Below are 230,686 nucleotides of genomic sequence, written 5' to 3'. Positions count from 1 at the left end.
GTCAGAGGCCCTGGCGAGGAAATTGATTTGCATGAGCGTTGCCATCATTATCTAACGTTAAATTTGGCCCGTTACAAGGCTCAAGATGCCGCCAACGGCGTACATGAGCTCAGTCAAGGTTGGGTCGAAACTGAAGTAATAGCCCGCGATTTGGGTATCGATTCTCGCTATCTAAATATTCAAATTCACCGCGCCCGTAAGCAGTTTAGTGATGCCCTTGCGCATATAGAGGATGCCGATAGTATCATCGAGCGTAAACTACGTAAGGTGCGTTTTAGCGCCAGTAATTTCGAAATCTATAAAGGCCACCAACTCGAAGAGTCGGTTAAACGCGCATCCTCCAACTAGGTAAACTCTATGCGCACGCTTGCTCATTATGAATTGAATAAAGTGGTGTACCAGGGCGGCATGGGCACCATCTACGAAGCTTTTGATACTAAACTAGAACGTACAGTGGCACTTAAGGTGCTTAATACTAGCGGTGATAGTGAATTAGACGAAGATGCCCTTAGTGAAGCGCGCTTTCTGGCACGCTTAAATCACCCCAATATTATTCAAGTATTTGACTGTGGCCAAAGCGATGGCCAGCAGTACTTAGTGATGGAGTTTTGTCGCGGTAAAAACCTGCTGCAATACCAGAAGCAGCATGTGTTAACGCTTGAACAAAAGCTGGCTATGCTGGTGGATATTGCCAAGGGTTTAGAGCATGCGCATCGCAACAGCATTATTCACCGTGACTTGAAACCGAGCAATATCTTGATCAGTGAAGCTGGGCAAGTCAAAGTGGCTGACTTTGGTATCGCTGGCTTCGTGGGCGGTAACAGCCATGTTAGTCAAAGCGCAGGCACTAAGGGCTATATGTCGCCTGAGCAGTTGCAAGGGCAAGCACTCAGCCACCACAGCGATTGGTTCTCGTTTGCCGTTGTTGCAATTGAATTACTAACAGGCGAGCACCCCTTTGCTGGACAAGGTGGCCAAGATATCAGCGCGGCAATATTGCAAGGACAACACTTAGATCTCAGCACCACGCAATTACCGCAGCAGTTGCAAGCACTATTAGGGCAAGCGCTTAGCGTACAACCTGCGGCGCGCTTAAATCTGCGCCGAGGCCCTTTTAGCAAACAGCTTGAGCAGTTACTGCAACAACGAGTTCAAGCCGCTATTCTAGAGCAGCAAACAGAACCGGTTACACCATCAAATACCACGCAGAAAAGCGCACCATTACGAGCAAAAAAGTTGCGCTGGCGTTACCTTGTGATGGCCTTTGTCTGTGCGGCAGTGTTGGTGGGAGGCTACTTGCTACGCCCTTATCTGTTACACCAGCCTGTGGTCGCGATCCTACCCACTCAGATCTATAACCTACCTGATGAATTTAAGCATTATGAAAGCGCTTTGAAAGGCTCGGTACAAAGTGCTATGTGGCAGCAGTTGCTCCAGCAAGACCAGCAATTAGTTAGCCGTGCAGAAATGAATATGTTGGCGCAAGGCCAAGACAGTGATCAATTTAGAGACCCTAAAAGCTACTTTCAGATGCTGGCCGACTACACCGGCGCCGATACCCTGATTAGCAGCTCGTTGGATTGTCAGCAACGCCACTGTAGCGTTGAAATAAGTACGCTACGTGCTCCCAACTGGCAAGTGCAGGAGAGTATGCAGTGGCAGACAGATATTGCAGGCACAACTAATTTACATGACGTGGCGAAATACAATACTGCACGCCTTATTCCCCCGGGCATTGATAGTGAAGAGTATCGCTCGCTATCAACAATGAAAAGTAATAGCCCATTATTTGAGATGTATACGTTGTTTTATGTCGACAACGTAGCAACGCCGGAGATGTTTGAGAAAAGCCTGGCGACGGTCAAAGAGAGTGCAACCAGTGTCGAGGGTTATAACCTTCTACGTGAAATTGCGCTGCAGCTGTATCACTCAACCCATGAAAAAACTTATCTTAAGCAGGCAATTTCAGCAATCCATAATGCCCCAGGTGAATTTAAAAAGTTGTCCAGCTACTACAAAAGCCTAGTGCTGCTCAATATAGAGCTGGGGCAAACAGAAGAGGCCAAGCATGCTTTGGATATGTTAACCAAAGTGAGTCATGACCAAGCTGCTATTTTGAATTTGGAGGCTTCAATTCTGCTTGCTGAGGGTGAAGATAAACAGGCCAGAGATAAGTTAGAAGTAGCGTTGAGCTTGAGACCCAATTTGCGGTTACAAAGAAAGCTCGCGCTCGTTTTGTATTGGCTGGGTGATTTTCAGTCAGCGAAAAACCTGCTCGCTGATTTAGTTGAAAAAGTCCCTAGTGATAGAAGAACTCACCAGTACCTAGCTGATATTGCTTTAATTGAAGGTGACTTCACCTCTGCGATAGAAAGCTACAGCAAAACACTCAATGAGAATAGTGACAGCATTGATTTATCTAACCTCTCTATCGCCTACATGATGGTGCAGAACTACCCTATGGCAGAGAAGTTTGCCAAGCAAGCGCTGTTGAGCTCCCCAAAAAACACCGGGATGATGCTCAATATGGCAGACATAAATATGCTCAACGGTAAGCTTGTGGAATCAAAAGAGCTGTATGAGCGCTTATTACAGCTAAATAACGGGCGTGAATCAGCCTTGGCGTGGTCTGAAAATGCGCAGGCCTATGCTCAATTGGGTGATAATGAGCAAGCTATTAAGTCACTGAAGCATAGTTTCAAATTGGCAGAGGATAAATCAGAGTTAAGTTATACAGCGGCATTAGTGCATGCACTGGGCGGAGACTTTAACTCCAGTCTTTACTATGTGGAAGAGGCTTTAAAAAGTGGTTACCACCAAAACTGGTTTTTACAGCCTTGGTTTAAACCACTTTGCGATTTTGAAAAGTTTAGAGCGATGGTCAGCTCCCACTCTCAGCTCTGTGTGAACTGAGTTAATTAATCTTCATCTGGACGGCGAACTATCACGCGAGGGTCTTGCGACATATAGTATTTACCGTTCGCGGTGTTCTTCGCAGTAAAGCGGAAACCGATACTCAATGGCTCAGCAGTACTCGAAGGGGCAACCTCAATAACTTGATCAAGAGGACTGTCGTCTGCTTTACCGTAACAAAACGTGGTATCTACTTGATGAACCTTGAGAGTCAGCTGCTTCTTATCGGCACTGATAGACGAGTCGACATTGTAGTTACAGTTGCTGTAGTTTTTTATGTATTCCACACCGTTGCCAAAAAACTCCCAATCATTATCACTGATGGTGACAACTAATTCAGCATGTTGAGTCGGTTGTAAATCTGCATGAGCTGGGTTGTTAGTGAATAGAATAGGGTAGTCTTGGCCGTTGATATTTTGCTTACTGCCATTAACCACAACATATGTTTGCCAAGGCTCGTTAACGCTTGGGATCAGTTCTAGCTGCTCTTGGACCGAAACATTACCAGGCTCACATGGGACTTGGATTTCAGGGGCTTGTTCAGACATGATCATTTCCTTATTAAGATAATGGACCGTTTTTGATTACTTTATCTGGGAATGGCTATAACTATAGCGCGTAAGTGAGGAAAGTATAGTTTTTGTAATCGCTTGTAAGGCAACAACTTATTGGGGCAATGAAAGCCGCATGCTGCATAGGGTTCAAGGCGTTATCGTTCTTAAGTACTGAGTGATTGTTACTTTCGAGCGCTGTTTCAGCGACGCAGACACCTAGTTGCAATTAAGGGCTCAGGACGAAGAGCTATTACTGGGGAAGCCTTGGCGTTTTTCTTCGCCGCACAGTGACAGGTCCACACCGCTTTATGTCATGCCAACCTTGGCTAAAGTCTGTGCACAGCGCATATCAGTGTAGATAGCGTGAAAAATAAGCTATCCAGAGGTTATTAGCTGTCCCTGCAAGGTGGCAACAATACGACGAGAACCACCTTGGTCGCGGTGCTCACCCAGGTAAATACCTTGCCATGTGCCGAGCTGCAGCTGGCCATGACTGATTGGCAAGGTGAGTTCACACCCTAAAGTACTGGCTTTAATGTGCGCGGGCATATCGTCATCACCTTCGTAGGTATGGCGATAAAAAGGTTGGCGCTCGGGAGCGGCCCAGTTAAAGTGAGCTTCCATATCTTGGCGCACAGTGGGATCGGCGTTTTCGTTAATGCTCAAACTTGCAGAGGTGTGTTGCAGCATTAAATGCAGCAGGCCGACCTGATAATCTTGAATTTGCGGCAGCGCGCGCAGAATTTCCTCATCAATTAGATGAAAGCCTCGGCGCTTTGCGCTTAAAGTAATGCTGTGTTGTTGCCAACTCATAAGGTGTCGAAGCTGATCTCGATGTGGGCATTGCCATCACCTGAGGTGAAAGGCATGATAATTGTGGTTCCTTCGCATTTGTGGGTAATGGTGTGGCCAGTGCCTGAAACCACTGCTGGAGTCGCCATATCAAAGTCATAACCTTTTTCACCCAGTAAGTTTTTGGCGCCACCGGTGACCATGTTGGTGATTTCGCCAACCATGTCGGTCACTTCTTCATTAATGGCACTGGGGCGCTCGCCTAGCATACGTTCCATGATGGTAAGCGCTAGGCTTTCATCGAAAGTGATAGAGAGTGAACCCTTTGTTTGAGGGCCGACCATACCGATTAACCCTGACACATCGCCTGCCGCGACCTCGTCCTTTTTAACGCGAGGTTTACCCGGTTTTAGTTCAGTTTGTGCCATCGTGGCCAACACATTGACCAAAGAAGAAAGAAAAGGGTTAATAAACTCGACGTTCATTGTCCATACCTTTGTTCGCAGAAGGTGAATTTTGCTGTTCTTGCAGCACGTGTTTTACCCTAGCAAGTTGTTACTAAGATTGACAGCGTTTACAAATGCCATGCGCTTCAATAGTTTGCGAGCTTACACTAAAGCCGCTTTGTGAGGCGAGCTCACTTAACTCATGCGACAGCACGCTCGAGTGCAGCTCGTCTACATGACCGCATTGATCGCATATAAGCAACTGCACCGGATGAATTGAATCAAAATGGTGGCACAACATAAACGCGTTGGTGCTTTCTATTTTATGAATAAAGCCTTGTTCAGCTAAAAAGTCCAGTGCGCGATAAACCGTCGCAGGTTTTGCGCTGGTTTCTGTCACTTTTAATTGCTCTAATAAGTCATACGCACCAACACCGCTTTTAGTGCTGGCAAGTAAACGGAATACTTTTTCACGGATGGGAGTAAAGCGGGCGCCTTTGCTGTCGCACATTCTTTTAGCTTTACTGACAAGCGCATCTACATTCATAGCTAACCTTCGTTCATCTTAACGCCACCTATACTAGCATACTATGACGCATAAAAATTACTATCTCTGTCTGCATGAGAGCGGTATCGTTTTGTTTTAATTTTCAGGAGCAAGTGTGCACGAATTACTGGCCACCTTTATTTTCTTTTTTGCGGTAATTGACCCCATAGGCACAGTGCCGGTATTTATTGCCGTGACGCGCGGCGAAGATGCCGCATTTAAGCGCAAAGTGGCTTACAAAGCGGTGCTGGTATCGGCGCTAGTGCTGCTGCTGTTTGTCGTTGTCGGTGAGTTGCTACTCAACGCTATTAGTATTCCGCTTGCGGCGTTTCAGATTGCCGGTGGCATTGTACTGCTGCTGTTTGCGCTGACCATGATTTTTGGTGAAGGCAAACCCGAGTCGGAAATTAAAAGTGTGCGCGACTCCACAGAAACCGCCATATTTCCTTTAGCCATCCCATCAATAGCCAGCCCAGGGGCTATGCTAGGTGCGGTGCTGATGACTCGTAATAATGAATATACTTGGGTCGAGCAGGCCATTACCTCATCAATGATGCTTAGCGTCTTAGGCGTGGTGTTATTGTTACTTTTGCTGGCGCGCTACGTACATAACCTCATTGGTGATGGCGGTGCAAGCATTATCTCCCGAGTCATGGGGCTGATCCTGAGCTCCGTGGCGGTGACAAATATTCTCGGTGGCATTAAAGACTACTTCGCGCTGTAACTCGCGGCCGCTGCCAAAACTAAGCTACTTATTGGCTAAGTGTGGCAATGCGAACGCCTAAGCCCATTAATATGACACCTAAGGTTTTTTCGATAAGCCGTTGATAACGTTGTAGGGCGTGTACAAATGCAAAGTGGCTAAAAAACATGGCTACCAACACAAACCACAGCAAGTGTGCCAAAGAAATAATAAGCCCATACACAAGCTGGATGGCAACGGGCGTATCGGCGCTCACCAGCTGAGTAAATATACTTAAAAAGAACAACGTGGTTTTGGGGTTTAGGGCATTAGTTATAAAACCTTGACGCAGAGCCGAGCATGCGGATAACGCTTTGCTGGGCGCTGCCTTGTGCGCTAGCTCCAAGGCGATATGGTGCTTTGCTCGCAGGCTTTGATAGCCAAGGTAAATTAAGTACGCTGCGCCGATGTATTTTATCACCGTGAATAGCACCACCGATTGGGCAATGAGCAGCGCCACGCCGGCTATGGAATAAGCAACGTGAATCCAAATCGCTAACCCCACGCCCAGCGCCGAATAAACACCGGCACGACGTCCATATACTAGGCTATTGCGGGTGATCATGACAAAGTCGGCGCCGGGGCTAATGGCCATGATCGTTGCTAGCGTAGCGATGGACAATAACTGGGGTAAATAGGCTGACAGTTCCATAGATTATTCCGTTTACCGGGTTAGACCTGACACTGTATCTCGAATTACGCCTGTTTGCATGGCTAACATCGCTCATGCTGGATACTGAGTTGCACTTGCTTGAGGGAGCGCGCATAATTCGCGCTTTCAGGGGCAAGCATATCGGTGACAGCACGATTAGAGCCGGATGCATACACAGTTATGACGTTGTTATGAGTATTTTCGCGTTAATGCTATTGGCTTTAGCTATGTCGACCGATGCGTTTGCAGCATCGATCAGTAAGGGCGCTTACCTACGCCATCCACGCCTGCTCAGTGCCATAAAAATGGGGCTGATATTTGGTATTATCGAGGGCACCACACCACTTATCGGTTGGCTGATTGGCAATGCTGGAGCCCACTACATCGAAGAATTTGATCACTGGGTGGCGTTTATCTTGTTATTGCTACTTGGTACGCACATGATTGTGGAAAGTGTGAAAGAGGATGACGACACTCAAAGCGAAGCAGCACAAAAGTCTTCTATTGCCAAAGTGATACTGACTGCTATAGGCACCAGCTTGGACGCACTGACTGTAGGGGTGAGCCTAGCTTTTGTTGCGGTCAATATTTACCTTGCAGCGCTGATGATAGGCTTAGCCACAGCACTGATGGTAACTATGGGCAGTTTACTTGGGCATCGTTTAGCAACGGTTATCGGCAAACGAGCAGAAACCCTAGGCGGTGTTGTGCTGGTCGTGATTGGCTCGTGGATTCTATATTCACATTTGAGTACAGTGGCTTAAATAATCAGCAGTTGTTTTTGTTTTGTGAACTAAATGTTGCCTTTAATGCCGGATGAGCTACTCTAAACCAAAGTTTCTTGGGTAGTTGTACTGGGAATTATTTTGCACTGCTTTAATCTTCGCTCATCAGCATTAGTGCTTATTTCGGCGCTCTGCGCGATGTTGTCTTTTGTTGCTTATGGCCAGTACACCTTTGCCGTCGTAGGCAAAACCAAGAACGACAGCTTTTATGAACAATCCTTCAAAGGTTGCCAAGACTTTGCCCAGCGCCAAGCCGATTTGCGCTGTATTTATGATGGCGCTTATGACTACCAAGACGCTCGTACCCAAGCACTGGTAGTGCAAGATTTAGTTGCTCAAGGTGTGGACGGTATATTGGTGTCTACCACCGACTCGCAGCACTTGGTCAATAGAGCGCTAAAAAAGGCTCAGGAGCAAGGGATTGCGGTGATCACTTTTGACTCAGACTTGGCACCACAACATCAAACTTACCGTTTAGCCTATGTGGGCACTAACAACTTTGATTTTGGCGTGGCACTTGGTGAGGCGGCAAAGCAGTTTAAACGAGAGCACCCACAAACCTTGTGTATTCAATCGGGACATCACACTACGCCGAACTTAAACAAGCGCATCGACGGCGTGCGTTATGCCTTGTCAGGGAGTACCAAGCGTTTGAACGGTGAGAGTGGTTGGCTGGAGCATCCCCGTTGTCCGCTTTTCACTGCTGGGCGTCGCGATGATGCCCTCAAGCAATTACGCACCATTATCAGTTACCCGCAGCCGACAATCTTTGTTGCCGTCGCTGGCTTTGCACAGTTTAATCCTGATTATCAACAGGTGATGACAGAGTTTAAACAGCAGCTAGCTAAGAAGCAGCGAGTGATTATCTCTGCCGATACAGAAACACTGCAATTGCAAGCGTTAGCGAGCGGCCTTGGCACCATGAATATAGGTCAAAATCCTTATGAAATGGGCCGTAAGGGCGCACAGCTACTTTATGATGCAGTAAAGCACCAACACCTTCCTGAACAAGAGCAATATTACTTACCTTTTCATTACTGCACCCCTGATAACGCGCAGAGCTGCGCGAAAAACCATTAATACTCAAAGGTAAAATCAGTGAACCTCTTTAGGTGCGGGTTGCTGTGAAAGCCGGTATTGGCCTAGATAATACCAATCAGGGTGTGATTGACGTATAATTGCGCGCCCACAACTCGGCGCAAAGAGCCCGTTGGTTTTCTTGGTAATGCAGGCACAGGTTTATGAACGAAGCGACAACACAGACTCAACTCACCCCTTCTTGGCAACAATCGACTTTTCGTCGCTTCAGTGTCGCGCCAATGCTCGATTGGACTGATCGCCACTGCCGTACTTTTCATCGTATTATGAGTAAAGAGGCGGTGCTATATACCGAGATGATCACCACCGGCGCTATTATCCATAGCAAGGGAGACTATTTGCACTTTAACCAGCATGAGCAGCCAGTGGCGCTGCAATTGGGTGGCTCAAACCCTGACGAGTTGGCTCATTGCGCGAAGTTAGCGGCACAACGAGGCTATGCGGAAATCAACTTAAATGTAGGCTGTCCATCGGACCGCGTGCAAAATGGTCGCTTTGGCGCCTGCTTAATGGCTGAGCCTGAGCTAGTCGCACAGGGGGTGGATGCAATGAAGGCGGTCACTGACGTCCCCGTGACGGTAAAAACCCGTATTGGCATTGATGAGCAAGACAGTTACGAGTTCTTGCTGGCGTTGATAGAGGCGAGTCACAAGGTCGGCTGCGATGATTTTATTATTCATGCCCGCAAGGCGTGGCTGCAAGGTTTGAGCCCGAAGCAAAACCGTGAGGTTCCCCCCCTTGACTACCCGCGTGTGTATCAGCTTAAAAAAGATTTCCCCCACCTTCATATCGGCATCAATGGGGGGATTAAAACCATCGCTGAATGTGAACATCACTTGGCGCATGTTGACGGTGTAATGATTGGCCGAGAAGCATACAGTAACCCTTACTTACTGGCCGAAGTAGATGCCGCATTATATGGCTTAGAGGGTTGCACACTGAGCCGCCACCAAGTGGCAGAAAAAATGCTTAGCTATATTGATGACGAGATGCGCCAAGGCGCGCGCTTTTGGCATATCGCTCGGCATATGTTGGGGTTATTTCAGGGCATGCCAGGTGCCCGTGGTTATCGTCGTCATTTATCTGAAAATGGCCACAAGCAAGATGCCACGGCCGATACTTTAGTCACAGCACTGAGCTTTGTCCGCTAACTTTATTGCTAAATTCACTAAAAAATAGCTATTTTGCTAATTGCATAAAGATGATTTAAATCAAAACCCTTTATTTTTCAATGTGATGAGTTTTGGCATGTAACTTGATGCTCACTTAGTGAATTAAACTAATAGGAGTATTCCCATGCGAGACTCTAGCTATCAACGCTTTTATCGCGATGCCTTGGATAAGAAGTTGTCGGGTGTGTGTGCCGGGTTTGCGAAACGTCATAACCTACCTGTTTGGCTAACCCGCGTAGCGATGGTGATCTTGTTCTTAAATGCCCCAGTGCTGGTGGCAGCTATCTACCTTATTTGTCATTTCGTGTTTGACGAGCATATCGTGGTTTAGCCATATAAACACGTACAACCATGGCTGCAAATAACGCTCTATTTGCGGCTAGTACACTGATTTTATTACAGACACTCAGGCGTCATTAAGCTATATTAGGGTACAGTTAAAGTAACATAACAAGGAAGCGCTATGCTGCGTACAACCCTAGGTACCCTCATCTGTGCAGTGTCGTTACTGCTCAGTTTTCACAGTGCTGCTCATGGCGAACTTATGGTGAGTGAAGCCAAGGTGCGGACCTTCTTACCTGCTAGCGAGAGCTCGGTGGGATACCTTACGTTAATGAACCACAGCGATCATGACCGCGTACTGAAAAAGGTCGAGATCGAGACCCTCGGGCGTGTGGAGATTCATACTCATGAACATAAAAATGGCATGATGCAAATGCGTAAGCTTGAAGAGTTACAGGTTCCTGCGCACCAAACACAGGTATTTCAACCCGGTGGACTACACTTAATGCTATTTGCGCCAAGTCAGAAACTGGTAGCCGGTGAGCAACTGAAAATGACCCTGTATTTTGCCGATGGCGACCGTGTGTTCACACAGGCACGCATCTATAACTTGCTTGAACAGTCGCAAGACAATAACAGCGATGAACATCAGCACCATCATCACTAGGAGTTATTATGTCTCAGCATAAAGGAAAGATTGCCGCAGCCATTGCTGCATTGTTTTTATTATTTTATCTCATTGCCGTTTATTGGAGCATTGAGCCCGATCGCTTCGATGTCGTAGAAAAGGCAAAACAGCAAGCTAGCGAACGAAATGAGCGCTTAGTAACAGGTTATGTGACCACGTCGACGTTGATTAATGTCGCGCAAACATTACTCGACAAACCGGGCGGCTACCTTAGTAACGATATGGCTCCACCCAGCGTGTTGATGGACAACATGCCGGCCTGGGAATACGGAGCGCTGGAGATGACCCGTGATTTAGCGTTGTCGATGCGTAAAGACTTTAGCCGTTCACAGTCGCAATCCACGGAGCACCCGTCACTGAAAAAAGCGCAGCCGCAGTTTAATATCAGTAGCACTGCTTGGATGTGGCCCAGTGCCGAAGGTGAGTATCAAAAAGGCATTGATTACCTGATTGCCTACCGCAGTCAAATCGCGGACAGTAATGACAGACAAAGTCAGTTTTATGCCCGTGCAGATAATTTACGTACTTGGGTAAAAGAGGCTGAAAAGCGTTTGGGTAGCCTCAGCCAACGTCTCAGCGCCAGCGTAGGACAAGAGCGTGTTAATACCGATTTGGCTGGCGATCGCGAAGCACATCAAGCGACATATGCACCTATGCAGCAAGAGGTGCGCACCTCTTGGTGGGAAATTGACGATGTGTTTTATGAATCTCGGGGAGCTACCTGGGCGTTGCTGCATTTCCTGCACGCTATTGAGCACGATTTTGCCGATGTTTTGGAAAAGAAAAATGCTAAGGTAAGCGTCCAGCAAATTATTCGCGAACTGGAAGCAACACAAGAGCCTGTGTGGAGCCCTATGGTGCTTAACGGCAGTGGCTTTGGCCTTGTAGCTAACCATTCGTTAGTGATGGCAAATTATATTTCTCGTGCTAATGCGGCACTAATTGAGTTAAGCGAGTTACTCGCACAAGGATAAAAAGGGTAGATGATGAAACAATACTTTGTGGCTGCAGGTTTATCGCTTGCAGCGATGGCGCCAATGGCCCATGCCGATACCGTGTTAGGCCTTTATGTGGGGGCCGAAGGTTGGCAGGCTGAGCCAGAAGGTAGCTTTGGCAGCAAAGGCTATGCGCAGCAAGATTTCAACTTCGATGATGAAACCTTCACCAGCTACTACGCAGCATTGGAGCATCCAGTTCCTTTGGTTCCTAACGTCAAGCTACGTTACACGGAGATGGACATCAGCGGCGGAGCACTGCTTAACCAAACCTTTGAATTTGAGGGAGTCGATTTTGCTGTAGGCAGCAACATCATGACCAATGCAGAGCTTAGTCACACCGATTATGTGCTTTACTATGAGATTTTTGATAACGATGCGGTGTCGATTGATTTAGGTTTGAGCGCGAAACAGTTTGACGGCGATATTTATGTTGCCCAGACCGACAACAGTTCGTCTGTGCGCGTTGATTACTCAGGGTTTGTGCCACTAGTGTATGGTCGCGGTGAAGTGGGCTTACCTTTTACTGGCTTGAGCGCATTTGCTGAGGGCAGCTTTTTCGCATTAGATGACAGTACCGTGCATGACTACCAAGTCGGCGTGCAGTGGGAATTTATTGATAATCTAGCGGTGGATGTGGCTGTACGTGCAGGCTACCGAGCGATGTTGATTGAACTTGATGATGTTGATGATATCAATACTGATATTGATGTTTCAGGCCCCTTTGCAGGACTACAAGTTCACTTTTAAATAGTAAACTTTGAAAAAGCGGCGCAGGCCGCTTTTTTTGTATTTATGACCACTCTAAATCGAAGTCACGCTGCAGTGCTTGCTCTATTGCTTGCTTAAACGTAGGGCTCAATGTAGCACGCAGCAGCCGTCTTAATTCATCACCCGTTTGGGTGAATTTGTAGTAGCTCAGAACTAAGTCACTGTTTTTGGCTGTGAGCGTTAATGAGGTATCGTAAAAGCGCAGTTTTAGCTGCTGTTTGGCGCGAAAGTTCGCTGACTCAATTTCTTTGCGATACAGCACAGCGCAATCCATCAAGGTTAATATTTGAGGGTAACTGAGTCCCGCCTTGGCCAAGTTGAGTTGCTCCTTATTGCCTTTGCGCAGTAAGTCGAATAACGACGGGCGTTTGTAATAACCCAATAAAATAATATGAGAATGATCAAAGTCGAGCTGAGCACACAGTGCAGCGGCTTTTTGTATAGCCAGTGCCTCGCGCTGGGTCATTTGCTTTAGCGTTTGCAAGCTCTTGATACTAAAGGTCCCCGGAGCCAGCGTTTCTCCAGCAAGAATTTTTGCCCATAACTGCTGCATGGACGCTGTTGCGGAGTCTTCGGCAAGCGACATAAAGCGCTCAAACCAATCAGGGTCAACATAGCCATCGGTTTTAGTGTCTGGGCAGTATTGCATGGCCTGGGCGAGTATTGACTCTATATTGTGTTGCTGTCTTAGGCGCTTGAGTTCCTCACGTTTGAGGGCTCGCTCTGCAAGAGGCACTCGTTGATCGAATACAAACCCACTGGGGCGAGCTCCTTGGCGGGAATAGCCTCCTTCTTGGGCCGGTACAGGTAAAGAGTTGCGTTGTTTTTTTATTTTAAAACCAACTCGTTGGGCAATAAGTTGCGCCAGTTTGGTTTGCGCAGTGAAGGTTTTACTGCTCATCCTTGTGCTCCAATTCCACCACTGTTTTTAAATTATTTAGGCTATGAGTCATGGTATTAGCGAGGGTATGTTCGGTAAACCAGACCAAATAGGGGCCAATGACGGGTAGAGTGATTTCACCTTGTTGCTGCCATAAGATACGGGTCTGCTCCCCTGAACTGACTAATTGGAACTGGCCATGCGAGAGGTATTCGTTATTGACCAGTAATTGATAGTTGAGAGTAGATGCACTGTCACTGACAATACTTAGCTCCCCTTGGGAGCGTTGCCCTTGCCAGCCTAAATGAGCGCCAACTCCTTGGGCTTGCGCACGAACTTCTAAACGAGCTTGTTGGTCGAATTGGCGTAGCGCTAGCCATTGTTGCCACTGAGTTAAATCCCATAGCCAAGGCTTTATCGCTGCGCTCGGCACATCCAGAGTAATACTGCGCTCAACGCGATAATGTTGTTTGGCGACAAGGCCAATCAGCACCAGTATGAGCGCGAGTAAAACTAGAGTTTTTATTACATTGCGTGCTAGGGTTATCACAGTACCTCTGCGCAGAAACACAAAAAGCATAGTCAAAAGATTAGACTATACTGTTAGAACTTAATTTTCTATCTCCGTAGTTGTGAATATTGCTCATCTAAGTAAGTGAATATTCGATTGTTTACGGTTTCGAAGGAAGGCTATGTCTTCGCCAAGTAGTGATTTTATTTTTCTTAATGAAGAATTTGACGAGGAGCCGGCTAAACCCCAAGAGTTTTGGGATGTGCTCATTGTTGATGACGACTCTGAAATACACTCAGTGACGGAGTTAGCCTTGTCTAACTTTGAGCTCAACGGTAAGGGGTTGCGCTTTCATCACGCTTTTAATGGTACGCAAGCGGTTGATATTTTGCGTGACAATCCGCTTATTTCGGTGGTGTTACTTGATGTTGTTATGGAAAGCGACGATGCCGGGTTAATTGTTGCCAAACGGGTGCGTGAAGAGTTAAAAAATCACGTGGTACGCATTGTGTTGCGTACAGGGCAGCCAGGTTATGCCCCTGAAGAGCAGATCATCCGCCAATACGATATTAATGACTACCGCACTAAAACTGAACTGACCCGCTCGAAGCTTGCCACCACCATGGTAACGGCCTTACGCTCGCACCAGCAGGTAACGCAATTATCTATGCAAAGTCATGCCCTTTCCCAAGTGCTGCTGGCAAGTGAGCAAATACTGAATTTCAGCCAGTTACTGCCTTTGAGTCGCGCAGCGATTAAACACCTTGCTCATTTTACAGCGGGTCCGCAACAAGGGGTGGTATGTGGCTTAGATGATGACGGTGTGGAGATTGTCTATGGGGGCACCGGTGAGTATCAAAATGTGCATCACCAACATATCGAAGAAAGCGCTTTAACGGCCTCTGTAAAAGAGCAGATCAAAGCCAGTTTTAAATTAGCTCAGCACCAGCATAACGAACACTCGGTGAGCTTTTTCTTTCGTGCCAAACAACAGCAGTATGTCATTTGCCTTGAGGGTGAACACATTATTGAGCATGCGCTGATGCAATACATTGACCTACTTTTAACCAATGTGGGCGTAGGCCTCGACAACGTACTGTTGGTGGATAGGTTACGCAATGTTGCGTTTAAAGACTCACTTACCGGGTTATGTTCACGTAACGGCTTTATCGCCGCTTTGGAGCGCTTACAAAAAAACACCAACGCCCACGATTATTTAGTACTGATTGATATTGCCCGGTTTGCCGACATCAATGAAGGGCTCAGCCACGATATTGGTAATTTACTGTTAGTTGCTGTGGCGCAGCGTTTGCAAGCGCAGCATCAAAAGACGCAAGTCGTAGCGCGGCTTGGCGCAGATCTCTTCGCTGTAGTAAGTAATGAGGAGCAACTCCCCTTTGCGCAATTACAACAGTTGTTGCGTGCGCCCTTTATCGCGGCTGAGCATCAGCTGCATTTAAATTTTACCTTCGGATTGTGCACTCAGCCTCATTTTGACAGCAGCGCGCTGGGCACCTTAAAGCGAGCGTCGATCGCGTTAAGCCATGCTAAAGCCGATATTAGCCATAGTTACTGCTACTTTGATAAACAAATGGAAGAGCAGGTGAGCCATCGCTTGGCGATGATAAGACGCCTACGGGAAGACTTTGCAGATGGCAAACTAGAGGTGTGGTACCAACCGCAAGTAGATTTGGCAACGGCGCAGCCTTATGGTTGTGAGGCACTATTGCGTTGGCCGATAGGACAAGGTCAGTTTATTTCTCCGGCCGTATTTGTGCCTTTGGCTGAAGACGCGGGGATGATTATAGAGATTGGCCAGTGGGTGCTTGAACAGGCCTGTGCCAAACAGCGAGAGCTAGCCCAGCATGGCGTTGATATGCAAATATCGGTGAATGTCTCGGTGCCACAGTTTAAAGCGTCTGATTATGCTCAGAGCGTTGCGCAAACCTTGGTACGCTTTGCCGTACCCAGTGATAAAATAGAGTTGGAAATCACCGAAAGCGTTGTTATGGACGAGGTTGAGCAGGTTACGCGCACGCTTAATGAGCTCAAAAGTTACGGTATTGACGTGGCGATTGATGATTTTGGCACTGGATTTTGCTCGTTAAGTTACTTACACAAGTTACCCTTTGATCGGCTCAAGATAGACCGAGCTTTTGTTAAAGGGATCCCCGATCAGGACAACGGTGAAATCGCCGAGCTAGTGGTCTCGTTAGCTAACAGAATGAATTTACGGGTTATTGCAGAGGGCATTGAGACCGAACAACAGCTGCAATTTTTAAAATCCATTGGTTGTCACGAAGGGCAGGGTTATTACTATGCGCAGCCCTTAGATGGCAAAAAACTTGATACTTACTTAAAGTTGAGCAACTAACCTTCACTAGGCTGGCCGCGATTTAGGGCTAACGCTGTGCTAAAACATAAGCGTTAACCCAGTAGCTTCTTTAGTTGAAATAGACAGCTTGAAAGGTGGCTAAGTTGCTCCCTTGCTCGTCACGAAAAACGAGTTTTTCACCCATGATGTCGTAGCTGAACGTGTTCATTAACGCTTCACTCATTGCACTTTCTTGCGCCATCGAGTCCATACACATTTTCTTGGTGCTAGCGACTGCTTTAAAACGCAAGCCGAAATGTTGTCCCTTAACATATTGGCCAGTAAAGTTGTTGCAGCCTAAGTAACCACTTACTTTACCATCATCGTGAAACTGCATATGCGGCTCACGTTCAGTTACTTGTACCTTGTTACCTTTCAAGGTGATGGCCTTCCAATAGGTATTCGTCAGAGACACATCGGGCTTCGCAACTTTTTCCATCATGACTTTGATTGGGCTTTGTGACTGCACGGTGCCAAAGGGATCGTTGTGCTCAGTGGTAATGTAGAGTAGCTCGCCATTACGAGTGACTTTGGCACTCACACTGTAACGCATATTGGCGATTACTTCAGACGAGTCAAAGGTGAGCTCAACGTTATACGGAGGCGCTCCCTCCAAGGGCAGGGTTTTACTTGCCAGTTCTTTTGCGGGTGCGTCCATCAAGGAAACATCGGCTAAGGTAACCTTTAGCTCAGCCCCAGGCGGAAGCAAACTGCGGTCGCGGTACATAACCTGAACCTGCATGGTTTTGCTCTGCACCGCAGGAGCTATATTTTGCTGTTGCGGCTCAACTGAGCTGCTACAAGCGCCAAGTAGAAGTGTGGTCAGAGCCACGGCGGGTAAAGTGACATTCATACTCATTACAAAAACTCCTTAAATGCTAACGAAAGTGTAAGAAAATATGCATTAATAGGTACTTAATGTAGTACATCGCCATGACACTGAGGGGTTTTTATTTTTTTACATATTGCGTGACAATGACTATGCGCTGTCCGTCTACACGTCCTTCGATGTGTTCAGGGTTAGAGGTCAAGCTGATATTGCGCACGGCGGTGCCACGTTTCGCCACCAAGCTTGAGCCTTTTACATCTAGATCTTTAATAAGTGTCACGGTATCACCTGCATTTAAGCGCACGCCATTGGCGTCGAGATGAATAACATCTTCCTCTTCAGCAATGGCAGCCTGAGCCCATTGCTGCGTAGGTTCATCCAAATACAGCATATCAAGCATGTCCATGGCCCAGCCGTGCTCGGTACTTAATTGATTCAACAACCGCCAAGCTACAACTTGTACTGCTGGGATTGGGCTCCACATACTGTCATTTAAACAATGCCAGTGGGTTGCGCTGAGTTGCTCATCACCATTGAGCTGCGCTGCACAGGTGGCACAGACTAAAATAGCTTTATCTGAATGGGCTTCGCCTTCAGGTGGTACCGCATAGACGCTGAGGTTATCTTGACTGGCGCATAGTTCGCAGGTGTTATTACTACGCTGTTTGAGGGTCTGTTCAATACTCATAGTTAACTTTTGGTAGGGAGAAATGGCAATTATAACCAAAATAACCTTACAAAAGGTAATGTTTTACAGGTAAAGCGCGATATATCGCTGCTTCAGCTTCTCATACAAACCTTGGCTTTTTAGCTCCTCAATTGCTTGATTCACTCGAGGCAATAGCGGCTGATGTTCGCGCAGCAAGCGGATATGCATCCGTCCGCTTGAGTGGCGAGCCCCTAAAACGATATCAACACCCAAACGATGAGCCCAATATTTAGCCGGTAAATCGCCGATGATCGCCACATCAATGCGACCTCGATGTAGAGCTAGGATCAACTCTCGTTCGCTATTAAAATCCATACGTTCGAACCTATTATCATCATGATAATAATACCCTCTTACCGTGCCCACTGTTTGGCGAAAAATGCTGTCGCGTGTTTGGTATTGATGTACTTTAGATGTTAGTGCCACTAGATACTCATCGACAGGAAACAGCGGTGCAGAGAATACAAACTTTTCGTCGTGGCGCTGCGCTTGGGAAAGCCAACTGGGGCTGATGACTTCAAAATCCAGCTGCTTTGCTTGAATGGACTGAACGGTGCGTTTAGGAGGCAAGTTCACATGCTGGCTAGCAATCTCTGCTTCGCTCATCACTGCCGCGATGTATTCGCGAACAATGCCTGGGTGCTTTGCGCTTTGCGTAGCATAGGGGTACCAACTTCCACTGGCGTTGACATTATATTTTAACGGCTGGGCACTGACCGATGAAGAAATCAGCAAGGCCATGACACATAAGCAAACTACGTAGAACCGCATTCGTTTTAAGAAATTAAGCTATTTACTAACTAGCATAGTGGTAATTCAACTATTGCGCAGGTGTGAAAAGAAGAAAGTGAAACTTTACAGTGACAACTCACCGATTAAGCGTTATATCAGTAGTAGAGCGAAGAGTTTAGCGACAGGTGGTAAATGCAACAATCAGACTCCCAGACCCCTTCACAGCTGGAGGCGCAATATGTCGCCCGGCAAGCGCTTTTCTCAAGCTCCGGCGAATTAGTTGCTTATGAACTTCTCTATCGGGATTCGCCACAAAATTGCTTTCCTCAAGGAATGGGAGACTCAAAAGCCACGGGTCGCATGTTTTTCGACCTTATTTTGTTGCAAGGGCTTGAAAAAGTCAGTGCCGGCTTACCTGCTTTTTTAAACTTGGCCACAGACGCATTACTTGAGCAAATCCCCCAGCTACTTCCTAAAGATAACACGGTAATTGAGATTGTTGAGCGCAGCCGAGGTGTCTCTGAACTTGTTCATGTCGTCAGTGCCTTAAAGAAAAAAGGATACCGATTTGCATTGGATGATTATGATCAAGATCCCAAGTGGCAGCCACTGTTAGAGCTGGTGGATTACATTAAAATTGAAATGGAGCCAAAACTTATCAGTACAGTGATGCTGATAAAAAAATTGCGCATGGTGTATCCACAAGCACAAATTATTGTTGAGCGCATTGAGACCCCTGAGCAGGCAAAAGCTGTGGTGGGGGCCGGAGTCGATCTGTTACAGGGGTATTTTTTTGCCAAACCCGCGATGCTGGAATTTAAAAATATTAGCCCTGCCAAGCGTGTGATTATTGAATTACTGCAGTTAACCATGAGTGCTGAAATTGATTTCAAAGAAATCGCCAAACGCATTAGTGTCGATGTTTCGTTGACCGCGCGGATATTAAGAATGGCTAATGGCCTCAGTGGTACGCGCGCCAATATCAGCTCCCTACAACAGGCAGTGACTTACCTTGGTGAGCAAAGTATTCGTCGCTTTATTCGTGTTCTCGCACTGGGAGAACTAGGCGCCCAAAAACCTGCAGAGCTGACTAAGCTCGGGTTAATGCGTGCCCAGCTTATTGCCGAATTAGTGTCGCCAGCAGGCAAGGCGATGGTAGAGCAGGGTTATCTTCTTGGGCTGTTATCTGTACTTGATGCCGTGTTGGATGTGTCGCTGGAAAACTTGGCTAAGGAATTCTCCCTTGATGGGGCGCTCAGCGGTGCCTTGCTTAATGCCAAAGGAATGCTGGGCCAAGCTCTTAACTTGGCGTACGCATGCGAACAATGCCAGTGGCCACTCGCCGAGGAAATTTTGCAAACCATTCGCCCAGCCAGTGAACCGCAGGTATTGTATGCAGCGCTGTCACAATCGCGAATTTACTGCGATAAAACCATGGAATTGCTTAGCGACTAGCGACACAGTATGCTGACCTTGAGTTATAAATTTGGAGCGCGTTTGTGGGTCGCATTGTTATCGTATTGTTTTTGCTTGGGTCCTTGGCGCTTCTTGCTGTGGCGGTTACTCAGCCGGCGTTGACTATCGAGGCAAAAATTGAAAAGTCACAACTAGCCAACACCGCAGTGGATGCCTTGGTAGCTGAATCCGACTCGCAGAGTCGGCGTATGCCCAGTATGCTGTCACAAATGCTGGGACTAGATAAGCTCGAGGGGCAAATAGACGCTTACGGCAAAACGCGCAGTATTTGGGGGACGGTGAGTGAACTCTATCACCATGACAACGTGCTGGTCGCAGTATTAGTGGGAGCATTTTCACTGCTTATACCGCTGTTTAAAACCTGCTTACAATTATTAGCAATGCTGATAAACACATGGCAATGGCGTTTAAAGCTACATTGGCTAAGTGCTCTGCTAAGTAAGTGGAGTATGGCCGATGTTTTTGTTTTAGCGCTAATTATTACCTATCTGGGAGGTAATGCCGATGACCACTTTGGGCAACTTGTGGATATGAACGCGCAACTGCACATTGGTTTTTGGTTGTTTTTCGCGTATTGCCTGATGTCGATTATATCAAGTATACTGATTAACCAAGAGATGCGGCGCGAGCTGCAAACACATAGCAAATAACCTAACCAAGGCTTTCATTCACTATGGCGAAAGTGACGCATTACATCATCACCTTATTGCTGCTAGTTTTAGCTAGTACGCCGGTGAGTGCGTCGGTGCAAGGCCAGTGTACTCACATGAAACAGCAAAATGATGCTATGAGTTCGATGATGGCACATCACGCGGTTATGGCCGATAGCCAGCCCAGTCAACATGACTGTTGCGAGCAGGATATGCAGTGCACCTGCCCAGATAGTTTGTGTCATGCCCAAGCTTTCATAGCCAACAGCATGGTTGTTGCAAGTACCGTTGTTGCGACGAAGTCACATCTACAACCGAGTCGTGCCCCCACGCGACTCGCCACTAGCCTATTTAGACCCCCTATTATCGCTTGACCTAGCACCAGTGCGTCCGGCGCACAGCAACATACTGTTGATATCTCTATTTCTAGGTAAGCAAAATGAAACAATTAGTGAAGTATGCACTCGCGATGGGTATTGCGGCTGCAGTTACTTGGGGTGTGACCCAAGTAAGTCACGATGGTGCACCCGCATCATCAACCGAAGAACAACAAAGCGCTGAGAAACAGCCGCTTTACTGGGTCGCGCCAATGGACTCCAGCTATCGCCGCGATGGTCCGGGAAAATCTCCTATGGGGATGGATTTGGTGCCGGTCTATGACGAGCCTGAAGATGAGCCGGGCGTCATTGCCATTAGCGCCAGTGTTGAGAACAACCTCGGTGTTCGCAGTGCGCAAGTGTCCAAGCGGCAACTGGTTAACTCGATTACATCGTTTGGCAATATTCGCTACGATGAAGAAGCCATGGTTCATGTGCACCCGCGAGTGGCGGGTTGGGTTGAACAGCTTTATGTCAAATCTGCAGGCGCGAAAGTCAGTCAGGGCCAGCCTTTATATACTTTGTATAGCCCTGATTTAGTCAACGCTCAAAAGGAATTTATTCTTGCCCTTAATAGCCAAGACGAGGTGCTGCGCAGCGCCGCAGTCGCTCGCCTGAAAGCGTTTAAAATTGCCCCCAGCTTTATCGAGGAGCTCACCGAAACACGCAAGGTGCAGCAGAATATCACCTATTATGCGCGACAAGATGGTGTGATTGAGCAGCTTAATGTGCGCGAAGGCTTTTACGTTAAGCCCGAAAATTCATTAATGGATATCGCTGCAACCGACCAAGTATGGGTGATTGTCGATGTCCATGAGCGTCAATTGCCGTATTTAAACGAAGGCGCAGACGCGGTTATGACGCTGGATTACTTACCACAAATGCGCTGGCGTGGCAGCGTTGAATACGTCTACCCCAGCCTTGATACGACGACGCGCACAGCCCAAGTGAGATTGCGCTTTGCCAATCCAAATGGTGCGCTCAAGGCGAATATGTTTGCCAAAGTTGTCATTGATGCCAGCAATAACGCCCCGACCTTGAGTGTGCCCCAGCAAGCGGTAATTAATACCGCGCAAGGACAGCGTGTGGTGCTGGCTCTCGGCGATGGACGCTTTAAATCGGTAGCGGTGCACACCGGTCGCGTGGCCGATTCATGGGTTGAGATTCTCGCCGGCTTAGAGCCAGGCCAAGAAATAGTGACCTCGGGTCAGTTCTTACTGGATTCCGAGTCGAATAAACAAGCTGAGCTGGCCCGCTTAGATAAACGCGATTATGCCCATGCTAGGGTGAACGGTGAAGTAAAAGCCATTAATCACGCTGAGCGTACCGTGCGTATCGCGCGAGGTCCGATTGCAAAATGGAATCGCGAAGCGACGACTATGGATTTCAAATTAGATGCTGGATTGGCCACTGATTTTCTCAGTGAAGGTATGCAAATCCGCTTTCGTTTTGAGATACGCGCAGGGCAATTTGTGATCACCGATATTGAGATTCTAAGTGAGCAGGAAGGTGCATCATGATCGCGGCTATTATTCATTGGTCGATAAAAAACCGAGCCTTAGTGGTTTTAATGACCTTGATGCTCACTGGGGCCGGTTTATATACCTTAAAGAACACCCCGGTTGATGCCATTCCAGATCTGTCCGATGTGCAGGTGATTGTCAAAACCAGCTACCCTGGTCAAGCCCCTCAGGTGGTACAAGATCAGGTCACCTTTCCACTCACCAGCGCCATGATGTCAGTGCCGGGGGCAAAAACCGTGCGCGGTTTTTCGTTCTTTGGCGATTCTTACGTCTACATCATTTTTGATGATGACACCGATATGTACTGGGCCCGCTCACGCGTACAAGAGTATTTGTCACAAGTAGAGGGAGACTTACCGAGCAGCGCTCAGCCGCGTCTGGGTCCCGATGCCACCGGGGTCGGGTGGGTGTACATTTATGCCCTCACTGACACCACAGGCAGCCATGATTTAAGTGAACTGCGCAGTATTCAGGACTGGTTGCTAAAGTACGAACTGCAAGCGGTGCACGGGGTGTCCGAAGTGGCCACGGTCGGTGGCATGGTAAAGCAGTATCAAATTGAGCTCGACCCGCAAAAATTACGCGCCTACGACATTCCTGTGGCGATGGTGGCACGGGCGGTAAAAGATAACAACCAGGCGATTGGCGCCTCTGTGATAGAACAAGCCGAAGCCGAGTATATGGTCACTGCCACCGGTTATATTCAATCTACTGACGCACTAGCGCAAACGCCGTTGGGGATTCAAAACAATGGTGTGCCGCTGCTGCTGCGCGATGTAGCGCGAGTGACGCTGGGGCCGCAAATGCGCCGGGGTATAGCTGAACTTAACGGTCAAGGTGAGGTTGTTGGCGGTATTGTGGTGATGCGCTTTGGTGAGAATGCTCAGCGTACGATTGATGGTGTTAAGGCGCGCCTAGATGAACTGCGTGGCAGCCTCCCTGAAGGCGTGGAAATTGTCCCGGTGTACGACCGCTCAAATCTCATCGGCAACGCCATTGATAACTTAGCTGATAAGTTGCTTGAAGAGCTCATCATTGTGGCATTGGTGTGCGCGGCCTTCCTTTTTCACCTGCGCTCTTCGCTGGTGGCGGTGATCACCTTACCGCTGGGTATCTTAGTGGCATTCATCGTCATGTATATGCAGGGAATTAACGCCAATATCATGTCGTTGGGCGGGATTGCTATCGCCATTGGGGCAATGACCGATGGCGCCATTGTGATGATAGAAAACATGCACAAACACATGGAGCGAGAGCCGCTGAACAACGATAACCGCTGGCGTATTGTTGCGCAGTCGGCGGCCGAAGTGGGCCCGGCGCTATTTTTTAGCTTGCTTATTATCACAGTGAGCTTTTTGCCGGTGTTTATTCTTGAAGCCCAAGAGGGGCGCTTGTTTGCGCCGTTGGCGTTCACCAAAACCTATGCAATGGCGGCCGCTGCCGGCCTTGCTATTACCGTGGTCCCTGTGCTTATGGGCTACTTTATTCGTGGCAAGGTAGTCAGTGAGAATAAAAACCCATTAAACCGGCTATTGGTTGCGCTTTATCGGCCGCTGCTCGGTGGCGTATTGCGTTTCCCTAAGATTGCTTTGTTATTAGTGCTGGCAGTGGGTGGGGCGACCTACTACCCACTGAGTAAGCTGGGGAGCGAATTTATGCCGCCTTTGGATGAAGGTGACTTAATGTACATGCCCACCACTTATCCAGGGTTATCAATCGGTAAAGCGCGAGAACTACTGCAACAAACCGATAAATTGATCAGCACCGTGCCAGAGGTGGCATCGGTATTCGGTAAAATAGGCCGCGCTGATACCGCCACAGATCCTGCTCCATTGACCATGATTGAAACCTTTATTCAGTTTAAGCCAAAGAGCCAGTGGCGTGAGGGAATGACCATCGATAAGCTTAAGGACGAGTTAGACGCCCTCGTTAAATTTCCTGGGTTAACCAATGCTTGGGTGATGCCGATAAAAACCCGGATCGATATGCTCGCCACCGGTATTAAAACCCCGGTGGGGATCAAAGTGGCGGGGCCAGATTTAAATAAAATTCAAGAAATAGGTCAGGATATTGAGCGTTTATTGAAAGACTTTCCCGGCACTGCCTCGGTATACTCTGAGCGGGTGGCAGGAGGACGCTATTTAGATATTCGTTTTGACCGCGCGCTGCTTGGCCGCTATGGGCTGTCTATGGCGCAAGTGCAAAGCATGATTGCCACTGCGGTAGGGGGGCAAACCCTAACGCAAACTATCGAAGGGCAACAGCGTTACCCCATTAACCTGCGCTTTCCGCAAAGCTACCGTGATTCGCCACAAAGTTTAGGGAGGTTGCCCATTATTACCCCTACTGGCGTGCAATTACAGCTCGATGATGTTGCCGACATTCGCGTCACTTCGGGGCCTGCGGGGATCAAGAGCGAAAACTCGCGCATTAACGGCTGGACGTTTGTCGATATCAATAATGTCGATATGGGCAGCTATGTTAGTGAAGCTAAAGCCTATCTGCAGCAGTCTTTGGAGTTACCTCCTGGCTACTCACTGCGTTTTGCGGGTCAGTATGAATATATGGAGCGGGCGAAAGCCAAGCTCAGTTATGTGGTGCCCTTGACCCTCGCTATTATCGCTATTTTGTTGTTTTTAAACTTTCGCCGTTTTGCTGAGGTCGCCATTATCATGGGCACGGTGCCATTGGCGCTTATCGGTGGGGTGTGGTTGCTTTACCTGATGCAATTCAACCTGTCGGTGGCTGTGGGTGTGGGCTTTATCGCTCTTGCCGGTGTCGCCGTAGAAATTGGCGTGATTATGCTGGTGTATTTAAATCAAGCTTATGATGAGGCCAAGCTCCGGCATGGGCCATTAACACCGGCTCAGTTACGCCAAGCGATTAAAACCGGTGCTGGATTGCGAGTGCGCCCTGTAATGATGACGGTTGCGACCATTATTATTGGGCTGTTACCCGTACTCTATGGCAGCGGTACCGGCAGTGAGGTTATGAGCCGCATTGCCGCGCCTATGGTCGGTGGCATGGCAAGTGCATTATTGCTGACACTGATCGTTATCCCGGCTGTGTATTTCTTATGGCGGGTAAAACACACAAACAAGGAGTCGAGATGAGTAATAATCATATTTATCGCAAACCGAGTTGTCCATTTGGTGAAAAGGCCATTGCGCTCCTTGATAGCCAGAATGTTGACTATGAAGATCATGTTTTTGCCGATAAGGAAGAGGAGCAAGCACTTAAATCTCGCTTCGATGTTGGCACTACACCGCAAATCATCTTGGATGGTGAGCGTATTGGCGGCTTCGATGATTTACAGCAGCACTTTGGTGTACAGAGCGATGAACAAGACGATGAGCAAAGCTATACGCCCGTTATAGCAGTATTTAGCACCGCTTTTGCTATCGCTCTTGCGCTCAGCGCCGGGCATATGGGATGGCAATTATCGACCTTAGTGATGAGTTTTATGGGCGCATCACTGTGTTTATTGGCGCTGTTAAAATTGATGGATATAGGCAGTTTTGTTAATGGCTTTAAACAGTATGACCTACTGACCATGAAGCTCCCTGCTTATGGGTACATTTATCCGTTTTTAGAGCTTGCCGCCGGACTGGGGATGCTCAGTGGCTTATGGCCATGGGCGACGGCTGTGATTGCGACTTTTGCTGGTCTCATTGGCGGGATATCGGTATTTAAAGCCGTATATATCGATAAGCGTGACCTCAACTGTGCGTGTGTTGGTGGTAATCAATCAGTCCCTCTAGGGGCCGTCAGCTTTTCTGAAAACGCCATCATGTTGGTAATGGGTCTTTGGATCTTTTACACCCTAGGGTGAAATAATTACCTAACAGTGGATGCCCAATGTATTAAGAAGCCCGTGTGACAGCGGGCTTTTTTTGTGCATGAAATTTGCTGTGTATAAAACACTATTTAAAGGAGGCTATATGCAAGTTAAAAAGATTAATCATGTACTGGATTGGACAGTGGAATTTCACAACCGACTTGCTGCCAATTTTGAACAGCTCGGCTTAAGCAGCGATAAGCGCTGTGCCATGCTGTTAGATTATCTAAGTGGGTATGAGGGGAAGCTTGCTGCTGACGTTGCCAGTTTTAAAATATTAACCAGCTCTAATGCGTTAAATACTTGGTGCTATGAGTATTTTGCCGAAAATCCAGAGCTGATTGACTTCGAATCATTAAGTGCCGATATGGCCCATGATGAGCAGCAAGTACAAAACTACCTAGCCAAAAAACATCAACAGGTTATCGATCTATATCAGTACCTTACCGAGCGTGCAGAGATTGAAGATTGTAAAGACGTGCTTTCGCAAATACTGCTCACTGAACAAAATGCGCTACAACAAATGATGCAAAGCGCTAATCGCCTAAAAGACGTGTAAATCTAGCCCTAGCTTTTTCCATTGTTGCTGCTCGGCCTCAAGGTCGGCAGCGAGCAAGGTGTTATCAGACAGCCACTGCTTGCCAAGTTGCAACGTGAGCTCATGACTCGCTGCGCTGATTTTATAGTCAGGCTTTTGCTTGGCTTGGCGCTTTTGATTCATTAATACAGCAAGGCGAAATAGGGCAATCATGCGCTTCAACGTTAGTGAAGGAAGCGCAATAAACTCAGGCAACGCTTTGAGCTTAATTTTTTTTCTGTAAAAGCGAATTAGACATGCAAGTAACTGCTGTTGCTCTTGGGTAAACCCCGGAAGTTGGCTATTAGCAATAATGTAGGCACTGTGTTTATGTAATCCAGATGAGTTTATGCTTAAGCCGACTTCATGCAGCTGAGCTGCCCATAAAAGCACGGGGAGATCATCCTCATGGGTTAACTGCCAAGGCTGCTCAATATGAGGAAAGAGCCATTGCAAGGTGGCACTGACATTGGCCGCATGTTCACTGTCAACCACATATCGAGTGGAGATATTGGCTATCGTGGCAACACGTATATCTTTTTGCGCGTGCAGCTCTGTGAGCTCGTAAAGAATGCCCTCGCGCAGTGAAAAGTCACAGTAGGTGAGTGCATCAATATCAAAAAACGTCATCACGGCGTAAAGAATCGCTAGGCCACCACAAAAAGTGGGTCGGCGCTCTTCGCTGAGCTCGGCAAATTCCAATCGCTCTATATGGCCTGAGTCGCAGCTCGCTTCAATCAAGGTTGCCAGTGCTGATTGGGTGAGTGGCTGGGTTAAGTCACCTTGATGGCACAGGGCGCTGAGCATTTTGGCTGTGCCTGAGGTGGCCAGTACATGTTGCCAACCTAATTGGGTGAAGCTATTCGCGATAGACTCTAACTCTTGCTCGGCTTTAACAATAGCGCGTTTAAAGCGCTTTTTTGAGATAAGCCCGTCAGCAAAAAACTGTTGCGAATAGCTCACGCAGCCCATGTTTCTGCTGCTCAAACGCAGGTGTTGGTGATGCTCTCCGATGGCCAGCTCGGTACTACCACCACCGATATCAATCACCAAACGCAGCCCCTCGTGGTGTATATGTTGGGCAACGCCTTGATAAATGAGGCGCGCTTCTTCTTGACCAGAAATAACATCGATATGAAATGGAAACACCGAACGAGCACGGCGCATGAAGCTTTTGATATTGCGCGCCCGGCGTAAGGTATAGGTCGCAACCACCTTAACGTTGGCGGCAGGAAAATCGATGAGAGTGCGAGCAAATTGCCGTAAAACGCTGACCGCTCTTTCTATGGCCTCATCACTCAGGCAGTCGTTGTTATCAAGGCCAGCGGCAAGATATACGCGCTGCTTTTCTTTGTGTAACACCTCTAAACGACCATCAACCTCTCTTGCTAGCAACAAGTGAAAGCTGTTGGAGCCTAAATCGACAGCAGCGAAAGTAGTGACATCATTGGTGTGCACGATTGCTTTCCCATTTCTTTAAGTAATCATGAATGGCAATTTGCGAGCGGATTTTTTTCTTGTTCCCTCGACGAACGTAATGATTTCTTTGCTCGGCGTCAATCACACGGGCTTTACTGCGATCGCGCCACTGTAACTCGAGTATATCGATGATTACCTGCTGTAAGCTGCGATTATAAACAGGGACGCCTACTTCTACCCGGTGATCAAGGTTACGTGTCATCAAGTCAGCGGATGAAATAAATACCTGGGTATGCTCAGCACTGCCAAAGACCATCACCCGAGGATGCTCTAGGAAACGATCTACGATACTAATGACTTTAATATTGTCACTGAACCCCTTGATGCCGGGTACCAAAGAGCACATGCCACGAATGATCAGCCTTATTTTAACCCCTGCCTGGGCCGCGATATACAGCTTATCAATTAACTCTTTATCAACTAAGTTATTGACCTTGATAAAAATGTGACCTTTCTTTCCTAGCGTTACTTGCTCATCAATCAACTCATCGATACGTTCACGCGCATTCACAGGTGAGACCATCAGATGCTTAAACTTAAAGTGTTTGTAGCTGTGCTCGATAAACTTAAACACGTTATCGCACTCTTCACATATCTCGGGATCGCGAGTGAATAAGCTAAAGTCAGTGTATATTTTTGCTGTTTTTTCATGGAAGTTGCCGGTGCCAATATGTGCATATTGCACAATCTGCCCGTGTTCTTTGCGATGAATCACGCACAGTTTGGAGTGCACTTTGAGAGAAGGGATGCCAAAGATCACCTTGATCCCAGCTTCGTCCAAGTTCTTTGCCCATTGGATATTATTTTGTTCATCGAAGCGCGCTTTTAACTCCACCATAACGGTGACTTTCTTACCATTCTTTGCCGCATTCACCAGCGCACCAATTAACCGCGACTGACTGGCAACGCGATAAATATTGACCTTTATATGTAATACGTCGGGGTCGAAAGATGCTTGGCGCACATAGTTCAAAAAGTGATTGAAGGTATGGTAGGGGTAATACAGCAGAATGTCTTGATGGCTAATGGCATCAAATACGCTTGTGAAATGATCAAAAGTGTGTGAGCGAATGGTTGCCAGTGGGCGGTTCTCAAGGTAGCGCCGGCCGACATTGGGAAAGGCTAAAAAGTCGCGAAAGTTGCGATAGCGGCCGCCAGGGATCAGGGCATCATAGCGAGTGATCCCCAAGCGTCGTCTTAGTGCTTTGAGCATCTCTCCGGGCAAGGCACTGTCGTACACTAAACGCACAGGCTCTGAGCGCAACCGCTGTTTTAGACCTTTTGACATTTTATCCAACAGGCCTTCTTCGATTTCATCGTCGAGGTTATATTCAGCATCACGAGTGAGCTTAATGGCGAAACCACGAATGGCGTCAAAGCTAAAAAAGCTGGCAAATACCTGTTCAAGATAATAGAGAATGATGTCATCAAGCAGGACGATAGTTTTGTGGCGGCGGGTCTTTTCCGCAGGTAATTGCACAAAACGTGGTAGTCGGTTGGTCGGCACTTCCAACAATGCATAATGGCTTTTCTCATGACGCATTTCGACAAATAAATAGGTCATGGTGTCGTTGATATGCTCGGAATAGTTTTTGTTTTGATCAAGCAGAATGGGCGACAGGTGCTCTAATACCTCAGATTTAAAATATGCTAACAGCCATTGCTGGTGAAACTCACTGAGCTGCTCGGGTCGGTCAACATGAATATTGTGCTCGTTGAGGGCCACTAAGATATCATCATAGATAACGTTAAAGTCTTGCCCTAGCTTAAGTACTTTGTCCTGAATTTGCTGCATCAGGGCTTCATCTTCATCGAAGTTTGCATCAGGAAGTTTGTTCAGCAGGATGCGGCGTTTTACGTCAGCAACGCGCACTTGAAAAAATTCATCAAGATTGTTGGAAAATATGCCCAGAAAGCGAATGCGTTCAATGATAGGGTTGTTTTTATCTTTTGCCTCTTGCAGTACGCGCTCGTTAAAAGAAAGCCAACTGAGCTCTTTGGGGTAGTAGCTCGCCTGCATAACAATATGTTCCGGTTTCATAATACACTCAGTGTAGAAGAGAGTCTGCGTGAGTGTATTAATTTATTACCGCAGTATGACCAGAAGATGACATAACAGCGCTGTCATCTTCTTAGTAGATACAAGTTGTTTTTAGCTTTCTATATCAACGATAACATCTGGGGTGATTGATTCCAGAGCGTCGATCACGACATCGCGCTGCATTCCCGCTGGCAAGGTAACCGTAGCAACCGCACTGAATAAGGGCGAACCCCAGTTGGGAGCACTTTGTTGCTTCGACGTCAGGTGCGTGATGTTGGCGCCTTTGTGACGGATCACTGCGGCTAATTCTTGCACTATACCAGGTCTATCATTTCCTGTGATCGCAAGGTTTAAGCATTCAGGCGTGTCATTGGCGAGTTTATCTCCTGATTCAATACGGATCTCTAAGTGAGGGGATTGTTGTAGTGCGTCTTGAAGCTCTTTCAGGTGCTCTTCAGCGACCTCGACCTGAACAATACCAGCAAACTTACCAGCGAGATGTGAGAGGTTGCTGGCTAGCCAATTGCCGTGATGATCTAAGATGACGGAGGAAAGTTCTTCAACGAGGCCGGGACGATCTTGGCCTAATACGGTCAGTACTAACTGCTGCATAAATAACGGTCTCTTTATTATTGTGGAAATTTAGTCAGCTCATGCGGCTGCCTTTTTCGAGCACAGCCTTAAAATAAGATAGATAAACGTATAATTATTAAAAAGTTAAGGTGGTCTTCACGTGCTCGCTATGAGCAAGTATTGACCCCTTTTCGGGGTTTGTCCAATTCTTCGCAATGGCAATTTGCTATAGGTCATAACCAGATGTAAAAACAGTCTTGGTAGTATTGGTTGTTTTTTACTCATTTCGTACTAGTTTTTCCGTTATGTAACAAAACTGTCATTTTGATGAAATATAATCCGCGCATCGTAAAGATATAAGGGTGTATTGATGACTTCCAATCCGCAAAACTTAACATTTAGCACGGATAGAAGCCGTCTATTTAAAGACAAAATAGCCCAGTTTGGCATTACCTCTGGCGGGGTAATGGTGCTCGTGGCGCTGTTGCTGATATTTTTCTATCTCCTCTATGTGGTGCAACCTATTTTTGAGTCTGCGCACATCGAAGAGCGTGCAAGCTTTGATGTTGCACAACAGGATGTTGTCGGCTTAGGGCTTGAAGAACAAACCGAAATTGCCTATCTGCTTAAGCGTGATGGGGCGGTGGACTTTTACAACATTCAAGAGCAAGGCTTTGGTCAACAAATGACCGAGCTGAAAACGGTTCTTCCTGCAGACGTGACCAGCTTTGCGTCTAGCGCACCGCACCAAGGTTTATATGCCTATGGGTTAAGCAATGGTGAGGCGGTTATCGTCAAGCCAAGCTTTATGGTGAGCTTCCCTAATAATCAGCGCAAGTTGACTCCACGTTTGACTTACCCCTTAGGCGAAAAGCCGCTAGAGGTTGACCCACAAGGTCAGGCCATTAAACGTTTTGCGTTCTCGCAAAGTGAAGAAAAAGTGGTGATGGTGGCCCTAACCGCAGACAAGCGAGTGGTATTTAGCGCCTATGTCGGTGAAGAAAACTTCATGACCGGCGAGGTTGAGTGGGTGGCTGAACAAACCGAGCTTAACATCGATGGCCGCATTGATGAGCTGTTGATCTCGCCCGACGGCAGTCGCGTTTTCGTGCGTTCAGCCAACCAAATCTATATCTATAACAGCCGTTATGCCAGCGACGTAGAGCTGACTCAAGTACTTGCTGCTAACGAAGAAAATGCCAACATTATTTCCGCGCAGCTGCTTGCTGGCGCCAATTCACTGATGCTGGCAAACGACAATGGCGAAGTATCGCAGTGGTTTGAGGTGAATACCGATGACGGCAAAGCCTTTAAGAAAATCCGCGCCTTTGAAACCTCAAAGCAAAAAGCCATAGATATTTACACCGAATTTTATCGCCGCACTTTCTTTACTGCCGGTGACAATGGTGAGCTAGGGGTGTATTACACCACCAGTGAAGCGAAACTATGGCAGGGCAAAGTGGCCGATGGCATGATCAAAAACTTTGCCATTGCTCCGCGTTCAAATGCGGCGCTGATCTTGGCTGATAACCAAGTGAAGGTGATAGAAATTGAGAATGAGCATCCGGAGGTAACTTGGTCTGGGTTGTGGCAGGAAGTCTGGTATGAAGGCTACCCTGAGCCTGATTATATTTGGCAATCAACGTCGGCCAGTGATGACTTTGAATCTAAGTTTTCACTGATCCCAATTTCTTTCGGTACTCTTAAAGCAGCGATGTACGCCATGCTATTTGCTGTGCCCATTGCACTTTCTGCTGCTGTGTATACCGCTTACTTTATGTCTAGCGAACTACGCAAAGTGGTGAAGCCCACCGTTGAAATTATGGAAGCCTTACCAACCGTTATTCTCGGTTTCCTTGCTGGTCTTTGGTTAGCGCCTTTGATTGAGGAAAACTTGCCCGCCATAGTCGCGTTGTTGATATTGCTGCCCGTTGCCATTATCAGCACCGCCTTTGCTTGGACAAAACTGCCTGAGCAGATCCGTCATCGTATTCCTGATGGAGCACACTCAATTATTTTGGTGCCGGTTGTGCTACTGGTTGGCTGGGTTTCCTTTGCCATGAGTGGCAGCGTCGAGAACTGGTTATTTGATGGTAATGCACGTCAGTTTATTACCAATGAATTGGGTATGACTTTCGATCAGCGCAACTCGTTGGTGGTGGGTATTGCTATGGGCTTTGCCGTTATTCCGACCATATTTTCGATTGCCGAAGACGCAGTATTCAGTGTTCCTCGCCACCTTACGCAAGGCTCTCTAGCTCTAGGTGCCACCCAGTGGCAAACCTTAGTACGGGTGGTCTTGCTGACAGCGAGTCCGGGTATTTTCTCGGCGGTTATGATGGGCTTAGGCCGCGCCGTGGGTGAAACCATGATCGTACTCATGGCCACCGGTAATACCCCGATTATGGATTGGAGTATCTTCCAAGGTATGCGTACGTTAGCAGCAAATATTGCCGTAGAGATGCCGGAATCTGAAGTGGGTAGTTCACACTATCGCATTCTATTCTTGGCAGCCTTTGTGCTCTTTATTTTCACCTTCGTGTTTAACACGCTTGCTGAGTTTGTTCGTCAGCGTCTGCGTGAAAAATACAGCTCACTGTAATTAGAGGAGACACGACATGGTAAGACAGTGGTTTAAGTCTGGTTCTCCTTGGATTTGGATGACCGGTGGTGCTGTAAGCATCAGTTTGATTTCTGTAATTGGCTTGTTAGCGCTAATTGCATGGCGTGGCCTGAGCTTTTTCTGGCCATCAGAAGTACACCAGTTTGAAGTGCAAGGCTCTGTACCTCAGCAAATGGTCATTGGTGAAATCTATGATCGCGAGGCGGTGCCTGCGAGTCGAGTAAGAGCTTCCGGGGTTGAGTTAAAAAACTATGGCGCCGAAGAGATTACCCGTTACCTAATTAAAACCGGTAACCGTGAGTATGTTGATTTGGATTTCCGTTGGTTATTAGAAACCGACATCCAAAAACAGTCGACGCCGAAAGAGCTCGCAGTGTTTGAACGCTCTAAAAATGGTAACTTCTATGGTTATATTGAGCAGGTCTATGAGCAAGGTGAGCTGGTTCAAGCCGACAAGGTCGCCAAATTAGAAGAGCTGGTCGAGCGCGCGGTTGAGCTTAATGAGCAGGCGCTTGATTTACAAAACGGTGAAATCGGTCACATTAACTATGAACTTGAGCAATTACGTCTACAAGAGCGCGCGTATGAGCTTGATAATGACCTAACACCCGAGCACATGGCTGAGCTTGAAGCCGAGCGTAAACGTTTGCGTGAAGCTTATAAAGGCTATGAGAAAGAGCTCTTTGCGTTGCGTGACGCCGCCAAGCGAGACAAAGTGATCGTGCGAGACATGCGCGGTGAAATGGTGACCTTACCGCTTTATCAAGTGCTTGATTTTTGGCAGCCAAATAACATGGGCTTCTTTGCCAAGCTTGGTCATTACTTTGGTCAGTTGGGCAAGTTCATCGCCGATGACCCGCGTGAAGCGAACACCGAAGGTGGCGTTTTCCCAGCAATATTCGGTACCGTGTTTATGGTGATGCTAATGGCCGTGATCGTGACACCGTTTGGGGTGGTGGCCGCTATCTACTTACACGAATACGCAGCGAAAAATGCGGTGACGAAGATGATCCGTATCGCGGTGATTAACCTCGCAGGTGTACCGTCGATTGTGTACGGGGTATTCGGTCTTGGTTTCTTTGTCTATATGTTAGGTGGCAGTTTAGATCAGCTATTTTACCCTGAAGCGGCGCCTAGCCCCGTTTTTGGTACGCCTGGGGTAATGTGGTCGGCCTTGACCCTGGCGATTTTGACCTTGCCGGTAGTGATTGTGTCCACCGAAGAAGGACTTTCTCGAATCCCGGGTTCAGTGCGTCAAGGCTCACTCGCCCTAGGTGCGACTAAAGCGGAAACATTGTGGCGCATCGTGGTGCCAATGGCGAGCCCAGCGATTATGACCGGCCTTATTCTGGCGGTAGCGCGCGCGGCGGGCGAAGTGGCGCCGTTGATGCTAGTTGGGGTGGTAAAAATGGCTCCGACCTTACCGTTAGATGGTAACTTCCCTTATGTGCACTTAGACCGTAAATTTATGCACTTAGGCTTCCATATTTATGACGTCGGCTTCCAAAGCCCGAACGTAGAGGCTGCGCGACCCTTGGTTTATGCAACCGCGTTTTTACTGGTGACAGTGATCATCACCTTGAACATCACCGCAATTGGTATTCGTAACCACTTGCGTGAAAAGTTCCGCGCCCTAGATAAGTAATGTAAAGAATTGAGATAGGTAACAAAGTTATGATTACAGTTGCACCCCAGGTAAATGCATCAAGCAGCGATAAGCTAGATTTGAATAACCTAACGCCAGAGCAAACAGCATTGCAGATTAAAAATCTCGACCTTTACTATGGCGAGAAGCAAGCGCTGAGTGATGTCAGTATGGATATTCCTAAAGGTCAGGTAACTGCGTTTATCGGCCCATCGGGTTGTGGTAAATCAACATTACTACGTTGTATCAATCGTATGAACGACCTGGTAGATAGCTGCCGTATCGACGGTGAAATTCTGCTTCACGGCGAGAATATCTACAACAAGCGTGTGGATGTGGCAGCGTTGCGCCGTAATGTTGGCATGGTGTTTCAAAGCCCGAATCCATTCCCTAAGTCTATTTATGAGAATGTGGTTTATGGCTTGCGCCTACAAGGCATTAAAGACAAGCGTAAACTCGATGAAGTGGTGGAAAAGTCATTACGTGGCGCGGCATTGTGGGACGAAGTCAAAGATCGTCTGCACGACAGTGCATTTGGTCTCTCTGGAGGTCAGCAGCAGCGTTTAGTGATTGCTCGCTCTATCGCCATCGAACCCGAAGTGTTATTGCTGGATGAACCAACTTCGGCGCTGGATCCCATTTCAACGCTGGTTATTGAAGAGTTGATCAGTGAGCTCAAAAACAAGTTCACCGTGGTAATTGTAACGCACAACATGCAACAGGCGGCGCGGGTATCTGATCAAACGGCATTTATGTATATGGGTGAGCTTATTGAGTATGCCGATACTAATACTCTGTTCACCACCCCTAGTAAGAAGAAAACCGAAGACTACATTACCGGTCGTTACGGTTAATCTCGCGGCATGTTGCAACGCTTGTTGCTATGATTACTAGAGTAGAATTTTGAGAAGGCGATTATGGAACACAATATAAACAAACACATTTCCGGCAAGTTTAATGAAGAGCTAGAGAGTGTACGTAACCATGTTCTGAGCATGGGTGGGTTAGTTGAGCAGCAACTAAACAGTGCCCTTGATGCAGTCAGTAAAAACGATGCTGAGTTGGCAAAAAAGGTCAAAGCTAATGACTACCGCGTGAATGCCATGGAAGTGAACATTGACGAGGAGTGCACGCGCATCATCGCTAAACGCCAACCAGCGGCCAGTGATTTACGTTTGGTTGTTGCCATTGCCAAAACTATTGCTGATTTAGAGCGTATTGGTGATGAGGCTGAGCGCATTGCCAAAGTTGCATTAGACTCTTTCACTAAAGATCAGCAAGGGTTGCTCAATAACATTGAAAATATGGGTCGCTTAGTGTCAATCATGTTACATGACGTATTGGATGCGTTTGCCCGAATGGACGCGCAGAAGGCCTTTGAAGTGCACAAAGCGGATGAAAAAGTGGATCGTGAGTATGAAGCTCTCACCCGCCAAATCATGACTTATATGATGGAGGATCCGCGTTCAATTCCCAAAGTAATGGACTTAATTTGGTCGGTACGTTCTTTGGAGCGCATTGGCGACCGTTGTCAGAATATTTCCGAATATGTGATTTATTTCGTCAACGGCAAGGATATTCGCCATATCTCCCAAGAAGATATCGCTAAGACACTGTAATTATTTTAGAAAATAAAGATGGGCAAATACGGACATTTGCCCTTTTTTTATGATGTTAAATAATCATTGCCAGTTGAGTGTAAAAGCTTACTGAATAAGGCATGAAATTCGATGCGTTTGAGCTGCACATAGGGTAAAATTGCGCTCGAAAGCATAGTTAAACTAAGTCGTGGAAAATAGCAAAGAAACGAGCCTACAAAACCAATGTAGTCTATGTTTATGACCTATTTATGACGGTTTTATTGCAAACTTAGATTCAAAGGGTCAGTTATGCCTAGTAATGCGTTTTTAGGGGTTTTTGCAAAATCACCTATTAAACCAATTGAAGATCATATTAAAAAAGTGCACAAAGCAAGTGCGCTACTCATTCCCTTTTTTGAGCATGTATTTGAGTCTCAATGGCAAGAAGCGGAAGAGTTACGTCTTAAAATACGCTCCATAGAGCGTGAGGCCGATGATCTTAAACGTGAGATTAGACTTAATCTTCCACGTGGACTGTTCCTTCCAGTTGAGCGCACCGATTTGCTCGAACTGATCACCCACCAAGACAAGATAGCCAATAAAGCTAAAGACATAGCTGGACGCGTTATTGGCCGTGAGATGGCAATCCCAAAAACCATCCAAAGCGACTTCTTACAGTATCTATCACGCTGTGTGGACGCCACCAAGCAAGCATCAAAAGCTATTAATGAGCTAGATGAATTACTTGAAACAGGCTTCCGTGGTCGTGAAGTAACCCTGGTTGAGAAAATGCTCGCCGAACTTGATGCGATTGAGCAAGACACAGACGATATGCAAATTAAGCTACGTCAAGAATTGCGTCGCATTGAAGATACACTAAACCCTGTTGATGTCATGTTCTTGTACAAGATCATCGAGTGGGTGGGCGATTTAGCCGATATTGCTGAGCGCGTTGGTTCGCGTTTAGAAGTATTGCTAGCTCGTTAACATTGCCAAGATCCAGCAAAGACAATATGAACACACTGCTGGCTCAAACAAAGTTAAGACAATAAGGTTATTCTGATGGATATTATTTCGTCCTACGGTACCGTGCTGGTGTTGGTTGCCGCTGCGGTAGGTTTCTTCATGGCTTATGGCATCGGTGCCAATGACGTAGCCAATGCAATGGGTACGTCAGTGGGCTCTAAAGCACTGACCATTAAACAAGCGATTATCATTGCGATGATCTTCGAATTCGCTGGCGCATATTTAGCCGGTGGTGAGGTTACATCGACCATACGTAAAGGCATTATTGACGCCGCTCCGTTTGCTGATATCCCCGAACTGATGGTGTTGGGCATGATTTCAGCATTATTCGCGGCCGGTAGCTGGTTATTAATTGCGTCCTTTTTAGGCTGGCCTGTTTCCACAACACACTCTATTATCGGCGCTATTATTGGTTTTGCTCTCGTTGCTGTAGGTAGCGAAGCGATTCAATGGACCAAGGTTGCGGGGATTGTGGGTAGCTGGGTGGTGACGCCTGCGCTATCAGGCTTCATTGCTTACCTTATCTTTATGAGCGCGCAAAAGCTTATTTTCGATACCAATAACCCACTGGATAATGCTAAACGCTACGTACCTATCTATATGGGTTTGGCTGGTTTTGTCATGTCCTTGGTGACTATCAAAAAAGGCTTAAAGCACATTGGTATCAACCTAGGAACGGTTGAAGGTTATGCCTTGTCGGTAGCTATTGCTGTGCTTATCGGCATTATTGGTATGCTTGCCATTAAACGCCTAAAAATGGACCCTAAAGCCGATAAGGCGATGCAGTTTAACAACGTTGAGAAAGTGTTTGCCGTACTGATGGTACTGACCGCTTGTTGTATGGCTTTTGCACACGGTTCGAACGATGTTGCCAACGCCATAGGCCCACTTGCTGCCGTTGTAAATATCGTTGAAAATAACGGTGAGCTTGCGAAAAAAGCAGCACTTGCATGGTGGATTCTTCCTTTAGGTGGCTTAGGTATCGTAATGGGTCTTGCTATCTTAGGTAAGAAAGTGATTAAAACCATTGGTGAAGGAATTACGCACTTAACGCCAAGCCGAGGCTTCGCAGCCGAGCTTGCAGCCGCATCAACTGTAGTTATTGCCTCTGGTACTGGCTTGCCAATTTCGACCACGCAAACACTAGTCGGTGCTGTTTTGGGTGTGGGCATGGCACGCGGCATTGCTGCACTGAATATGAGTGTGATTAGAAACATTGTGGTTTCTTGGGTAATAACATTGCCTGTTGGTGCTGCTCTTGCTATTGTAATCTTCTACATATTAAGAACAGTATTCGGCGTATAACGTCGTTGTGGGAGTTACCTCCCACAACACATGACAGAACCGTCTTTTAGCTTGAAAAGATCTCAGCGCCCTCGGTGTTGGGGTCTTTTTATTTGTGAGCAATAAACATGACCAACCTGCCTAGTATCAAGCAACTACAATATTTAATCGCAGTTCATCAACATCAACATTTTGGTCGCGCAGCTAGCGCCTGTTATATCGGCCAGTCGACTTTGAGTAGCGCGATTCAAAACCTTGAAGAAAATCTCGGCGTGCAACTTATTGAGCGTGAAAATCGCAGTTTAATGTTCACCAGCATTGGCGAAGAGGTGGTAGCGAAGGCCAAGCAAATAATTAACGACACCATGAGTGTGAAAGAGCTGACCCGCAGCCATCTGCACCCGCTTAGCGGTACGCTAACGCTAGGCGTTATTCCGACTATTGCTAGCTTTGTCGCTGCGCCACTTTATTGCTACTGCAAAGAAACGTTTAAAGACTTAGATTTAGTGCTGGTAGAGGACACCAGTGATAACCTACTCGATAAGTTAGAGCATGGCCATATTGATATCGCGCTGCTAGCACTGCCTTATGAAACTGGACGCTTTCACACGCAGATATTGGCAAAAGACAAGTTCTACCTCGTGAAACACAAAGATTATCCCATTAATGAGTCGGTGGATTACAATGCGCTTCCAGAGCACAGCGTATTCCTCCTTGAACGTGAGCACTGTATGACTGGGCATGCGCTCAGTGCGTGTAATTTGGAGCGAGCGAGTTGCATCAACCCATTCGAAGCCGCGAATTTACACACCTTGCTGTCGATGGTGGAATATAAGTTGGGCGTTACATTTTTACCACAAATGGCGATTAACGCGGGCATACTTGATGCCAAGCCGCTGGTGGCTACCAGCTCTGGCGCTGATGCGCATCGCGATGTTGGTTTAATTTGGCGCAAGACCACAGGAAGAATCGGTGACTTCCGGCTATTCAGCGATAAAGTCGGCGAGTTCCTACGTACTTGTAGCACCGTGGGCAGTGAAGAGCCTTAATGAACCTAGCTGTCTAAGGTGTCGATTTTGGTTTAAACAGGGACTTTTCTAGTGCCGGTAAAAACAACAAATAGACCCAGACCACAAGGTTAAAATACGGAATAACACCCAGTACTAAAAACAGCCGTACCGGATACCCTTTGCGCTTGGCGTGAAGGTAGCACTGGCTGGCGATGAGCATGTTTATACTCAGCAGTAATGTTACTAAAGCAGTCATGTTGATTTTCCTTAACGAGCCTTGTTGATGTCATTGATAGACAATGTCTTCTAAGCCGATATAACCTCTCCGGCTATGCCACATTCCATTGTTGGGCTTTATGATTTATTTAGTATTTTCAGCAGGTTAATAATTAACTGTACGTGCTTAACCTGCTTCTTTCACAGCGCACTGAATAATTTGAGTATAGCTAAATGAGCGCTCAGAAAAAGCGCTAAATTGTTAAATTTCGTTCGTTATTACTTAGCTAGATGTTTTTGCAGAGATTATTTTTTGATTGTTTTGCAGTGACGCTATCGGGGCGGGTTTGGCAATAAAGTAGCCTTGAGCGTAATCGACACCAATTTCTTTAAGTAGGTTATAAATTTCTTTGTTTTCAACGTATTCCGCTACTGAATGCTTTTTCAGCGAGCGTGAAATATCGTTGATGGCCTTAACCAACGCATAGTCTATGGGGTCATGTTGCATATCGCGCACGAATGAGCCGTCAATTTTGACATGCTGCGCTGGCAAGCGCTTGAGATAGTCAAAGGTACTAAATCCAGTACCAAAATCATCAATGGAAAAGTCACAGCCAAGCTCGTTAAGCGCGCAGATCATGTCTCGGGTTGCACTCAGGTTATCAATGCTGGCACTTTCCGTAATTTCAAAAATAACGCGCTTGGGATCGACGTGATAGTCATTGAGCATGGCGCGGATATGTGGCAATAAACGCTCATCTAAAAACGATTGCGCCGAGAGGTTGATGGCAACACGCTGTAACTGCGGGTTTTCACTGAGATCGCTAATCGCTCGGCGAACTACACATTGGTCCATCAAGTAGCTGTCATTGAGCATTTCAAGGGCTGGGATAAATTGGTTCGGGTAGATAAGCTCGTCATCAACAACCAGCCTTAATAGGGCCTCATAATAAGCAATACGCGAGCGCTTAATGTCCCACACGGCCTGATAGTGTAACTCAATGTTGTTTTGCTGCAGTGCCGAGCGCACATTGTGACCCCATTCCAAGCCACTTTGCATCGCATTACTTTGCGAGTCACGAGCATCATAGCAATGCACTAAATTACGGCCCTGACTTTTGGCAATATACAGTGCGATATCAGCCTGCTTAAGGCATTCGCTAGCATCGTTGTTCTGTGCCGATATTTGTGTGATGCCGATTGAGCAACTAATAGAGTAGAGCTGCTCTTGGCAATGGAACTGGTAGCTATCAATAGCCATACATACCCCTTCAGCCACCATATGAGCGTCTAAAAATGGGGTGTCTTTAAGTAAAATGGCGAACTCATCGCCGCCGATGCGAAAGACTAAATGGCTATCGCCGATATGCTCTTGGAATAAGTTGGCGACCTCTTTAAGAACAACGTCACCTTCTTGGTGTCCCTTGCTGTCGTTAATAATTTTGAAGTGGTCAAGGTCGATATAAATCAGTGCGTGCTCATCATTAGCACGGGTTTGGCGACACAACTGAGAGAGTTGTTGGTCAAAATAATAGCGGTTGTGAAGCCCTGTAAGGGTATCGTGTAATGCTAAGTGTTGTAACTGTAACTCCGCCTGCTTGCGCTCTTCAATATTGTCGATGGAAGCGGTGATCACCGCGCCAGCATTGGCTTCATTAACATGCTGGAAACGGCATTCAAACCAAGCGCTATTGCCCTGTTGTGTAACCAGTTGCACTTCTATCTTACGCCGTTGTTGCTCACCCTGAGCAACAGCGCTCAATACTTGCTGAAGCCTTGCTTGGTCATGCGCTAACGCGTAGTTGGTAAGCGGCTTGCCAATACTTTGCTTTAAACCATACCCGGTATTTGCTTCCCAGGCTGGGTTAATAAAGCGGATGCAGCCTTGCTCGTCGAGCTCCATAACGATGGTATTAAGATGCATAAGAATGCGTTGGTGTGCTGAATAGAGCTCTTTATAGCGTGATTGACTTTGGCTTAGCTGCGCCACTTTCTTCTCAAACTCGCTGTAGCTGGCTATAAAGTCTTCACGACGCGCGGCGTGGTCACACACTTTCATTAGTAGTGCGTCATTGTAAGGGCGACGAATAAAGTCGGTGACGCCGCTCAACAATAAACGCTCGGCATAGTCAGCGTCGTGGCTATCTATAATAGTGACAATCGCTTGGCTGGCATTATGAGAGAGAATACTTTGAACCAACTCGTTAGCAGTCTCGGCATTGGCAATACTGGCATCTAGCAATACGATGGCGTAACGCCCTTGCAAATACGTGCTTAAGGCTTGGCGCACAGAGCTGCATACTTCAACGGCAAAGTTTAACGCTAAAGCCTCACTCATTGCTTTTGCTTTGGTGCTATCGGCTTCGAGTAACAGCAGACCTAAACGACTGCTTTTATCGAGTTGCGTGGACAGAACATTGGCCAGTGTTTGCGGTAGTAAATCTTGGCGTTCAATGGGCACAACCGCATCAATACCATAGCTGCGAGCTGTGGTTTCGGCGATACGTTCACAATAAAAAGGGGGAGTCAGTACAATCGGGGTGTGTTTAGGGGTTTTCAGCAGTCCGGAGCGAATCATTCGTGAAAAGCGCCAGCCATCGATGGTGCCTACATCCAGTCCGGTAATTACTAAGCTTACCGCGCGTTCTTTCAGCACCTGCAATGCTTCTTGGGAGTCTGCGAACTCAAGCACAGAGAAAATATCGAGACGCCCCAAAGTACGTTTAATGATGCTGCGCTCAACTGCACTGGCATTGACTATCATGAGGCTCAACGGCGTAGCCATGGTATCGCAACCCAACTGTTTAAGACCTAAATTGAATCCGCTAGATTATAGGTAATTGTCACCCGAGACAAGCGCCATGCGCTTGATTTCAGTCAAGGGGGGAACTAGAATTGGCGCGATTTTCAGCACCCCGGAGAAAACCCATGCGCGTGGCCGATTTTAGTTTTGAGCTACCTGAAGAATTGATCGCTCGATTTCCGCAAAAGGAACGTAGCCAAAGTCGCCTGTTAAAAGTAGAGGGTAACAGCGGTAATACCACCCACCATATTTTCAAGGACATCATTGACTTCATCGAGCCTGGTGATCTGTTGGTGTTTAATAACACCAAAGTGATCCCTGCCCGTATGCATGGACAAAAGCGCTCTGGTGGCAAGGTGGAAGTGCTTGTAGAAAGAGTGCTTGATGATAAGCGTGTGCTGGCGCATGTGAGAGCCAATAAGTCACCTAAACCGGGAACGGTGATGGTTCTTGAAGGGCAAGCGCAGATGGAAATGATTGGCCGTCAAGGCGAGCTGTTCGAGCTTGAGCTCAAAGGTGATATGTCAGTGTTAGACACCCTTGAGCAAATTGGCCATATGCCTTTGCCTCCGTATATCGACCGCCCTGATACTGATGAAGATAAGCAGCGTTATCAAACTGTGTATGGTGAAAAACCCGGTGCAGTTGCCGCACCAACAGCCGGATTACATTTTGATGAGCCGTTAATGGCTGCGTTAAAGGACAAAGGCGTGGCTATGGCGTTTGTGACCCTACACGTTGGTGCAGGGACGTTTCAGCCGGTGCGGGTAGACAGCGTGCAAGAGCATCATATGCACTCAGAATACATTGATGTACCACAAGATGTTGTTGATGCCATTGCGAAAACTAAAGCCCAAGGTGGGCGCGTTATTGCTGTGGGCACAACCTCGGTGCGTTCTTTGGAATCGGCAGCGAAAATCGGTGGCGGTGAGCTCATTAGTTATGTTGGCGATACCGATATCTTTATCTACCCTGGGTATCAGTTCAATGTCGTCGATGCCATGATCACAAATTTTCACTTACCGGAGTCCACATTAATTATGCTGGTCAGCGCATTCTCTGGGCAGGAGCATATTATGTCGGCCTATCAAGAGGCTATCAAAGAGCGTTATCGTTTCTTTAGTTATGGCGATGCGATGTTTTTAACCCGCCAAGATAAAGACTAAGAAAAAGCCGCAAGAAGCGGCTTTTTTTACTTGTTGCTTTTATTTCTTCGATTCGCCCCAATTCATAGTATTGCTGCGACAAAACAGGTAAAATCGGGCGGTTAATCTGCGCATTTTGCGCTCGAGTTGGACTGTTTTTCCGACCTATTGAGGACCACATGAAATTTGAACTAGATACAACCGACGGCAAAGCACGCCGTGGGCGCTTAATTTTCGAACGCGGTGTCGTTGAAACCCCCGCATTTATGCCGGTAGGTACCTATGGCACAGTAAAGGGGATGACCCCAGACGAGCTTAAAGATACGGGGGCGCACATTTGCTTGGGAAATACTTTCCACCTCATGCTACGCCCGGGCACCGAGATTATTAAACAACACGGTGACCTCCATGACTTCATGGCATGGGACAAGCCGATTTTGACAGACTCCGGTGGTTTTCAGGTTTTCAGTCTCGGCGCCATGCGTAAAATAACGGAAGAAGGCGTCATGTTCCGCTCTCCCGTTAACGGTGAGAAAATAATGCTGAGCCCTGAAAAAGCGATGCAAGTGCAGTGTGATCTAGGCTCTGACATTGTCATGATTTTTGACGAATGTACGCCTTACCCAGCAACGGAGAAGCAAGCAAAAGACTCTATGGAATTATCACTGCGCTGGGCGAAACGTTCAAAAGAAGCGCACGGTGATAACCCGTCAGCGCTGTTTGGTATTATCCAAGGTGGTATGTACCCAGAGCTGCGAGCACAATCGCAAGCAGGGCTGGAAGAAATTGATTTTGATGGCTATGCCCTCGGTGGACTCTCTGTAGGTGAGCCTAAAGAAGACATGATCAATATTCTCGACCATTGCGCTTACAAAATGCCAGAGCAAAAGCCGCGTTATTTAATGGGCGTCGGCAAGCCTGAAGATATCGTTGAAGCGGTACGTCGTGGTATTGATATGTTTGACTGCGTGATGCCGACACGAAACGCACGTAATGGTCATTTATTTGTTACCGGTGGGGTGGTTAAAATCCGTAACGCCGTGCACAAGACCGACACCGCGCCGCTGGACAGTGAATGTGATTGCCACACCTGTAAGAACTACTCACGCGCTTATTTGCATCACTTGGATAAGTGTAATGAGATTCTCGGTGCGCGTTTGAACACCATTCATAACTTGCGCTACTACCAACGTTTAATGGAAGGATTGCGTGAGGCAATTGCCAGCGGCAAGCTTGACGCTTTTGTAGCAGACTTTTATGCTCGCCGTAATACTGCGGTTCCAGAGCTCGCAGAAACAGAATAATTGCGGCCCGCCTTGTGCGGGCTTGCCTGTAATTTACAACACTAAAATTAATAGTTAAGTACTTAAGGGGATTACCTGATGAGTTTATTTATTGCAAACGCACATGCAAGCACAGCGGGCGCCGCACCAGCTGGTGGTGGCTATGAAATGCTAATTATGCTGGCCATTTTCGGTTTGGTTTTTTACTTTCTTATCTACCGCCCGCAAGCTAAGCGAGTAAAAGAGCACAAAAACCTAATGAGCGCTTTAGCCAAAGGTGATGAAGTGCTTACTCAAGGCGGCATGGTTGGTAAGATCACTAAGGTGTCTGAAGATAAAGACTTTGTGCTTATCTCGCTGAACGACCAAACTGAAGTAACAGTGCAGAAGTCTGCGATTAGCGCAGTACTACCCAAAGGCACAATGAAGTCGCTATAAACCAAAAAGGAAAGATACGTGTTAAATAAGTTTCCCTTATGGAAATATTTACTCGTACTTGTTGTATTGGCAGTCGGGGTGCTTTATGCCACCCCGAACATCTATGGCCGCGATCCGGCCATTCAGGTTACCGGAACAAAGGGAACCGACGCCGATCTCAGTGCGCTAGATACAGTAAATAAAATCCTGACTGATAATAAAATTGAAACCAAGTCGAGCAAACTCGCCGATGGCCAGATCCTGGTCCGCTTCAAAAATGTCGAACAACAACTTAAAGCTCAGGACATTTTGCGCGACAACTTAAGTGAAGATTACATCTCTGCCATCAACATGGCGCCAGCTCAACCACAATGGTTAAAAGCCATTGGTGGTAACCCAATGAAGCTCGGTCTTGACTTAAGTGGTGGTGTGCATTTCACCATGGAAGTTGACATGGTGACGGCGATGGATAACGCCCTGAACCAGATGGAGCAGGATTTCCGCTCAGACTTACGCGAAGAAAAACTGCGTTATCGCACTATCCGCCGCGTAGCGGGGAGCGATGGCGTGCAAGTGGTGATGCGCAGTGAGCAAGACAAAGACGCTGCAGAGCGCTTCTTACAAGACCGCTATCCGGGTTACTTGTTTGTTGATGACAGCAACAACGACAACGGCTTTATTGCCTCTATGAGCGAGCAGCGTATTAAAGAGCTGCGTGATTATGCGATCAAGCAAAACGAAACCATTATTCGTAACCGGATTAACCAAATCGGTGTTGCTGAACCTAATGTTCAACGTCAAGGCGCAGAGCGCATTATCGTGCAATTACCCGGTGTACAAGACACCGCGCGTGCAAAAGAAATCTTAGGTGCTACAGCAACCCTAGAGTTTCGTGAGGTTGACCAAGATGCTGACCCAGGGTTGGCGATGCAAGGGCGGACACCGCCTGGTACTGAAATGATCATGAGCCGCGAAGGCCGTCCTGTGGTACTGAAAAAGCGGGTCATTCTGGAAGGTAGCCATATTACCGGTGCACAATCTGGTATGGATGAATATCAGCGTCCGCAGGTTAATATTAAGCTGGATTCTAAAGGCGGTGCCAAGATGGATGCCTTTACCAAGCGTGCCATAGGTAAACCGATGGCGACCGTGTTTATTGAATACAAGCCTTCCGGCGAAGTAGACGAAAACGGAAAGCCGCTTCCGCCTATCAAAGTGGAAGAAGTAATTAACGTAGCGACGATTCAAGCACGATTAGGACGTAGCTTCCGCATTACCGGTCTAGATAACCCTGCTGAAGCACATAACTTGAGCTTACTGCTACGTGCAGGTGCCCTCGTTGCACCGATTCAAATCGTAGAAGAGCGCACCGTGGGTCCAAGCTTAGGCCAAGAAAATATTGAAGCGGGTATGACCGCCGTGGTGCTTGGTTTCGCGTTTGTTTTAGCCTTTATGCTGCTTTATTACAAAGGTTTCGGCTTGGTTGCTAACCTAGCCTTGGGTGCTAACTTGGTGATGATTGTCGGAGTGATGTCGATGATCCCAGGTGCTGCGCTGACCTTACCTGGTATTGCTGGTATCGTCTTAACGGTTGGTATGGCGGTGGACGCAAACGTACTTATTTTCGAGCGTATCCGTGAAGAATTGGCTGATGGACGCAGTCCACAGCAGGCCATCCATTTCGGTTACGACAGTGCTTTCAGTACGATTTTTGATGCCAATATTACCACCTTAATCGCAGCGATTATTCTGTTTGCAGTGGGAACCGGACCAATCGCTGGCTTCGCGGTAACCTTGGCAATAGGTATCTTAACTTCAATGTTTACTGCCATTGTTGGTACCCGTGCGGTTATCAACTTAGTTGTTGGTGGTAAGCGCATTGAAAAGCTATCGATATAGGAGCGAAGCATGCAATTATTAAAAGTGAAAGGTACTTTACCATTCATGAAAGCTCGCAAAGTAGCGATGGGCTTTTCAATTTTATTGATTATTGCCGCGCTGGCGTCTTTCGTGGTTAAAGGCCTTAATTTTGGGTTAGATTTTACCGGTGGTACAGCTGTAGAAGTGGGCTTTTCACAGCCTGCTGAGCTCTCCCAAGTACGAAAAGTACTCGCAGAGAATGGCTTCGCTGATGCCTCTGTACAACTGTTTGGCTCCAGTAAAGACGTACTTGTGCGTCTTCCTCCACAAGGAGAGGGAGTGAAAGCTGAGGTCATTGGTAACCAGGTTATGGCAGCCTTAAAACAGGCCGATGCACAGGCGCAGATGCGCCGTATCGAGTTTGTTGGTCCCAGCGTAGGTGAAGATTTGAAAGAGCAGGGTGGCTTAGCGATGCTGACTGCTTTGATCTGTATTTTGCTTTATGTTGCCTTACGTTTTGAGTGGCGTTTCGCCCTAGGTGCGGTATTTGCCTTGTTCCACGATGTTATTTTGACTATGGGCCTGTTTTCACTATTGGGCTTGGAGTTTGATTTAACTATCTTGGCGGCGATTCTTGCGGTCATCGGTTATTCACTTAACGATACTATCGTTGTTTCAGACCGTATCCGTGAGAACTTCCGTAAAGTACGTATTGACGACACCTTGGAAATTATCGATCTTTCCCTTACACAGACATTGAATCGAACCTTGGTTACTTCAATTACCACTATTTTGGTATTGATAGCCTTGTTCGTGTGGGGTGGCCAAACTATCCATGGTTTCGCTACGGCATTACTCTTTGGTGTATTCATCGGTACTTACTCGTCGGTCTATGTTGCCAGCTCTGTGGCGGTATTCCTTGGAGTTAGTAAAGAGGACTTGATCCCCGTAGAAGTAGAGAAAGAGGGCGCTGATCTCGATCCTATGCCTTAGAGAATAAAGGTCAAAACGTTGAAAATGCCGCTTTAATGCGGCATTTTTTATATATCCAGTTCCCTGGTTGTGACAATGAATGTAGCTCGCTGTCACAGCTGTTATACAGGCCCAGTCTTATGAAGTTGTTTTTACTGGTCTTAGCTTTGCTAACAATAAGTGCTTGCGGTGATAGCGTCGGCAAGCCACAGCCAACTGCTGATTCGAACTCAGCAGCCCAAGTGTACCTAGGCATGAGTGAGCGACTCCTCAGTGAGTTACGCTTGCAAGGACGAGCACCAAAGCTCGAGCATATAAGTACAGCCCTAGCCGTTGCTATGTATGCGCAAATCCCAGATCTAAGACTGCGCTTTCCCGAGTGTGACGCGTACCTACAAAGCTTATATCAAGGCTTTGATAGCTCCGTGCAATTAACGTATGCAGAGCTGAGTGAGCAATACCGCAATGGCGATGCTTTACCCAACTTTGAGGCACCGATTTGCTATCATATTAAGGAGGCGACAGTTCTTCCGCTGCTAATTAGAGCTATAGTGAGAGAGTCGCAAACTGGCGCAGTTAATACTGTGTCGGCGCGTCGACATGCACTCAAAGCGCAAGCCCATTTCAATATCGTTCAGCAGCAATTGCAGAGAAAGTAGTCAATTCATGACGCTGTCATAATCCCTTGCTAGGCTTTGCCACCATTTTAATATTGGGTGTACAAAGCTGTGAGTGCCGAATTAATAGCAGAATTAGCCGAAATTATTGAAAAGCGTCAAGTTACCTGCGTTTTTCAACCTATTTTTGACTTCTATCAGGAAGCGATAATTGGCTATGAAGCACTCAGTAGGGGGCCTGAAGATAGCTTTTTGCACAGACCCGACGCACTATTTAGCTGTGCTGTAGCCCACCATCGCCTTTCCGAATTAGAGCTACTGTGTCGAGAAACGGCCATAGCTTCATTCGCCGAGCAGCAATTAGCTGGCAAGTTGTTTCTTAATGTCAGCCCCAACACGTTATCGGATCCGGCTCACCCTAAAGGGCAAACCCTGCAGCTACTGCGCGAATACGGCCTCGGTGCGCAGCAAGTAGTCATCGAGCTCACCGAGCAAGATAAAGTGGATAATACCGAGCAGTTACGCAAAGCGGTTGCACATTACCGTCAGCTTGGTTTTCTCATCGCTATTGATGATTTAGGGGCGGGGTATTCAGGGCTTAAACAATGGTCAGAAATACAGCCCGATATTGTCAAAATAGACCGCTACTTTATAGATCATTGCGATCAAAGTCCGGTGAAAAAAGAGTTTTTAAAGTCTATAACGGAGCTAGCAAAAGCCACACATACTCGGGTAGTCGCCGAGGGAATAGAGCGAGAAGAAGAGTTTCAGTTGTTACGAACACTCGAACTACATACTGTACAGGGATATTTATTCGAACGCCCGAGTGCAGAGCCTAGCCAGCAATTTGAGGCGCAACGCTTTCAAAATTTAGGGCACACTCACCATCAGCACTTTGTTGAGCCATCGCTGGCGGTGGGATGGTTAGCGATAGAGCAACAAGCTATCTGCCAATACACTTTGTGTCGAGAGGCGCAGCGTATTTTTGATAACGATAAGGCGCTGTTTTCACTGGTTGTTATTGATCAGTATCACCAGCCCGTTGGCTTGCTATACAAAGAGCAGTTAACAGAAGTGTTTGCTTCACCCTATGGTCATGCTTTATATGACAAAAAGCCGATAGCGTCGTTGATGGACGCCGAGCCACTCGTGGTTGATGAAAATGAACAGCTTGATAGAGTGAGCCGGCAAATTACCGACAATGATTTTGATATCCGTCGCTATATCATCGTTACTCGAGGTAATAAGTATTTAGGTGTTGTGCATCTGCGGCAAATTCTCAAGCACATGACCGAAGAAAAAGTACGTCATGCTCAGCACGCTAACCCACTGACCATGTTACCCGGCAATATCGCCATTAATGATGCGATTGAGCACCGTTTGCGCAGCAACCGTGCCTTTTCCATTGCTTACTTTGATTTGAACCATTTCAAACAATTCAATGATTTATATGGCTATGCCAGCGGCGATAGCGTGATTAAATTATTGGCCGATATTATCCGCAGTCATTGCCAAGCCGTTCCCTGCTTTATTGGCCATATTGGCGGTGATGACTTTATGGTTGTATTTGATGGTGAGGATGCCAGTGCTACCTGCCAGGCTGTGATTGCTGATTTTGATACTCAGGTTCGGCGCTTTTTTAGCCCTGAGCATATCGCAGCGCAAGGTTATTGGAGCTGTAATCGTGAAGGGCAGCGTCAGTTCGTGCCATTATTGGCTTTGGCCGTGGGGTTAGTCACACCAGATACACGTAGCTGCGATAATAGTCACCAAGTTGCGACATTAGCGACCGATGCAAAAAAAGAGGCTAAACGTCACAAGGGGAGCCACCTCTTTTGCTGCCAGCGACGCGGGCCCGCCGCACCGTTGTTTCGTATACACCCTGAGCCACTGGACTCGCTTTCACCGCTGTCATTACATGAATAAAATCACATTAGTTCTGTGTTGCACTGTGTCAATATGGGCGGTAGTTTGAGCGCAGAGCTGAGGAGGTGAATGATGGTTGAGGGATTATTAACAAGGGCACTGTTGTTTTCTCTTATGCTCTGTGTCCCTGTTTACGCTCAGCAAAAAGTTCGTGTTGCCCAAGAGATGCGGCCTCTGTATCCCCGTGATTATTACTTACAAGCGCTATTACAAAGCGCATTAGCAATCAGTGATAAGCCATATACTATCAGTTACGTTGATGTGCATCCGCATCAACAGCGTATTTTGTATATGCTTGATGGTGAGCGCGTCGATGTGCACTGGAGTATGACTAGCCCAGCACGAGAAAAGTTAGCTATTGCGGTTAAGGTACCGCTATTTAAAGGGCGCATTGGTCAGCGAGTACTGCTTGCGCACCCGAAACTGGCAAGGGCACTCAGCGCCGTAGAGTCAGTATCGCAGCTACGCCAGTTCAGCGCTGTGCAAGGTCATGATTGGCCAGATACCAACATACTCGCCGCTAACAATTTACCGGTAAAAGCCGTAGCAAATTATCAAACGATGTTTCGCTTAACAGCGCAGCAGCGGGTCGATTATTTTCCTCGCTCCGTGATTGAAGTGGTTGATGAACTACAAGCCCATCAGCAGATGCAGCTACAAATTGTTGATCACGTTGTGCTTAATTACCCGAGTGCATTTTACTTCTTTGTCTCTAAGAATCGGCCTGAGTTAGCGGCACACCTTCGACAGGGGTTGGATGTGCTTATTCAGCGCGGTGAGTTTGATGCGCTATTTACACGCTACTTCTCAGCCAACCTAGAGACGCTGTCGTTAGCGTCACGCCGACATATTATGTTGGCCAACCCTTTTTACCTTGAGTCACCTTAACATGTTGAACAAGCGGTAGTTCCTCGCTGTTTTACTTATGAAGCGCAGGGCTAACAAAAAATTTGCCTATTTGCTTCATGGTCACTCTTTGATAATCTTAGCGCAGCTTATTTGGGAGTTGCTATGTCACTGCGTTGGTTGGGTCTGTCTGTCATGTTATCCATAGTGGGTGTACACAACGTACATGCCCAGACTCATTGTGACGTGGAGCTAACCCATGGGCTTATTATCACTGACGATATTATTCGCATCGTTGATAACAACCAAACCCGTGTGCAAATAAACCAAGACCAGCAGTTGGTTGTGCGTGGGCAGTGGATTGAACTGGACGAGCAAGAGACAGCGGTGCTGCATCAATATAGCATGATGATCCGCGATACTGTTCCAGAGTTAGTAGACCTCGCCACCGATGGCGTTAATATTGGGCTAAGTGCCATTGAGGATGTGGTCACGGGCCTATCTGACAAAGAGCCGGAAATCCTTAAAACACAGTTACAGTATGTAGAACGAGCGTTACGCGATAAGTTTAAGCGTGGAGACGACTTTTTCTTTATTGCGCCGCAATCGCTATCCAAACTAGATGACTTTTTTGCCCAAGAAGTATCGAAGAAAATTCACACCGCAATCCAAGGCTCTTTAGGAGCTATACTGGTGTCACTGGGCGACGCATTCCAATCTCGAGAGGGAAATATCGAAGAGCGCATTAACGATATGGGTCAGCGCATGGAGATCATCACAGCGGAAATCGATAAGTCGTTACAGAAAAAAGCGCAGCAGCTTGAACAAAAATCTGTTGAATATTGCAGATGTCTGAATGCGCTTGATAAAACAGAATCAAAACTCCAGCAGATTGTACCTGAATTGGCTGATTTTGACTTGGTGAATATTAAAACCTCAAGCTAACCCAGCCGTTAGTCTTTAAAAAACGAATCATCATTTTGCGCTAGCATGGCTTCAATTTCTTCTATGAATTCAGCCTTATCGACGCCTTCGCTGTCACCATTCATTGCAGTAGAGATTTTGTTGTTTTCACTAGACCACTCGCCTAGATCAATCAGCTGACAACGTTTACTACAAAACGGGCGATAGGGGCTTTGTGCGGACCAGGTCACCTGCTTTTCGCAAGTTGGGCATTTTACAATGGTAGGCATAGTATTTTGGGCTGTGAAACTTTCATGGCGGCAGTGTAACTGAGAGCAGGGCGCTTTAAAAGGCCTATAAGTACAACCTACAGTCGCGTAACACGGTTAATCTCAGATAGTGAGGTAATGCCCTCTGCAGCTTTACGTAGCCCCGATTGACGCAATGTCGCACAGCCTGCTTCCTTGGCTGTTTCGGCTATATCTATCGAGCTACCACCAGAAACAATCACTTTGGCAATATCCGCTGAAACTTCTAATACTTCATAAATGCCCACCCGGCCTTTGTACCCGTCAGTACACTGGTCGCAACCTTTTGCTTGATACAATTTTACTTGTGCCACAGAGTTAGCATCAAACCCTTGCTTAATAAGTTCTTCCGTTGGGAGCTGCTCTGGCTCTTTACAGTATTTGCAAAGGCGGCGTGCTAAGCGTTGAGCGATGATCAGCGACACCGAGCTAGCCACGTTGTACGCCGGTACGCCCATGTTTAAAAGTCGTGTGATAGTCTCAGGTGCGGAGTTGGTGTGCAGGGTGGAGAGCACCAAATGTCCGGTCTGTGCGGCTTTGATGGCGACTTCAGCCGTTTCTAAGTCCCTTATTTCGCCCACCATTACTACATCAGGGTCTTGACGTAAGAAGGCGCGAAGAGCGTTAGCGAACGTAAGCTCAGCTTTAGGGTTTATTTGTACTTGATTTATGCCCTTAACGTTAATTTCGACCGGATCTTCGGCTGTAGAGATATTCCGCTCAGGTGTATTTAAAATGCTTAAGCCTGAGTAAAGAGAGACAGTCTTTCCGGAGCCAGTGGGGCCGGTGACAAGAATCATGCCTTGAGGTTGTTGCAGTGCGTGCAGATATAGTTGCTTTTGCTCTTCCTCATAACCGAGCGCGTCAATTCCTAAAGTGGCATTGGAGGAATCAAGCACCCGCATAACAATTTTTTCCCCCCACATAGTTGGCAACGTACTGACCCGAAAATCAATGCTATTACGCGGCGAAATCGTAAGCTTAATGCGGCCATCTTGGGGTTTGCGCTTTTCCGAAATATCTAGTTTAGACATTACTTTGATGCGGGCTGCAAGGCGAGTGGACAGCGCATAAGGTGGATTGGCCATCTCATGTAACACCCCATCAATACGAAAGCGTATGCGGTAGTCGCCATCATAGGGCTCAAAGTGTAAATCAGAAGCACCTCGGCGTATGGCATCACGGAGAATCTTATTGATATAGACAATGATTGGGGCGTCATCATCCTCATTACCCTGTTCCGGATGATGATTATCATAGTCTTGTTTGGCGAGGTGGCTGAGTTCGTCGCTGTCCTCTTGCGATAGCTTCAGTGTGTGGGTGGCATCGAACAGCTGCTCGATGAGGTTATCTATTTGCCGATAATCAGCCAGCACCACTTCACATTGAAGCCCGGTACTAAACTCGTAATTTTCAAAAGCACCGTAGTCAGTAGGATCTGAGGCGGCGAGAAATAGCTTGTTACCCTTGGCAGAAATGGGCAGCATATGATGACGACGAATCAACTGCTCATTCAGCAAGTGCTTATCTATGCTTCTGGGGTCAAAGGAGCTTAAATCAATATACGGAGTGCGAAAGAGTTCAACACACTGTGCCAACAGTTCTTGATTACTCATGTTGCTGCTGCGGATTATGGTCTCTGCTGCGCAGCGGCTTTGCTCTTGGTGCGTCTTTACCGTGTCGCTATCGATACGTCCTAAGGTAATAAATTTACGAATCAAAGGTGAGTTAATATTCATAGGTCCCGCAACCAAGTTAATAACAATAATGTATAGCAAGCTCAATGATTTAAGCCATTACAAGCTGTAACATTAAGTGTTATCGATCTTAGCAGGAATGCAAATTGGCAAGATGCAAATAGTTTTGGTGGTACAGAGACACCTTGGCACTGAGGTCAGCGATTACCCCAGCATTAGAGATAATATCGTTGGCCTTTGCAACTTTATCTTGGCGTGACATTTGTGCCTTTAAGATAGCTTGTGCTTGTTGCTCAGTGATATTGTCTCGAGCGCAAGTGCGACTTATTTGTACAGTTTCAGGCACATCGATCAATAAAGTGCGCTGACAATACTTATCAAGGCTGTTTTCAAAAAGTAGTGGCGCTTCAAGGATTGCATAGGCACTTTGTGCCTGTTCCAGTTGGGTGAACATCTCAGTGCGGATAAGTGGATGCAAAAGCGCATTTAACCACTGCTTTTCGCTTTCGTCTGCAAAAATGATGTCGCGTAGCTTAGCGCGATTAAGGCTACCATCACTCAACAACAGCGAACGGCCATGACGGCTAACGATGGCGGCTAATCCGTTAGTGCCTGGCTGTACGACCTGGCGAGCGACAACATCGGCATCGACAACCGTGATGCCGAGCTGCTGAAACAAGGCGCTAACGGTTGATTTACCAGAGCCTATCCCCCCGGTTAGACCAAGCGTCCACATCGTTGCTTTAACCCAAAATAGCGCCGAAATAAGCGCCTTGGATTTGCTCTCCCCAAAGCATGGCTATCCAGCCAGCAATGGCAATATAAGGGCCAAACGGAATCGGGGTTGCCTTATCTTTGCCTTGAATAGAGAGTAAGGTAATACCAATTACGGCACCCACAATGCTAGACAGTAGTATGATCATCAGTAATGCTTGCCAACCTAATAAGGCACCAAATACCGCCAATAGTTTAAAGTCACCATAGCCCATCCCTTCTTTACCGGTCAGCAATTTGAACAGCCAATAAACGCTCCATAAGCTAAGGTAGCCTGCGGCAGCGCCAATTAGTGCTGCACTCGGTTCTATGGTGATCCCTGCAACACTTGCTAATAAAGCTAGCCATAACAGCGGTAACGTCAGCTGATCTGGCAACAGCATATGGTCTATGTCTATGAATGTCAGTGCCACCAACACCCAGGTGATAATGATGTAAAGCACGGTTAGTTGAGTGGGGCCAAAGGTAAGCGCGACAACTAAACTTAAAACAGCAGTGATGAGCTCTATAGCTGGATAGCGAATAGAGATAGGCGCCTGGCAGTATGCGCATTGGCCTTTTAAAAATAGCCAACTAAGCAAGGGGATATTGTGCCAGGGCTTGATTTTGTTATTGCATTTCGGACAGGTCGAAGCTGGCGTTAGAAGGTTAAAAGGAGCGGATGCTGATTGGTTTTGTTCACCCTTTGATACTAATTCATCGGCAAGTAGTAAGCGACATTCTGACTGCCATTGATTTTGCATCATTTTTGGAATGCGGTAAATAACCACATTGAGGAAGCTACCTACAGCTAAGGATACAAAAAGAACCGTGGTTATAAAAAACCACGGCTCGCTTTTCATTAATTCGAGTACTTCTGAAAACATCTTATAAGACAGACCCTAGTTGGAATATAGGTAAGTACATCGCAACGATTAATCCACCAATAAGTGTCCCTAATACGACCATTATAAGAGGCTCAAGTAGACTGGATAGACCGTCAACAGCATCATCTACCTCTTGTTCGTATATGGTGGCCACTTTAGCGAGCATATCATCAAGAGCACCAGACTCTTCACCGATAGCGACCATTTGAATCACCATGTCAGGGAATATATTAGAGTTTCGCATTGCCCAGTTCATCGGGTTACCAGAGCTGACTTCAGCTTTAATATCTAAAATTGCATCGCGATAAACCGCATTACCTGAGGCGCCCGCTGCAGAATCCAATGCATCTACTAAAGGTACACCTGCGGCAAAAGTAGTCGATAATGTCCGGGCATAACGTGCTACGGCGGCCTTATTCAAAATCATGCCTATAATAGGCAGTTTTAAAATGAGCTTATCAACATTGTCTCGTAGGTTTTTATTCTTTTGATGAGCCTGTTTAAAGGCATAGCCACCGCCGATGATGATAAGCAGCCCGACCCACCAATATTTTTGTAAAAATTCAGAAATATCGATAACAAACTGTGTGAATGCGGGTAACTCAGCTCCAAATCCTGCAAAAATACTTTCGAATTGCGGTACCACAAAAATCAACAATATAGATGTAACTATTACGGCAACGACCATGACGGCTACCGGGTAAAACATCGCTTTTTTTATCTTTGATTTGAGGGCTTCTGCTTTTTCTTTGTATAGAGCGACACGATCAAATATTCTATCTAACGCACCTGACTGCTCACCAGAAGCAACTAAGTCACAATACAAATCATCAAAATACTTTGGATGCTTCTTTAGTGCATCGCTTAGAGGCTGACCGGCCTTTACTTCTTCGCCTATATTGCGCAGGAGGTTTTTAACGCTTTTATTTTCAGACCCCTCGGCAATCATGTCTATGGCTTGAACGAGCGACACACCAGCAAGCAGCATGGTGGCTAATTGCCGAGTAAACATCGCGATATCTTTGGGTGTAATGCGCCTCTCACCTGATAGCCCTAATAAAGGCTTAGGCTTACGTTTGACTTTGGATGGTGTTATCCCTTGCTTGCGCAATTGGGCTTTTACGAGGGCAATGCTGGTGCCGGTTAGTTCGCCTTCAAGCTTTTTACCACGAGTGCTCACACCCACCCACTGGAACGTGTCCAATTGGTTTGCTTGTTGTTGTTTTGCCATTATTTTCTCACAAGCTCTGTTGATTACTTAATTTTAACACAGGGTTTAAGTAAAGGTTACTGCTGATTTATATTACCGTTTTACATGTTGGTTACACGGTTGACTTCGACCAAGCTGGTTACACCTTGAGCAACTTTTTGTAACCCTGACTTTCTAAGATTGTTTACACCCTCTTGAGCCGCGACTTCTGCTATTTCTAATGAGTTACCGCCACGCATAATAATTTCAGCAATTTTAGGGGTGATGGGCATCACCTCATAAATACCAACTCGGCCTTTGTAGCCTTCAGTACATTCATCACAGCCCACAGGTTTGTAGACAGTTAAATCACTTAGCTGTTCTTGCGTAAAGCCCTGCTTTATTAGTTCTTCTTGAGGTAATTGCTCTGGCTCTTTGCAATGCTTGCATAACCGACGTGCTAGACGCTGGGCGATAATCAAGCTCACTGAACTGGCAATATTGTATGACGGTACACCCATATTCATCAAACGAGTCAGGGTTTCTGGTGCTGAGTTGGTGTGTAGTGTCGATAGTACTAAGTGGCCTGTTTGCGCCGCTTTGATAGATATTTCAGCTGTTTCTAAGTCTCGAATCTCACCCACCATAACAATGTCAGGGTCTTGACGCAAAAACGCACGCAAAGCATTGGCAAAGGTCATATCAGATTTAGCGCTGATTTGAACCTGGTTAATCCCCTCAAGGTTTATTTCAACGGGGTCTTCGGCAGTACTAATATTGCGCTCAGTGGTATTAAGAATATTGAGACCGGTATAAAGTGATACGGTTTTACCTGAACCTGTCGGACCGGTAACTAAAATCATTCCCTGAGGCTGTGCAAGTGCATCCAAATAAAGCTGTTTTTGCTCAGGCTCATAGCCAAGCACATCAATGCCAAGCATTGCACTGGAACTATCAAGAATACGCATTACGATTTTCTCACCCCAAAGGGTGGGGAGGGTACTCACTCGGAAATCGATACTTTTTTTGGCGTTTATTTTTAACTTTATACGGCCATCTTGAGGTTTTCGCTTCTCCGCTAAGTCCATATGCGACATAACCTTGATACGTGCTGCAATGCGGCTTTCAAGATTGATAGGGGGGGAAGCTATTTCATGAAGCACGCCATCAACACGAAAACGGATGCGGTAACGTTTTTCATAAGGCTCAAAGTGTAAATCGGAAGCACCGCGCTTAATCGCATCCATTAAAATTTTATTGATATAAACGATAATGGGGGCGTCGTCTTCTTTGGAGTTTACATCAGTAGCTAAATCCTTCTTATTGCCATCACCAGAATCTACCCCCTCAAGCTCTTCCATATCATTGTCAGTGAGGCCGAGCCCTGACGTACTATCGAAAAGACTGTCTATTGCTTTGTCGATATGATCATAGCGTGCGACAACCGCTTCGGTTTGCATTCCCGTATTGAATTCATAGTCTTCAAATGCACTAAAGTCTGTGGGATCTGAGGTTGCTATATAAAGCGTTTTACCTTTCACGCCGATAGGAAACAGCTTGTGCTTACGTATTAGCTTTTCGTTTAAATACTCTTTGTCCGGCAGTAGGCTGTAATCATAGGACGCTAAGTCAAATTGCGAGACATGGAACATTTGGCTGGCTTTTGTCTGCAAGTCGTCAGGTTTAATGCCAGCAGCTTTGCAGATAGTCTCAGCTAAAGAAGACCCTTGCTCAATTGACAGGGATGAAAGCTTCTCAGGTTGAATAACCCCCAGACTTGCTAGGCGCCTTGCTAATGGAGAGTTTATTTTCATGTTGTGAAATATGCACTTATGGCAGGGGTGTTGAAATGTTACAAATGTATCAGTTTCAAAAGAAGTAATGAAGACTGAAAGGTAAAACCTTTCAGTCTCTATATTTAATCAAGCTTTAAGCGTATTTATAAAGCCTTATGGTTGTGGGCAACTCTTTGGTGCAAGATCTTGATCAGATGCACCAGCTGTTGCACAAGTCCACTCTCCGTCAGTAGCTCGGCTAAGTGTTACAGTAGCACCACTTACTTGAGAAGGAGCGTTTTGGATTGTACAAACGATAGTAGCAACACCAGTCGCATCTAGTGATGCAGTGATTGCGCAGTTTTCGGTGGTATCGTTACGGATGCTGTCAAGAGCAGCTACGTCTGCAATGGTTTCACCAGCGTTAGCTTTGATTTCTACTTCAGTTTTTGCACCTGAAATTTCTGATAAACCAGCTGTCAATTTAGAAGAAGCTTGATAATCAGAATAAGCTGGAAGCGCTACTGCTGCCAAAATACCGATGATCGCAACAACGATCATTAATTCAATCAGGGTGAAACCCTGTTGTTTGTTTTGAGTCATTTTTTCCATGTTCCTCTCCTAAAGGATTGTTGGGCAAAGTTAAGGTAACCAGTGTTGCTAAATCGTTGATTCGGCAATTGGTCGACTAGTTGCTTGTACTACGTGGGGCAACAAGCGCCTAGCAATGTCAAAACCTACAGGTTCAGATATCTTAGGAAGTATAGTCCAATTGTTGAATTCAACTAACTGAGACACCGTTCCTTGAGTGTAGATTTCTTTTATTACAGTTTCGTTGATTTATAACAAAGTATTACTACCTAAGTATAAATCTCATTCTTTAAAACTAGATGCTATCACGGCATTTTGGCTTTGTGTAGCACTTTTTTTAACAACTGCTAACATCTATACCGAATTCAGCTATTCTACTTGAATATTTTGCAAAGTCACTATAGTTGTTGAAAACGCATTGATAAATCAACAGCTTCAATGTGTTTAGTCAAGGCGCCACTGGATACGTAGTCTACACCAACGTTAGCGTACTGTTGCAAAGTTGCCAAAGTGATATTGCCCGACACTTCAAGCTTGGCTGATTTGTTAGTTAGTTTAACGGCTGTATTTACATCCGCTAAAGAAAAGTTATCAAGCATGATAATGTCCGCGCCAGCACTGAGCGCTTGTTGCAACTCATCGAGACTCTCAACTTCAACTTCTACAGGCTTATCCGCGTGATTGTGCTTGGCTTGGGAAACCGCCGCAGCAATACTGCCACAGGCCGCGATATGGTTCTCTTTAATTAAGAATGCATCAAATAAACCGATACGGTGGTTCACTCCGCCGCCACATTTGACTGCGTATTTTTGCAGTGCTCGTAAACCTGGAATAGTTTTACGAGTATCTAGTAATTTAGTGTTGGAATTGGCCAAGACTTGGCTATAAGTATAAGCTGCTGTGGCCGTTGCACTTAACGTTTGTACGAAGTTAAGTGCCGTGCGCTCGGCGGTCAAAATAGCCCGGGCGCTGCCTTTGGCGTTAAATAGGCGCTGCTCGGGTAGCACTTTATCCCCATCGGCGACGAAAAAAGTGAGTTCGACACTGGGGTCTACTTGAGCAAAAACTTCTTTTACCAACTCTTGGCCACAAAAAATGGCTTCCTCTCGGGTGATAACATCGGCATTAGCCTGCTGCTGCTCAGGGATCAGCTGTGCGGTAATATCTCCTTCACTTGGGCTGAGACCATTTAAGTCTTCATCAAGGGCTAGTTGAACGAGTTGGCGAATCAGTGCTTGGCTTGGTGTCATAATATCTAGTTCTTATATAGCTGGTTAGAGAATGTAGCATCGGTGCGTTTAGCAGGCGCCCTCAAAGTCGAGTTGGCGCCAGGATTCATAAACAAATACCGCGACTGCATTCGATAGGTTCATACTGCGGCTGTTTGCTTGCATGGGAATACGTACCCGTTGCTCTGCTGGTAAAGAGGCGATAACTTCGCTAGGCAGCCCGCGTGTTTCGGGGCCAAACAACAGCGCGTCACCTGGTTGATAGGCGACTTCATGATGAAAGCGCGTACCTTTGGTGGTACATGCGTAAATACATTTTGGGGCACAGGCGTCGATATAAGCTTCTAAGCTCGGATGGCGCTGAACATTAGAGAACTCGTGATAATCCAAGCCTGCCCGTTTAATGCGTTTGTCATCCCACTCAAACCCCAATGGTTCTATTAAGTGTAAGCGGTAGCCGGTGTTGGCACACAAGCGAATAATATTACCGGTATTAGGGGGAATTTCGGGTTGAAATAAAACAATGTCTAACATAAGTCTTCTGAGCTGAGCGCGATACAGTGGCGTGAGTATACCAAAGATGGTTAAAATGACGCATAGATTCGATAACTCTAGGTGCATTTTATGAACAACCAAGGCGCGTCAACCCCAGCAAGAGGTTACAACTTTTGGGTGCGCTTCGCTAACTTGATTACGTTGGCTATGGTTAGTTTGATGATTGCAACTAAGGCGTGGGCGTGGTTGGCATCAGGCTCTGCCGCTATGCTAGGGTCATTGACCGACTCACTGCTTGATATAAGCGCTACCTTAATGAACTTCTTTGTTCTGAGTTATGCCCTAAAACCGGCTGACGACGACCATCGTTTTGGTCATGGTAAAGCGGAAGCTTTGGCTGGTCTCGGTCAAGCCGCTTTTATCAGTGGCAGTGGCTGTTTATTAGCCTTTCATGCCATCGAGCGCTTTATTAACCCTGTCACTGTCAATCATACATTGTTGGGTGTGTGGGTGAGTATTTTTGCTATTTTTTGCACCTTAATCGTTGTCTATGTGCAATATCAATCTATTAAGCGTACTGAGTCGGTGGCGATAAAAGCCGATTCACTGCACTACAAGGGTGATCTATTACTGAACTTAGCAGTATTGCTTGCTCTGATGTTGGCCTACTACGGTATTGCCGGTGCCGATCCATTTTTTGCCATCTTAGTTGCTGCCTACTTGCTTTACAATGCTTGGCAAATAGGCACCGAGAGTGCGGCGCATTTAATGGACAAAGAACTGCCTGATGAAGAAAAAACGCAGATAGTGGCAGTTGCCAAAAGCCACGAGCAAGTCTTAGGTGTGCACGATTTGCGTACTCGCCAAGGCGGCAAAGTACGCTTTGTGCAACTTCATTTAGAACTTGATGACAACATGCCTTTGATCAGGGCACACCAAGTCGCGGACGAAGTAGCGGTACTTATTCAAGAGGCGTTTAGCGAACAAAAACACCCTGAGTTCGGTGGTGAAGTTGATGTGCTGATTCACCAAGATCCAATTTCAGTGGTCAACAAATCAAGTTGTTAGTGTTGTTTCAGGTTATTCATCAACCAGTTGCTCGCAACGATAAAACCCGTCTTGCTTGCTGAGCACCTTCACTAACTCCGGTAGTACCTGTTGCATCGTTGCTTTTAGCGTGTAAGGCGGGTTGATGGCAATGATCCCTGAGGCGGTCATGCCACGTTCTTCACTATCGCCTTGGGTGGCAAGCTCGAACAATTGAATGTTTCGAATACCAGAGTCAATAAAACGTTGCTCAAGGCGGTCTATGCGGGAACGCTCAACCACGGGGTACCACAACAAATAAGTGCCCGTACTAAAGCGTTGATGTGCTTTTATAAAGGTATCGACTGCTTTGTCGTAGTCACTCTTTACTTCATAAGGCGGGTCCATTAACACACATGCCCGGCGCGAAAGAGGCGGCACCAGTGCCAGCAAGCCTTTAAAGCCGTTTTCATCTTTTACTCGTAACGAGCGCTTACCTGCCATATTTTTTTGCAGTAATTTTAAGTCTTGAGGGTGCAGCTCAAAAAACCAGCCTTTGTCTTGTTTACGTAAGTAGTGTTCAGCCACCTTAGGTGAACCCGGGTAATGACGTAACTGAGCGGACTCGTTCATACCCTTAATCAGGGCTACATAATCGGCAAGCGCATCTACATCACCTTGATACTGCCATAGCTTAGCAATGCCATCATTGAACTCTTGGGTTTTCTGCATATCGGCATTGTCGATGGCGAAAAAACCGGCTCCCGAGTGGGTATCAATATAATCAAAGGGCTTCTCTTTTTTGACCATGTGCTGCAGTGTTTGTGCTAGCACTAGGTGCTTCACCACATCGGCGGGGTTGCCAGCATGAAAAGAATGGCGATAACTGAGCATAACGGCTCCTAAAACTTAACTTATAGCCATTTTACTGTATTTGCACCAGATAAACAGAGCTAGATGGGTACTTTGGGTGATTGATTAATAAGCAGCTACTATAAACCGCTGCTGAATATTGGGTGATTTAAATGAACCCGCTGTTAATACTGGCAAAATTTACAGGAAATACGCTACACCCCCTAGCATCGCTGGGCAGATTGCTTTACATTTGCAGATTCTAATCAACAGTTTAAAGAGCGCCTTTATGAACCAAGAAACCCTTTCCCAACTCGAACAACTGGTCGATAAATTGATTCAGCGTAATAGTGAATTACAGCAAGAAGTGACCACCTTACGTGAAAACAATACTAAGCTAATGGACGAAAACGAAACTTTGCAGCTAGAAGTGCTAGAAAGCGAAGAAAAGCAGAAAGAAACCAGTAGTACATTAACGAGCCTACTGGAAAAACTGCAGTCGGCTAGCGCGGCGGGTTAATGAGTAACGACGGACACAGCGTCAAGGTCAATTTGCTCGGTAGGGAGCATCAGTTTGCTTGTCCCCCTGGGCAAGAGCAGGCGTTACTTGATGCGGCACAGCACCTCAATGAGAGCGTTGAACATATGCGTCAGCGCTCAGCGGTGCGAAATGATGACAAAGCGTTACTTATGGCAGCACTCAACTTGTGCCATGAGTTATTAGAAGCGAAGTCGCAGCTCACTGAGCTGCAACAAATGCAGAGCCAACTGTGCTCCAAACTGACATCAGCCTTAGAAACAACATCATAAGGCGCATAGTCGCGCCCAAGGGAAGCCTATGCGCCAATTTCTGTTTTTATTATTAGCCCTCACCACCACCGTAAGCCATGCCCAGCAATGGCACAGCATCAGTGCTCATGTCGACTTTATCCAACAACATGAAAAGCTAAAGTACTATGATTCAAATCAGGTGCTTATCCAGGGCGATGAATGCGCCTTATTAATCGATGCGCCAGGGGAGTTTTCGCAAACTGAGCGCTTCATTAGCAAGTTAGACAAGCAGCTAAAAGTGCCACTGTGCTATTTGTTAGTTTCTCACCCTCATGATGACCATTTATTGGGGATGGCACTGTTACAAAGCCATTACCCGGACGCTAAACTTATCGTCCACCAACATCTCAATGATCAGTTTCATCTCGCTCATGCCCAGCTCAACGAACGCTTAGATGGTTTTGCCAAGAGTATTGCTCTAAGCGAGCACCGCATGAATAACTTGCCCGAGCAAGAACAGCTTCCTTGGCAGCAAAAAATAGCAGCAGCGAAAGCGCGTTTAGATAAATGGCAGCATTTAGAGCTGCAATCACCCCAGCTGGCAATAAATAAAAAGACCACATTGGACTTAGGTAATTACGAGCTCAACATATTGCCCTACGCGGCGCATACTGATGCCGACCTGATGGTATATATTGAGCAAGAGGCGCTTCTCGCCGGTGCGGATATGGTCGACATACAGCCCTACCCAGGGGACGCAAATTTCTCGCAGTGGTTGCGCGCTTTCGATGATTTGGCGGCTCTGGATATCACTCAAGTTCTGCCAGGACATGGTGATGCACATAGCAAAGCGAGCTTGAATATCCCAAAAGTGTGGTTAATAGCCATTGTTGAGCACGTAAATAAACATCCTGAGCAAAGTGTCGAAGAGCTAGTCGCAAGCTTTCCAACACACTTTTCACCTAGCGAGCCAGGGTTAGAGCAGCGCGCTTACCGCGTCTTTTTAACCGCAGGGTTGCAGCGCGCCAAAGCCACACAAGGGCAATAGCACACATAAAAAAAGCCAACCCGCTTGGGTTGGCTTATAACGCAAATGTATTGCTGTGTTATAGCGTTAATTATTCCTCAATAAAAGGGACACCTTGCGTCATCCACTGTGGCGCTGGTTCACCTTTTAGGTGATGATTAAAGTACTGCATCATGCGAATAGAAAAGTCCACTTGATTGGGGAACTGTTTCAGGTGATGTGGCTCGCCATCATATTCAAGGAAAATCACCTCTTTCCCGGCGCGGCGCAATGCTAAATAGTACTGAATCCCTTCTTGCCAAGGCACGGCGCCATCCTCATTGCCAAACATAATCATAATTGGAGTGTTTATTTTATCGGCAAAAAACACCGGTGAGTTGTCAATGTAGGCATCGACATCTTCATACAGTGCCTTACCAATACGGCTTTGCCCCGTTTCATATTGGAATTGACGCGCTAATCCTGATTTTAGGCGGATACCGCTGTATGCCGAGGTCATATTCGATACCGGCGCCCCCGAGACAACTGCTTTAAACATATCGGTTTGCGTTACCATAAAGGCACTTTGGTAGCCGGCCCATGAGTGTCCTTGCAAGCCTATGGCATCTTTTTTTGCAACGCCCATATCAATCAGCTTTTGTGCGGCATTGATCATGGTTTGAGTGGACGAGGGGCCAGGTTTACCAATCTCAAAGCGAATATCAGGCAAGAACACCGCGTAACCGTTCGATGTAAACATCGGGAAGTTAGGGCGATGGTTAAGCTCCATTTTTGGGAAGTCGTAACGTCGCTGGCTCATATAGCGGTAAAAGTAGATAACCACAGGCACTTGCTCACCTTCTACGTAGTCCGCAGGTTTTATCAGCACGCCTTGTAAGTCCTCGCCATCGTAGCCTTTGTAACTAACTAGTTCTGGCTTGTGCCCCCATTTAAACTGACTGATTTGTGGGTTCAGATTGGTTATCTGGCGGGGATTTGTTAGCTGGGCATCAGCCTGCCAAAAGTCAGGAAACTGGTGATAACTCTGCTTGGTAAAAATGTATTTATCAGCGTGTTTGGCCTTCATTTTTACATCAAAGCGCGCTTCATCAGCCAAAAGTGTACGCACAGTGTTATTTGCTAAATCCAGTGCACCTATGTGGGTCTGCTTACTATTCACATTAAATGCGCGTAGCAGAAGCTGCTCTTGGTCATCAAAACCAAGCTTATCATCGTCTAGGTTAACCACCCGATACTGAACCTGCTTAGCTTGCCCTTGCGTTAAAACTTGGGCTTCGCCACTTTCAACATCAAAGGCCCAAATATCGTATTTAGAATTAATGAGTACCTTCGAGCCGTCTTTATACCAGCCCGCAACACCATAGCCGTCTACCTCGGAGGGGTAATCATGCTTATCATCGGCAAATACTGCATTCACTGCTTTGCTAAGGGGAGTCACTTTATTAGTGGCTAAATCTTTTAGCTGCCACCCTTGGTCACTAAAGTACACCGCATGTTGCCCTGTTGGTGACAAACTCGGGCGATGTGGATGGGCTTTGACGATGACTTGTTTACTGCCGTTGAGAACATCAATAGCATAGTAGTCATTATAAAAGCCTTTGTAGGTCATCTCGTGCAAATAGGGCAGGTTAGAGTAACCAATGAGGTGATCTGCTTTTTTGTTTAACCGCACCTTTGGCACTTGCTCATCGGCCAGTTGCACCACCTTCTTGCCATTAAGGTGATATACCGCTTGGTAATGGCGATACTTGTTTTCTTTCTGCCATTGCTGTTTTTCGCGCGGTTTTATTTCCGGGTCTTGGTGGTGCCATACTTCAATATTCGCCTGAGCCACTATGGTGTCGAAGTCGCGCAACGACTGCGCGTCTTGGTACTTTTTCTTGGTCACTTTGGCGTCAAGCTCTGGTCGTGTTGTAAAGTATAGGCGAGCGCCATCTTCCGACCAACTCAGTGTGCCTTTTTTGCCCGCTTGCCATTGACTTGGCAGCGTTTCTAAGGTGTTTTGCTGGCCATGCCACAACATCGTACGGTAGTCGCGGCGGCGCGTATCATCATTGACATAATTGCCGACGTTAAAGGCCACAAGGTTTTGTACTGGGTGCCATTCAATGGTGCTAACGGTCACCCCTGGCTCATCTATCAGTGAGTCCGTGCGTTGTGAGGCAAAGTCAAAATAGCTGACTTGGTTGTTACTGCCATCACTGCTGTGTTGATTGAAGACGATACCTGCACTGGTATGGCTGATAGCATAAGTGAACACTGAATCAAGGCGTGTCTGCTCGTTGCTAGTTAGATCAACAATGACTAAGTCATAGGTTTTATCTTTTTTATCAGCGCTAATATGCAGGTTATCGCCATCATCGGCTTTTTCTTTTTCGTTATCAGCATCTTGATCGTCGCTGCTGTGGAGGCGATAGGCGAGCCAGCGACCATCATCCGAGAGTTGATAGTCTTTCACCTGCTCAAAACCTTGCTGGGCACCCGTTTGGGTATTGACCAAGACGAGGTTGTTTTTTAATTTCTTGCGCGCTTTTTTGTCAGTGGTTTCTTTATTCAAGAGAGTGGGGACTTGGGTGAATGCCACCCATTGGCTGTTTTTATTAATCTGTGCCGCTGTACCGCGTGCCACCGTGGCAATAAGTTCATTGTTATCTAGGTTATACACCTGACCCTGAGCGTCGCCGCGATAAGGTTCGGCACTAAAGGCTAGGTACTGACCTTGCTCGCCCAAAACGGTGTGTTGCGGATACTTGAAATCGAAGACATCGTTAAATTGCAACGCCTGCTTAGCGGTCACTGGTGTCGCCAGTGCACCTGCCAGCACAGCAGTTAGAAAAGTAAGTTGAGGTTTCATGACCACGTCCTGTTTGCTTTTTTAGCTATTGTAACGGTAACAGGCGAAGATTCGAGCAAACGCGATAAAGTGGATAGTTTTTGAGATAGGCGCTGCACTAAGCAGCGCCATAGTGTTTTATCTTGGGTCGATAGTAAGTGGTTCCAGCGTGACCCTTGCGTTGTTGCTGGCGCCCGCATAGTTACGATATGTTTGCCCTTCACGTAGGGTGTAATACACGTCAACATAGTCGTCATCATTAGTGAACCATGCATCAGGCATTGCTTGTAAAATCTCATTTGTTAGCTGAGGAATAATGGCATAGCCCTGAGCGTCAGGATTCGGAATTGCGCGCAGTACTGCTGTGGCGACTTCTAATAGTTTACTCGCCAGAGTTTTATAATTGGTATTGTCGTCTTGCTCCATCAATAAGATATCCGCAGCTTGCCAACGGTAGCGATTCCAGTGAATTAACACTTGGTTTGGGTAGTAGTTTTCGCCGTCGTGATCTAAGTAGGGCATATCAACAATGTCTAGCACTGGCTCATCGCGAGACGGGCTCACACCCGTGACAATGGCGTATACTTCAGCGGCACCTGAAATCCAAGGCTCTTCATCATCATTAACACGGATTTGTTTAAGCACTGTGGTGGATAACGGTTGTTCGTCTTGGGTGCTGTATTTACTTTGTAGCGTCGGTTGTTGGGTTGATGCCAGCACCGAGCGCATTATCGCAAGTCCCTCAGTAAGGGTCTTTTTGGCGTCAAGCTCGACGATGAAAACCGGTGTATCAGGAAGCGTGTAGGCATCGAGTAAATGCAGCTGTCCTTGTTGGTCATACGCTTCTACCACATCCCAGTGTTTGTCATCGCCCTTGGGAGCAAAGGCGACCAGCGCCGGTTCGCCTTGCTGCCAGTCATTAAGCATGTTGCGATGCGCTAGGCGCAGTTGTAATAGGTTGTCGCCCTGTTCAGGTAGGCCCTTTAGCGAACGAATTTGGGCATTATGCTGTTGCAGATCAAACTCGCTTTGAGCGTCTTTAGGCACTAACTTATCGGCACTCACTGCCAACGAGTACGCACTTAGTTGTTGTTGTAGGGTTGGTTGTAGCTGCTTTAAATTCTTGGCAATGTTTTTGGCAAGGGCTTTTTTGCTTTGGAATACACTGTGGGCCGCCTGTGCCTGTTGGGTGACAGCGGTTGTTTGTGAGGCAACACTTAGATGACTGGTGAGGCTCAGCGTAGAGGCGAGTGCCAAGCTCAGTAGTGATAGTTTTTTCATTTTATGCTCCATGTGTGATCAAGTTTCAAAAAGTACACCTGAGGTAGGGTGTTAACCTTTTTTTAACCTTTTACCTTTTGCAGGGTCAACACATCGGAGCAGTGAAATGCATTCTGCGTGTAAACGGACGTAAATAGTGCGGGGAAAGCGCTTCATTTTTCATCCTTTATACTTATTCTTGCATCACTTCATACCTCCACTGACAAACTTGATATACTGCACACCTATTTAATTAGGAAGAAACGCCATGACTATTTGGGTTGACGCCGATGCGTGTCCCGTCGCTATCCGCGAAATTATCTGCCGCGCTGCGGTACGCACGAAAACCACAGCGGTCTTTGTTGCCAACCAATACCTGCGTTTGCCAGCATCAGATTTCTTGCGTATGCAGCAAGTCATGCCGGGTTTTGATGTGGCGGATAATGAAATCGTACAGCAAGTTCAGGCTGGCGAGTTGGTGATCACCAGCGACATCCCATTAGCGTCGGAAGTAATTGATAAGGGCGCGTTAGCATTGAATACACGGGGTGAGCTGTACACCAAAGAGAATATCAAGTCGCGCCTTAATATGCGTGATTTTATGGATACCTTAAGAAGCAGCGGCATCCAAACCGGTGGCCAAGCCCCTTTGAGTGCCCAAGACAAACAACAATTTGCCAATCATCTTGACCGCTGGCTTGCGCAACAATGAGTTTGTAAGCTAGACTGCTGGCGAATACTTGTCGGAGTGCCCTAACTGAAGGGCTGAGATCGCAAATGCGGGATCCGTTAACCTGATCAGGCTCACACCTGCGTAGGGAACAAGCTTGCCTCGGCACGCTTGTGCCGTAATGGCACAAACCATGCCCAGCCAAAGCAGCGCTTATGCGCGCGGACCACAGGCTCTATCGCCTCCAGACAAGACCAATACTCAGTAAAATAGTGAGGTGCGTCATGTCACAGAAAACCAAACCAAGCCGTCGTCAAAGCCGTGAAGCGGCGTCTGAATACATCCACAACCTTACGGGGCAGCCTTTCCCCAATTCCAAAAAAGTCTATGTTGAGGGCTCGCAGCCCGGAGTGCGAGTGGGTATGCGGGAAATCGCATTAAGCGATACCTTTGTTGGCGGCAGTGAAGAAGATCCCATCTACGAAAAAAACGACCCTATTCGTGTTTATGACACCTCAGGGCCATACACTGATCCAGATTTTGAGCTCAATGTGCGCAAAGGCCTGCCTAAATTCCGCCAGGCTTGGATTGCAGAGCGTGATGACACCGAGCTATTAGATCATAAAAGCTCGCAGTTTGCTCAGCAGCGTATGGCTGACGAAGGGCTTGACCATATTCGCTTTGAGCATCTACCGCAGGTGCGCCGCGCTAAGGCGGGTAAAAATGTCACGCAAATGCATTACGCTCGCCAAGGGATCGTTACCCCAGAAATGGAGTACATTGCCATTCGCGAGAATATGGGCCGTGCAGAGGTGCGCAAGGAGTTATTAGCTCAGCAGCACCCTGGGCAATCTTTTGGTGCCAGTATCCCCGAATTTATTACCCCTGAGTTTGTCCGAGATGAGGTTGCACGAGGGCGAGCAGTGATCCCTAATAATATCAATCATCCCGAGTCCGAGCCGATGATCATCGGGCGTAACTTCTTGGTGAAAGTGAATGCTAACATCGGTAACTCGTCGGTTAGCTCATCCATCGAAGAAGAAGTAGAAAAAACCGTGTGGTCCACCCGCTGGGGGGCCGACACCATTATGGATTTATCAACCGGGCGCTATATTCACGAAACCAGAGAATGGGTGATCCGTAATTCGCCGGTGCCAGTGGGCACAGTGCCGATTTATCAGGCGCTTGAGAAAGTAAATGGCGTGGCCGAAGATCTTACCTGGGAAATCTTCCGTGATACGCTGATTGAACAAGCCGAGCAAGGCATCGATTATTTTACCATCCATGCTGGGGTGCTATTACGTTATGTGCCTATGACCGCAAAGCGGGTCACAGGTATTGTCTCCCGAGGGGGGTCTATTATGGCGAAATGGTGCTTAGCGCATCACCAAGAGAATTTCCTCTACACCCACTTTGAAGACATTTGCGAAATTTTAAAGCAGTACGATATTTGTTTCTCGTTGGGCGATGGGCTGCGTCCAGGGTCGATTGCCGATGCCAATGACGAAGCACAATTCAGTGAACTACGCACCTTAGGCGAGCTTACCAAAATAGCATGGCAGCATGATGTGCAAGTGTTTATCGAAGGGCCGGGTCACGTGCCGATGCATTTAATCAAAGACAATATGGACGAGCAGTTAGCCCATTGCGGCGAGGCGCCGTTTTATACTTTAGGCCCGTTAACCACCGATATTGCCCCAGGCTACGACCACTTCACTTCAGGCATTGGCGCGGCGCAAATCGCTTGGTATGGCTGCGCGATGTTGTGCTATGTCACGCCGAAGGAGCATTTGGGGCTGCCTAACAAAGAAGATGTTAAAGAAGGCTTAATCACCTATAAGATTGCCGCCCACGCAGCCGATTTGGCCAAAGGGCATCCAGGGGCGCAGGAGCGTGACAACGCTTTATCAAAAGCGCGTTTCGAGTTTCGTTGGCTCGATCAATTCAACTTGGGTCTCGACCCGGACCGGGCGCGCGAGTATCACGATGAAACCTTGCCGCAAGAGTCAGGAAAAGTCGCGCATTTTTGCTCGATGTGTGGGCCCAAATTCTGCTCTATGAAAATCACTCAGGAAGTACGTGATTACGCCAAAGATCTGGAGTCTAAAGGCATCGACCCCAATAATCTTGGCGAGGAAATCAGTATTCGCATGGTTGATGTTGAGTCGCAAATGCAGGCGAAATCAGAAGAGTTTAAAGCCTCAGGCAGCGAGCTCTACCATAAGGTATATTAATGGCCCAAAAAATAGCCATTGTTGGCTTTGGTGTGTGCGGCCGGGTGGCCGCACTGCTGCTTGCCCAGCACTATGATATTGAAGTGTTTGAACGCGGTGATGAGCACGGCCACAGTAGTGCTGGGCACGTGGCGGCTGCGATGCTTGCGCCAATGGCCGAATCGGTACTGTGTGAACAAGACCTCGCTGAGGATGGCCTTGCTGCTTTGGCATTATGGCCAAAACTCTTGGCCTTGCTCGATGAACCGGTTCAGTTTCAGCAAGCTGGCAGTATTATTGTTGCCTACCCCCAGGATCACGGCGCTATGGCGCATTTCCGCAAACAGTTAAAGCCATTGGCGGGCTTTGCTGGGCAAGACATTGACGGTGCTCAGTTGCAGACGCTGGAGCCCGAGCTGGCAGGGCGCTTTGGCAAAGGGCTATACCTGCCATGCGAGGGACAGCTCGATAATCAAGGCTTTTATCAGCACAGTTACCTCAGCCTAAAACGTCGTGGCGTGTGCTTTACCTTTAATGCCGATGTGGACGTTGACGCGCTCGCAGCACAAGACTATCAAGCCGTCATCGATTGTCGCGGCATCGGGGCGAAAACTGCGCACACCCCATTGCGGGGTGTGCGTGGCGAGGTCGCTAGAGTGCATGCACCGGAAGTACGCTTGAGCCGGCCGGTGCGGCTCATGCATCCGCGTTATCCGATTTATATCGCTCCTAAGCCAGACCATCGCTATGTCATTGGCGCCACCGAAATTGAATCACAAGATACCCGAGCTATCACGGTGCGCTCTACCTTAGAGCTGTTATCCGCAGCTTACAGTGTCCATAGTGGCTTTGCTGAAGCCACCGTTGAGTCCTTGCGTGCTGGGCTGCGCCCAGCCTATAACGATAACCGACCACATATTGAGCAAAGGGGCAAGGTGATTAGCATTAATGGCTTATATCGCCATGGCTATATGCTCGCGCCCATTGTCGTTAAGCGGGCATTGGCGCAGTTTAATACCGCCGTATAAAACCAAGGTGAAGATATGCAGATTTATATAAACGAAACGCCTGTTACCGTGCCAGAGCAGGCTGCATTGAGTGAGGCAATCACTGCGTTTGCGGCTAAACCGCCGTTCGCCGCCGCTGTTAATGGCCATTTTGTCGCGCAGCAAGACTATGGGCACACCGCCCTGAAAGAAGGCGATAAAGTGGATATCCTTGCACCCATTCAAGGAGGTTAGATGAGCGACGCTTTTACTATCTATGGTCAGTCTTTCAGCAGTCGGCTGCTGATTGGCTCAGCCTTATACCCATCGCCGCAATGCATGCATCAAGCGATTGCCGCCAGTGGCAGTGAAATCGTCACGGTGTCTCTGCGTCGGCAGAACTCTCACGCTGGAGGAGATGACTTTTGGCAGCTGATCAAAGATACCGGGTTAACGGTGCTGCCCAACACCGCAGGTTGCCACAGTGTGCAAGAGGTGATGACCTTGGCGCAAATGTGTCGTGAGGTTTTCGCCACCGACTGGATAAAGCTCGAACTCATTGGTGATGACTACAACTTGCAGCCAGACCCTATCGCCCTAGTTACTGCTGCTGAGCAATTATTGGCACAGGGTTTTAAGGTGCTTCCTTATTGCACCGATGATCTGGTAGTGTGCCAGCGTTTAGTGAGCGCTGGCTGTGAGGTTATTATGCCTTGGGCTGCGCCCATCGGTACTGGCAAAGGCATATTAAACCCCTATGCATTGCATACTATTCGCGAGCGCTTACCCGATGTTACGCTGATTGTCGATGCCGGGTTAGGGTTGCCTTCTCACGCCTGCCAAGCCATGGAAATGGGCGTGGATGCCGTGCTACTAAACTCGGCCATAGCAGGAGCCAACGACCCTGTGTTGATGGCACAAGCCTTTGCCAATGCCACCGTGGCTGGCAGACAAAGTTATTTAGCAGGGCCCATGGTGGAAAAGTCGACTGCCGTGCCGTCAACGCCGACGTTGGGCATGCCTGCATGGCACACAATGAGTGAGGATATATGAGTGAAGTAGTATGGACCATTGCCGGCTCTGATAGCGGCGGTGGCGCAGGCATTCAAGCCGACTTGAAAGCGATGCACAGCTTTTGTGTGCATGGATGTAGCGCCATTACCGCACTGACAGCACAAAATAGCCTGGGCGTGGAAGCACTAAATCCAGTGACACAGGCGGTGCTGGAGTCTCAATTGCAAGCCTTAGCCAATGACCTTCGTCCCCAAGCAATCAAGATAGGGATGCTCGCCAATGTGCAGCAAATCCAACTGGTAGCCGAACATTTACGTTATTATCGCGACAACTGGTCGTACCCTCCTCATGTGGTTTACGACCCGGTGGCCATTGCCACAAGTGGTGATAGTCTGATTGAGGAAGACGCTCAAGACGATATTGCCGATGCCATTAAAACCCATTTATTGCCCTTGGTTGATGTAATCACTCCCAACGTCCATGAAACACAAATGCTCACCGGCATATACCTTATTGGCCCCGATGCGTTGCGTGAAGCGGCGAAACGATTGCAGCAGTGGGGGGCAAAAAGTGTGGTAATTAAAGGCGGACATTGGGACTACCCACAAGGATATTGTGTTGATTACTGCCGCGAAGGTGAACAAGAATATTGGCTTGGCAACGCCACCATCACCACTCCCCATAGCCATGGCACGGGGTGTACGTTGTCATCCGTTATTGCTAGTTGCTTGGCTAAGGGGTATCCGCTTAAAGATGCCTTTATTCTTGGCAAAGCCTATATCAATGCCGGGTTGAAAAGCGCGCAGCGCTACGGCGAAGGCATAGGCCCGGTAGCGCAAACGCGTTGGCCGAGTGAACTTGCTGATTTTCCGCAAGTGATCGAGCCCGGAAGTTGGCTTGGCGATGAGCTTGATTTTCCATGTGCTGCCGATTTTAACTATGCCGCCGGATTCGCGCCTTGCCCACAGCAACTTGGGCTCTACGCCGTGGTCGACAGTGTTGATTGGTTGCAGCTGTGCTTGGAGCACGGTGTCAAAACCGTGCAACTGCGCATGAAAGACTGCCATGGCGAGCAGTTAGAAGAAGCTATCAAGCAGGCCATTGCCTTGGGGCGTGCCCACGATGCTCAGGTGTTTATCAATGATCACTGGCAGTTAGCGTTAAAGCATGGCGCTTACGGTGTGCATCTGGGGCAACAGGATTTACACAATGCCAACCTGCGCGCTATTCAAGACGCTGGCCTGCGCTTAGGGCTCTCTACTCATGGCTTTTATGAAATGCTACTGGCGCACAATTACCGGCCCAGCTATATCGCCTTGGGCGCGATTTACCCAACCACCACCAAGGATATGACCGGGCAAATTCAGGGCCTGCAGAAGCTGCGTCACTTTGTACCATTGATGCAAGCTCATTACCCCACGGTGGCCATTGGTGGCATAGATTTGACGCGTATCGCTGAGGTGGTCAATACCGGTGTCGGCAGTGTCGCCGTGGTTCGGGCGATAACCGAAGCAGCGCATCCTACACAGGCGATTGCGCAGTTACAGCAAGCAATCAAGGACGGGCGCAGTGAACAGTGACGCGCTCAGTAACAAAGAACGTATCCGTTACGCTCGGCAGTTATTGCTTGATGATGTTGGCGAGGCGGGGCAGTTGCGCCTAAAGCAAGCCACCGTGCTGGTGGTCGGTTGCGGCGGCTTAGGCAGCCCCGCGCTGCTTTACCTTGCCGCCAGCGGCGTGGGTAAAGTGCGGTTTATGGACGATGATGAGGTCGAGCTATCTAACCTCCAGCGGCAAATTTTGTTCAAGCTTAATCATCTCGGGCAAGCTAAAACGAAGGCGGCGAATAAAGTGTTAGCCAGCTTAAATAGCGACATAACCCTAGAGCCACTGTGCCAACGGGCGAGCGCACATACTTTAAGCACGGCGTTGTCGGGGTGTGATTTAGTGCTTGATTGCAGTGATAACTTTGCAACCCGTTATCTGCTCAATAAAACCTGCAAAGAGGCGCAGGTGCCGCTAATTAGCGGCGCTGCGGTGGGACACCAAGGGCACCTTGCGTTGTTCGACTTTGGCGATAGCACCTCTCCCTGTTATGCCTGTCTGTTTCCGCCGCACAGCGATAACCCCACCGCTAATTGCGCCACACTCGGGGTGATTTCGCCCTTGCTGGGCATTGTCGGTGCACAACAGGCCATGCTCGCCATTAACTATTTGCTTAAGGGCAATGGAGCGGCCGTGTTGCACTGTGTTGATGGCGAGACTTTGCGCCATAGGGCAATACAATTGCAGAAAGACCCGCAGTGCCCTTGTTGTGGGCAATAAAAAAGCCAGCGAGGTTGCTGGCTTAACATACTAAAAAGCGGGGATTAACCTGCAAATGCGTCTTGCAGCGGTGGCACTACCTGCTTTTTGCGACTAAGTACGCCGTCTAACCATACCTGAGAGTCAGCCACTTGTTCGCCGTAGGCTCTTTCGATGATGCCTTCGTCAGCAGAAGCGATTAGCATTTGCGAGCCTTCGTTCATGATGTCGGTGAGCAACAACAGCACACTGTGGCGGCTGCCCTCTTCTTTAAGCTTAGCAAGATCAGCATGTAATTCGGCTTTTATGTTGTCAAATACCGCCAGGTCGATAACCTCTAACTGACCGATGCCCACTAGGTTGCCATTCATATTGAAGTCTTTAAAGTCACGCATGACCAAATCACGCACTGGCGTGCCTTCAACGGCTGATTTAACTTTGAACATTTCCATGCCGAGCTCTTTGGCATCGTCAACACCAGCGATCTCTGCAAGAGCCTCAACACACTTGATATCGGCGGTGGTGCAAGTCGGCGACTTGAAAATCACCGTGTCACTTAAAATAGCGCACATCATCAAGCCGGCGATATCTTTTGGAATATCGACGCCGTAGAAGTCATACATCATTTTAATGATGGTGTTTGAGCAGCCGACCGGGCGAATCCAACATTCAAGCGGTGTGGATGTGGTTAAATCGCCTAGTTTGTGGTGATCGACCACGCCGACTACAGTCGCCTGGTCAATATCATCAGGGGCTTGAGTTTTCTCGGTGTGGTCAACAATATACACCTCTTCCCCAGCGTAGCTCATTTTCAGTTCTGGCGCTTCGAAGCCAAAACGGTCAAGGATGAACTGGGTTTCCGGTGATACCTCGCCTAAACGCGTAGGGATCGCCTCTTCACCAATTTGATTTTTTAAGTACGCCAGTGCAATTGCACCGCAGATCGAATCAGAATCAGGGATCTTGTGTCCCACTACATACATTGCCATATCGACTCTCCTAAATATTTTGCCGTTATTGTAGCAATAATTTTTAGCTCTGCGGTAGCGGCAAATGGGCTGCTTGGGCACGACTTTTTGGTTACACTGGGAGGATTAATTTCTATAGGGCATAAACCATGGCTGCAATTAAACTTTCGCGCAAAGGGTGGAATAACTTAATTATTTTCGCCATGTTGATTATGATCTTTGTGTTCAATGGGTTACATCATAGGCTTGGTGGCGATGATGAACCTAAAGGGCCGCAACCTTTGTTACCAGCGCAGAGTTATATTCTTACTTTAGAGTATCCCGGCATAAAAATTGAGCGTATTGGCACCAGCTGGCGTATGCAACAGGACAGCGATGCGGCGCAACCAAGCGCTGATATTCAAACGCTAGAAGCCAATGTTCGCGCTTGGCAACAACAAAGAGCGCCGTTAGCTGAGCCGCTTGGCGGAGCGCCTCTTTTAGCCGCAACCTTAACGCTTGCAGGAGAGCCAACCCCCTATGTTTATGTGCTCTATAAAGAGCAGCAGCACTATCGATTATTTAACAAGCAACAGCAGCGCTGGTATAGCTTAACGACACATCAAGCGCAGCAGCTGTTTATACAATTAGCGAGTAACTAACTTATGCCTGAGCTTCCCGAAGTCGAAGTAAGCCGTTTAGGCATTGCCCCCCACATTGAGGGGCAAACCATTACCCAAGTAAATGTTCATCAACCGCAACTACGTTGGCCGGTGAGCGAACAGGTCTATGCCCTAGCAGGTAACGTCATTACTCAGGTAAGTCGTCGTGCAAAGTATTTGCTGTTGCACTGCGATGAGGGAGCGGTGATTTTACACCTGGGTATGTCCGGACATTTGCGGGTTGTTGATAGCAACACGGCGTTAAAAAAGCACGATCATATTGAGTTTCAGTTTGCGAACGGCCTGAGTTTGCGCCTAAATGACTCGCGCCGCTTTGGCGCATGTCTGTGGCAGCCACTGGACAGTGTGCACTCGGTATTCCAAAAATTAGGGCCAGAGCCACTGACCGCTGATTTTGATGCGCAGTGGCTGTTTGCGCGCTCTCGTAATAAAAAGCAACCCATTAAGCAATTTATTATGGATAACCAGGTGGTGGTTGGGGTCGGTAATATCTATGCCAATGAATCTTTGTTCAAAGCCGGGATTCATCCTAAGCGTGAAGCCGGGAAAGTCAGCCTTGCACGCTATCAAAAGCTCACACCGTTAATAAAGGCGACCCTCGCGGCGGCGATTGAGCAGGGGGGCACGACATTAAAAGATTTCTCCCAAAGCGATGGTAAACCCGGTTACTTTGCGCAGCAATTATTGGTCTATGGCCGTAAAGGGGAGCCTTGTACAAGTTGTGCGACTACGCTGACGGAAATACGTTTAGGCGGGCGCTCAACGGTTTACTGTAAAAAGTGTCAGCGCTGAGGTGGGCGGCCAAGGGATGTCCTTGGCCAATTGATTTTGCTATAGCTCGAACGGGGCAACACCGACGCCTGCTATTTTGTAGCCGGTTTTTGCGATTTCACCGCTCCAGCTATCAGCCTGCATGACCCCGGTCACCACTATCGCGTCATAGAGGCTATCGATCGGCACACCATTTTTCATGGTCACATGTACAATTTGATTCGGTGGTGGTGGCGGCACATGGATACACGCGCCGAAATAAGGCACTAAGAGAAACTCAGTTATGGACTCGTTGTCTCCCTCCAAAGGCACCACAAAGCCGGGAAGGCTTACGGTTTTGCCATTGTATTTTTGTACCACTGGGGCATCTAAATTTGGCTGCACCCAGTTTTGCTCACTGCCTTCGTGGCTTGATGAATTATTGCGTGTATCGACCGCAACATGACCTTCTGGCACCAGGTCTTCCCAAAAAATCTCCAGGGGCTCATTGGCCATTGCCGAGCCTGTCAAAGCGGTGCTCAAAAGCACCAAACTTGCGTAAATAAACTTCATAAATATCCTAGGTTTTAATGCTCATACCATCGTTTAGCGAGTAGAAATAAGCGCGTGCTGCCGGCAGTATACCGACAATCCAGCCAGCGATAATGATACCTGCGACTAAGCTCAGTTCATAGCCTGACAAAGGAGTGATACTCAAGCTAATGCCCCCATGAGCTTGCAGTAAAGACTGACTGGCCAACATGGCCGCGTAAAATAAGCCACACCCCAAGGCGGTACCAATAACGCTGATCAGCACGGCTTCTATACTCATTAAGGAAAAAATATGCCACGGCTTGGCGCCCACAGAACGTAAAATAGCGAGCTCCCGGCGCCGTTGCGACAGGTTTGCCAGCAAGGTGGTAAGCATTCCTAGCAGACTGACACTGACCACCACCAAGGAAAACAACAGCAAGATTTTTTCCACTATGGCAAGCATTTCCCAGAGTTGACTCAGGGTTACGGTGGGCATAATCGCCATTAATGGCTCAGCCTGATATTGGTTGATATTGTGACGTACTTGTAAGCTGTATAGTGGGCTGTCGAAGCCAAGTAAAAAGGTACTAATCTGTTTTGGTGTACCGACTAAATCTTGGTGCGGTGTGTGTTTTTGCTCATGGTGCTGGCCATGTTCGTGGTGTTCGCTTGGGTGAGTTGTATGCTCATCGTGCTCGTGCTCGTGCTCGTGCTCGTGCGAGTTGGCTTGAGCGCTGCCATGCATCAGCTCAATTGCTTTTAACGGCACATGCACCGATTTATCGACCGGGGTGCCGGTCGGCGCCAATATACCAACGATGGTCAGGGGGTTATCATCATGTTGTTGGAAGCTGGTGTTGCCCATGCCATGGGCAACAACAATGTTATCGCCAAGTTGATAGCCCAATGAGCGAGCAACGTCAGCGCCAAGTACCACATCGTTTACGCCGGCAAAAGCGTGGCCTTGGGCAAAGCGCAAGGGCTGCTTCTTAGCATAGCGAAAGTGCTCAAAATAACTTAAGTCGGTGCCGATTACCGCAAAGCCTTTGTGGGCATCACCGAGCGACAGTGGAATACTCCAAGCAACGCCGCGCTTACTACTAATGGCTTGATAGCTTTGCCAGCTAACGCCATTGTTCATATGGCCAATGCGAAACACTGAAGCTAGCAATAGTTGAATATCGCCGGTACGCGCGCCAACAATCAAGTCGGTGCCCGAGATGGTATTGGAGAAGCTTGATTTGGCATCCACGCGCACTCGTTCAATACTCAACAGCATCATAACGCTAATGGCGATGGTTAAGACACTGAGTAACACGCTGGCCTTACGGTTAAATAAGCTTTTGCTGGCGAGTTTTAGCAAAATCATGACGCCACTCCTGCAAGCTGATTAACTTCACTTAGGCTCACCACCTTGGAGAACAGCGGCGCGAGGGACTTTTCATGGCTCACAAACACCACCGTGGCGCCAGTCTTGTCGGTTTGCTCGAACAGCAACTCGATAAACGCCTTGCGGTTGTCCTCATCAAGGGCGGAGGTGGGTTCATCGGCGATGATCACTTCGGGCTCACCAATGACCGCTCGCGCTGCGCCTACGCGTTGCTGCTGACCGATACTCAAGGTATTAACCGCTTGATGATGGTGGCTCGCATCTAAACCGAGCTGAGTGAGCAAGGTGGCTGCCAGTTCGTTCATTGCCATACCGGCGCGTTGCGCTCGTTGGCGGCGAACAGCGGAAAAAGCCAAGGCTAAGGTGACATTGTCGATAGGGCTAAGGTAGGGCAGTAAATTAAAGTTTTGAAAAATATAGCCGAGGTGATCGGCACGAAACTGATCGCGTTTGGCGCTGCTCAGGGCACTGAGATTGGTATCGGCAATGCGAATGTGCCCGCGTTGCGGGGTTTGGATCCCCGCCAGTAACGACAGTAGCGTTGATTTACCGGTGCCGCTGGGGCCGTGTAAAAAAACATGCTCACCTTTTTTTATGTGCAACGAGTCTATTGCTAGAGTGGGTGTGTGCTTTTCACCATGCCAAGAAAACCATAGCTTTTCTATTTCAATCATCACGTTCAATACCGCTGACTTGCAATTGTTGTTACTGTATCACAGTCATGTTTTAGGGCCAGCGCAATGCGATCAATGGCCCGTTACCAACGCCAATATGCCAATTTTTTACGCATCTTAAACTGGCGTAGCAAATTAAGGGGCTTGGCCTTTAGCTCAGCGCCGTCACTGATAATTAAATCATTGGTTGCCGCCAATACGCGCTCACTTGAGCGACCATCTTGATAGGGATGCAGTTGCTGGCAGAAAGACTCGATATTAGCCATTAACTCGGGCGGTCGGGTCAGCGCTTGGTCTATTGCCGCTTCAACCTGAGTCGCATCGGTTACATTGAGAAGGTGCGCTGCAGGGGCTTGATTATTAAAAGTAACCACTGGGCGACGCAGCAATAAAAACATTAGCAAAATCGAAGAGGTATCACAGAGCATTACGTCCGCTGCTTGCAACAGGGGAATGACATTGTCGGTTTCAACAAAGCTGAGAGTGTCATTTTGCATGGCTTTATATCGCGTCACGATATCTGCACTCATCTTCGGGTGGAACTGCACTAAAATACGGTATTTACCGCTATCGCGGAGCTCTTTAATGTGCTCAACCAACACCGGAGCCAGTGACAAGCGCTTGGAAAAAGTTGAACAAATCAATAAAGTCGGGCGCGAGTCAGCACTGCTATAGAGGTTATTTGGTGTGGGGCTAAACAGTGGGTCGAGCATTGACCAACCCGTTTCACGCACACGAAAAAAACCATGTTGCTGGGCTAACTGGGTAAAGGGCTCAGTGGTATTTGGGCCTTGAGTACAATACAAATCAAAGCAACCACGAATGGTGAAATGGTCGTTCTTGCCGCGACTATTTAACTTGCCCGCGTCAAAGCCATGAAACACAGCGACCTTCTTACCAGGAAAAAAGGTGGGCATGATATTCGCTGGTGCAAACGCTGCGTGAGGCCGCCACTGACGAATTGCATCAACGGTTAATAACTGAGATTCGTCTGCAGCTAGGAAATCAGGGTTAACTTCATCGCCTTGTAAAAACCACTTTACTTCGCCGCCGTGAGCGCGAATAACTTGTTGTAAAGGGCGTAAAATCGCATAGGAGTAATTTTGCGAAATATACATAAGGTATCGCTTGCCCTGAGTGCTGCTCGCTAAGTCCACCGCCGTGCCCCTATAGCAAAAAGATGTTGTTTAGTTTACCGCAATATTAACTTTAAATGACAGGTACAAGGGCTATCCAGTGTCGAGAATAAAAAAGATAGGACAAAAGTCCGCTTTGTTGCGGCGATTATCTTTATCTTCGCTGCCAGCTGAACTATCATAGCGCGCTCACAGCCTCGGTCGGTGTATCGAAATTAGCCCTTGTTTGGAGTAACCATGAGCAACTACAAAGTCTTAGATGTAAACGATGATCTACCTATTCGCACTCAAGGTCCGGTGCACAGCGGCAAAGTGCGTTCCGTTTACTGGTTAACCGAGCAAGACAGTGCTCGCTTAATTGCAGAAAAAGGGTATGCGGTGCCACAGGGGACCGAGTTGGCAATTATGGTTATCTCCGATCGGATCTCGGCGTTTGATTGTATTTGGCAAGGTGAGCAGGGCTTAAACGGCATTCCAGGCAAGGGCATTGCGCTGAATGCAGTGGCTGCGCACTGGTTTAAACAATTTGATGCCGCCGGACTTGCTGGCAACCATATTGTGGATATTCCACACCCATACGTATGGATTGTGCGTAAAGCCAAAACAGTAAAAGTGGAAGCCATTGCTCGTCAATATATCACTGGTAGCATGTGGCGTGATTACGCTAAAGGTATCCGCTCTTTCTGCGGCATCGACCTACCTGAGGGGCTAACCGCGAACCAAAAGTTAGATGAAGTGCTGATCACACCATCGACCAAGGGGATTATTGAAGGGCTAGATGACGTGCCAGCCGTGGATGATGTAAACATCACGCGCAAAAACATCACCGATAACCTAGATGCATTCAACTTTAGCTCAGCAGCTGATGTGGCAAAGTATGAGCACTTATTGGTGCAAGGATTTAATGTGATCAGCGCTGAGCTGGCGAAGTTAGATCAAATCTTTGTCGATACTAAGTTCGAATTCGGTTATGTCGAAGACATGCAGGGCAATGAGCAGTTAATCTATATTGATGAGGTAGGTACGCCAGACTCTTCACGTATTTGGGATGGTCCCGCATACCGCGATGGTAAAATCATTGAAAATTCCAAAGAGGGGTTTCGCCAGCTGCTTATCAATAATGTACCCGACAGCGATGTGTTGCTAAATAAAGAGCGCATGGCTGAGCGTGAGCAACTCGCCCAAGACTATAAGTTGCCGGTTGAAGTAATGATGCAGGTGTCTGACACTTACGTTGGCATTGCTAGTAAAATCATTGGCGAGCCACTGCAAATTCCTACCGACCCGCGCAGTGAAATTATAGCGGTGCTCAAGGAGCAATATCAGCTTATTGATTAGTCCTATTCGGGTCACAAAGTATGCCGCCACAACGATATCGGCGGCATTTTTATAGGTAGTCAGGGTACAATTAGGCAAACAATTCGGTTTTTTAGTATGATGGGCGAATGTTTTTTCCGCTTTGCACCGTTGTATGAAGGTTTTTTTCGACGTTTTACACTTGTACTACTTGCCTCAATACTTATCTGTTATCGATGAGCTTAATCAACGTGGTGCACAGACCGTGGTGGTGCTTTATAAGCAAGAAGATGCGGTGCTCAATGCGGCTGCAGAATATGCAATAAAGGCTCATAACTTAAATGCGCATTGGCTGCAAAGTGAATCACAAGCGGTCGCGTTCTATCGTCAATGCGGCGCTGATTGGGTTATATTCGGTAAGGCTTTCGCGGCTATTGCAGAGTTAAATAGCATAGTAAAAACGGCGTTGATGCAGCACGGTATTGGCCCCAAGACGTGTTACTATGATGCCTCGAATAATGCAACTTCAGTGCGATTTGTTGAAGGTCAACACCGTTTGACCCGCTTACACACACTCTATCCAGACTCGACGTTTATTGATACTGGATACGCCAAGTTAGACCCATTATTGAGTCAACCACAGTATCCGTTACCAAGCCATGAAGATTTCGGCCTTGATGCCAGCAAGCCGACGGTGCTTTACGCTCCTACTTTTTATCCAAGCTCGCTGGAGCGGCTGCCTAAAAACTGGCTGGCAAACCTGACACACTGCAATGTAATTATTAAGCCGCATTACTTTTCGCAAACAAAAGACAAATATCAAAAGCATCAACGCTTATTGCAGCGATGGCAGCAGTATGAGCATGTGTATGTGAGTCAACTTGAAGAGTTTAATTTAGTCCCTTTTATGGCACTCGCTGATGTCTTGGTGTCGGATGCGTCGTCGGCTATTTTTGAGTTCTTTGCGTTGGGTAAGCCGGTAGTGTGGTGCAACTTCTACAAGCTCAGATGGTCTTACCGAGGGCCTTTTGCGTACCGCTTTAAAGCGCGTTTAGACGATGATATCTCCTACTTTGAGCCGCTATGCTTTAAAGCAGATAAAGCTTCTGATGTGATTAGTGCCATTGAAGAGGCATTACATCAGCCACAAAAATTTCATAACCAACAAAACCAAACCACGATAGAACGCCTAGCAGGGAGGCTTGACGGCAACAGTGCGAAGAGAATAGTAAGCTACCTATATGACAACTAAAATAATAACGTTCGGTACTTTTGATGTATTCCATGTCGGCCATGTCAATATCCTAGAACGTGCCGCAGCGCTTGGCGATGAACTGATAGTGGGGGTATCTTCCGATGCCCTGAATGTACGGAAAAAAGGCCGCGCTCCGGTCTATGCGCAAGCAGACCGTATGAATATCATTGCCGCGTTAAAGTGTGTATCCGATGTATTCTTAGAGCAGTCTTTAGAACTCAAGCGCCATTACATTGAAACCTACAATGCGGACATGCTTGTGATGGGCGATGATTGGCAAGGTAAGTTCGATGACCTCAAAGAGGTATGTGAGGTCGTCTACTTACCCCGTACTCCCTCTATCTCTACCACAGAGATAATTGAGGTGGTGCGCCAGCCAGAGTTCTGCTAACGTCAAAGTCCACTTGCAAGCGCAAAAGGTGCTATCGACATGGAACAACAGATATCAGTGGCTGAATTGGCATCAAAGCTAGATGAGCCCAAGTTGATAATTTTCGATGCCGGCATGGTGTTACCGGGTAAGTCGGGTGGTTACTCGCCAGCGGCGGTGATCCGAGGTGCTCGACGATTTGATATAAAATCGGCGTTGGCGGATCACAACAGCCCTTGGCCAAATATGCTATGCAGCGCCGAGCAATTCGAGCATGAAATGCGCATTGCTGGCGTCAATATCGACTCCGAAGTTGTTGTTTATGACGATCAAGGATTGTTTAGCGCCGCACGCGCGTGGTGGATGTTCAAAGCCTTTGGCTTTGATAATGTTAAAGTATTACGCGCAGGCCTACCTGCTTGGCGCAGTGCTGAGTTACCGGTGCAACAAGGTTGGAGTGAGCCGCCAGCCCAAGGTAACTTTGTGGCGCAGCCACGAGCAGGCTACTTTATTGATGCTGAGCAAGTGCTCACGAGTATAGACCAGCGCTACACTTTATTATTGGATGCACGCCCGGCGCCACGCTTTGATGGCACTGCAGAAGAGCCCCGTGAAGGCATGCGCAGCGGACACATTCCGCACTCCGCTAATTTGCCGTATGCGCGGTTAATTGAAGACGGCGCCTTATTAGACGTTGCGGCATTGCAGCAGTGCTTTAATGACTTGGTTGCCCCAGATATGCAGCAGTTACAATTTAGCTGTGGTTCCGGGATCACGGCTTGCATCTTGGCGCTAGCTGCTTATGAATGTGGTTATCGGAATCTACAAGTGTATGACGGCTCCTGGAGTGAATGGGGCGCCCGCCATGATTTACCAATAGAAAAGTAAAAAAGGCACCCAAGGGTGCCTTTATGTTATTGGTGATAGCTTAAACAGGTTTCTACTTCCTCTTTCGAGCCGAGAATCACCGCGACACGCTGGTGAATTTGCTGCGGCTCTACTTCCATAATCCGCTGCTCGCCCGTACTTGCCAAACCTCCTGCTTGTTCAATCAGCATAGCCATCGGGTTGGCTTCATAAAGGAGGCGCAGTTTATAAGGCTTGTCGGGGTTTTTTGTATCGGCCGGGTAGGTAAACAGGCCGCCACGACAGAGCACGCGATGGACATCGCCGACCATGGCGGCTATCCAGCGCATATTAAAGTTTTTGCCACGAGGCCCGCTCTTACCGGCAAGTAAATCGGCAATGTATTGCTGCATCGGCGCTTGCCAATGCCGTTGGTTAGAGGCATTAATTGCGAATTCTTGGGTCTGTGCTGGCACCGAAGCAAAATCTTGCGTTAGCAAGAAGCTACCGTGGGTTCTATCTAAGGTGAAAAGGCGAGTGCCTTTACCTGTGGTGAGCGCCAGCATCGTTGATGGACCATATAAAACATAACCCGCCGCGACCTGTTGCTCACCTTTTTGTAGGAAAATGGCTGGATCGCTGGCATCGGCTTCTTTAGGTACGCGCATCACCGAGAAAATAGTGCCCACTAGGGAATTAATATCGGTATTAGAAGAACCATCAAGCGGGTCAAAGGCAACAATGTAGTCGGCCTCAGGGTTTCCAGCTACGGTTCCTTCTTCCTCTTCAGAGGCGATGGCTTTAACGTAACCTGACTCCAACAAGATATCTTTGAGGAGTTGGTTCGATAACACGTCTAACTTCTTTTGTGTTTCACCTTGAATATTCTCGTCTAAGGTGGAGCCAAGTACGCCAGAAAGAGCACCTTGACTGACTCGGAAAGAGATCTCCTTACACGCGGCCAAAATGGTGCGAATAAGGGAGATAAGATCGCGTGGGCAACCGTCTTCTAGCAATACCGGAGGGAGTCTGCGCATGCTGTTTTGTTCCTTAGTCTGTTGGGCCTAAGCGGCTGAAAATGTGAGAGAGTACCGCTCAGAATACGCTGTTTATTTATCGTGTTGCGGTTGTAGATTGGCGCCGAGTGGATATACTCAATGGCGATAATTTCTACACTCTACAAACGATACCAATAACAAAGTGAGAACCATGGTGAAACCGCAGATACTACGAATCGCACTGTTCCTCTTGTTGCTGCCTATGATAACCCAAGCGCACGCAGCAATTAAGTCTATCAGCCAGTTTACGCAAAATATGAGCAAGTATCCTGGTTATTTCACGTTTTACTATGCCAATGATGAAGGCAAGCTGTACTTGGAAGTAGATAAACTTAAACAACCGTTTTTGCTGCAACAAAGCTTACCTTATGGTGTCGGTTCGAATGATATTGGTTTAGATCGCGGTCAGTTGGGCAATACCTACTTGGCGCAGTTTGAGCGCATGGGCAACAAGGTGATGTTACGAGCCCTGAATAGCTATTACCGAGCTTCTAGCAGTAATCAGGCGGAACAGCAAAGCGTGCGTGAAGCGTTCGCCTCAAGCATTCTCCACGGGTTTGAAATTAAAGCGCTCACCGATACTCGGGTGGTGATTGATTATACTCCCTACCTGCTGAGTGATGTACATGGCGTGAGCCGCACTTTAGCGGCGCGCAAGCAAGGTCACTTTAACTTAGACACCTCACGTAGCGCCGTGCACATGCCGCGCAGTAAGTCTTTTGTGAACAATACCGAGTTGGAAGCGGTGCTAACGTTTAGTGGCACTAAGCCTGGTGAATACGTAAAGCAAGTCAGTGCCGACCCTTATGCGCTGACGGTGCATATGCATCATTCATTGATTGCATTGCCAGACGACAATTATCAACCGCGCGAGTTTCACCCGCAGTCGGGTTATTGGAGTATCGAGCATAAAGACTATTCGGCGCCACTGGGGGAGAGCATGTATGTGCGCTATATCCCGCGCCATCGACTGGAGAAAAAACACCCGAATAAAGCACTGAGTGAAGCTGTTAAGCCGATCGTTTACTACCTTGACCCCGGGGTGCCTGAGCCGGTGCGCACAGCATTACTCGATGGTGCCAAGTGGTGGAACACTGCCTTTGAAAAGGCGGGCTACAAAAATGCCTTCCAAGTGAAAATGCTGCCTGAGCATGCCGACCCCATGGATGTACGCTATAACGTGATTCAGTGGGTCCACCGCGCCACGAGAGGCTGGTCTTATGGTGGCTCAGTGATTGACCCGCGTACCGGAGAGATTATCAAAGGTCATGTAACCTTGGGATCGCTACGTGTACGCCAAGACATTTTAATAGCCGAAGCCTTGGCTGCCCCCTATAAAAAGGGTGATGAGGTGACCGAGAAGCTACAAGCCATGGCGCTCGATCGCATCCGTCAACTCAGTGCGCATGAAATAGGCCACACCCTAGGGATCGCTCATAACTTTGCCGCCTCAAGCCGTGCCCGAGCCTCGGTCATGGATTATCCGCACCCGTTAGTGGCGCTCAATCAGCAAGGTCAGTTAGATACCACCAAGGGCTATGCCAAAGGCATGGGGCTGTGGGATGAACAGGTGATTAAATATGGCTACAGTGATTTTCGTGGCCAGGACGAAGGCGAACAGTTGCATGCTATTTTGGCGCAAAATCGTGAATTGGGATTAGAGTTTATCTCTGATCGCGATGCCCGAGCTCAAGGCGGCGCCCACCCGAGCGGTCACCTTTGGGATAATGGTGAAGACCCGGCCGCTGAGCTACAACGTGTGATGCAAGTGCGCAAACAGGCACTGGCGCGATTTGGTATCGAGAATGTCAAAGCGGGCACCTCCTTATCGCAGCTGGAGGAAGTGCTAGTGCCCTTGTATCTATTTCACCGCTATCAAGTTGAGGCGGCGGTGAAGTTAGTCGGGGGCGTTGATTACAGTTATGAAGTGCGCAGTGCGCAACCGGTGCAAGGAACCCAAGTCGTTGCTCGAGAGCGCCAACAAAGTGCGTTCCAAGCGCTATTGGCAACTCTCGATGCGCAGCAGTTAGTGTTACCCGAGAGTGTGGTGGCGTTGATCCCGCCGAAAGCCTATGGCGAATACCCAACCCGTGAAAGTGTAAAAGGGCGTACCGGGATCACCCTTGATGCCATGGCGCTTCCTGAGGTGGCGGCAAATCATACGTTGGCACTGTTGTTTCACCCTGAACGTCTGAATCGCCTTGCCCAACAAGGGGCCCGTAGCGAGCAATCGTTTGGGCTCGATAACTTACTTGAGCAGTTTGTTGCCCGCATTTTTGATAATGAGCATCCCAGCGCGATGGCGGCGAAAGTGCAACATCGCATTCAGTGGTTGAGTGCTCAGCATTTTGTTAATTTAGTCAGTAGCGACAAAGTGGCGCCTGAAGTACAAGCTCAATTCAAGTACTACTTACGGCAAATTGCCGATGACTATCAACAAGATAAGCTGCTGGGCAGCGTGAGTAGCGGCGAAAGTGCCTTTAAACAACACTTAGCTGATGCCATTAACCAATTCCTAGAGCGCGGTCAGTGGCCGCAAAGCTTTAAACCTTTACCTATGCCGCCGGGTTCACCTATCTAAGTTATTTTGGCATCATATAGAGCCGCTCAGTATGACTAAGGTGCTGAGCGGCTTTCTTTTCGCCAATGGAAAATTCTATGCACATACATATTCTCGGCATTTGCGGCACCTTTATGGGCGGTATCGCCGCTATTGCCAAGGCTTTAGGGCATCAGGTAACCGGTTCTGATGAAAATGTTTACCCGCCCATGAGCACTCAACTGGAGCAGCTGGGGATTGAACTCGTACAGGGCTATGATCCGAGCCAACTTAACCCAGCTCCCGATGTGGTTATCATTGGCAATGCTATGAGTCGCGGCAATCCTTGTGTCGAGTATGTATTAGATAAAGGCTTGCGCTATACCTCCGGCCCTGAGTGGTTAAAGGAGCACCTACTACGCGACAGTTGGGTGCTTGCTGTGGCCGGCACCCATGGTAAAACCACCACGGCGAGTATGTTAGCTTGGATACTGGAGTACGCAGGGCTCAAGCCGGGCTTTCTCATTGGCGGAGTGGTGCAAAACTTTGGCGTGTCGGCACGCCTCGGTGAGACGCCTTTTTTTGTTATTGAGGCGGATGAGTACGATACCGCATTTTTTGATAAGCGCAGCAAGTTTGTCCACTACCTGCCACGGACCTTAGTATTAAATAACTTAGAGTTTGATCACGCCGATATATTTCCAGACTTAGCGGCAATACAAACCCAGTTTCATCACCTGATGCGCACCTTACCAGGCAGCGGCAAGGTGATTTATCCGCAACAGGATCACGCCTTGGCAGAAGTGATCGACCGAGGCTGTTGGAGCGAATATGAAGTACTGGCCCCACAGCAGTGGCATTATCGTCTGCGTAGCGCCGATGGCAGTGCCTTCGACGTACTTTATCAGGGCGAAGTGCAAGGCTGCGTAAATTGGCAGGCAATTGGCGAGCACAACGTGAATAACGCTTTGATGGCGATCGCTGCCGCGCGTCACGCTGGGGTTGCGGTGGCAACCAGTATTGCTGCACTAGAGCAGTTTCAATCGCCAAAACGGCGGATGGAATTAAAGGGCCAAGTAGAGGAGGTCACCGTTTATGACGATTTTGCCCATCACCCTACCGCAATCGCCACTACCCTGGCCGGGCTTCGTGCTAAGGTAGGCGATGAGCGTATTATTGCAGTGCTGGAGCCGCGCTCGAACACCATGAAAATGGGCGTGCATAAAGACACCCTGATGGCGTCATTGCAGGCAGCTGATAGCTGTTTTTTATACCAGCCCCCCGGTCTGGGGTGGTCATTGACAGAGCAAGCTGACAAAGCGGGCGCGCACTGTGAACACGATATTGATGCGCTAGTAGAGAACATCATTGCCGAAGCCGCGCCGAACAGCCATATATTGGTCATGAGTAATGGCGGCTTTGGCGGCATTCACCAACGTCTACTTGATGCCTTAGCGAATAAGGAAAAGGTATGAGCCAATTCAAAGAACCAATCACCTTAGCCTTTAGTGGCGCTTCAGGCGCTCCCTATGGTTTGCGTTTGCTCGAAGTGTTACTTCAGCAAGGGCACCAGGTGTTTGTGTTAATTTCCAGTGCGGCGCGGGTGGTGCTGGACACCGAATCGAACATCAAACTCTCTGCGAATGAGCAAAAAGCCACGGCACAGTTGAGCGAGCGCTTTAGCGCCGAACCCGAACAACTGCAGGTGTTTGGCAAAGACAACTGGTTTAGTCCTGTGGCTTCGGGCTCAGCAGCACCAAAAAAAATGGTGGTGTGCCCATGTAGCGCTGGTGCAGTATCCGCCATTGCCGTTGGTGCCTCGGACAATCTCCTTGAGCGCGCTGCGGATGTGGTCATCAAAGAACGTGGACAGTTAATTTTAGTGCCCCGGGAAACGCCTTTTAATGAAATTCATCTTGAGAATATGCTCAAGCTATCGCGCCTAGGGGTCACTATTATGCCGGCAGCGCCGGGCTTTTATCATCAACCGCAGAGTATTGCTGAGTTGGTGGACTTTATGGTGGCGCGGATCCTCGACCACCTCGGAATCGAACAACAATTGACCTCACGTTGGGGTTATGGAGAGCAAAAGTAAATGACAGTGGCATTGAATATTGAAGGACTCACCAAAACCTATAAAAATGGCGTACAAGCAGTGAAAGGGATCGACCTGCAAGTACAGCAAGGCGACTTTTTTGCTTTGTTAGGCCCCAATGGTGCCGGTAAGTCGACCACCATCGGGGTGATTTCATCGTTAGTGAACAAAACCTCAGGTAAAGTCGAAGTATTTGGCCACAACATTGATACTGACTTAGAGGCGGCGAAGTCAGAGTTGGGCTTGGTACCACAAGAGTTCAACTTCAGTCAGTTTGAAACTCTGCAACAAATCTTGGTGAATCAGGCAGGCTATTATGGTGTGCCGCGCGGCGAAGCCCATAAACGTGCAGATAAGTACCTAAAGCAGTTAGGTTTACTGGATAAAAAAGACAAACAAGCACGTAGCCTCTCCGGCGGGATGAAACGCCGATTAATGATTGCACGGGCGTTAATGCACGAGCCTAAGCTGCTTATCTTGGATGAGCCAACGGCCGGGGTTGATATCGAACTACGACGCTCAATGTGGGATTTTTTGCGTGAAATTAACCGCCAAGGGGTGACTATTATCCTAACTACTCATTACCTTGAAGAGGCGGAATTGCTGTGTAAAAACATCGCTATTATCGACCAAGGTATTATTGTTGAGCACACCACAATTAAAGCGTTGCTAGCTAAGTTGGATAAAGAAACCTTTATTCTCGATTTGCAACAACCGGCTAAGCCGGTGAGCTTGCCTGGCTACGAATTCACCCTGAGCGATGAGCACACCGTAGAGGTGGAAGTGGCAAAATCACAAGGTTTGAATGAGGTCTTTAATGCTTTAACGGCGCAAGGCAACACGGTATTGAGTATGCGCAATAAGGCTAACCGCCTGGAAGAGTTGTTTGTGGGTTTGTTGAATCAAGAGCGAGGACAGTCTTAATGTTGAAGTATGGCGTGGCGCTAAAAAGTATTTGGATTAAAGAGTGTATTCGCTTTTTGCGTATCTGGGTGCAAACCCTTGTGCCTCCGGCGATTACCATGACCTTGTACTTTGTGATCTTTGGCAGTTTAATTGGTTCGCGTATTGGCGAAATGGGCGGCTTTACCTACATGGAGTTTATCGTCCCTGGGCTTATTATGATGTCGGTGATCACCAACTCCTACTCGAATGTGGCCTCTAGTTTTTACTCTACTAAGTTTCAAAAAAGCATTGAAGAACTGCTGGTGGCCCCTGTGCCGAATTACATTATTGTATTGGGGTACATGGGTGGGGGTATGGCTCGTGGCATGCTCGTGGGGTTAATGGTGACCTTAGTGTCGCTATTTTTTGTCGATATCCAAGTTCATAATATATTTGTGATTATCGCCACGGTTATTCTGACCTCAGCAGTATTCGCTCTAGGTGGATTGATCAACGCGGTTTATGCCAATAGTTTCGATGACATCAGTATCATCCCGACCTTTGTGCTCACACCATTGACCTACCTTGGCGGGGTGTTTTATTCCATTACTCTGCTACCTGAGTTTTGGCAGGGAGTGTCGCAAATCAACCCGATCATTTACATGGTTAATGCCTTTAGATTTGGCTTTTTAGGGGTATCGGATGTCAATATTTGGGTATCATTTGCGGTGCTGCTACTGTTTATCACCGCCTTATTTACCTTGGCACTGACTTTAATTCGCAAAGGTGTGGGGTTACGTCACTGATGGTTGATGCAAGTTCTCGTGCGATTATTTCGAACCAACCGAGCCTCCATGACAAGCTCGATGATATCGTCACTAAGCACCTTAATGCTGAGTTTAAAAAGCCGATAGCCGCGCACACTCAGCGCGCTTTTGATGAAGTAAACGATAAAGTACAACAAGCCAACGGACCTATCATTTTGGACTCCTGTTGTGGTGTTGGTGAAAGTACCGCCAATTTAGCTAAAGTGCACCCTGATGCCTTGATTATTGGTGTTGATAAGTCAGCGCATCGTTTGCACAAACACGACGTGCAGTACCGCCAGGATGAGGGAGGAGAGTACCTGCTGGTGCAAGCAGACTTGAATGACTTTTGGCGCTTGGCAAAGCAAGCTCAGTGGCAACCGAGTCATCACTACTTGCTCTATCCGAACCCTTGGCCGAAGGCTAAGCATATCCAACGTCGCTGGCACGGCGCTGCTATTTTTCCGACTATTGTTGCCTTAGGCGGGCGTCTAGAGCTGCGCAGCAATTGGCATATTTATGTTCGTGAGTTTGCCAGAGCATTGCAATTGGCAGGGCACCCAACGGCTGTTGAGCCTTATCATAGCGACACCGCGATCACGCCGTTTGAGCGCAAGTATTGGGCCAGTGGCCAAAGAAGTTATCGCTTGGTTGTCGACTTATAAATACTAGCCGAGTGTTACTCGGCTTTTTTCTTCTCGCCAACCTTTGGCTCTTCACCTTTGAATAAACGCACCATATTTGCACGGTGGCGAAAAATAATGACGACGGTTAAAAACGTGACAGGCAGAGTGTATAAGGGTTTAATCAACCAAGTGTATAGTGGCGCTAATGACACGGTTACCAACGCAGCCAACGACGAATAGCGAGTCAGCGCAACGACACTAGCCCAAGTAAGAATAAGCAATCCCCCGAGCGATAAACCTATCGGCAGTAAGGCCCCAAAGGCGGTGGCCACGGCTTTGCCGCCCTTAAAGCCAAAAAAGAGTGGGTAGATGTGCCCTAAACATGCGGCCACGGCAACCAAGCCTAAATAGATAGGATCTATGCCCATAAAGTAGGCTCCCCATACGGGTATGGTGCCTTTTAAAATATCAAAGCACAGCACCATCACCGCAGGCAGTCTGCCGCCTAAACGATAAACATTCGTGGCACCGGGATTTTTTGAGCCCGCTTTTCTTGGGTCTGGCAACGCAAACAGATGACAAATCAGTACTGCCGATGAGACCGAGCCTAAGAGGTAGGCAAAAATGCACATTAACGCCGCTAACACTGTCATCCTTATTTTTTAATTGTACGTTTTGGGCTATTATCGCCGCTCATTGTTTATTTGAGCAGTTTGTCTGGCTCAGGGTACTGAGTTTAACGCCGCGTAGGTATCCGACCAGCTGGCATTGGAGCCGAAGAGATGGATAAAGTCTATATATCGCAACTAAAGGTCGACACCATAATAGGAGTGTACGACTTTGAGAAAGAATGTAAACAGAGCCTGTATTTTGACATCGAAATGGATTGTGATATTGCTGCTGCGGCAGCTAGCGATGACCTATCTCAGACAATAGATTATGCCGAAGTGAGCCGCCGTGTGACCGAGCACTGTATTGCAAAACCGGTCGAGCTGCTGGAAACACTTTTAGAGCAGTTAGCGGCACTCATCCTAGCAGAGTTTGCCACTAATAAGGTGAGTATCAAAGTCAGCAAGCCTGCAGCCGTACCACAAGCACAAACGGTGGGGGTGATGATCACCCGTAGTAAGCACTAGTTATGGCGCGTATTTACATTAGCTTGGGCTCTAATATCAACAAGCACGAAAACTTAAGCAAAGGTTTATCTGCACTGCGCTATTATTTCGGCGCCTTAGAGCACTCGAGCGTGTTTGAAAGTGAAGCGGTCGGTTTTAATGGCAGTAACTTTTATAACTCGGTTGCCGGCGTCGATACCGATATGACGCTGCATCAAGTATGCGCTTTATTAAAGCAAATTGAACGGGATCATGGCCGTACTCCGGCAGATAAAAAGTTTAGTCCACGTACGTTGGACCTCGACTTACTCTTTTACGACGATGTGATTTGCGATACGCCAGCGCAACTACCGCGAGATGAAATTACTAAAAATGCTTTTGTGCTTTGGCCTTTATTTGAAATAGCCCCGGATTTTTACCACCCCATTGCGCAAGCGACCATCGCTGAGCTTTGGCAGAGTTATGATAAATCTCAACAAAAACTATGGAAGGTAGCTTTCGAATGACCATTCTTGCGATCATCGTTTTAGCCATTATACAGGGCCTCACTGAATTCTTACCTATTTCCAGCTCGGCACACCTTATTTTGCCATCACAGCTTTTAGGCTGGCAGGATCAAGGTTTAGCTTTTGATGTTGCCGTGCATGTCGGCTCGTTGCTGGCGGTGATGATTTATTTTCGTAAAGAGATTGGCGATATTGTTGTTGCTTGGTTTAAATCGTTTGGTTCTCAGGGCGCAAGCGATGACAGTCGTCTTGGCTGGTACATTTTGCTGGCCACCATTCCTGCTGGGTTAGCGGCGCAAGTATTTGAAGACTTGATAGAACAGCACTTACGTGCTGCTATTGTTATTGCCATTACCACCATTTTCTTCGGTCTGGTTTTGTGGTGGGCAGATTTTAAGGCCAAAGAAACTAAAAATATTTATCAGCTGAACTGGAAATCGGCTCTGTTGATTGGTGTGGCGCAAGCTGTTGCGCTGATCCCGGGCACCTCGCGCTCAGGTATTACCATGACCGCCGGCCTGTTTTTGGGCTTAAATAAGCAAAGCGCGGCACGCTTTTCGTTTTTACTCTCAGTGCCGGTTATTGGCGGTATGGGACTGATAAAAACGGTGCAGTTGGCGACAGGCGACACCGCAGTTGATTGGCAGGCACTGACCCTCGGGGCAGGGCTTTCATTTGTCGCCGCCTATGCCTGTATCTTCCTATTTTTAAAATACATTGAGCGCATGGGAATGCTGCCATTTGTTATTTATCGCTTAATACTGGGTATAGGCCTACTTGCTTTCCTACTCTATACCTAAACACAATTGTCATGACACTGCCATGCGTTAGCAATGGCCGTGTCATAATCAAATCGCATGGTAATACCGCTAGGAAAAAAGAGGGCGGTATTATGAAGGTGACTATTTTTGGTTCTGGTTATGTCGGCTTAGTGCAAGCAGCAGTGTTTGCTCAGGCGGGTCATCAAGTGTGCTGTGTCGATGTAAACCAGCAGCGTATCGCTCAGCTGCAGCGCAACCAAATACCTATTTTTGAGCCTGGGCTTACAGAGTTAGTTAGTGTTAACCAAGCGCAACAGCGTTTATCCTTTACCTCTTGTGCTGAGCAAGGGGTCAACTTTGCTGATATTCTTTTTATTGCTGTCGGTACTCCAAGTAAAGAAGATGGCAGTGCAGATTTAAGTGCTGTGTTTGCAGTTGCAGATGCCATAGGCTCGTTAATGCAAAATGACAAGGTCGTAGTTAACAAATCGACTGTGCCCGTTGGCACTGCAGATAAAGTCGCAGCACGTATCTATTCTTGCCTTGAAAGCCGTATGCAAAGTCATTTAACAGCAGATGTAGCCTCCAACCCCGAATTTTTGAAAGAGGGAGCGGCTGTCGCTGATTGTCGTAGTCCAGACCGTATTATTATTGGTGCTCAAAGTGAACAAACATTGGCTTGCTTACGAGAGCTTTATGCGCCTTTTTGTCGTCAACGAGATAAGATTTTAACAATGGATCGGCGCAGCGCGGAACTTACAAAGTATGCAGCAAACTGCATGCTGGCAACTAAAATCTCTTTTATTAATGAAGTCGCTAACATGGCTGAGCACCTAGGAGCTGATATAGAGCGCGTGCGTCAAGGGATCGGCGCTGATCCTCGAATTGGTTACCACTTTATTTACCCTGGTATAGGTTATGGTGGCAGCTGCTTTCCCAAAGATATAGATGCGATGCTGGCGATGGCTGAAGAATATCAGCTCGATAACTGCCTTTTAACTGCTGTTAAGGGCGTGAATACTCGGCAAAAGCACAGCTTGGTCACCAAGGTGATGCATCACTTTGGCGATGATGTGAGCGGTAAAACATTTGCTGTATGGGGGTTAGCGTTTAAACCTAATACCGATGATATTCGAGAAGCCCCCAGCCTAGTGACTATTAACGAGCTACTCGCCAAGGGAGCTTCTGTCCAAGGTTATGACCCTCAAGCAGCGGCTACTATAGCTGAAGTTTATGGGAGCCGGGGTGATGTTCATATATGTTCAACTAAAGAACAGGCTTTAGAGGGAGCCGATGCGCTGATTATTTGTACCGAGTGGGAAGCCTTTAGGGCCCCTGACTTTACCGAATTGCATGCTCGGCTGAAATCTCCCTTAATTTTCGATGGTCGAAACCTTTATGAGCCACAACAAATGCAACGCCATGGCTTTAATTATTACTGTATTGGCCGCGAAGCAATTTAAGTCGTCACAAGCGCTTGAGTGATAGCCGCTAATCGCCCCTGCTGCAAAGCCGTTTTAATTGCAGCGCCACTGATCCCTTGTTGGATATAGGTTTGGGCACTGACTTGTTGCGCATGGTGCGCGGCTTGGCGTATTTGATGCTGAGTATCAAACTGGCCTAAGGTGTAGGCATCGTAACTTATCAGTAATTGATTGAGGTGTTCTGGGCGGCGCCATAAATCAATGGCATTAAATAGCTCTAGCAGTATCTCAGCATCGTAATGAGCCAGTGTCTGATGGTGTCGGGCCAACAATTGAGCGCTGTGAATAAACTGATTAGGGACGCGAAAATGTTGGAAAAAGGCTGCGCGTTCATCGTGACTGAGCTTACACATGAGTAGTGCGAAATGGGTAGTGGCCGCTAAGCTTTGCTGGCGTGCGTAATCAATACGCGGGGTTAGCCAAGCGTGCTGTTCAGGCCAGTGAGTGGCGAGTGCAGGGCATAATTCAGTTAAAGCTTGTGCCTGATACAACGCATCAACGAAGCAGTCGATATAGCCGTCTTCCAGAGCCTTATGCCATTCTAACCAAACGCGCTCTGGTGTTAAGCTTGCAAGTTCGCCACTGGCGGCTATCTGTCGCATTAGTGTTAGTGTTTCATCAGCAATCGTGAAGCCCAATTCATGGTAACGAGCGCGAAAGCGTGCGACTCGAAGCACCCGCAGCGGGTCTTCACTAAAGGCGGGGCTGACATGACGTAATATGCGTTGCTCAAGGTCCTTCTGGCCATGATAAGGGTCAATCAGTTGACCTTGAGCATCTTCAGCAATGGCATTGACCGTTAAATCGCGTCGCGCTAAGTCCTGCTCTAGTGTGATGTCTGGCGTAAAGTCGCAAATAAACCCGGTGTACCCTTGTCCCTGCTTACGCTCTGTGCGTGCCAGAGCATGCTCATCCTTGGTTTTGGGGTGCAAAAAAACGGGAAAGTCCTTACCTACTTGAGTAAAGCCCAGCGTCTTCATTTGCTCTACCGTTGCACCGACCACAACATAATCGTACTCTTTGACTTTGCGGCCTAATAATTTATCTCGTACTGCGCCGCCGACAAGGTAGGTTTGCATGCCCATTCCGTTATTGTGCTGTTATTAATGGTGATGATTGTATCAGAGTTTTCTCGCTGGCGTTTTTTTGTCATTATAGGCGCGATAATAAAAACGACTGTGCGCAGCGATTGCTCGGCGCAGTTAACCTGGGCGACAAACTCAAAGGACCTTGTTTGTGTATCAAGACTATTTTGGCTTAAGCGAAAAGCCGTTCTCTATTGCGCCGAATCCAGAATACTTGTATTTGAGTGAACGTCACAAAGAGGCGCTTGCCCATTTAACGCACGGGCTTGGGGAGTCAGGCGGGTTTGTATTGCTGACTGGTGAAGTGGGCACGGGGAAAACCACCGTCACTCGTTGTATGTTAGAGCAAGTGCCAGACTCTACACAGGTTGCGTTTATTCTTAACCCAACCTTATCTGAGCTGGAGTTACTGGCGAGTATTTGTGATGAGTTGGCTATTTCGTATGACTCAGAAAAAGCCACCCTGAAGGTGCTGACAGACTTAATTAAAGCGCGCTTACTGGATAATCACCAGCAAGGGCGTCATACCATGTTGATCATTGATGAAGCGCAACATCTTGCTCCACAAGTGTTAGAGCAATTGCGATTACTGACTAACCTGGAAACAAACCACAAAAAATTACTGCAAATTATCCTTGTGGGTCAACCCGAGCTGCAAACTCTATTGCGTCGCAATGAATTGCGCCAACTTGCGCAGCGCATTACCGCGCGCTATCACTTATTGCCGTTAGCTTTGACTCAGGTGGATGCATATATAAAACACCGTTTAAAGGTAGCAGGGGGCCGACAAACCTTGTTCGACAAAGGTGCGGTAAAGTACGTGCATCAACTTACAGGGGGGATCCCTAGGCTGATTAACTTGTTGTGTGAACGAGCTTTATTAGGAGCGTATTCGGCGCAGGTGAATCACATTAATAAGCGTATTATTGTGCAAGCTGCGCGTGAAGCCTTGCCTGAAACAGAGCAATCTCTGCCTCGCCAACAAGGTCGGTATTGGCGATTTATTTTCACCCTCGGTGGCATTATGATGCTATTTGCCTTGGGCATTGGCTTATCTTACATCATTTAAGGCAACTATTTATGTCACTGTTATTAGATGCACTCAAACAATCACAAAACCCCGGTGCACAACTTCCCGGCGAAGGCCTTGAGCAGCAACAGGCGCTGCGCTTTTATCGACGTTTAACTTGGTCTTTGTTGTTAGTTGTTATCGTACTGATTACCTTGGCCATCGGGTATTTTGTCGGTAAGCAATGGCAGTTACACACGCAGCCTCAGGAGCACCCAAGCAAGCAAGCGAAAGCGGCGACGGAATCGCCTGCAAAACGCTTAGACGCTACTGAGCAAGCGTCTACTACAGCCTCGGATAGCGAGGCAAATGTGGCAACGTCCCCGGGACAAGTCAATATGCAAGCATTGCAAATGCCAGGGCAAGTGAACCCTTATCAACAAATGGTTCCTGTGTATGTTATGCCGCAAATGGCCCAACCTTATTCAGCACCTGGGGCTTATATGCAATGGGTGCCAACACAGGCTAATACCGCTATGCAAATGCAGCCTCACTATCAGGCTAACATGAATACGCAAGCAGCAAACCAAGGGCAATATAGGGTGGTTGGGCAGCCCATGGCACAGACCCATGCTTATCCACAGTCTAAGCAAATGAATAACGCCTACAACAATGGCTTGAGCAATCAAAATGACAGCGGTGCTGAGCGCACCTATGAGCAACAAAATGATGCTCAATTAGCTGGGGTATCTGATGATTTAAAACGCGCATTTGCCGATGCCGTGGCAGCCACTGAAAATATGGAAACCGATGACTCAGTCACCACCGCAAGTCGCGCCAGCTCAATGGCAGATCCGATAGAGCTATTGCCTGAGACCATACAGAACCGTATTCCTAAACTTGTTTATCAAGCTCATATTTATGCCACAGAGCAAAGCAAACGGTGGATAAAAATCAATGGTTACGAACTGTATGAGGGCGATTCTGTGGGTCGTCTACGGGTCGTAGAAATTACCCCAGAGCAAAGCATTTTGAGCATTGATAACTATGAATTTAGCCTCGAAGCAATGCAAGATTGGCCGTAGCGCTGAGCGATTAAGGGGAAGTGCGTAACACTTCCCCTAGTGGATTTTAGCGCTGCCAAAAACGTAACTGACGTAGCCGCTCGACAAATTGAGTGATATCAGTCGAGCCGAAGTCTATCCAACCCTCGTCTTTGCTTTGTCCAAGGCCAGCAGCAGAGATTAAAGGCGAGATATGCTCGGTGTAACCGATAAACTTCATGTGCGCGTGAGCATCACTAATAAAGTCCTTGGCCTCAGCAATATCAGCTAACTTTTCAGCACCTTCTTCGGTAGTTAACACGGCTATTGCGTCATACAGCACAGAAGGCCCGCCGTTGATAACTTGATCAGCCTGTTGATGATGGCCGCAGCTTGATTTTGCGCCTCCGACCTGCGCCGCTATCACCTCATAGCGTGCGCCCTCGTTGTCTAATGCAGTGGTCAGCGCTTTAAAAAGTGTTAAATCGAAACCATCACTTATTAGAATCCCCAGTTTTCGGCCAGCAAAAGTGTGCGCAGTATTTTTCAAAATACTCAATGCATCTGATGTAGGTAAATCATCTCGAGTGGGCATAGCTGCTTGTGCGGGCTCCGGCATAGTTTGCAGACGTAGACCATCGGCGACCTCATTAGCTAAGGTGGTATCAATATTAAGTAAGTGTGAGACCACGCGTTCACGAATGGCAAGGTGCTCTACTTTAGATAGCTCGAATACCAGAGCATAGTGAATATGAGCTTGCTCTATCGGCGTTTGACTGAGGTAAAACTGCCTTGCTTGACTATAGTGATCGGCAAAGGTCTCTGAACGATAACGAAGTTTATCGCCGTCTGTATGCTCTGAAGCGCTTTTATATCCTGTTGTTGGACACTCTCGAGGATTATGCTCATGCTCTTGCCAAGAGTTCGGCTCATAGTTTATGCGGCCTTTAGGGTTGTGCATGGCCATATGACCATCTTGGTGAAAGTGAGCCATTGGGCATTTTGGGGCGTTCACTGGGATATGAGTAAAATTAGGACCCCCTAAGCGCTTAGTTTGCGTATCTAGATACGAAAAGTTGCGCCCCTGTAACAATGGGTCCGGAGTAAAATCTAATCCCGGGACAATATTTTGTGTACAAAAAGCAACTTGTTCTGTTTCTGCAAAGAAGTTATCAACGGCGCGGTTGAGTACCATGCGGCCAACTATTTGCACCGGCACTTGCTCCTCGGGAATAAGCTTGGTGGCATCGAGCACATCAAACTCGAACTGATCAGCAAACTCTTGGCTGAACACCTGAACCCCTAGCTCCCACTCGGGGTAGTCGCCTTTGGCAATCGATTCCCACATATCACGACGATGATAGTCGGGATCTGCGCCGTTCAGCTTCAGTGCTTCGTTCCAAACCACCGATTGCATCCCCTGTTTTGGTTTCCAATGAAATTTAACGTAGTTTTCCTCTCCCTCGGCATTGATAAACTTAAAGGTATGCACGCCAAAACCTTCCATAAAGCGCAGTGAACGTGGAATAGCGCGGTCCGACATGGCCCACATAACCATGTGCATGGACTCCGGCGTAAGACTGATAAAATCCCAAAAGTTGTCATGAGCCGTTTGTGCCTGCGGAAACCCTCTGTCTGGCTCTGCCTTGGCGCTATGAATGAGGTCTGGGAATTTCATTGCGTCTTGAATGAAAAATACCGGAATGTTATTTCCCACTAAATCCCAATTACCTTCTTGGGTATAGAATTTAACTGCAAAGCCACGAACATCACGCGCTAAATCAGGTGAGCCTTTATTGCCAGCAACAGTTGAAAAGCGAGCAAAAACTGGGGTCTTCTCACCTTTACGTTGAAATAAGTCAGCACAGGTTAATTGCGATAGTGATTCATACGTCTCGAAGTAACCGTGCGCACCGTAACCACGAGCATGCACCACTCGTTCAGGGATACGCTCATGATCAAAATGAAATAGTTTCTCACGTAGCACATGATCTTCTAGCAGTCCTGGGCCACGCTTAGCGGCGGTCAGTGAGTTTTGATTATCACTTACCGGGCAGCCTTGAGCTGTGGTCATCGTTGGATGCTTTTCTGATGCTTTTTGGTGAAGCTCACCACCACTGCCTTTATTGCCTTGGTATTTAAATGATTCAGCCATTTGCCATCCTTATTGCTCATTTCAAAAGTAGAGTGAATAATGAGTTGGTAGCAAAATAGGGACCATCACAAAGTCAGCGGGGATTGCTTGGCTTTCAGCGTTGTTTTCGTTTTTAGAAGGGAAGAAAATGGGAACAAGTTGCACAGGGCGCTGTAACTTTTTCAACAATACCGCTCAGCACCCTGTATAGTTCTTTTTAAGGCATCAGCGAGTGCTTGAAAAAACGCATTAGGTCGATGTTGAAAAGCTCAGGTTTAACAGCTGCTTCGAGCTCTTCGTTGGCCCGAGCTCGGGTCAAATCTATATCCTCAACCTGAGTGTAGTGGGCATGTTTAGCGTTGTAGAAGGTTTTGACCTGAGGTTTGAGAGGGTCATTAGGGTTGCTGCGCGACACCACTCCCACCTTATGATTGGTGAGCTTCACCAAGGTGCCTACGGGGTGCACGCCAATGCATTGGATAAAGCGGTTTAATAACTCACCATCAAAGCTATTGGGGACGCCATCTTTGAGAATTTTAAATGCCTGAATTGGGGTCATGCCTTCTTTATAAACGCGCTCGGCGGTTAGCGCATCGTAAACGTCAACTATCGATGCCATACGCACATACTGGCTGATCTCCTCAGCTTTTTTGCCGAAAGGGTAACCAGTGCCGTCAATGCGTTCATGGTGAAACCCGGCAATATCGACGGCAATACCGGTTAGGCCTGACTGTTCTAAGATTTCTTTACTGAAGCGGGCGTGGTCTTTTATGACCGCGAACTCTTGCTCAGTTAAGCGCCCCGGTTTATGTAAAATCTCATCGGGGATTTTTATTTTGCCAATGTCGTGCAGTAGAGCACCAGTGGCTAATTCATGAATAGTGTCAGTATCGAGGCGCAAATGTTTGGCGAAAATAGTCATCAAGATGGAGACATTAATAGAGTGCTCCATCAAGTAGGCATCTTTTTCCCGTAAACGAGTAAGACAGGCCAGCGCATCTTGATTGCGAAACACCGAATCCATAAAGCCTTTGGCTACGTCTTTAAAGGGTCCCACATCAATCTTGCGGCCCGCTTTAATATCTTTAAAAGCTTTGCTTTGTAACTGTTTAGCTTCGCTGTATAGGCGTTGTGCTTTGTTAAGTTCGCTTTCAACGCTCACACTGCTCGCCCAAGGATCGCTGCTCTGCGGCTTTGCAGACTCCGTTGAAGTGGGTTTGGGTTGTGCTTCTTTGCTTGGTTTCTTGCGCTGTAGCGTCTTGTCAGGATCGATAATGACTTCCTGCACGCCCACTTTTTTTAACTTATCAATCGCGGTTTGCGTCTTTACCCAGCCCTGATTTTTTATTTTCACAGAGCCTGATTGCTTGCTGACCTGAACAACAAACATACCGGGCTTAAGCTGATTGATGGAGATGGTATCGTGCATTGATTTACCGCTTTATGAACTCTTCCTTAAAACATAGCAAAGTTTCCCCTTGCTAGGTAGCAACAATTACTGCTGCAGGCAATAAAAAAGGCGCCGACGGCGCCTTTTTAATCAATAGCTTAGTTATAACTATTCGTCGTCTTCCACGAGCGTCATCAGTGACGTGTTGCCCCCTGATGCGGTGGTATCAATACTGATCGTTTTTTCGGTCAGCAGACGATTAATCAGTGTGTCGTAGTACTCGGCACTGATCACTGGCAGGATAGCGCCTTTACGGCCCGCGAGTTGCTGCGCGAAGTAACCTAAACGCGATGAGCGTGCGGCTACTACGGCACCGGCCAGGTGACGGTGAGCCAAAATTGCCTGTAGCTGGTTGGGTTTTGCTACCTGCAACACGCCTTCGGCAACGCCTGTGGCAACGAACTTATCTCTGAATGCTTGCGCTTCTTCATAGAACAGTTCTGAGGCCACAGTGATCACTGTGTTACCGGCCGCTAATGCGGTGATGATAGAGATAGCCCAGAAATTAAAGGACGTACTCTTATCGGCATAACACACGACACAGCCACGAGGTTCGAGATGCAGGGTGTTTGATTCCCCTGTTGGTCCTGGTAGCTCTTTATGGCGTTTCATCCGCTTTTCGATACGGTTGATTTGTGCTCTAGCATCGCTCAAGGTCATTGCCAAGTCATCGGCTAGCTCATCGAGGATCTCTACCGTCGCCAACTTCGCCAGTAACTGACGCAATGCCGAAACACGATCATTCAACGCGGTAGCGCGCCAAATCTTCTCATCGCGCATTGAATTACTCATCAGCTCTTCAACTTTCTCGCTGGCGCCGGAGTAATGGTGAAGGTCACGCTCATCAGGTGGCAAATCAGTCATTTGCACGTTATCAGGCGAGGCCTTCTCTTTGACCAAGCGCAATAAGTAGTTAGGGCCACCGGCTTTCGGTCCGGTGCCAGACAGGCCTCGGCCACCGAATGGTTGCACACCAACGATAGCGCCAATCATATTGCGGTTAACGTATACGTTACCGGCACGAGATTGACGAGCGACATACTGGCAGCGCTCTTCAATACGAGAGTGCACACCCATGGTCAGGCCATAGCCGGTACCATTGATTTGATCGATCACATCGTCCAACTCACTGGCTTTGTAGCGAACGATATGCACGATAGGGCCAAACACTTCGCGCTTAAGCACCGATAAATCTTTGATTTCATACAGTCGCGGGGCAAAGAAGTACGCGCCGTTCTCGCTGTTATTAGGAATCGCACATTCATAATGCAAGGTCGCATTGCCTTTGAGGTACTCAACATGATCGTTGAGGGTTTTCAGTGCTTTTTCATCAATCACCGGCCCGATATCGGTAGACAGGTAGGCAGGGTCGCCCACATGCAACTCGGCCAATGCGCCTTTGAGCATCTCAATCATGCCATCGGCAACATCTTCTTGAATAAATAACACGCGCAATGCTGAACAGCGTTGACCTGCACTTTGAAAGCCAGACTTGATGACATCATCAACAACCTGTTCCGGCAGCGCCGTCGAATCGACAATCATACAGTTTTGACCGCCCGTTTCGGCAATCAAGGGCACTTGAATGTCGTTACGAGCCGCTAAAGTGCGGGAAATCAGCGTACCTGTTTCTGTGGAACCTGTGAACATCACTGCCTGGATGCGCTCATCAGGAACAATATGTTCACCTACTTCGCTACCGCGAGCAATCACTGGCTGCACCACATGTTGTGGCAAGCCGACGGAATGCATCAGTTCAATGGCGCGCAAAGCGATAAGACTGGTTTGCTCCGCTGGCTTAGCAATCACGGTATTACCAGTAACGATAGCCGCTGCAACTTGGCCAAGGAAAATAGCCAGTGGGAAGTTCCATGGGCTGATACAGAGGATCACGCCACGTGCCTCGAAACGCTCGTCCTCGGCGAGTTCTTCGGCGCGTGCGGCATAGTAGCGGCAGAAGTCTACGGCTTCACGGACTTCATCGATGCCATCTTGGGTCACTTTCCCGGCTTCTTTTATACACAAGGCAACCAGCTCATCATGGTGGCGCTCAAGGATATCGCCGACACGACGCAATAAGTCTGCGCGCTCTTTTACTGGCGTTGCTGACCAAGAGATAAACTCTTTTTCGGCATTTTCCAATAAGGTCTTCATCTCTTCGCCACTTTGCAAATGCAATTGGCCAATGATTTCCTTGTGATTAGCAGGGTTACGCACTGCTAAATTACCCTCAGCAACCTGATCGTCGCTAATACGATGTTCTTCGAACCAGGTATCAAGGTTTTCTTTTAGCGGCGTGATGGCATTGATATCAGTCAGGTCTAAGCCTTTTGAGTTGGCGCGTTCACTACCATAAAGCTCGATAGGTAATTTGATCTGCTTGTTGTATTTATTACGCAGACCCTGCAGGGTTTCTACCGGATCTGGCAGCAGTGCTTCTACCGGTTGCTTAGTATCAACAATGGCATTTACAAATGACGAGTTGGCGCCGTTTTCAAGCAGGCGACGTACCAAGTAAGCAAGCAAATCTTCATGCTGGCCCACTGGCGCATACACACGACATTGAATCTTTTCTTTGAGTACAATTTGGTCGTAAAGAGATTCACCCATACCGTGTAAGCGCTGGAATTCAAAGCCGTGATGGTCACCTTTGGCGACTTCTAAAATGGTCGCTGCAGTGTAGGCATTGTGAGTCGCAAACTGTGGGAATAGCGCATCACGTGCTTCCATTAGTTTGATGGCACAGGCTTTGTACGACACATCGGTGGTAGCTTTACGGGTGAAAACCGGGAAATGGTCCAAACCGTCTTGCTGTGTGGTTTTAATCTCGGTGTCCCAGTAAGCGCCTTTAACCAAACGCACCATCAGTTTACGACCTACGCGACGAGCAAGTTCTGTAAGCCACTCACAAACAAAAATAGCGCGTTTTTGATAGGCTTGTACGGCCAGACCAAAACCTTGCCAGTCACCTAAATCAGGATCGCTGTATACCGCTTCAATCACATCAAGAGAAATATCTAGGCGATCGGCTTCTTCGGCGTCAACGGTGAGGCCGATATCGTATTTTTTCGCCAACAGTGCAAGCTCTTTTAGCTTGGGCACAATCTCTGACATGACGCGTTCACGGTGGGTGAACTCGTAGCGTGGATGAATTGCTGATAATTTAACGGAAATGCCGGGGCTTTTTACTGGGCCGCGACCATTGGCCGCTTTACCAATGGCATTAATTGCATTGACGTAGCTGTCGTAGTAGCGATCAGCATCCGCCATAGTGCGGGCGCCTTCGCCTAGCATGTCGTATGAATAAACATAGCCTTTGCGCTCGGTCTCTTCGGCGCGCTCAATGGCTTCATCAATGGTTTGCCCCATAACGAACTGCTTGCCCATGATCTTCATGGCATAGTTCACTGCTTTACGGATCACCGGTTCGCCAAGGCGGCCCATGGTGCGTTTTAGCAGGCCAAACTGTTCTTCTTTGTTTTTGTCGGTGTAGTTCACCATTTTTCCGGTGACCAACAAGCCCCACGACGAGGCATTAACAAATAGCGACTCACTGCTACCTAAGTGCGAACTCCAGTCGCCATTAGCGAGTTTATCGCGAATTAAATTATCCTGTGTTTCTTTGTCTGGCACTCGCAATAGCGCTTCGGCCAAACACATTAACACCACCCCTTCCTCAGTCGACAGGGAGAACTCATTTAACAGGGCATCAATACCGTTTTGACCGTCTTGGTCCTTGCGGATATTCAATACCATTTGTCGTGCGCGCTCCCAAGCGCGACTGCGTGCCGTAACGCCTACTTCAGCCAGTGGTAAAATATGATCAATCACTTCATTTTCATCAATGCGATAGAAGTCACGGATCTTCTGGCGGATAGGGCATTCAGTAATCAAATTGCCTTCAAATAACATAAGCAACCCTCAAAATCATGGAGTCTAAAAATAGCAACTGTACCCACACCACAAGGTGAGATGGTGGGGCCTCGGTTACGACAATTACTACAGTGTAGGTCACCTCGCTGCTAAAACGCGAAGGTGAGATTGCACTCAATATGAATACATATTCGCGGGCATTCTAATGAAAATGCCGCAGAATATGCTGGTTTAATTTTTCGAAATACGATAATTTACAGGGCATATTTCTTCGTTGTCCGTATAAAATGCTGCTATGTCTTTAACAGCTAAACCTCGCACCTTAGACCGAATCGATCTCGCTATTCTCGACGTTTTACAACGCAATGGTCGGATCTCTAACGTCAATTTAGCTAAGCAAGTTAACCTCAGTCCTAGCCCTTGCCTCGACCGTGTAAAACGGCTCGAATCAGAAGGCTTTATTGAAGGCTATCATGCTAAGCTCAGTGAGCAAAAATTAAACCAAAGTTTATTGGCCCATGTGCAAGTGTCGTTAGTGACATCTAATACTTCGGTATTTAAAACTTTTAAAGAGCATATCCTCAATACACCACAAGTAGTGGAGTGCGATATGGTTGCTGGAGGCTACGACTACTTACTTAAGGTGCGTGTCAGTGATATGAACGAATACCGCCAAGTACTGGGAGATTTAGTGGATATTCCTGGGGTCGGTACGCATCATACGTACATGGTGATTGAAAAAGTAAAAGAAGATACTGGGCTCAGTATCGAGCTGTGAATGCCCTGAGCATGCAAACACAAGCTGTAATATAGAGTTTACGAATAGCGCTATTAGCTGCTGGCAAAAAAAAAGAGCACCTAGGTGCTCTTTTTGGCTCAATGCAAATTGAAAATAATGATTATGCCCATCCGTCATAGCGCTTGCGGCGCGACAAGATAACGGTGAGGATTATTCCTAAGAATAGACCAATAAATGCAATTGCCCCACCGTAGGTGAGTAACTGTCGCTTTTCTTTGGCCTTTAAACCTTGTTGTTTAGCATTAAGCGCGTCGCGCTCGGCAATCGCTTGATCTAGTTGAGCTTGCAACTGCTGGGCTTGCTCCTGCAAGTCGCGATTCAGCGTTTGTAGCTCGGGAAGCTGTGCTTGGGCATTGCGCAATGCCTGTTGAGTTTGTGCCAGCTGCTCACCAAGTTCCTGATATTGAATCTTTAAGCTTTTATCTTGGTTGATGAACTTAGTTTCAACCCAGCCTTGGCGCTGTTTATCATCGATTATCTCGAGAAAGCCGTTATTTTCTTCACCGCTCACCAGTGTCACTGGCGTGCCCGCATCAACTGAACCTAAAATGCGGTAGTTTTTACCTGCTCCAGAGTGCATAAAAATATACAGTTCATCACTGATATAGGCGGTGCCTTGTTCTGCGTGTGCTGCGGTGGTGAACAATGCGCTGAGCATAAAAGCAAGCGCGACACAGGCGTGTTTGACCATCCAACTTAACCTTGTTTTACGTAAATAATTTCTCCAATCCCAGCATAGTATGGGTTGGCGCAGTGATTGGCAAGGGTGATTTTGTAACTCACCGACGCTAGTAAAGGAGCAAAATAGCACGGCCAAATGGCAAAATGTTTGCATTCGTAGGCGGCTTTGTTTATGTTGTGCTTTTGACGATTTCATTGGTCTTCCTATAGCGCATGGACACTGAGATAGAGCTTAAGTTTTTAGTTTCCGAGGCGGTGATACCGTCCATACCCGCACTCATTACCCAGTTTGCAAAAACCGTAAAAAATAAACCCGCACGCAACCTGCAAAATGCCTATTTCGACACCCCGAGCCGAGAGCTTAGAGCATTAGATATTGGTCTTCGCACTCGCTGTTGTGACGGCATTTGTGAGCAAACCATTAAGCTTGCAGGTGAGAACGTGGGTGGGCTGCACCAGCGTCCAGAGTACAATTTGCCTATTGACGGAAATCGTCCAGAGCTGCACGATTTTGATGCCAGTATTTGGCCTCATGGGGTGCAAGTGGACGCGTTAGCCGACAATCTCTATCCGCTATTTAGTACTAACTTTATTCGTCGTACTTGGTTAGTTGAAACCCAAGCAGGGACTGAAATTGAAGTGGTTCTGGATAAGGGGGAGGTATCGGCCAACGCCAATGTAGAGCCGGTTTGCGAACTTGAGATTGAATTAGTAAAGGGGGAACGTAGTGAGCTGTTTTCCCTAGCTGAAAAATTAATCGATAACCTGCCTCTACGCATGGGTTATTACTCAAAGGCAGCTCGAGGTTATCGGCTGGCGGACGACCAGCCGCTCAAAGCCAGTAAAGAGATTGGCCTTGTGCCGCTGAGCAACGATGACAGCCAAGAGCGGGCACTGGAGAAGTGCTTGAGTTATGGCATTGCTTTTGTACAAAAACACGAACAATGTTATTTCCAAAAGCCGACCCTTAAAACACTGAAACGGGTAACCGATGGTGTCAGTCTTATTCGCCATAGTTTGTGGTTATTCAGCGATATCGTTGAAAAACAAGCGACCGAGCGTCTGCGCGGCGAACTTAAGTGGTTACTGAGCGAATTAAGTTGGGTCGAGACGGCGATTCAACTGAAGACCTTTACCTCGAAAAAGCATGCTTATTATAAGAAAATCAATGCAGCACCAGAGCTAACTCAGGTGATAGGCGATCTAAAATCCATCCAACCAAGCATTGACGATGTCCAGGCTATATTCACTAGCACACGCTATAACTTGCTGTTGTTAGATTTAACAATCTGGTTGACCGAGCGAGGGTGGCGACAATCATGGGGGCAAGCGCAACTTCAGGCTGGTGAACAGCCAATTCATGATCTGGCGGCACGGCTACTCGACTATGATTGGCAGGAAATGAAAGAGCTCGTTGAGCCTCAACAGCCGCTAGCTAGCGAGCAATACTTACAGCTTAAGCAGCGCTTGGAACGCAATCTTTTAAGTGGCTGTTGTTTGGGCGCATTGTTTGATGAGTCTTTGCGCATGAGCTTCCGGGCGCCATGGCTAGATATTGTGCACGGCACTTTTGAATTATTCACCCTCGATTACCTCGGTCAGCTGTGCCAAGGTAATGAGAGCGAGCAATTCATCAAAATTCAGGCTTGGTTGACGCAAAAAACCGATAGTCTGTTGAGTGCGATGGAGCAAAGCCGAGAAGCGACTCGTGATGTTCAACCTTATTGGCGCGATTAGCCTACTTAGCCTCAGCTTTGCAGCTGGGGTTGAAATCCAACCTTGGCGGAATTATAAAAACCTCCCTGATTTGAAAGTGGTCTATACCGTCAGTAAAGATGGTATCTACCATATTTATGCTGAGCTTTTCGTTGCCGACGCCCGCACAGCTCAGTTACTGACGCTACTGTATAACACTCAACAAGCATCGCAGTGGTTGCATGCAGTACAAGAAGTTCGTCTTTTGCACTCTCAAGGCAATCGCAACCGCGTATACACGGTGATTAATTCGCCTTGGCCCGTTGCTGATAGGGAGCTTTATACACAAAGTTGCTATCAGCGTGTCAATGACTATACCACTGAGTTACGGGTGTATGCCTATAACCCAAATATCGCTCGTAAAAGTGATAGGGTACGCATCACAACCCTGACTGCTAACTGGCGAATGACGCAGCAAGACGACGGCTTACTTATCCGCTATCAGGTTTTTGCCGACCCAGGTGGTAAGCTTCCACGCTGGCTCAGTAATAAAGTATCGTTGAAAAGTGTATCTAAAACTATGATGAGCTTGAAAAGTCAGTTAGCAGCAGTACAGGCTCTGCAAGTTGCGCCAATCAGTGCCGGCGATTGCGGCGAGGATTAACTGCCGAGAGTGGGGTCATAGCTATAAAAAAAGCGCCATATAGGCGCTTTTCAATTAACTTATAGGTAATTCACTTATAATCCAGCGTCGGCTTTAAGTGCCTGTGCTTTATCGGTCGCTTCCCATGGGAATTCATTGCGACCAAAGTGGCCGTAAGCCGCTGTAGGCTGATAAATCGGACGTTCTAAATCAAGCATTTGAATTAAACCATAAGGACGTAAGTCGAAATGCTTGCGGATCAGTTCGATTAAACGCGTTTCGTCTAATTTGCCGGTGCCAAAGGTTTCAACACTGATGGAGGTTGGCTCGGCAACGCCAATGGCATAAGACACTTGGATTTCGCATTTATCGGCTAGGCCGGCCGCGACTATATTTTTGGCAACGTAACGTGCTGCGTAAGCGGCAGAGCGATCCACTTTCGATGGATCTTTACCTGAGAATGCGCCACCACCGTGACGTGCCATACCGCCATAAGTATCAACGATGATTTTACGACCAGTTAAGCCGCAATCCCCCATCGGGCCACCGATCACGAAGCGTCCTGTGGGGTTAATGAAGAACTTAGTCGCATCGGTAATAAGCTCTGCTGGTAGCGTTGGTTTGATAATGGTCTCCATGACCGCTTCAACCAAGTCATCTTGCGCAATAGAATCGCAGTGTTGCGTTGACAGCACGACGGCATCGATACCGACGGCCTTGCCATTCTCATAAGCAAAGGTCACCTGTGACTTGGCGTCTGGACGTAACCACGGTAATTCGCCATTTTTGCGCACTTCGGCTTGGCGTTGTACCAAGCGGTGTGAATAGGTAATGGGCGCTGGCATGAGCACGTCGGTTTCATTACAGGCATAACCAAACATTAAGCCTTGGTCACCTGCACCTTGCTCTTCTGGACGAGCGCGGTCAACACCTTGATTAATATCAGGAGACTGCTTACCAATGGTGTTTAGAATTGCACATGAGTCGGCATCAAAGCCCATATCGGAATGGGTGTAGCCGATTTCGCGCACGGTTTTGCGCGTTAACTCTTCGATGTCGACCCAAGCACTGGTTGTGACTTCACCACCCACCATCACCATACCGGTCTTCACATAGGTTTCGCAGGCTACACGGGCATGGGGATCTTGCGCCAAAATAGCATCGAGTACCGCATCAGAAATTTGGTCAGCGATTTTATCCGGGTGTCCTTCAGACACAGACTCAGAAGTAAATAAATGTTTTGCCATAAGTTTCTGCTCACAAGTATCGCGCTTCCCAAGATCATACCAGCCACTGGGTTGAGCGCAGCATAAATTAAGGCGCGTATTCTAGCTAAATCACAGGTGATTTCCTAGCTTTTTACGCCTAGACGTCTAAATAAAATTGATTGTATAGCGGTCTTTTGACCTTTATTGCTTGGTGTTTTTGTACTCTTTTAGTTATCAGTATTTTTATTCGTTATGAGTAATTCTAAAGTTACTCGTTCGATGCCCAATTTTTAATTGCAGGGGGCAGATGAATAAGTAAGAATGGGCTTTCGTCTTATTCTTTACCCGCGCCAGCATGAGCGCGAGTGAAGCCCCAGCGCAAATACATTTAAAGGTAGGAGAATTCATGCCATCACGCAAAGAACTTGCAAACGCCATTCGCGTGCTTTCCATGGACGCGGTTCAACAAGCTAAATCAGGTCATCCGGGTGCCCCGATGGGCATGGCCGATATCGCCGAAGTACTGTGGCGCGATTATCTTAAGCATAACCCGAGCAACCCTAACTGGGCTGACCGTGACCGATTTATTCTCTCAAATGGCCACGGTTCAATGCTGATTTATTCGCTTTTACACTTAAGCGGCTATGATCTTCCTATTGAGGAAATTAAAAACTTCCGTCAGCTTCATTCAAAAACTCCGGGCCACCCTGAATACGGTTACGCTCCGGGTATTGAGACTACTACGGGCCCGCTTGGACAGGGGATCACCAATGCGGTAGGCATGGCAATCGCGGAGAAAGCCCTTGCTGCTCAATTTAATCGCGCTGGCCATGAAATTGTTGATCACTATACTTACGCTTTTATGGGCGACGGCTGCTTGATGGAAGGGATTTCTCACGAGGCGTGTTCGCTTGCAGGAACTCTAGGCCTTGGTAAGTTGATTGCGTTTTGGGACGACAATGGTATTTCTATTGATGGTGAGGTAGAAGGCTGGTTTAGTGACGACACTCCCGCGCGTTTTGAGTCTTACGGCTGGCACGTGGTGCGTAATGTTGATGGCCACGATAGCGAGGCTATTCGCGCTGCTATTGATGAAGGCCGCGCCCAAGGTGACAAGCCAACGCTTATCTGTTGTAAAACAGTGATCGGTTACGGCTCTCCTAATAAATCAGGAAGCCATGATTGCCACGGTGCGCCGTTGGGTGATGATGAAATTAAAGCTGCGCGCGAGTTCTTGGGTTGGTCTCATGACGCCTTTGCGATTCCTGATGATATCTATCAACAGTGGGATGCTAAAGAGAAGGGCACACAAGCAGAGCAGAGTTGGCAGGATAAGTTTGCGGCATACAAGGCGGCATACCCTGAGCTTGCTGCTGAGTTTGAACGTCGCCAAAATGGTGAATTGCCTGCTGACTGGGCTGAGAAGTCGCAAGCCTATATTGAGCAGTTACAAGCAAACCCTGATAGCCCAGCAACACGTAAGGCATCGCAAAATGCCTTGAATACCTTTGGCCCCATGCTACCCGAGTTTATGGGCGGCTCAGCCGATTTGGCCGGATCGAACTTAACTATTTGGAGTGGTTCAAAAGGCCTTAGTAAAGACGACGCGTCAGGTAACTATATTTTCTATGGGGTGCGTGAATTTGGCATGTCCGCCATTATGAATGGCATTGCCCTGCACAAAGGTTTCATTCCTTACGGTGCAACCTTTTTGATGTTTATGGAGTATGCACGCAATGCGGTGCGCATGGCTGCACTAATGAAGACGCCTAGCATCTTTGTTTATACCCACGATTCCATCGGCCTGGGTGAAGATGGACCGACTCACCAACCGGTTGAACAGATGGCGAGCCTGCGTTACACGCCGAATCTAGTGAATTGGCGTCCATGTGACCAAGTTGAGTCAGCCATTGCGTGGCAGCAAGCGATAGAGCGCAAAGATGGGCCAACGTCGCTGGTCTTTACGCGTCAAGGTCTTGCTCAGCAAGCACGTGATGCGCAGCAGCTTGCTGATGTGAAAAAAGGTGGGTATGTATTAACCTGTGATGGCGAGCCAGAAGTTATCCTGATTGCCACAGGCTCGGAAGTACAACTTGCTATGGATGCAGCTTCTGAGCTTCGCGCTCAAGGTCGTCAGGTACGCGTGGTGTCTATGCCATCGACGGACTTGTTCGATCAACAAGACGCACAGTACAAAGAAAGTGTCCTACCCAGCAGTGTGACTCGCCGTGTCGCCGTAGAGGCAGGCATTGCCGACTTCTGGTACAAGTATGTTGGTTTGAATGGCAAAGTTATCGGCATGACGAGCTTTGGTGAATCAGCGCCAGCGGGCGAATTGTTTAAGCACTTTGGCTTCACCGTGGACAATGTGGTTGCGGCGGCCAACAGTCAGTTTTAAATAATTAGAGACGTAAAAAACCCGCGAACTTCGCGGGTTTTTTGTTTGAAGATAAGCCTGTATTAGCAGTTTGTTTCTTCTGCACCGGCGTTTTCTTTAACATTTTCACACGCGTCTTCGACCGCGTTTTGAGTGTCAGTGATCGCCTCATCAATCTTTTCACCTGCCTCTTCGGCACCGCCACTGTCTTCACAGCCCATAGCGAATACTGCGGCAAATAATGTAGCGATAAATGCTTTTGTTGCTGAATGATTAAACATAGAACTCTCCTTGAATATTAACTCTTTAAATCTGGATTCAAAAAACGTGTTTTGGTTGCGGTCGCGGGTTTCATCCCATCTGTGACCGCTTGTGCTGTAAAATTAATAACTACCTTGGCGCTTTACCACGAATGGCGCCAGCAACAAGGGAGATAACCAGCAGTACCAAGAACACAAAGAAAATAATTTTAGCGATGCCAGCGGCTGCGCCAGCAATGCCACCGAAACCTAAAAGTGCTGCGACCAAAGCGATAACTAAAAATGCAATTGACCAACCTAACATAATGTACCCTCCATAGATTTGCGTTTCGGAATATACGTTGCTAAGTCCATGCCAACTTTTAAGGTGTTGATTTTAATGGATTTGTTATTTTTTGTGGACTAGGGGAAAAGAAAAGCTTTCACTGTTTGTGTAAAAGATACAGATTAATTTTATGTTCATAGAACAAGCACTTGGGCAGGTGCTGAATACGGAGGAGGTGGTTTATCGGCACCAGAACTCAGTCATCAGCAGCCATGCCACCTATGATTGTTCTAGAGGCCTCTACTCTTCCTCGGTTACACTTTTTTTATCGGCCTGAGCAAGTCGAATTGTGCGCTGCTGCACTAGCTGAGATAAAGGCACAAGTTGGAAACCTTCACCCTCGAGTTCTTGCAATGCCTGTTGCAAGAACGCAAACGTTTCGGGGTAGGGGTGAGCAATTGCAACTGCGTAGTCATACTTATCAGCGAGAGTCTTTAACTGCTCAAAGCGATAACGTAGTTGCTGCTCGGTGGTAATATTGTCGAGAAAAACATGGCGAGCAATATTGCTGACACCGTATAGCCCGGCAATTGTTTGCGCTTTTGAATTGGGAGTTGTTTTACTGTCGAGAAAAAACAAATCCTGCTCTTTTAGCACTTCCATAGTCCAGCTCATCGGCGCATTTTGCTGTGTTAGCAGCGAGCCCATGTGATTATTGACGCCGCGCGCATTGGGTAGGCTGGCTAATGCCTTGCGTAACTCGTGTTGGAAAGCTTCTTTTGACATATCCACTGTCAGCCCCCCAGGCCCTAAGGCTTTACCGTTTATAGCTTGCATAGGGGCATGCAAAAGCACCTCCTTATCTAAGGCCCCTGCCTGTTGAGCAAAGTGAGCGGCGTAAGGAGTAAAAGGGAGCACCGAATAGGTCACAGCGCCAGGCAAGTGCAAGGCAGCCATGTCGTTACGATGATAGCCGATGTCATCAATGACAATAGCGATTTGCTTCGCATGTACTGGTGATAAGAGCACCAGCACACACAACGTAGTCCATATTAAAAAGCGCACAATGTGTTTTTATCTTTGTTGATGATTAGTGTGCAGGCCCGTGCTTAAAGCCGAGCCTGCGTTTTTATTGTTCTAATAGTTGCTGAGCTTTTAGTAATTGTTTATCAAGCAGTGCGGTTAAGTTTTTATGCGCACTTTGCCCCTCAGCTAAGCTGATTATAACTTCTTTATTTGATTGCGAAAGGGCAGGTTGCAATATCGGCACATCAGGTACGATGCCAGTCCCCTCAATGGACACGCCAGAGGGGGTATAGTACTTCGCTGTGGTCAGCTTCAAAGCACTGCGGCCATCGCCTAAGGGGATCAATGACTGCACTGACCCTTTACCATAGGAGCGAGTCCCTACCACGGTTGCCCGGTCATTATCCTTGAGCGCACCGGCAACAATTTCTGCAGCAGAAGCAGAGCCCTCATTGATCAGCACGACCATGGGGGCGCCTTGAATTATGTCCCCTGCTTTCGCTTCAAAGCGTTGATTAGCCTCCACAAAGCGACCTCGAGTAGAGACGATAACGCCTTGAGACAAAAATAAATCGGCAATGGCAATGGCACTGTCGAGGGTACCGCCTGGGTTGTCACGCAGGTCAACAAGCAAACCGTTGAGTGTGGCGCCGTTGGCGTTTTGCATCATGGTGATGTGACGCGCGACATCATGAAAACTATGATTGTTGAAGCTATTAATACGTAAGTAGCCCATACCATTGGCCTTGAGCTCACTGGCGACGCTTTCAATGTGGATAGGCTGACGGGTAAGCTGAAAGTCGAGGCGTTGTGAGTGGCCTGCGCGAGCAACGGCTAAATGCACTTGCCCATCTTCACGACTGCTGATCAGAGCAGAGACTTCTTCTAAGGTAGTGTTATTCACCTTAGTGCCATTGATAGAGACGATAACATCACCACGCTGTAAGCCAGCGGCCCGAGCGGGTGAGTTGGGTAGAGCGGAAATCACCACTACATGCTTATCGCGCTGTTCTACCTCGATACCCAAGCCCTTGTATTGGCCATTGGTGACATCGAATAATCGTTTTAACTCTTGCTCATCAAGGAACTCGCTATATGGGTCAAGCTCTTGTAATAAACTGCTGAGTACATGTTGGTCTAACTTGTCGCGATCCACTTCTTCAACGTAGTAGTTGTTGATGTGGAAAAGCACTTCATCGAGTTGGCTGTCCTTTGCCAATGAAGCAGGCGCTAGTACCACTAAGGCTAAAAAACTGAGCCCTAGTAACAAGCGCTTGTATAGGTAAGTTGTGAATACAAACATCGGCTGCCCCCTTGAGGTGCAGCCTCTATTCAATTAGGAGGATTTGCACCATGTCGTTGGGTTAACGGCACGTCCTTTGTGGCGTATTTCAAAGTATAGACCAGGATCAATTTGACCGCCGCTCTGGCCTACTAAAGCGATTGTTTCGCCTTTATAAACCGGATCGCCCACTTCTTTGAGTAGTGCTTGAGCGTGGCCATACAGGCTCATATAACCCTTGCCGTGATCGACCACCATGACCCAACCAAAACCTCTTAGCCAGTCAGCAAAGACCACTTGGCCATCCTCTATACTGGTTATACTGCTCCCTTCACTGGCTGCGATCACCACCCCTTTCCAATTGAACCCTTGGCGTTTACGGGTGCCAAAGCGGTGGGTAAGCTTACCCCGTGTCGGCCAAGTTAATTTTCCTTTACTGCTACCCAGACCTAACATAGCTACTTGGCGGTCTTTACTGCGCTCTAGCTCCGCTAGGGTATCCAGTAAGGTCTGCTCATTATCTTTTAAATACGCTATTGAGCTTTGCAGTTGATTTAATCTACCTTGTAGCTCTTGGACCTGAGATTGTCGTTGTGCTTTAGCGGCAACTAATTGCTGTTGCTGCTGTTGTTCTTGCTCGCGTAGCTTCGCCAGTTGTTGTCTGTTTTGTTGCAGCGCTGCTTGGTTTTGCGCTATTTCGCGCATTGTTTGTTGTAACGCTTCAAGCTGTTGCAAACGGGCTTTGTTGAAATAGTCGTAATAGCTAATGGTGCGCTCTAGCTTGGCTGTGTCTTGTTGGTTTAACAGCATCTTTGAATAATCGTGCCCACCCACCATGTAGGCGCTCTTTACTTGGGCTGCAAGAACTTTATCAAGCTTTTTACGACGCGACTCCAGCTGTTCAGCCTGTTGTTGTAACTTTTGGTGTTGCCGTTCGTTGTCTGCGAGTTTGTTATCGAGCGCACGTAACTCCTTCGCATTTGCAGCGATAGCTTGCTCTGAGTTCTTGAGTTGGCTCTGTAACTTATCCAGCGAGCGTTGCTGCTGCTGATAATTTTGTTGGCTCTTTTTTAATTCTTGTTGGACTTCGGTTAAGTCTTGCTTGGTACGGTTCTCGTTAGCAAAACTATTGAAGCTTAGGAACGCCAAAAGTGCCGCGCACAGCAGCGACACCTTTTGACGTTTGTGACTCAATAAAACCATCGGCATCGAGATTACTTAAGACGCATGATGGGTGAACCAGTCATTTCTTCTGGCTGCTCCATGCCCAGTAGATGCAACATAGTGGGAGCTACGTCACTGAGCGTTTTGCCATCAATAGCTTGAGCATCACGGCCAACGTAAATGAATGGCACAGGCTCGCTGGTGTGAGCGGTATGCGCTTGACCAGTCTGTGGATTTACCATTTGCTCGGCATTACCGTGATCGGCGGTAATTAAGGCCTCGCCACCGACTTGCTCTAACGCTTCCACCACGCGGCCAATGCAGCTATCTACAGCTTCACAAGCTTTTACGGCTGCTGCAAATACGCCTGAGTGGCCAACCATATCGCCATTAGGATAATTACACACAATGACGTCATACTTGTTGCTTTGAATAGCCGCCACTAGTTTGTCGGTTAGCAGTTGAGAGTTCATTTCTGGTTGTAAGTCATAGGTAGCAACATCCGGCGAGGGGATAAGCTCACGGCTTTCACCATCAAACTCTTGCTCCCGACCGCCGCTGAAAAAGAAGGTCACATGAGCGTATTTTTCTGTTTCTGAAATGCGAAGTTGCGTTTTGTTATGTTTGGCAAGCCACTCACCCAGCACATTATTGAGTGGCTCTGGTGGAAATGCCACAGGCGCCTTGATGTCTGCAGCATATTCAGTCAGCATAACGAAACCGCTTAATTGCGGCGCTTTCTTTTTACTGAAGCCGTTAAAGTCGGCATCAACAAAAGCGCGACTCATCTGCCGCGCTCGATCCGCTCGGAAGTTCATAAATAACACTGCATCACCATCATTGATGGTTGCGGGGCTATCGCCAATGGTTGTTGCTTTTACAAATTCGTCATTTTCATCACGCTCATAGGCTGCTTGTAACGCTGACACTGCATCTACAGCTTGATAGTCAGCTTCGCCGAGGACCATCAAGTTATATGCACTTTCGATGCGATCCCAGCGATTATCACGATCCATAGCGAAGTAACGCCCAACAACACTGGCGATACGACCTTTACCGAGGCGAGCGAATGTTTCATCGATGCGTTTAAGTGATGCTTCAGCGCTGCGTGGAGGCGTATCACGACCATCTAAAAAGGCATGCACATAAATATGCTCAGCGCCGCGCTTAGCAGCCAGCTCAATAGCGGCAATAATATGTTCTTCGTGGCTATGGACGCCACCTGGGCTTAATAGCCCCATCAGATGCACTGCTTTATTCGCTGTTACGGCATTATCTATCGCAGTGGTAAGCGCTTTATTATCAGCAAATGTTCCATCGTCGATGGCTTTGGTAATGCGGGTAAAATCTTGATATACCACACGCCCAGCACCGAGGTTAACATGACCTACTTCAGAGTTGCCCATTTGCCCATCAGGCAAACCAACATCCATGCCAGAACCGGAAATCAGAGTGTGCGGGCGCTGCTCCCAAAGCTTATCTAAAACGGGGGTGTTGGCGGCTAAAATCGCATTACTTTCGCTGTTTTCACGGTAACCCCAACCGTCCAGAATCATCAGTACGAGAGGTTTCTTTGGCTGTGTCATTGGATCTCCTGCTAGTGTCGGCACGACAAATGAATTGCTTGATAATAATTATTAAGAATACAGCTCTATGATGTTCACTGTGGCCACAGAACTGCGCTCTTATAATGTATCCTACCGTTTTTTATCCGCCTTAGCAGTAGAAAATATTTCATCAATTGGTAAGTCGAAGGCAAGTGTGTATACTTGTGCCGCCCGCAAGGTTTGAACAATACAGTAAGACGTATGGAACAATACATAGAATTTATCGGAAACCACCCTATTTTAAGCATCATTTGGCTAGCGATTGTCGCGATGTTGATATCGGGGTGGTTTAAAAGTAAGTTTTCTGCCATCAAGCAGATTAACCCACAGCAATTAACCCTTTTAGTGAATCGTGAAGATGCCGTAGTAACGGATATTCGCGCGCAAAAGGACTACAACGCTGGGCATATCTCTAATGCCGTGCACCTGAGCGCTGAAAAAGCAAAGCAGGGTGACTTTAGTGCGCTTGAAAAGTACAAAAGCAAACCCATTATATTGGTATGTGCGACAGGCATGACGGCTTCAGGTATTGCCAATGGTTTGAATAAAGCAGGCTTTGAAAGCGTATTTATTTTGTCAGGTGGAATGCAATCTTGGCAAAGCGCAGGTCTGCCTGTGGTATCAGGCCGATAACTTTATTAGGAAGCATTTATGAGTAACGTTGTATTATACACTAAAGCCTATTGCCCCTTTTGTCAGCGTGCGAAAGCCTTGCTGGATAAAAAAGAGGTAACTTACACTGAGTTTGATATTGGTGTACAACCAGAGCTACGCGATGAAATGCTCACCCGCGCAAATGGCGCGCACACGGTGCCGCAGATTTTCATTGGTGAGCATCATGTGGGTGGCTGTGATGATATGATGGCGTTAGAAGCCAGTGGCGAATTAAACACCCTGCTAAACGCGTAATTGCTTGCGAACATATATGCTGCCGCGTCCTCACGCGGCTAATTTATTGCAAAAAGAATTGATAGGAACAACAATGGAAGAACAAAATCAAGGCGCAGCACAAGAACAACAGGCGCAATTCTCTATTCAACGTATCTACACCAAAGATATTTCTTTCGAGACACCTAACTCACCTGAAATTTTCCAAAAAGAATGGAAGCCTGAGGTAAAGTTAGATTTGGATACTCGCTCAAACAAACTTGATAACGGTATTTTTGAAGTTGTATTAGCGTTAACTGTTACAGCAACGCTAGGTGAAGAGACGGCTTTCCTTTGTGAAATCCAGCAAGCAGGTATTTTCGCTATTGGTGAAATGGAAGAGGTGCAAACAGCACACATGCTTGGCGCTTTCTGCCCGAATGTATTATTCCCATATGCGCGTGAAGCCGTATCAAACTTGGTAAACCGTGGTACTTTCCCACAGCTAAACCTAGCACCAGTAAATTTTGATGCGCTATTTGCCCAGTACATGCAGCAACGAGCTGCTGAGCAAGCTGACGCATAAGTCATGACCACTTCAGCATCCAGCGCTGTAACGGTTTTAGGGGCGGGGTCTTATGGCACCGCCCTTGCTATTTGTTTTGCTCGAAACGGTCACAAAGTGACTCTTTGGGGGCGCAACAGCGACCACATACAGCGTTTAGCCGATGAGCGAAAAAATCAGCAGTACCTCGGTGATATCGCTTTTCCTGATAGCCTAGAGATGCAAAGTGATTTGCAAACAGCTGTTGCCAGTAGCGACATCGTTTTGGTGGTCGTACCTAGCCATGCTTTTGCGGATCTATTGCAGACCATCGCACCCATGCTACGCAGCGGTGCCAAGGTTGCTTGGGCAACTAAAGGTTTGGAACCGAACACCGGTCGTCTCCTTCAAGATGTTGCTAAGCAGCATCTTGGCGAAGATATGGATTTAGCGGTGTTATCGGGGCCAACCTTTGCCAAAGAAATGGCCGCCGGTTTACCTACCGCTATTTCGGTATCAGCCACCAGTGATGAGTTTTGTGAACGCTTATCGGGTTTGTTGCACTGTGGACGCTCGTTCCGAGTTTATCGAAACAATGATTTCATCGGCATCCAATTAGGTGGGGCGGTGAAAAATGTTATTGCGATAGGCGCCGGGATTTCTGACGGCTTTGGTTTTGGTGCCAATGCTCGAACAGCGTTGATCACACGGGGCTTAGCGGAGTTATGCCGATTGGGTTGTGCACTGGGTGCCAAATCGGAAACCTTCATGGGCATGGCAGGTTTAGGTGATTTGATTCTTACCTGTACCGACAATCAATCGCGCAACCGTCGCTTTGGCTTAGCTTTAGGGCAGGGGCTCGATGTCGACTCTGCGCAGCAACAAATAGGCCAGGTCGTAGAAGGGTACCGTAACACCAAAGAAGTGTATATGCTGGCGAAACGCAGCGGTATCGAGATGCCAATTACTGAGCAAATTTACCAAGTCTTATATGAAAATAAGAATGTAAAAGAAGCTGCCATGGCTCTTTTAGGGCGCGAGCAGCGTGCAGAGTAAGCATTAAAATGAAGTAAAAAGCGCCAATGCAATCGCATGGCGCTTTTTTTATGAGCAAATTCGACTATATTGGAAAGGGATTCCCAACGGATTAATACCATGGCACAGGCGAAAAAAGCAGATAGCGAACGCCGCAGTGGTCAAAGGACGTTTCGCGAACATTATGCGAACTTGACCGGCGAACAGGTAGATAAGGTATATGCGCTCACCAAAATGGGGTTTGAGCTGGAGTTTGTTCGTACCATTAGTAAACACCGGCGGTTGGCGGTGCTGCGCCGCGATGATGAATTGGTCAGTGTCAATCACACTGGCGAGTGTAACTTTTCTCCCCAGATCAACTTGCGCAGTGATTCTTAGCCTCTTACCATGCAGGCACAATCAAGTTTTTATAAACGAAAAACATGGATATAGATGATTTGGGCGTATGCAAACAGGCGCAGCAGTTGCCGTGTTCGCATCATGATGAGCGTCCGCAAAGTGAAGTGTCCTTACTGGTGATTCACTGCATTTCACTGCCTGAGGGCCAGTATGGTACACCCTATATTGATGATTTATTCGCAGGGCAGATCGATTGCCAAGCACATCCGAGTTTTTCCTCACTCGCAGGCGTGAGTGTGTCAGCGCACTGCTTGATCGATCGAGATGGGAAATTACGCCAATATGTGCCATTTACGCAACGTGCTTGGCATGCTGGAGTCTCACAATTCGAAGGGCGCCAGCGGTGTAATGACTTTAGCATCGGCATTGAACTAGAAGGCACCGACAAGTCCACCTACACTCAAGCGCAGTATCTCACCTTGGCGCAATTAACAAAAAGCTTATTACGCACCTATCCGCATCTAAATAGGCAGCGCATTGTGGGTCACAGCGATATTGCTCCCGGGCGAAAAACAGACCCCGGCGAAGGCTTTGATTGGGAACATTTTTTTGACCTTACTTTTGCCCAAGATTGCGATAAACTAAGGTCAATTTAAGCGAGCAAAGTAGTCGCCATGACTTTGATATCAATCTTATTTGCATTAATAGCTGAACGCTTAGGCGCTCGCTCAGCGCGTTGGCAAATAGCGACCTATGCGCACTGGTATGAGCGCAAAAGTGCGCCCCTGTTGTCGCGCTTGCAACAGCTGCATAACGGCATTGGGTTGTTGCTGTGGTTACTTGTGCCAACCTTAGTTATTGCTGTCTTTGTGCATGCGAGTGATTTTATTCTGTGGCAATTAGCGGTCAATACGCTGGTCATACTCATCTGCTTTGGTTGCGCGCACATGCGCGCGAATTATAAGGGCTACCTCAATGCCCTGACCCGAGACGACGGTGAAGCGGCCACTTTGTATGCGTTGCAAATGGGACAAAAACGTACTGAAAATGAAAGCGGTGGTGAAACCTTTGCGCAAACTTTAGCGTGGGTCAATTTTCGTTTTTATTGTGCGGTGATCTTTTGGTTTGTTGTACTGGGCGCACCTGGGGCCGTTTTTTATGCCTTGGTACGGACTTGCGTAGATGACAGTGAGCAGACATCCCATCCTCTATCAAAACAGCATACATTGTTAGCTCGTGTCGGTCATTGGCTTGAATGGCCTGCTGCACGAATTACCAGTTTGGGCTACTTGGTGATTGGTAACTTTAGCAAAGGCACGCAATGTTGGTTGCGCCATGTGCTCGATTTTAGAGTCAGCAATCGTCAGGTTATTACCGAAACAGCCTTGGCTGCTGAACAGATAGAACTGGCTCACTATGGCTGCACCATCGAAGCGCAGTGCATGATCCGCTTAGTAAAACGCAATGTGTTATTTTTCTTGGCACTGATAGCCTTACTTACTTTGTTTGGCGGCCTGTCGTAACACCCTCTATCAGCGTTTTATTTTTGCGCACCCCTTACACTCAGAGCGCGAGTCGATTACAATAGCCGCCATTCTTCTTAGACCTGTGTCTGCTTTGATGGCGGTAGTCTGTAATTATGGCAATAAAGCTTGCGATTAACGGCTTTGGGCGAATAGGGCGTAACATTTTACGCGCTTTGTATGAGAGTGAACGTCGCCACGAGTTCGAGATTGTGGCAATCAATGAATTGGCCAAACCTGAGGGCATAGCCCATCTACTAAAATATGATACTGCCCATGGGCGGTTTTCCTTTCCTGTTGAGCTTCGTGAGCAAGCTTTAGTTGTTGATGGTGATGAAATCGCCTTGTACTGCGAGCAAAACCCAAGCGCTTTGCCTTGGCACCAACATGACGTTGATATCGTCTTGGAGTGTTCTGGGGTTTTCCATTCCCGTGAGGACGCGCAAAAACACCTTCAGGCAGGCGCTAAAAAAGTATTATTTTCTCAACCCGCAGATGCTGATGTTGATGCAACGATTATTTATGGTATCAACGATGATGTGCTTCACAGTGAGCAGCACATTGTTTCCAATGGCTCGTGCACAACAAACTGTATTGTTCCGGTGATTCAAGTATTGGATGATGCTTTTGGTATTGAATCAGGCGCTATCACCACTATTCACGCGTCTATGCACGACCAACAAGTGATCGATGCGTATCACGATGATTTACGACGTACCCGGGCGGCTAGCCAGTCTATTATTCCAGTGGATACTAAGCTAGCGCGCGGCATTGAACGTATTTTACCCAAGTTTCATGGCCGTTTTGAAGCGATAGCCGTACGTGTTCCAACCATCAATGTGACGGCGATGGATTTGAGTGTCACCGTAAATACTGATGTTTCCCTAGAAGATGTTAATCAAGCGATTGCTAAGGCTGTACATGGGCGCTTGGCAGGTATTTTGGATTATACCGAGGAGCCATTGGTATCTGTTGATTTTAACCATGATCCCCACTCTTGTATCATAGACGGTACACAGACACGGGTTAGTCATAAACGGTTGATAAAGTTATTGGTATGGTGTGACAACGAGTGGGGGTTTGCCCATCGTATGTTAGATACCAGTGCAGCCTGGATGCGCCAATAAACGCAAATGAATAAAACGTATAACTAAGGAGAAGAGAATGTCGGTCATTAAGATGGCGGATTTAGATTTAGCCGGGAAGCGGGTGCTGATCCGTGAAGACCTCAATGTGCCAATCAAAGACGGTAAAGTAAGCTCAGATGCTCGTTTGCGTGCGGCGCTACCAAGCATCAAGCTCGCCCTTGAAAAAGGCGCTAAAGTGATGATTATGTCTCACCTTGGCCGTCCTACCGAGGGAGAATATGACCAGGCTTACTCACTGGCTCCTGTAGTTGACTATCTTAACGATGCCTTGTCACAAAATGTCCGTCTTGCCAAAGATTATCTTGATGGCGTAGAGATTGGCGACAACGAAGTGGTTGTATTTGAAAATGTGCGCTTCAATCAAGGCGAAAAAGCCAATGATGAGACCCTTGCAAAACAACTTGCGGCGCTGTGTGACGTATATGTGATGGATGCCTTTGGTACTGCACACCGAGCACAAGCTTCAACCCACGGTGTAGGTCTTCACGCCCCAATCGCCTGTGCTGGCCCCTTGCTTGCGGCTGAACTGGAGGCACTCGGTAAAGCACTAGATAACCCGAAGCGTCCGCTAGTTGCGATTGTGGGTGGCTCGAAGGTATCGACCAAGTTAACCGTGTTAGACTCACTGTCAAACGTCGTTGACCAATTAGTGACAGGGGGCGGTATTGCCAATACCTTTATTGCTGCAGCTGGTCACCCGGTAGGTAAGTCTTTGTACGAGCAAGACCTTATTAGCGAGGCTCAGAAACTAACAGAGACCGCTCGCAGTAATGGCGGTGATATTCCGGTGCCAGTGGATGTGGTTGTCGGCAATGAATTTTCAGAGTCTGCGGTCGCGCAACTCAAAGAGGTTGCCGATGTCACCGAAGAAGACATGATTTTTGACATTGGCCCTGATACCGCTAAACAGCTTGGCGATATTATTGCGCAAGCGGGCACGATTGTATGGAATGGTCCAGTGGGCGTGTTTGAATTTGATCAGTTTGGTAATGGCACTCAAAGCATTGCCAAAGCCATAGCCGAATCATCAGCATTTTCTATTGCCGGCGGCGGTGACACCTTGGCGGCCATCGATAAATACAATGTCGCGGATAAAATTTCTTATATATCCACAGGTGGTGGAGCCTTCTTGGAGTTCCTTGAAGGGAAAAAACTACCCGCAGTTGCTATGCTTGAAGAGCGAGCAAAATAACGAATAATCACCAGGCCGGCCTCTCTCACTTTGCCGGCCTTGTGTTTTGGGCATTAAGCCCTTGCTTGGGGAAACCAAGCTTCATCCCGTTCAAAAACCAGATAGTCTCGGTGCTATCAAAAATTGGAGATAAGCGAAATGGCTTTGATCAGTATGCGTCAACTACTCGACCATGCAGCAGAAAATGGTTATGGCGTGCCAGCCTTTAACGTTAATAACCAAGAGCAAATGCGTGCCATCATGGAAGCGGCTGATAAAACAAACAGCCCAGTGATTGTGCAAGGCTCAGCTGGTGCACGTAAATATGCAGGTGCCCCATTCATTCGCCATATGATCCTTGCTGCGGTAGAGGAGTGGCCTCATATCCCAGTGGTTATGCACCAAGATCATGGTACGTCTCCTGGCGTTTGCCAGCGCTCTATCCAGCTTGGCTTTTCATCGGTCATGATGGACGGCTCATTACTTGAAGATGGTAAAACGCCTTCATCTTATGAGTACAATGTTGATGTAACCCGTCGTACCGTAGAAATGGCTCATGCTGGTGGTGTATCGGTAGAAGGTGAGCTGGGCGTCCTTGGCTCTCTAGAGACCGGTGAAGCAGGTGAGGAAGACGGTATCGGCGCCGAAGGCAAGCTGACACAAGATCAACTGCTTACTGACCCAGAAGAAGCTGCGGATTTCGTTGCTAAAACCAATGTCGATGCGTTGGCTATTGCTTGTGGCACGTCACATGGTGCTTATAAGTTCACCCGCCCACCAACAGGGGACATTCTTGCTATCGACCGTATCAAGGAAATTCACGCCCGTATCCCTAACACTCACTTGGTTATGCACGGTTCATCATCTGTACCACAAGAGTGGCTAGCGATTATCAATGAGTACGGTGGTGAGATCCCAGAGACCTATGGTGTGCCTGTTGATCAGATTGTTGAAGGCATCAAGCATGGTGTACGTAAGGTGAATATCGATACCGACCTACGTTTAGCTGCAACAGGGGCTATTCGTCGCCACCTCGCGCACAACACCGCGAATTTTGATCCGCGTAAATACCTAGCGGAGGCAACGAAAGCGATGACGGAAATTTGTGTTGATCGCTATCAAGCTTTTGGCACAGCAGGCCAGGCCGACAAGATTAAGCCTATCTCGTTAGATGATATGCACCTTCGTTACTTAAACGGCGAACTGGATGCAAAAATAAAATAGTCGCGTTCACGACTTGAATGAGCCTCGCATAAGCGGGGCTTTTTTATGGATCACTATTTTACTGAGTGGATCATAGCGGGATCAGATTTTTATCAACTGCACTGATTATGGGATCACGTTCTTACGCGCTGCTCAGGCAATGAAACTATATGTGGTTGATATTTAAACAAGGTTTGAGCGAGATTTATACACATAAAGAACCTCACTTGGTAAGAGTGTGATCTCAGGTCAGATCAATGGGTAAAACTCTGATCCACTGATAGCCAACTTGGTATAAATCTGATCTTGTAAAGGCTCAGTTGGTAAGACTATGATCCTTGCTTTTACAGCCCCTAACGTCTTGATCCCAAGTTTAATTTTGCAGCATTTCCATTGAAGGTGTACGCTTTCATAAAATTGTCACAAAAAGTCATAATAATGACATCAGTAAATTCAGTTCAATAAAGCGAAAGAGATAAACGGAATGTCACGTAAAGTTCTTGTGGTCGATGATGAAGCGCCCATCCGCGAAATGCTGGTGTTTGTTTTAGAACAGAATGGTTTTCAAGCCATTGAAGCTGAGGATTACGACTCTGCCATAGCAGCCATGGTAGAGCCCTACCCAGATATGGTATTACTGGATTGGATGTTGCCCGGAGGCAGCGGTATTCAGATTGCGAAGAAATTTAAACAAAACGATCATACCCGCGCAATTCCCATTATTATGCTCACCGCCCGAGGTGAAGAAGAAGACAAAGTGAAAGGCCTGGAAGTGGGGGCCGACGATTATGTGACTAAGCCATTCTCTCCGAAAGAATTAATGGCACGCATTAAAGCCGTTATTCGCCGTGTGGCGCCGACATCACTTGAAGAGGCTATCGAAGTACACGGCTTGCGTTTAGACCCTATTTCTCATCGTGTGACATCCGATGGCAGCGAGTTGGATATGGGGCCTACCGAATTTCGTTTGCTACATTTTTTTATGACCCACCCTGAGCGAGTATATAGTCGTGAGCAGCTACTGGATCATGTATGGGGAACCAATGTTTACGTTGAGGATCGCACCGTTGATGTGCATATTCGTCGCCTGCGTAAAGCAATTGCTCCCATGGGACATGATCGCTTAGTACAAACTGTGCGTGGTGCTGGTTATCGTTTTTCTAGCAAGGTATAACTATCTTTATTGCTCATTGCATCGGCATCAGGCCGATGACACATTGTTTTAAGTAGAGCGAGTCTATGTACCGAGTGGTTAATAAACGCACACTTACCAAGCGTTTAGTTATCTTTTTCCTGCCTTTATTGTTGATAGGCGTGCTAGTAGGCGCGCCTTTTTTGCTTCTATTTTTGGGCGCTATCACATTGTTACTGTGGCATTATCGCCAGCTTTACCGCCTTAGTGATTGGCTTATTAACCAACGTAGCTTTAATCCACCGGAGGGAGAAGGGGCTTGGGAGCAGGTTTTCGAGGGAATTTACCAGCTCCAACAACGCAACCGTAAAAAGCGCAATGAGCTGGCTGACTTGATCCGTCGTTTCCGCGAGGGGGCCGAAGCTGTACCTGATGCTGTGATTGTGCTGCAACAGGACTTCAGCATCGTCTGGTGTAACCAATTAGCGCTGCGGTTATTGGGCTTGCAGTGGCCCACTGATCATGGACAGCGTATAGATAACCTCATTCGACACCCCAAATTTAGCCGCTATATGCAGCAGCACCAATTCAACGATGCCCTTGAGCTTGATTTAACCCACACCGGTGAACAAGTGTTGGAATTTCGGGTGATGCCCTATGCACAATCACAGATCATGATGGTGGTCCGTGATATTACTCGCCTTAAGCAATTGGAGCAGATGCGTAAAGACTTTGTTGCCAACGTATCACATGAGCTGCGTACACCGTTAACTGTGGTTACCGGCTATTTAGAGATGCTTGATGGCGACAACTTACCACCGCCAGCGATGTGGGATAAAGCCCATGGCACGATGATTGAGCAGTGTCAGCGAATGGATAGCTTGGTCAATCAGTTGTTGTCGCTGTCGCGAATTGAAGGAGCACGCAAACACGACAATGATAAACCAGTCAATGTGCCGAAAATGTTGGAAGTTATCGAAACAGAAGCGACATCGTTGAATCAAGATAAAGGCCACCGCCTGTATTTTGATGTCGATACCAGCTTAGATATCGTTGGCGCTGCTGATGAGTTACGCAGCGCGTTTTCAAACCTGGTATTTAATGCTGTGCACTACACCCCCGATGAGGGAGAAATTACGGTGCGTTGGTATCGCCAAGACGGTCAAGCGGTGTTTAGCGTGACCGATAATGGTGAGGGCATCGCGCCTGAACATATCAACCGTTTAACCGAGCGCTTTTATCGAGTGGATAAAGCGCGAAGTCGGAAAACGGGGGGCTCGGGCCTCGGCCTAGCTATTACTAAACACGTGTTGTCGCGTCACGACTCACACCTGCATATCGACAGTGTCGTCGGTAAAGGCTCGTGTTTTTGGTTCGCCTTTGAACCAAGTTGGTTAGTCCCAGCACTAGAACACGTACAAAATTAGCAAAGTCATAAAACTGTAATACTCAAGTAATTTAACTGTCATCTTGTCACTGCACAATGACAGCAGTTGAAACACGGGAAGAACAAATTGGAGAACCCAATGAAATTTAAAAACTTAGTTGCTGCAATGGGGGTTGCTGTAAGTGCCCTGACAGCAGGTCAGGCAGTTGCTCTAGATAAAGCAATTCCAGAGTACGAAAAAACGAGCGGCATCTCTGGTAACTTTTCATCGGTTGGTTCCGATACGCTAGCAAACATGATGACCTTCTGGGCTGAAGAATATAAGCGTATTTATCCTAACGTCAATATTCAAATCCAAGCTGCAGGTTCATCAACGGCACCACCGGCGCTCACTGAAGGAACGGCAAACTTCGGCCCTATGAGCCGTAAAATGAAGTCAAAGGAAATCGAAGCGTTTGAAAAGCGCCATGGTTATAAGCCGACAGAAATTCGCGTAGCGATTGATGCCTTGGCGGTATTCGTGCATAAAGACAACCCCATTGAAGGCTTGCGCATTGACCAAGTTGACGCCATTTTCTCTTCAACGCGTAAATGTGGCGCCAGCGAACAGATTAACCGTTGGGGCGATGTTGGCCTAACGGGTGATTGGGCGGCAAAAGATATTCAATTATATGGTCGTAACTCAGTATCTGGTACTTATGGTTACTTCAAGAAGAAAGCCCTATGTAAAGGTGACTTCCGTAATAACGTAAACGAGCAGCCTGGCTCTGCATCGGTAGTACAGTCAATCTCTTCTTCTGTGAATGCGATTGGTTACTCAGGCATCGGTTACAAGACCTCTGGTGTACGTACGGTGCCACTGGCGAAAAAAGGCGATAAGTTTGTTGATGCAACACTTGATAACGTTGCAACGGGCAAATATCCACTATCACGTTTCCTTTACGTTTACGTGAATAAGCACCCTAACAAGCCACTATCTCCTATCGATGCTGAGTTTGTAAAAATGGTGCTATCACAAACAGGTCAAAAAATTGTTGAGAAAGATGGTTATGTGCCACTTTCAAGCAAGATGGTTGAGCGTGAACTTAAGCGTTTAGGCTTACAGTAACATTGTATCTTTGAATCTTGTTGATTAGTTTAAAGCCCCTCCATGAGGGGCTTTTTTGTGCTCGCTATCCGTGCGTCATGAAGTCAGTATTACCAACAACTTTGCTGAATAAGCTCTTTGATAATACGTTGTGATGGAGCAATACGGTCCATGGCCAAGAATTCATCGGGCTGATGTGCTTGGTTGATGGAACCTGGGCCCATGACTATGGTTTCACAGCCCAATTGCTGAATAAAGGGGGCTTCAGTGCAGTAGTTCACCGCTATTGCTGGCTGTTGCGAAATCTTTTGCGCCAGCTGCACTAGCGCGCTATCAGTGGTCCCTGCAAAGGCAGGGATCGGGTCATGCATATCAATGACTTCAACGCAGCCAGGGTAGCGAGCAGTGATGTCCTGAGTTGCCGCTAATAACATGGCTTGCAGCTCGACGATACTCAATCCTGGTAACGGGCGCATATCTAACTGTAACTCACAACATCCGCAAATGCGGTTAGCGTTATCACCGCCATGTATGTGACCAAGGTTCAATGTCGGGTAGGGAATGGCAAAATGTTCAATTGAATATTTATTCTTAAGATCCTCTTTTAGAACCAATAATTTTTGAATCACCAAGTGCATCACTTCAATGGCATTGATGCCGCGCTCAGGATCAGAGCTGTGCCCGCTTTTGCCAACGATACGAATCGCCGATGTCATATGCCCTTTGTGAGTAAATACAGGGGTCATATCGGTGGGTTCGCCAATAACGCAGCGAGCCGGTTTTAAGTCTGGGTACTTTGCCACTTCTTGGGCACCAGCCATGGTGGTTTCTTCATCGGCGGTGGCGAGAATAAGCAGCGGTTGTTGTTGCTTACTCGCGTCCAACTCAGCGATGGCATTGAGCACAAAAGCAAAGAACCCTTTCATATCGATGCTGCCAAGGCCAAAGAGCTTATTATCTCGCTCGCTCAAAGTGAAGGGGTCCATACTCCAACGGCCTTGATCAAAAGGAACGGTATCGGTATGCCCTGCCAACATCAACCCGCCGCTGCCATGGCCACGCTTCGCTATCAAATTAAACTTATCGGCATCAGTACTGAGTGGTTTTATTTCACACGCAAAGCCCAACTCCTCGCACCAAGATGCCAAGTGTTCAATAACGGCGCGGTTGCTTTGGCTTAATTTCGGATCCAGTGAACTGATCGATGGGGTAGCGATCAACTCCCGGTAAAGGTGCAAAAAGTCGGGGAGAGCCATACATTTCCAAATAATTATTCGCGATTGTTGCATATTAATATAAATGTCTTTATAGTGAATATCAATTCACTTTTTAAGCATAATTATTGGTTTGATTATGATGGTTCATCACCCCCTTTGTACAGCGCGACGACGATAAGCCGCTCACCTAGAAAACCCTAGTGTGAGAGTGTGACGCGTTGGGCATCTCGCCCTTGATTAAACCAAAAAAGAGCATCTTCATGAACATCGTAATTATTGGCGCAAGTGGTTATAGCGGCGCTGAGTTGGCGCAATTAGTTGCCAAGCATCCTCATTTTGTCTTGCAGGGCTGCTATGTCTCTGCCGGGAGTCATGATCGCGACAAAAAACTCAGCGATCTTTATCCTCAGCACCGTGGGTTATTAGACATGCCACTGCAAGGCCTAACAGCCGATGCTATTGCTGATATTGGTCAGCATGCGCACGCCGTGTGCCTATGTACCGAGCACAAAGTAAGTGTTGAATTGGCGCCGCAATTTCTCGAGCAGGGTATTAAAGTTTTTGACCTTTCTGGCGGGTTTCGTCTTACCGATGCCGAACTCTATACCCAGTACTATGGCTTTGATCATCCCCACCCTGAACTATTGCGCCAAGCAGTGTATGGGCTAGCTGAGTGGCACAACAGCGCCATCATGGATGCACAACTGGTTGCTGTGGCGGGCTGTTACCCAACAGCCAGCCTCAACGCGCTTAAACCGGTTCAACAAGCAGGGTTATTAGCGCCGCAGCAAAAAGTGATCATTAATGCTGTATCCGGGGTGACTGGGGCAGGGCGCAAAGCCAATATGAACACGCACTTTTGCGAAGTATCACTGGCTCCTTATGGCGTGTTTAATCATCGCCATACTCCGGAGGTTGAACAAGCATTGGGGCACCCAGTGCTATTTACCCCACACTTGGGAAATTTTAATCGCGGTATCTTGGCAACCATATACGCGCAAGTAAATGAAGGGACCACGCTTACCGACATCACCGATGCTTATCAATGTCTTGCCGATGAACCTTTGATTCGCCTGCTCGGTGCCGGTGGTTTGGCATCAATTAAAGGCGTCGCGCAAACCCCTTATGTTGATATTGGTTGGCATTTGCAACAGCAGCAACTGATTATCAGTGTTGCCATCGATAACTTACTAAAAGGCGCATCAGGTCAAGCGCTGCAATGTATGAACATTAACGCTGGATTAGACCCAACGACTGGTTTGGTATAAAGAGGAAAATGATGACGAGTAGCAACACCACTTGGGTAATTAAATTGGGCGGCGCCCTGTTAAACAGCCCACAGTCAGTGCAAGCATTGTTCGCAACCTTGGCGACCATGACCGACACCCGTTTTGTTGTGGTTCACGGCGGTGGCTCACTGGTTGACCGCTGGCTGCACGATGCGGGATTCGCCACCGCGAAGCACCAAGGTTTACGCATCAGTCCTGCCGAGCAAATGCCCTATATCGTTGGTGCCCTAGCTGGGTGTGCCAATAAACAATTGATGGGAGCAGCGATAGCCAATGGCCTCGAGCCTGCAGGGCTGAGTTTATACGAAGCCGGGGTCAATGCGCAGCAAAAACTCAAGGCACTGGGTCGGGTGGGTGAGTGTAGTCAAGGTGCTCGCTCGGCTATTCCAGCCTTGCTAGAGGTAGGAAAGCTGCCTGTTGTGAGCTCAGTTGGTTTTGATGAACAAGGACAATGGTTCAACGTTAACGCTGATGAGGCCGCAGCGGCAATTGCCAAACAACTCGATGGTGAATTGATTTTTATGACCGACGTTGAGGCCGTACTGGATAAATCCGCTCAGCCGTTACACCAATTAAGTGCTGAGCAAATAGATGAATTGATAGCCCAAGGAGTTATCTCGGGTGGGATGGAGGTCAAAGTAAAGACCAGCCTTCTTGCTGCCCAGTATTTACGACGGGGTGTTTACATTTCGAGCTGGCAAAAGCCAGAGAACTTAGTTGCATTGCTCAATGGTGAGCATGTTGGCACGCAAATTACAATGTAAGCATAGACCATGAAACATGATTTTATTACCGGCCTCGAGCTGGACGACAAAGCCGTACTCGCGCTACTCGCCCTAGCGCAAAAAATGAAAGCGCAACCCAATGATTATGCCCAAGCCTTAGCGGGCAAATCGGTGGTTACCTTATTTGAAAAGCAAAGCCTCAGAACTCGCCTAAGCTTCGATATAGGCATCAATAAACTCGGTGGCCATGCGGTCTACTTAGATCAGCAAAATGGCGCCATGGGCAACCGCGAGTCGGTAAAGGACTTTGCTTTGAATATCAGCACCTGGGCCGATGCCATCGTGGCGCGGGTTAATCACCATAACACAGTGCAAGAGCTGGCACAGTTCTCATCTAAACCGGTGGTGAATTCTTTGTGTGACCTATACCACCCCTGCCAAGCACTGGCGGACTTTTTAACCTTGCAAGAGGTGCACGGTGAGGTTAGCGAGCTCAAGCTGGCTTATCTCGGCGAGGGCAATAACGTCACCCATTCATTGATGTTGTTGGCCGCCACCCTAGGGACTGACTTCGTGGCTGTATGCCCTAAAGGCAGCGGTCCAGATGCACAAATTGTTAAGCAAGCAGAGCAAATTGCCGCGAGCAAAGGCGCGTCAGTATTAGTGAGTGATAGAGTCGAGGCCGCTGTGGGGGCGAATGCGCTTTATGCCGATACTTGGGTGTCGATGGGGGATGACACCCCGCTCCAGCAGGTTAAAGATAAATATCTGCCTTATCAGCTCAATAAACAGCTGGTGGATATGACCGGCGCGCAAACTATTTTGCACTGTCAGCCAGCGCATCGTGAGTTTGAAATCACCTCTGAAGTGATGGACTCGCCGCAGGCCAAAATTATTCAGCAGGCACAAAATCGTATGTATGCGCAAAATGCCTTGCTATTAACCCTTTTGAACCCAAATTTTTGCTAAGGATCCGAAATGAGCGCAATTAAAAAAGTCGTACTGGCCTATTCCGGCGGACTAGATACATCAGCCATCGTGCCATGGCTAAAAGAAAACTATGACTGTGAAGTGGTTGCCTTTGTCGCCGATGTGGGCCAAGGCGCCGAAGAGCTCGAAGGGGTTGAGGAAAAAGCCATCGCCTCAGGGGCATCCGAATGTTACGTGGTGGATTTAAAAGAGCAGATGGTGGCTGAATATATTTATCCGACGCTCAAAACCGGCTGTGTATATGAGGGCACCTATCTGCTAGGGACGTCAATGGCACGTCCTATTATTGCCAAAGCACAGGTTGAAATAGCTCGCAAAGTGGGTGCCGATGCCCTTTCTCATGGTTGCACCGGGAAAGGTAATGACCAAGTACGCTTCGAGTCCTGTTTTGCGGCGTTGGCTCCGGATTTAAAAGTGATTGCACCGTGGCGAGAGTGGCATCTATCAAGCCGGGAGTCGTTACTGGATTACTTAGCGCAGCGAGATATTCCCTGCGCTGCATCGGCAACGAAAATTTATAGTCGTGATGCCAATGCATGGCACATCTCCCATGAGGGGGGGGAGCTTGAAGATCCTTGGTGTCAGCCCAGCGAGCAAGTATGGACCATGACGCAATCGCCTGAACAAGCGCCAAATGAAGCCGAGTTAGTGACGCTAACCATTCAACGCGGTGAGGTGGTTGCCGTAAATAGAGAAGCGCTGAGCCCTTATCAATGCCTAGTGAAGCTTAATGACATTGCAGCTGTGCACGGGGTTGGCCGTGTCGATATTGTTGAGAACCGCTTGGTGGGTATGAAATCTCGCGGCTGTTATGAAACACCTGGCGGCACGGTGATGATGGCTGCTTTGCAGGCTATTGACGAACTTGTGCTGGATAAAGCGAGCCGTAAATGGAAAGACACTTTTGCCCTAGAGTTTGCGCACTTGGTCTATGACGGCCGTTGGTTTACGCCTTTAAAAGATTCGATTCTGGGCGCGGCCAATGCGTTTGCCGAGCATGCCAATGGTGAAGTGGTGATGAAACTATACAAAGGTCAGGCAATCGCCGTACAAAAGCAGTCAGAAAACAGTTTATACAGCGAAGACTTCGCCACTTTCGGCGAGGACGATGTGTATGACCAGTCTCATGCCGAGGGCTTTATACGGCTATTTTCACTTTCAAGCAGAATTGCAGCACTGAAGAAGTAACGAGGAGAGCAACAATGGCATTATGGGGCGGGCGCTTTTCATCTGGACCGGATGAAGCATTTAAACAGTTTAATGATTCATTACCATTTGACTATGTCATGGCGGAGCAAGACATTATTGGTTCAGTGGCGTGGGCCGGCGCGCTAAATCGTGTGGCGGTACTCAACGATGATGAACACCGACGTTTAGTTACGGCGCTGTATGAGTTGTTGGAGCAAGTGCAAGCGCAGCCCGAAAGTGTGGCTATCAGCGGTGTAGAGGATATTCACTCTTTTGTTGAAGCTGCGCTGATTGATAAAGTGGGTGACCTCGCGAAGAAGCTACACACTGGCCGCAGCCGTAATGACCAAGTCGCTACCGACTTTCGTTTGTGGTGCAAAAAAACGGCGGCGACAGTCAGTGAAGCCATTAGTGAGATCAAGAATGCACTGATTGCCTTAGCCGAGCGAGAGCTGGGCACCGTACTACCTGGCTATACTCATTTACAGCGCGCTCAGCCGGTACTTTTTAGTCACTGGTGCATGGCCTATGTGGAAATGCTAGAGCGCGATAGTAGTCGCCTTAATGATGCGGTTCAACGTATGGACCAATGTCCACTTGGAAGTGGTGCGCTGGCGGGCACTGCATATGCCATTGACCGCGAGCATTTGGCGCAAGATCTTGGTTTTGCAGCGCCGACTCGTAATAGCTTGGATGCGGTTTCTGATAGAGACTTTGTGGTCGAGCTGCTGAGCACGGCATCCATTTCAATGTTGCACTTGTCACGTTTTGCCGAAGATTTAATTTTCTACAATTCCGGCGAAGCCGGTTTTATTGAGTTGGCCGATAACGTTACCTCCGGCTCATCGTTGATGCCGCAGAAGAAAAACCCCGATGCTTTAGAGTTGATTCGCGGCAAAACAGGGCGTGTTTTTGGTGCTATGAGTGCGATGATGATGACGTTAAAGTCACTGCCTTTAGCCTACAACAAAGACATGCAAGAAGATAAAGAAGGACTTTTCGATGCGCTACCGACTTGGCTGGCATGTCTACATATGGCGCAAGCATGCGTAAACGGCATTAAGGTCAATAGTGATAAGACCAAAGCCGCCGCCCAAGGTGGGCATGCGAATGCCACCGAGCTTGCTGATTATTTAGTGGCAAAAGGGATCCCATTTCGTGAAGGGCATCATATTGTTGGGCAACTGGTGCAGCTGGCAATTTCAGAAGGAAAAAGCCTTGAGCAGTTGAGTTTGTCCGAATTTCAATCGGTGTGCGATGTTATTGCTGAAGATGTTTATCCTATGTTGGCACTCGATGCCTGTTTGGCGGCACGTAAGGCCCTAGGTGGAACATCTCCAAAGCAAGTGGAATTTGCCATTAAGCAAGCTAAACAGCAAGGTACAATTAAAGTACGTGATGCCAATCTGCATGATGTTGAAGCTATCAGTGAGCTGGTTCAATATTGGGCCAAGGTAGGGGAGAATTTACCCCGTGCTAAAAGCGATATGGTGCATTCCATTAATGAGTTTGCCGTGACCGAAGTGAATGGCCAAGTAACAGGTTGTGCGTCGTTGTATATTTATGATACCGGCTTAGCGGAGATACGCTCATTAGGGGTTAACCCCGATACCGGAGTAAAAGGGCAGGGGCGTTTATTGGTTCATCACCTGTTAGTGAAAGCCAAAAAATTGGCGCTTAAAAGAGTGATTGTACTTACGCGTGTACCGGATTTCTTTGCTAAACTTGGGTTTGCGGACAGCAGCAAAGAAAGCCTTCCTGAAAAGGTGATGAAAGACTGTGAGCTTTGTCTGCGTAAAGATAACTGTGACGAAGTTGCTATGGATTTCTACCTACACCAGCGACACTCTGTGGGTGATATACCATGTAAAAACGTTGCTTAGTTGGGGCTTCTGAGCGTGTCAAAAAATATTGGCACGCGTGGTGCATAAGCTTAAAGTGAGTTGCTAAGAAATTGCCTTTGAAGTGTGACGTGTGTACCCAAAGCATGTTAAGTTAGGTTTGCTTAGCAAATAATTAACAAAATTTTAAAGGAGTTAACGTTATGCAAGTTAATGCTAATGCTCAACTACAAACACAGGCTTACACTAAGTTACAACAACAAACACAACAGCCTACCGCACAAACTACTAGCACCCAGACGTTACAATCTGATACAGTAAGTTTATCAAGTGATGCTGTCGCTGCTAGCCAAGCTGAAATCCAGCGCGGCGGTGGTGATGTTCTTCTTCCAACTAAGAAGAAAGAAAACTAGCCGTGAAAATCGAGAGGGTGGATGTATCTTGAAAAAAGCCTAGCAATTTTTATGGGGGCCTTCGTAGTCTGGGGCTTCCTAATGGCTCTCTTTTTCAATTTGATGCTTGTAGGTTTTAAAGCAAAGAATGATCTAAAGTTATTGTGGGTCAGCTTTGTCATGGCCGTCTCATACTTTATCAGTGATCATTTCCACAACTTCTTTACGAGCGCTGATACCTATATGACTTGGGTTATGTACGACCTAGTCACCCTCGCATTGATTTCAGTTATTTTTGCATTTAAGTCGCCTAAAGCGTCGCCCGGTGTAGTGTATGTTGTTATTGGGCTATCTTTTAACACCTCTTTGTTTTTGGCCATGCATTATGACATCGTTATTCAGGGAAATGTTACGCCGTGGTGGCTATGGAGTTTATACTCAATTGGTATGAATTTGTCTGATCTGACAATGATTGTCGTGCTGATTGTTGATAGGGATATTTTAGGGATTATCAATGTCTCAAGGAGTTTAAAGAGGTTATTCAAATCAAAAGTTAGGGGTATAAGCCGCTTTTGTTTCTCTCCGAGCTATTAGGGCCCTACGTTGGCGCCTTCGTACTTTGGGGGCTGCTCATGGCATTGTTATTCAATATCGTGTCGTTCTCGAGCCATGAGAATAGAGTTAACTCGCCTCTTTTTCTATCCCTAATAATATTTCTGTCCTACTTAGCTACCTCTCACACCCACAACAGCTCAGAGATGTACATCTATTACTTCTACGCAGATATACTTACCATAGCGTTGATTTCTATATATATTTACTATACTGCTGATAGGTATCCTGCCCAACTTTACTGTATTCTAGCTTTAGTATTTAATGCCTGCCTTTTTCTGTATATGCATATAGACTTACACGTGAACGGAAATGTAGAGCCATGGTGGTTCTGGACTTTTTACTCTTTTGGTATCAATGTGGCGGACACTATCATAATAGTATCAATAAAGACTTCTTAGGTCTATGTCGAATAGGGCGGTTTTTAAAGGCCTCTCTGGCACCAAAGAAAGTAGGTGATAACGGGTAGCGTTACCACCGTTATATTTAGCCGAGCTTTTCTTTCAGAGCGGCGGCGACTTGCGGCACAACAAACTCAGAAACATCACCGCCATGTAAGGCAACCTCTTTAACTAAGGTCGATGAGATAAACGAATTCTCCTCTGCGGGAGTCAAAAATACGCTTTCTAAGTCGGGGTTCAAGCGGCGATTCATGTTGGCCAATTGGAATTCATACTCAAAGTCGGATACCGCGCGAATGCCTCGCACTAATACATTCGCTTTATGATTTTTAGCTAAATCAGCAAGTAGGCCGCTGAAGCCAATGACTGTGACATTGCCAAGGTCGGCGACAATTTGCTTTGCTAACTCCACTCTTTCTTCAAGGCTAAAGCAAGGCTTTTTATTCGGGTTATGAGCCACCGCAACTATGACTTGATCGAACATTTTAGCGGCGCGCTCAATAAGGTCTAAGTGACCATTCGTAAGGGGGTCAAAAGTCCCTGGGTAGATAGCCGTTACCTGCATATGATTCTCTGTTTTTATGTAATGCAATGGCCGCATTTTAGCAGTCTTTATGTGAGTTGCCAGTGCAAACTCAACTCTCAGCCATGTGATAAATTGTTAACTGTGACTAAGATGTTTATACTGCTCACCTGCAATCAGGGTAGGGAAGTAATAATGAGTACCAAGGACCGCATAATTCAAGCCAGCATTGAGCTTTTCAATAGCCACGGTGAGCGCGCTATCACGACAAATCATATCGCAGCCCATTTGCAAATCAGCCCTGGAAATTTGTATTACCACTTTAAAAATAAAGAAGACATCATTCGCCATATCTTTAAGTTGTACCGTCAGCACTTAGATACTCAGTTTAAGCCGATTAATCATGATGAGCCGGTAATGGCGCAGCTTAGCCATTATTTCGATGCCTTGTTTGAGCTCATGTGGAAATTTCACTTTTTCTACGACAATATGACCGACATTTTGTCTCGCGATGCTGAGCTTAAAGCTGATTATATCGCTTTCCAACAACGCTTATTTGACCAAGTAACCGATATTGTCTTGGCGTTGGGTGACAACGGTATTCTCAACGTCGATGAAGAGCAAGCGGCAGAGCTAACTCATATGTTAAAGCTGACAGTCAGCTTCTGGACCCCTTACATCAAAGCGCGTCGCCAAAGCGGCGAGCTGAATCGTGGCGATATCTATCAAGGCTTGTTGAAAATAATCACCTTGTTTATGGCTTTTACTACCGCAGCTGGGCGTGAGCCTTTGGGGTTGTTAAAGCAACACTATCAGCAGCGCCAAGCGCAACTACAAACGTCACCCTCCACGCATAGTTAAGCTATTATTTCCGAAGGCGAGCGGTTTTTGCTATAATCGCGCGCTTTGGTGAATCTTCCGCCACTTTCTCATTCAGAAGTGTGGCTTTATCTGTGTGCTGTGAGTTAAGTCATGATCAAGTTTATTGTTAAATTGCATCCCGAAATTGCGATAAAAAGTAAGTCCGTTCGTAAACGCTTTACCAAGGTGTTAGAGAACAACATTAAGATCATGATGCGACGCATTGATGAGCAGGTAAAGGTGCGCAACAACTGGGATAACCTTACGGTTGAATCGGCATTAACCGATGACTCAGTGCGCCGCGCAATGGCTGACAGCCTCGGGCGTATTCCTGGTATCGTGCAATTTAATGAAGTAAAAGAAATTGAATTCACCACCATTGATGAAATTTACCAACAGGCACAGCAACTCCTTGGCGATGAAATTGCCGGTAAAACCTTTTGTGTGCGCTGTAAGCGTCAAGGTAAGCATGACTTTTCCTCGAGCGATGTTGAACGCTATGTTGGCGGCGGACTAAACCAGCATGTACCCGGTGCTCGGGTTAAGCTTACGCGGCCTGAGGTAACAGTAAAGATCGAAATTAAAGACCAGCGCGCGTACATTGTCACCCAAGCGCACCGAGGCATGGGTGGATTTCCGTTGCCAACTCAAGAAGATGTGTTATCGCTGATGTCTGGTGGCTTTGATTCCGGGGTGGCCAGCTACCAAATGATCCGCAAAGGGGCGCGTACGCACTTCTTGTTTTTCAATCTTGGCGGCGCGGCCCATGAAATTGGCGTGAAGCAAGCAAGCCATTATCTTTGGTCACAATATAGCTCGACTCACAAGGTTAAGTTTATTACCGTCGACTTTGAGCCGGTGGTTGCTGAGATTCTAGAAAATGTCGAAGACTCGCAAATGGGTGTAGTGCTCAAGCGCATGATGATGCGTGCTGGTAGCATTATCGCTGAAAAACTGGGGATTCCAGCACTGGTCACTGGTGAAAGTATTGGCCAAGTATCAAGCCAAACTCTGGCAAACTTAAGTGTCATTGACCGAGTGACCGATACGCTGATCATTCGCCCACTTATCCAACATGATAAGCAAGATATTATTGATATTGCTCGCGCCATTGGCACCTCCGAGATGGCCGAAGCCATGCCCGAGTACTGTGGTGTGATTTCGCGCAAACCAACGGTGAAAGCCAAGTTAGAAGTAATTGAGCAGCAAGAGCAGCAGTTTGATTTCGAGGTTCTCGAAACCGTGGTTGATAATGCCCGAGTGATGGATATTCGTGATATCGATACTCAAGCTAAAGAAGAGGTCAAGGAAGCGGAATCGGTATCACAATTGCCAACGGATGCGGTGGTGCTGGATATTCGCTCACCCGAAGAGGAAGATGCTCAGCCGTTAGAAATTGACGGGGTAAAGGTCAAACACTTGCCGTTTTACCGTTTAGCGACTCAGTTTGGCGACTTAGATCAGAGCAAAGAGTACTACCTGTATTGTGCTAAAGGGGTGATGAGCCAACTACAGGCATTGATCCTGCACGAAAACGGCTTTAACAATGTGAAGGTGTATCGCCCGTAATTCGCCGATAATACAGCTCATTGATAGGCGCGCTGAGGCCAAGCTGGCGCGCCGAGCTGGCAATAAAGCCACACATGGCTGCTATTTCTGTCTCCCTTCCCAATAACTTATCCTGCAACATCGAGCAGCGGTTGCCCGCTGTCAGGCGCATTACTTGATAGGCGCTGTCGAGGCTTTGCGGCAGCGATAATTCAACTCTCTGCGCTTTAGCTACGGCAATGGCCTCCTGCAGCAGTGCAAAGACATCACTGGCATAACAGGGAGCGGCGACATCACCATTGCGCAGCTGATACCAGGTTGCTATGGGGTTTATTGCCAAATTCACCAGTAATTTTTGCCATCGAGCATGGGTAATATCATCACTCCCAGTTAGAGCGGGGATTAATCTCTGCCACTGCTTTAACTGCGCCTTAAAGCTTTGCTGTGCGCAGGCATTGACGGCTCCTATCACGGAGTCACCCTGACTGACATGGACGACATGCTTATCGTCGGCTTTATAAGCTGCTTGCTGGGTGAGCATAAAGAATAACCCCTGCTGAGGAGTCAGTTGCTGTTTAAGTGGTGCTAGGTCGCTCATGCCATTATGGCTAATAATAATATCTGCATCGAGGGCCAGATAAGGGCGCCACTGTGCCAGTGCTGCTTGCAGCTGATGCGCTTTAACGAATAGCCACAATTCTGTAATTGGCTCGCACGGTTTTAAACAAGCTGTGGCTGCCACGGGGCTTTTCTGCTGCCCATGGCAATAATAAAAAGTGCTGGGGTGAGAAGATTTCACCAACAGCTTTAGCGGTCGGTGTTGCCCCATTAAGTGGGCAAATGTGAGGCCGAGTGCCCCCGGCCCGATAAGGTAAGTAGGCGCTAAGCCTTGGCCCGTTTCTTCTGCCATAGGTAGTGAATCACAAAGTAGCTGGCCGCGCCTGCCGCGTCGGCGAGAAAGTCATAAAAAGATGCCTGCCTGTAGGGCAGCATATCCTGCATCCACTCAATTGCTCCGCCGTATAATAACAACAATATCACCTGCACAAAAAAGGGAATCCTAAAGGCTTTATCCATAATAAAGGCAAGCACGAAGAAAATACCAAAGTGAGCGACCTTATCGACGTGAGGGAAAAGCTGCGTAACAGAGCCTTTTACTTCTTGAACAAATAGCAGGGTGCAGACCACCAATGTGATTAGAAACAACCCCTGATAAACTCTGCGCGTCACTTTACTTTACCTTTATTACTGGTGAAATCGCAGGCAGTATAACAAACTGTAAACTGAATTCACTGTGTATCAGTGCACAAAAATACCGATCTCGGGGTATAATCCCCGAAACGACAAGCCAGTTACGGAGAATTTCATGCCTTCATTTGATATCGTTTCTGAAATCGAAATGAGCGAAGCAAAAAATGCGGTTGAAAACGCTAAACGCGAACTCGAAACCCGCTACGATTTTCGCGGCGTAGATGCCAAGATAGAACTAAAAGATGAACTGATCGAACTTACCGCAGAAGCTGAACAGCAGGTGATGCAGTTATTTGATATGTTTGCCAGTAAGGCGTCAAAACGCGGCTTAGATGTAAACAGTTTTGAGATTCAAAAAGCTGATTTGCACGGTAAATACGTCACCCGCCAAGTTACGATGAAACAAGGCATTGCTAAAGATATCGCGAAAAAGTTGGTTAAGCTGATTAAAGACAGCAAAATCAAAGTTCAGGCCGCCATCCAAGGTGAAGAAGTGCGAGTCACCGGGAAAAAACGCGACGATTTACAACAAGTAATGCAATTAGTACGCGAAGCCGAGTTAGGTCAGCCCTTTCAATTTAAGAACTTCCGCGACTAAATACCTCTCAAGCCAAGTCATTCGCACTTGGCTTTTTTATTGGTGAAGTAAATGCCATAGTCCATCTTTTTATAGATGTTTAGACGTCCATTGACTTTATTGTCATCAGTCCGCAAAATAGCGCCACCTTGTTATGGTGCCCGCAAGCGCAAAACGCAGTTAAGCCACTGGGATAATCGGGAAACAGGTGAAAAGCCTGCACTGCCCCCGCAACGGTGATATGAGTCTTGCTCATTCAGTCCGGAGACCGGCCATAACATCCATTTCATTACATTTTCCTGTGCGGTGGGCGCAGGTATAGGGACTAACATGTATAACAAAACCAAAGTCGCTGTAGGCATAGCGGCACTTTTCTCCGGCGCGGTATGTGCGCAGCAGCAACCGTCTATCGAGCGATTGACTGTCACCGCTAATAAGTTCGAACAACCTATCGAAAATGTGCTCGCCAGTATCGATGTGATCACTCGTGCAGACATCGAGCGCCTTGGCGTACGTGATTTGCCGGCGTTATTATCTCATTATGCCGGGGTCGATATTGTTCGCAGTGGCGGCCAAGGTCAAAGTACCAGCCTCTTTATTCGTGGGGCGGCTAGCAGCCACTCTTTGGTTATTGTAGATGGCGTTCGTGTTGGTTCAGCCACAACAGGGTATAAGGCGCTCTCTAGTGTGCCACTCAATAGTATTGAACGAGTCGAAGTGATCCGTGGTGCCCGCGCCGCATGGTATGGCTCAGACGCCTTAGCCGGAGTCATCAATATTGTCACCCGAGACGGCGATAGCCAAAGCGTGAGTGTACAAAGTGGCAGTGACAACTACGTGAATGCGCAAGGTGCTTTTGCTTTTCGCCAAGGAGCGTTCAATGCGGCATTCAACCTTGGCTATGAACACACCGACGGCTTTGACGTCACCACTGGGCAAGACCCAGATGAAGATGGCTATGAAAATCAAAACCTCGGCGCGCGTTTCGGCTATGATCTCGGTGATTATGGCGTGCTAGAGTTGTTAGGGCAGTACAGTGAAGGCTATGTCGAATACGACACTAGCTTTGGTGATGATTACACCGACTTTGAAAAATACCATGTGCAACTGGGTTGGCGTAAAAACCATGGTGCCTTTGCTCACAAGCTACAAACCAGTCTCGCTCAAGATGATGAGATTAATACTCAGCAACATGGCGCGCCAGGTTATCGTGGCAATGAGTACAGCACTGCACGAGATGAGCTAAGCTATCAGCTTAATTATGTCTTTAGTCCAGCTATCACTGTCAGTGGTGGCGCCGATTACTACTATGAAGACATTAGCGATTCCTACAGCAGCTCGGCGACACCAGAGCAGCCTGCGTCCGGTTTTACCGTGCAAACGCGTAATAATAAAGGTGTGTATGTGGGAGGCTATTATGATGGCCAGGCATTTAACACCAATGCCGTTGTGCGTCATGATGATCATTCACAATTTGGTGGTCATTTCACCTACAACCTTGCGGCGGGTGTGCCGCTAAGTGACATTACGACGTTTCGCGCCAGCTACGGCACGGCGTTTAAGGCTCCCTCGTTTAATGACGCCAGTTCCATCTGGGGCAGCAACGATGCTTTGCAACCTGAAGAGTCAAACAATGCCGAGCTCGGTCTGCGCCTTGATTTGCAATCTGGGCAATACGATATCGCCTTGTATCAAAACCAATTCGATAATCTCATCGCATGGGGCAACAACGGCCCGGAAAATATCGCCAAAGCGAGTTTTGAAGGAGTTGAGTTGAGTGCACAAGTGCAAGATATGTTTGGTATCGATCACCAGCTTAACTTTAGTTATGTTGATGCTGAAGACGACAATACCGGGCAAGCATTGGTGCTTAGAGCCGAAAAAACCTTCAATTGGTCCGTAGGTAAGCAGTTCGACAAATGGTATGTCGGTGCACAACTGCAGTACCGCTCCGATAGGTTGAGTTACTATCGTACTGACTTGCCAAGCTATACTTTGGTGAACCTCAATGCTCGCTATCAATTGTTACCCGACCTTACGTTCACCTTCGGTGTCGATAATCTCACTGACAAAGAATATATCACCAACGTGGCGGCCACGGATTGGAGCACGGGTGAAGTCACCTCTGCGTATCGCGGCGCTGAGCGCAAGGTATACGCTGGATTGCAATTCGATTTATAACAGCGTAACAAAAAGCCTCCACTTGGGAGGCTTTTTTAATTGTTTTACCGTCGTCATGATATGAGCAAGTCACTAAAGGTGTGCTCGAACTTCTCTATTTTTGGGGCAATTAAGATACTGCAATAACCTTGGTTCGGATTTTCGCTGTAATAGTCTTGATGATAATCCTCAGCGGGATAGAACCTTGATGCGGGACTGACTTCGGTTACAATTTTTGCGGCGCTATGAGTTTGTAGCTGCGCGATCATTGCTTCGGTCTGCTGCTTTTGGGCGCTATCGTGGTAAAACACCACACTGCGATATTGACTACCAATATCATTTCCTTGACGGTTAAGCTGCGTAGGGTCGTGAAGCGTGAAAAACATCGCCAACAGGGTGGTGTAATCTATCACAGCGGGGTCAAAGTGCACTTGCACAACTTCTGCGTGACCGCTTTCGCCGCTGCATACCTCACGGTATGTTGGTGAATTGCTGTGCCCACCGGTATAACCCGATTCAACCTTATGCACGCCACGAACGCGGCGAAAGGCCGCATCGATGCACCAAAAACAACCGCCGCCAAAGGTGGCTGTGTGTAAATTTGTCATACTAACACCTCGATGTATTTACCCTTTTAATAGTAGAACGGCCGTCTGATGTTTATCGCTCACCTACGAGGGTAATACCCTCGCAGGTGAGCATTTCTCGTGCACTATTGCTGTTTGAGCGGGTTATCTTGTTGCTGTTTTGCCAAGCGTTGCTGTAAATACTCTGGTGACTGAGTATGACGAGCAAGGGCATAGTAAGCACTGGGCACGACGAACAAGGTGAGTATGGTCGCGATGCTTACCCCGGTAAAGATCACCACACCAATAACCATACGGCTTTCAGCTCCAGGGCCGCTTGCTAGCACCAAGGGCACCGAGCTCATCACTGTGGTTAGCGAAGTCATAATAATAGGGCGCAAACGTTGTGTGGCAGCTTGGATTAGCGCTGTTTGAAATTCCAGACCCTTATCACGCAACTGGTTGGCAAATTCAACAATAAGAATACCGTTTTTGGCGCTTAAGCCAATAAGCATAACGATACCAATTTGGCTGTAAATATTGAGGGTCAAACCGGTTATATGCAACCCAAATAACGACCCAGCAATCCCCAGTGGTACGGTGAGCATGATCACCAAGGGGTGAACGAAGCTCTCAAACTGTGCTGCCAACACCAAGAAGGTCACCGTTAATGCCAGAATAAAGACATACACCATGGCGGAGGCGCCTTCATAGAACAACTGTGACTCCCCTTTATAGTCAATGGCGCCATCAATATCATTTTCCTCTGCAGCCACTTGGTTTAAGAAACTTAAGGCTTCCTCTAAAGTGTAGCCGCTAGCGAGGTTGGCACTTAAGGTAATAGCGCGCATACGGTTGTAACGATTCAACCTAGACGCTGTGGCTTCTTCAGAGATACTGATTAAGCTATCAAGGGGCACCAGTTGCCCGGAGCGTGAGTTTACATAGATATTAGAGACATCTTGTGGGCTGGCAAAGTCTTGTTTCTCGCCCTTTAAAATCACATCATATTCTTCACCACGGTCAATAAAGGTAGTGACACGGCGTTGCCCGAGCATCGTCTCCAAAGTGCGGCCTATATCAGAGACAGAGACCCCTAAGTCGGCGGCTTTGTTCTTATCGATACTGACCAAAAATTGTGGGAAGGTCTCTTTATAATCATGGTCGATACGCACTAACCCGGGGTTTTTCTCTGCCCGAGCAATAATGCGGTCACGCCAATCGGCAAGCTCGTCATAATCATTGCCTTGCAAAACAAACTCAACGGGGCGCGAAGAACCGCCGCCGCCAATGCCACTGCGCATGATGGCAAAGGCGCGAATATCCGTTACTTCACGCATCTTGCCACTGATCTCATTCATTACCGTCCAGGTATCGCGTTTGCGCTCGCCCCAATCAGCCATGCCGATAATCGCAACGCCACCTTGACCACCCCAACCCGGCACTCGAACCAGAACTCGATTGAGTTCACCCGAGTCAACATACGGCAACAAGCGTTGCTCAATTTTATCCATATTGGCGGCGTTATTTTCATAGCTTGCGCCCTCTGGGCCGTTCATCATCACAAAGAAGGTGCCTCGGTCTTCCTTAGGTGTCAGTTCAGATGGAATCTGCTGAAACAGCAGATAACTGGCAAGACCCGCTAGCATCAGCACCACGGCCAACATTTTTGAGCGTCGAACATTGCCCTCAAGAGTTCGAGCATAGGCACCTTCAAGTTTTGCAAATTGACGGTCCATCCACTGACTAAACCGGCCCTCGCTTTCACTTTGCTTCAGCACTTTTGAACACAGAGCTGGGGAAAGTGTGAGTGCGGTGATACTGGAGAAGAACACAGCCGCGCTCACCGCCATGGCAAACTCAGTGAATAAAGCGCCGATACGGCCATCCATAAAGACTAAGGGCACAAATACGGAGATCAGTACCAGCGTGGTTGCAACAATGGCAAAACCCACTTCGCGGGCGCCGCGATACGCGGCGAGTAAACGAGGCTCACCGAGCTCAATACGGCGGTGAATATTCTCCAACATCACAATGGCGTCATCGACCACCAAACCGATAGCAAGCACCAGCGCCAACAGGGTTAGCAAGTTGATAGAGTAGCCCATGGCAAGTAAAAACATAAAGCTGCCAACTAAGGCTACAGGGACGGTGATTGCTGGAATTAACGTGGCGCGCACGTTGCCTAAGAACAGGTAGATAACCAAAACCACTAAGGCCATTGATATGGCCAGCGTACGATACACCTCATCAATAGACTCTTTAATGAAAATCGAGGAGTCATAGCTGTCTTCGATGGTGGTACCTGGAGGCAAGTTGCGTTTGATTTTTTCTAATTCTTTGCGAGCGTTCTCCACTACGGTGAGGGTGTTAGCCTTTGCTTGTTTAACCACACCTAGGCCAATCATGTTGCGGCCATTACCACGGAATAAACTTTCTTCGTCGGCGGCTTCAAGCTGTACATCAGCGACTTCGTTTAAACGCACGAGATAGCCATCATCACCACGAGCAATAACCAAGTTTTGAAAGTCAGTAGGACTTATATAGCTACGCGCGGTACGAACCGAAAAATCACGATCAACTGACTCGATTTCCCCTGCTGGCAGCTCTACGTTTTCAGCTCGCAAAACTTGCTCAATATCGCTGGCTGTAACGCCCCGTGCCGCCATGGCCTCGCGGTCTAGCCAAATCTTCATTGCATACTGGCGTTCACCACCCACTCGTACATTGGATACGCCGTCAACAACCGCAAGGCGATCAACAATGTAGCGCTGAGCATAATCGGATAGCTGCAAGGTATTCATCGTTGAGCTATTGAGTACAAACCAAGCTATAGGACTTTCATCGGAATTGGATTTGGATACTTCCGGAGGTCTAACTTGGTCGGGGAGGTTGTCCAGTGCGCGCGACACACGCTCTCGCACATCATTTGCCGCCGCATCGATATCTCGGTCAATATTAAACTCGATGGTGATATTAGAGCGGCCATTGCGCGACGAGGACGTGATACTTTTTATGCCTTCAATCCCGGAGATGCGGTTTTCAATTACTTGAGTAATTTTAGTTTCGATAATTTCCGCAGAAGCACCAGTGTAGTCAGTACTGACACTGACAATGGGACTATCGATATCTGGATACTCTCGAAGGGGCAGCATTGAGAATGCCACTAACCCGAAGGTCAGTAATAAAAGGTTGATTACAATCGCAAAAACCGGACGCTTAACAGCCGTGTCGGTGATTCTCACAGCGCAGCCTCCTCAACAGTCACGGCTGAGCCTGAGCGCAGTTTAATAATGCCTTCTGTGACCACTTGATCGCCACTGCTTAGACCTTCACTGATGCCTACCCAACCGTTATAGCGCTTATCGATTTTCACCTCGACCTCTTTGGCTACACCTTCCACAATTTGAAAAACGAAGTGTTTGTTTTGACGTGGAATAATGGCCTTCTCTGGTACCAATAAGGCCTCATAGGTTTGCAATTCCAGTTGCGTACCCAGTAACATACCTGGGCGCAAGATATTGTCTTCATTGGTAAAGCTGGCGCTAATTGGCACGCTACGGGTGTTGGTGTCGATACGAGAGCTGACATGAGACACTTTGCCGGTAAATAGCTTACTTGGGTAAGCGTCACTGCGCGCTGTTACTGTCATTCCCACACCCAGCTGCGCAAGGTATTTCTCTGGCACATTAAAGTCGACTTTAATTACGCTGATGTCATCTAACGTGGTAATTTCAGTGTTGGTGCTCACGAATGCCCCTTTAGACACCATGCGTTTACCTAGCACTCCCGAAAAGGGCGCGGTAACACGCATCTCCGCGAGTTTGGTTTTAGCAGCTTCAAGCTGAGCCTGGGTGGCTTCAAACTTTGCTAGTTGCTCTTCTAACAGTGACTTTGCCGTGGCTTGTGAACGGGCCAGCTCGGTCAAACGATTCAATTGCCGTTCTACTTCAGAGAGATTGGCTTGCAGCTCCTTGACTCGCAACTGTTCCTCAGTATCTCGTAATTGCACCAGTCGTTGTCCTGCTTGCACTTTGTCGCCATCATCAAAATGGATACTGTCGATATAGTCACTTTGGGCGCTTTTAATGTATACGGCTTGGTTTGCTCGCGCGCTGCCGATACCATCAACGGTGATAGCTCGGCTGTCTTTGGTCACGGTATGAGCTTGCACACGAGTTGATTGAGCGCCCATATTGGGTTGCTGTGATTGCCCTTTGGGCAGATATAAGTAAATGCACAGCCCTAAGAAAATGATAATAATGACAGGGAAAAGTGCCTTGCCCGAATGCCTACTGTGGTTCATCGACGGTACCTATGGTTTCTCGGCTGAAAAAGGTGAGAGCTTAGTTTACAAACTTGCGCTCTAACACATAGACCGCCAATCCTGTATTTTTGTGTGTTAACCGAAAATTCAGCAAAATGATGCACTGTGTTCCCAATTTGCCGCATTTTTGTAACCTTTGCCTACCCTTACTGCGTATAAAACTCGCAAATTATACGTACAATAGGAGTATACGTAGTGGCACCAAAAAGAGAGCGTATGAGTAATAAAAAAACACCCCCTAATACGCAGCCCTCAGAACAGGGGGGCGCCAGCCGATACGCGAAAATTCGTGCCCACAGTGCGCGCCACGGCAGCGAAATACTCATTACCAGCGCGATTGTCTTGGTTTTCTTGGTGTTGTTTATACAGTTTAAAAGCGCTGACATATTGATAGCGGAGATTTTCTTACTGAGCGCCGCTTTAGTTGGCATGCTAGTGGGGTACTTAAAGCTGAGAGAGCCGTTTTACAGCATTTTTCTCGACAAACAGAAACTTAGCTATAATCATAAATACGGCTGGTGGCAGCTGGATGTCGATAACCTACAACAGGTCGGTGTGGTGAGTATCGAACAGGCAATGCAGACGCTCGAGTTAAATGTTGTGGGCCTAAGCTTAAAGCGAGAAGATGAGTTCTTAAATAAGCTTTCACCCCGGTTGGCGGGCCGTTTGCTGGTGGAGCAACGTCATTATTTGCTGCAGGCGATCAAAGCGTATTGCCGCGATGGCAATGAATGCCCGCCACAGTGGTTGGTTGAGGATACCGAGTACGTCAGCCAGTCGGGGCAAAAATATACTGGATTATTAGCTATGTTTGCTAATAGAATGAAGAACTTAAAATTTTTGACTGGGTATGAAATATTAATACCCGCCGCTATGTTAGACCGTGATATTTGGGCGTTCAGCTATTTATTACATAGATGGCAACGCGACCCGGCTAACACTGTGGTGCAGTTGCAACAGCAACTCAATAGCCACAGTAGCAAGTAGACAGGATAAGACATATGTCTGACGATAGAGCATTTATAAAAAGTGGTCGTAATACCATCATTCATAAAATTAAGAAGCTGGATTTAGTCATAGTTAATGGCGAAGAGCAGCCAAAAATTAAAGTGACTCAGCACGGCCTAGAGCCCTTTAAAGAAGAGCTTCCCAAAAATCGTCGAGAGGCTAAAGAGCGCTATCTTGAGATGGTGTACATTGCCAGCCCGGATGTTTTTGCAGAAGAAAAACGCTTGCTATTTATTCAAGCTTTGGATGGGCGAGAATACAAAGTCGATTACTCCAAAGTTGGTACTAAACTATTTGTTCGTATTCACCAGGATAGTTATTTATAACACCTGACAAATACGGTTTGTTGATGATGTTGGCAAGCAACTTGCGTTGGTAACGCTATGCAATAATTGGGAGCACATCATGGGTCGACTTATTCATAGCGCGCTCAGCATCATTTTGGCCACGGGATTGGTTGCCTGTGGTGGCAGTGGTGGCGACGAAGTCACTGAAAATGCGAGTATTAATGTTGGCGCTGATCGCGATGCGGTAGAAAAATCAGAATTAATCATCAACGCGCAAGTGTCGCCTCCTGGAGGCACTTTCAGGTGGCAACAACTTTCCGGTCCGGCTATCGAAGGGCTACCCAGTGAAGAGCAAGAGTTGGCGCTGATGCTCCCGGACGTTAAAGGTGACCGCGCGGCGCAAATTAAGGTCGATTATCGGGCCCCAGACAATACCTTAGTATCTGACACGCTTACCATTAATATCGCTTCAGCAAACCAGTTACCACAGATAGCCATAGCGCAAATTGCCCCCGAACAACTGCCCTCACAATATAATGATGTTGTCACCCTGAGTGCGGCTGGTTCTAGCGATCCTGATGAAAACGGTTTTATTGCAAGTTATTTATGGCAACAAACTGAGGGCCCGCAACTGCAGTTTAGCGCTGTTGATGAAGCCACTTTAAGTTTTCGTCACCCGCTACTAGATAGTGATACCACGCTTGCGTGGACTGTGTTTGTCAGTGATGACGAGGGCGGTCAAGTGAGCACCGAGTATAGCCTGCTGCTCAATAAAACCGCGCAAGTGGTCATTGCCAATGCAGGGGACGACCAGCAGGCCACTGAGTTTGATACCGTGACTCTCAATGCCGGTAATAGTGAAACGGTGAGTGGTCAGTTTAGCTGTTACTGGCAGCAACAAAGCGGCAGTGCCGTCACCCTAGCCAGTGAGCGCCAGTGCGAAACGCAGTTTGTTGCTCCCGACATCGATGTAGCACAACAACTGAGCTTTAGCGTTAGGGTGAGCGATGAACTTAACCGCAGTGCAAGTGATGAGGTCACTGTGAGCGTGCAGCGTCGCGCGTTGGGGCTGATTAACGACACCGGTATGAGCGCGTGCTTTAATAACAGCCAAGCAATCAGCTGTGATAGCACAGACTTCCAAGGGCAAGATGCGCAGCAAGGCCGAGACAGTGTAGCGCAGCGCTTAGACAAAGTGGGCAAAGGGGATATGGCCTTTGACTTTACTAAACTGAATGAGTTTGCCGACGAATTGCCCGACTCTGCTACCGAGTTTGCTTGTGTACGCGATAATGTCACTGGTCTTATATGGGAAGTGAAACAAGCCAACACCCACACTTTACCAAATACCGACTTGCGCGAAGGCCAGAATCACTACAGTTGGGCGCTTAACGGTGAGGGAGGCGTGCTTATCGGGAGTGAGCGCGCGCCAGCCAATAGCTCATGCCCTAGTGACGTTGATTGCTCGGTGCAACAATATATTGATGAGGTCAATGCCATCGACTTTTGCGGTGGGGCCAATTGGCGTCTACCTACCTATGTTGAGTTGCTAAGCTTGGTGGATTATCAACGCCATGGTCAGGCACACATGATTAGCCCGGACTATTTTATTCATACCCCGTCGGTGAGTTTACTGGGGCATTTAAACTACTGGACATCACGCACCAGCGTTGACGGCCAATCATTATCTCAAGCCTTTATTATTGATATGAGCTCAGGTAACGATTTGGCTTACCCCAAAGGTAATACCGCTTACGTTCGTTTGGTGCGCAACCCATAGGAGTGATCATGAATTATACGTTTCTAATCGTGGCGGCTGTGGTGAGTACATCGCTTTGGGCTGAACAGCGTTGTTATAATCTGCAAGCTAGTACCCCGGCAGAGCGCTTTGTGATTAATACTGATGGTACGATTACTGATAACGCCACTGGGCTGATGTGGCAACGTTGTAGCTATGGGCAACAGTTCGATGCTGAACTGCAAAGTTGCTCTGGGGCGGCGCAACAGCTTAACTGGCAGCAGGCACTGCAAAGCGCCACTAATGATGAGTTTGCCGGTTTTGATGACTGGCACTTGCCTAACAGTAAAGAACTCGCATCCATTGTTGAGCATCGATGTGTTGAGCCCAGCCTAAATTTAGACCTGTTTTTAGATGCTAGTAATGATAACTACTGGTCCAGCACATCTGCAGTAACACCGGCAGATCATGCTTGGGTGTATGAATTTTACAGTGGTAAAAATAGTCTTCATGCTAAAAGTAGTGATGTATTTGTGCGTTTAGTACGCTATCAGCAATAACTGCTTACATTTTGTTCGTATACAGCATAGAGAGCACTGAGTAAGGTAGAGTTAAGTACATTTACGAGAAACATCAATGACGCTGAGAAAGTACCTGTGGCTATGGGCCTTACCTTTGGCGCTGTTGTGCTATGCCATCGGTAGTAGCCAAGGTGTGATTGCCTTGGTGCTGGTGGCGGTCGTGGGCGAGCTTATTTTTTGGCTTGGACTATTTAAACGTGGCAAGCGCAGAGATAACGCACCAAAACCTTAGCTTGATTATTTATACAGTGCTTTATACAGTTGTTTGTGGCTTTTCCTTACACTTTTTGTCACTATAGCTTCACCTAAAACTGTTGGGCTGCCCAGGCCTCACACAAGCGCGATGAAGAAATTTATCCATATTGATATGGATTGCTTTTATGCCGCCGTAGAGATGCGCGACAATCCTGAACTGGCAAACTTGCCTTTGGCCATTGGCGGGCGTAGTCGTCGTGGAGTGCTATCAACGGCAAACTATATTGCTCGTCAGTACGGCGTACGTTCGGCGATGTCTAACTACCATGCTAAACAACTGTGCCCAGATTTAGTCATTGTCCCGGGGCGGATGCAACTTTATAAGCAAATCTCACAGCAAATTCGCGCCATTTTTAGCCGTTATACGGACCTTATCGAGCCACTTTCTTTGGATGAAGCTTACTTGGATGTGACTCAAGCACAGGTATGCCGTGGCAGTGCCACACTCATTGCTGAGCAAATTCGCCAAGATATCTTCCAACAAACTGGACTGACAGCCTCAGCAGGAGTCGCACCTATTAAGTTTGTTGCCAAAATAGCCAGCGACGAGAATAAGCCGAATGGGCAATGCGTAATTCTGCCTGAGCAACTGCCAGACTTTCTTGCTCAGTTGGACTTAAAAAAAATCCCCGGTGTTGGCAAAGTGACGCTAGAGCGGCTGCATCAGAAAGGATTATACAAAGGCCAGGATGTGCTGGATAAGGGAGTAAACTGGATGCAGCAGCATATAGGGAATTTTGGTGTGTCCTTATACCAAAAGTGCGCAGGCGAAGTAATAGGGCGAGTTAAAACCGAGCGCATTCGCAAGTCACTCAGCGTTGAACACACTTACGAATATAACAAAACCTCATTGCTACAATGTCACCAGGCCTTACCCGCTTTACTCGAGGAGTTGCAACAGCGCCTTGAGCGCAACCAACTTAGCAACGCCATTAACAAGTTGTCAGTCAAAGTAAAGTTTGCCGATTTTCAGGTGACTACCGCTGATCAAAGTGGGTTCGCCTTGAATCTAGACACTTTCGCAGCGCTAACGGCGAAAGCCTACCAAAGGGGCAACACTCCAGAGGTGAGATTACTGGGCCTGGGCGTTGGAATTTCACCGCAACAGCAACAAGCTACCCAGTTAAGCATTTTAGACTAAAGCGTTAATGAATTTTTAAACTAAGCTGATAAGGTAAATTGCTACTTTAGGCACTTAGCCTCGTCGGCCTGTGCTCGTGCGACTAATACACTTTGCTAAAGCGAAGAGTATTGTAATGACAACAAAAATAAAGAGAGAAGACTATGCAATCAGTAGTTATTGTCTTGCTTGGTATTGTCGGCATGCTATTTGGCTGGTTCGTCTATTCCAAGTTTATCGCCGAAAAAATCTTCAAAATGGACGATAAGTTTGTAACTCCAGCTCATGAGCTCCAAGACGGCGTTGATTATGTGCCAACCAATAGAGTGGTATTGTGGGGACACCATTTTACCTCGGTAGCGGGTGCTGCGCCCATTGTAGGCCCCGCGATTGCGGTTTATTGGGGGTGGGTGCCTGCGGTATTGTGGGTCGTATTTGGTACTATTTTCTTTGCTGGTGTTCACGACATGGGCGCCCTATGGGCCAGTGCTCGGCACAAGGGCAAATCCATGGGGGCGTTATCAGAATCTGTCATAGGCTCGCGCACGCGTTCTCTATTCATGATTGTGGTGTTTTTGGTGCTATTGATGGTGAATGCGGTATTTGGCGTAGTGATTGCGAACTCATTTGTCTCGCAACCTAATGCGGTATTCCCAGCTTGGTCGGCGATTGTGGTGGCCTTAGTGATAGGTCAGCTGCTGCGTCGAAATATGCCGCTTATTCCTTTGTGTGCCATTGGTGTTGGCGTACTCTACGCTACGATTTACATGGGCAGCTCAATGCCCCTGGCACTGCCTAGTGAAATGTTTGGGTTAGCGGATAAAGCCAACTGGATCATTATTCTCTTCGTCTATGCTGCAATTGCTTCGTTATTACCTGTTTGGATGCTACTGCAACCGCGCGACTTTATTAACGGCATGCAGCTGTTGGTGGGGCTGGTTCTGCTTTATGGCGCTGTCTTTGTTTCTATGCCTGATATCACAGCTCCCGCGTTTAACATGCAAACCGCTGCTGACACGCCCAGTATTATCCCCTTGTTGTTTGTCACCATAGCCTGTGGTGCGGTGTCAGGCTTCCATGGAATCGTGTCCTCAGGAACGAGCTCAAAACAATTGAATAAAGAAACCGATGGTCGCTTTGTGGGATACCTCGGTGCCGTAGGAGAAGGATGTTTAGCGCTTATCACGCTGGTGGCCGTTAGTGGCGTGGCCTTGGCTGTTTCCCCAGAGGAGTGGCATGAAATATACAGTCATTTAGGCGCTGGCAGTGTGAGTGCTTTTATTACCGGTGGCGCTAATTTAATTGAAAGTGGCTGGGGTATTTCCACCGAAGTTGCTTCAACCCTATTGGCGGTAATGGTGGTGTTATTTGCAGGCACAACGATGGACTCGGGTGTGCGTCTCCAGCGTTATATTATTCAAGAGTGGGGCGACATTTATAAAATATCGGCGCTTAAAAATGGCGTCGTTGCTACGTTAGTTGCGGTGGGGTGTTGTTTGTTACTTGCTTTTGGCGCCGGTGGCGCATCTGGCAGTGGTGGCATGATCATTTGGCCGCTATTTGGTTCTACCAACCAAATCCTTGCCAGCTTAACCTTACTGGTGATCTCGGTGATGCTTATAAAAGCAGGACGTCCGGCTAAATTCACGCTGATCCCTATGGTCTTTGTATTGATTATGGCGTTCTTTGCGGGGGTCATTAAACTTGCTGAGTACTACCAACAGGGGAACTGGTTGCTTGTTGTGCTCGATGCCATCGTCCTTATTGTTAGTGTGTTGGTCATGCTTGAGGCGTGGTCTGTGATCGCTAAACATAAGCGGGAAAAACAGCAAGGTTCAGAGCAAGCGTAAGCACAACTTGTCAACGCCACTTTACAATCCCTAAGGTGGCATAGGGCTTTGCTAGTCAAGACCCCGTAAATCACCGATAATGTAGGTCCTTTGTTTTAGATTAGGACCTTTTTTATGTCTTATGCACGCGCTACGTCTTGCGCTAGCCTTGATGCACTTAGTGCAACCAGCGAAAACGATGCTCTTATTATTATCTGTGACTCCCTTGATGCGCTGCCCCAAACCTATGCTGAACAAATCAATACTCACGCGGCGATAGATAGCCGTGTAGGTAAGCAACCGACATTATTGATCAGCGAACAAGCGCCAGGTAAGCGCTTGATTGTGACTCCCACAGGCCCTTTAGGGCGGGATTATGATGATGTGCGCCGTGTCTTTGAAGCGGCTAAAAAAGGCATTGCCGTAGCGAAGGAAGCAGGCGCTATCAAGCCGGCTTTGTATGTGCATAATATTCAACAGCGTCCAGGTTATGAGTTCGCATTGGAAGTGGCCTTTTTAGGTGCTAACCAAGCGTTATGGCAGCCCTTAGAAGCACGTGAATATCATGGCGATGCTATCTCTGCACTGAATACTATTAGCCTGGTCGGCGCTACAGATGAACAACTAAAACAGGTCAATGCGATTGCCGCTGGCCAATATGCGGCACGCGATTTATGTGGCACTGAGCCAGAGCGTATGGCGCCGCCTCGCTTCGCTGATTATTGTGTCGAGGCTTTTGCTGGTACTGCGGTAAAAGTCGATGTGATCAGTGATATCGCGACTATTGATAAAGAGTATCCATTGCTTAGTACTGTTGCTCGCGCATCCTATGCGGTAGAGCGTCATCACCCACGCGTGGTAAAAATGGCCTATGTGCCTGAAGGCAATGTTGAACGCACGTTGATCTTTGTCGGTAAAGGCCTTGTTTACGATACCGGTGGTGCGGATTTAAAAGTTGGTGGCTTCATGGCCGGCATGAGTCGCGATAAAGGCGGTGCTGCATCTGTCGCTGGGTTTATGAAAGCCGTCGCTGAAGCACAGCCTAAAGGAGTCAAAGTGATTGCCTATTTGGCCGTGGTTCGGAATTCCATTGGTTCGGATTGCTTTGTTCCTGATGAAATTATTACCAGCCGTGAAGGCATCCGCGTGCGCATTGGTAATACCGATGCTGAGGGCCGCTTGGCAATGGGGGATTTACTCAGTGAGGCTAAAGAAGTGGCCAAAGGCGAGGTGAATCCTGAGCTCTTTACCGTTGCTACTCTCACCGGGCATGCCGCCCGAGCTGTGGGGCCTTATAGTGCCTATGTTGAAAATGGTCCAGCGCGTAAAGTGCAGCTCTCACAGCAATTGGTGGAGCAGGGTGACTTATGGGCCGATTGCGCCGAGGTATCGCGTTCGCGTCGCGAAGACTATGATTTTGTGCAACCACGCACCTTAGCTGACGATGTGCTTTCCAGTAATAATGCCGCATCGGCAGTCACTGCACGGGGCCACCAGTTCCCGATGGCCTTTTTGGCGATTGTGGGTGGGTTAGATAAGCATGGCTTAGATAGCGAGCAACCGCTTCCTTATGTACATATGGATATTGCCGGCAGTGGTGTGGAAGGCGGCGATTGGCAGCACGGAAAGCCAACTGCGGCTACGGTAGCAAGCTTATTTGCTAAATACTGTCGCTAACGCTGGCAGCAATAGCCGATATTGGTAAGCTAAAAAGGCCGCCGTTGGGCGGCCTTTTTATGACCGGAAAGCGATGACTTCATATTTTGAAGCGCTTAACTATACTGGCGAGTGTTTGACTGGCCTGCTCTAGTTCGTTACTCGCCTGGTTCATAACCTGTGTGCTGGAGAGCGACTCATTGGTTGCGTGGGCTAAATCATTGAGCCGCTGCGACACTTCGCTAGAGGCGTCATTTTGTTGTTCAGTGGCGCGGGCGATATGAGCGTTCATTTCCCGGATAGAGTCAACCAAGCGGTTGATTTCATCCAATGCTTCGGTGGTATTCGCGGTGGACTCAACAGTATTGTCCGAGATCTGCTGGCTGTTTTGTACGGCCTGCACGGCTTTTTCCGCCCCTTGTTGCAACTGCTCAATCATAGCTTGAATTTCATCGGTGCTTTGGCCTGTGCGGCTGGCTAAGGTGCGCACCTCATCTGCAACAACTGCGAACCCACGGCCTTGCTCGCCAGCTCTAGCCGCTTCTATGGCGGCATTGAGCGCTAAAAGGTTGGTTTGCTCGGAAATACCGCGAATCACATCCAGCACACTGCCAATATTATTACTTTGGCTGGCTAACTGCTGCACTACCTCAGCGACTTGTTCAATTTGTGTGCTTAAACGGGTGATCGCATTCACTGTGTTATGAACCACTGATTTTACTTGATCTGCATAACTGTTCGCTTCGTTGCTAGCTTGCTCGGCGTTATTGGCATAATCACTGATGTCTTTCACTTGGTGACTTACCTGTTCCATTGCGGTGGCCACTTGTGCTGAGCTGTCGCTCTGCAGCTCAATATGATGTTGATTTTGCTGGGCCGTCGATTGTAGTTGCGCCACATGCTCACTCACTTTATTGGCTTGCTCATTGACCGCTTCTATGGATTGGCGCATCTTTTCGGTGTAGTCATTAAAGTGCCTGGCAAGGCGAGAGACCTCGTCATTGCCGCTGCTGTCTAAACGCTGGGTTAGGTCTCCCTCACCTTGCGCTATATCTTTCATCATGTCTGCTGCGTGACGAATAGGCCCCATCACACTTTGTGCTATTAAATAGCCCATCACTAACAGCACCGCGAGAATCACAACGCCCTCGAGGATAAGAATTGTTTTGCTACGTGCAAACGTGTCCTCAATGTGATCGATATAAACGCCGGAGCCAATCACCCAGCCCCAAGGTTCAAACCCCTTAACGAACGCTATTTTATCGACAGGTTGATCTTTTCCTGGCTTTGGCCACTTGTAGGGCACAAAGCCTTCACCTTGACGCTCAACCAGCTCAGCCATTTGCACGAATAGTTTCACGCCATCGGGGTCGGCGGTGTTAGCTAATGACTTGCCTTCGAGCTGTGGCTTAAACGGGTGCATAACCATGGTCGGGCTGGTGTCATTGATCCAAAAATAATTGGAATCACCATAGCGCAAAGCGCGAATGGCATCTTTAGCGGCAACTTTCGCTTGCTCATCCGTGAGGGCGCTCGTTTGTGCTTGTTGGTGGTAATACGCCGCGATGCTGTGTGCATTTTCTACTAGGTTGCGCGTTTTCTCATGTTGCCCATCCAGCAAAGAGCTGTATTGGTTAGTCAGTGAGGTCGCGACTAAGATGATGATACCGAGTAGGGCAAGAACGAGTAGGGCAATCAGGCGTTGATAAATACTAAGGCGACGAAGTTGCTGCATAACAAATCCTTGGAACGAGGTAATGCTATGAGTTTAGTCGATTCTAAGTGAGTGAGCCTAAAAATAAGTATGGATTTTCAGTAGATTGTAAAAGAAATCAGGCCAGCAGAAGCCGGCCTGATTGAAGCGTAGAAACTTACTCTTGAGCCATATCAAAATGGCGGTTAAAGAAGTCGGTAATGGTATGATGCAGGTGCGTTTGTACCTTTTTACCTCGCAAGCTATGTTTCGAGCCTGGGTAGGTCATCATTTCAAACGGCAACGCCTTGTCTTGTAGCTGTTTAAACAGCTTAGTGGCGTGGGTAAAGAGCACGTTGTCATCAGCCATGCCATGATAAATCATGAGCGAACCCTTGAGGCCATCGCTGTATGGAAAGACCGCGCTTTGTTCATAGCCTTCGGCATTAGTTTTTGGGTGGCCAAGATAGCGCTCTGTGTAATGAGTATCATACAACGACCAGTCGGTAACAGGAGCACCTGATACACCGGCTTTGAAATAATCGCCAGCTTTAAACATCCCCATTAACGCCATGTAACCGCCGTAGCTATGGCCATAAATACCTATGCGCTGCGGGTCTACGTAATCTAAGGTGCGTAAAAACTCGACGCCTTTAATTTGATCCTGCACCTCACTTTCACCAAGGTGTTTGTAGATCACGTCTTCAAAGCGCTTTCCGCGATTGTAGGAGCCGCGATTATCAAGCTGAAATACCACATAGCCTTGTTGCACCATGTATTGAAAGTATAGGTTTTTACTGCGCCAGCTGTTGGTAACTCGCTGCGCATGTGGGCCGCCATATACATTGACAATGACCGGGTGCTTTTGCTTTTTATTCAGTTTGCGTGGCTTGAACAGGCGGTAGTGCATTACCTGACCGTCTTGTGCCTTTATGGTGCCGTACTCAGGCTCTACTAAGTCGCTGGTGTAAGGGCTGAGTGGGTGCTGTTCATCGATGGCATTTTGCTCTAACCAAGTGACAAAGTCGCCATTGGTTTTACGCAGTGCAACATAGGGAGGGCGGTTTACCGACGAGGCACGGTCAATAAAGGTCTTGCTATCCTCTGCAAGAACGACGTTATGATATTCACCCGCTGCGGTGATGCGCGTAATCTCACCAGCTTCAAATAGGGGAGTGCTATACAAATGGCTTTCCAGCGGCGTGTCTTTGCGACCGGCAAAATACACGACGCCATTTTGCTCATCAACGCCTTTTAATGACTCAACAATCCAATCCCCTTGGGTGATTTGGCGTACCAGTGTGCCATCGATCTTGTACAGGTAAAGGTGCTTATAACCATCGCGCTCTGACGCCCAGATAAAGTGCTCTTTATCTTGCAAAAACTTCAAATCAAAGTGCAGGTTAATCCATGTATCACTGCTCTCTTTGACGGCCACGCGTTGGGTTTTTTCGGCGCTATCATAAAAGCGCAGCTCAAGCTCTTGCTGCGAGCGGTTTTGCCATTGATAAGACAGAGTGTGGTTGTCTTTGAGCCATTTTGCACGGGCAATGTAAATATCCTTGTCGGTGCCTAAATCAATCCAATCAACCTGTTTGTCATCAATATGGACAACGCCTAGCTCTATGGCCACATTGTCGGTGCCAGTGTAGGGGTAGCGCTGGTTAAATAGCTTCACTTCGTCGGCATAAATCTCGTTACGAATCGCCTCTTCTACGGGGCTCTCATCGATACGGGTGAAGGCTATTTTTTGTTCATCACCGGACCACCAGTAGCCGGTCATGCGGCTCATTTCTTCCTGCGCCACAAACTCAGCCATGCCATTTTTAATAACGCCGCCGCCATCTTGAGTGAGCTGGATTTCTTTGCCACTGGCCAGTTCTAAGGCATATAAGTTCTGGTCGCGGATAAAAGAGACAAAATTGCCTTTCGGTGAGAATCGCGCGTCGGTTTCAAACGCTTCGGTATCGGTGAGCTTACGGCTTTCGCCACTGGCCAGTTGATAGTAATACAAGTCCCCATTGAGTGGGAAAAGCAACGCTTGCCCGTCTTTGGACCAGGTATACTCCAAAATTCCACGGCCAAAAATACGTTGGCGCTCACGACGCGCTTTTTCTTCATCAGAGAGATTTTCCGGCCCTGAGAACAATGCTTGCGAATCGACTAACATGCGGTTGCTGTTGTCTTTGAGATTGTATTCCCATAGGTCGTAGCGATTGTAGTCTTCTTTCTTTCCTTGCAAGTAGGTAACGCGGCTACCATCTGGAGAAAACTTAAGCTTTACAGGCGCTTTACCAGCTAAACTAGGGTCGTCAAAAATGCGCTCGAGCGTCAGCTCTTTGGCAGTCGCTGCGCCGCAGGCTAAGCTTGCAGCCAAGGCAACAGATAAGTATTTGGTTGTATTAGACACGGGTAAACCTTATTGTTGTAGTGATGCGTTGATGGTACTGATGCACTGTCATAAGCGCAACTTTATGCCACTAAACTTGCAGCAACAGGAGGATGCTATGTTTGCATTAGCACCAGAGTTGGAACGAGATTGTATTGAATTGGCGGATTGGCCGTTGTGTAAAGTGTTGTTAATGAATGACAGCCAGTACCCTTGGTTTATTCTGGTACCGCGCAAAAGCGGATTAAAAGAGATCATTGATTTAAGTGATCGCGACCAAATCGTGTTAGGACGTGAATCAGCGAAGCTTAGCTGTATGTTAAAAACAGTGTTCAAACCGGCAAAATTAAATGTTGCTGCTTTAGGTAACATGGTTGAGCAGTTGCATATTCATCATATTGCTCGCTTTGAGCAAGACCCCGCATGGCCCAAACCGGTGTGGGGGGTACACCCACCTAAACCTTACACTGAAGCGCAAATTCAACAGATTAAAGAGAATTTGCAGCTATAAAAAAACAGCGCCGAAAGGCGCTGTTTTTATGTCGTCTATAAATACAGGCTTAGTTTAAGCCTAATACCTTTTTGCCCTGGATGAAGTCGACATCCACAGGGATATTCGCTTTACTGAGCTTTTCTAAATCAGCGGCCAATTCAGGTTTTATTTCACCCATGGTAGCAACGAGTTGGTCCACCTTCTGATAGTCACCGTCACCTTGCAGGGTAAGAATTAAATTCGATAGCTTGCTCATGGCTGCAGCCATCTTATCCATATTTACCTGATATAGGCCGTTTTCATCTTTGGAGAACGCGCCTTCTTGTTTGAAGAAGTTAAAGCGGATCATGTTAGCTTTACCGTGCGCGCTGGATGCGCCAAAACGTACAGAGCGGAAGATTCCAGCCATAAAGGTGACATAGTAATCTTCTAACGTACCCTCGGTAATCTCGCCTTTTTTCAATAGCTGTTCAACCATATACAAGCCAAGGATATCCGCCTTACCTTCTTCCAATGCACTCGCGTGCTCTTGAAGCGACTGGCGTACGGTGCCTTTACCGGTAATGGTGTTTTTAATACCTAGGCCATGCGCCACTTCGTGGAACATGGTATTAGCAAAAAAGGCGTCGAAAGTAATGTGTTTGCGCTGCTCGGGCACAATAAGCTCAGCGGCAATGGGCATGAGGATTTTGTCGAACTTAGCGCGCATGGCATTTTTAAGTTGCAGGCGGCGAGTGCCTTTTTCCAGTTGCACTTGCTCATCATTAGGCAAGTTGATAGCTATGGTTTTGCTGCCAGCATTGGAGTGGCCAGCATAGTAGATGACATCATACGCATTAAGGTCGGCGTCTGAACCAGGAACCTCTTGCTTATATTGCTCCGCCACAGGCAGACCTTTTTGTAGCTCCGGAAGGAATTGCGCAAATTTTGCTAAGCGCTCACTCCAGGCCATGTCTTTGACCAAAACATAGGATTCAAAAGCCGCACGATACCCGAAAAGTTGATCTTCATAGGTTTCGATTGGGCCAATAACCACATCAATGGGGTTATTTTTCATATCCATCCAAGCAAAATCAGAGGCTTGATAGTCATCACTTAGCAAGGCATCGGCACGCATACTCAAGTAGTTAGCGAATTCTTTATTATCGGCCAGTTCGCTCGCTTGGCGCAGCAAATCTGCGGCAGCTTCCAATGCTTGGGCGTATTCTACTGAATAAGGCACACTGTAAAGCTCACCTTTGTCATCGCGTTTGATGATGGAATAAAGGCCTGTTTTATCTTTTACACTGCTTTGCTCTAATTCTTCTTTTGTCATATCAGCTGGGTAAAATTGAGCCCCTGCTGGTTTGTGCTCAAAGCCGCTTAAAAAAGGCTGTTCGCCGTTTAAGCGATCCCAAGGACCATAGTTAATCTTGGCAAAGTGACGCACTTGTTCATCATCTAGGCTCGCTAAGAAATCTTGTTGCTCGCCACCGAAAGCCTGACGCCAAAACAGTTGGTCCATAATTTTTGAGGCATCAATCAGTTTAGCGAGCATTTTTTGCTGATTCCCGCTTAGATGTGACAAGTCGGTATTGAGCTCAAAATCGGTGTAAATGTTAAGCCGCTCGCGTTCAATATTTATCAATTCAGGGCCACTGCTTGGTTGTGCGCTCGCCGCCGTTTGTTCAGTAGTTGACTGTGGTTGCTTGGAGCAGGCGCCAAGTGCGAATACAGAGCTAATAAGCAGTGCTTGAGAAATTTTCGACAATTTACTCATGGGATCCTCTTTCGGTGTAACTCGTTATTGGACTGTAAAGTAAGACAAAAAACACAGTCCATTGAGAGAGTTTATGATTCGGTTATAGCGGGGGAGAGCCCCGTGTTGTTGGGCATTAAAGCAACTCAAGGGCTGGCTGGCAATAATGATTATGGGAACATAGGTAATTATTTTTTGTAAATAAATGGGCAATTGCGCTATCACTTTCTAAACTTTATCGGTAACTTATAGCTAATTTATAAGAAAAAACGGCTTTGCTGACATAAAGGATACTGGCGACATGTCCACAGAAAACGCTTTGCTGACCATCTTGGTTGACCGCATAAATAACGATACTTTGGTGCTGCCAACCTTGCCGGAAGTGGCACTTCGAGTGCGTAACGCTGCAGATGACCCGGATATAACCTTACATGATATGGCGGACGTGATCGCCAATGATCCCGCATTAGCAGCTCGGATGATCAAAGTTGCGAATAGCGCCTTGATGAGTCGCTCGGTGAAGGTGACGACTATAAACCAAGCCGTTACGCGCATCGGCCTAAGGCAGATAAAAAATATCGCCACAGCGATGGCGATGGAGCAGCTATTCGTCTCTCAGCATGAGCTGATCAAAGGCTATATGGATAAGGCATGGCAAAAGACAATTCGTGTTGCCTGCCATTCGATAGCGCTGGTGCAGAATTTTCGCAAGCAACAGCGTCACGACACGATTAATACCGAAACTATCACCTTGGCAGCACTGACCTACAATATTGGTATTTTGCCTATTCTCACCGAGGCTGAGAAGCACCCAGAGGTGTTTGCTAATCCGAGTTTTTTAGCTCATGCCATTCAAAAACTAGCAGGGCGCATTGGTGCTGCTATTTTAACCGCTTGGGACTTCTCTGATGAATTCGTAGAAGTCGCAAAGTGCTGGGCCGATCCTAATTATCGTCCTAAAGAGGTGGAGTTTGTCGATTTTATTCGTATGGGCGCGATCATGGAGGGCATTTTACAAGTGTCAGATAAGTCGTCCGCACTGAATGTTTATGTCGATAAAGGGATTATCCCATCTGTGGAAATATTTGCTGACGATGAGTATCAGGAAGTCGTGGGTGATATAAGAGAAATATTCAGTTAAAAAAAGGAGCCTCAGGCTCCTTTTTCAGTTATGCATTGTACTTACAGATCCTCGGCATCGCCTAATTGATTGGTCAATGCATCAAGGAGTTGTTTGATTTCTTCCGAGGCAAGAATAAAGTCTGCGTCAAGCTTTACTGCCATGTCTTCTTTAGGAATATCGGCGTTTTCTTCTTTTAACGTATCGGCATAACTGACGCGTTTAATAGAGCCATCATTTTGCAATAAGAACTTCACTCGTTCTTGATACTCCAGCGCCAGCTTAGTGACCTCTTTGCCATTATCTAAGTGGTTTTTAACCTCATCACTGGATAGGTCATGGCCTTTAAACTTCACTTGTGCCCCATTGTCATCTTGCTCTTGCAACTCGGCGTCTAAGCCAATCGCGAAGCCTTCTGGAGCGTTGAATTCCTTCAACCACGACGTTAAAAATAAGCCAAGATCATAATTTGCAAACGCTGGCACAACAGGCAATGTCCCTAGTGACTTACGCAATAACGCAAGTAACTCTTCTGCTTTATTAAAGCTGGCACTATTGATCACAACCCAGCCATTTTCCATATCGATAAAAGCAAATTGGAGGCTAGACTTCTTAAATGCTTGCGGCAGCAAAGAATGCAAAATGTTTTCTTTTAGCTCATCTTTTTCTTTTTTGCTAACGCGGCGGTTTTCTTCAGCTTCTAAATGATCGATCTTCTCCTGCACCATCTCGTTGACGACCGCAGGGGGCAGTACTTTTTCTTCCCGCTTAGCGCACACTAAAACAGTACTTTGCGAGAAGTGACTGAGCATCTGACCATGTTTGCCAAACGGCTTGGTCCAGCCAAAGGTATGCATGTCTTGGCTGCCACAGGGGCGGAATACGTCTTGCTCTAGGGCTTTTTCAAAATCGTCTTGTTGGTAACTGATGTCTTGCTTAAAGCGATAACAGATAAGGTTGCTAAACCACATAGTTTTACTTCCGTTGAGCTGTGGGCTCGAATTAAATGTGGCGCCATCATAGCAGGAGTCACCTTACTAATTAAACATTTGCATTGGCTTTGGTAGGTCTTTTGGAATAGTAATTCGATATTGCAAACCTTGGCCTGGCTCGCTGCTCACTTCAATCTCACCCCCCAAGGTTTGTTTAACCAAATTGAAGGTGATATGAGTGCCCAGACCACTGCCACCTTGGTCACGTTTGGTGGTAAAGAAGGGGTCAAACAGTTTATCTAGCTGTTCGGCATCAACACCACGACCATTATCACGATAGTTGATATCCACTAGGCCATCATTTTCGCTCACATCAATAGTGATAGTGCCCTTTTCGACACCTTCAAAGCCATGAATGAGTGAGTTCATAATTAGGTTAGTGAAGATTTGGCTAATAGCACCAGCAGGTAAATTGAGCACCAAGTTATCGGGGCAGTTTACATCCACCTGGTGTTGAGTTTTCTTAATTTTTGGGTGCAGTGAGCGAATCACCTCGCCCAAGTATTCTTTAAAGTTTATGGTGCGTACCGCTTCACTGGCCTGATCGACTGCTATTTGTTTAAAGCTGGCAACTAATTCTGAGGCGCGGGCAAGATTCGAAGTGAGCAGTTCAGTACTTTGCTTCGCATCTTTAATAAACTCTTCTAGCGCTTTCGGGGAAAGTGTTTTTTCTTTATAAGCATGCTCAATGGCATCGAGACGCTCTTGTAAGAAGGAGGTTGCGGTAACACCTATTCCCACAGGCGTGTTGATATCATGAGTGATACCCGCGACTAAACCACCCAGCGCTGCCATTTTCTCCGAGCCAAGCAAGCGCTCTTGGGCCAAATTGAGCTCATCGACATAACGCTGCATCTCGCTTTGCTTGGTTAGCAACTCTTGTTCGGTATGACGGCGCAGTTCAATTTCCTCTGTTAAGTTGAGCTTTTGTTTTTCCAGCTCATATTTCTGCTGCTGCAAATCCATCATCGCTTGGCTTAGGTTTGAGGTTTTTCTTGCTACCTCTTGCTCCAGCTGTAAGTTTTGCTGGTCCAGTTTTTCATTGCTTTTCAATAACTCTTTTTGGGTGTGTTCCAGTTTATTGCGATACTCGACTACTTTATTGATCATGTTGTTGAATGACTGCGCCATGACATTCAACTCGTTTTTTTCATTACTATCGAGGTTTATTCTTGTCCCTTCTAAGTCATCTAGCTCGAGGCTTTCAATCTGCTCGGTAAGTTGATTGAGCGGATGGGTGAGGTGTTTACGAAAAGCCAATAAAAACAATAAGATCAAAAACGCGGTTTTGATCATGGCGTTGCCGACCAGAAGATAGATTGACACGATAATACGGCTGACAACTACATCTCGGCTGGAAAAAAGCGTGACATCACCCACTTGGGTGGCGCGCCCGGAAAACTCAAAAATTAACGGAAAGGTGTAACCAAATAATCCGGAGGGAGTATCTTCTATGATAGAAGCATCTTGCACTAATTGTTGTGAGTAGAGCTCGCGAATGTCTAAGGAGCGCCCGAGTTGAGAGATCACTTCGCCGCTGTCATCACGGACAATAATTCCTTCAACCATAGGAATAGCAATTAACCCTTCGGCGATGGTAATACTTTGATCGGTATTTAATTCCCAAATTGCGCGGGTAAGGCTGCCACTAAAGGTCTTTTGCAGTGTTTGTAGTTCATCGCGTATGTAGTTTTTGGTATTCAAGTACTCAGCAAAGACTTGGCCGCAAGTGACAACAAATGTGAGTAAAAAATACACCGACAAAACACTGGTTAGGAGCTTCTTCGACAAACTATTATGCAACATACGAGTACAGAGCCCTTGTATAAACCATGAAAAAGCGATGATAAAAAGTCAATTATCAGCCCTAAATTCGCCATTGGCTTCAAAAACCTAAAGCTAGCCAAGATTCTTGAAAAAATAAATAAAATAATAGCTTAAAGACTGCAGATTAACAAAAATCTGTGGCCTGCGGTGTTAAGATTTGTTTATAGCTATGGTATAACCTACTGATATAAGTTTTACCCTCAAATGGCATAGTAATGGCTTTTCAGGTGTTAGTCTGTGACGATTCCGTAATGGCTCGAAAACAAGCGAGCAAAGCGGTTATGTCTATTTTGCCTTGCGCGGTGACGCACGCTACAGATGGTGAACATGCACTGACGCTAATGAGCGAACAACACTTTGATCTTCTCTGTTTAGACCTCACCATGCCGAAAATTGACGGTATCGGGGTATTACAACAAATGCGCATACGCAAAATAGAAACCTACGTAGTGGTTATTTCTGCCGACGTACAGTCGCAAATGAAGCAGCGCACAGCGCAACTCGGCGCCCTTGGATTCATTAATAAACCGGTAAAAACAGATGCTTTAGCGGATGTTTTGCATAAATTTGGCGTTTACTAATCTTAGTTATATCTAAAAAGCATATTTTTTCTTTTCTTTAGCTGTTGACAGAAATAGTCATTTTCGTGCAGTCTAGAACCATGAACACAAATTACGCAACACTGACCACCATTATTACCACCACCATCCTTAGCGGATAGTGGCATGGGTCGGTGCGCAGAGAAAAAAGGCCTATGCTCACTGAGCATAGGCCTTTTTTTTGGCCTATCGTCACGACCTGGTAAAAAGGTGTTATTGGGAATGAGGAAAACATGCAAGTACTAAAGTTTGGAGGCTCGTCACTGGCCGATGCCAGTTGTTTAAAGCGAGTGAGTGAGATTGTCCGCCAGGAGCTCAAAGAGCAAATGCTGCTGGTATTGTCAGCCCCCGGCGGTATGACGGATACATTGGTGGGATTAGCTGAGAGTGCGGCGACAGGTGTAGATATCCAGTCACAGTGGCAACTGTTTTATGAGCGTGCACATACCTTGAAAGACGAAGTGTGTGAGCAAAATCAGCAGCCTGCAAATTGGCCTGACTTTACGCAGTTAAAACAAAAGCTAGAAGGCGTGGCTTTATTAGGACAGTGCCCGGATTCGGTGTTCGCTTATGTCATTAGCTTTGGTGAGCGCATTAGTGTGGCCTTGATGCAGGTGCTACTCGATGATTTTTGCCCTCATTATATGAGTGCGGAACAAGTTATCCGCTCCAGCGGTGGCTACTTAAACGCTGAAGTTGATCTAGATGTATCAAAACTACAGTTTCGTGAATATTTGCACGCTAACCCCGCAAAAATCTATATTATGCCTGGCTTCACCGGGGCCAATGACGATGCCCAATTGACTACGCTAGGGCGTAATGGCTCCGACTATTCTGCTGCTGTTGCAGCCGCTTGTTTAGAGGCCGATATCTGTCAAATCTGGACCGATGTTGACGGTGTATACAGCGCTGACCCTCGCTATATCAAAGGGGCCACTAAGGTCGATTTTCTGTCTTACAAAGAAGCGATGGAACTCTCTTACTTTGGCGCTAAAGTCTTGCATCCCAAAACCATTGTGCCATGCGCAAAAGCGGGCGTGCCATGTGAGATAAAAAATACCCACAACAGTAAAGAACCCGGCTCATTGATCAGTGATGAAGTCACTGAAAGTGAGCCGGTAAAAGCGATCTCAAGTTTACAAGATTTGGCTATGCTCACGGTGTCAGGGCCGGGCATGAAAGGTAAAGTCGGCATGGCAGCCAAAGTGTTTACTGCGCTAGCAGCCGATAATGTATCTATTGTTCTCATCACCCAGTCCAGCTGTGAGTTCAGCATTAGCTTTTGCGTGCATCAGCAAGATTTAGCCTTGGCGCTGCATGCTCTCGAACAAGCCTTTGAACTTGAGTCAAAAGCGGGGCTTATTGAGCCTGTACAAGTGCAGCGGAATTTGGCAATCGTTACCCTAGTTGGCGATAACATGCGAGCACACAAAGGCTTAGCAGCGAAGTTCTTTGCCTCGCTGGCGCAGGCTCAAGTGAATATCGTTGCCATAGCCCAGGATTCGACAGAGAGTTCAATTTCTGCGGTTGTTGATGGTGAGTTATGTAATGATGCAGTGAAGGTTTGTCATGAAAACTTCTTTACCCATGTGCCTTCTATTGATGTTTTCCTGCTCGGCTGTGGACTTGTTGGCAGCGAGCTGCTAAGCCAAGTGCGTAGGCAACAACAATGGTTGCAACAACGTAATATCAAACTCAAAGTCCGAGGCGTGGCCAACTCCCGACAGATGCTGCTAAACAGTGACGGGATTGATCTAGAAAATTGGCAGCAGCCATTGGCGCAGACCTCACAGCAATTTGATCTAACCTTGCTGGAACAGTTCGTTAAGCAAAACCATCTGATTAACCCGGTGTTAGTGGATTGCAGCTCCTCTGGTGCGCTCGCTGCTCAGTATGCCGATTTCCTTAATGCTGGTTTTCATGTGGTAGCGGCTAATAAAAAGGCCAATACCAGCTCGCAGGCTTACTATCAGCAGCTCAAACTCGCTGCGCAGCGCAACAATCGCCGCTTTTTGTATGAAACCAATGTTGGCGCCGGCTTACCCGTGCTCGATAACCTGCAGTTGTTATTCGGTGCCGGTGATGAGCTTCTGCATTTTAGCGGCATTTTATCGGGATCGTTATCTTATATGTTCGGTGTTATCGGTGATGGCTTAAGCCTGTCACAAGCAACCATCAAAGCTAAAGAAAATGGCTTTACCGAGCCGGACCCTCGTGATGACCTTTCAGGGACTGATGTCGCCCGTAAACTACTTATTATCGCTAGGGAGTCTGGTTTGGCACTTGAGCTGGATGATATTGAAGTGGAGTCGGTATTGCCGTCGGGCTTTGCCGAGGGACTAAGCGTTGATGAGTTTATGGCAAAATTACCACAACTTGATTCAGACTTCGCCGATAAGGTTGCCAGCGCCCAAGCCGAAGGAAAGGTCTTGCGTTATGTTGGCGCAATTGAAGATGGTCATTGTCGTGTTGGTATTGAAGCCGTTGATAGTCGACATGCGTTGTATGACATTCGTGACGGCGAAAATGCCTTAGCTATTTTGAGTCAGTATTATCAGCCCAAGCCTTACGTTATTCGCGGTTATGGTGCAGGAGCCGAAGTGACCGCAGCGGGAGTTTTCGCTGATATTCTGAAAACCTTACCACGTTAGGAGAGGGCCATGATTGAAGTTTATGCGCCGGCCTCGATTGGTAATTTTGCGGTTGGATTTGATGCGCTGGGAGCGGCTATTGCACCCATTGATGGCACTTTGTTGGGCGATGTGGTGCGAATTAGCGCCAGCGCTGAGACAGAATTTGTGTGCTCAGGGCCTTACGCCCATAAATTGCCACAACAGGCAGAGCAAAATTTAGCCTTTATGTGTATGGCGCACTTTCGTGCCACGGTCGCACCAGATATGCCGACAGCGCGTATGGAGTTAGTTAAGAATCTGCCCATTGGTTCAGGTCTGGGATCCAGCGCCTGCTCAGTGGTTGCGGCACTTGCAGCGCTGAATAAATTTGCCGGCACTGAGCTCAGCGAGGATGCGCTCATTGAGCTAATGGCTGATTTTGAAGCTAAGGTCAGCGGCGCTCGTCATTATGACAATATCACGCCGTGTTTGCTTGGTGGTTTGCAGCTCACAGGGGCGCTGATACCCGGTCGTTCACTGACGATCCCCACTCCCAGTAACTGGTATCCAGTGGTCGCGTTTCCCGGTTTCACCCTTAATACCGCTCAGGCTCGAGCAGTGCTGCCGCAGCAAATGAGCTTACACCATGGTATTGAATTTGCTCAGCGTCTCAGTGCATTTTGTACGCTAATGCATCAGCAACAGCATGAGTTAGCGATGGAGCTGATGGTTGATACTGTTGCTGAGCCCTATCGCAGTGAATTGATCAGCGGTTTCAGTGCCGCTAAAAAGGCGGTGCTAGAGTTAGGCGCGAAGGCGGTGAGTATTTCTGGTGCTGGGCCGACGCTTTTTGCACTATGTGACAATATCAATGATGCTAAAAACTGCCAGCAGTGGTTACAGCAGAACTATGTAAATGAACAAGGCTTTAGTCATATTTGTCAGATAGATACGGCAGGTACGCGGGTTTTGAATGAGGGAAAAGAATAATGCGGTTGTATAATTTAAAAGATGATAGCCAGGTGGTGTCTTTTGTTGAGGCGGTAAAAACAGGGTTAGGGCGCAATCAAGGGGTGTTTTTTCCGCAACAGCTAACGCCACTGGATAATATGGATGCCTTATTGGAAATGGATTTTGTCTCGCGCAGCACACAAGTACTGACGCACTTGATTGGCGATGAATTGAGTCCTAATGTGGTCGCTGAAATGGTGCAGGGAGCGTTTACTTTTCCAGCACCTTTGGTTCAAGTTGCCGATAACCTCCATTGTTTAGAGCTTTTTCATGGCCCTACCTTGGCATTTAAAGATTTTGGTGGGCGCTTTATGGCGCAGTGCCTTGCCCAGTTCAGTAACTCAGAAAAGGTCACTATTCTCACAGCCACCAGTGGTGACACTGGCGCTGCAGTAGCCCATGCTTTTTATGGCAAAGAGAACATCGATGTGGTGATCCTGTACCCTGAAGGCAAGATATCAGAGGCGCAGCAAAAGCTGTTTACAACCTTAGGCAATAATATTCACTGTTACAGTGTAAAAGGTTCGTTCGACGATTGTCAGGCCATGGTTAAGCAAGGATTTTTGGATGACGAGCTCAAAACGCGTTTGCGCCTTAATTCTGCGAATTCTATTAATATTAGTCGCTTACTCGCGCAGGTATGTTATTACTTTGAGGCGGTGGCGCAGTTGCCCAAAGCGCAGCGAGACAAAGCGCACATCTCGGTGCCGAGCGGTAACTTTGGTAATGTGTGCGCAGCGATGATAGCGGCGTTGATTGGCTTACCCATTAAAAAACTCTCGGCAACAACAAATCAAAATGACACGGTGCCGCGCTTTATCGCTTCCAAACAATGGCAGCCGCATGAGACTCAAGAATCTCTGTCTAATGCTATGGATGTCAGTCGACCCAATAACTGGCCTCGCGTACAAACGATGTTAGACAGTGGTCGTTTCAGCTATGACGATTTCTTTTCTCATGCAGTGGATGAGGAGCAAACCGCTGTGGCGATGCGTGAATTACAGAGCATGGGCTATCAAGCTGAGCCACACACCGCGATTGCTTATGAAGGGTTAAAAGCGGATTTAGCACCTGAGCATCAGGGGATTTTCCTAGCTACGGCCCATCCAGCTAAGTTTCAAGCCAGCGTGGAGAAGATTTTAAATGTTGAATTAGCGATGCCAAAGGCGCTTAGCGATGCCTTAGCTAAACCTTGCCTTGCTGAGCCGATGAGTGCAGATTATCAACAATTACGGCAAGCGCTGCTGGCGAAATTAGGTTAATTTGGTAAGCTAGCAATATTGATAACAAACGGCCTTTAGGGCCGTTTTTTTAATGGAACCGAGCAGCATGACATCTTGGTCTGATTTATTAGCAGAGCAAAAACAGCAGCCTTACTTTCAACAAACCTTGGATTATGTGCGCCAACGCCGAGAGCAGGGCGTAGCTGTGTATCCGCCTCAAGAACAGGTATTTGAGGCATTTCGCGCCACCGCGTTTGAAGATGTGAAAGTGGTGATACTGGGTCAAGACCCATACCATGGTCCAAACCAAGCGCATGGCTTATGCTTTTCGGTGTTGCCAGGGGTAAAACCGCCGCCGTCATTGGCGAATATGTATAAGGAATTGGCGCAAGATATCGCTGGATTCAGCATCCCTCAACATGGATATTTACAGTCTTGGGCACACCAAGGGGTGTTGCTGCTCAATACCGTATTGACCGTTGAACAAGGGCAAGCACACTCGCATAAGCACCTCGGCTGGGAGCGTTTTACTGACGTGGTCATCGAACAGCTTAACCAACATGGCAAGGGCATTGTGTTTTTGCTTTGGGGCGCACACGCTCAGAAAAAGGGCAAGCACATCGACACGCAAAAGCACCATGTGCTTAAGGCACCTCATCCGTCGCCGCTGTCAGCACATCGCGGTTTTTTTGGCTGTGGTCACTTTTCCAAAGCCAATGAAATCCTTACCAACCAAGGTCAAGCTGCCATTGATTGGACTCTAGCCGAGCAAATATAACGCAATAAAAAAGAGGGCATCTAGGCCCTCTTTTTTATGTTGGTATCAAAAATCTAACTCTTCTAAACCAATGTCATCGCTGAACAAGTCTAGTTCTTGCAGTTCTTTGCGCAGACGTTGCTTATCTTTTAGTGCTTCGATTTCGCGCCATTTACGTTTTTTATTTCGACCGGATGTCTTTTTGGTCTCTGGACCTTCTATTATTTTTATTAGTTCATTCAGACTATCCATGACACTCTCCTGTATAACTAACGCAATCAATCTATACCATAGTTGGTATAAAAATAAAACGAAAATGTTTAACCAAGGTTACAGAAAAGTGATAATTCTATTACGAGCGGAAAGGGCAGAGAAATGGCGGCCTTGTGGGCCGCCGAATGGTGTTAGAGTTGTTTAAAACGAGCCTCTAAATCTTGCTGAGCTTTAGCAAAAGCACGAATTCCCTCGGCGAGCTTTTCAGTCGCCATCGCGTCTTCGTTATGCAACCAGCGGAATTCACTCTCTGTGAGTGCTTCAGGCTTAGGCTGTACATCGTTTGCACCGCTTAACAAGTAATCTGTATTAGCTGGCAACTCGGCTAATTCCTCGAGCAATGCAGGGCTTATGGTGAGGCGATCACAGCCCGTTAAGGCAAGAATTTCACCGGTGTTACGGAAGCTGGCACCCATGACGATAGTGTCGTAGCCGTGGCTTTTGTAAAAGTCATAAATACTGCGCACCGATTGCACGCCTGGGTCTTGCAATGGATCGTTAGGCTTCTCCATCCCGTTAGCAACATGCCAATCGAGAATACGGCCCACAAAAGGTGAAATAAGGTAAACATTGGCATCAGCGCATGCACGGGCTTGGGCGTCACTGAATAACAGCGTAAGGTTGCAGCGAATGCCTTCTTTCTCAAGTTGCTCGGCAGCTTTGATCCCTTCCCATGTCGATGCAATTTTAATTAAAATCTTGTCACGGCTCACGCCTTCTAAATCATACAGCGCGAGTAACTGTGTGGCTTTGGCGATGGTTGCTTGGGTGTCAAATGATAAACGCGCGTCCACTTCGGTGGAGATGTAACCAGGCACAATATCAGCGATTTCTTTACCGATTAATACGGCAAAATAGTCACAGGCTAATTCGAGTTGCTGCTGCGCATCAGTGCTTTGCTCTTTGGCATACTGCCATGCTTTATCTAGATAGGGCTTGTATGCGTCTATCTCACTCGCTTTAAGCAGCAAAGAGGGGTTAGTCGTTGCATCTTGAGGTTGATGTTTACGAATCGCTTCAATATCACCGGTGTCGGCTACAATGGTTGAATGTGCTTTCAACTGTTGCAGTGCTGTAGTCATGTGCTTTCCTCATTCCAAGCATAAAATCTGCTGAGCTTGCCTGTTGCTTGAAAACGCCAGACAAACATACATAGGTTATTTCGTTTATGTTGCACCTAAGTGACAACCAAAGGGAGGTCAATTGTCCGTGCATTGATGTCGCTATTGGCTAGCGCGCATGGAACCGACGCGCACCGTACAAGTGAACTTGCAGGTAGAAAGGTCGATTTTTGAATAAAGCGTGATTTTTGCTTTATTTAATGTTGAAATTGACACTAATTACTAGGCAAGTCAACTGCAATTATGATTACTGTTATATCTCCAGCAAAGAATCTTGATTACGATACGCCTGCGCCAACGCAGGACTACACGCAGCCAGAGCTGCTGAGCCACAGTGAAGAGCTGATCGAGGTGTGTCGCGAGCTTTCGCCGCAGCAGCTTGGCAGCCTCATGAAGATTAGCGATAAGCTAGCGGGGCTCAATGCCGCACGCTTTAGTGAGTGGTCGCAGCCATTTACCCCTGAGAATGCAAAACAAGCGGTGTTTGCATTTAATGGTGATGTTTACACAGGCCTTGATGCATCAAGCTTAGAGGATAAAGCCTTAGCCTATGCGCAGCAGCATCTACGCATTCTCTCCGGTCTTTACGGGGTGTTAAAACCACTGGATCTGATGCAGGCTTATCGCTTAGAAATGGGCACCAAGTTAAATAACCCCCGAGGCACAAATTTATATCAATTTTGGGCAGAGGTTATCGCCAAAAAATTAAATGAAGCCATGGCGCAGGCGGGCACATCCACGCTGGTTAACTTGGCTTCGAATGAATATTTCAAAGCGGTGGACAAAAAAGCACTCGACGGGGCGATTGTTACGCCTGTATTCAAAGACTGTAAGAACGGCCAATACAAGGTCATCAGTTTTTATGCTAAAAAAGCGCGAGGGATGATGGCGCGTTATATTATCGAAAACCAAGTGGACTCGTTATCGGCTTTACAACGTTTCGATAGCGCGGGGTACTATTTCAGCGCTGAAGCGACGAAAAAAGACAACGAACCGGTGTTTTTGCGCGACGAGCAAAGTTAATTCAACATAGGGCTCTGCTGTTCTCTTTGAAGGTGAGGATGAGAGCCCGCAAACCCTTCCCCAGTCATCTTCCCCACTAATATGGCAGCTATCTTGCATCATTTACGCTTTATCTACTTATGCGCATGAATGGAGCATTGCATGTTCGCTAATTTCAATGTCGAAAAAGCACAAAAACTCATTGAAGAAAAACTCGGTGGTTGGCTAGAGACCGCAATCAGTCATATTCCTAACTTAGTGGTGGCGATTGTCATTACTATCGTCTTTGCGCTGTTGGCGCGGGTGCTAGGCTCAATCATTAGCAAAGTATTAAAACGCTCTTTGGACTCCGAGCAGATTGCGGGTTTAATGACCTCTATCGTGAAGATTTTGATTCTCACTCTCGGGGTGTTTATCGCCCTAGATTTCTTAGGGTTAAAAGGCACTGTCACTTCATTGCTCGCGGGTGCGGGGATTGTCGGTTTGGCTATCGGTTTTGCCTTTCAAGATATGACCGAGAACTTGATTGCCGGTGTCGCCATGGGCATTCGTAAACCCTTTAGACCCGGCGATGTAATCGAAAGTGGCGATGTGTTTGGCACCGTAAAATCAATTAATCTGCGCAATACGTTAGTAGAGAACTTTTACGGTCAGTTGATCATTATTCCCAACAAGATTCTGTTTCGCAATATTCTCACTAACTACAACTACCTCGGTACCCGCCGTATCGAAGTGCCGGTCGGTATTTCTTATGGCGATGATATCGAAGCAGCAGAAAAAGCCATTGTCGAGCACATCAATAACCTCGACTTTGTTATTCGTAAAGAGGATACAGCCGTTTACGCCGATGGCTTTGGTGATAGCGCTATCAATCTGCTGGTTTGGTTCTGGATAGCCTACCCAAATGATGATCCAGGTTACATGGAAATCCGCAATCAAGCTTACATTACCGTTAAAAAGGCGCTCGACAGTGTGGATGTGACTATTCCATTTCCTATTCGTACCTTGGATTTTGGTATCAAAGGCGGTGAAAAGCTGGTGCAGATGTTGCCGTCACAGTCACCAGAAGAGGGGGCGCATAAGCAACGAGGTCAGGGTGAAAAACCGGGTGAGGACAGTGAATAGCGACACATGTGCGCGGCTGCTGACTCGGTAAAAGCTGCAAGCGGGTTATAAAATTTTCCCGCTTCTTCTGGTTATTCGCAGTAATTGGGTAGCGCAAGTTGTAATTAGCCTACGCCTTGGTGCCATCGTTTAAATCAGACCCAGCTCGATGCCTCGCAATACAGCGCGGGTACGATCGCGCACCATCAGCTTGGCTAAAATAGCAGAGACCTGATTGCGCACTGTGCCTGCGGATTTATACAGCGCCTCGGCAATCTCGGCGTTAGAGAATCCAGCAGCCACCAAGCGGAGAATTTCCAGCTCACTGAGACTGAGAGTTTCGTATTGGGTAAATTCATACAGCGGGGGATTATTCGGGCGTGAGGCGTGACAGGCAATAGTTTGTGTTACCGCCGGTTGTAACCAGCGTTGTCCCTGGCTGAGCGCGATGATGGCATCGGTGAGCACCGCAAAGGAAATATCTTTACGTAGATAGCCATCAGCACCAAGGCGAATGCTTTTGAGTACCAATTCATGCTCGTCAAAGGTCGAAAGTAGCATGACTGCAACAGGGAGCTTGGCATTGCGGATCTCACGCAATGCGTCAATACCACTGACTGTTGGCATACGCACATCTAACACCAAGACATCGACCGGGTTGGCCGTGAGCCAAGTAACGATATGCTCTGCGTGGTTGCGTTGTGCGCTTACCTGCAAATCAGGATGCAGTGCTAATAAGCTACATAATCCCTCGAGCACCAAATTTTGATCATCTACCACTGCCACTTTAATCACTATCAGCCTCCGCACCTAACGGAAGCGCGATATCCAGGCGCGTGCCGGTCGCTAGCGAAGTCACAGTCAGCTCGCCGTCAAGTTGCATCACACGCTCTTGCATCCCCTTGAGCCCGTTCCCCCATTGATGGTGGCTAATACCCATACCGTCGTCCTCAACGCGCCAAAGTAACCACTGTTGCTGACGCCACAAGGAAATATCACAGCGCGTAGCGTACGCATGTTTGCGCACGTTAGTAAGCGCTTCTTGGGTGGCACGAAACAGCAACTCGGCGATTCGCGCATCACACACTTTGACACGCTCACTGTAATGCAGCTGGGTAACAGGGTGAACAGTATCTGCAATCAAAGTTGTTAGCGCCTGCTTGAGATCAATATTATCGAACGCCCTTAGAGTACTCACCGTATCGCGCGTATGCGCCAGTAAATCAGTGATTATATGTTTGCACTGCGCCAAAGGGGGCTGCGCTGAGTGGCTGAGTTGTTGGGCCAGTTCCAGTTGTAAATTTAACGCCGTTAGGCCATGTCCTAACGAGTCGTGGATGTCTCTAGCGATGCGCAGGCGTTCATCGCGCTTGGCGGTATCTTGCAATAAAACCTGGGTGGCACTGAGTTCTTGGAGTAGGGCCTTATTGCGCTCGTTGGCTCGGCGCTCATCAAGTAAGGCGTAGGATAAGCGCAGAGCAAACAAGTGATAAGCGATGAATAAGAGAGTATTCACGAGGTCGTAGGAAGTGGGCGTGGTGGCAAAATAGGCTAAAGGCATAACCAGTGCCAAAGCTAAGCACACTATTAGCGGTGCCAGATAGACAAGGCTTGCTACATACACCACAGAGAGGATTAAAATGAGACCGCTTTTTATCCAAATCAGTAGTATCAGCAACAGACTAAATTGGACTGTGGCCAATATTTTCTGGGATCGAAAAGTTCTCTGTGGGCCCGTAGTACGCAACAAGTGCAGCATGACAAAACCAGTGAACACAGCAGCGACGAACACATCTGGGTAAGGCAAGTTGAAGCGCAGCACATCCTGTTGATGATGCAGCGAAAAAAATACAAAACCAGCGACGATGGCGCAGGTGAATAGTACTAGAACAGAGCCAGTCCAATTCGCTATAAAGTGGTTACTTTGCCATGCCTTCATGTTGTTGCGTCCATGCGTTTACTGCTCGGTATATAAAGCTGCTAAGCCTTGTTGGTTAGCCACAAGTAAGTATGAGCGATTGAACGAGATAGTACATAGGTCGACATTTTTTTGCGCTATTTTTATGTCGGAATCGCAATCACTGCCATGCACAAAAGCACTTAGCTCACCTGCATCTAGGCTAAAAGAGTGTCCCTTTATGCTAACCTGAATTGGTTCGGCAGCAAAGATACGTAGAGCATAGGCGTTGTCTTGGTTATCTTGTTGCTGCTCTATAAGACTTATGTTTATCTGAGCAGCGTTTTGCCAGGCGACAACGTGGTATGCGTGATCATATTCCACTTCCACTTTCTTTTGCGCTACTGGGCCAAATACGTTTCTTGCTGCAACATAAAGGGAGAGCTTTCTGTTGGCATTACTCTCGTGAGTAATGGCATATTGCTGCGCATCTTTTGCTAGGGTAGCGAGGTAATAATCATCATCTGCCACGTCGCGTTCATCACCGTTAAGTTGGGTGTTGGCGATGTGGTAATCCAGCTCGTAGTCAGTGGCGTTAAGCAGGTAGTAATCATTTTTATAATAATCACTGCCAAAATTAATGGTTTCCAGCTCTTCCTCTAAATCATCCGACGAGCAGGCGCTCAGAAACAGTGCGGCGGTCGTTAACAATAACCAGTGTGACTTCATCGTTTTATCCTTAATGGCAATGGGTGTATGCCCAAGTTTATCCATCAAGGAATGACACGCATGTGTCAAAAGTCATAACTGTATAATGAACTTTTAAAAAGAGGGGTCGTTACTGGCGGGCGTAATTACTGAATTCACGTAGTGACAGCTTGCCATCTTTGTCCTGATCATAGCTGCTAAAGCGTGACCATAACGCGGGTTCTTGAGCGGCTTCTGATTTACTAATGGCACCATCGCGGTTGCGATCGAGTTCTTTAAAGCGCGACTCCACACTCCCAGCGTGGGCAGTGCTCAGAGAACTTAGAGCAATTAATGAGATAAATACAGTGACTATTACTTTCATATGAGTTCCTTGCGCGCGACTACGCACTTATATTGTTAGCCTAACGAATCGATTTTCACACGCCAACCAGAATAAGATTAATGGCTCGATTAGTGCGATTAAGTCCTAACTGGGTGTTAATTGTTGTTGCCTGAACCGAGCAAATTCATCGGCACTGAGTGTGTTATCTCGATTACGGTCGAGATCAGAAAAGACAGGCGCTAAACCATCAAGCTGCTGCGCTTCCAAATACGAAATAGAGTGATTATGATCACTATCCAAATGTTGAAATGAAACCTGGCTTTTTGCAAAAGTGACTGTTATCACCGTGAGAAAAGCAACGAAAACACTTAAACGTCGCACTGCATCCTCCAATTCATAGTGGCTTAATTCAAAAGCAGGTATAACCGATTTATCATGCCTAAGTTATACCCGCGCAGCATTAACAAGAACAATGCCAGTTTTTGTTTTTGTTAAAATTCATAGGGTTAGTACGTTGGTCATGAGGGTAGTTAGGTAAATTTGTTGCCAAATAGCAACAGTTGGCGCGTTAATTTTTGAATTTATATATATTTCAAAGTGTTACGGATTCGCAAATTTGCAACAGGAGGCAAGTTGATAAAACAGTTATGGCGTTGGCGGCCCAATCTATTTGCACAGTTTTTTATTGGCGTAGCCATTCTGTTGGTGCCACTGGCTTTAGTCGTGGTGGTGTTCTTGCAGGCCCTTGATAAGCACATGGTGAATACTCAGCAAATGGTTCTGAGTAGTTATCAAAAAAATGAGCAATTCAATGAATTTAAACAACTTTTCCAGTCTCTAGAGCGTGCAACCCTGCAAAATTGGGTACTGCAAAGTGAGCAGTTAAGTGAAGCGGTAGCACAGCAATGGCAAAAAGCAGATACGATGCTGGATAGCCAAATCAGTGCCGCTGATGTATTCAGTGAACAAAGCCGTTGGCAAGAGCTGTATGCCACCTTTAGCGCTACCCGCGATGAATTACGTAATAGCCAAACGCAAAACGCGCAATTGTTTGTTCCTTTACGCCAGCAGATTAATACCCATGGTCAGTGGCTGCACGAACACACTAAAAAGCAAGTGACGCATGCGCAGCAAGCTCTGGCTGATTTACAACAAAGCTTTATCCATTGGCTGGTGGCCTTGGTGCCTATTGTGTTGCTTTTTGGTGGCGGGTATCTATGGCGTATTAGCAGCCGACTCAGCTACCTTTCACGGGTGATTGGGCGCTTAGGCAAAGGTGATTGGGATGTTGATATTAAGCTCACGGGTGCCAAAGAATTAAGAGAGCTGGGGCAGAAGCTACATTGGATGCAGCAGCAATTACAAGCGTTAGAGCAGCAAAAGGATACGTTCTTACGCCATGTTACCCATGAATTAAAAACCCCCCTGGCATCAATGGTGGAAGGCTGTGATCTGCTTAGCGAGCAAGTCGTTGGGCCCATTAACGAGCAACAGCAGGATGTGCTGGAGCTGATCAGCCAAAGCACCGAACGTCTGAGAGCGATGATTCAAAGTTTGCTCAATTATAATGCTATTCGCTCACGCACCGCCAATCCGCGCCCGTGTGATCTTGCTGACTTAAAACACCAAGTGTTAGAGCATTTTGCTGATCGCCTAGCGTTAGCGCAGCAGAAGGTAAATTGGCAGTGTGATAAAAAACTCGCTATGCTGCGCCTTGATGGCGAATTGGTACAAATGATTTTGGTGCAGCTACTCTCGAACGCCATTAAGTTTTCTCCACCGGGTGCCACCATCACCGTCGCGATTAGTCAAAGTAAGTCTGAGGTTGAATTAAAAGTATGCGACCAAGGGCCTGGAATTTCTAAGGCTGAGCAAGAACGTCTGTTTGACGCTTTCTTCCAAGGCAAAGCGGGCAAGTCTAGTCGCTTGCAGGGCAGTGGGTTAGGTTTGTCGATAGTTAAAGAATGTGTTGACCAACTCAACGGTGATATTAATATTCATTCAGTTTCCCCTAAGGGCAGTTGCTTTACGCTGCATTTCAATCAGTAATGGAGTTCATTATGAATAAGTTTGTCGCCTTGGTGAGCCTTGGTATGATCAGCATGCTAAGTGCCGGCTGTCAGTTGCTAGGGAGCGCAGAACCCAGTGCAACTGTGGTTGAACAACCCAAAGCGCCAACAACAGTGGTGGTCGGTACGCCCAACCCGAAACCGCGTCCAAAACAGCCGCCATCTTACCCGAGCGCACAACAGCTAGTGCAATGGCATGCGCAGCAATGTGGTGGTTTTGCCGCCACGGCGCAGGATAACGATGAAACTTTCATTGCCGAGCCGCAACTGAAACAATTTTTTGCGCGCTTATGCTTACGAGGGCAAACGCAGCCACAAGAAATGTTGGCCGAGCTCGAAGTCGTGAGTGCCCAGTATTACTGGCCTGAATCTAGCGCTCGCTACTTCTGGTTGCTGAAACAGCAACTTATCGCCAATGCGCAGATGCGCCAGGAGTTACAAGCGCAAAAGCAAGAGCAAGCGCAAATGAAAGCGCGCATGCAAAAAACCTTGTCTTCGCTTGCCGCAATAGAGCAACAGCTATTGCAGCGCAGTACCCAGCAGGAGAGTGACAATGAGTACTAAGTCCAAAGTTTTATTAGTGGATGATGATGAAAGCCTACTGAAGTTACTCACCATTCGCCTGTTAGCCAATAACTATGAGGTTAGCACCGCGAATTGTGCTAGTGATGCCTTAAGCGAGCTGCAACAACAGCACTTTGATGTGCTTCTGACCGACTTGCGCATGGATGATATTGATGGCATGCAACTCGCCGAACAAGTGCAGCAACTTTACCCGACCATGCCGGTGGTGATGATGACCGCGCATGGCTCTATTCCCGATGCGGTGAAGGCTACCAAGCAGGGCGTGTTTGCCTTTTTGACTAAACCCATAGATAAAGACGAGCTGATCGATACCCTAGCTAAAGCGGTGCGCCTGCACGGTCACAGCCAAGGTCAGCAAAGTAACCATCATGGTATCGTTACTCGCAGTGCCACCATGCATCACCTGTTAGAGCAGGTGCGAATGGTTGGCGCCGCTGATGTGAATGTGCTGATCTCTGGGGCCAGTGGTACGGGTAAAGAGTTATTGGCCAAAGCGGTGCATGAAAATAGCAATGTCAGTGATGGACCTTTTGTTGCCATCAACTGTGGTGCGGTGCCCGCAGAGTTGTTGGAATCACAGCTGTTTGGTCATAAAAAAGGGGCTTTTACCGGGGCCACAACGGACCATGTGGGGTTATTCTCACAGGCCGAGGGAGGCACCTTGTTTCTCGATGAAATTGGCGATATGCCTTTGAATCTGCAGGTGAAGCTATTGCGGGTGCTGCAAGAGAAAACGATTCGCCCGGTAGGTCATAGTGAAGAAATCCCCGTTAATGTGCGGGTGGTGTCGGCAACCCACAAAGACCTACCCACGGCCATTAGTGAAAATACCTTCCGTGAAGATTTGTATTACCGCTTAAATGTCGTCAATCTGCGCCTGCCGGCGTTAAATGAGCGTCGCGAAGATATCTCGCTGTTGGCACATTACTTTTGTGAGCAAATTGCGGCGCGCCAAGAGCAGGCGGTGAAACGCTTCAGTGACGATGCTATGGACTTGTTACTGCGCCATGATTGGCCCGGTAATATTCGTCAGTTGCAAAATGTGGTGGAGCAAGTTGTGGCGCTCAGCCCCAGCGAGCTTATCAGTGCGAAGCAAGTGGCGCTAGCGCTGCAATGTGAGATGGAGTCGAGTTCACCCATCGCCCTTAATGAAGCGAAAAAGCAATTCGAGCGTGAGTATTTGATCCGCGTTTTGAAAATGGTGGATGGCAATGTCGCTCAAGCCGCTAAACTCGCCAAGCGTAACCGCAGTGACTTTTATAAGTTGATTAAAAAGCACGATATTGACGCTGAGCAGTTCGCGCCATCGGCAAGTAAGTAAGGGCCACTTTAAGGCTCTTACAATCTCAATAACTCATAGATATACTGACTCTTTTAAGACGCATGGAATAATTTAATGCAGTTATTTATGGTGTATTTAGGTGGGCGTGTTCGCGGCTGTCATATTGAAATGCACGACGTACGCTTTGTGGTTGGGGAGTCCATTGACGATACCTACTCAAAACTCAAGGCGCAATGGGTCGGTGACAAGGACAAGGTGCATATGGACTCGTATATGGCTGTTAACGATATTGATGGCTACCACATTGCCATTGCCGACACGCCGCAAAATCGTCCGGAGCGTTTGTATTTTGTGAACTTAGGTGCTTATGAAGCGGATAAAATGGCTGAGCAACATGCCTTCACATTGACCGTTGCACACAGCGCCGAGCAAGCCAAACAGCAAGTCAAACAACGTTATTTAACGCACATGAGCCATCAGCATAAAGATGATCTCCATGAGGTGGATGACTGCTTTGCCTTGGATTTGCTCGATAACCAATACCACATTCACCTAACCCCAAGCGGACGCTCGCAAACAATCAAGCCGGATTGGTTTGGTTATCACGTATTGTAGCGACCTGATTACTCCTCGTCCTGCTCATCTTGTTCTTGTTTGATGGCCATGCGTATCGCAATAATGACTAGCGCAAACAGTGCAAAGGGCAGGGCCGCGAGGGCGTACTCTACGATATGGCTATCTTGATAGTTGGGTTGCAACACAAAGTGACCACCCACACATAAGGCGATAGCAATAAATAAAATAGGCAGTAGGGCAAGTTCTTTTTTAGCGCGGTGTGGTTTCACAAAAATAAGGCACGAGGAGAAGACGTGCCTTATTGTAATGAACCTTCACTGTTAGGTTCAAGGGGTATTGGCTGAGGAGGCGTTGGTTCAGCGTGTTCGCTATTATTAAAGAGCGCAAAAATATACTCAATCTCCTCAGGTTGAAGAAGCTGACCTGTCATACTCATTTGTGCTCCATAATTGCGACGATGGCCTAACTTTAACGCTTTAGGAATGAATAGGTCGTGAATCAATCTTGGATTATTTTAATGGTCAGTGAAAAGACCACGCCACTGCCATCAGCGAGGTTTTCAGCCTTTATTTGTGCCTGATGATAATCGGCAATAAGCCGCGCCACGTACAAGCCTAATCCCAAATGGGGCTGCTGCTGCTTATCTTGCTCGCGGACCGACACCATGGAATCAAAAATATGCTCACCAATATCCGCAGGAAGCGCGGGGCCTTGGTTACTCACTTTAAGTACTGCGTGCTGAGCTTGGCGCTCAAGGGAAACGCCAATCGCGCTGCCCTCGTAAGCAAACTCCAGGGCGTTGTTAATCAGCTTATCTAACAGCTGCGCTAAAAAATCAGCTGAACCTTCCACGGGAATAGCCGCGTCGCTAATGTTGATGTCAAAGTGTGCTTGCGGGTATGCGAATTGATACCCCTGCATACAGCCATGCACCACTTGCTGCAGATCGTAATGTTCTTTTTTTGCCGTTGAGATACTTTGCTCTAAGCGTGTTGCTTCGCTCATGGTGGTGATCAATTTGTTCAGCCGATTAACCCCTTCCTGAGCCCGGGTGAGGTACTTTTGCTGTTGTGGCTCGGTGGCGATCATTTGTAAGTTTTCTAATGAGCTGCGCACCACCGCCACCGGTGTGCGTAATTCATGAGACAGGCGCGAAGACATATTCTCCAGGTAATGGGTGTAGCCGCCCAAGCGATTAACGATGTTGGCGAAGCTGCGGGATAAGTCACCAATTTCGTCACTGTCTTTACTCAGTGTTAAGGTACCGCGAACGCGACCTTGCTCATCAATGGCTTGCTCGGCGCTGTCACGCAGGCGACGAATGCGCGAGGAAATACGAGAAGCGAAGAAAAACAGCGTGATGGTGCCGATAAACATCACCGCCAAAATCACGTTAAATAGCTTTTCCAGTGCTTTGTTGCGCAGCGTACGTACGCCATTGGTGGTCTCTTCTGCGATCACCGCGCCGAGCACTTGGTCGTCACCCCAAATAGGGTAGGCGGCACTGAGAATAACGGCTTTGTTATCCGGTGTCAGGCGCCAGTTGGAGGCCGGCTTGCCTTTTAGCGCGTTGGCTATGTGGCTGCCTTCAAGGGCGGCTACATCGTGCAAGGTATCTAAAAAATCACTGGGCGGGCGGGTGAGAATTTTATAGTACAGTGGGTGTAAAAAGCGCTCTTCGAAACGTTGCCACGCTCCTTGTTGTTCGTTTTCTTGTAACGAGCTTGCCCAGACGCCATCGGCATGTTGAATGGTGCCAGACTGTGCTAATACTCGATGATGTTTATCGACAACCCAAATGCGGCTGCCGCTGTGACCCATGCCTTTAATAATGCGCTTGATCTCAGGCGATGGCAGCAACACGGTGCCAAGGCGGTTGGCATCATGCACATTGGAGGTGGCCATGAGGTGGCGCTGCTGTTGGCCATCGTCCCAATCACTGATAGCAAAGCCCAGTTTGTTACCAAGCATATTTAAGGGCATACGCAGCTCGATGTTATAACCTTGTGCAGTGCGCCGGAAATAGCCCTGAATTTGTGTGTAGGGTTGCAGTGACGGCAGTTCAAAGGCGTTGACCCAGCCATCTTCGCGGGTCGCGACAATGTAATTCGTAAGCTCCCCCTGTGGCGTTTTTATGGCGATTTTTAAGTGGTCGTTGCGACTCACGCCAAGGGCATTTTTGGGGCGGTAACGCACGATGTCATCTCGCACCGCGAACACCGCGTACAGGTAATTACCATACTTGCCGACCATATGACGAAAAGAGAGATCAGCGTTGTCATGCTCTGGGTTGGGGGTACTCAGGTATTGGCCATGATACTGCCACATTAACTCTTGATAGGGCTGCCAATCACCCAATTCGCCATCAAGCCGAATGGCATTATCGATACTGTAGGCGTACAGGTCACGGCCTTTCTCGACCTTGTCGGTAAATTGACTGGCGTTTTCAAACAGGGCTGGGCGTTCGTGTAAGGCTGTGGCCAGAGCTCGGGTGGTGCCCACTAAGGTTTTTTCTTGCCCTTTACGTAGGTACTTTTCCATTTCCCAGACGTATTCGTAGCCAAGCCATGGCAGGACGAATAAAAAGCAAGATAACACAATGACCTTACTGCGCAGGCCGAGGCCAAATCGTGCCATTTACTTCATTTCCCAGCGATAACCCATGCCATAGACGGTGTTGATACAATCAAAGCTAGCATCAATGGCTTGGAATTTTCTGCGAATACGTTTTACGTGCGACGTGATGGTGCTGTCATCGACGTATATTTTCGCATCGCTCATTAACTCATCACGACTTTTTACGTGACCAGGGCGCTTAGCAAGCGAATGTACCATCCAAAACTCGGTTACGGTCAGATCCACGGCTTGGTTTTGCCAAGCAGCGCGCATCCGCTTGAGGTCTAACTCCAAATCGCCTTGCTCTATGGTTTCATTCGCTTGCGGGGGCGTCTCTTGTGCTTCCACGCGGCGAAATAACGCACCAATACGCGCTGCTAAATGGGCCATGCTGATATCTTTGGTAAGGTAATCATCAGCCCCCATACGCAGGCCACAGACTGTATCAATCTCGCTGTCACGGGCAGTTAAAAAAATAATTGGCAAAGTGTGTGAGCGGGCACGCAAACTTTGGCACAGCATAAAGCCACCATCAATCTCATTGCCTAAGCCAATATCGACGATGGCGAGATCTGGTAGTTGCTCAAACAGCGCTCTTTCTGCACTGGGCCTGTCGGCAAACCCTTGTACTTGGTAGCCTTGTCCTTCGAGCATTTCAACGTAGTTATCGCGAATAGCAGCTTCGTCTTCGATAATGGCAATGCGTTTCATAATCCGTGTGCTGAGTTTTTTGTTGTGAGCGCTACTATATCGCGAATTTAGCGCTTTGTGAGCAGTAACAGGCTAATTGCCATAATTCATCATTTTTGTGCTCGCTATGGCCGTCAGTGATTTATGCGAAGGACAAAAATATCCCCAAGGGTGTTTGGCTTATGTTAGCGACAGGCTACAATAGCGGCTTTATATTTCCCAAGGTAGGCCCATGAAACTGACAGTAGAAATAAGCAAGTACCCATTGCATCAAGACTATATCCCCTATATTCAAGATTTCATTGACCGCCTTAATGCGCATGGCGATATTAAAGTGATCACCAATACCTTATCAACTCAGGTGTTTGGCGATTATGACACCGTGATGTCAGTGGTGAGTGCAGAAATTAAGCGCTCCTATGAAACCTACGGCAAGGCTATTTTTGTGTGTAAGTTTCTATGCGGTGACCTCTCTCCTGAAGCGAGTTAAGAGGCGTAAAGATGGAAACTCTGAGCGCTATTATTGCCGGATTCAGTGCCATGTCGGTGTGGGAATACGTAGCTGTGGCATTATCCATGGCTTACCTGCTATTGGCTATGAAAGAGAGTTTGTGGTGCTGGCCGGCGGCTTTCATTAGCACCTTAATCTATACCTTGATGTACTGGAACGGCGCTTTGTTAATGGAGTCGGCGCTACATTTTTACTATATGGGTATGGCGGTGTACGGGTGGTGGGCATGGCGCTATGGTCGTCAAAATTGCGCCCGCCAAGGCATTACTTCATACACCGTCCAGCGTCACGCAGTGGTAATCGCTGCCACGACGGTGGTCGCCCTCGTGGCCGGGTATATTATGGATAACTACACCCATGCTGATTACGCCTACCTGGATAGTTTAACCACCTGTTTTGCGGTGGTAACGACCTATTTGGTGGCACAAAAAGTGTTGGAAAACTGGCTATATTGGGTGGTTATTGATGCCGCATCTATCTACTTATATGTTGCTAAAGGGTATTATCCGACAACGGTGCTATTTGTGTTTTACACGGTGATGGCGGTGGCCGGCTATCTGCGCTGGCGGGCGCAATACCAGCATAAAAGCACCACAGGAACGGCCTATGCCTAAATCTGTTGCCTCAATTAATAGCCTAGTGCGGCGTTATAAACCCAGCACGCGCATTGAGCAAATTACCTATTTGCCACAAGGTGTGAGCAACGAAAACTATCGTGTTGATACCGCAGAGCAATCGTGGCTGGTTAAATTTTATGCCAAGCCATTACCCCACGAGGCAATTGCGGCTCAGCGCCGCTTAGCCAAACAGGCTGCTTGTCCGGCGCCCTTGTACGTAGATGAAGCGCATCAAGGGGCTATTTTTCATTATGCGCCGGGTAAGGTGCCAGAGCAGTTTGATGTCAGCCAAGCTGTGAAGTGTTTACAGCTCATCCACGCCCAGCCATGCAGCGGGCCATACCTTGATTTGCATGCCGAGCTTAAGCGCTATGAGCATCAGCCTTTTTACCAAGCATATGCGCAAGCGCTGCATCAGGTTGTCACTGATACTAAAATGCAACCTGAAGATATGCGCTTTTGTCACAATGACTTAATTCGGCAAAACATTATTAGTTACTTAGGATGTTGGCAGTGCATTGATTTTGAATATGCTCAGCCCGGCGACCGATACTTTGATCTCGCCATGCTGAGCATTAGTTTCTCTCTGACTGAGGCACAACAGCACGCGTTGCTAAGTGAGTACTTTGGCAGTGAGCAACGCATCGACTGGGTTAAGTTTACGGCTATGCAGAAGTTAGTCGCGGCGCTGAATTATTTTTGGTATCGAGCGAATAACACTGCGCATCGAGTGGATGAAGCCAAACTACAACTCGATGAGATTCTAAATGCCACCTAGGCGCTGCGCCAACTCCTTATATCTTTCCACGTCGCTTTTATCGAACATTGGGTCACCGTTATCATCTTGGCTTTTGGCAATGAGCAAATGCTCACGGGCAAGGCGTTTTACGCGTTCAATTTTTACACCAAGGTATTCGGCAACTTGTTCTGCAGTCATCAAGTTCATAGGGGCTCCAAACAGCATATAAATAGTAGTGTATACATACGGTGAAACAGACGCTGTTCTTCTCAATAGCTGTGCGCTTTTATAGCGGCAGCAAGCCAACAATACTGAAATAAAAAGATGATGATATCTCAGTCCACTTACAGCTTGTTGAGGGAAGTTAACAGCAAATTTGCAACACAGTAGATATAAGTAAAGTTCAAGATAGCAGGATTGCCAGAGAAAATAACGCAAAAGTATGAGTCAAATGTAAATACCTTGAATGCCAAGGCGAAATTGCATCATGAATGAGTGAAATTTAATCGTATTGCTCGGTGCTGAGTGACAGATGCTGAAAATATCGCCATATGATCGGCTAGGGCTAGTATTTACCTTGTGATGCCTTTACTATAAGCCCTGTCTGAACACACAGACACTGTGCTCTCGTGGTGAAATGGATATCACGTGGCCCTCCGGAGGCCAAGTTCTAGGTTCGATCCCTAGCGAGAGCGCCATTTCTTTCTGTTAATATTACCGCCGATAAATCAATCACCATCCCTCTCTCATATTGAGCATGTCATTTTTATTTTGTGAGTGACAGTTATGAGCTATCAGCCCATGTCATGCAGTTAATATCATGCATTAGAACAACTTTGCATGGCGCTGCGCTAAGTCAACGTGCAGCTATATTCGCATGAGTCGTTCATCGCTCCAGTGCGCCTAGATACCATCAAAGCGATTAACGCGCTTTAAAGGCGCTTAACAATCGCTTGCCTAAGGTATAAATCACTTGCTTAGTATGGATGGGAATAATCACAAATAGTCCCATGCCAGCATGAAAGTCAGGATTCATTTTGCAGTAAAAGGCAATCTCTTTTTTATCACTGGCGTGAAAGGCCGCAAGCTCCGAGATGCTGTAGTTACTTGCACGGTTTACAGGCTTTAAACAACGAAGAGAGCCGCCAGGGCTTACCATTCCCTCTGCGTTAAAGTGCTCGAACAGCGCGTTGGGACTGCTGCAATCTGGGTGTGGCCAGATAATTGCTACATGCTTGGCGATGGCCCGGTACATTGCTGGACTGAGCATTGTATCGGCATAATACACAGCGCACCAAGGACGTGTAAGCCAGTGGCGAATACTGTGATACAGGGAAAAGGAGAAGGTATTGCCACCGTTTCTATATTGTGGGTAAAAAGCTGCAGAGGCTCGTATTACCGTGCTTTTGTTGTGCTGTGTGAAGGTTAACAGGCAATAGCCAACTAGCGTGCTATGGTCAAAATAAAGCCTGAGCTTACGCTGACATGCCTTGGGGTCATCAAAATAGTATTGCATGTACTCATCAGGGCTGACCCCGGCAAAGCTAGCGGCGATCACTTCTTTGAGCGCTAGCCGCTGCGCGCTACTAAGCCACTGGGTCTGCTGATCTAAATCGCGTATTTTTAAGCTCATACGTGGGCTACATCCGTGTGTGAAGGGGTAACGTGGCAAGCTAAGCAGACCACGTGGGTAGGCTTTTCATAGCCATTTTTTCATACGAAAATATAAAGCGACGGCGGCGGTTAATATCACTAGAGCGAGAACAAACAATGGGAATGCCGCTGCTGATTCCGTTCCAGGAATTCCGCCAATATTGACGCCCAGTAAACCGGTAAGAAAGCCCAGGGGTAAAAACAGCGCTGCTACCACTGACATCACATACATACGCTTATTAAGTTGGTCGGATACTTGGCTGGCGACCTCTTGTTGGATTATCTGGGCGCGCTCAATATTCAAATCAAGTTCTTCTAAGTAGCGCAGCAGATGGTTAATAGTTTCATTGATGCGCGGTGTATCACTGTCAGCCAACCAACTTGGCTGTTGACTCACAAGCGCGCGCAGAGCCTCCTTTTGTGGTCTGATATAGCGCTTTAAGCCGATAGTTTGGCGGCGCACCTGTGATAGCGCATTGTGATCATGTGCTCGTTGGCTATCAACATCTTCTTCAAATTGGTCAAGTTTATCTTCGAGTTCATCTATCACACCTTGCATTCGCGAGGTTAAATTTTCGCACAATTGGCATACCAGTGCTGAGGTGGTACTCGGCCCTTTGCCTTTACGTAAAGATTCAGCAAGGGCATTCACCGACAGCAGGCGGCGGTGGCGCGTAGAGACGATAAGTTGCTCACTAACGAACACGCGAATCGATACCATATCATCAGGACTATCTGCCGGGTTAAGATTGACGCCACGCAAAAACAATAAATGGCCACTGTCATCGCTGACAATACGAGGGCGTGTTTCATCGGCAATAAGGGCATCATGTGCAAATTCACTTAATGGTACCGCTGCCAAGTATTGCTCAATATCATCTTGGCAGTAATCAAGATGTAGCCACAGCACACCATCACTGGGCTTCCACTGCTTAATCGCTGATTTTTCAGTTAATTGTTCAGCGCCGCCTTGAGCGTCTAACACTAAGGCATGAATCAAAGCTGACATAACACCTTCACTTTCAATACAGAATGTTTCTTCTATCCTTGTCTATTATCGCTACAAGATCAATGAATAGTCTTTATCGACGCGAGTAATTTAATTCACTGTTCTTTATCGATAATTACCGTATAAAGCGGCTTTTACTATTGCGCTCCTCGCCGTTGGAGCATACGAGTGACTTCGCATATGACAAATAAAATAACAGTAGGCTGGCGTGAGTGGCTAGCCCTGCCTGAGCTGGGGATTGATAAAATCAAGGCTAAGGTCGACACCGGTGCCCGTACTTCATGTATTCATGCTTTTCGAGTTGAAGAGTTTATACAAGATGAGCAGGTCTGGGTGCGGTTTTGGGTTCACCCCATTCAAGACGACAACGACACAGAGATACAGTGCCAAGCGAAGGTGATAGATCAGCGCACCGTTACTGACTCTGGTGGGCATCAGGAGCAGCGTTATGTCATACAAACGCAGTTACTTATTGGCGGCCAACAATGGCCTATTGAAGCAACACTCACAAATAGAGACACCATGAAATTTCGTATGCTATTGGGGCGTACAGCCATGGCAGGGCGTATTGTTGTAGACCCTGAATTGTCACACCAAACACAATTATAAGGTTTATTATGAAAATCGGCATTTTATCACGTAACAAGTCGTTGTATTCCACTCGCCGTTTAATTGAGGCGGCGCAGCAGCGTGGCCATGAAGTGCAGGTATTGGATGCTTTACGCTGTTACATGAATATCAACTCGCAAGAGCCGGAAGTACACTATAAAGGTCAAAAACTAGAGGACTTCAACGCTATTATTCCGCGCATCGGGGCTTCTGTTACGTTTTATGGCTGTTCAGTGTTACGGCAATTCGAGATGATGGGGGTGTACCCTGTGAACGAATCTGTTGCTATCACCCGCTCGCGCGATAAATTGCGTTCTTTACAGCTACTATCACGCAAGGGAGTGGGCATGCCGGTAACCGGTTTTGCATCCAAACCCGATGATGTCAAAGACTTGCTTGAGATGGTGGGTGGAGCCCCGGTTGTTATCAAGCTGCTAGAGGGGACACAAGGGATTGGGGTGGTGCTTGCTGAAACACGTAAGGCGGCCGAGAGTGTGATTGAGGCTTTTATGGGCCTGAAAGCACACATCATGGTGCAGGAATATATCAAAGAAGCGGGCGGGGCCGATATTCGTTGCTTTGTCATTGGCGATCGTGTTATTGCGGCGATGAAGCGCCAAGCCCAAGAAGGTGAATTTCGCTCCAATTTACACCGTGGCGGCAGTGCCAGCTTGGTACGGATTACCCCAGAAGAGCGTAAAACAGCAGTGGCCGCCGCTAAAGCAATGGGGTTAAATGTAGCTGGGGTTGACTTACTGCGCTCTGAGCGTGGCCCTTTAGTGATGGAAGTTAACTCTTCACCAGGACTAGAAGGAATTGAGTTAGCGACAGGAAAAGATATTGCTGGCATGATTATTCAATTTATAGAAAAGAATGCTAAAGAAAAGAGGACCAGAACCCGTGGCAAGGGCTAAAAAGAATCAGGCATTTACGCTGTTAGGTGAGCAAGTCGCACCTGGGCAGCGGCGCACCTTTGAGCTTGAAGCGGCCAAGCTATATACCCATTCACCACTGACCATTAATCTTGAGGTGGTCAATGGGGTAGAAAGCGGTCCGGTATTGCTGGTGTGTGCAGCAATTCACGGTGATGAGCTCAACGGTGTTGAAATCGTGCGACAAACCTTAGCAAAGGTTGATGCCACGCAATTGCGTGGCACCTTAATTGCTGTGCCTGTTGTCAATGTGTTTGGTTTTATCCATAAATCTCGCTACCTTCCCGATAGGCGCGATCTCAATCGCTGCTTCCCAGGCTCGCAGCGAGGATCTGTGGCGGGGCGTATGGCGAATACGTTTTTTAACGAAGTGGCGATGCATTGCAGCCATATCATTGATTTGCATACAGGTGCCATCCACCGCACCAATTTACCGCAGATCCGAGCCGATTTAAGCAATGAGGAAACGGCAAAAATAGCCAATGCCTTTGGTACGCCAGCGGTGATCAATGCCTCGCTACGAAACGGCTCACTGCGCAGTGAAGCGGCAGAGCTTGGGATCCCGGTGATCACGTACGAAGCTGGAGAGGCGCTACGTTTCGATCCCATCGCTATTGCTGCGGGTGTGCAAGGGGTGGAAAACGTCATGCGTAAACTGAGGATGCTACGAGGTAAGCGGGTTCGCAAGCAGGCGGAGCCGGTTATCGCCAGTTCTACCAGTTGGATCCGGGCCGAAACAGATGGCATTATCCGCGCTCAAGTATCCCTTGGCGAACGCGTGAGTAAAGGCCAAGTGTTGGCTTATATCAACAGCCCGCTAGGGGATAGTGAATGTGCGATTTTAGCGCCGCGCAGTGGCATTGTGATTGGACAGCAAACCATGCCTTTGGTGAACGAGGGCGATGCTATTTTTCATCTTGCTTATTTTGCGCATGCCAACTCGTTGGTTGAGCAACAGCTAGAGACATTTATTGATGAAATCAGTGACATGGATGATGAGTTGAAAACACCTGAGCTTAACAATGAATAACAGGCGCAATTGCGCCTGTTGGCATTTGTTTTAAGGTTTATTTTTAGGCGCCAGTATGCGCCGTGTAGGCTTGGTTTTTTGTGGCGGTTTGTTCAGTACCATCACTGGCCGGGTTAAAAATAAATTATTGGGGTAGAGAACACGATGACCCTCTAGGTGCTCTAAAACCACGTTCATCAACCCCATTTCAATAATCCGTCCTTCTATGAAGTTGGCGCCATCAATCACCTTGACCCAGTTGCCGACCCGGCAATCATTTTGTACAAACATCAGCAAAAACGATGTCAGATTTGAAAGCAAAGACCAACCCGCAAACATCGCGACGCCAAGCATTGCAAACAGGCTTGAGCCGACCACTAATAGCCCGCGTAACTCAATGCCCCAGAACACCAACAGGATGCACAGCAGGACAAAAGCAAGCAACACTTTGAGTAACAATTGCGCGCGTTGTTTGCGATGAGGGTCGACTCGACCCCGGATCGTTTTGTTAAAAATTTTCAGCTGCAAGCGCACCAATAAAGGGAAAAGCAGCAGCACCACAAGGGTAACCAGCCACTTATAATGTTGAGTAAGAAGATCAACCAGCGCCACAGATATGTTCCTTATAAAAACAAGTTGTTAAAGCCGCTGTATAGCATGGAAACAGCCATCAGCAAAGTGTATTTAGAAGGATTTCTTCACGGTCACCAACCACTGGACGGGGTCGACATCATTTGGGCGGTTGATAGCTCTGGCGACATCGATATGAATAACCGTTCCGGCGTTGGCGCGACTTGGTGCTAAGCGTAAACCAACCCCATAGTTGTGGCGAAAGTGGGTGTCATTGGCGGGATTGCTGTTGGTAAACCAGGCTTGTCCTGCGTCATAAAAAGCAGCCCCACCGACGCGAAATAACTGCCATAGGTTATATTCCCAATAATAGCGCTTCTCAATGCTAAGCAGTGCTCGCCGATCCCCTTGCTGATAATGCTGCGGGTATCCGCGCAGCCCGGAATCGCCACCTAGTGTAAGCTGGCGGTCCAAGGTTAACCCTTCAGCGCCATCTATACGCGCCTTTACATACCACGATTGAGCATCATCACTATTAAAGAAATACTCAGCTTGGGTGCCAAAAAATAGATTCTCAGCAGTGAACCCATCTTCGCGTAGCTGACCTTGTACATCCACCGACCAACGCCACAGACTCTGCTGATTAACGTAGTGGCTGCGCTGCACAAGAAAGTCGAGCACCAAACGGTTGGTATCGCCACCCAGAGATTCGCCTGAGTAACCTAAAGTAGTATCGATTTGCCAGCCTAGGTTCAAATCTTCGGTGCGCGTGATAGAGTCGATATTGTGTACTTTTACATAATCGTCTTGTAACCAGCTGACTCGTAGATAGGGATAGGAAAGCGTACGCTCTTCGGCAAGAGGTAACACGGTTTCATCTATCGCATCAAACCGGTCTTTTTGGTAGCGATAACCGACGATGGTGCGCTGTGTCCAATTCGGGGCTGGGGAGCTTGAAACCCCATAAAAAAGATGGCTAGAAGAGGTATGTTGCGAGAACTCACTGATCTCTTCACCGCGATCATAGAGCTTCTCCTGACGGCGATTACTGCCATTGGCCACCCCATAACTGTGTTTTGTAGAAAGCGCATAAAAAGGATAAGTGACCGACAGCCAATGGCGCTTACCGTCACTGTTATCTGCATACTCAAGACGACCGCGATAACGACTGCCGAGAATATTCGGATCGTCATAGGTAAATTCGTAACCACTGCGCTCTTCATCATTGGTGCGTACTAAGGATACGCGCTTACCCCAACCAAGGAAGTTACTGTCACGAAAACCAAACGTGGAGCGGTTCTCACCTCCGCTGCGGCTAAAGCTAATCTCTGGCAACAAAGTCCAGAGCTCACGGGTTTCGACTTTCACATCCACAAACTCGTCGCACCGCGTTTGCGCACTGATCCGAGCGTCATATAAATAGCCTTGCTGGCGCAGCAAACGTTCCGACTCGCGTAATTGTTGTGGGCTGTAGCGATCGCCTGGTTGGAACAACAAAATATTCTCTAACACTTGCTGTTCAGTCATCACATGCATGTCGTTGGCAAGGCGGAACAGCCAGTTATTTTCGTCGTCTAATTCGGTGTTAAAGATATTTTGCTGGCTAAAGCTAATGTCTCCAATCCGTCGGCTAGGATTGGCGTCTGGAAGGGGAGCTTTGTCCTCGAGTTGACGCGATAGTAAGTGGTTACTTTGCACTTGGGACTGTTCATTCTTACACTTTTCCTGCTGTGCGGGAGCAGCACTGGAAAAGGCGGCTAGGGTACTCAGTAGAACGAATAGTCGATTCATTTAACTCACTTTTTTCCATATCGTGAATTAAAGTGTATCGCACATTTATTAACTTGCGCTTAAATAATTTCCTAATTCGGTTAACTTACCTTGCGCCTCAACCCCTGTCGCGCTGATCCAAATATTGTCGCCATAATGTTCAAAATGCAGCTCAAAAGGAAGCTGCTCAAAGCTAAAGCGCAGCATGTGCCTGTCTACACCTTGTTCAAACTCACCGATGGAGATGGCGTCATGATGCAAGAAAATACGGCCCCAAAAATCGAATTCATCGGCGCTGGGCATCACATCAGGAGTAATGATAATAACGTGGTGTTGGCTATCTATAGCGAGTTGGGTCACAGTTAAGCTCTTATATGGTGTTGGCGATTATTCTGGTGACAGATGATTACGAATTAAAGTCATAAAGGCACTGCCGTACTTACTGAGTTTAGTGAAACCCACACCCGATACTTTTAAAAACTCGGTATCATTGGTAGGCATAAGTTGCGCCATTTCCGCTAAGGTTCGGTCATTGAATACCACATACGGCGGCACATCATCATCGTCCGCTAGTTGCTTGCGCAAGGCGCGCAATTTAGCAAACAGCTTTTTATCGTAATTGAACTGGGCCAGCTTATCTTGATAAACGTGCTTGGCTTGTAAACGTGGCTCAGCAAGTTGTAACTGATATTCGCCCTTGAGCACCGGTCTGGCTGCTTCGGTAAGGTGTAGTACCGAACCTTGGGTAATATCTTGATGCAGTAAGCCCTGATGAATGAGCTGGCGCAAAATACTGAGCCAATATTCGCTGCTGTGCTCCTTGCCTATGCCGTAGGTGCTTAAGGTATGATGGTTAAGATCCCGGATACGCTGAGTGTTAGCGCCACGCAATAACTCGACGATATAGCCTAGCCCGAATTTTTGTCCGGCGCGATACACACAGGATAGTGCCTGCTGCGCCACCACGGTGCCATCAAAACGCTGCGGTGGATTTAAGCAGATATCGCAGTTACCGCATGCCTCGCGCTGGTATTCACTAAAATAATTAAGCAGTATTTGTCGTCGGCAGGTTTGCGCTTGGGCAAAACTGGCCATGGCATTGAAACGCTGCTCTTCGACACGGCGGCGCTGCTCATCGTCAATGTCTTCAAAAAAGCGCCTAACTCGAGGGACATCCGCCGGGTCAAAATACATAATGGCTTCTGCGGCCAAACCATCCCGTCCGGCTCGGCCAGTTTCTTGATAATAAGACTCGATGTTTTTGGGAATATCGTAGTGCACCACAAAGCGCACATTGAGTTTGTTGATGCCCATGCCGAAGGCCACAGTGGCGACCACAATTTGAATATCGTCTTTGGCAAAAGCGTTGTGCACAAAGTGGCGCGATTCGTTACTCATGCCAGCGTGGTAACCGGCGACATTAAAACCTGCTTCACTGAGTTTTTGGGCCAAATCATCAACGCGCTTGCGGCTAGTGCAGTAGATGATGCCGCTTTGCCCACTTTGGGTGCGCAAATAGCGCAGCAACTGAGTGAAAGGTTTAAACTTTTCTTCCAAGGTGTAGCGAATGTTTGGCCTATCGAAGCTGCCAATATGGATATAGGGCGAGCGAAGCCCCAGTTGATTGACAATATCGACACGAGTGGCGCTGTCGGCAGTGGCGGTAAGTGCCATCATCGGTACATGGGCAAAGCGCTGTTTGAGTTCACTAAGGCGGAAATAATGGGGACGAAAATCATGCCCCCAGTGAGACACACAATGTGCCTCATCAACCGCAATCAGGCTGATATTTAAATAACCAAGACGCTGCATAAACTCATATTGCAGCACTTTCTCCGGAGCAACATAGAGTAGCTTTATTTCGCCGTCATGGAGTTGCTGATAGATGAGCTGCTGCTGTTCACGAGTCAGAGAATTATTAATATAAGCCGCTTTTACCCCTTGGGCGTTGAGCTGGGTTACCTGATCTTGCATCAAAGATATTAATGGTGAAATGACCAAGGTTAGCCCGGGTAATAACATTGCCGGCACTTGGTAGCATAATGACTTGCCACCGCCTGTCGGCATGAGCACTAGGGCATCCTGAGCGCCAAGCACGGCGTTGATCACCTGCTGTTGGCCCTCGCGAAATTGGCTGTAGCCGAACACGTCGCGCAGGATCTGCTCAGGCGTTTGTTCGGAAAATAATGCGGATACACTGCTCATGGCCGCCTATTCTAGAGTCTTTTATTATTCCTGTCTGCAACTGCCTTGCTCTTTGCTTAAAAATGCATCTTCAGATAGGCTATAACTCATCTTACCAGTTGAGAACAGACTATGGATAAAGCTCAAGCCCTGAATAAGCTAAGCCAGTTATTTGCGCAAATGCCGTTTAACCAGTTATTGGCAATGGAGATCAAGGAGCTGGACGGCGAGTCGGCGAGCATCGAATTGCCATGGAGCGCGCAGTTAATCGGTAACCCGCAACAGCAAATACTCCATGGCGGAGTCATTTCGTCGTTGTTAGACACCGTGGGTGGATTGCTTGCTGCGGCATCGGTGATTGATAAATTTGGCCCGGCAGAAATGCTCAGCGCACAATCCCGGCTGGCAACCTTAGGCACCATCGATTTGCGCACAGATTATTTACGCCCGGGTAAGGGTGAGCGTTTTATTGCTACGGCTATGTTGATTCGCTCGGGTAACAAGGTGTGTGTATGTCGTATGGAGCTGCATAATGACCAGGGTGTGCAAATCGCTTATGGTACAGGCACTTATTTAGTCGGATAAACTAGCCCTTCAACAATGCGAGGCGTAGAATAGCGTTTTTACCGTTTGGGTTAGTGTTATGTCATCCGATGCTCAAGCCAAAAAAGGCATGCTATTCGCAGCCTTGGCGTTCACTATGTGGGGAGTTGCCCCGGTCTATTTCAAACAGTTGCTCGCTGTACCCGCTCTGGAAATCCTTGCCCATCGTGTGATTTGGTCGGTGCTATTTTTGTTGTTAGTGGTGGCAGTGTTGCGTCAGTGGCGTAACGTCCAAGTGATCATTAAACAGCCAAAATACTTACTCATGCTGGTAGTGAGTGCCACTTTATTAGGTTTCAACTGGGGCTTGTTTATTTGGGCGGTGAACAATGACCACATGCTCGATGCCAGCCTTGGCTATTACATCAACCCGTTACTGAACGTACTACTCGGTGTAACCTTTTTATCTGAGCGCTTGCGCAAGTGGCAGCTATTTGCGGTGGCTCTGGCGCTCACTGGGGTGGCCATTCAGCTGATCAGTTTCGGTTCGTTTCCGGTGGTGGCCTTTGCGTTGGCTGGCTCCTTTGCCACCTATGGTTTAATTCGTAAAAAGATGCCCGTTGAATCATTACCTGGGTTATTACTTGAAGCGGTTATCTTATTCCCGGTGGCCCTGGCTTATTGGTACTTCTCAACGCCCACAGCAAGCTCCGATTTAATGGTCAATAGTTGGCAATTAAACACCTTGCTGGTTAGCGCAGGTATTGTGACCACCTTACCACTATTGTGCTTCACCGCTGCTGCTAAGCGGTTGCAATACACTACTATCGGCTTTTTCCAATATATTGGCCCAAGCCTGATGTTTTTATTAGCCGTGGTCTTTTATGGCGAGGTATTTGATGCTGAGCGCATCGTTACCTTCGCCTGTATTTGGGCTGCGTTGCTGGTGTTTAGTTGGGATTCATGGCGCTTTAGCCGCAACGCTCGCGCGCAGCAGCAAGGCACCGTCAATCGCGCCAGCTTGCGTTAATTTTTAAGTTCGCCCACGCCTGCTAATGGCTGGCATGGGCGTAAAGTGCGGTTTAATCGAGATCGTCGCTATCGATTTCTACTTCCACTTCAGGCGCGTCAAAGCTGCGTTTACGCCCAAACAAGGTGAAAAAACGTGCCTTACTGGTCGTCAGTTTTAAGTACTTTATCCACGCGTTCTCGACCGGGTTGATGGGCGAGGATACGCCAGTCGTGGCTGCAACGAAATGCGCTTGTGTGTCGTTAATGGGTTCAACTGTTTTTTCTTGCAAAGCTTTTAATAAGCGTCCATGTTCTTCTAAAATCTCCGATTCTAGTAGCGTAAAGTGGCCACTGCGGCTGAAACCGCGTGGGAACTTTTCATCGTTATAGAATTTGTGATCGCAAGCAAAAGCTTTGCGTAATTCGAACAATTGGTGCGCCGTCATAGCTAGCTCCTAATACAAGGGAAATCGGCTGGAGTATGGTACACAAGCGTTGTTTTTTTAAACAAAAAATTTTTATCGTGAGGATAAACACGAGTGGATATCGATTTACTGAAGACGTTCATTGAGGTCGCGCGTACTCGCCACTTTGGCCGCGCTGCAGAAAACTTATATATCACGCAGTCAGCGGTGAGCTTTCGTATTCGTCAGTTAGAGCAAAGCTTGGGTGTCAATCTATTTCTGCGCCAACGCAATAACATCCAGCTGACTGCTCCGGGGGAGCGTCTGTTACCTCACGCTAAGCTGATTGTCACCGGAGTACAGCGTGCCAAGCTGGATGTGGCGCTGGCAGATAACATGCGCCGTCAATTGGCACTCAGTGGCACAGCGAATATTTGGGGTGCGTTTTTGCAATTTGGTATTGCCCATATTGTCTCGGCCATGCCGGGCATCTCCTTGGTCGCAGAAGTTAAAAATCAGCAGGAGAGCACCCGGCTATTACTCGAACGCACCTTAGATATAGCGGTGCTGTTCGATTTACCTAAGGTCGATGAGTTATGCGTTGAACCAATTTGCACACTGGATATTATTCCGCTGTCGAGTTATGCCGATGCGACTGCTGAGTCTTTTTTTGATAACCAATATGTATTCGTGGATTGGGGGACGGCATTTTCGCTGTGGCATGCCCGCAATTTTGCCAATTCGGCACCGCCTTATTTTCGCACCAGTACAGGACGTATCGCCTTAGAGTTGATTTTACGTTGTGGCGGTAGTGCCTTTGTGCCAAGAGTGCAAGCGCAGCAATATCTGGAATCGGGAGAGCTCTTCTTAGTTGAAGGAGTGCCGCAGACCTCGCGAGAAGTGTTCGTCGCCTTTCATAAAGACAATGAACAAAAAGACTTAATTGAAAAGCTGCAACAGCAGCTACAATTAATCGGTGAAGAACTCACATAAACATCATTATTAAAGCGTTGAATGTGAAGCTTAAATGTCACCTCGGTGACACTTTGTTGAACTTTAAATGTCATTTGTCATATTTCTGTAATTTAACACTGGCAGACTGCAGGCGTTTTAATTATGTGTTGCGATTTTTAACTGAGGAAACGACTATGAGATTTGCTCCTTCTGCACTAGTGCTCGCTGTGGCGGCTGGATTGCCTTTTTACGCATCGGCTGATGTCAATATTTACGGTAAAGCGAATGTAACAGTGCAGTCATCTGATGAGGGTGAGGGATCATTCACTGAAATCAAAAGTAATGCGTCTCGCCTTGGCTTTAAAGGCTCAGAGGGGATTGCTGATGGCTTGGACGTAGTTTATAAACTTGAGTTTCAGGTTGATTTGTCTGATGCTGATTCAAAAGGCGATAAAGACAACATCACTGCACGTAACCAATACGTCGGTCTTAAAGGTAACTTTGGCCAAATCGTGATTGGTCGTAACGATACCGCGCTAAAGCAATCGCAAGGTAAAGTTGACTTGTTCAGTGACCTTGAAGGCGATATTAAAAACGTATTCAAAGGTGAAAATCGCTTAGGTGATTCGGTTACATATACCTCGAATAGCCTCAATGGTTTTAAAGTTATTGCCAGTTATATTGCTGAAGACGATACTGATGCTGACAACGGCTATTCGGTTGCCTTGACTTATGGTGATAAAGGCCTGAAAAAATCCAACGTGTACGCCGCAATTGCCGCTGACAGTGAAGTAAAAGGCTACGATATTTTACGTGCTACGGTAGGCACTAAAGTCGCAGGAATAAAGCTCGGTGCCATGTACCAAACACAAGAGCCCGCAGCAGGCGGTGAAGACAGCGACGGCTTCTTAGTAAGTGCAGCATATGCGATTGATAAAACGGTATTAAAAGCGCAATACCAAACCATGGATTTTGCTGGCAACGACCGTAATGCGATGACCGCAGGCGTTGATTACAAGTTTAATAAAAGTACCAAGTTATTTGGCTTTTATACCAAATTTGATGACGATGCGAGCGCTGATGAAGACTATTTAGCTGTGGGCATGGAATACAAATTCTAAGCTTTTGCAGATGAAAAACCCGCCCATTAGGCGGGTTTTTTGTTGTCTAAATACAGTGAGTAGCACACTTATAATGCTTTGATACAGGTATAGTTCCATCAGGCCTGGGCGTAGGCAGAGCGATCGCCTAACCAGCGCCAACACAATGCCTTGGCTACCTCTGGATGCTGTATTAGAAGCTGTTTGGCGAGCGGACGAAGGTTGTTGATTAAGGATTTGTCGCGCTCTAAATCCGCCACTTTAAAATCGGTCATGCCGGTTTGTTTTGTGCCCAACACTTCCCCTGGTCCACGAATTTGCAAATCGCGCTCGGCAATAACAAAACCATCGTTGCTATCACGTAACACTCCTAGGCGCTGCTGCGCAGTATGTGACAAAGGGGCATGATAGAGCAGCACACAATGGGAGGCTGCCGCGCCCCGGCCAACACGACCACGGAGCTGATGTAATTGCGCCAACCCTAAGCGCTCGGGGTTTTCTATGATAATTAGGCTGGCATTGGGGACATCAACACCCACTTCAATCACTGTCGTTGCCACTAGCACATCAAGTTCGCCGTCTTTAAACTCACTCATAACGCGTTGCTTTTCATCCGCCTTTAGACGACCATGAACTAGGCCAATACGCAGCTCAGGGAGGCGCTCACGAAGCTCTTCGGCGCTTAATTGCGCGGCTTGACACTGCAGCGCATCAGACTCATCAATCAGGGTACACACCCAGTAAACTTGTCTACCTTGCTCTTGTACCGCTTTGTGCACACGCGTTATGACATCGTCACGTCGGCTGTCGGGAATAGCAACGGTGGTAACTGGCGTGCGCCCGGGGGGCAGCTCGTCGATAATCGATGTTTCCAAATCAGCATAAGCGGTCATCGCTAAGGTGCGAGGGATGGGGGTGGCGGTCATCACCAATTGGTGTGGGTAGCAATCGCCAAAGCGGCCTTTCTCACGCAGTGACAAGCGCTGGTGGACGCCAAAACGATGTTGCTCATCAATTATGATCAACGCCAGGTTATTGAATTGCACCTGATCTTGGAATAATGCGTGGGTGCCAATAATCATTTGCGCCTGACCACTTTGAATATCGCTCAGGGCGTGCTCACGTGCTTTGCCTTTGGTTTTACCACCCAGCAGGGTAACTTGAATACCTCGGGGGGTAAACCAACGGCTGAAGTTTAAAGCATGTTGCTCGGCGAGAATTTCTGTCGGCGCCATGAGCGCCACTTGGTAGCCTTGGGCGATGGCACATAAGCTTGCCAGTGCTGCCACTAAGGTTTTCCCTGAGCCAACATCGCCTTGTACCAAGCGCATCATTGGATACGGCTGCTGCATATCCGTTTTAATCTCTGCCACTACGCGTTGCTGTGCTGACGTCGGCGTAAACCCTAAAGACGCTACAAATGGCTGCTCTAAGGCATTATTTGGCGCCAAGGCCACGGCCTTGTGAGCTTGCCCCTGTTGCCTTAGGGCCAACAAGCTGAGGTTATGGGCCAGTAACTCTTCAAATGCCAGACGTTGCTGCGCTGGATGTTCACCGAGCTCTAAAGCTTGGATATCGCTATCAACCGGTGGTTGGTGAATAAAGCGAATAGCATCGGCGAGTGACCAACCTGCGGGACGATACTGTTGTGGCAGCAGCTCTTCTATCGGCGCGGGATTCAAGGCTTGCAGCGCTTGAAGCATTAGGTTACGCAATGACAGTTGTTTTAGTCCGTCGGTGGTGGGGTAAATGGCGCTTAAATGTGTTTGTGTAGGGAGGGCTTCGGGGCTGTCACTAATATTGTACTCAGGGTGCGCCATTTCTAGCCCGACTTTAGCGCGGCGCACTTCACCAAAACAGCGGATCACTTTGCCCTCTAGCATGGCGTTTTTTTGCGCCGCAGAGAAGTTAAAGAACCTGAGTGTCATGCGTCCACTGCCATCATTAATATGGCACACCAACATCCGCCGGCGACCAAAGGTAATGTTGGCGGATTCAATGGTGGCCTGCACACACACATGGGTATGGGGCAGAAGCTCGCAGATGGGAACAATGCGGGTGCGGTCTTCATAGCGCAGCGGCAAATGAAATAGCATGTCTTGCACGCTACGAATGCCAAGCTTGGCAAGGCGCTCGGCCATTTTTGGGCCAACGCCTTTGAGCTCGTTAATGGGGTAGGTGTTCAGGCTTGGCAAATGGCATGTCCTTCAAACAGTTATAACCTAAGTGTACTGACTGCAGGGCCTTGCTTTCAAGTCACTTAGCGCTGACGTTTGTAGCGTAAGGTATCCCAGAACTGTTCATTGGCAATAATTTCACCGTTCTCATCGAGAGCCGGGTAGGAGAGTCCCTTTTCTTTGCATTGCTGGGCAATAATAGGGTGGCATCCTTCGAACAGTAAAGTGTGCTTGATTTGTGGATTGAGCGTATCGCGTTCATACAAGCCAGCGGCTTCGCGTTGGCGCTGTGCCTCGTATAGGATTAACGCTGCAGCCACAGAGACATTTAGAGACTGCACCATACCGCGCATTGGAATAACGATATGTTTATCAGCATGGGCAAGCGCTGCATCGGAAATCCCCTCGCGCTCTTGGCCAACAATCACGGCGGTGGGTTGGGTGTAGTCAATATCACGATAGTCGACGGCGTCGCTACTGAGGTTAGTAGCCAGCAACTGCACCCCAGGGATCTGCTCGCGAATACTGCCAACAGCCTGGTCAATATCGTCATGCATATGGGTGTGCACCCAGTTTTTGCTACCGCCGGAGGTGTTATTGGTGAGACGACGCTGCTCTTTAGGCCAGACCGCATGAATATGGTGACAACCGACAGCGTCGGCGGTGCGCACGATGGCCGAAAGATTATGGTGTTTATGCACTTCATCTAAGCACACGCTGAGATCGGTTTGTCGTCTATCTAAAACTTGTTTTACTCGGTGGTAACGCTTCTCGCCCATAGCCCATCTTTGCTGTTACAAAAAAGTGCGCCGATTATACGCCAATGTGGCTATGGGGTCACACTACGATTAATAGGGTTTTGCAAAGAAATCAGCGTTTCGGTTGACTGAATTGCTTCAATCGCTTGCACTTTATTGATCAGCACGTCTTGTAAGTGCTCGATGGAGCGCGCCATCACCTTAATAAAAATGCTGTAATTACCTGTGGTGTAGTAGGCCTCGACTACTTCTTCGAGCTCACGCAATAGCTCTAAAGTATGGGGGTAGTCGCGGGCATTGTTGAGGTTAATGCCAATAAAGCAACACACATCATACCCCAGGCGTTTAGCGTCAACACGTACCTGGGTGCCGGTGATCACTCCGGCTTGGCGCATTTTTTCTATGCGCACATGAATGGTCCCAGCACTGACTCCGCATTGTTTCGCCAATTCGGCGTAAGGGGTGCGGGCATTACTCATCAAGCTCTTAAGGATGGATTTGTCTAAATTGTCGAATCGATAATTTTCCATAGTTAAAACACATAAAAAATAAATGAAATCCAATATATTCGAGTTAAATTGATTTTTATTTTTAAGTAAAGCTCTTTTTGTTAAATGGTATTGAATAAAACTCTCGCTGAGGTATGGTTTTTATATCGAACAAAGCAGCAGCAATGGGAATGAGGACCATGAGCACAGAGTATATTCAACAACAGCAACAAATTAGTACGGTTAAACAGGTATTTTCACAGCACTTAGCAGCGGCTTTGAATCTTGTTGAGGTGCAGGCGCCGATTCTTGCCCAGGTAGGAGATGGCATTCAAGATGAGCTTAGTGGTCATGAAAAGGCCGTCGCCGTGCAGGTGAAAACCCTGCCTGAGCAACGTTATGAGGTGGTGCATTCATTAGCGAAGTGGAAACGTAAGACCCTCGCTGATTACGGCTTTGCGGTGGGCTCTGGATTGTACACACATATGCGGGCCTTGCGCCCAGACGAAGAACGTCTAAGCCCTATCCATTCAGTGTATGTTGACCAGTGGGATTGGGAAAAGGTGATTTGTGAGCGTAGCGAGCGCAGTTTAGCGACGCTAAAGGCCACTGTTGAGCAAATTTATGCTGCCATTAAAGCGACAGAAACCTATGTCGGTGAGCAGTTTGATATTGCTCCTTACCTACCTGAAAAAATTCATTTTATTCATGCCGAGAAGTTGCGTCAGGCATACCCAGAACTAAGCGCGAAAGAGCGGGAGCGTGCGGTTTGTAAGCAGTATGGTGCAGTCTTTCTCATCGGCATCGGTGGTAAGCTCGCAGACGGTCAACGTCATGACGTGCGCGCCCCGGATTATGATGATTGGTCTACTCAAGGAGATGAGGGGTTGCCTGGACTTAACGGCGATATCTTAGTGTGGAACAAGGTACTTGAAGATGCATTTGAGGTTTCTTCCATGGGGATTCGGGTTTGCCCCGAGTCATTACTCACTCAGTTGGAGTTGAGCGAGCAAAGCCACAAAACGCAACTGCCTTGGCATCAAGCCTTGCTTCATAAAAAGCTACCACAAACCATTGGTGGCGGTATCGGCCAGTCTCGTTTAGCAATGTTGCTTTTGCAAAAGAGTCATATTGGTCAAGTACAGGTAGGAGTATGGCCTGAGCAGCTAAAACAACAGCAAGCCTTATTGTAAATCTTGTGGTTAGCGTGCTGAGCCTCGTTATGAGTAATGGGCTAAGCACGTTTTTTTTTGCTAATTAGGAGGTTTTAAACTCAACCTCTATTTTGCTTTTCTCTAGTTTTACAACGCAGGGTGGGTACTGCCTGGCTGTTTTCAGTACCTTGTCAAAGATATGAATCTCAACGCCGGAATTTAAGCGTTGATGGGCGACAAGGTTGGCGCCATCAAGCAGTGAGTGTAAGGTGTTATCTAAGCTAGACAGCTTAGTTTCAAGCTCATCTGCTTGTTGTACTAGAGCCAGTTGTGTGGCGCCAATTTTTTCAATGAGTTGCTTTTTCTTTTCCGCGTCTTTAATCGCTTCGGCCTTCTCTAATGCATCTTGCAACGACGCGAGTTTATCGTCAGTCTGCGAAAGTTGCTGCACACAGGCGTCATTGTCAGCGGTAATATCCGCGCCTCGGGCAACTAGATTAATGCGCATCTTGGCCCCCGACTCACTACCAATTTCACCGGCTTCAAGGCGGCAGGCATCGAGTACTTCACCGCCAAAGAGCTTACCATTTGGGCTCTCTTCTGGCCCCACTATGAGGCTTTCTAGAGCTTTTAATTGGCAATGGCTAGCTTGGCGTTCGATATAGATATTGGTGGCTTCTAGGTAGCAATATTGGGCGTGGCTGATATGTAAATTACCGCCTGCATTAATCTGGCAAGTAAGCTCGGCGTCATTTTGTTGGTGGTTAGGGTGACCAATGGTGCCCTGTTTGATGGTGATATCACCGGTGGCATTAAGAATACCTGATTCCACCGTGCCCAGTACGCTAATTTCACCCTTAGCGGTCACCCGCATACCCGGCTCAACGTTATGGGTGATCACCACAGAGCCATCAAAATCGATATGGCCACTTTTAACGTTCACTTCTTTAATCGTGAAAATATCGTCAACGCGCATGCCATTGGGAGATTCCACGGGCACGCCAGAAACAGTCGCGCGCAGCTCCAGTGGGTTATCCGGATTGAGTTCGGTCCCCTCTCCGGGGATTAAAGACAGTTGCTCACCAGGTTTGGCTTCAAGTACATCGCCGGTGACGGTGAACCCCTCTTTCCCTGGAGTTGCAGGCTTTTGGATCATTAGAACAGTGCCGGGCTGAACGCTGGCAAGTTTGCCAAAGTCGCGCATATCAACCGTGCCGTCTTCACGGCGTTTAGGTTTGTTAATGCGATCTTTTAGGGTTTGTGTTTGTTTGACTAGTTCGCTGGGCTGCCCATCAACGGGTAAGCGTCCACGCGCTAGTGTGCCTTTCACTGAACTACCAGGGGCCAATTCGAATTGCTGTTGTAAAAGCTTTTCTAAAAGCGCTTGCTGGTAGCCTCGGCGTACACCCGCCACCACAATGGCCTTTTTGCCGGCTTCCAAATCGAGGGCTTTGCCCCCTTGCGCTGTGGTTAGCCGTCCCATCGCTGACATTTTATCGTCGCTGATGGTGACCTCTAACGTGGCATCTACGCGCTTACCGACTACGATACTCGGACCTGATTCTTCACCGCTGTAAAACTTATCGAGGTGCTCGTCGTCCACTTTACAGCCAGCAAATTCGGATTGCTGTAATGCTTCTAGCATGGCTGCTTTTGATGGTGGCGCCGGTGTCTCCTGCGTCACATTAAACAGCACATTGCCATTGTGGGCCAATTTAAACACAAATAATTCCTTGCAAGCACACGACTTTATTAAGTTTTATCCTACTTTATGAGATTTACAAGGAGAATGGAAGAGAGGAGAGGGCAGAAAACTCTGCCCAAAAAGTATACCAGTGAGGTGGGCTGTCTAATTAGTGGATGGCAGCTCCATAATTCCGTCGATTTCAACTTGCGCGCCTTTAGGCAGCTCTTTCACGCCAATCGCGGCACGAGCGGGGTAAGGCATTTTGAAATGTTGGCTCATAATTTCATTCACCGTGGCAAAGTTGCTCAAGTCGGTAAGGAAAATATTGACCTTAACCATATCTTGTAACTCACCTCCGGCGGCTTCACAAACGGCGGCCAGGTTTTTAAATACTTGCTGTGTTTGTTCCGCGAAGTCATCAGAGATCATTTCCATGGTCTCTGCCATAAGTGGAATTTGCCCCGAAAGGTATACAGCGGTGCCTACCTTAACAGCTTGGTTATAAGTGCCAATAGCTGAGGGGGCTTGGTCGGTTGATATAATAATTTTATTCATGATTGTCCTTTACTTTTTACGGTAGACCTTTTGTACATCTGGCATCACCCGGATGCGGCGCATGATATTTGCTACGTGAATACGGTCTTTCACGGTCACGCCAAGGTCAATAACATATAAATTGCTTTCTTTTTCATCAGTTGTTAGTTCAACAATATTAGCGCCTGTTGACGCCACTAAGTTGGTGAGCTTAGCGAGCACACCTTGGTGGTTGATGATTTCCACACGTAAAGCGGCAATGTATTCTTTTTCTGGGTTATCTTCCCACTTCACAACAAAGTACTTTGATGACTCGCTTTGCCAGCCGCGAATATTTTTACATTCTTGGCGGTGCACGGTCAGGCCTTTGCCTTGGCTAACATGAGCGACAATGGCATCACCTGGGACCGGACGACAGCACTTAGAGTAATTGACCAGCATGCCTTCGGTACCAATAATGGCCGCCTTTGCCGATTTTTCTAAGTCGTCGATTTGTTCCTCGTCTACTTGCAGTAGGCGTTTGGCAACCAGCATGCTCATAATGTTGCCACAGCCTATTTCGACCAGTAGTTCCAGCAAGGTGTTGAGTTGGTGCTCTTCAAGCACACGCGTTATCCGCTCTTCACCTATCTCGTCTAATGCGTGCTCGCCCAAAGCCGAATCAAGCAGACGACGCCCTAATTGCATAGCCTCTTCTTGGCGTTGGCTCTTAAGGTAATTACGTACACATAAACGTGCTTTTGCGGTAACAATAAAGTTGAGCCACGTGGCGTTGGGGTGTGCCCCTGAGCTGGTGATCACCTCTACGGTTTGCCCGGTATCAAGCGGTCGACTTAAGGGGTGCGGTTTGCGATTGACGCGGGCACCTACACAGGTGTTACCAACATCGGTGTGCACCGCATAGGCAAAGTCGACAGCGGTGGCCCCCATTGGCAACTCGATAATACGGCCATCAGGAGTAAATACGTAAATCTCTTCAGGGAACAGTTCGGTTTTAACGTTTTCCACGAACTCAAATGAAGAGCCTGCACTTTGTTGCAGCTCGAGTAGGCTTTGCATCCATTGACGGGCGCGTTGCTGAGCCGTGTGCCCGGTATTTTCTCCCGCCTTTTTGTACATCCAATGTGCCGCGACCCCTTTATCGGCCATGTGGTCCATATCTAAGGTGCGAATTTGAATCTCTACGGGAATGCCGTGTGGCCCCACCAGCGAGGTGTGTAGCGACTGATAGCCATTGGTCTTTGGTACGGCAATATAATCTTTAAAACGTGTTTCGATAGGTTTATAGAGATTATGCGCCACCCCAAGCACGCGGTAACAGGTATCCATGCTATCAACAACAATGCGAAACGCATAAATGTCCATCACCTCGTTAAACATCAGCTCTTTGTTGAGCATTTTTTTGTAAATGCTGTAGAGGTGCTTTTCTCGCCCTGATACTTGCGCTTGAATGCCAGCGTCTTCCAAGCGTGATTCAATCTCACCCTGAATATTGCTGATCACTTCCTTACGATTGCCTCGTGCTTTCGCAACCTCTGATTTCAGTGCGCGATAGCGCATCGGGTAAAGCGCTTGAAAACCTAAGTCTTCGAGCTCGTTTTTAATGTCGTGGATACCTAAGCGGTTAGCGATGGGGGCAAAGATTTCTAAGGTCTCGCGGGCGATGCGACGACGCTTGTCAGGACGTAGTGCTCCCAGGGTGCGCATATTATGGGTGCGGTCCGCCAATTTAATTAAAATAACGCGGATGTCCTGAGTCATCGCCATGATCATTTTGCGATAGTTTTCAGCTTGGAATTCTTTTTTGTCTTTGAAGCTGAGTTTATCGAGCTTACTGACGCCCTCGACGAGTTCGGCGACGGTCTCGCCAAATATCTCTGCCAGGTCTTGTTGCGAGAAGTCAGTGTCTTCGATGACATCGTGCATAAGCGCCGCCATAAGGGTCTCATGGTCGAGCTTCATGCTGGCTAAAATCTGCGTTACTTCAACGGGGTGTGTGATGTACGGCTCACCACTTGAGCGAAATTGTCCTTCATGGGCTTCACGGGCCACCACATAGGCTTTTTGTACCAATGCCACATCAGCCGGAGGCAGGTACTCGGATATTTTTTTCTTTAGACCTTCAAAGAGATACATTCACACTCCAAACACAGCGAGGCGAAATTGAACAGTTAAGGTGAATATACGATGAAAAGAGGGGAAAGCCAACGGCTGCGCGAGTATTGCAGCCGTTTTGAGAGCGTTAGAGGCCGCTTATTGGTTGCCGCCAACGATAGCCGCAACAGCTGCCATTTCAGCAGCTTCTTGGTTTTGCTGCTCTTGGCGTTCAATGGCCTCTAGGGTATCCACAGTAATGTGGCCTTCCTCGATTTCACGCAAAGCGAGAACCGTTGGTTTGTCGTTTTCAGCATCAACCATAGGATCTTTACCACCTACGGCGATCTGGCGCGCACGACGGGCGGCGACAAGGATTAAGTCAAAACGGTTGCCAATTTTATCTACTGCATCTTCAACAGTTACGCGAGCCATGCTTCACTCCAAAATTTAATTCTGTAAACGCATAGTTTACTGCAAGGTTAAGTTTAGGCCAATAGTTATTTTAACAAGTCGTGGATTAGTTCGTTATGTTTTACACGCTGAGCGCTGATGCTTAAGCGCTTGGCTTTAACGATGGTTTCAATCTCTGCTAAAGCGGTGTCAAAGTCATCATTAACGACCAAGTAATCATACTCATCAAAGTGTGAGGTTTCCGATTGCGCCTTGGCCATGCGCCCGGCAATCACGTCTGCGGAATCTTGGCCGCGATTGGTTAGGCGATTTTCAAGCTCTGCCTTGGATGGCGGCAAAATAAAAATAGTGGTGACGTCCGGGGCTAATTCACGCACTTGTCGCGCGCCTTGCCAGTCGATATCGAGAAACACATCAATGCCGTTGGCAAGTTGCTGTTCTATCGCCGCTTTTGAGGTGCCGTAATAGTTGTCGAACACTTGCGCCCATTCAAAGAAATCATCATTGTCGATCAGTGTTTTGAACTCAGCTTCGCTTACAAAATGATAATGCTTGGCGTTTTGCTCACCAGGGCGAGGAGCACGAGTGGTGTGCGACACCGATACTTGCATATCACTATGTTGTTGGAGTAACGCATTGATCAAGCTGGACTTACCCGCACCAGATGGGGCGGATAAAATAAACAAATTACCACGAACTTGGCTCATGATGTCTCTCTAAATACTGGGGTTTAAAAAAGAGCCGCGTAGTATAGCGGATTTCTCAGCCTAGGTTAACTGGCGCATAAACCTGTTGTCGATTCATGCGCCACAATAGCTTTAGTGTTTAAGCTTAGCCTGAGAAAAACGTGGATACAAAGCTGGCAACACAAACAAAGTTAATAAGGTGGATGTCAGTAGCCCGCCGACAATCACGCTTGCCAAGGGGCGCTGAATTTCGGCACCCACACCTTGAGAAAGCAGCATGGGGATCAAGCCTAATGCCGACGTGATGGCGGTCATCAGCACCGGGCGCAGGCGCTGTGTGGCCCCCTCAAATACTGCGCTGGCTAGAGCCTGGCCGCTATTGATACGCTGATTGATGCTCTCGACCATGACCACTCCATTGAGTACGGCAACGCCAAATAAAGTAATAAAGCCTACCGAGCTTGGCACCGATAAATACTGCCCACTTAAATATAAGGAAAACACCCCGCCAATAACTGCCAATGGGACGTTGATTAGTATCAGCAAGGCTTGGCCGACGCTGCCAAACGCAAAATACAGTAACAGCGCGATAGCAGCCAGTGACAATGGAATAACAATGCTGAGGCGCTGCTGTGCCCGCTGTTGATTTTCGAATTGCCCGCCGATGGCCACAGAGTAACCGCTGGGCAGCGCCACATCATTTGCGATTTGCTCACGAATTTGCGCCACCACCGAGCCCATATCCCGGCCTTGTACATTCGCTTGGACTACAACTCGGCGCTGTACATCGTCGCGGCGCACCTGAGGAGGCCCCGATTCAATGCTAATATCGGCCACATCGGCTAGGCGCACCCACGCCCCGTTGCTAGCTTGCAAATATAAATTGCCAATGGCTTGTGGGGTTTGTCGGTAGGGTTTATCAATGCGTACGTTAATATCATAGCGTTCATTGCCATTAATAATTTGTCCGGCTCGTACACCGCCAATGCCGTTGCGCACCAAGCCCATCACATCGGCGACTTGCAAGCCATAACGAGCCAAGGCTTGGCGTTTTGGTTTAACGATCAGTTGTGCTTCGCCGGCAATTTGTTCAAGCGCGACATCGCGGGTGCCTGGCACCGCTTTTACCGCATTGGCAATGGCCTCGCCCTGAGTCGCTAGCACTTCAAGTTCGGGGCCAAATAGTTTGATGGCCAGCTGCGCTTTTACTCCAGACAGTAACTCATCAACTCGCGTGGCGATAGGCTGAGAAAAGTTAAACAACAACCCTGGGTGGGCACTGAGCTTTTGCTCCATCAAGGCTTGTAGTTGGTAGCGGTTTTCTGCACTTTGCCACTGACTGGGAGGCTTTAAGCCAATATAGATTTCGATGTTATTGACCGGCTCGGGGTCGCCCCCAATTTCGGCCCGACCGATACGGCTCAAAGCGTACGTGACCTCGGGAAAGCTTAACAGTTTGGCTTCGAGTTTGGGGGCCACCGCAAGCGCGGTTTCGAGGCTTGAAGAAGGCGCCAAGGTAACGCGCAGGTTAATGGTACCTTCTTCGAGTTCGGGAACAAATTCGGTTCCCAACTGCCCTAGGGTGGCAACAGCGCCAGCAACGAGTATAAGCGCCGTGACTACCACCGCTTTGGTATGCGCTAGAGCCTTGTGCAACGTTTTTCGATAAAGCACATCCAAGGGTTTGAGTATCAAGCTGGGGCGCGATGTGATTTGACCGGTAAACAGATAGCTTGCTAGTGCAGGGACGATAATCAACGCCACGAAAATGGCACTGATCACCGCTAAAATAATGCTTATCGCCATCGGTTGGAACAGTTTGGCTTCAACGCCTTCGAAGCTAAAGAGCGGCATAAACACGACTAAAATAATGGTTGCGGCGAAAAACACCGGTCGAGCGACCTCTTTACCCGCGAGTAAAATACGCTCGCGTGCCGTTAACGTGCTGTCTTGGCGGCTTAAATGCTTAAACATGTTCTCAACCATCACCACTGAGCCGTCGACCAGCATGCCAATCGCCACAGCAAGACCGCCAAGTGACATTAAATTAGCGGAAACGTTAAGCCACACCATCATCATTAAGGCCATAGCAATGGCAATAGGGATGGATATGAGCACTAATAACGTGGCGCGTAGGTTCATTAGAAACAGGGCGAGCACAACAACGATAAAAATAAAGGCGAGAGTGAGTGCATTCACCACCGTATTCACGGCTTTGGTGATAAGGTCTGCTTGATCATAAAAAGGTTGAAATCGCACTCCTTGTGGCAGCGCTTGATTGATCATTTGCACCCTTTGCTCGATCCCATCGATGGTGGCTTTGGTATTGGCACCCATGCGTTTGAGGACAATGCCAGAGACCACTTCACCTAACTGCTCGACCTCGCCCTGGGCGTTTTTACGGCTCATGGTCACCGCACCTTGGCGAATCTCGCTGCCTAAGCGTACCTCAGCAATATCACCGACGGTAATGACCGTGCCGGCGACGGTTTTTACCGCCACTTGTTTTATTTGCTCAATGCCTTGGCGTGAGTGAGCAAACCAGCCGGTGCCGCGCACTACCAGCTGTTCTTGACCACGGTCCATATACCAACCGCCCACATTGTCATTACTGGCATCGAGTGCGGCAACAAGGTCTTGCTGCGTTAATTGGTAGGCGAGTAACTTATTTGGGTTGATGGCGACTTGGTATTGGCGCACACGACCACCAAATGACAGCACATCAGTGACGCCGTCAATCGGCATAATCAGCAGCTTTACCACCCAATCATTGAGTGAGCGTAGGGCCATCGTATCGAGCTCGGCCTCTGCATCGGCTATAAGTAAGTACTGATACACTTGCCCCAAGCCTGAGGTATTGGGGCCCATCTCAGGGCTGCCAAGACCGTCAGGGATAAGCTCTTTGGCGGCTTGTAAACGCTCAAAAACCAGCTGTCTAGCAAAGTAAATATCGGTGTCCTCGTTAAACACGATGGTCACTCCAGAAAGGCCTGTTTTAGATATCGAGCGCACTTGCTCGACATTGGGAAGTGCATACATAACCGCTTCGATAGGGTAGGTGATCAGTTGCTCTACCTCTTCGGCGGCCAGACCGGGGGCTTCGGTGTTTACCGTTACTTGTACATTGGTGACGTCGGGAAAGGCGTCTAAATTAAGTTTAGGGATCACTGTGATGCTGGCAGCGATCAGGCTCACCAACGCCAGCACAACAAGAAGGCGGTTACGCACCGCCCAAGCAATAATATAATTAAACATTGTGCCGCTCCAGCTTAGTGGTTATGAGGGTCAAAGCCACTTTTGGCTAGTTGAGAAGAAATAAAGAAAGCCCCGGTCATCGCGACATTGACTCCCGCAGGCACGCCGGAGATTTGTTGGTAGCGACCAAAGCGTTCACCCAATTCAACCTCTACGGGTAAGAACTCGCCGGGGCTTTGTTGCACAAACACCTGCCAATCGCCGTCACTGCCGCGCATGAGCGCGCTCTGCGGAAGAGCTAATACAGGCGTGGTGCTGGCAAAGGTGAAATGCACATCAACGAACATGCCGGCATGGAGTTTATCTTGCGGGTTATCTACTTTTAGCCGGATCACCCGTGTCCGTGTAGTTGGGTCAATCACATGGGCTTCTTGAATGACTTTCGCTGGGTAAGTGCGGCCGTTGACGACGATATTCACCGCTGTGGCTTTATTGATGGCGCCGTCGCTATAAGGCGCAACTTTGGCCTCAACCCATAGGCTAGATTCATCGGCGATGGTCATAATGCTCTGGCCAGCTTCCACTCGTTGGCCTTGGGTGAAGTCGTCGTTAAGCACCACTCCTGAGGTTTGGGCCACCAAAGAATATTGGCCAAATGACGCAATGTTGTCCTTACTAATCGTATCAATGGCTTCAGTGGTTAAGCCAAGGGCAATTAACTGCCCGTAGCTGGCGTTGTATTGTGACTGTGCTTTTAAGCGAGCACTTTCACTCACCGCTCGGTTATCAAGTTGCTTTACTCGTTGCCACTCACTCGCCGCTACTAGGTAGTCGGCCTGAGCATTGGCCATTGTTTCACTGAATAAGGTGACCAGTGGTTGCCCTTGATTGACGTGCTCGCCAAGCATTGCGTGGCGCTCAATGACAACCGACTCAGTACGTGCAGAAACGATGTAACTTGAGTACCCATTGGCTTTGAGCTCTCCAGGTGCATACAGCGTTTTGTTATGTGTACGTGCTTGTAAGGGCGCTACTTTTATTTGCGCTAGGGCCATGCTGCGCTCACTGAGAGCAATACCTTGACCATGGTCGCTGGGTGATGATTTTGCGGTATTGTTGATATCCTTATGGTCGTGACCTTCGCCCGCGAAGGTGAGCGACGACACGCTCAATACTAACAATGTAACGGTTTTGATAAACACCGTGAAAAAGGTGTCCAAGGCGCGATGAACACACGCGCCACTAAGTGCCTTCGCGCTGCGCGCAAAGCAAAAAATAGAAAGCTTCATAAACTATTCTCTAACTGCAAATGTTAAGTTAGCCGCAAGCGCAGTGTGCGCGTTGGGCATGACGGATAAGTGCAGTTAGACGATGGGAGGGCGGAAAGTTGGGTAAATGACCTCGCCCACAGCGCGGTGGCGCCAGTCCGGCAATGCGAAATCAACATGGTCATTGGCAAAACAGGGGGCCGGCATGCTCCCCCAAGTGAGATGTGAGCCTGAGCAGTGACCGCAGTGATGACAATCAGCAGTATCGTGCAAGTTATCGCTTGCCTGTGGTTGCAAGTCATCATGTTGTTGGTGCGAATGTACGCTCTGTAAATGCTCGCTGTCGATTTGATGTACAGGGGTGGGATCAGCACTCGCTGCCAGTGATTGCAGCACAATCACTAGGGGTAAAAGAATGCTAAATACACACTTAAGCACCGGGAGCACACCTGTTAGTTATTAAATTAGGGTCTAAAATACCGACAGCGATACATAAAATCAATGGGTATTGTGCTTAACTGGCACGCAATTTAAAGCGCTGCACAGACTCACTAAGTTCACCGGCTTGAGAATTAAGCTGTTTCGCAATCTCTAAAGCCCCTTGCGTGTCGTTCAGTGATGCTTGGCTCGCGCGTTCAATATCAGACACGTCCTTGGCCATTTCCGCAGCGACCACTGATTGCTCTTCGGTGGCCGTCGCGATTGATTGAATCATACTGGCAATGTCGCTGGCACTTTGCATTATATTGCTAAGTTGTTCCCCGGCCTGCTCCGCCATAGATACACTGCTGTTTACTTGTTCTACGCTACTATGCATAGATTCTACCGCTTGGTGAGTTTGCTTTTGGATGGCGGTAATTGTCTGCGCGACTTCATCGGTGGCTTTGGTCGTGCGCTCAGCCAAGGTGCGTACTTCGTCGGCAACTACGGCAAAGCCTCGGCCCTGCTCACCGGCTCGTGCGGCCTCAATGGCAGCATTAAGTGCCAACAAGTTTGTCTGCTCGGCAATGGCACTGATCACACTGATGATATTGCCAATTTGATTACTAAGCTCACCCAGTTCGGTGACTGAGCTGGAGGTGTTCTGCACTCTGCTCGAAGCGCTTCTTATTTCTGCTACCGTTTGGCTTACTGCTTCGGCACCATGAGCGGCATACTCTCTTGCTTGCTCACTATTGCCAGATGCTTGTTGTGATTGTCTGGCGACCTCTGAAACCGTTGAGCTCATTTCTTCAATGGCAGTGGCTATCTGTGTTGATTGGTCTGCTGAGTTTTGGCTGCGATTAGCGATTTGCTCGTTTGTTGAGCTAATTTCCAAGCTAGATTCTCTAACCTGAGTGGCCAGTGACGTGATCAGAGCCATTAAATCATGCAGAGATGACGACATTTTATTGGTCGCCGCAGCAAGGCTGTCGATTTCATCCTTGTTAGCATGAGCGATAGCCGGGCGCGATAAATCGCCGATACTGACACTTTCTGCTGTTTCTAGCACATTGTTTAAGCGAGTAATGATTGAGTGGCTAATGAGGTAGGCAATAATGCCTGCGACAACGAAGGCGATTAAGGTAATGATCACAATAATGATCAAGGTCAGGTTTAAGCCCTCGACAAGGTGGTTTAAGGCGCTAATAGCGTCTACTTGCTCTTCCCGCGCTGAGGTTTGCAAAATAGTGTTTAGTTTATCAACAACCTGGGCTTCTAGGTCATTGATAGTACTTCGAGCATCAATATAGTCTTGTGGACTATAGCGTGTAAAAATGCTGTTGGCCGTGCGCACAATGTCATCGCGATAAGACTCAACTTGACGTAGCGCTGCAACTTCATCAGGTTGTTGCTCAAGTGGCCGAAGCGCCTCAAGGTATTCATTGAAACTGGTTAAATCATCTTTAAAGCGTGCTTTAGCTGCGGTATCACCGCGAATGTGTGCGTTCACACCCGCGACCAGGTCACCGGCCTCATCTATCAGTTCGAGGTAATATCTGACACCCGGTAAATTATCCTGCAAGCTGGTTTGTAAATCGCTTGCTTGCATGGCCTGTGCATACTCTTGGTCTTTGAGCTCGTCGAGTAAGTCACCTAACTTCTCACCGGTGTCTTGTTCTAACTGTGCCACTTGTGATTGTACGCTACGAAACAATTCAGGGTCGTAGCGATTAAATACGCCCTCAGTGATGCCGCGATTGTATTCCTTCACTAAGTTTTCTATGTTTGCCATCTTCTCTATGTCTGATGGCTTGTTAGACTCATACTTATAAAGCTCTTGGTGTTGCGTTTGAAATTGTCTATACAAAGCCGCAAAACTATCTCGCTTTTGTTGCTCACCGCCTATGTATTCAAGGGCTTCATTTTGCATTTGATAAATAGTATCGGAGATCGATAAATAGGCTAGTAAACCGGGAAGGTCGTCGTTTTTAACTTCCTCAGCTTGCAGGGTTTCGGTGGAGACTTTAAGCCAAACGATAAGGCTCGAGATAACCATTAAAGCAATAACGGCGGCAAACGACAAAGACAACTTTGCTTTTTAGTTTCATAATGTACTCACTGATAAGAGCCTGTTAATTAGGGTAGCTGACAGGCTTAGTAATGCTCACAAAAGTTTGGCATAGTGTTTTTACACAGATATAACGCACGAGAAAAAATGTGCTTAATCGCGCTTAAGTTAAAGGGAGCGCGATAAAAAGCGGGAAAGACGGTAAAGAGATTTTAACCCAGAGTGTAGGTACACGCAGCAAAAGGATAAAAAAATGGCGCATCACCACGATCATTCCCATGACATCGCTTCAGAGCGCATTGGTTGGGCATTCTTTTTAAACCTCGGGTTTACTATTATCGAGTTTATTGGCGGGTGGCTTACAAACAGTACCGCGATAATGGCCGATGCCGTGCATGACTTAGGGGATAGCCTGTCAATCGGCAGCGCCTGGCTGCTTAACAAATTCAGTAATAAAGGTGCTAATCAGCATTTTACCTATGGTTATCGGCGCTTAAGCTTATTCGGTGCGTTTATTAATTCGGTGGTATTAGTGATTGGCTCGGTGTGGGTACTGGTGTTGTCGGTGCCGAGGTTGTTCGACCCAGTGATGCCGGTAACGGAAGGCATGTTAGCACTGGCGGTGCTAGGTATCGCAGTGAACGGTTATGCGGCGATTAAACTGAGCAGTGGTAAATCACTCAATGAGAAGGTGCTTAACTGGCACCTTCTTGAAGACGTGCTGGGTTGGGTGGCAGTGCTGGTGGTCGCAATCGTATTGATGTTTGTTGATTGGCCGATTCTAGACCCTATTTTATCCATTTGTTTTACCTTGTTTATTTTGATCAATGTGGTGCGCAACCTAGTGCAGACCGTACGACTATTTCTGCAAGGGGCACCGGATAAAAAGACGCAAACAAAACTCACTGAGGTACTGATAGAGCCGCAAGAAATCAGCACCGCTCACCATGTGCATTACTGGTCGTTAGATGGCGAACATCATGTGCTGACAGCGCATTTGTGTCTTGCTCAAGAGCTTAATGCTGAGCAAGTAATAGCGTTAAAGCAACGTTTGGCCGACAACCTGGCAGAGTATGATTTAGCACACACCACCTTAGAATTTGAGTATCCGCAAGAGCAATGCCGAGATGGTTAAGAAAAAAAGCCCCTGGAAAGGGGCTTTTATGTGTTAAATGAATGCGAGGTGATTATTCAATATTCTGGATCTGCTCACGCATTTGCTCAATCAACACCTTTAACTCAACGGCGGCGTTGGTCACTTCGGTGTTAATGGATTTAGAGGCCAGTGTATTGGCTTCGCGGTTAAACTCTTGCATCATAAAATCAAGACGACGACCACAGGCTCCGCCTTTTTTCAGAATTTTACGGGTTTCTTTTACGTGCGATTTTAAGCGGTCGAGTTCTTCGGCAACATCTTGCTTTTGCGCCAAGTAAATAAGCTCTTGTTCAAGGCGGGTCTCGTCGATTTCGGCTTGCAGATCTTCCAGTTTCTGCCATAGCTTCTCACGTTGCCATTTGATGACTTCGGGCATTTGTGCTTCAACGATGGCGACTTGCTCTAAAATCGCGTCTAAGCGAGTTAATATCATTTGCTCAAGGTTCTCGCCTTCGCTAGCACGGGCGGCTTTAAAGTCATCTATAACGCCATTTAAGCCTTTGAGCAATTCACCTTGCACGACGTCCATATCCATTTCCTCGGCTTCCATTACGCCTGGCCAGCGAAGAATGTCTACGGGATTAATGTCGCCTTGGCTTTGTGCTTGCACCCATTGTGCGCTCTTTACTAATTGTGAGGCCAAAGACTCATTGATTTGTAACTCGCCGACATGGGCTGGGTTGGCGGCAAATTTTAAGAATACTTCAACCTTACCGCGCTGTAAGTTTTTACGCAGCCGTTCACGGATCACAGGTTCTAAACCGCGAAATTGCTCGGGGGCGCGAATGAAGGTTTCCAGATAACGTTGGTTTACAGAGCGGATCTCCCAAGTTCCGGTGCCCCAATCGCCTTTAATTTCTTGGCGAGCATACGCAGTCATGCTGTGGATCATGAATGATTTCCTAATTTAAAACAGATATATCGGCATGCATTATACCTTAACAAAGAGTGAGCTCTAGCGGAAATTTCCAGCACAATTAGGGAAATTCATAAAAGTGCCGTGGCATCGCAGCGGGTGAACACATATAATGAACGAAAATTTTTAATGAAGGGGATAGTGAATGCGTCCAAGTGAAAGAACACCTAACCAAATTCGTCCAGTGACCTTTACTCGCCAATATACCATGCATGCTGAAGGCTCAGTGCTGGTTGAGTTTGGCAACACTAAGGTATTGTGTACTGCGAGTGTTGAGGCGGGTGTACCGCGTTTTATGAAGGGCCAAGGTAAAGGTTGGGTAACCGCAGAATATGGCATGTTACCGCGCTCGACCCACACCCGTAATAACCGCGAAGCAGCGCGTGGCAAGCAAGGCGGACGCACCATGGAAATTCAACGACTGATCGCCCGTGCATTGCGAGCTGCCGTTGATTTAAAAGCCTTGGGTGAAAACACTATCACTATTGATTGCGACGTGATTCAAGCGGACGGCGGTACACGTACGGCATCTATCAGTGGAGCCTGTGTCGCCTTGGTTGATGCATTAACCTATATGCGTGCCAAAGGAATGATCAACACTAATCCTCTGCAACACATGATAGCGGCTATCTCTGTGGGTATTTTCAACGGCGAACCTATTACCGACTTGGAATATATCGAAGACTCACAAGCCGAAACTGATATGAACGTGATTCTTACCGAAACCGGCAAAATCATCGAGGTGCAAGGCACTGCTGAGGGTGAACCGTTCTCATTTGATGAGCTAGAGCAAATGCTAAGTTTAGCTAAGCACTCTATCCGCGAAATTATCGACATCCAAAAACAAGCTTTGGCATAAGCACCAAGCGACTAGCTAAAGAGACATCTAATGAAAGAATATCAAAAGCAGTTTATTGAATTCGCATTAGCCAAGCAGGTATTGAAGTTTGGTGAGTTCACGCTTAAGTCTGGCCGCACTAGCCCTTACTTCTTTAACGCTGGGTTGTTTAACACCGGGCAAGACTTGGCCAAGTTAGGCCGCTTTTATGCAGCTGCACTTGAAGATGCTGGTATTGATTACGACTTATTGTTTGGTCCTGCTTATAAGGGGATCCCCATTGCTACGACTACAGCGGTGGCGTTGGCAGATCATTACAATAAAGACGTACCTTACTGCTTTAACCGCAAAGAGAAAAAAGACCATGGTGAAGGAGGCAACCTAGTTGGCTCTGAGCTTAAAGGAAAGGTGATGTTAGTGGATGATGTGATCACCGCTGGCACCGCCATTCGCGAGTCTATGGAAATCATTGCCGCCAATGGTGCTGATTTAAGCGGGGTGCTGATTGCTCTGGATCGTCAGGAAAAAGGCAAAGCAGAGCTCTCGGCTATCCAAGAAGTAGAGCGAGACTTCAACACCCAAGTGGTATCGATAGTTAAGCTAGCAGATTTAATCACCTATCTTGAGCAGCAGGGCAATATGGATGAGCACCTGCAAGCGGTCAAAGCCTACCGCGACCAATATGGTGTTGCATAGCAATATTGAAAAGCCCCGCTATCGGGGCTTTTTTTATGGCTGATAATAAGGTGGCAAGCGTTATGACAAGCTTAAAGTTAAACGGCCAAGGGCTAGGGCGGATAGTTAAAGCATTGCGTTGTACCTACTGGGGACTCAAAGCAGCTTATAAGGGCGAAGCCGCATTTCGCCAAGAGCTGACCTTGGCATTCATCCTTTTTCCTATCTCCTTTTTCATTGCCGATACCGCGATGCATTGGTTAGCACTGATTGTGGTTATATTATTAGTGTTGGTTGTTGAATTACTGAACTCAGCCATTGAAGCGCTTACCGATAGGGTGTCTACGGAATTACATATTCTTTCTGGGCGCGCTAAAGATATGGGCTCGGCTGCGGTAAGCTTGGCATTGTTGATTGCCGCCTTGGTATGGGGAGTCAGTATTTACCAAGCAGTCAGACCCTACTGGTAATGGTTACCTTTTAAACTGCTTTTCAGTTAACAACAGAATTAAAGCCATTAATAAGTGAATTAATGGTCTTTTTTAGTGCGTTTTGAGTGTAAAGTGCGCAAACGATCCATTTTTTGCAGTTTTCTTTAAAAAAGGGGTTGCGTGGAAATCGAATCTCCCTATAATGCGCATCCACCGACACGGCGGACTGCTTATAAACAAGCACTTCAACGAGTTGGGTGAGTCAAGTAAAACTGAGTTTTAAACAGTGCATTGAAAAGTGCAAACTTCTTAAAATAAAGTGTTGACAATAAAACAGGGTTGAGTAGAATGCACAGCCCTCGAGACGCGAAAGCAACTCGAAACGTTCTTTAAAAATATGAAGCAATCATCTGTGTGGGCACTCGTACAGATTGAGTTCTAACAGCCGATTCTAGTTCGCTAGATGACGCAAACAAATTTAGAGTCTCAATTGAACTGAGTGACCATAAGTTATTAAAAGATTCAGCCTTGAGCTGTTTTGATTTTACTTTTTTAAAAGTGAAAGTAATAACGCACAGTCAATTCGATATCGAAAGATATCAAAATCAGTATTCATTGAGCAGAAGCTTA

Annotated in this window: 216 protein-coding genes, 1 tRNA gene and 2 riboswitches (1 of these 219 cut by a window edge); of the genes, 128 read left to right on the top strand and 89 right to left on the bottom strand. The window is 47.6% G+C overall.

What is annotated here, in order from left to right; all coding sequences use genetic code 11:
* Both MHM95_RS13620 and MHM95_RS13615 read left to right on the top strand, forming a co-directional pair.
* Positions 1 to 348, top strand: the end of a protein-coding gene (locus MHM95_RS13620; protein WP_138547024.1) for an FHA domain-containing protein. It extends 636 nt beyond the left edge of the window; 348 of the gene's 984 nt are visible here — the last part of the coding sequence; its start codon lies off the left edge, out of view; the stop codon is at positions 346 to 348.
* A gap of 9 nt (positions 349 to 357) precedes the next feature.
* Positions 358 to 2,913 (top strand): serine/threonine-protein kinase, encoded by a 2,556-nt coding sequence (locus MHM95_RS13615; RefSeq protein WP_239385561.1) that lies wholly within the window; start codon positions 358 to 360, stop codon positions 2,911 to 2,913.
* Between the two features lie 5 nt (positions 2,914 to 2,918).
* Here MHM95_RS13615 and MHM95_RS13610 read toward each other — a convergent pair whose 3' ends face one another.
* The 4 genes from MHM95_RS13610 to MHM95_RS13595 all read right to left on the bottom strand — a co-directional run bounded on the left by MHM95_RS13610 (position 2,919) and on the right by MHM95_RS13595 (position 5,252).
* Positions 2,919 to 3,461, bottom strand: coding sequence for a DP-EP family protein (locus tag MHM95_RS13610; protein ID WP_022943880.1), 543 nt, complete (start codon positions 3,459 to 3,461; stop codon positions 2,919 to 2,921).
* A gap of 381 nt (positions 3,462 to 3,842) precedes the next feature.
* Positions 3,843 to 4,280 carry a secondary thiamine-phosphate synthase enzyme YjbQ gene (locus tag MHM95_RS13605; protein WP_022943881.1) on the bottom strand — a complete coding sequence of 146 codons (438 nt, stop codon included), beginning with the start codon at positions 4,278 to 4,280 and terminating at the stop codon, positions 3,843 to 3,845.
* The gene (locus MHM95_RS13600; RefSeq protein WP_022943882.1) at positions 4,277 to 4,744 is read right to left on the bottom strand and encodes a chemotaxis protein CheX; all 468 of its coding nucleotides are present in this window, start codon (positions 4,742 to 4,744) and stop codon (positions 4,277 to 4,279) included. The genes MHM95_RS13605 and MHM95_RS13600 overlap by 4 nt, the downstream gene beginning before the upstream one ends.
* Before the next feature lie 73 nt (positions 4,745 to 4,817).
* Entirely contained in the window at positions 4,818 to 5,252 is a 435-nt protein-coding gene (locus MHM95_RS13595) for a transcriptional repressor (protein WP_022943883.1), read from the bottom strand.
* A gap of 115 nt (positions 5,253 to 5,367) precedes the next feature.
* On the opposite strand from MHM95_RS13595, the gene MHM95_RS13590 reads away from it, so the two are divergent.
* The gene (locus tag MHM95_RS13590; protein ID WP_022943884.1) at positions 5,368 to 5,976 is read left to right on the top strand and encodes a MarC family protein; all 609 of its coding nucleotides are present in this window, start codon (positions 5,368 to 5,370) and stop codon (positions 5,974 to 5,976) included.
* 28 nt (positions 5,977 to 6,004) lie between these two features.
* Here the strand turns inward: MHM95_RS13590 and MHM95_RS13585 are convergent, their stop codons facing one another.
* Positions 6,005 to 6,646, bottom strand: a complete 642-nt coding sequence (locus tag MHM95_RS13585) for a LysE family transporter (protein ID WP_239385559.1) — start codon at positions 6,644 to 6,646, stop codon at positions 6,005 to 6,007.
* A gap of 191 nt (positions 6,647 to 6,837) precedes the next feature.
* Here MHM95_RS13585 and MHM95_RS13580 point away from each other — a divergent pair, with 191 nt between their 5' ends.
* From MHM95_RS13580 to MHM95_RS13550, 7 genes are all read left to right on the top strand, one after another.
* Positions 6,838 to 7,410 carry a manganese efflux pump MntP family protein gene (locus MHM95_RS13580; RefSeq protein ID WP_045979206.1) on the top strand — a complete coding sequence of 191 codons (573 nt, stop codon included), beginning with the start codon at positions 6,838 to 6,840 and terminating at the stop codon, positions 7,408 to 7,410.
* 102 nt (positions 7,411 to 7,512) lie between these two features.
* Positions 7,513 to 8,511 carry a substrate-binding domain-containing protein gene (locus MHM95_RS13575; RefSeq protein WP_235419519.1) on the top strand — a complete coding sequence of 333 codons (999 nt, stop codon included), beginning with the start codon at positions 7,513 to 7,515 and terminating at the stop codon, positions 8,509 to 8,511.
* A 161-nt stretch (positions 8,512 to 8,672) separates the two neighbouring features.
* Positions 8,673 to 9,680, top strand: a complete 1,008-nt coding sequence (dusA, locus tag MHM95_RS13570; RefSeq protein WP_239385557.1) for a tRNA dihydrouridine(20/20a) synthase DusA — start codon at positions 8,673 to 8,675, stop codon at positions 9,678 to 9,680.
* Positions 9,681 to 9,825: 145 nt separating this feature from the next.
* Entirely contained in the window at positions 9,826 to 10,032 is a 207-nt protein-coding gene (locus tag MHM95_RS13565) for a PspC domain-containing protein (RefSeq protein WP_022945387.1), read from the top strand.
* Positions 10,033 to 10,164: 132 nt separating this feature from the next.
* Positions 10,165 to 10,650 carry a copper chaperone PCu(A)C gene (locus MHM95_RS13560; protein WP_138547028.1) on the top strand — a complete coding sequence of 162 codons (486 nt, stop codon included), beginning with the start codon at positions 10,165 to 10,167 and terminating at the stop codon, positions 10,648 to 10,650.
* Positions 10,651 to 10,658: 8 nt separating this feature from the next.
* Complete coding sequence (locus tag MHM95_RS13555) at positions 10,659 to 11,645, top strand: DUF2333 family protein (RefSeq protein ID WP_022945389.1); 987 nt, start codon at positions 10,659 to 10,661, stop codon at positions 11,643 to 11,645.
* 12 nt (positions 11,646 to 11,657) lie between these two features.
* Entirely contained in the window at positions 11,658 to 12,416 is a 759-nt protein-coding gene (locus tag MHM95_RS13550) for a TIGR04219 family outer membrane beta-barrel protein (protein WP_239385556.1), read from the top strand.
* A gap of 43 nt (positions 12,417 to 12,459) precedes the next feature.
* Here the strand turns inward: MHM95_RS13550 and MHM95_RS13545 are convergent, their stop codons facing one another.
* Both MHM95_RS13545 and MHM95_RS13540 read right to left on the bottom strand, forming a co-directional pair.
* Complete coding sequence (locus tag MHM95_RS13545) at positions 12,460 to 13,338, bottom strand: TIGR03899 family protein (RefSeq protein ID WP_045979212.1); 879 nt, start codon at positions 13,336 to 13,338, stop codon at positions 12,460 to 12,462.
* Positions 13,328 to 13,867: an SRPBCC family protein gene (locus MHM95_RS13540; protein ID WP_239385554.1), complete on the bottom strand. Its 540-nt coding sequence runs from the start codon at positions 13,865 to 13,867 to the stop codon at positions 13,328 to 13,330. Before MHM95_RS13540 ends, MHM95_RS13545 begins: the two co-directional genes overlap by 11 nt.
* A gap of 142 nt (positions 13,868 to 14,009) precedes the next feature.
* Between MHM95_RS13540 and MHM95_RS13535 the strand changes: the two genes are divergently transcribed.
* Positions 14,010 to 16,202, top strand: a complete 2,193-nt coding sequence (locus MHM95_RS13535) for an EAL domain-containing protein (protein WP_239385552.1) — start codon at positions 14,010 to 14,012, stop codon at positions 16,200 to 16,202.
* A gap of 70 nt (positions 16,203 to 16,272) precedes the next feature.
* Here the strand turns inward: MHM95_RS13535 and MHM95_RS13530 are convergent, their stop codons facing one another.
* The 3 genes from MHM95_RS13530 to MHM95_RS13520 form a co-directional block, all read right to left on the bottom strand.
* Positions 16,273 to 17,061 carry an META domain-containing protein gene (locus MHM95_RS13530; protein WP_239385550.1) on the bottom strand — a complete coding sequence of 263 codons (789 nt, stop codon included), beginning with the start codon at positions 17,059 to 17,061 and terminating at the stop codon, positions 16,273 to 16,275.
* A 91-nt stretch (positions 17,062 to 17,152) separates the two neighbouring features.
* Complete coding sequence (locus MHM95_RS13525; RefSeq protein ID WP_022945395.1) at positions 17,153 to 17,719, bottom strand: alkylphosphonate utilization protein; 567 nt, start codon at positions 17,717 to 17,719, stop codon at positions 17,153 to 17,155.
* A 63-nt stretch (positions 17,720 to 17,782) separates the two neighbouring features.
* Complete coding sequence (locus tag MHM95_RS13520; protein ID WP_239385548.1) at positions 17,783 to 18,481, bottom strand: transporter substrate-binding domain-containing protein; 699 nt, start codon at positions 18,479 to 18,481, stop codon at positions 17,783 to 17,785.
* Between the two features lie 183 nt (positions 18,482 to 18,664).
* Between MHM95_RS13520 and MHM95_RS13515 the strand changes: the two genes are divergently transcribed.
* From MHM95_RS13515 to MHM95_RS13485, 7 genes are all read left to right on the top strand, one after another.
* Positions 18,665 to 19,927 (top strand): HDOD domain-containing protein, encoded by a 1,263-nt coding sequence (locus MHM95_RS13515; protein ID WP_239385547.1) that lies wholly within the window; start codon positions 18,665 to 18,667, stop codon positions 19,925 to 19,927.
* Between the two features lie 44 nt (positions 19,928 to 19,971).
* Positions 19,972 to 20,598 carry a paraquat-inducible protein A gene (locus MHM95_RS13510; protein WP_239385545.1) on the top strand — a complete coding sequence of 209 codons (627 nt, stop codon included), beginning with the start codon at positions 19,972 to 19,974 and terminating at the stop codon, positions 20,596 to 20,598.
* A gap of 23 nt (positions 20,599 to 20,621) precedes the next feature.
* Entirely contained in the window at positions 20,622 to 20,972 is a 351-nt protein-coding gene (locus tag MHM95_RS13505; protein WP_239385543.1) for a hypothetical protein, read from the top strand.
* Between the two features lie 65 nt (positions 20,973 to 21,037).
* Entirely contained in the window at positions 21,038 to 22,495 is a 1,458-nt protein-coding gene (locus MHM95_RS13500; RefSeq protein ID WP_151173435.1) for an efflux RND transporter periplasmic adaptor subunit, read from the top strand.
* Positions 22,492 to 25,611: an efflux RND transporter permease subunit gene (locus MHM95_RS13495; protein ID WP_239385542.1), complete on the top strand. Its 3,120-nt coding sequence runs from the start codon at positions 22,492 to 22,494 to the stop codon at positions 25,609 to 25,611. The genes MHM95_RS13500 and MHM95_RS13495 overlap by 4 nt, the downstream gene beginning before the upstream one ends.
* Positions 25,608 to 26,330: a glutaredoxin gene (locus MHM95_RS13490; RefSeq protein WP_053909820.1), complete on the top strand. Its 723-nt coding sequence runs from the start codon at positions 25,608 to 25,610 to the stop codon at positions 26,328 to 26,330. Before MHM95_RS13495 ends, MHM95_RS13490 begins: the two co-directional genes overlap by 4 nt.
* A gap of 109 nt (positions 26,331 to 26,439) precedes the next feature.
* Positions 26,440 to 26,895: a hypothetical protein gene (locus MHM95_RS13485; RefSeq protein ID WP_026111172.1), complete on the top strand. Its 456-nt coding sequence runs from the start codon at positions 26,440 to 26,442 to the stop codon at positions 26,893 to 26,895.
* Here the strand turns inward: MHM95_RS13485 and MHM95_RS13480 are convergent.
* From MHM95_RS13480 to MHM95_RS13470, 3 genes are all read right to left on the bottom strand, one after another.
* On the bottom strand, positions 26,881 to 28,371 hold the full coding sequence (locus MHM95_RS13480) for an exopolyphosphatase (RefSeq protein WP_239385540.1): 1,491 nt from the start codon (positions 28,369 to 28,371) through the stop codon (positions 26,881 to 26,883). The genes MHM95_RS13485 and MHM95_RS13480 overlap by 15 nt on opposite strands.
* Positions 28,358 to 30,433, bottom strand: a complete 2,076-nt coding sequence (gene ppk1, locus MHM95_RS13475) for a polyphosphate kinase 1 (protein ID WP_138547036.1) — start codon at positions 30,431 to 30,433, stop codon at positions 28,358 to 28,360. The genes MHM95_RS13480 and ppk1 overlap by 14 nt, the downstream gene beginning before the upstream one ends.
* A gap of 111 nt (positions 30,434 to 30,544) precedes the next feature.
* Entirely contained in the window at positions 30,545 to 31,045 is a 501-nt protein-coding gene (locus tag MHM95_RS13470) for an ACT domain-containing protein (protein ID WP_022945406.1), read from the bottom strand.
* Between the two features lie 331 nt (positions 31,046 to 31,376).
* Here MHM95_RS13470 and MHM95_RS13465 point away from each other — a divergent pair, with 331 nt between their 5' ends.
* The 7 genes from MHM95_RS13465 to MHM95_RS13435 all read left to right on the top strand — a co-directional run bounded on the left by MHM95_RS13465 (position 31,377) and on the right by MHM95_RS13435 (position 40,213).
* Positions 31,377 to 33,608: an ABC transporter permease subunit gene (locus MHM95_RS13465; protein ID WP_239385539.1), complete on the top strand. Its 2,232-nt coding sequence runs from the start codon at positions 31,377 to 31,379 to the stop codon at positions 33,606 to 33,608.
* Positions 33,609 to 33,624: 16 nt separating this feature from the next.
* Positions 33,625 to 35,274, top strand: a complete 1,650-nt coding sequence (gene pstA / locus MHM95_RS13460) for a phosphate ABC transporter permease PstA (protein ID WP_239385537.1) — start codon at positions 33,625 to 33,627, stop codon at positions 35,272 to 35,274.
* Between the two features lie 29 nt (positions 35,275 to 35,303).
* The gene (gene pstB / locus MHM95_RS13455; RefSeq protein WP_022945409.1) at positions 35,304 to 36,128 is read left to right on the top strand and encodes a phosphate ABC transporter ATP-binding protein PstB; all 825 of its coding nucleotides are present in this window, start codon (positions 35,304 to 35,306) and stop codon (positions 36,126 to 36,128) included.
* Positions 36,129 to 36,191: 63 nt separating this feature from the next.
* Positions 36,192 to 36,893 (top strand): phosphate signaling complex protein PhoU, encoded by a 702-nt coding sequence (gene phoU, locus MHM95_RS13450; RefSeq protein ID WP_022945410.1) that lies wholly within the window; start codon positions 36,192 to 36,194, stop codon positions 36,891 to 36,893.
* A gap of 270 nt (positions 36,894 to 37,163) precedes the next feature.
* Positions 37,164 to 37,841 carry a TIGR00153 family protein gene (locus MHM95_RS13445; RefSeq protein ID WP_022945411.1) on the top strand — a complete coding sequence of 226 codons (678 nt, stop codon included), beginning with the start codon at positions 37,164 to 37,166 and terminating at the stop codon, positions 37,839 to 37,841.
* A 75-nt stretch (positions 37,842 to 37,916) separates the two neighbouring features.
* Positions 37,917 to 39,185 carry an inorganic phosphate transporter gene (locus tag MHM95_RS13440; protein ID WP_022945412.1) on the top strand — a complete coding sequence of 423 codons (1,269 nt, stop codon included), beginning with the start codon at positions 37,917 to 37,919 and terminating at the stop codon, positions 39,183 to 39,185.
* A 107-nt stretch (positions 39,186 to 39,292) separates the two neighbouring features.
* Positions 39,293 to 40,213, top strand: a complete 921-nt coding sequence (locus tag MHM95_RS13435) for a hydrogen peroxide-inducible genes activator (RefSeq protein ID WP_239385535.1) — start codon at positions 39,293 to 39,295, stop codon at positions 40,211 to 40,213.
* A gap of 13 nt (positions 40,214 to 40,226) precedes the next feature.
* Here the strand turns inward: MHM95_RS13435 and MHM95_RS13430 are convergent, their stop codons facing one another.
* Positions 40,227 to 40,430, bottom strand: coding sequence for a hypothetical protein (locus tag MHM95_RS13430; protein ID WP_239385534.1), 204 nt, complete (start codon positions 40,428 to 40,430; stop codon positions 40,227 to 40,229).
* 243 nt (positions 40,431 to 40,673) lie between these two features.
* Positions 40,674 to 43,175, bottom strand: coding sequence for an EAL domain-containing protein (locus tag MHM95_RS13425; protein ID WP_152441229.1), 2,502 nt, complete (start codon positions 43,173 to 43,175; stop codon positions 40,674 to 40,676).
* Positions 43,176 to 43,318: 143 nt separating this feature from the next.
* Between MHM95_RS13425 and queA the strand changes: the two genes are divergently transcribed.
* The 9 genes from queA to MHM95_RS13380 all read left to right on the top strand — a co-directional run bounded on the left by queA (position 43,319) and on the right by MHM95_RS13380 (position 53,204).
* Positions 43,319 to 44,359, top strand: coding sequence for a tRNA preQ1(34) S-adenosylmethionine ribosyltransferase-isomerase QueA (gene queA, locus MHM95_RS13420; protein WP_138547039.1), 1,041 nt, complete (start codon positions 43,319 to 43,321; stop codon positions 44,357 to 44,359).
* 158 nt (positions 44,360 to 44,517) lie between these two features.
* Complete coding sequence (tgt, locus tag MHM95_RS13415; RefSeq protein ID WP_053909810.1) at positions 44,518 to 45,642, top strand: tRNA guanosine(34) transglycosylase Tgt; 1,125 nt, start codon at positions 44,518 to 44,520, stop codon at positions 45,640 to 45,642.
* A 78-nt stretch (positions 45,643 to 45,720) separates the two neighbouring features.
* The gene (gene yajC / locus MHM95_RS13410; protein WP_045979227.1) at positions 45,721 to 46,059 is read left to right on the top strand and encodes a preprotein translocase subunit YajC; all 339 of its coding nucleotides are present in this window, start codon (positions 45,721 to 45,723) and stop codon (positions 46,057 to 46,059) included.
* Positions 46,060 to 46,077: 18 nt separating this feature from the next.
* Positions 46,078 to 47,937 carry a protein translocase subunit SecD gene (gene secD / locus MHM95_RS13405; RefSeq protein ID WP_045979228.1) on the top strand — a complete coding sequence of 620 codons (1,860 nt, stop codon included), beginning with the start codon at positions 46,078 to 46,080 and terminating at the stop codon, positions 47,935 to 47,937.
* A gap of 9 nt (positions 47,938 to 47,946) precedes the next feature.
* Positions 47,947 to 48,891, top strand: coding sequence for a protein translocase subunit SecF (gene secF / locus MHM95_RS13400; RefSeq protein WP_022945420.1), 945 nt, complete (start codon positions 47,947 to 47,949; stop codon positions 48,889 to 48,891).
* A gap of 119 nt (positions 48,892 to 49,010) precedes the next feature.
* Positions 49,011 to 49,529 carry a hypothetical protein gene (locus tag MHM95_RS13395; protein WP_239385533.1) on the top strand — a complete coding sequence of 173 codons (519 nt, stop codon included), beginning with the start codon at positions 49,011 to 49,013 and terminating at the stop codon, positions 49,527 to 49,529.
* Between the two features lie 69 nt (positions 49,530 to 49,598).
* Positions 49,599 to 51,413: a bifunctional diguanylate cyclase/phosphodiesterase gene (locus MHM95_RS13390; RefSeq protein ID WP_239385532.1), complete on the top strand. Its 1,815-nt coding sequence runs from the start codon at positions 49,599 to 49,601 to the stop codon at positions 51,411 to 51,413.
* Positions 51,414 to 51,485: 72 nt separating this feature from the next.
* Positions 51,486 to 52,301 (top strand): transporter substrate-binding domain-containing protein, encoded by an 816-nt coding sequence (locus MHM95_RS13385; RefSeq protein WP_239385531.1) that lies wholly within the window; start codon positions 51,486 to 51,488, stop codon positions 52,299 to 52,301.
* Positions 52,302 to 52,430: 129 nt separating this feature from the next.
* Complete coding sequence (locus MHM95_RS13380; RefSeq protein WP_239385649.1) at positions 52,431 to 53,204, top strand: YggN family protein; 774 nt, start codon at positions 52,431 to 52,433, stop codon at positions 53,202 to 53,204.
* A gap of 8 nt (positions 53,205 to 53,212) precedes the next feature.
* On the opposite strand, the gene yacG is transcribed toward MHM95_RS13380, so the two are convergent.
* The 9 genes from yacG to trmL all read right to left on the bottom strand — a co-directional run bounded on the left by yacG (position 53,213) and on the right by trmL (position 62,125).
* Positions 53,213 to 53,452 (bottom strand): DNA gyrase inhibitor YacG, encoded by a 240-nt coding sequence (yacG, locus tag MHM95_RS13375; protein WP_022945425.1) that lies wholly within the window; start codon positions 53,450 to 53,452, stop codon positions 53,213 to 53,215.
* Between the two features lie 77 nt (positions 53,453 to 53,529).
* Positions 53,530 to 55,209: a type IV-A pilus assembly ATPase PilB gene (pilB, locus tag MHM95_RS13370; protein ID WP_239385530.1), complete on the bottom strand. Its 1,680-nt coding sequence runs from the start codon at positions 55,207 to 55,209 to the stop codon at positions 53,530 to 53,532.
* 88 nt (positions 55,210 to 55,297) lie between these two features.
* The gene (gene coaE, locus MHM95_RS13365; protein WP_239385529.1) at positions 55,298 to 55,903 is read right to left on the bottom strand and encodes a dephospho-CoA kinase; all 606 of its coding nucleotides are present in this window, start codon (positions 55,901 to 55,903) and stop codon (positions 55,298 to 55,300) included.
* A gap of 7 nt (positions 55,904 to 55,910) precedes the next feature.
* Positions 55,911 to 56,807, bottom strand: coding sequence for an A24 family peptidase (locus tag MHM95_RS13360; RefSeq protein WP_275442003.1), 897 nt, complete (start codon positions 56,805 to 56,807; stop codon positions 55,911 to 55,913).
* A gap of 1 nt (position 56,808) precedes the next feature.
* Positions 56,809 to 58,038, bottom strand: a complete 1,230-nt coding sequence (locus MHM95_RS13355; protein WP_022945429.1) for a type II secretion system F family protein — start codon at positions 58,036 to 58,038, stop codon at positions 56,809 to 56,811.
* A gap of 80 nt (positions 58,039 to 58,118) precedes the next feature.
* Positions 58,119 to 59,810 carry a type IV-A pilus assembly ATPase PilB gene (gene pilB / locus MHM95_RS13350; protein WP_022945430.1) on the bottom strand — a complete coding sequence of 564 codons (1,692 nt, stop codon included), beginning with the start codon at positions 59,808 to 59,810 and terminating at the stop codon, positions 58,119 to 58,121.
* A 135-nt stretch (positions 59,811 to 59,945) separates the two neighbouring features.
* Positions 59,946 to 60,383, bottom strand: a complete 438-nt coding sequence (locus tag MHM95_RS13345) for a pilin (protein ID WP_053909803.1) — start codon at positions 60,381 to 60,383, stop codon at positions 59,946 to 59,948.
* A gap of 377 nt (positions 60,384 to 60,760) precedes the next feature.
* Complete coding sequence (gene nadC, locus MHM95_RS13340) at positions 60,761 to 61,612, bottom strand: carboxylating nicotinate-nucleotide diphosphorylase (protein WP_239385528.1); 852 nt, start codon at positions 61,610 to 61,612, stop codon at positions 60,761 to 60,763.
* A gap of 48 nt (positions 61,613 to 61,660) precedes the next feature.
* Positions 61,661 to 62,125, bottom strand: coding sequence for a tRNA (uridine(34)/cytosine(34)/5-carboxymethylaminomethyluridine(34)-2'-O)-methyltransferase TrmL (gene trmL, locus MHM95_RS13335; protein WP_239385527.1), 465 nt, complete (start codon positions 62,123 to 62,125; stop codon positions 61,661 to 61,663).
* A gap of 90 nt (positions 62,126 to 62,215) precedes the next feature.
* On the opposite strand from trmL, the gene MHM95_RS13330 reads away from it, so the two are divergent.
* Positions 62,216 to 63,154: a cation diffusion facilitator family transporter gene (locus tag MHM95_RS13330; RefSeq protein ID WP_179954346.1), complete on the top strand. Its 939-nt coding sequence runs from the start codon at positions 62,216 to 62,218 to the stop codon at positions 63,152 to 63,154.
* Positions 63,155 to 63,166: 12 nt separating this feature from the next.
* Here MHM95_RS13330 and rlmJ read toward each other — a convergent pair whose 3' ends face one another.
* Positions 63,167 to 64,006, bottom strand: coding sequence for a 23S rRNA (adenine(2030)-N(6))-methyltransferase RlmJ (rlmJ, locus tag MHM95_RS13325; RefSeq protein WP_239385526.1), 840 nt, complete (start codon positions 64,004 to 64,006; stop codon positions 63,167 to 63,169).
* A 247-nt stretch (positions 64,007 to 64,253) separates the two neighbouring features.
* Between rlmJ and zapB the strand changes: the two genes are divergently transcribed.
* Genes zapB through MHM95_RS13310 form a run of 3 tightly spaced genes read left to right on the top strand, consistent with a single transcriptional unit; the run spans position 64,254 to position 65,783 of the window.
* Positions 64,254 to 64,484, top strand: coding sequence for a cell division protein ZapB (zapB, locus tag MHM95_RS13320; RefSeq protein ID WP_045979239.1), 231 nt, complete (start codon positions 64,254 to 64,256; stop codon positions 64,482 to 64,484).
* The gene (locus tag MHM95_RS13315) at positions 64,484 to 64,774 is read left to right on the top strand and encodes a cell division protein ZapA (RefSeq protein WP_235419541.1); all 291 of its coding nucleotides are present in this window, start codon (positions 64,484 to 64,486) and stop codon (positions 64,772 to 64,774) included. Before zapB ends, MHM95_RS13315 begins: the two co-directional genes overlap by 1 nt.
* Positions 64,775 to 64,802: 28 nt before the next feature.
* Positions 64,803 to 65,783 (top strand): MBL fold metallo-hydrolase, encoded by a 981-nt coding sequence (locus MHM95_RS13310; protein WP_239385525.1) that lies wholly within the window; start codon positions 64,803 to 64,805, stop codon positions 65,781 to 65,783.
* A gap of 70 nt (positions 65,784 to 65,853) precedes the next feature.
* Here MHM95_RS13310 and MHM95_RS13305 read toward each other — a convergent pair whose 3' ends face one another.
* Both MHM95_RS13305 and MHM95_RS13300 read right to left on the bottom strand, forming a co-directional pair.
* Positions 65,854 to 68,616 (bottom strand): prolyl oligopeptidase family serine peptidase, encoded by a 2,763-nt coding sequence (locus MHM95_RS13305; protein ID WP_239385524.1) that lies wholly within the window; start codon positions 68,614 to 68,616, stop codon positions 65,854 to 65,856.
* A 117-nt stretch (positions 68,617 to 68,733) separates the two neighbouring features.
* Complete coding sequence (locus tag MHM95_RS13300; RefSeq protein ID WP_235419544.1) at positions 68,734 to 69,876, bottom strand: DUF3103 family protein; 1,143 nt, start codon at positions 69,874 to 69,876, stop codon at positions 68,734 to 68,736.
* 247 nt (positions 69,877 to 70,123) lie between these two features.
* Between MHM95_RS13300 and MHM95_RS13295 the strand changes: the two genes are divergently transcribed.
* The 7 genes from MHM95_RS13295 (at position 70,124) to MHM95_RS13265 (ending at position 77,063) form a co-directional block, all read left to right on the top strand.
* Positions 70,124 to 70,567 carry a YaiI/YqxD family protein gene (locus MHM95_RS13295; RefSeq protein ID WP_045979243.1) on the top strand — a complete coding sequence of 148 codons (444 nt, stop codon included), beginning with the start codon at positions 70,124 to 70,126 and terminating at the stop codon, positions 70,565 to 70,567.
* Between the two features lie 22 nt (positions 70,568 to 70,589).
* A riboswitch (TPP riboswitch) is annotated at positions 70,590 to 70,693 on the top strand.
* 116 nt (positions 70,694 to 70,809) lie between these two features.
* The gene (thiC, locus tag MHM95_RS13290) at positions 70,810 to 72,759 is read left to right on the top strand and encodes a phosphomethylpyrimidine synthase ThiC (protein ID WP_045979244.1); all 1,950 of its coding nucleotides are present in this window, start codon (positions 70,810 to 70,812) and stop codon (positions 72,757 to 72,759) included.
* Positions 72,759 to 73,766 carry an FAD-dependent oxidoreductase gene (locus MHM95_RS13285; protein WP_239385522.1) on the top strand — a complete coding sequence of 336 codons (1,008 nt, stop codon included), beginning with the start codon at positions 72,759 to 72,761 and terminating at the stop codon, positions 73,764 to 73,766. Before thiC ends, MHM95_RS13285 begins: the two co-directional genes overlap by 1 nt.
* A gap of 15 nt (positions 73,767 to 73,781) precedes the next feature.
* Positions 73,782 to 73,979: a sulfur carrier protein ThiS gene (gene thiS / locus MHM95_RS13280; protein ID WP_022943337.1), complete on the top strand. Its 198-nt coding sequence runs from the start codon at positions 73,782 to 73,784 to the stop codon at positions 73,977 to 73,979.
* On the top strand, positions 73,980 to 74,777 hold the full coding sequence (locus MHM95_RS13275) for a thiazole synthase (RefSeq protein ID WP_151173415.1): 798 nt from the start codon (positions 73,980 to 73,982) through the stop codon (positions 74,775 to 74,777).
* Positions 74,774 to 76,318 (top strand): thiamine phosphate synthase, encoded by a 1,545-nt coding sequence (thiE, locus tag MHM95_RS13270; RefSeq protein ID WP_239385521.1) that lies wholly within the window; start codon positions 74,774 to 74,776, stop codon positions 76,316 to 76,318. Before MHM95_RS13275 ends, thiE begins: the two co-directional genes overlap by 4 nt.
* Positions 76,308 to 77,063, top strand: coding sequence for a HesA/MoeB/ThiF family protein (locus tag MHM95_RS13265; RefSeq protein ID WP_045979249.1), 756 nt, complete (start codon positions 76,308 to 76,310; stop codon positions 77,061 to 77,063). The genes thiE and MHM95_RS13265 overlap by 11 nt, the downstream gene beginning before the upstream one ends.
* 44 nt (positions 77,064 to 77,107) lie before the next feature.
* Here the strand turns inward: MHM95_RS13265 and MHM95_RS13260 are convergent, their stop codons facing one another.
* Entirely contained in the window at positions 77,108 to 78,031 is a 924-nt protein-coding gene (locus MHM95_RS13260; protein ID WP_045979250.1) for a manganese-dependent inorganic pyrophosphatase, read from the bottom strand.
* A gap of 128 nt (positions 78,032 to 78,159) precedes the next feature.
* Here MHM95_RS13260 and MHM95_RS13255 point away from each other — a divergent pair, with 128 nt between their 5' ends.
* On the top strand, positions 78,160 to 78,651 hold the full coding sequence (locus MHM95_RS13255) for a hypothetical protein (protein WP_239385520.1): 492 nt from the start codon (positions 78,160 to 78,162) through the stop codon (positions 78,649 to 78,651).
* Positions 78,652 to 78,654: 3 nt separating this feature from the next.
* The gene (gene mutM, locus MHM95_RS13250; protein WP_151173412.1) at positions 78,655 to 79,464 is read left to right on the top strand and encodes a bifunctional DNA-formamidopyrimidine glycosylase/DNA-(apurinic or apyrimidinic site) lyase; all 810 of its coding nucleotides are present in this window, start codon (positions 78,655 to 78,657) and stop codon (positions 79,462 to 79,464) included.
* 39 nt (positions 79,465 to 79,503) lie between these two features.
* Here the strand turns inward: mutM and MHM95_RS13245 are convergent, their stop codons facing one another.
* The 4 genes from MHM95_RS13245 to MHM95_RS13230 form a co-directional block, all read right to left on the bottom strand.
* Entirely contained in the window at positions 79,504 to 79,995 is a 492-nt protein-coding gene (locus MHM95_RS13245) for a DUF3299 domain-containing protein (RefSeq protein WP_022943344.1), read from the bottom strand.
* Between the two features lie 7 nt (positions 79,996 to 80,002).
* Positions 80,003 to 81,325: an ABC transporter permease gene (locus MHM95_RS13240; RefSeq protein ID WP_239385519.1), complete on the bottom strand. Its 1,323-nt coding sequence runs from the start codon at positions 81,323 to 81,325 to the stop codon at positions 80,003 to 80,005.
* Positions 81,322 to 82,020, bottom strand: a complete 699-nt coding sequence (locus tag MHM95_RS13235) for an ABC transporter ATP-binding protein (RefSeq protein ID WP_045979254.1) — start codon at positions 82,018 to 82,020, stop codon at positions 81,322 to 81,324. The genes MHM95_RS13240 and MHM95_RS13235 overlap by 4 nt, the downstream gene beginning before the upstream one ends.
* A gap of 83 nt (positions 82,021 to 82,103) precedes the next feature.
* On the bottom strand, positions 82,104 to 83,138 hold the full coding sequence (locus MHM95_RS13230) for a CDP-glycerol glycerophosphotransferase family protein (RefSeq protein ID WP_239385518.1): 1,035 nt from the start codon (positions 83,136 to 83,138) through the stop codon (positions 82,104 to 82,106).
* A gap of 255 nt (positions 83,139 to 83,393) precedes the next feature.
* On the opposite strand from MHM95_RS13230, the gene MHM95_RS13225 reads away from it, so the two are divergent.
* The 4 genes from MHM95_RS13225 (at position 83,394) to MHM95_RS13210 (ending at position 86,965) form a co-directional block, all read left to right on the top strand.
* Complete coding sequence (locus tag MHM95_RS13225) at positions 83,394 to 84,494, top strand: phosphoribosylaminoimidazolesuccinocarboxamide synthase (RefSeq protein WP_022943348.1); 1,101 nt, start codon at positions 83,394 to 83,396, stop codon at positions 84,492 to 84,494.
* Between the two features lie 133 nt (positions 84,495 to 84,627).
* Positions 84,628 to 85,704: a CDP-glycerol glycerophosphotransferase family protein gene (locus MHM95_RS13220; protein ID WP_239385517.1), complete on the top strand. Its 1,077-nt coding sequence runs from the start codon at positions 84,628 to 84,630 to the stop codon at positions 85,702 to 85,704.
* Positions 85,694 to 86,098 (top strand): adenylyltransferase/cytidyltransferase family protein, encoded by a 405-nt coding sequence (locus tag MHM95_RS13215; protein ID WP_045979256.1) that lies wholly within the window; start codon positions 85,694 to 85,696, stop codon positions 86,096 to 86,098. The genes MHM95_RS13220 and MHM95_RS13215 overlap by 11 nt, the downstream gene beginning before the upstream one ends.
* Positions 86,099 to 86,137: 39 nt before the next feature.
* The gene (locus MHM95_RS13210; protein WP_239385516.1) at positions 86,138 to 86,965 is read left to right on the top strand and encodes a rhodanese-like domain-containing protein; all 828 of its coding nucleotides are present in this window, start codon (positions 86,138 to 86,140) and stop codon (positions 86,963 to 86,965) included.
* A gap of 26 nt (positions 86,966 to 86,991) precedes the next feature.
* Here the strand turns inward: MHM95_RS13210 and MHM95_RS13205 are convergent, their stop codons facing one another.
* Entirely contained in the window at positions 86,992 to 87,960 is a 969-nt protein-coding gene (locus MHM95_RS13205; protein WP_138509352.1) for a class 1 fructose-bisphosphatase, read from the bottom strand.
* A 172-nt stretch (positions 87,961 to 88,132) separates the two neighbouring features.
* Here MHM95_RS13205 and MHM95_RS13200 point away from each other — a divergent pair, with 172 nt between their 5' ends.
* The 6 genes from MHM95_RS13200 to MHM95_RS13175 all read left to right on the top strand — a co-directional run bounded on the left by MHM95_RS13200 (position 88,133) and on the right by MHM95_RS13175 (position 94,971).
* A complete protein-coding gene (locus MHM95_RS13200) occupies positions 88,133 to 90,562 on the top strand; it encodes a zinc-dependent metalloprotease (RefSeq protein ID WP_239385514.1) in 2,430 nt (809 codons plus the stop codon).
* Positions 90,563 to 90,639: 77 nt separating this feature from the next.
* Entirely contained in the window at positions 90,640 to 91,995 is a 1,356-nt protein-coding gene (mpl, locus tag MHM95_RS13195; RefSeq protein WP_239385513.1) for a UDP-N-acetylmuramate:L-alanyl-gamma-D-glutamyl-meso-diaminopimelate ligase, read from the top strand.
* Complete coding sequence (locus MHM95_RS13190; protein WP_235419558.1) at positions 91,992 to 92,615, top strand: flavin prenyltransferase UbiX; 624 nt, start codon at positions 91,992 to 91,994, stop codon at positions 92,613 to 92,615. Before mpl ends, MHM95_RS13190 begins: the two co-directional genes overlap by 4 nt.
* Positions 92,616 to 93,539, top strand: a complete 924-nt coding sequence (locus MHM95_RS13185; protein WP_022943356.1) for an ABC transporter ATP-binding protein — start codon at positions 92,616 to 92,618, stop codon at positions 93,537 to 93,539.
* Entirely contained in the window at positions 93,539 to 94,306 is a 768-nt protein-coding gene (locus tag MHM95_RS13180; protein WP_239385512.1) for an ABC transporter permease, read from the top strand. Before MHM95_RS13185 ends, MHM95_RS13180 begins: the two co-directional genes overlap by 1 nt.
* Entirely contained in the window at positions 94,306 to 94,971 is a 666-nt protein-coding gene (locus MHM95_RS13175; protein ID WP_239385511.1) for an SAM-dependent methyltransferase, read from the top strand. Before MHM95_RS13180 ends, MHM95_RS13175 begins: the two co-directional genes overlap by 1 nt.
* A 14-nt stretch (positions 94,972 to 94,985) precedes the next feature.
* Here the strand turns inward: MHM95_RS13175 and plsY are convergent, their stop codons facing one another.
* Positions 94,986 to 95,579 carry a glycerol-3-phosphate 1-O-acyltransferase PlsY gene (gene plsY / locus MHM95_RS13170; RefSeq protein ID WP_022943359.1) on the bottom strand — a complete coding sequence of 198 codons (594 nt, stop codon included), beginning with the start codon at positions 95,577 to 95,579 and terminating at the stop codon, positions 94,986 to 94,988.
* Positions 95,580 to 95,714: 135 nt separating this feature from the next.
* On the opposite strand from plsY, the gene folB reads away from it, so the two are divergent.
* From folB to MHM95_RS13150, 4 genes are all read left to right on the top strand, one after another.
* On the top strand, positions 95,715 to 96,068 hold the full coding sequence (gene folB / locus MHM95_RS13165; RefSeq protein WP_022943360.1) for a dihydroneopterin aldolase: 354 nt from the start codon (positions 95,715 to 95,717) through the stop codon (positions 96,066 to 96,068).
* A 2-nt stretch (positions 96,069 to 96,070) separates the two neighbouring features.
* The gene (gene folK / locus MHM95_RS13160) at positions 96,071 to 96,553 is read left to right on the top strand and encodes a 2-amino-4-hydroxy-6-hydroxymethyldihydropteridine diphosphokinase (RefSeq protein WP_239385510.1); all 483 of its coding nucleotides are present in this window, start codon (positions 96,071 to 96,073) and stop codon (positions 96,551 to 96,553) included.
* Entirely contained in the window at positions 96,550 to 97,353 is an 804-nt protein-coding gene (locus tag MHM95_RS13155) for an undecaprenyl-diphosphate phosphatase (RefSeq protein ID WP_130144586.1), read from the top strand. Before folK ends, MHM95_RS13155 begins: the two co-directional genes overlap by 4 nt.
* 92 nt (positions 97,354 to 97,445) lie before the next feature.
* Entirely contained in the window at positions 97,446 to 98,777 is a 1,332-nt protein-coding gene (locus MHM95_RS13150) for a UDP-glucose/GDP-mannose dehydrogenase family protein (protein ID WP_239385509.1), read from the top strand.
* Here MHM95_RS13150 and MHM95_RS13145 read toward each other — a convergent pair.
* Positions 98,774 to 99,877, bottom strand: a complete 1,104-nt coding sequence (locus MHM95_RS13145) for a tRNA nucleotidyltransferase (RefSeq protein ID WP_239385508.1) — start codon at positions 99,875 to 99,877, stop codon at positions 98,774 to 98,776. The two genes, MHM95_RS13150 and MHM95_RS13145, sit on opposite strands and share 4 nt — an antisense overlap.
* Positions 99,878 to 100,034: 157 nt before the next feature.
* On the opposite strand from MHM95_RS13145, the gene MHM95_RS13140 reads away from it, so the two are divergent.
* Positions 100,035 to 100,952 carry an AAA family ATPase gene (locus MHM95_RS13140; RefSeq protein WP_138547066.1) on the top strand — a complete coding sequence of 306 codons (918 nt, stop codon included), beginning with the start codon at positions 100,035 to 100,037 and terminating at the stop codon, positions 100,950 to 100,952.
* A gap of 11 nt (positions 100,953 to 100,963) precedes the next feature.
* Positions 100,964 to 101,977, top strand: coding sequence for a general secretion pathway protein GspB (locus MHM95_RS13135; protein ID WP_138547067.1), 1,014 nt, complete (start codon positions 100,964 to 100,966; stop codon positions 101,975 to 101,977).
* A gap of 46 nt (positions 101,978 to 102,023) precedes the next feature.
* Here MHM95_RS13135 and MHM95_RS13130 read toward each other — a convergent pair whose 3' ends face one another.
* From MHM95_RS13130 to putA, 3 genes are all read right to left on the bottom strand, one after another.
* The gene (locus MHM95_RS13130; RefSeq protein WP_239385507.1) at positions 102,024 to 104,090 is read right to left on the bottom strand and encodes a catalase; all 2,067 of its coding nucleotides are present in this window, start codon (positions 104,088 to 104,090) and stop codon (positions 102,024 to 102,026) included.
* 196 nt (positions 104,091 to 104,286) lie between these two features.
* Positions 104,287 to 105,498, bottom strand: a complete 1,212-nt coding sequence (locus tag MHM95_RS13125; protein WP_151173400.1) for an HD-GYP domain-containing protein — start codon at positions 105,496 to 105,498, stop codon at positions 104,287 to 104,289.
* Between the two features lie 129 nt (positions 105,499 to 105,627).
* Positions 105,628 to 109,431: a bifunctional proline dehydrogenase/L-glutamate gamma-semialdehyde dehydrogenase PutA gene (gene putA / locus MHM95_RS13120; RefSeq protein ID WP_239385505.1), complete on the bottom strand. Its 3,804-nt coding sequence runs from the start codon at positions 109,429 to 109,431 to the stop codon at positions 105,628 to 105,630.
* Between the two features lie 256 nt (positions 109,432 to 109,687).
* Between putA and MHM95_RS13115 the strand changes: the two genes are divergently transcribed.
* Positions 109,688 to 110,170 (top strand): winged helix-turn-helix transcriptional regulator, encoded by a 483-nt coding sequence (locus MHM95_RS13115; protein ID WP_022943369.1) that lies wholly within the window; start codon positions 109,688 to 109,690, stop codon positions 110,168 to 110,170.
* Positions 110,171 to 110,291: 121 nt separating this feature from the next.
* Here MHM95_RS13115 and MHM95_RS13110 read toward each other — a convergent pair whose 3' ends face one another.
* On the bottom strand, positions 110,292 to 111,068 hold the full coding sequence (locus MHM95_RS13110; protein WP_239385503.1) for a TIGR04211 family SH3 domain-containing protein: 777 nt from the start codon (positions 111,066 to 111,068) through the stop codon (positions 110,292 to 110,294).
* Positions 111,069 to 111,085: 17 nt separating this feature from the next.
* On the opposite strand from MHM95_RS13110, the gene MHM95_RS13105 reads away from it, so the two are divergent.
* Positions 111,086 to 112,609: a CYTH and CHAD domain-containing protein gene (locus MHM95_RS13105; protein WP_239385501.1), complete on the top strand. Its 1,524-nt coding sequence runs from the start codon at positions 111,086 to 111,088 to the stop codon at positions 112,607 to 112,609.
* The gene (locus MHM95_RS13100; RefSeq protein WP_239385500.1) at positions 112,584 to 113,231 is read left to right on the top strand and encodes an START domain-containing protein; all 648 of its coding nucleotides are present in this window, start codon (positions 112,584 to 112,586) and stop codon (positions 113,229 to 113,231) included. The genes MHM95_RS13105 and MHM95_RS13100 overlap by 26 nt, the downstream gene beginning before the upstream one ends.
* A 74-nt stretch (positions 113,232 to 113,305) precedes the next feature.
* On the opposite strand, the gene metK is transcribed toward MHM95_RS13100, so the two are convergent.
* Positions 113,306 to 114,457 (bottom strand): methionine adenosyltransferase, encoded by a 1,152-nt coding sequence (metK, locus tag MHM95_RS13095; RefSeq protein WP_022943373.1) that lies wholly within the window; start codon positions 114,455 to 114,457, stop codon positions 113,306 to 113,308.
* A 367-nt stretch (positions 114,458 to 114,824) separates the two neighbouring features.
* Between metK and tkt the strand changes: the two genes are divergently transcribed.
* A complete protein-coding gene (tkt, locus tag MHM95_RS13090) occupies positions 114,825 to 116,816 on the top strand; it encodes a transketolase (RefSeq protein ID WP_239385499.1) in 1,992 nt (663 codons plus the stop codon).
* A 62-nt stretch (positions 116,817 to 116,878) separates the two neighbouring features.
* Here the strand turns inward: tkt and MHM95_RS13085 are convergent, their stop codons facing one another.
* The 6 genes from MHM95_RS13085 to gpmM all read right to left on the bottom strand — a co-directional run bounded on the left by MHM95_RS13085 (position 116,879) and on the right by gpmM (position 122,378).
* Entirely contained in the window at positions 116,879 to 117,076 is a 198-nt protein-coding gene (locus MHM95_RS13085) for a hypothetical protein (protein WP_022943375.1), read from the bottom strand.
* Positions 117,077 to 117,185: 109 nt separating this feature from the next.
* Positions 117,186 to 117,359, bottom strand: coding sequence for a DUF1328 family protein (locus tag MHM95_RS13080; protein ID WP_022943376.1), 174 nt, complete (start codon positions 117,357 to 117,359; stop codon positions 117,186 to 117,188).
* A gap of 261 nt (positions 117,360 to 117,620) precedes the next feature.
* Entirely contained in the window at positions 117,621 to 118,385 is a 765-nt protein-coding gene (locus MHM95_RS13075; RefSeq protein ID WP_045979272.1) for a divergent polysaccharide deacetylase family protein, read from the bottom strand.
* Positions 118,386 to 118,449: 64 nt separating this feature from the next.
* Positions 118,450 to 119,649, bottom strand: coding sequence for a S41 family peptidase (locus tag MHM95_RS13070; RefSeq protein WP_239385498.1), 1,200 nt, complete (start codon positions 119,647 to 119,649; stop codon positions 118,450 to 118,452).
* 33 nt (positions 119,650 to 119,682) lie between these two features.
* Positions 119,683 to 120,837 (bottom strand): peptidoglycan DD-metalloendopeptidase family protein, encoded by a 1,155-nt coding sequence (locus tag MHM95_RS13065; protein WP_343224307.1) that lies wholly within the window; start codon positions 120,835 to 120,837, stop codon positions 119,683 to 119,685.
* Positions 120,838 to 120,842: 5 nt separating this feature from the next.
* Positions 120,843 to 122,378 carry a 2,3-bisphosphoglycerate-independent phosphoglycerate mutase gene (gene gpmM, locus MHM95_RS13060; RefSeq protein WP_239385496.1) on the bottom strand — a complete coding sequence of 512 codons (1,536 nt, stop codon included), beginning with the start codon at positions 122,376 to 122,378 and terminating at the stop codon, positions 120,843 to 120,845.
* Positions 122,379 to 122,600: 222 nt separating this feature from the next.
* Here gpmM and MHM95_RS13055 point away from each other — a divergent pair, with 222 nt between their 5' ends.
* The 13 genes from MHM95_RS13055 to MHM95_RS12995 all read left to right on the top strand — a co-directional run bounded on the left by MHM95_RS13055 (position 122,601) and on the right by MHM95_RS12995 (position 133,856).
* Positions 122,601 to 123,032 (top strand): rhodanese-like domain-containing protein, encoded by a 432-nt coding sequence (locus MHM95_RS13055; RefSeq protein WP_022943381.1) that lies wholly within the window; start codon positions 122,601 to 122,603, stop codon positions 123,030 to 123,032.
* An 18-nt stretch (positions 123,033 to 123,050) separates the two neighbouring features.
* A complete protein-coding gene (gene grxC / locus MHM95_RS13050; protein WP_045979274.1) occupies positions 123,051 to 123,308 on the top strand; it encodes a glutaredoxin 3 in 258 nt (85 codons plus the stop codon).
* Between the two features lie 73 nt (positions 123,309 to 123,381).
* Positions 123,382 to 123,852: a protein-export chaperone SecB gene (gene secB, locus MHM95_RS13045; RefSeq protein ID WP_022943383.1), complete on the top strand. Its 471-nt coding sequence runs from the start codon at positions 123,382 to 123,384 to the stop codon at positions 123,850 to 123,852.
* A 3-nt stretch (positions 123,853 to 123,855) separates the two neighbouring features.
* Positions 123,856 to 124,866, top strand: a complete 1,011-nt coding sequence (gpsA, locus tag MHM95_RS13040) for an NAD(P)H-dependent glycerol-3-phosphate dehydrogenase (protein WP_045979275.1) — start codon at positions 123,856 to 123,858, stop codon at positions 124,864 to 124,866.
* A gap of 99 nt (positions 124,867 to 124,965) precedes the next feature.
* A complete protein-coding gene (locus tag MHM95_RS13035) occupies positions 124,966 to 125,223 on the top strand; it encodes a hypothetical protein (protein ID WP_022943385.1) in 258 nt (85 codons plus the stop codon).
* Between the two features lie 44 nt (positions 125,224 to 125,267).
* A complete protein-coding gene (ampD, locus tag MHM95_RS13030; protein ID WP_045979277.1) occupies positions 125,268 to 125,840 on the top strand; it encodes a 1,6-anhydro-N-acetylmuramyl-L-alanine amidase AmpD in 573 nt (190 codons plus the stop codon).
* 18 nt (positions 125,841 to 125,858) lie between these two features.
* The gene (ampE, locus tag MHM95_RS13025; protein WP_239385494.1) at positions 125,859 to 126,707 is read left to right on the top strand and encodes a beta-lactamase regulator AmpE; all 849 of its coding nucleotides are present in this window, start codon (positions 125,859 to 125,861) and stop codon (positions 126,705 to 126,707) included.
* Between the two features lie 116 nt (positions 126,708 to 126,823).
* Positions 126,824 to 127,834, top strand: a complete 1,011-nt coding sequence (epd, locus tag MHM95_RS13020) for an erythrose-4-phosphate dehydrogenase (protein ID WP_239385493.1) — start codon at positions 126,824 to 126,826, stop codon at positions 127,832 to 127,834.
* A 37-nt stretch (positions 127,835 to 127,871) separates the two neighbouring features.
* Positions 127,872 to 129,047 (top strand): phosphoglycerate kinase, encoded by a 1,176-nt coding sequence (locus MHM95_RS13015; RefSeq protein ID WP_022943389.1) that lies wholly within the window; start codon positions 127,872 to 127,874, stop codon positions 129,045 to 129,047.
* A gap of 138 nt (positions 129,048 to 129,185) precedes the next feature.
* A complete protein-coding gene (fba, locus tag MHM95_RS13010) occupies positions 129,186 to 130,250 on the top strand; it encodes a class II fructose-bisphosphate aldolase (RefSeq protein ID WP_022943390.1) in 1,065 nt (354 codons plus the stop codon).
* A gap of 463 nt (positions 130,251 to 130,713) precedes the next feature.
* Complete coding sequence (phoB, locus tag MHM95_RS13005) at positions 130,714 to 131,403, top strand: phosphate regulon transcriptional regulator PhoB (protein ID WP_022943391.1); 690 nt, start codon at positions 130,714 to 130,716, stop codon at positions 131,401 to 131,403.
* Between the two features lie 65 nt (positions 131,404 to 131,468).
* Positions 131,469 to 132,788: a phosphate regulon sensor histidine kinase PhoR gene (phoR, locus tag MHM95_RS13000; RefSeq protein WP_151173392.1), complete on the top strand. Its 1,320-nt coding sequence runs from the start codon at positions 131,469 to 131,471 to the stop codon at positions 132,786 to 132,788.
* 99 nt (positions 132,789 to 132,887) lie between these two features.
* Positions 132,888 to 133,856 (top strand): phosphate ABC transporter substrate-binding protein PstS family protein, encoded by a 969-nt coding sequence (locus tag MHM95_RS12995; protein WP_045979281.1) that lies wholly within the window; start codon positions 132,888 to 132,890, stop codon positions 133,854 to 133,856.
* A gap of 89 nt (positions 133,857 to 133,945) precedes the next feature.
* Here MHM95_RS12995 and argE read toward each other — a convergent pair whose 3' ends face one another.
* On the bottom strand, positions 133,946 to 135,091 hold the full coding sequence (gene argE / locus MHM95_RS12990; protein WP_239385492.1) for an acetylornithine deacetylase: 1,146 nt from the start codon (positions 135,089 to 135,091) through the stop codon (positions 133,946 to 133,948).
* Between the two features lie 221 nt (positions 135,092 to 135,312).
* Between argE and argC the strand changes: the two genes are divergently transcribed.
* The 7 genes from argC to MHM95_RS12955 all read left to right on the top strand — a co-directional run bounded on the left by argC (position 135,313) and on the right by MHM95_RS12955 (position 142,071).
* Entirely contained in the window at positions 135,313 to 136,320 is a 1,008-nt protein-coding gene (argC, locus tag MHM95_RS12985; protein ID WP_239385491.1) for an N-acetyl-gamma-glutamyl-phosphate reductase, read from the top strand.
* A gap of 11 nt (positions 136,321 to 136,331) precedes the next feature.
* Complete coding sequence (argB, locus tag MHM95_RS12980; RefSeq protein ID WP_239385645.1) at positions 136,332 to 137,105, top strand: acetylglutamate kinase; 774 nt, start codon at positions 136,332 to 136,334, stop codon at positions 137,103 to 137,105.
* 9 nt (positions 137,106 to 137,114) lie between these two features.
* Positions 137,115 to 138,035: an ornithine carbamoyltransferase gene (locus tag MHM95_RS12975; protein ID WP_022943397.1), complete on the top strand. Its 921-nt coding sequence runs from the start codon at positions 137,115 to 137,117 to the stop codon at positions 138,033 to 138,035.
* A gap of 9 nt (positions 138,036 to 138,044) precedes the next feature.
* Positions 138,045 to 139,244: an argininosuccinate synthase gene (locus MHM95_RS12970; RefSeq protein WP_239385489.1), complete on the top strand. Its 1,200-nt coding sequence runs from the start codon at positions 138,045 to 138,047 to the stop codon at positions 139,242 to 139,244.
* A 14-nt stretch (positions 139,245 to 139,258) separates the two neighbouring features.
* Positions 139,259 to 141,127 carry an argininosuccinate lyase gene (argH, locus tag MHM95_RS12965; protein WP_239385488.1) on the top strand — a complete coding sequence of 623 codons (1,869 nt, stop codon included), beginning with the start codon at positions 139,259 to 139,261 and terminating at the stop codon, positions 141,125 to 141,127.
* A 161-nt stretch (positions 141,128 to 141,288) separates the two neighbouring features.
* Complete coding sequence (locus MHM95_RS12960; protein WP_045979286.1) at positions 141,289 to 141,498, top strand: hypothetical protein; 210 nt, start codon at positions 141,289 to 141,291, stop codon at positions 141,496 to 141,498.
* Positions 141,499 to 141,519: 21 nt separating this feature from the next.
* Complete coding sequence (locus tag MHM95_RS12955) at positions 141,520 to 142,071, top strand: hypothetical protein (RefSeq protein WP_022943401.1); 552 nt, start codon at positions 141,520 to 141,522, stop codon at positions 142,069 to 142,071.
* 504 nt (positions 142,072 to 142,575) lie between these two features.
* Here MHM95_RS12955 and coaD read toward each other — a convergent pair.
* The gene (gene coaD / locus MHM95_RS12950) at positions 142,576 to 143,055 is read right to left on the bottom strand and encodes a pantetheine-phosphate adenylyltransferase (protein WP_152441498.1); all 480 of its coding nucleotides are present in this window, start codon (positions 143,053 to 143,055) and stop codon (positions 142,576 to 142,578) included.
* A gap of 153 nt (positions 143,056 to 143,208) precedes the next feature.
* On the opposite strand from coaD, the gene MHM95_RS12945 reads away from it, so the two are divergent.
* The gene (locus tag MHM95_RS12945; RefSeq protein ID WP_026110898.1) at positions 143,209 to 143,874 is read left to right on the top strand and encodes a TetR/AcrR family transcriptional regulator; all 666 of its coding nucleotides are present in this window, start codon (positions 143,209 to 143,211) and stop codon (positions 143,872 to 143,874) included.
* Positions 143,875 to 143,985: 111 nt separating this feature from the next.
* Positions 143,986 to 145,443 carry a tRNA uracil 4-sulfurtransferase ThiI gene (gene thiI / locus MHM95_RS12940; RefSeq protein WP_045979288.1) on the top strand — a complete coding sequence of 486 codons (1,458 nt, stop codon included), beginning with the start codon at positions 143,986 to 143,988 and terminating at the stop codon, positions 145,441 to 145,443.
* On the opposite strand, the gene MHM95_RS12935 is transcribed toward thiI, so the two are convergent.
* Positions 145,415 to 146,332 carry a ketopantoate reductase C-terminal domain-containing protein gene (locus MHM95_RS12935; RefSeq protein WP_239385487.1) on the bottom strand — a complete coding sequence of 306 codons (918 nt, stop codon included), beginning with the start codon at positions 146,330 to 146,332 and terminating at the stop codon, positions 145,415 to 145,417. The genes thiI and MHM95_RS12935 overlap by 29 nt on opposite strands.
* Positions 146,305 to 146,652 carry a VanZ family protein gene (locus tag MHM95_RS12930; RefSeq protein ID WP_138587706.1) on the bottom strand — a complete coding sequence of 116 codons (348 nt, stop codon included), beginning with the start codon at positions 146,650 to 146,652 and terminating at the stop codon, positions 146,305 to 146,307. The genes MHM95_RS12935 and MHM95_RS12930 overlap by 28 nt, the downstream gene beginning before the upstream one ends.
* A 136-nt stretch (positions 146,653 to 146,788) precedes the next feature.
* Between MHM95_RS12930 and MHM95_RS12925 the strand changes: the two genes are divergently transcribed.
* Positions 146,789 to 147,271 carry a YajQ family cyclic di-GMP-binding protein gene (locus tag MHM95_RS12925; protein WP_022943408.1) on the top strand — a complete coding sequence of 161 codons (483 nt, stop codon included), beginning with the start codon at positions 146,789 to 146,791 and terminating at the stop codon, positions 147,269 to 147,271.
* Positions 147,272 to 147,388: 117 nt separating this feature from the next.
* Positions 147,389 to 147,542, top strand: a riboswitch (cobalamin riboswitch).
* Positions 147,543 to 147,580: 38 nt separating this feature from the next.
* A complete protein-coding gene (locus MHM95_RS12920) occupies positions 147,581 to 149,431 on the top strand; it encodes a TonB-dependent receptor (RefSeq protein ID WP_239385486.1) in 1,851 nt (616 codons plus the stop codon).
* A gap of 53 nt (positions 149,432 to 149,484) precedes the next feature.
* Here the strand turns inward: MHM95_RS12920 and msrA are convergent, their stop codons facing one another.
* The 3 genes from msrA to MHM95_RS12905 form a co-directional block, all read right to left on the bottom strand.
* A complete protein-coding gene (msrA, locus tag MHM95_RS12915) occupies positions 149,485 to 150,018 on the bottom strand; it encodes a peptide-methionine (S)-S-oxide reductase MsrA (RefSeq protein ID WP_239385485.1) in 534 nt (177 codons plus the stop codon).
* 104 nt (positions 150,019 to 150,122) lie between these two features.
* The gene (locus tag MHM95_RS12910; RefSeq protein WP_152441179.1) at positions 150,123 to 153,221 is read right to left on the bottom strand and encodes an efflux RND transporter permease subunit; all 3,099 of its coding nucleotides are present in this window, start codon (positions 153,219 to 153,221) and stop codon (positions 150,123 to 150,125) included.
* Positions 153,218 to 154,282: an efflux RND transporter periplasmic adaptor subunit gene (locus tag MHM95_RS12905; protein ID WP_130144639.1), complete on the bottom strand. Its 1,065-nt coding sequence runs from the start codon at positions 154,280 to 154,282 to the stop codon at positions 153,218 to 153,220. The genes MHM95_RS12910 and MHM95_RS12905 overlap by 4 nt, the downstream gene beginning before the upstream one ends.
* Positions 154,283 to 154,519: 237 nt before the next feature.
* Between MHM95_RS12905 and MHM95_RS12900 the strand changes: the two genes are divergently transcribed.
* From MHM95_RS12900 to MHM95_RS12865, 8 genes are all read left to right on the top strand, one after another.
* Positions 154,520 to 155,290: a DUF2982 domain-containing protein gene (locus tag MHM95_RS12900; RefSeq protein WP_151173379.1), complete on the top strand. Its 771-nt coding sequence runs from the start codon at positions 154,520 to 154,522 to the stop codon at positions 155,288 to 155,290.
* A gap of 14 nt (positions 155,291 to 155,304) precedes the next feature.
* A complete protein-coding gene (locus MHM95_RS12895) occupies positions 155,305 to 155,637 on the top strand; it encodes a hypothetical protein (protein WP_022943414.1) in 333 nt (110 codons plus the stop codon).
* Between the two features lie 79 nt (positions 155,638 to 155,716).
* On the top strand, positions 155,717 to 157,378 hold the full coding sequence (locus tag MHM95_RS12890) for a DUF1566 domain-containing protein (protein WP_239385484.1): 1,662 nt from the start codon (positions 155,717 to 155,719) through the stop codon (positions 157,376 to 157,378).
* An 8-nt stretch (positions 157,379 to 157,386) separates the two neighbouring features.
* Positions 157,387 to 157,896, top strand: coding sequence for a DUF1566 domain-containing protein (locus MHM95_RS12885; protein ID WP_130144645.1), 510 nt, complete (start codon positions 157,387 to 157,389; stop codon positions 157,894 to 157,896).
* Positions 157,897 to 157,972: 76 nt separating this feature from the next.
* A complete protein-coding gene (locus MHM95_RS12880) occupies positions 157,973 to 158,149 on the top strand; it encodes a hypothetical protein (protein ID WP_022943417.1) in 177 nt (58 codons plus the stop codon).
* Between the two features lie 111 nt (positions 158,150 to 158,260).
* Positions 158,261 to 159,313 carry a DNA polymerase IV gene (dinB, locus tag MHM95_RS12875; protein ID WP_045979296.1) on the top strand — a complete coding sequence of 351 codons (1,053 nt, stop codon included), beginning with the start codon at positions 158,261 to 158,263 and terminating at the stop codon, positions 159,311 to 159,313.
* Positions 159,314 to 159,456: 143 nt separating this feature from the next.
* The gene (locus tag MHM95_RS12870) at positions 159,457 to 161,142 is read left to right on the top strand and encodes a carbon starvation protein A (protein WP_239385483.1); all 1,686 of its coding nucleotides are present in this window, start codon (positions 159,457 to 159,459) and stop codon (positions 161,140 to 161,142) included.
* 114 nt (positions 161,143 to 161,256) lie between these two features.
* Positions 161,257 to 162,798 carry a leucyl aminopeptidase family protein gene (locus MHM95_RS12865; RefSeq protein ID WP_239385481.1) on the top strand — a complete coding sequence of 514 codons (1,542 nt, stop codon included), beginning with the start codon at positions 161,257 to 161,259 and terminating at the stop codon, positions 162,796 to 162,798.
* 79 nt (positions 162,799 to 162,877) lie between these two features.
* On the opposite strand, the gene MHM95_RS12860 is transcribed toward MHM95_RS12865, so the two are convergent.
* Both MHM95_RS12860 and MHM95_RS12855 read right to left on the bottom strand, forming a co-directional pair.
* Positions 162,878 to 164,512 (bottom strand): methyl-accepting chemotaxis protein, encoded by a 1,635-nt coding sequence (locus MHM95_RS12860; protein WP_239385480.1) that lies wholly within the window; start codon positions 164,510 to 164,512, stop codon positions 162,878 to 162,880.
* 136 nt (positions 164,513 to 164,648) lie between these two features.
* The gene (locus MHM95_RS12855; RefSeq protein WP_239385644.1) at positions 164,649 to 166,847 is read right to left on the bottom strand and encodes a S9 family peptidase; all 2,199 of its coding nucleotides are present in this window, start codon (positions 166,845 to 166,847) and stop codon (positions 164,649 to 164,651) included.
* A gap of 130 nt (positions 166,848 to 166,977) precedes the next feature.
* On the opposite strand from MHM95_RS12855, the gene MHM95_RS12850 reads away from it, so the two are divergent.
* Positions 166,978 to 167,370: an HIT family protein gene (locus MHM95_RS12850; protein ID WP_053909970.1), complete on the top strand. Its 393-nt coding sequence runs from the start codon at positions 166,978 to 166,980 to the stop codon at positions 167,368 to 167,370.
* Positions 167,371 to 167,419: 49 nt separating this feature from the next.
* On the opposite strand, the gene MHM95_RS12845 is transcribed toward MHM95_RS12850, so the two are convergent.
* The gene (locus MHM95_RS12845; protein ID WP_239385478.1) at positions 167,420 to 169,111 is read right to left on the bottom strand and encodes a Zn-dependent hydrolase; all 1,692 of its coding nucleotides are present in this window, start codon (positions 169,109 to 169,111) and stop codon (positions 167,420 to 167,422) included.
* Positions 169,112 to 169,391: 280 nt separating this feature from the next.
* On the opposite strand from MHM95_RS12845, the gene MHM95_RS12840 reads away from it, so the two are divergent.
* Complete coding sequence (locus tag MHM95_RS12840) at positions 169,392 to 170,231, top strand: HDOD domain-containing protein (protein WP_045979301.1); 840 nt, start codon at positions 169,392 to 169,394, stop codon at positions 170,229 to 170,231.
* A gap of 41 nt (positions 170,232 to 170,272) precedes the next feature.
* On the opposite strand, the gene rdgC is transcribed toward MHM95_RS12840, so the two are convergent.
* Complete coding sequence (gene rdgC / locus MHM95_RS12835; RefSeq protein WP_239385477.1) at positions 170,273 to 171,181, bottom strand: recombination-associated protein RdgC; 909 nt, start codon at positions 171,179 to 171,181, stop codon at positions 170,273 to 170,275.
* A gap of 66 nt (positions 171,182 to 171,247) precedes the next feature.
* On the bottom strand, positions 171,248 to 173,008 hold the full coding sequence (locus MHM95_RS12830) for a HAMP domain-containing sensor histidine kinase (protein WP_045979303.1): 1,761 nt from the start codon (positions 173,006 to 173,008) through the stop codon (positions 171,248 to 171,250).
* Positions 173,009 to 173,244: 236 nt separating this feature from the next.
* Here MHM95_RS12830 and MHM95_RS12825 point away from each other — a divergent pair, with 236 nt between their 5' ends.
* The 5 genes from MHM95_RS12825 (at position 173,245) to ung (ending at position 179,252) form a co-directional block, all read left to right on the top strand.
* Complete coding sequence (locus MHM95_RS12825) at positions 173,245 to 173,610, top strand: response regulator (protein WP_022943428.1); 366 nt, start codon at positions 173,245 to 173,247, stop codon at positions 173,608 to 173,610.
* 251 nt (positions 173,611 to 173,861) lie between these two features.
* Positions 173,862 to 176,279, top strand: coding sequence for a bifunctional aspartate kinase/homoserine dehydrogenase I (gene thrA, locus MHM95_RS12820; protein ID WP_239385475.1), 2,418 nt, complete (start codon positions 173,862 to 173,864; stop codon positions 176,277 to 176,279).
* 9 nt (positions 176,280 to 176,288) lie between these two features.
* The gene (gene thrB, locus MHM95_RS12815) at positions 176,289 to 177,230 is read left to right on the top strand and encodes a homoserine kinase (RefSeq protein WP_239385474.1); all 942 of its coding nucleotides are present in this window, start codon (positions 176,289 to 176,291) and stop codon (positions 177,228 to 177,230) included.
* Positions 177,230 to 178,513, top strand: coding sequence for a threonine synthase (gene thrC / locus MHM95_RS12810; protein WP_239385473.1), 1,284 nt, complete (start codon positions 177,230 to 177,232; stop codon positions 178,511 to 178,513). The genes thrB and thrC overlap by 1 nt, the downstream gene beginning before the upstream one ends.
* A 67-nt stretch (positions 178,514 to 178,580) precedes the next feature.
* Positions 178,581 to 179,252: a uracil-DNA glycosylase gene (gene ung / locus MHM95_RS12805; protein WP_053909731.1), complete on the top strand. Its 672-nt coding sequence runs from the start codon at positions 178,581 to 178,583 to the stop codon at positions 179,250 to 179,252.
* Between the two features lie 45 nt (positions 179,253 to 179,297).
* Here ung and MHM95_RS12800 read toward each other — a convergent pair whose 3' ends face one another.
* Positions 179,298 to 179,483 (bottom strand): DUF3545 family protein, encoded by a 186-nt coding sequence (locus MHM95_RS12800; protein WP_022943433.1) that lies wholly within the window; start codon positions 179,481 to 179,483, stop codon positions 179,298 to 179,300.
* A 152-nt stretch (positions 179,484 to 179,635) separates the two neighbouring features.
* Positions 179,636 to 180,586 (bottom strand): transaldolase, encoded by a 951-nt coding sequence (gene tal, locus MHM95_RS12795; protein WP_239385472.1) that lies wholly within the window; start codon positions 180,584 to 180,586, stop codon positions 179,636 to 179,638.
* 282 nt (positions 180,587 to 180,868) lie between these two features.
* Between tal and yaaA the strand changes: the two genes are divergently transcribed.
* Both yaaA and MHM95_RS12785 read left to right on the top strand, forming a co-directional pair.
* Positions 180,869 to 181,648, top strand: coding sequence for a peroxide stress protein YaaA (yaaA, locus tag MHM95_RS12790; RefSeq protein ID WP_022943435.1), 780 nt, complete (start codon positions 180,869 to 180,871; stop codon positions 181,646 to 181,648).
* A gap of 141 nt (positions 181,649 to 181,789) precedes the next feature.
* On the top strand, positions 181,790 to 182,752 hold the full coding sequence (locus MHM95_RS12785; RefSeq protein ID WP_239385471.1) for a mechanosensitive ion channel: 963 nt from the start codon (positions 181,790 to 181,792) through the stop codon (positions 182,750 to 182,752).
* A gap of 129 nt (positions 182,753 to 182,881) precedes the next feature.
* Here the strand turns inward: MHM95_RS12785 and MHM95_RS12780 are convergent, their stop codons facing one another.
* The 5 genes from MHM95_RS12780 to MHM95_RS12760 all read right to left on the bottom strand — a co-directional run bounded on the left by MHM95_RS12780 (position 182,882) and on the right by MHM95_RS12760 (position 186,042).
* Positions 182,882 to 183,526: a response regulator transcription factor gene (locus tag MHM95_RS12780; RefSeq protein WP_171041767.1), complete on the bottom strand. Its 645-nt coding sequence runs from the start codon at positions 183,524 to 183,526 to the stop codon at positions 182,882 to 182,884.
* Positions 183,519 to 184,670, bottom strand: a complete 1,152-nt coding sequence (locus MHM95_RS12775; RefSeq protein WP_239385470.1) for a sensor histidine kinase — start codon at positions 184,668 to 184,670, stop codon at positions 183,519 to 183,521. Before MHM95_RS12775 ends, MHM95_RS12780 begins: the two co-directional genes overlap by 8 nt.
* 18 nt (positions 184,671 to 184,688) lie before the next feature.
* Positions 184,689 to 185,357, bottom strand: a complete 669-nt coding sequence (locus MHM95_RS12770) for a hypothetical protein (RefSeq protein WP_239385469.1) — start codon at positions 185,355 to 185,357, stop codon at positions 184,689 to 184,691.
* 109 nt (positions 185,358 to 185,466) lie between these two features.
* Positions 185,467 to 185,700, bottom strand: coding sequence for an EF-hand domain-containing protein (locus tag MHM95_RS12765; protein ID WP_022943440.1), 234 nt, complete (start codon positions 185,698 to 185,700; stop codon positions 185,467 to 185,469).
* 105 nt (positions 185,701 to 185,805) lie between these two features.
* Complete coding sequence (locus tag MHM95_RS12760; RefSeq protein WP_022943441.1) at positions 185,806 to 186,042, bottom strand: calcium sensor EFh; 237 nt, start codon at positions 186,040 to 186,042, stop codon at positions 185,806 to 185,808.
* Positions 186,043 to 186,294: 252 nt separating this feature from the next.
* Here MHM95_RS12760 and MHM95_RS12755 point away from each other — a divergent pair, with 252 nt between their 5' ends.
* The 4 genes from MHM95_RS12755 (at position 186,295) to MHM95_RS12740 (ending at position 190,212) form a co-directional block, all read left to right on the top strand.
* Entirely contained in the window at positions 186,295 to 187,710 is a 1,416-nt protein-coding gene (locus tag MHM95_RS12755) for a HAMP domain-containing sensor histidine kinase (RefSeq protein WP_138587685.1), read from the top strand.
* A gap of 11 nt (positions 187,711 to 187,721) precedes the next feature.
* Positions 187,722 to 188,294: a hypothetical protein gene (locus tag MHM95_RS12750; protein WP_022943443.1), complete on the top strand. Its 573-nt coding sequence runs from the start codon at positions 187,722 to 187,724 to the stop codon at positions 188,292 to 188,294.
* The gene (locus MHM95_RS12745) at positions 188,284 to 189,636 is read left to right on the top strand and encodes a sigma 54-interacting transcriptional regulator (RefSeq protein WP_022943444.1); all 1,353 of its coding nucleotides are present in this window, start codon (positions 188,284 to 188,286) and stop codon (positions 189,634 to 189,636) included. The genes MHM95_RS12750 and MHM95_RS12745 overlap by 11 nt, the downstream gene beginning before the upstream one ends.
* Positions 189,637 to 189,711: 75 nt before the next feature.
* Complete coding sequence (locus tag MHM95_RS12740; protein ID WP_022943445.1) at positions 189,712 to 190,212, top strand: DUF1543 domain-containing protein; 501 nt, start codon at positions 189,712 to 189,714, stop codon at positions 190,210 to 190,212.
* 8 nt (positions 190,213 to 190,220) lie between these two features.
* Here the strand turns inward: MHM95_RS12740 and MHM95_RS12735 are convergent, their stop codons facing one another.
* From MHM95_RS12735 to pdsR, 3 genes are all read right to left on the bottom strand, one after another.
* Complete coding sequence (locus MHM95_RS12735) at positions 190,221 to 190,442, bottom strand: hypothetical protein (RefSeq protein ID WP_045979315.1); 222 nt, start codon at positions 190,440 to 190,442, stop codon at positions 190,221 to 190,223.
* Positions 190,443 to 190,671: 229 nt separating this feature from the next.
* Entirely contained in the window at positions 190,672 to 192,810 is a 2,139-nt protein-coding gene (gene pdsS / locus MHM95_RS12730; protein WP_053909724.1) for a proteobacterial dedicated sortase system histidine kinase, read from the bottom strand.
* Positions 192,811 to 193,500, bottom strand: coding sequence for a proteobacterial dedicated sortase system response regulator (gene pdsR, locus MHM95_RS12725; protein WP_022943449.1), 690 nt, complete (start codon positions 193,498 to 193,500; stop codon positions 192,811 to 192,813).
* 211 nt (positions 193,501 to 193,711) lie between these two features.
* On the opposite strand from pdsR, the gene MHM95_RS12720 reads away from it, so the two are divergent.
* From MHM95_RS12720 to MHM95_RS12710, 3 genes are read left to right on the top strand one after another with little or no spacing between them, the layout of a single operon-like run.
* Positions 193,712 to 193,969: a hypothetical protein gene (locus tag MHM95_RS12720; protein ID WP_045979317.1), complete on the top strand. Its 258-nt coding sequence runs from the start codon at positions 193,712 to 193,714 to the stop codon at positions 193,967 to 193,969.
* Positions 193,970 to 193,980: 11 nt separating this feature from the next.
* On the top strand, positions 193,981 to 194,604 hold the full coding sequence (gene pnuC, locus MHM95_RS12715; RefSeq protein ID WP_138547108.1) for a nicotinamide riboside transporter PnuC: 624 nt from the start codon (positions 193,981 to 193,983) through the stop codon (positions 194,602 to 194,604).
* Positions 194,597 to 195,385, top strand: a complete 789-nt coding sequence (locus MHM95_RS12710) for a phosphotransferase (RefSeq protein WP_022943452.1) — start codon at positions 194,597 to 194,599, stop codon at positions 195,383 to 195,385. Before pnuC ends, MHM95_RS12710 begins: the two co-directional genes overlap by 8 nt.
* On the opposite strand, the gene MHM95_RS12705 is transcribed toward MHM95_RS12710, so the two are convergent.
* Positions 195,371 to 195,553 carry a helix-turn-helix domain-containing protein gene (locus MHM95_RS12705; RefSeq protein ID WP_022943453.1) on the bottom strand — a complete coding sequence of 61 codons (183 nt, stop codon included), beginning with the start codon at positions 195,551 to 195,553 and terminating at the stop codon, positions 195,371 to 195,373. The two genes, MHM95_RS12710 and MHM95_RS12705, sit on opposite strands and share 15 nt — an antisense overlap.
* Before the next feature lie 416 nt (positions 195,554 to 195,969).
* Between MHM95_RS12705 and MHM95_RS12700 the strand changes: the two genes are divergently transcribed.
* Positions 195,970 to 196,044 (top strand) — tRNA-Arg (locus tag MHM95_RS12700).
* Positions 196,045 to 196,268: 224 nt separating this feature from the next.
* Here the strand turns inward: MHM95_RS12700 and MHM95_RS12695 are convergent.
* Positions 196,269 to 196,979, bottom strand: coding sequence for a hypothetical protein (locus tag MHM95_RS12695; protein ID WP_239385468.1), 711 nt, complete (start codon positions 196,977 to 196,979; stop codon positions 196,269 to 196,271).
* Positions 196,980 to 197,045: 66 nt separating this feature from the next.
* The gene (zntB, locus tag MHM95_RS12690) at positions 197,046 to 198,008 is read right to left on the bottom strand and encodes a zinc transporter ZntB (protein WP_022943456.1); all 963 of its coding nucleotides are present in this window, start codon (positions 198,006 to 198,008) and stop codon (positions 197,046 to 197,048) included.
* A gap of 180 nt (positions 198,009 to 198,188) precedes the next feature.
* Between zntB and MHM95_RS12685 the strand changes: the two genes are divergently transcribed.
* The 3 genes from MHM95_RS12685 to MHM95_RS12675 are packed head-to-tail and all read left to right on the top strand — an operon-like array spanning position 198,189 to position 200,579.
* A complete protein-coding gene (locus MHM95_RS12685; protein WP_045979319.1) occupies positions 198,189 to 198,617 on the top strand; it encodes an ATP-dependent zinc protease in 429 nt (142 codons plus the stop codon).
* 8 nt (positions 198,618 to 198,625) lie between these two features.
* Positions 198,626 to 199,531 carry a 30S ribosomal protein S6--L-glutamate ligase gene (rimK, locus tag MHM95_RS12680; protein ID WP_045979320.1) on the top strand — a complete coding sequence of 302 codons (906 nt, stop codon included), beginning with the start codon at positions 198,626 to 198,628 and terminating at the stop codon, positions 199,529 to 199,531.
* Entirely contained in the window at positions 199,518 to 200,579 is a 1,062-nt protein-coding gene (locus tag MHM95_RS12675; RefSeq protein ID WP_045979321.1) for a succinylglutamate desuccinylase/aspartoacylase family protein, read from the top strand. The genes rimK and MHM95_RS12675 overlap by 14 nt, the downstream gene beginning before the upstream one ends.
* Positions 200,580 to 200,609: 30 nt before the next feature.
* Here MHM95_RS12675 and MHM95_RS12670 read toward each other — a convergent pair whose 3' ends face one another.
* The 4 genes from MHM95_RS12670 to recQ all read right to left on the bottom strand — a co-directional run bounded on the left by MHM95_RS12670 (position 200,610) and on the right by recQ (position 205,103).
* Complete coding sequence (locus MHM95_RS12670; protein WP_239385467.1) at positions 200,610 to 201,170, bottom strand: mechanosensitive ion channel domain-containing protein; 561 nt, start codon at positions 201,168 to 201,170, stop codon at positions 200,610 to 200,612.
* Positions 201,171 to 201,242: 72 nt separating this feature from the next.
* Positions 201,243 to 202,919 carry a POTRA domain-containing protein gene (locus MHM95_RS12665; RefSeq protein WP_239385466.1) on the bottom strand — a complete coding sequence of 559 codons (1,677 nt, stop codon included), beginning with the start codon at positions 202,917 to 202,919 and terminating at the stop codon, positions 201,243 to 201,245.
* Positions 202,920 to 202,967: 48 nt separating this feature from the next.
* Positions 202,968 to 203,258, bottom strand: a complete 291-nt coding sequence (locus MHM95_RS12660) for a DUF3630 family protein (protein WP_045979324.1) — start codon at positions 203,256 to 203,258, stop codon at positions 202,968 to 202,970.
* 27 nt (positions 203,259 to 203,285) lie between these two features.
* The gene (gene recQ, locus MHM95_RS12655) at positions 203,286 to 205,103 is read right to left on the bottom strand and encodes a DNA helicase RecQ (RefSeq protein WP_022943463.1); all 1,818 of its coding nucleotides are present in this window, start codon (positions 205,101 to 205,103) and stop codon (positions 203,286 to 203,288) included.
* Between the two features lie 111 nt (positions 205,104 to 205,214).
* On the opposite strand from recQ, the gene MHM95_RS12650 reads away from it, so the two are divergent.
* Both MHM95_RS12650 and rarD read left to right on the top strand, forming a co-directional pair.
* On the top strand, positions 205,215 to 205,667 hold the full coding sequence (locus tag MHM95_RS12650) for a thioesterase family protein (RefSeq protein ID WP_022943464.1): 453 nt from the start codon (positions 205,215 to 205,217) through the stop codon (positions 205,665 to 205,667).
* Between the two features lie 58 nt (positions 205,668 to 205,725).
* A complete protein-coding gene (gene rarD, locus MHM95_RS12645) occupies positions 205,726 to 206,655 on the top strand; it encodes an EamA family transporter RarD (protein WP_045979326.1) in 930 nt (309 codons plus the stop codon).
* Between the two features lie 52 nt (positions 206,656 to 206,707).
* Here rarD and MHM95_RS12640 read toward each other — a convergent pair whose 3' ends face one another.
* Positions 206,708 to 207,082 (bottom strand): DUF413 domain-containing protein, encoded by a 375-nt coding sequence (locus MHM95_RS12640; protein WP_239385465.1) that lies wholly within the window; start codon positions 207,080 to 207,082, stop codon positions 206,708 to 206,710.
* Positions 207,083 to 207,175: 93 nt separating this feature from the next.
* Between MHM95_RS12640 and MHM95_RS12635 the strand changes: the two genes are divergently transcribed.
* Both MHM95_RS12635 and MHM95_RS12630 read left to right on the top strand, forming a co-directional pair.
* A complete protein-coding gene (locus tag MHM95_RS12635) occupies positions 207,176 to 208,033 on the top strand; it encodes a LysR family transcriptional regulator (protein ID WP_239385464.1) in 858 nt (285 codons plus the stop codon).
* 155 nt (positions 208,034 to 208,188) lie between these two features.
* Positions 208,189 to 209,115 (top strand): porin, encoded by a 927-nt coding sequence (locus MHM95_RS12630; RefSeq protein WP_022943468.1) that lies wholly within the window; start codon positions 208,189 to 208,191, stop codon positions 209,113 to 209,115.
* 98 nt (positions 209,116 to 209,213) lie between these two features.
* Here the strand turns inward: MHM95_RS12630 and recG are convergent, their stop codons facing one another.
* The 3 genes from recG to asnC form a co-directional block, all read right to left on the bottom strand.
* Positions 209,214 to 211,289, bottom strand: a complete 2,076-nt coding sequence (gene recG, locus MHM95_RS12625; protein WP_275441999.1) for an ATP-dependent DNA helicase RecG — start codon at positions 211,287 to 211,289, stop codon at positions 209,214 to 209,216.
* Positions 211,290 to 211,354: 65 nt separating this feature from the next.
* The gene (trmH, locus tag MHM95_RS12620; RefSeq protein WP_239385463.1) at positions 211,355 to 212,050 is read right to left on the bottom strand and encodes a tRNA (guanosine(18)-2'-O)-methyltransferase TrmH; all 696 of its coding nucleotides are present in this window, start codon (positions 212,048 to 212,050) and stop codon (positions 211,355 to 211,357) included.
* 50 nt (positions 212,051 to 212,100) lie between these two features.
* On the bottom strand, positions 212,101 to 212,559 hold the full coding sequence (gene asnC / locus MHM95_RS12615; protein ID WP_022943471.1) for a transcriptional regulator AsnC: 459 nt from the start codon (positions 212,557 to 212,559) through the stop codon (positions 212,101 to 212,103).
* A gap of 158 nt (positions 212,560 to 212,717) precedes the next feature.
* Here asnC and asnA point away from each other — a divergent pair, with 158 nt between their 5' ends.
* The gene (asnA, locus tag MHM95_RS12610) at positions 212,718 to 213,710 is read left to right on the top strand and encodes an aspartate--ammonia ligase (RefSeq protein ID WP_239385462.1); all 993 of its coding nucleotides are present in this window, start codon (positions 212,718 to 212,720) and stop codon (positions 213,708 to 213,710) included.
* A gap of 64 nt (positions 213,711 to 213,774) precedes the next feature.
* Here the strand turns inward: asnA and MHM95_RS12605 are convergent, their stop codons facing one another.
* The 9 genes from MHM95_RS12605 to MHM95_RS12565 form a co-directional block, all read right to left on the bottom strand.
* Positions 213,775 to 215,394, bottom strand: coding sequence for a FapA family protein (locus tag MHM95_RS12605; protein ID WP_239385461.1), 1,620 nt, complete (start codon positions 215,392 to 215,394; stop codon positions 213,775 to 213,777).
* Between the two features lie 126 nt (positions 215,395 to 215,520).
* A complete protein-coding gene (locus MHM95_RS12600) occupies positions 215,521 to 215,913 on the bottom strand; it encodes a RidA family protein (protein WP_239385460.1) in 393 nt (130 codons plus the stop codon).
* A 9-nt stretch (positions 215,914 to 215,922) separates the two neighbouring features.
* A complete protein-coding gene (gene spoT, locus MHM95_RS12595; RefSeq protein ID WP_022943475.1) occupies positions 215,923 to 218,028 on the bottom strand; it encodes a bifunctional GTP diphosphokinase/guanosine-3',5'-bis pyrophosphate 3'-pyrophosphohydrolase in 2,106 nt (701 codons plus the stop codon).
* Positions 218,029 to 218,145: 117 nt separating this feature from the next.
* On the bottom strand, positions 218,146 to 218,421 hold the full coding sequence (gene rpoZ, locus MHM95_RS12590) for a DNA-directed RNA polymerase subunit omega (protein ID WP_022943476.1): 276 nt from the start codon (positions 218,419 to 218,421) through the stop codon (positions 218,146 to 218,148).
* Positions 218,422 to 218,486: 65 nt separating this feature from the next.
* Positions 218,487 to 219,107 carry a guanylate kinase gene (gmk, locus tag MHM95_RS12585; RefSeq protein WP_045979328.1) on the bottom strand — a complete coding sequence of 207 codons (621 nt, stop codon included), beginning with the start codon at positions 219,105 to 219,107 and terminating at the stop codon, positions 218,487 to 218,489.
* 111 nt (positions 219,108 to 219,218) lie between these two features.
* Positions 219,219 to 222,341, bottom strand: coding sequence for a CusA/CzcA family heavy metal efflux RND transporter (locus MHM95_RS12580; protein ID WP_239385459.1), 3,123 nt, complete (start codon positions 222,339 to 222,341; stop codon positions 219,219 to 219,221).
* Between the two features lie 14 nt (positions 222,342 to 222,355).
* The gene (locus MHM95_RS12575) at positions 222,356 to 223,570 is read right to left on the bottom strand and encodes an efflux RND transporter periplasmic adaptor subunit (protein ID WP_239385458.1); all 1,215 of its coding nucleotides are present in this window, start codon (positions 223,568 to 223,570) and stop codon (positions 222,356 to 222,358) included.
* Positions 223,571 to 223,645: 75 nt separating this feature from the next.
* A complete protein-coding gene (locus MHM95_RS12570; protein WP_053909709.1) occupies positions 223,646 to 223,987 on the bottom strand; it encodes a hypothetical protein in 342 nt (113 codons plus the stop codon).
* 76 nt (positions 223,988 to 224,063) lie between these two features.
* On the bottom strand, positions 224,064 to 226,055 hold the full coding sequence (locus MHM95_RS12565) for a HAMP domain-containing methyl-accepting chemotaxis protein (RefSeq protein ID WP_239385457.1): 1,992 nt from the start codon (positions 226,053 to 226,055) through the stop codon (positions 224,064 to 224,066).
* A 238-nt stretch (positions 226,056 to 226,293) separates the two neighbouring features.
* Here MHM95_RS12565 and MHM95_RS12560 point away from each other — a divergent pair, with 238 nt between their 5' ends.
* A complete protein-coding gene (locus tag MHM95_RS12560; RefSeq protein WP_239385456.1) occupies positions 226,294 to 227,175 on the top strand; it encodes a cation diffusion facilitator family transporter in 882 nt (293 codons plus the stop codon).
* Positions 227,176 to 227,227: 52 nt separating this feature from the next.
* Here the strand turns inward: MHM95_RS12560 and MHM95_RS12555 are convergent, their stop codons facing one another.
* Entirely contained in the window at positions 227,228 to 228,088 is an 861-nt protein-coding gene (locus MHM95_RS12555; RefSeq protein ID WP_239385455.1) for a YicC/YloC family endoribonuclease, read from the bottom strand.
* Positions 228,089 to 228,257: 169 nt separating this feature from the next.
* Here MHM95_RS12555 and rph point away from each other — a divergent pair, with 169 nt between their 5' ends.
* The 3 genes from rph (at position 228,258) to MHM95_RS12540 (ending at position 230,095) form a co-directional block, all read left to right on the top strand.
* Positions 228,258 to 228,971: a ribonuclease PH gene (gene rph, locus MHM95_RS12550; RefSeq protein ID WP_022943484.1), complete on the top strand. Its 714-nt coding sequence runs from the start codon at positions 228,258 to 228,260 to the stop codon at positions 228,969 to 228,971.
* 30 nt (positions 228,972 to 229,001) lie between these two features.
* On the top strand, positions 229,002 to 229,646 hold the full coding sequence (gene pyrE, locus MHM95_RS12545; protein WP_138508657.1) for an orotate phosphoribosyltransferase: 645 nt from the start codon (positions 229,002 to 229,004) through the stop codon (positions 229,644 to 229,646).
* A gap of 62 nt (positions 229,647 to 229,708) precedes the next feature.
* Positions 229,709 to 230,095 (top strand): diacylglycerol kinase, encoded by a 387-nt coding sequence (locus tag MHM95_RS12540; protein WP_026110905.1) that lies wholly within the window; start codon positions 229,709 to 229,711, stop codon positions 230,093 to 230,095.
* Positions 230,096 to 230,686 lie beyond the last annotated feature (591 nt).

Origin of the sequence: Pseudoalteromonas sp. CnMc7-15, assembly GCF_022347925.1 — a bacterium.
Taxonomy (GTDB): Bacteria; Pseudomonadota; Gammaproteobacteria; order Enterobacterales; family Alteromonadaceae; genus Pseudoalteromonas; species Pseudoalteromonas ruthenica.
Note: the sequence above shows the minus strand (reverse complement) of the source record. Positions and strands in the feature narration are given on the sequence as shown.

Coding starts and splice junctions, on each gene's coding strand:
- MHM95_RS13615 (WP_239385561.1), top strand. CDS start 358: ATGCGCACGCTTGCTCATTATGAATTGAATAAAGTGGTGTACCAGGGC.
- MHM95_RS13610 (WP_022943880.1), bottom strand. CDS start 3,461: ATGTCTGAACAAGCCCCTGAAATCCAAGTCCCATGTGAGCCTGGTAAT.
- MHM95_RS13605 (WP_022943881.1), bottom strand. CDS start 4,280: ATGAGTTGGCAACAACACAGCATTACTTTAAGCGCAAAGCGCCGAGGC.
- MHM95_RS13600 (WP_022943882.1), bottom strand. CDS start 4,744: ATGAACGTCGAGTTTATTAACCCTTTTCTTTCTTCTTTGGTCAATGTG.
- MHM95_RS13595 (WP_022943883.1), bottom strand. CDS start 5,252: ATGAATGTAGATGCGCTTGTCAGTAAAGCTAAAAGAATGTGCGACAGC.
- MHM95_RS13585 (WP_239385559.1), bottom strand. CDS start 6,646: ATGGAACTGTCAGCCTATTTACCCCAGTTATTGTCCATCGCTACGCTA.
- MHM95_RS13580 (WP_045979206.1), top strand. CDS start 6,838: ATGAGTATTTTCGCGTTAATGCTATTGGCTTTAGCTATGTCGACCGAT.
- dusA (WP_239385557.1), top strand. CDS start 8,673: ATGAACGAAGCGACAACACAGACTCAACTCACCCCTTCTTGGCAACAA.
- MHM95_RS13565 (WP_022945387.1), top strand. CDS start 9,826: ATGCGAGACTCTAGCTATCAACGCTTTTATCGCGATGCCTTGGATAAG.
- MHM95_RS13560 (WP_138547028.1), top strand. CDS start 10,165: ATGCTGCGTACAACCCTAGGTACCCTCATCTGTGCAGTGTCGTTACTG.
- MHM95_RS13555 (WP_022945389.1), top strand. CDS start 10,659: ATGTCTCAGCATAAAGGAAAGATTGCCGCAGCCATTGCTGCATTGTTT.
- MHM95_RS13550 (WP_239385556.1), top strand. CDS start 11,658: ATGAAACAATACTTTGTGGCTGCAGGTTTATCGCTTGCAGCGATGGCG.
- MHM95_RS13545 (WP_045979212.1), bottom strand. CDS start 13,338: ATGAGCAGTAAAACCTTCACTGCGCAAACCAAACTGGCGCAACTTATT.
- MHM95_RS13535 (WP_239385552.1), top strand. CDS start 14,010: ATGTCTTCGCCAAGTAGTGATTTTATTTTTCTTAATGAAGAATTTGAC.
- MHM95_RS13530 (WP_239385550.1), bottom strand. CDS start 17,061: ATGAGTATGAATGTCACTTTACCCGCCGTGGCTCTGACCACACTTCTA.
- MHM95_RS13525 (WP_022945395.1), bottom strand. CDS start 17,719: ATGAGTATTGAACAGACCCTCAAACAGCGTAGTAATAACACCTGCGAA.
- MHM95_RS13520 (WP_239385548.1), bottom strand. CDS start 18,481: ATGGCCTTGCTGATTTCTTCATCGGTCAGTGCCCAGCCGTTAAAATAT.
- MHM95_RS13515 (WP_239385547.1), top strand. CDS start 18,665: ATGCAACAATCAGACTCCCAGACCCCTTCACAGCTGGAGGCGCAATAT.
- MHM95_RS13505 (WP_239385543.1), top strand. CDS start 20,622: ATGGCGAAAGTGACGCATTACATCATCACCTTATTGCTGCTAGTTTTA.
- MHM95_RS13500 (WP_151173435.1), top strand. CDS start 21,038: ATGAAACAATTAGTGAAGTATGCACTCGCGATGGGTATTGCGGCTGCA.
- MHM95_RS13495 (WP_239385542.1), top strand. CDS start 22,492: ATGATCGCGGCTATTATTCATTGGTCGATAAAAAACCGAGCCTTAGTG.
- MHM95_RS13490 (WP_053909820.1), top strand. CDS start 25,608: ATGAGTAATAATCATATTTATCGCAAACCGAGTTGTCCATTTGGTGAA.
- MHM95_RS13485 (WP_026111172.1), top strand. CDS start 26,440: ATGCAAGTTAAAAAGATTAATCATGTACTGGATTGGACAGTGGAATTT.
- ppk1 (WP_138547036.1), bottom strand. CDS start 30,433: ATGAAACCGGAACATATTGTTATGCAGGCGAGCTACTACCCCAAAGAG.
- MHM95_RS13470 (WP_022945406.1), bottom strand. CDS start 31,045: ATGCAGCAGTTAGTACTGACCGTATTAGGCCAAGATCGTCCCGGCCTC.
- MHM95_RS13465 (WP_239385539.1), top strand. CDS start 31,377: ATGACTTCCAATCCGCAAAACTTAACATTTAGCACGGATAGAAGCCGT.
- pstA (WP_239385537.1), top strand. CDS start 33,625: ATGGTAAGACAGTGGTTTAAGTCTGGTTCTCCTTGGATTTGGATGACC.
- pstB (WP_022945409.1), top strand. CDS start 35,304: ATGATTACAGTTGCACCCCAGGTAAATGCATCAAGCAGCGATAAGCTA.
- phoU (WP_022945410.1), top strand. CDS start 36,192: ATGGAACACAATATAAACAAACACATTTCCGGCAAGTTTAATGAAGAG.
- MHM95_RS13445 (WP_022945411.1), top strand. CDS start 37,164: ATGCCTAGTAATGCGTTTTTAGGGGTTTTTGCAAAATCACCTATTAAA.
- MHM95_RS13440 (WP_022945412.1), top strand. CDS start 37,917: ATGGATATTATTTCGTCCTACGGTACCGTGCTGGTGTTGGTTGCCGCT.
- MHM95_RS13435 (WP_239385535.1), top strand. CDS start 39,293: ATGACCAACCTGCCTAGTATCAAGCAACTACAATATTTAATCGCAGTT.
- MHM95_RS13430 (WP_239385534.1), bottom strand. CDS start 40,430: ATGACTGCTTTAGTAACATTACTGCTGAGTATAAACATGCTCATCGCC.
- MHM95_RS13425 (WP_152441229.1), bottom strand. CDS start 43,175: ATGGCTACGCCGTTGAGCCTCATGATAGTCAATGCCAGTGCAGTTGAG.
- queA (WP_138547039.1), top strand. CDS start 43,319: ATGCGCGTGGCCGATTTTAGTTTTGAGCTACCTGAAGAATTGATCGCT.
- tgt (WP_053909810.1), top strand. CDS start 44,518: ATGAAATTTGAACTAGATACAACCGACGGCAAAGCACGCCGTGGGCGC.
- yajC (WP_045979227.1), top strand. CDS start 45,721: ATGAGTTTATTTATTGCAAACGCACATGCAAGCACAGCGGGCGCCGCA.
- secF (WP_022945420.1), top strand. CDS start 47,947: ATGCAATTATTAAAAGTGAAAGGTACTTTACCATTCATGAAAGCTCGC.
- MHM95_RS13395 (WP_239385533.1), top strand. CDS start 49,011: ATGAAGTTGTTTTTACTGGTCTTAGCTTTGCTAACAATAAGTGCTTGC.
- MHM95_RS13385 (WP_239385531.1), top strand. CDS start 51,486: ATGGTTGAGGGATTATTAACAAGGGCACTGTTGTTTTCTCTTATGCTC.
- yacG (WP_022945425.1), bottom strand. CDS start 53,452: ATGCCTACCATTGTAAAATGCCCAACTTGCGAAAAGCAGGTGACCTGG.
- pilB (WP_239385530.1), bottom strand. CDS start 55,209: ATGAATATTAACTCACCTTTGATTCGTAAATTTATTACCTTAGGACGT.
- coaE (WP_239385529.1), bottom strand. CDS start 55,903: ATGTGGACGCTTGGTCTAACCGGGGGGATAGGCTCTGGTAAATCAACC.
- MHM95_RS13360 (WP_275442003.1), bottom strand. CDS start 56,807: ATGTTTTCAGAAGTACTCGAATTAATGAAAAGCGAGCCGTGGTTTTTT.
- MHM95_RS13355 (WP_022945429.1), bottom strand. CDS start 58,038: ATGGCAAAACAACAACAAGCAAACCAATTGGACACGTTCCAGTGGGTG.
- pilB (WP_022945430.1), bottom strand. CDS start 59,810: ATGAAAATAAACTCTCCATTAGCAAGGCGCCTAGCAAGTCTGGGGGTT.
- MHM95_RS13345 (WP_053909803.1), bottom strand. CDS start 60,383: ATGGAAAAAATGACTCAAAACAAACAACAGGGTTTCACCCTGATTGAA.
- nadC (WP_239385528.1), bottom strand. CDS start 61,612: ATGACACCAAGCCAAGCACTGATTCGCCAACTCGTTCAACTAGCCCTT.
- trmL (WP_239385527.1), bottom strand. CDS start 62,125: ATGTTAGACATTGTTTTATTTCAACCCGAAATTCCCCCTAATACCGGT.
- MHM95_RS13330 (WP_179954346.1), top strand. CDS start 62,216: ATGAACAACCAAGGCGCGTCAACCCCAGCAAGAGGTTACAACTTTTGG.
- rlmJ (WP_239385526.1), bottom strand. CDS start 64,006: ATGCTCAGTTATCGCCATTCTTTTCATGCTGGCAACCCCGCCGATGTG.
- zapB (WP_045979239.1), top strand. CDS start 64,254: ATGAACCAAGAAACCCTTTCCCAACTCGAACAACTGGTCGATAAATTG.
- MHM95_RS13315 (WP_235419541.1), top strand. CDS start 64,484: ATGAGTAACGACGGACACAGCGTCAAGGTCAATTTGCTCGGTAGGGAG.
- MHM95_RS13310 (WP_239385525.1), top strand. CDS start 64,803: ATGCGCCAATTTCTGTTTTTATTATTAGCCCTCACCACCACCGTAAGC.
- MHM95_RS13305 (WP_239385524.1), bottom strand. CDS start 68,616: ATGAAACCTCAACTTACTTTTCTAACTGCTGTGCTGGCAGGTGCACTG.
- MHM95_RS13300 (WP_235419544.1), bottom strand. CDS start 69,876: ATGAAAAAACTATCACTACTGAGCTTGGCACTCGCCTCTACGCTGAGC.
- MHM95_RS13295 (WP_045979243.1), top strand. CDS start 70,124: ATGACTATTTGGGTTGACGCCGATGCGTGTCCCGTCGCTATCCGCGAA.
- thiC (WP_045979244.1), top strand. CDS start 70,810: ATGTCACAGAAAACCAAACCAAGCCGTCGTCAAAGCCGTGAAGCGGCG.
- MHM95_RS13285 (WP_239385522.1), top strand. CDS start 72,759: ATGGCCCAAAAAATAGCCATTGTTGGCTTTGGTGTGTGCGGCCGGGTG.
- thiS (WP_022943337.1), top strand. CDS start 73,782: ATGCAGATTTATATAAACGAAACGCCTGTTACCGTGCCAGAGCAGGCT.
- MHM95_RS13275 (WP_151173415.1), top strand. CDS start 73,980: ATGAGCGACGCTTTTACTATCTATGGTCAGTCTTTCAGCAGTCGGCTG.
- thiE (WP_239385521.1), top strand. CDS start 74,774: ATGAGTGAAGTAGTATGGACCATTGCCGGCTCTGATAGCGGCGGTGGC.
- MHM95_RS13260 (WP_045979250.1), bottom strand. CDS start 78,031: ATGGCAATGTATGTAGTGGGACACAAGATCCCTGATTCTGATTCGATC.
- MHM95_RS13255 (WP_239385520.1), top strand. CDS start 78,160: ATGGCTGCAATTAAACTTTCGCGCAAAGGGTGGAATAACTTAATTATT.
- mutM (WP_151173412.1), top strand. CDS start 78,655: ATGCCTGAGCTTCCCGAAGTCGAAGTAAGCCGTTTAGGCATTGCCCCC.
- MHM95_RS13245 (WP_022943344.1), bottom strand. CDS start 79,995: ATGAAGTTTATTTACGCAAGTTTGGTGCTTTTGAGCACCGCTTTGACA.
- MHM95_RS13240 (WP_239385519.1), bottom strand. CDS start 81,325: ATGATTTTGCTAAAACTCGCCAGCAAAAGCTTATTTAACCGTAAGGCC.
- MHM95_RS13235 (WP_045979254.1), bottom strand. CDS start 82,020: ATGATTGAAATAGAAAAGCTATGGTTTTCTTGGCATGGTGAAAAGCAC.
- MHM95_RS13230 (WP_239385518.1), bottom strand. CDS start 83,138: ATGTATATTTCGCAAAATTACTCCTATGCGATTTTACGCCCTTTACAA.
- MHM95_RS13225 (WP_022943348.1), top strand. CDS start 83,394: ATGAGCAACTACAAAGTCTTAGATGTAAACGATGATCTACCTATTCGC.
- MHM95_RS13220 (WP_239385517.1), top strand. CDS start 84,628: ATGAAGGTTTTTTTCGACGTTTTACACTTGTACTACTTGCCTCAATAC.
- MHM95_RS13215 (WP_045979256.1), top strand. CDS start 85,694: ATGACAACTAAAATAATAACGTTCGGTACTTTTGATGTATTCCATGTC.
- MHM95_RS13210 (WP_239385516.1), top strand. CDS start 86,138: ATGGAACAACAGATATCAGTGGCTGAATTGGCATCAAAGCTAGATGAG.
- MHM95_RS13205 (WP_138509352.1), bottom strand. CDS start 87,960: ATGCGCAGACTCCCTCCGGTATTGCTAGAAGACGGTTGCCCACGCGAT.
- MHM95_RS13200 (WP_239385514.1), top strand. CDS start 88,133: ATGGTGAAACCGCAGATACTACGAATCGCACTGTTCCTCTTGTTGCTG.
- mpl (WP_239385513.1), top strand. CDS start 90,640: ATGCACATACATATTCTCGGCATTTGCGGCACCTTTATGGGCGGTATC.
- MHM95_RS13190 (WP_235419558.1), top strand. CDS start 91,992: ATGAGCCAATTCAAAGAACCAATCACCTTAGCCTTTAGTGGCGCTTCA.
- MHM95_RS13185 (WP_022943356.1), top strand. CDS start 92,616: ATGACAGTGGCATTGAATATTGAAGGACTCACCAAAACCTATAAAAAT.
- MHM95_RS13180 (WP_239385512.1), top strand. CDS start 93,539: ATGTTGAAGTATGGCGTGGCGCTAAAAAGTATTTGGATTAAAGAGTGT.
- MHM95_RS13175 (WP_239385511.1), top strand. CDS start 94,306: ATGGTTGATGCAAGTTCTCGTGCGATTATTTCGAACCAACCGAGCCTC.
- folB (WP_022943360.1), top strand. CDS start 95,715: ATGGATAAAGTCTATATATCGCAACTAAAGGTCGACACCATAATAGGA.
- folK (WP_239385510.1), top strand. CDS start 96,071: ATGGCGCGTATTTACATTAGCTTGGGCTCTAATATCAACAAGCACGAA.
- MHM95_RS13155 (WP_130144586.1), top strand. CDS start 96,550: ATGACCATTCTTGCGATCATCGTTTTAGCCATTATACAGGGCCTCACT.
- MHM95_RS13150 (WP_239385509.1), top strand. CDS start 97,446: ATGAAGGTGACTATTTTTGGTTCTGGTTATGTCGGCTTAGTGCAAGCA.
- MHM95_RS13145 (WP_239385508.1), bottom strand. CDS start 99,877: ATGCAAACCTACCTTGTCGGCGGCGCAGTACGAGATAAATTATTAGGC.
- MHM95_RS13135 (WP_138547067.1), top strand. CDS start 100,964: ATGTCACTGTTATTAGATGCACTCAAACAATCACAAAACCCCGGTGCA.
- MHM95_RS13130 (WP_239385507.1), bottom strand. CDS start 104,090: ATGGCTGAATCATTTAAATACCAAGGCAATAAAGGCAGTGGTGGTGAG.
- MHM95_RS13125 (WP_151173400.1), bottom strand. CDS start 105,498: ATGCACGATACCATCTCCATCAATCAGCTTAAGCCCGGTATGTTTGTT.
- putA (WP_239385505.1), bottom strand. CDS start 109,431: ATGTTATTTGAAGGCAATTTGATTACTGAATGCCCTATCCGCCAGAAG.
- MHM95_RS13115 (WP_022943369.1), top strand. CDS start 109,688: ATGTCTTTAACAGCTAAACCTCGCACCTTAGACCGAATCGATCTCGCT.
- MHM95_RS13110 (WP_239385503.1), bottom strand. CDS start 111,068: ATGAAATCGTCAAAAGCACAACATAAACAAAGCCGCCTACGAATGCAA.
- MHM95_RS13105 (WP_239385501.1), top strand. CDS start 111,086: ATGGACACTGAGATAGAGCTTAAGTTTTTAGTTTCCGAGGCGGTGATA.
- MHM95_RS13100 (WP_239385500.1), top strand. CDS start 112,584: ATGTTCAACCTTATTGGCGCGATTAGCCTACTTAGCCTCAGCTTTGCA.
- metK (WP_022943373.1), bottom strand. CDS start 114,457: ATGGCAAAACATTTATTTACTTCTGAGTCTGTGTCTGAAGGACACCCG.
- tkt (WP_239385499.1), top strand. CDS start 114,825: ATGCCATCACGCAAAGAACTTGCAAACGCCATTCGCGTGCTTTCCATG.
- MHM95_RS13085 (WP_022943375.1), bottom strand. CDS start 117,076: ATGTTTAATCATTCAGCAACAAAAGCATTTATCGCTACATTATTTGCC.
- MHM95_RS13080 (WP_022943376.1), bottom strand. CDS start 117,359: ATGTTAGGTTGGTCAATTGCATTTTTAGTTATCGCTTTGGTCGCAGCA.
- MHM95_RS13070 (WP_239385498.1), bottom strand. CDS start 119,649: ATGTTTGTATTCACAACTTACCTATACAAGCGCTTGTTACTAGGGCTC.
- MHM95_RS13065 (WP_343224307.1), bottom strand. CDS start 120,837: ATGCCGATGGTTTTATTGAGTCACAAACGTCAAAAGGTGTCGCTGCTG.
- gpmM (WP_239385496.1), bottom strand. CDS start 122,378: ATGACACAGCCAAAGAAACCTCTCGTACTGATGATTCTGGACGGTTGG.
- MHM95_RS13055 (WP_022943381.1), top strand. CDS start 122,601: ATGGAACAATACATAGAATTTATCGGAAACCACCCTATTTTAAGCATC.
- grxC (WP_045979274.1), top strand. CDS start 123,051: ATGAGTAACGTTGTATTATACACTAAAGCCTATTGCCCCTTTTGTCAG.
- secB (WP_022943383.1), top strand. CDS start 123,382: ATGGAAGAACAAAATCAAGGCGCAGCACAAGAACAACAGGCGCAATTC.
- gpsA (WP_045979275.1), top strand. CDS start 123,856: ATGACCACTTCAGCATCCAGCGCTGTAACGGTTTTAGGGGCGGGGTCT.
- MHM95_RS13035 (WP_022943385.1), top strand. CDS start 124,966: ATGGCACAGGCGAAAAAAGCAGATAGCGAACGCCGCAGTGGTCAAAGG.
- ampD (WP_045979277.1), top strand. CDS start 125,268: ATGGATATAGATGATTTGGGCGTATGCAAACAGGCGCAGCAGTTGCCG.
- ampE (WP_239385494.1), top strand. CDS start 125,859: ATGACTTTGATATCAATCTTATTTGCATTAATAGCTGAACGCTTAGGC.
- epd (WP_239385493.1), top strand. CDS start 126,824: ATGGCAATAAAGCTTGCGATTAACGGCTTTGGGCGAATAGGGCGTAAC.
- MHM95_RS13015 (WP_022943389.1), top strand. CDS start 127,872: ATGTCGGTCATTAAGATGGCGGATTTAGATTTAGCCGGGAAGCGGGTG.
- fba (WP_022943390.1), top strand. CDS start 129,186: ATGGCTTTGATCAGTATGCGTCAACTACTCGACCATGCAGCAGAAAAT.
- phoB (WP_022943391.1), top strand. CDS start 130,714: ATGTCACGTAAAGTTCTTGTGGTCGATGATGAAGCGCCCATCCGCGAA.
- phoR (WP_151173392.1), top strand. CDS start 131,469: ATGTACCGAGTGGTTAATAAACGCACACTTACCAAGCGTTTAGTTATC.
- MHM95_RS12995 (WP_045979281.1), top strand. CDS start 132,888: ATGAAATTTAAAAACTTAGTTGCTGCAATGGGGGTTGCTGTAAGTGCC.
- argE (WP_239385492.1), bottom strand. CDS start 135,091: ATGGCTCTCCCCGACTTTTTGCACCTTTACCGGGAGTTGATCGCTACC.
- argC (WP_239385491.1), top strand. CDS start 135,313: ATGAACATCGTAATTATTGGCGCAAGTGGTTATAGCGGCGCTGAGTTG.
- argB (WP_239385645.1), top strand. CDS start 136,332: ATGACGAGTAGCAACACCACTTGGGTAATTAAATTGGGCGGCGCCCTG.
- MHM95_RS12975 (WP_022943397.1), top strand. CDS start 137,115: ATGAAACATGATTTTATTACCGGCCTCGAGCTGGACGACAAAGCCGTA.
- MHM95_RS12970 (WP_239385489.1), top strand. CDS start 138,045: ATGAGCGCAATTAAAAAAGTCGTACTGGCCTATTCCGGCGGACTAGAT.
- argH (WP_239385488.1), top strand. CDS start 139,259: ATGGCATTATGGGGCGGGCGCTTTTCATCTGGACCGGATGAAGCATTT.
- MHM95_RS12960 (WP_045979286.1), top strand. CDS start 141,289: ATGCAAGTTAATGCTAATGCTCAACTACAAACACAGGCTTACACTAAG.
- MHM95_RS12955 (WP_022943401.1), top strand. CDS start 141,520: ATGTATCTTGAAAAAAGCCTAGCAATTTTTATGGGGGCCTTCGTAGTC.
- coaD (WP_152441498.1), bottom strand. CDS start 143,055: ATGCAGGTAACGGCTATCTACCCAGGGACTTTTGACCCCCTTACGAAT.
- MHM95_RS12945 (WP_026110898.1), top strand. CDS start 143,209: ATGAGTACCAAGGACCGCATAATTCAAGCCAGCATTGAGCTTTTCAAT.
- thiI (WP_045979288.1), top strand. CDS start 143,986: ATGATCAAGTTTATTGTTAAATTGCATCCCGAAATTGCGATAAAAAGT.
- MHM95_RS12935 (WP_239385487.1), bottom strand. CDS start 146,332: ATGGCAGAAGAAACGGGCCAAGGCTTAGCGCCTACTTACCTTATCGGG.
- MHM95_RS12925 (WP_022943408.1), top strand. CDS start 146,789: ATGCCTTCATTTGATATCGTTTCTGAAATCGAAATGAGCGAAGCAAAA.
- MHM95_RS12920 (WP_239385486.1), top strand. CDS start 147,581: ATGTATAACAAAACCAAAGTCGCTGTAGGCATAGCGGCACTTTTCTCC.
- msrA (WP_239385485.1), bottom strand. CDS start 150,018: ATGACAAATTTACACACAGCCACCTTTGGCGGCGGTTGTTTTTGGTGC.
- MHM95_RS12905 (WP_130144639.1), bottom strand. CDS start 154,282: ATGAACCACAGTAGGCATTCGGGCAAGGCACTTTTCCCTGTCATTATT.
- MHM95_RS12900 (WP_151173379.1), top strand. CDS start 154,520: ATGAGTAATAAAAAAACACCCCCTAATACGCAGCCCTCAGAACAGGGG.
- MHM95_RS12895 (WP_022943414.1), top strand. CDS start 155,305: ATGTCTGACGATAGAGCATTTATAAAAAGTGGTCGTAATACCATCATT.
- MHM95_RS12890 (WP_239385484.1), top strand. CDS start 155,717: ATGGGTCGACTTATTCATAGCGCGCTCAGCATCATTTTGGCCACGGGA.
- MHM95_RS12885 (WP_130144645.1), top strand. CDS start 157,387: ATGAATTATACGTTTCTAATCGTGGCGGCTGTGGTGAGTACATCGCTT.
- MHM95_RS12880 (WP_022943417.1), top strand. CDS start 157,973: ATGACGCTGAGAAAGTACCTGTGGCTATGGGCCTTACCTTTGGCGCTG.
- dinB (WP_045979296.1), top strand. CDS start 158,261: ATGAAGAAATTTATCCATATTGATATGGATTGCTTTTATGCCGCCGTA.
- MHM95_RS12870 (WP_239385483.1), top strand. CDS start 159,457: ATGCAATCAGTAGTTATTGTCTTGCTTGGTATTGTCGGCATGCTATTT.
- MHM95_RS12865 (WP_239385481.1), top strand. CDS start 161,257: ATGTCTTATGCACGCGCTACGTCTTGCGCTAGCCTTGATGCACTTAGT.
- MHM95_RS12860 (WP_239385480.1), bottom strand. CDS start 164,512: ATGCAGCAACTTCGTCGCCTTAGTATTTATCAACGCCTGATTGCCCTA.
- MHM95_RS12850 (WP_053909970.1), top strand. CDS start 166,978: ATGTTTGCATTAGCACCAGAGTTGGAACGAGATTGTATTGAATTGGCG.
- MHM95_RS12845 (WP_239385478.1), bottom strand. CDS start 169,111: ATGAGTAAATTGTCGAAAATTTCTCAAGCACTGCTTATTAGCTCTGTA.
- MHM95_RS12840 (WP_045979301.1), top strand. CDS start 169,392: ATGTCCACAGAAAACGCTTTGCTGACCATCTTGGTTGACCGCATAAAT.
- rdgC (WP_239385477.1), bottom strand. CDS start 171,181: ATGTGGTTTAGCAACCTTATCTGTTATCGCTTTAAGCAAGACATCAGT.
- MHM95_RS12830 (WP_045979303.1), bottom strand. CDS start 173,008: ATGTTGCATAATAGTTTGTCGAAGAAGCTCCTAACCAGTGTTTTGTCG.
- MHM95_RS12825 (WP_022943428.1), top strand. CDS start 173,245: ATGGCTTTTCAGGTGTTAGTCTGTGACGATTCCGTAATGGCTCGAAAA.
- thrA (WP_239385475.1), top strand. CDS start 173,862: ATGCAAGTACTAAAGTTTGGAGGCTCGTCACTGGCCGATGCCAGTTGT.
- thrB (WP_239385474.1), top strand. CDS start 176,289: ATGATTGAAGTTTATGCGCCGGCCTCGATTGGTAATTTTGCGGTTGGA.
- thrC (WP_239385473.1), top strand. CDS start 177,230: ATGCGGTTGTATAATTTAAAAGATGATAGCCAGGTGGTGTCTTTTGTT.
- ung (WP_053909731.1), top strand. CDS start 178,581: ATGACATCTTGGTCTGATTTATTAGCAGAGCAAAAACAGCAGCCTTAC.
- MHM95_RS12800 (WP_022943433.1), bottom strand. CDS start 179,483: ATGGATAGTCTGAATGAACTAATAAAAATAATAGAAGGTCCAGAGACC.
- tal (WP_239385472.1), bottom strand. CDS start 180,586: ATGACTACAGCACTGCAACAGTTGAAAGCACATTCAACCATTGTAGCC.
- yaaA (WP_022943435.1), top strand. CDS start 180,869: ATGATTACTGTTATATCTCCAGCAAAGAATCTTGATTACGATACGCCT.
- MHM95_RS12785 (WP_239385471.1), top strand. CDS start 181,790: ATGTTCGCTAATTTCAATGTCGAAAAAGCACAAAAACTCATTGAAGAA.
- MHM95_RS12775 (WP_239385470.1), bottom strand. CDS start 184,670: ATGAAGGCATGGCAAAGTAACCACTTTATAGCGAATTGGACTGGCTCT.
- MHM95_RS12770 (WP_239385469.1), bottom strand. CDS start 185,357: ATGAAGTCACACTGGTTATTGTTAACGACCGCCGCACTGTTTCTGAGC.
- MHM95_RS12765 (WP_022943440.1), bottom strand. CDS start 185,700: ATGAAAGTAATAGTCACTGTATTTATCTCATTAATTGCTCTAAGTTCT.
- MHM95_RS12750 (WP_022943443.1), top strand. CDS start 187,722: ATGAATAAGTTTGTCGCCTTGGTGAGCCTTGGTATGATCAGCATGCTA.
- MHM95_RS12745 (WP_022943444.1), top strand. CDS start 188,284: ATGAGTACTAAGTCCAAAGTTTTATTAGTGGATGATGATGAAAGCCTA.
- MHM95_RS12740 (WP_022943445.1), top strand. CDS start 189,712: ATGCAGTTATTTATGGTGTATTTAGGTGGGCGTGTTCGCGGCTGTCAT.
- pdsS (WP_053909724.1), bottom strand. CDS start 192,810: ATGGCACGATTTGGCCTCGGCCTGCGCAGTAAGGTCATTGTGTTATCT.
- pdsR (WP_022943449.1), bottom strand. CDS start 193,500: ATGAAACGCATTGCCATTATCGAAGACGAAGCTGCTATTCGCGATAAC.
- MHM95_RS12720 (WP_045979317.1), top strand. CDS start 193,712: ATGAAACTGACAGTAGAAATAAGCAAGTACCCATTGCATCAAGACTAT.
- pnuC (WP_138547108.1), top strand. CDS start 193,981: ATGGAAACTCTGAGCGCTATTATTGCCGGATTCAGTGCCATGTCGGTG.
- MHM95_RS12710 (WP_022943452.1), top strand. CDS start 194,597: ATGCCTAAATCTGTTGCCTCAATTAATAGCCTAGTGCGGCGTTATAAA.
- MHM95_RS12705 (WP_022943453.1), bottom strand. CDS start 195,553: ATGAACTTGATGACTGCAGAACAAGTTGCCGAATACCTTGGTGTAAAA.
- MHM95_RS12695 (WP_239385468.1), bottom strand. CDS start 196,979: ATGAGCTTAAAAATACGCGATTTAGATCAGCAGACCCAGTGGCTTAGT.
- zntB (WP_022943456.1), bottom strand. CDS start 198,008: ATGTCAGCTTTGATTCATGCCTTAGTGTTAGACGCTCAAGGCGGCGCT.
- MHM95_RS12685 (WP_045979319.1), top strand. CDS start 198,189: ATGACAAATAAAATAACAGTAGGCTGGCGTGAGTGGCTAGCCCTGCCT.
- rimK (WP_045979320.1), top strand. CDS start 198,626: ATGAAAATCGGCATTTTATCACGTAACAAGTCGTTGTATTCCACTCGC.
- MHM95_RS12665 (WP_239385466.1), bottom strand. CDS start 202,919: ATGAATCGACTATTCGTTCTACTGAGTACCCTAGCCGCCTTTTCCAGT.
- recQ (WP_022943463.1), bottom strand. CDS start 205,103: ATGAGCAGTGTATCCGCATTATTTTCCGAACAAACGCCTGAGCAGATC.
- MHM95_RS12650 (WP_022943464.1), top strand. CDS start 205,215: ATGGATAAAGCTCAAGCCCTGAATAAGCTAAGCCAGTTATTTGCGCAA.
- rarD (WP_045979326.1), top strand. CDS start 205,726: ATGTCATCCGATGCTCAAGCCAAAAAAGGCATGCTATTCGCAGCCTTG.
- MHM95_RS12640 (WP_239385465.1), bottom strand. CDS start 207,082: ATGACGGCGCACCAATTGTTCGAATTACGCAAAGCTTTTGCTTGCGAT.
- MHM95_RS12630 (WP_022943468.1), top strand. CDS start 208,189: ATGAGATTTGCTCCTTCTGCACTAGTGCTCGCTGTGGCGGCTGGATTG.
- trmH (WP_239385463.1), bottom strand. CDS start 212,050: ATGGGCGAGAAGCGTTACCACCGAGTAAAACAAGTTTTAGATAGACGA.
- asnC (WP_022943471.1), bottom strand. CDS start 212,559: ATGGAAAATTATCGATTCGACAATTTAGACAAATCCATCCTTAAGAGC.
- asnA (WP_239385462.1), top strand. CDS start 212,718: ATGAGCACAGAGTATATTCAACAACAGCAACAAATTAGTACGGTTAAA.
- MHM95_RS12600 (WP_239385460.1), bottom strand. CDS start 215,913: ATGAATAAAATTATTATATCAACCGACCAAGCCCCCTCAGCTATTGGC.
- spoT (WP_022943475.1), bottom strand. CDS start 218,028: ATGTATCTCTTTGAAGGTCTAAAGAAAAAAATATCCGAGTACCTGCCT.
- rpoZ (WP_022943476.1), bottom strand. CDS start 218,421: ATGGCTCGCGTAACTGTTGAAGATGCAGTAGATAAAATTGGCAACCGT.
- gmk (WP_045979328.1), bottom strand. CDS start 219,107: ATGAGCCAAGTTCGTGGTAATTTGTTTATTTTATCCGCCCCATCTGGT.
- MHM95_RS12580 (WP_239385459.1), bottom strand. CDS start 222,341: ATGTTTAATTATATTATTGCTTGGGCGGTGCGTAACCGCCTTCTTGTT.
- MHM95_RS12575 (WP_239385458.1), bottom strand. CDS start 223,570: ATGAAGCTTTCTATTTTTTGCTTTGCGCGCAGCGCGAAGGCACTTAGT.
- MHM95_RS12560 (WP_239385456.1), top strand. CDS start 226,294: ATGGCGCATCACCACGATCATTCCCATGACATCGCTTCAGAGCGCATT.
- MHM95_RS12555 (WP_239385455.1), bottom strand. CDS start 228,088: ATGATCCACAGCATGACTGCGTATGCTCGCCAAGAAATTAAAGGCGAT.
- rph (WP_022943484.1), top strand. CDS start 228,258: ATGCGTCCAAGTGAAAGAACACCTAACCAAATTCGTCCAGTGACCTTT.
- pyrE (WP_138508657.1), top strand. CDS start 229,002: ATGAAAGAATATCAAAAGCAGTTTATTGAATTCGCATTAGCCAAGCAG.
- MHM95_RS12540 (WP_026110905.1), top strand. CDS start 229,709: ATGACAAGCTTAAAGTTAAACGGCCAAGGGCTAGGGCGGATAGTTAAA.